Source organism: Pseudomonas sp. W5-36 (assembly GCF_046540455.1).
Taxonomy (GTDB): domain Bacteria; phylum Pseudomonadota; class Gammaproteobacteria; order Pseudomonadales; family Pseudomonadaceae; genus Aquipseudomonas; species Aquipseudomonas graminis_B.
This window is the reverse complement of sequence record NZ_JAXCIQ010000005.1, coordinates 172,355-403,040: the sequence shown is the minus strand read 5'-3', so window position 1 is coordinate 403,040 and position 230,686 is coordinate 172,355. Positions and strand designations below refer to the sequence as shown.

The window sequence follows — 230,686 nt, the reverse complement described above, 5'->3', positions numbered from 1 at the left end:
TCACGAGCAACTTCAATGGACCTATACCGGGCTGAACCATCGTGGCTTCCTCCACAACCTCACGCATGCAGGCCAGCCCGTACTGCCACGCCTTCTGTCGTTAATGGAAAGCCAGTCGTTTACGGGGTTCGACGCAGCCCTGATCGAAGAACTGCAGGCTATTCCAACCAAATATTTCCGTTTATTGGTAACCAGCAAGGTCGAGGATAACAATCGTTCCACGCAGTTGGTCGACCTGCGCGCACAGGCCCTAAAACAATTGGAGCAAGTCCCGCTGCGCTATCCGCCAGCTTTGGAGCAACGCCCGATGCCTTGGTATGAGCATGCGGTAGTGCCCATGCTGGAGGCATTGAGCGGGGCTCGCCACTCGTGCGTGCTGCCGGTGAACCTGTGCGCCGCCGACGGTATTACTCGGGAGTTCCTGGCGACCGTCAACACTGGCAGTGTCAACCACGACCTGCCGCGGACTGCACCGCCACCTGCCGTTGCCAGGTGGATGGAGGTTTTTGAGGCCCATGAGGCCGCCTCATTAAGTGCCTGCCTTGCTCCTACGGGCGAGAACATCGAAGCCGCCTTCGCGGCCGACCCGCTGATGGCGAGTCGCGATCTGAAAGCGGCCGTCACAACTTTTCAAACCTACCTTACAGGTGATGCACATGGACATGCTTAGGTTCGCCATCATTGGCTGCGGCCGCATGGGCTTGACCCGCGCCAAAGCCCTAAAGACACTGGGAGCGCATATAGTCTATAGCGTGGACTCAGATCTGACCCGCGCCAGACAAATCGTCAAAATCGCCCCCGACTGTGCTGCACTCGCGAGCGACCAGGAGATCGACTGGACGCAAATCGACGGGGTGTTTATCTGCACGCCGCCCGGCATGCGCGGGACGGTGGAATTAAAGGCTGCGCGCCACGGTGTTGCAGTCTTTGCCGAAAAACCGCTACACGTGTCCGCAGCCGGCGCGTTGCAACTCGGGCAAGCCTTCGCCCGCAGCAATGCTCTGTTCGCCGTGGGCTATATGAACCGCTATCGGCACAGCATTGCGTATGCCGAAGCCATCAAGCCGTACAACCTCTTCTGGTACGAAGAAGTCGGTGACCCGCTGGATTACGCCCTTCAGGCGGAGCTTGCCAATCATTACGAACTGCCCATGGCCACCGGTGAAAACCTGTTCTCCCACCAGGACGCGCGCAACCTGCTGCGCCACGGCGGCATGCGCCCTGATCGCGACTTTCTGCAGTTCGACTGCGCGTTGTCCTACGGACTGGTGGAATACATGCGCACCCTGAAAGTGATGGAAGACATGGGCTGGTCGTCACGCCGAGTGGTGCCCCACGGTGGTCACCAGATGTCCCTGAACATCGCCGCCGGCCTGCACTTGGGCGGGAATGAGTCGTACCCGGACGTCTTCCAGCCCTTCGGCGGTTTCGCCGACGGGATCAAGGTGGAAAACAGCTACGTCGGCCTACCGGATATTCCTGGCGTTGGCTTTGAAGCGAAGTCCGCCTTGTACGCCGTGATGCGCGAGTTAAGTGAGGGCTGAACGACGATGGTGTCGGCACTCCGCTCACCGAATTCGATGCCGCCGCCCAGAGGACGAAACAGCGTTTGCTGCTTCACTGGATCAGGGAACGCGTTGACGAGAATCCTGCCTTGGTGATGGAAGACGCAGATGGCGAGGTGGCGACATGTGTGCTCCAGTATGTGAATGCTGAATTCGGATGCAGGACCGGCATTAGCCCGGAAGACATCGGGCGTCACGCTGCAAATGTACGGGTGTTCATGCCGGCCTCTTCCCGGCTGAAGCCGGCCCCACTCACAGCACCGCGTATCCCGGTAGTCGGGGCAGTCAACTGCATTCAAAAACCGATGGTCGCGGACAGCAGATAGGTCCTGGGAGTTGCCAGTGTCAAGCCGGGCTCGCTGTCATCCGACGCGCCGGCGGAGGCCCAGTAACGCTTGTCCATGACGTTTTCGACATTGGCGCGCAGCGTGATGTCCTTCTGGTCGACTTTGAAGGCATAACGCGCACCTACATCGAACCGCTCGGAAGAATCGATGCTTTTGCTGTTGGCCTGGTCCAGATACTGCGAACTGGTGTAGATGCCCCGTCCGGTAAGGGTCAGGCCCTTGACCTGCGGGACGTCCCACTCGGCACTCAGGTTGACGTTGTATTCGGGCGTGGCAGGTGCCCGGTTGCCATCGAACTGACCGTTGACGGTGTGGGTGAGTTCGCTGTCGATGTACATCACCCCGCCCAGCAGGCGGAAGCCCTTGAGGGGTTCGCCGAACATCGTCAGCTCGACACCGTCATTCTGACGCTTGCCATTGGGGCCGAAGACCCGCGACGTGGCGTTGGTCTCGTAAGCCGGCTGCTTGATACGGAACACACTGGCGGTGAACGCATACGATCCCAGGTCATACTTGGCACCGACTTCGACCTGACGACTGACGAACGGCGGGAATATCTCGTCCTCATTAATCGAGGTAGACGGCGCGATTTTGCCCTGGCTCAGGCCTTCCATGTAGTTGGCGTACACCGACAAGTCATCAGTCACCTTGTACAGAATGCCACCTGACGGCGAGACCTTCTCCTCGTCGTAGGCGGTGTCACCCCTGACGTTGTCAGTCCAGTCATCAACCTTGACCCGCTGCCAGCGGGCACCGAGTGTCAGCAGCAGGCGGTCATCGAAAAAACCCAGTGTGTCGGTCAAGGCCAGGCCGCTGAAACGGTTTTCGGTATAGACCTTGGCGTCGGATCGAGTCGGGTTGACGGGAGTCGGCGTCTCGACCGGGTCGTACAGGTTGCTGGGCGAGGACGCATAGCGCGCGCCGCCGTTCTCGAAGTCCATGTAGAAATAGCTGGCAGCCAGATTGACCTCGTGGCTGACCGGACCGGTGTGGAACCAGTTGCGCACCCCGGCGTTGGCCGTCCGGACATTTTCGTCACGGGTAAAGTCGCGGGGCTGCACGCTGAAGTCACCCGCATTGTTGGTCACCGACACCGCGTGGCGCAGGAACTCATGGTTGCTTTTGCGCGCACCGACGCCGCCGTAGAGCATGACCGAATCATTGACGTCGTACTCGGCATTCACCGCCCCGAAGGTGTCACGGGTGCGCGCCTTGCTCCAGGCCTGCGCATAGTTGTCGCGCACATCGCTGGCGTTGGGCACTTTGGCATTGGCACCGACCTGCACGCGCTCCTGGGGTGCGTCGGTGTCACGCTCGGTGTGGCCGATATCGGTCGACAGGCGCAAACGCTCGCCCCGGAAGTCCAGCCCCAGCACCGCCATCTCGCGGTCGACGCTCTGGTGGTCCCACTCGGTATCGCCAGATTGCTTCACGCCGTTGAAACGGATGCCGAACCTGTCGTCCTCACCGAACCGGCGAGCCACGTCCACAGCGGTGCCGACTTGTCCCTTGGAGGCATAGCTGGTAGTGAATTCGGTGATAGGCTTGTCGGTTGCCCGTTTCGGCACCACGTTGATGCCCCCGCCGACGCTGCCACGGGGCGAGATGCCGTTGATCATCTGGCTGGGGCCTTTAAGGATGTCGACCCGGTCGGCCATCTCCATGTCGATGGTGTAGGTGGGCAGGATGCCGTAAAGACCGTTGTAGGAAACGTCACTGTTGAACAGGCTGAGACCACGAATGGTGAACTGTTCGTACCGTCCGCCCGCCGGGTTGGTGGAGCGCACCGACGGGTCACTGGCAATCAGGTCGCCCAACGTGCGGGCCTGCTGGTTTTTCACCGCCTCTTGGGTGTAAGTGGTCATGCTGAACGGCGTTTCCATGAAATCCCGCGAGCCGAGCATGCCTTGCGAGCCTTTGCGCGCCACCTGACCGCCTGCATATTCCTGACCGTCTGTGGAGCCTACGTCGCCGACAATCGACGTCGGCGCCAGTTGCAGGCTCGTGCTTTGAACGGCAGGAATCAGCGTGTACGCCTGATCGCCGACGGACACCAGTTGCAGGCCAGTGCCCTGCAACAGTCGCGTGAAGCCTTCTTCGACTGCGAAGTCGCCCGACAGCCCGGCGCTGTTACGTCCGTTCACCAGCGCAGGGTCTACCGACAGGTTGACGCCGGCCTGTCCGGCAAACCGGGTGAGCGCGGCACTCAGCGTGCCAGCAGGCACTTCGTAGGCGCGCCTGTTCGCGGTGTCGGCCCAGCTGGTCGAGATGAACAGAGGACTGGAATTCAGGGTCAGCAACAGACTGAAATGCAACAGCGGGCGCAAACGGTGGGGAGACACTGCGGACATAAAGGAAAGCTCTCGTCATTTTTTTTCACTACCTGGAATGACCGGCGGGACGAAAAAAAGGGACAGGCTTCACGCACTATTTTTTGCGGGTGTGTTTTTTCGGGGCGCCAGGGTGACCCAGTAGCGGGTGCGCATATGAATGTCTACCGGCAGACTGGCTGCCAGCAGCGACAGAACCCGGTCAGTGTTATCGAGCTTGAAACTGCCGGTGACCCGTAATGCTTCAAGCTCGGGCTCCCAACGCAGCAGGCCGGGGCGGTATCGACCGAGCTCTCGCAGAAAATCGCCCAACGGCTGATCCTGCGCAGTCAGCACGCCGTCGCGCCAGCCGGGCAGCATGGCGTCGAACGCGGTGACCGGTCCTGCGCCGTTTGTGCGCAGGCTGATCTGCTGTTGCGCCTTCAAAACCAGCGCAGGGCCTTGCAACGGATGGACCTGCACCGAGCCGCGGACCACCGAGACCCGGCAGCCGTTCGGGTCAAGACGCACGCAGACTTCACCCTGACTGACCCTGACACGACCGTAGGGACCGTCGATGGACAACGGCGCGCTACCCGGCACGTTGAGTGCGATTTCCCCACGTATCAGCGTGATCTGCCGGGCACCGAGATCGACGTTGACGGCGCTGTCGGTGTTCAACTGCAGGACACTGCCATCGGCCAGTGTCAGTCGCTGGTGTTCACCAATGGCGGTGTGCAGGTCGGCGCGCCAGACCTCCAGCGGTAACTGACGCGCCAGCAGCCATACCGCCGGAGCCAGTGCGACAACCCCCAATGCCCTTTTCAGCGCGGCACGTCGAGCCGGGTCGGGACGGTCCAGCGTCGCCATTGCCAGATTGGCCGGCAAGGCCGAAAAACGCTGTCGCAGTTGCTGAGCCTTTTGCCAGGCGCGCTCGTTGTCGACCGCACTGTCGCGCCAGTGCTGCAGCATGAGGTGATCTTCTTCACTGGCACTGCCGGATTCGAGCAGCGCCAGCCATCGTGCAGCGCTGCGAATCACCTCGCGCTCTTCGTTCGAAGGTGACGACCGAATCACCAATCCACCAGCAGGCAGTGCTCATAGGCTTGCGCCGTGTAGCGTTTGACGGTCCGCTCCGACACTTCAAGGCGCTGCGCAATGTCGCGGTAGCCCAGGCCTTCGAGCTGACTCCAGAGAAATGCCCGGCGTACCGCCGCCGGCAGACCGTCCAGCAACTCGTCGAGTGCTTGCAGGGTTTCCAGCAGCAGCCAGCGCTGTTCGGGGGACGGCACGCTGTCCTCAGGCAACCGGGCCAACGCCTCCAGATAGGCCTGCTCAAGACTGCGCCGCGTGTAGAAATTGCTGAGCAGGCGCTTGCCCACGGTCAGCAAAAATGCCCGTGGTTCCCGCATATCGGCGATCTGTTGCGAGCTGGACAGCACCCGTAAAAAGGTGTCCTGACTCAGGTCCGCCGCATCCCAGGCATTGCCCATTCGCTTGCGCAGCCAGTTTTCAAGCCAGCCGTGATGGTCGCGGTACAGGGAATGCAGGGTCTGCGGAGGGAGCGTCGCTGTGTCAATCATGACAGGAGCCTTGAGCGATGGATGCGCCAAATGCGAATGATTCTAATCAGTGCGCTATGCCGAGTCCATGCTCTTTTATTAAAAGGCCCGAGCAAGCGCCTCAGCGCATCACCGCTAGATGACGCCGAGACACAGGCGTTCTCACGCCTTCAGCTTGCGCGCCAGAAATTCCCGAATGTGCTGCGCAATCTCGGGCGCATGGGTTTCCAGCGCAAAGTGTCCGGCGTCCAGAAGATGGACCTCGGCGTTCGGGATGTCCTTGCGAAACGCCAGCGCACCCGGCGGGATGAAGGCCGGGTCGTGCTCGCCCCATACGGCGAGCAACGGCGGTTGGTGCGTGCGCAGATACGCCTGGAACCCGGGATAGGCGGCGACGTTGGTGCGGTAGTCGAGAATCAGGTCCAGCTGGATGTCCTCCGCGCCGGGCCGGGCCATGTAAAAAATGTCCAGGTTGTAGCCGTCGGGCGAGAGCTTCTCGGGATCGGCACCGGTGCCGTATTGCCAATCACGAATGGTCTTCGGCGACAGCGACGGGCGACAGGCTTCGCGGTTGGCCGGCGAAGGATCACGCCAGTAGGCTTGCCACGGATCCCACTGATCGCTGAAGCCTTCAAGGTAGGCATTGCCGTTCTGACTGATGATGGCCGTCACCTTTTCCGGGTTGGCGGCGGCAAGGCGCAGGCCGGTGGGCGCCCCGTAGTCGAACAGGTACAGCGCGTATTGAGTCAGCCCCAGCGCCTCGGTGAACCCTTCGACAACCTTGTAGAGGTTGTCGAAGGTGTAATCGAACTGGCCCCGCGGCGGGGCTTGGGTGTTGCCGAAACCGGGCAAATCCGGCGCGATCAGGCGGTACTGGCTGGCCAGCAATGGCATCAAGGTGCGGAACATGTGGCTTGCGCTCGGGAAGCCGTGGAGCAGCAAAAGCACAGGAGCGTCTTTGGCACCGACTTCGCGGTAGAACACCTCGACGTCGCCGACCTTTTGCGTGTGGAACCTGACATCGAATGCATCATCGACCTCAATGCTGCCCTGCTGAGCGGATGGGAGTGAGCTGGCGGATGCAGCGCCCACGAATGAAGCAGCGGCCGCGGACGCTGCTCCCATCGCGGACGCTTGCAAGATGCCGCGGCGACTGATGCCAGGCTTGATGTTCGACGAGGTGGCCGGATCGATGGTAGTCATTGGGAGACCTGCATGAGTGGATTCATGCTGAAGCCTATTGCCGGCAGTGACCGTCGTGAATCACCAGAAAACTCAACTCACCATTGCGGTTTTTGCAACGTTGCCAGGCCTCATGTGAGCAGCGATAGCAAACGCAGTCCCGCTCAGAGCCCGCGTGCATTCAGTAGGGCCGGCTTTAGCCGGGAATGCATCAGTGGTCACGCTGCAAATGTGTGGTGTTGATGCCGGCCTCTTCCCGGCTGAAGCGGGTCCCACTAAAAGCACTGTGCATCCCGTGCGACCGGCTTGGAATTTCATTGGGGCTTATGGTGGATCAACGCCATAAGCCTTCAAATAATGGAGGTATAGAAAAACGCTTCGGGGCGGTGCAGCCTATCAATTGCAGACCTTTTATGACGCCGAACATCATTACCACTGATAGTTACCTTCGTGTCATTCGATTCGTGCAATAACACCCCCGAGAACATTATCCGCCCATCTCAATAACATCGGCGGATTCTCCCATGCTTCAGTCTTTAACTCCTTTGCGCTATCCCCTCGCCGCGTTGACCCTTGTGGTCATCAGCGCGTGCGGCCGGACGCCTGAAGCGACGGTTGCGCCGGCGGCGGCGAAAGTCAACGTGGCCAAGGTGATCGAGCAACCGGTCAACGAGTGGGACGAAGTCACCGCCCGCCTGGAATCGCCGGAGACCGTTCAGGTTCGTCCGCGTGTTTCCGGCCAGATCGATTCGGTTGCCTTCACTGATGGCGCGTTGGTGAAGAAAGGCGACCTGCTGTTCCAGATCGACCCCCGCCCGTTCGAAGCGGAAGTGCATCGTCTGGAAGCGCAACTGCAGCAGTCCAAGGCCGCTGCCCAGCGCAGTACCAATGAAGCCCAGCGTGGCGAACGTCTGCGCACCAACAATGCGATCTCCGCCGAACTCGCCGACTCACGCACCACCACCGCCCAGGAATCCAAAGCCGCCGTTGCCGCCATCCAGGCACAGCTTGATCTGGCGCGCCTGAACCTGAGTTTCACCCGCGTTACGGCACCCATCACCGGCCGCGTCAGCCGTGCGGAAATCACCGCCGGCAACATCGTGACCGCCGATCAGACCATCCTCACCAGCCTGGTCTCCACCGACAAGGTCTACGCCTACTTCGACGCCGACGAGCGCGTGTTCCTCAAATACAACCAGCTGGCCCGCGACGGCAAGCGCGGCGCAACGACGCCGGTGTACATGGGCCTGTCCAACGAAGCGGAAAACCCGCACCTGGGTCAGATGAACTTCGTCGACAACCAGGTCAATCCGCGCACCGGCACCATCCGTGGCCGGGCCGTGTTCGACAACAGCAAGGGCGAATACACCCCGGGCCTGTACGCACGCCTAAAGCTGGTTGGCAGCGGCACCTACTCGGCCATGCTGATCAAGGACGAAGCGGTCGGCACCGACCTGGGCAAGAAATTCGTGCTCGTGGTCGACAAGGACAACAAGGCGATCTACCGCAGTGTTGATCTGGGGCCGAAGCTTGAAGGCTTGCGCATTGTGCGCAGCGGTCTGAGCAAAGACGACCGCATCGTCGTCACCGGCCTGCAGCGCGTGCGTCCGGGTTCACCGGTTGACCCCCAGGACACGCCGATGGCCAGCGCCGAAACACTCACCGCACTGCAACAACAACGCCAGGCGCTCGAAGCCAGCAACGCACCCAAGGCCCAGCCCAAGCTGGACGCCAAGGTGGCTGCTTCCGCCACGCCACGCGGTTAAGGGACACACACGATGAATTTCTCCAAGTTCTTTATCACGCGGCCGATCTTCGCGGCGGTGCTCTCGCTGCTGATCCTGATCGCCGGCGCGATCTCGCTGTTCCAGCTGCCGATCAGTGAATACCCGGAAGTCGTGCCGCCGACCGTTGTCGTGCGCGCCAACTTCCCCGGCGCCAACCCGAAAGTGATCGGCGAAACCGTCGCTGCGCCACTGGAACAGGCGATCACCGGCGTCGAGAACATGCTCTACATGTCCTCCCAGGCCACGGCCGACGGCAAGCTGACCCTGACCATCACCTTTGCGCTGGGGACCAACCTCGACACCGCGCAAGTGCAGGTGCAGAACCGGGTCACCCGGACCGAGCCGAAGCTGCCGGAAGAAGTGACGCGCATCGGTATTACGGTCGACAAGGCCTCGCCTGACCTGACGATGGTGGTCCACCTGACCTCGCCGGATCAGCGTTACGACATGCTGTACCTGTCCAACTACGCGGTCCTCAACATCAAGGACGAGCTGGCGCGCCTGAACGGTGTCGGCGACGTGCAGCTGTTCGGCATGGGCGACTACTCGCTGCGTGTCTGGCTCGACCCGAACAAAACCGCTTCGCGCAACATCACCGCGACCGACGTGGTCAACGCCATTCGCGAGCAGAACCGCCAGGTGGCCGCCGGTCAACTGGGCGCACCGCCCTCCCCGAGCGCTACCAGCTTCCAGATGTCGATCAACACCCAGGGCCGTCTGGTTTCTGAGGAAGAGTTCGAGAACATCATCGTGCGCGCCGGCGACAACGGCGAAATCACCCGGGTCAAAGACATCGCTCGCGTCGAACTGGGCTCCAGCCAGTACGCCTTGCGCTCGTTGCTGAACAACCAGCCGGCGGTGGCGATCCCGATCTTCCAGCGCCCGGGCTCCAACGCCATCGACATTTCCAACGAAGTGCGCGGCGAGATGGAACAGCTGAAGAAAAACTTCCCGGAAGGCATGGACTACAGCATCGTCTATGACCCGACGATCTTCGTGCGCGGCTCCATCGAGGCGGTGGTTCACACGCTGTTCGAAGCGCTGATCCTCGTCGTACTCGTGGTGATTCTGTTCCTGCAGACCTGGCGCGCTTCGATCATCCCGCTGGCCGCCGTGCCGGTGTCGCTGATCGGTACCTTCGCGGTCATGCACCTGTTCGGCTTCTCCCTCAACGCGCTGTCGCTGTTTGGGCTGGTACTGGCGATCGGTATCGTCGTGGACGACGCCATCGTGGTGGTGGAGAACGTCGAGCGGAACATCGAGCTGGGTCATGAACCGATGGAGGCCACACAGATCGCCATGCGTGAAGTGACCGGCCCGATCATCGCCACGGCCCTGGTGCTGTGTGCGGTGTTCATTCCGGCGGCGTTCATCTCCGGGCTGACCGGGCAATTCTATAAACAGTTTGCGCTGACGATTGCCATCTCGACGGTGATCTCGGCCTTTAACTCCCTGACCCTGTCACCTGCCCTGGCGGCCGTGCTGCTGCGCGCTCACGATGCACCGAAGGATGGCTTCTCGCGCTTCCTCGACAAGCTGTTCGGCGCCTGGCTGTTCCGGCCATTTAACCGATTCTTCGTCAAGGCCAGTAACGGTTATGTGAGCACGGTGGGTCGGGTGATCCGCGTCAGCGGTGTGGCGCTGGTGGTGTACGCCGGCCTGATCGTCATGACCTGGCTGGGTTTCTCCACCACGCCAACCGGTTTCGTGCCGGCGCAGGATAAACAGTACCTGGTGGCGTTCGCGCAATTGCCGGACGCCGCGAGCCTGGACCGCACCGAAGACGTGATCAAGCGCATGTCCGACATCGCGCTGAAGCAACCGGGCGTTGAAAGCGCCGTGGCCTTCCCGGGCTTGTCCATCAACGGTTTCACCAACAGCCCGAACTCCGGCATCGTGTTCGTCACGCTCAAACCGTTCGAAGATCGCACGGCAGCCGACCAGTCGGCCGGTGCCATCGCCGGCGCCCTCAACGGCAAATATGCGGGGATTCAGGAAGCCTACATGGCGATCTTCCCGCCGCCGCCGGTACAAGGCCTGGGCACGATCGGCGGTTTCCGTCTGCAGATCGAAGACCGCGGCAACCTGGGTTACGACGAGCTGTACAAAGAGACGATGAACATCATCGGCAAGAGCCGCAGCGTGCCGGAACTGGCGGCGCTGTTCACCAGCTACACGGTGAACGTGCCCCAGGTCGATGCCGCCATCGACCGCGAGAAGGCCAAGACCCTCGGCGTGCCGATCAGCGACATCTTCGACACCCTGCAGGTCTACCTGGGCTCGCTGTACGCCAACGACTTCAACCGTTTCGGCCGGACCTATCAGGTCAACGTGCAGGCTGAGCAGCAGTTCCGTCAGGACGCTGAACAGATCGGTCAGCTGAAAGTGCGCAACAACCGTGGCGAAATGATCCCGTTGGCGACGCTGCTGAAAGTCACCAACACCTCGGGCCCGGACCGCGTCATGCACTACAACGGCTTCATCACCGCCGAGATCAACGGCGCAGCCGGTCCGGGTTTCAGCTCGGGTCAGGCGCAGGTGGCGATGGAAAAACTGCTCAAGGAAGAACTGCCCAACGGCATGACCTACGAGTGGACCGACCTGACCTACCAACAGATCCTGTCGGGCAACACCGCGCTGCTGGTCTTCCCGCTCTGCGTGCTGCTGGCGTTCCTGGTACTGGCCGCGCTGTATGAAAGCTGGAGCCTGCCGCTGGCGGTGATCCTGATCGTCCCGATGACCCTGCTGTCGGCCATTGCCGGCGTGATCATCGCCGGGAGCGACAACAACATCTTCACCCAGATCGGCCTGATCGTACTGGTGGGCCTGGCGTGCAAGAACGCGATTCTGATCGTCGAGTTCGCCAAGGATGAGCAGGACAAGGGCAAGACCCCGCTGGAAGCTGTGCTTGAAGCCTGCCGCCTGCGTCTGCGGCCGATCCTGATGACCTCCTTCGCGTTCATCATGGGTGTGGTGCCGCTGGTGCTGTCCAGCGGCGCCGGTGCCGAGATGCGTCATGCCATGGGCGTGGCGGTGTTCTCCGGGATGCTCGGTGTGACCTTCTTCGGTCTGCTGTTGACGCCGGTCTTCTATGTACTGATCCGTAACTACGTTGGACGCAAAGAGGCGCGCAAGGCGGCCAAGGCACAACGCATTCAGACCACCGCCCCGGAGGCTCATTGATGAAGGCTGCAAAACTCTTCCTGCCGAGCCTGTTGGTGCTGGCGCTGGCGGCCTGCGCCGTCGGCCCGGACTACAAGAAGCCGGAAACCGCGGCGGCCAACATCCAGGCTGCCACCCAGCGGGCCTATGACCGCAGCCACATCGAGACCATCTGGTGGCAGCAGTTCGACGACCCGACCCTGAACAAGCTGGTCGCCGAATCGCTCCAGGGCAACCGCGAGTTGCGCGTCGCCTTCGCCCGGCTGAAGGCGTCCCGTGCGATTCGGGACGACATCAGCAACGACGCCATGCCGGTGGTGACCAGCCGCGCGAGCAGCCAGGTCGGCCGCGGTCAGGTGCCCGGGCAGACTGAACAGCGCATCAATCAGGAACGTTACGACTTGGGCCTGGACATGGCCTGGGAACTGGACCTGTTCGGCCGTATCCAGCGCGAGCTGGAAGCCAGCGATGCCGACCAACAGGCTGCCGAAGCAAACCTCTACCAGCTGCAGGTGACGATGATTGCCGAGCTGGTCGACGCCTACGGCCAACTGCGTGGCGCCCAACTGCGCGAGAACATCGCCCGGGACAACCTGAAAAACCAGCAGGAATCCCGCCGCGTGACTGCCCAACTGCGAGATGAAGGCGTGGGCAACGAGCTCGACGTGGTGCGTTCCGACGCGCGCCTGGCGGCAGTGGAAGCGACCATTCCGCAGCTTCAGGCGGAACAGGTGCGCGAACGCAACCGCATCGCCACCCTCCTCGGCGAACGGCCGGACGCCATGACCGTCACGCTGGCCCCGGCCAAACTGCCGGCGATCTCCAAGGCGCTGCCGATCGGTGACCCGACCAAGCTGCTGGAAAACCGTCCGGACGTGCGCAGTGCCGAACGGCAACTGGCGGCGCAAACCGCGCGGATTGGCGTGCAGACCGCCGACCTGTTCCCACGGGTCAGCCTCAGCGGTTTTCTCGGCTTCACGGCCAGCCGCGGTTCGCAGATTGGTTCCGGCGCAGCACAAGCGTGGGGCCTTGGCCCAAGCATCACCTGGGCGGCGTTTGACTTGGGCAGCGTGAGGGCGCGGATTCGCGGCGCCAATGCCGATGCCGAAGGCGCGCTGGCCAATTACGAGCAGCAAGTGCTGCTGGCCCTGGAAGAAACCGAAAACGCGTTCAGCGACTACGACAAGCGTCAGCAGCGTCTGGTGTCGCTGGTGCGGCAGAGTGAAGCCAGCCGATCGGCGGCCAATCTGGCGAACATCCAGTACCGGGAAGGCACGGCTGACTTCCTCGTCCTGCTGGACGCCGAACGCGAGCGTCTGGCCGCCGAAGACAGCCAGGCCCTGGCCGAAATCGATCTGTATCGCGGCATCGTGGCCATCTACAAGGCTCTCGGCGGTGGCTGGCAGCCGAACGCCTGAGGTCACGGGATGAACGGCGGGATCGCTCAACCGGCAGCAGATCGGCAGCGCTGATCTGCTGCCACGATCTGCCGCTCTCGACGGCCCCGGACCCACCAGGTTCGGGGCTTTTTTCTGGACCGTGGATAAACACCGCACGAGCGCGCGAGGAAGGCACCCTTCCCTACAGGGTTTGACACTCGGCGGTCTCTCCCCGAAGCTGCTGCACACGCACACACGGAAACCGATATGTCTGAGTCGTCTTCCCGGCGCACACCTGCCCAGCTCAAGGCTCGACGTCGCTGGCAGGTGGCAATTGCGCTGGCGCTGTTGCTGCTGATCATCGCCATGGCGATGCTGGTGCGAAACTGGCACGCGCCGCCGGCCGCACCCCAGGTCAATCACAGCTACGCCGAAGCACTGGAGCAGGCCCACGGCGGCAAGCCCGGCGCCGCGCGCGTGCTGTATCAGCAATTCACCCGCACCGACCTGTCGGACATTCGCCGCGCCGGCCTGCTCGCCGAATTGGTGAATTACCCCAGCACCCAGGCGATGAAAATTCTGCGCGGCGATCTCAAGCGCCCCGCTGCGCTGGTTCAACAGGCGGCCATTCAGACCGTGACCGCCATGCTGCCGGAAGATCAACGCACCACGCTGATCGGCCCCCTGCTGGACGATGCCGATGATCAGGTGCGCTTCAGCGCGGTGCGCGCCTTGCTACCGCTGAGCCCGGATGAGCTGGGCCTGTATTACGGCGCGCTGCAGGAAGCCGCTCAACAGTATGAGCAGGCACTGAGCGCCGAACCGCCAAGCGGGCAACGTCAGCTCGCGCTCGCCCAGCTGTACCTCAACAACGGCACCCCGCAAAAGGCGATCGATGCGCTGGAACTGGCCGCAAAGCTGGAACCGGACAACCTGGAGGCGGGGCTGGCACTGGTGCAGGTGCTCGACCGTCAGGGTCAGGCCGATCGTTCACGCCAGTTGCTCGCCCAGTGGCTGGAAAAACAGCCCCAATCGGCCCTGGCGCAACACGCACTCGGCCAATGGCTGCTGCGGCATAAACAGAATGAGTACGCGCTGCTTCCGCTGACCCGGGCCATTGAGCTGGAACCGGACAACACCGGTTACCGTTATGACCTCGCCGTGGCGCTTCACGATCTTGATCAGCTCGAAGCGGCGCAGCGGCAGCTGGAAGACATTCTGCAGCGCGCACCCGCCGATCGCCGCGCGAGGATTCTGCTGATTCGTTACTGGACGGAGGCCGGGCAGCTACAGAAAGTGCAGGTGCTGCTGGCTGAACTGGAGCAGCTCAACGCCGATGATCCTGCCCTGCAGCAGGGGCTTTAGCACGTCATTACGCGCCCCCGACAGGCGGAAGTACGCTGTCCATCCCATCCAGGAAACGATTCATATTGATGAGTGCGTCGCGCCGGCTTGATCGGGTTAACCTTGTCCGTGATCCGGCACGTCAGGGCTTCAAGCGACGAACGCGTGCTTGCAGCAGCGTGCACTACTCAGAAGAGAGTCCCCATCATGGCAGTGCAGAAACCAACGCCGATCATCGTTTTCGACGTGAACGAAACCTTACTCGACATCACCACCCTTGAGCCTCTGTTTGAGCGGGTGTTCGGTGATCGAGCCCTGTTGCGCGAGTGGTTCGCCAACCTGATCCTCTATTCGCAAACGATGACCCTGTGCGGCCGTTACACCCCGTTTGGCAAACTGGCCGCAGGCACGCTGCGCATGCTCGCGTCTATCCATAAGGTCGCCCTGGCCGCCAGTGATATCGATGACTTGCAGGCACGGATGGGTAACATGCCAGCACACCCTGATGTGCTGCCGGCACTCAACGGCTTGCGTGACGCCGGCTTTCGGCTGGTGACGCTGAGTAACTCGGCCAGCGGTGCATCCCCTTCGGCCCTTGAGCGCGCCGGGTTAGCGACATTCTTCGAGCGCAGTTTCAGCGTAGAGACCGTTAAAAAATTCAAGCCTGCTGCGCAAACCTACCAGATGGTTTCCCGGGAGCTGAATGTCGAACTGGCGGACCTGCTTGTGGTGGCGTGTCATTTTTGGGACACGGCGGGCGCCCAGGCGGCAGGGTGCCTCGGCGCCCTGCTGACCCGGCCGTACAACGCACCGCTCCTGATAGATGAAATGCCGCTTCCCGACCTGATGGCCCCCGAGTTGAGCGACCTGGCCGAGCAGATCATTCAACGCTGGGGCGGGCCGGCGTAGCCCGAGGCCTCACTGGCTGACGTGGTTCGCTCTGTGCAGCCACGCGGCTGTTTGCCGCCGCGTTTGAGATGGCACAGTTTCCAATGGCGCTAAAGTATAAGAAATTACTTACAACGTTTAGCGCCCATTATTGTTTTTTTGTCAGACCCGCTTATCGTCGCCCGGATGTTTCACTTAACAATCAGTCATCCGCTATTTTACAACGCGTAAAAAACGTGCATTATTTACTCGCGCCACAACTGAACTACCCCGTCGCGAGACCAACGTTCATTCCCATGAAGTTAATGTCGACGGCTGATCCTGATGCCAGGGACACGGTAGAAAGTGGTGAGAACTAAAGCAGCAGACCCGGATGCGCGTCGTGCTGCTTGCATTGTTGCTTGCATTGAGCTGACAACAGCCATTAATTGCCGGAGTATCATTTTGTCCAGACTTGCCGAATTTCGCGCAGCAGAAAAAGCCCTTCAGGAGCAGCTGGCCCAGCTGGAGTATCTGAAGAACGACGTCGGATTGAAGAAGGAAATCGAGTTCGAGCAGCAGCTCCAGGCCCTGATGAGCACGTACGACAAGACCTTGCGGGACATCATCGCCATTCTCGACCCTCACACTGGGGCGTCCAATGCCACGCCAGCGGCCCCGAAACGCCGTCGTCCGCGGGTGGTCAAGGTCTATCAGAATCCCCACACCGGCGAAGTCATCGAGACCAAGGGCGGCAACCATCGCGGTTTGAAAAACTGGAAATTACAATACGGCGCTGAATCCGTTGACTCCTGGTTGCGCGGCCGCTAATCCCCTGCTCCCTAGAACACTGGCCTGCAAGATTGATCTGCAACATCGAGAGGAAGCTCTGCCCGCGGGGCTTCTCTGCAAGTGCAGGGAAAAGGACATGAAACAAGTGCTTTAAACGCAAATGATCGCGACCCGCGCCCTGCGTATTTTAAATAATGCGTGCGAGTGCGGGACGGGTGTTGAATATTGAACCTGACAATTAGCTGAACAGATTCGCATTAATGGCATATATCGCTTTCAATACTCGGCAGGCTTATAGCATGCTCAACCGTTGAGTCTCTTAAGCGTTATTAATCCCGTCAAACAGCACTGAGTGAGTGTTAAAGCTGGCCATGAGCCTTCATGCAGCCACAGATGAATTTTCCCTCTGCAGCTGAATGGCTCGTGAGCTTCACATTTTTTTCACACCGGTTTGTAGAGGATAGAGGCTGCTAAAGGATTAGCGCCCCAATGCCCGCTTCGGCGGGCTTCTTTATGCCCGCGATTTGTCCAGACCCCGCCTTGATCTACGGCGCCGCTCCCAGGCGCAGACCATTCCTGATCTGCAACACCTCCTCTTTATGGGCCGCGTAGCCTTCCGCCGACCCCGCATACGACAACGACCACGCCAACTCGGGATTGGCCGCCGCCACCAGCGTCTGGGTCATGACGTGATTGCCGTTCTGGGTGATGGTGCACGTGGTTTCCATGGCTGGAATGTCGCTCAGCGTGCTGTCCTTCATCCGCGTGCAGACGCTCTGAAAACCGCCGCGGGCAAAATTGACCTGAACCGCCTTGCGCATGGCCAGCAGCACGCCCTGTACGTTGACCGAATGGCCGGGCTGCAGCTGCGTCTGGGTCAGCTCCACGACCATGGCCGGATCACCGTTCTGATCGTTTTTGACCGCACGCTGTCGTAGTTGCACAGCGGGCTGGCCTTCGCTTGCCGGCGGCTGGGGCAAGGCTTCAACGTCCCAGCCTTCGGGCCAGATGATCATGGCGTCAGCTGAAGACGCGACGCCCGGAATCATCAGCACGAAACAGAAAGCAACGCGGGCGCATGAGCGCAATAAGAGATGCATGGGCGGTACCTGAAGGTCGAGCCGCAAAGTGTGGGCCGGTCATGCAGTGTCTACAAGCCGGAAGCCGCGCTTTATGCGCCTTCGGTTTGGCGCGTCAGCCATGAGCCCGTATCATTACGCAACATTTTAGCGTTAACCCGGAGACAACCATGAGTCTGCACGACCTGAACACTTTCCCCGGCGTCACGGCCACCCCGGACGCCTCGACCGCACAATTCGTGTTCAACCACACCATGTTGCGGGTCAAGGACGCCACCGCTTCCCTGGACTTCTATACCCGCGTGCTGGGCTTCAGCCTGGTGGAAAAGCGCCACTTCGCGGAAGCCGAATTCAGCCTTTACTTCTTGGCGCTGGTCGACAAAGCACAGATCCCGCAGGACGACGCCGAGCGTAACGTCTGGATGAAAGGCATTCCCGGTGTCCTCGAGCTGACCCACAACCACGGCACCGAGAAAGACCCTGAGTTTTCCTATCACAACGGCAACACCGACCCGCGCGGCTTCGGTCATATCTGCATCTCGGTGCCGGACATACACGCCGCCTGTGCGCGCTTCGAAGAACTGGGCGTGGACTTCCAGAAACGCCTGACCGACGGCCGCATGAAAAGCCTGGCCTTCATCAAGGACCCGGATGGCTACTGGGTCGAAATCATCCAGCCAACGCCGGTAACGGGCGAGTAATCACGCTCGATCAGTGGGACCGGCCTTGATAGGGACAGGACTGGCGTTGACGCCGACCGCGGGACAGGCGTTAACGCCGACCGTAGGACCGGCTTTAGCCGGGAAGGCGTCAGGCGTCACACCGCAAAATTGTGGGTGTTCACGCTGGCCTCTTCCCGGCTGGAGCCGGTCCTGCAATGGAAACCCGGCCGGCGTCACGCCGCTTCTATCACCTGATCCGTATCACCCAGATCCGCATAAATCTGCGCGTTCGACGGTTCAGGGGTAAACGTCAGCGCAATGTTCTGGCACTGCTGCTTAAGCTGTTGCAGCTTCAGCGGCCGGCTCAGGAAATAGCCCTGGGCTTCTTCGCAGCCGAAATCACGGACCAGGCTCATGCAGCGAAAGGTTTCGACGCCTTCCGCGACGGTGCGATAACCCAATTCACTGGCCAGGTGCAGCACGGACCGGGCTATGATGCGGTTGCGCGGGTTGCTCTCCAGGTCCGTCACCAGGGATTTGTCTAGCTTGAGGATATTGGCCGGGATCTCGTGCAGATAGGCAAAGTTGCTGTAGCCCGCGCCGAAATCGTCGATGGCCACGTCAACGCCCAGCTCGCGAATGCGGGTGAGCTGCGCGATGACGCGTTTGTCGGCACGAATCCACTCGCCTTCGGTGATCTCGACTTCCAGCCGTGCGGGTGCAACGCCGTGTTTTTCGCAGGCGCTCTGCAACGTCAGGGCGATGTCCAGGTCGGAGAAGTCCAGCGGCGACAGGTTGAGCGACAGCCGCACTTCATCGTCGATCCAGCCGCTGAGGTCGGTCAGCGCCCGGTCGATGACCCAGCGGGTCACGGTGCTGATCCTGCCGGCGCCCTCGATCAACGGAATGAACTCATCCGGCCCGATCTTGCCCAGCATCGGATGGGTCCAGCGAATCAGCGCCTCGACGCTGAGCAGGCGGCCATCCTGCAAGCTGAAACGTGGCTGGTACTCCAGAAAGATGTCGCCACTGACCAGCGCGTCGGCGAGTTCATTGAGCAGGGTCAAGGCGCGACGCTGGGCGCAATCCTCCGCCTCGTCATACGCCGCCCACGGCACCTGCCGATAGACGGCCCTGCCCGCCGCGTGGGTCGCTTTGCCCATGAGCGCAGCGGCGGAGTTCTGACCATCGTCACAGCACGCCAGCCCCACGGCCACCTGCTGATGGGTGAAAGGCTCGGTGATCACCGCCAACAGCATGCGAACCAGGTCATCCCGGCGAGAGCGCTCGCAGCTCATCTGCAGGCAGAAATCCAGGTCGCTGACGTGATACAGCTCGGCAATCCCATCCAGACGGCGACGCAGGCAGTTGGCCATATCGCGGCGCGTCTGTTGTGCATCCAGGTTGCTGTTCACGCTGACATCCGCAGCGCTCGCCATCGGCTGGGTGCGGATCACCACCATCAGCCGCACCTGACTCCCGGTCACCGCAACGTCCTGAGTGTCCAGCAAGAATTGCTGCAAATTCGGCAGGCGGCTGACCGGGTGGCGGTAGCGCATCGCCTGGCATTGTTCGACCTGGCCCATGACCAGTTGCGCAAAATCTTCGAGGACAGCCACTTCGTCGGGCTGCAGCGTGCGCGGGACAGTGTCGATCAGGCAAAAGCTGCCGAGCACATCACCGTGGTGATTACACAACGGGGCCCCGGCGTAGAAACGGATGCCATCAGGCTGGGTGACCAGCGCGTTGTCGACAAAGCGCGGATCCAGGCGAGCGTCATTGACCACCATGACTTCAGCGTTCTGGATGGTGTAGCGGCAGAATGACTGCTCTATGGGCGTCTGACTCGCGTCAAACCCCACACGGCCCGGAAACCACTGCCGATCTTTTTCCACCAGGGACACCAGCACCGTCGGCACGCGAAAGTGCGCGGCAGCCAGGCGGCACAGGCGGTCGAAATCCTCGCTGTGAGCGGTTTCGAGCCATTGCAAAGCGTGAACCGCGGACAGGCGCTTCTGCTCAATTTCCAGCGAACAGTTCATGGCGTGCGCCCTCCGTTCTAAAAATACGGGTTAGATGATATCTCATGGCCATCATTGCCCGCTCAGGATCATGACGGGTGGTCAATTACCGACGATCAGGGGCAAAACAAACTTCGGCTGAGCTGAGAAAGACTGATATCACAAAGACATCACTTAATCGGTTCAGTTCCAAAGCTGTACAAATATATATTGTTGTATAAGTTTTTATAAAGTTAATACGATACCGGCCGACAGATGGACTGGAGCGAGGCGCAATCAACCATAGCGCCTTCTCCTCCCAGAGACGTCGTCACCGCACTCCGACCCGAGAAAAAGGACCGTTCTCACCGACAACAACCCAATCGCCCCGCTTCGGGGCTTTGAGAACAGTATGAATATTCTTTCCCCTGCCGTGTACCTGACCAACCGACTGCGCTTTCCTGCCAAATTCGCACTGCTCGCCATCATCGTTTTGCTCCCACTGGGGCTGTTGGGCGCGCGCCTGCTGCATCAGCTCAACGCCAGCATTGATAACATCCACTCCGAAGAAGTCGGCCAGCGTTACCTGATGGACGTCACCCCCGTACTGCGCCTGTCGATGCTGCAGCGGGCATTGACCAACCGCCTGCTCAGCGGGGATGAGACAGCCCAGGCTGACCTCGCCGCCAATCAGACCAAACTCCTGGATGCCTACACCAAGCTGGAAGCCACGGACCGCCAGTTCACCGTCGAGCTGGAAACAGCCGACCGCGTGCAGCGCCTGCGCTCCGGCGCAGAAGGGCTGATCAGCCAGACTAAAGCCGGTGCCGATCAAGCGACCCTGTTCGATGCATGGAGCGATCAGATGACCCAGACGCTGAACTTCATCTACTTCATCTCCGCCACCTCCGGGATGGTGCTGGACGAAGACTACGCCTCGCTGTTCCTGATCGATCAGAGCACCCTGCGACTGCCACGCCAGATCAACGTCGTCGGCCAGTTGCGCGGTCTGGCCAGTGGTCTGCATGAAGGGCAACCGCTGACCGACGCCACCCGTGGCACGATCAAATCGCTGCTCAAGCAAGAAACCCAGATTCGCCAGGAGCTGCTGCAGAGCCTCAACCTGCTGCGCCGTAAGGAAACAGCCCTCGCCGATCGCATCCAGTCCCCCGTCAGCAGCGGGCTGTCCAGCCTGGACAGCTTTCGCAGTGACCTGCAAACCTTGATCACCTCACCACAGAACACCATCACCGGGATGCAGGGCCTGCCGACCAAAGGCAACGCCGTGGTGGCCGAGCTGTATAAGGCGCAGGACGCCTTGCAGGCAGCGCTGTCGGCGGTGCTGGAACAACGGGTTCACGACAAGTCGGCCGAACGCACCGCCATGCTGGCGATGTTCGCCATCGCCGGTCTGCTGCTGATTTATGCGTTCAGCGGTATCTATAGCGCGATGCGCCAAGCCATGGAAGCCATGTTGAGCGCCACCCGTCGTATCGCCCAAGGCGACCTCACCGCCCGTGTCAACGTGGCGGGCAAAGACGAAATGGCCGACATCGGCACCGGCTTGAATCACATGGTCCAGGCGTTTGGTGAATCCCTCGCCCAAGTCGAGCGCAGTTCGCGCTCGGTATCCGACGCCGCGACCCGCCTGAGTGCATCCATCGACCGCGCCAAAGTGTCGATGAACGCCCAGCAAGGCGAAACCGAGCAGGTTGCCACCGCCATCAACGAAATGACCGCCAGTGTCGCCGACGTCGCCCAGAACACCGAAGGCGCGGCGCGTGCAGCGGAACAGGCCAGCCAGGCATCCGGCAAAGGCCTGGGCGTCATGCAGCAGACCCGCCAGACCATCGAAGCACTGGCCGGCGAAGTCGACCTCAGTGCGCAAAAGGTCGCGGCCCTCGCGCTGCACAGCCAGGAGATCGGCGGGGTCATTGAAGTGATCCGCAACATCGCCGACCAGACCAACCTGCTTGCCCTCAACGCCGCCATCGAAGCCGCCCGCGCCGGTGAGCAGGGCCGTGGCTTTGCCGTGGTCGCGGATGAAGTGAGAACCCTGGCTTCACGCACTCAGAACTCCACCGCGGAAATCCAGCGGATCATCCAGCAGCTGCAACTGGCGACCAACGCGGCCGTTGACCAGATGAAAGCGGGCAAGGACCGGGCGCAGGATTGCCTGAGCTCGGCCGATCAGACGTCCTCAAGCCTGAACGCGATCAACGAAGGCGTCGAGTCGATCGTCGGCATGAACACCCAGATTGCCAGCGCTGCGGTGCAGCAGCACGCCGTGTCCGAAGACATCAACCGCAACGTCACCGAGATCCGCAACGGCACTTTCGTGTTGATGGAAGGCATCGAGGACAACGCGGTAACGGCGGACGAACTGTCGCTGCTGGCCGGCGAACTGCGCACCGTGGTTGGCCGTTTCAAGCTCTGAGAACTGGGCGCGCGGCGTAAATCCCGCGCGCCCTGCCCTGTCATCGCTCAAGGCATCTGGGCCCCCGCCACCGCCACGTACACCGAATACAACGACGTATTGGCGGTGATGAACAGGCGGTTACGGCGCGGGCCGCCGAAGGTCAGGTTGGCGACCTTCTCCGGCAGGCGGATCTTGCCCAGTAACGTCCCGTCGGCGGCGAAGCACTGAACGCCGTCGCCGGCACTGGTCCAGACATTGCCCAGCACATCCACGCGCATGCCGTCCGGCACGCCCGGCTCAATCACCGCAAAAACCCTCGACTGCCCCAGCTCGCGCCCATTGATCACCTCGAACGCGCGGATGTGGTGGGGGCCATCGGGGTCGTGGGAGCGACCGGAATCGGCGATGTACAGGGTCTGCCCGTCCGGGGAGAAGGCCAGGCCGTTGGGCTGCACGAAATCATTGGCCATGCAGGCGATCTCGCCGCTGTCCGGGTCGATGCGATACACATGGCGGCCCGGCTGCTCTTCTTCGGCCTGATAGCCCTCGTAATCGGTGAGGATGCCGTAGCTGGGATCGGTGAACCACACCGCGCCATCGCGATGCACCACCACGTCATTCGGCGAGTTCAGACGCTTACCTTCGAATCGCTCGGCCAGCACCGTGATCGACCCGTCCGGTTCGGTGCGGGTGACGCTGCGGGTGCCGTGCTCGCAGGTAATCAGCCGGCCCAGCAGGTCGCGGGTGTTGCCGTTGGCAAAATTCGACGGCGTGCGGAAGGTCGACACCCCCTGCTCCGGGGTCCAGCGCAGCATGCGCTGGTTGGGGATGTCGCTCCACAGCAGGTACCCGCCGTCGTTGAACCAGACCGGCCCTTCGGCCCAGCGGCATTGGTCGTACAGGCGTTCGAGCTGGGTGTTGGGCAGAATCAGGCGATGGAAACGCTTGTCATGGCATTCGTAGAGGTCGTCGGACACGGGGTCGATCCTTAATTCAGGCGCGGGCATTTTTGCGTCCGCTGACAGCGGTAATCACCGCGATGATGATCAGGCCGGTGAGGATCAGCCGCACCCCGGCACTGGCGCCGAAGGTGTTGAGCATGCTCACCAGCAGGTAGAGAAACAGCGACGCGCCCCAGATGCCCGGCACGTTGGAAAACCCGCCGGCCACCGAGGTCCCGCCGATCACCACCACGGCGATGGACGCCAGCAGGTATTCCTCGCCCATGCCCAGGGACGCGCCTCCGGAAAACCCGGCCAGGGTCAGGCCGCACAAGCTGCCGAACACCGCGCAGAGCACGTAGGTGGCGAAGCGCATGCGGCCGACCCGAATCCCCGCCAGTTCGGCGGCGCGGGCGTTCTGCCCGATGGCCAGCACCGAACGGCCGTAACGGGTGCGGGTCAGCACGTACCCCATGAGCACCGCCACGGCGATCACCACAATGGCGAGATACGGCACGCCGAACACGCGGCCCGTGGCGAAGGTGTAGAAACTGTCAGGCGGCGGGACCCGCACGCTGCGGCCGTAGGCGATGGCGAGGGATTGCAGGATGAAGCTGGCCGACAGCGTCGCGATGATCGGCGGAATGCGCAGCAGGCGGATCAACGCGAAATTGCCACAACCCACCAGCACGCCGATGCCCAGCACTCCGATCACGCCCAGCCAGATGTTCGCGTCCTGGCCGTCCATCAGTTTCATGCCCAGCGCACCGCTGAGGGCGATGTTGGCCGGGATCGACAGGTCGATGTTGCCCGGCCCGGTACTGATGACGAACATCTGGCCGATGCCGACAATTGCGAAGAACGTCGAGAACGCCAGCGCGCCAGACAGCAAAGCGCCTGCGCCCTGCCCGCCGGTGAACACCAGGGTCGCCACCCAGATCAATAACGCCGCGAGAAATGACCAGAGCCACGGCTTGCCGCGCAGCGCTGCAAGGGATGAAGTGCTCATAGCGGACGTACCTCCAGACGATTGACCGCCGCACGCAGCGCCAGCACGAAAATCAGAATCGCGCCCTGGGCGCCGATCTGCCAGTCAGGCGAGATGCGGATGAACGAGAGCAGCGAACCGGCCAGCACCAGGGTCAGCGCACCGAGCACCGCGCCCATGGGCGACACGCGGCCGCCGACGAACTCGCCGCCGCCGAGGATCACCCCGGCGATGGACAACAGGGTGTAACGCAGCGCGACGTTGGCGTCGGCCGACGTGGTCAACCCCACCAGAAACAGACCCGACAGCACACCGAAGCCCCCGGCCATGGCGTACATCGCCACTTTGATGCGAAGCAGCGACCAGCCGGCCTTGGCGATCGCCAGCGGATTGCCGCCGGCGCCGCGCAGCACCACGCCGACGGTGGAGCGCATCAGGAAAAAGTGCATCGCCAGCCCGAGCACGATGCAGACGATGATCGCCAGCGGAATCAGCGGCGGCTTGATCCGCACCAGCGCCTGCAGCCATTGCGGCGCCGTGCCGCCGGGTGACGGCAGCAGCAGAATCGCGCCGCCGACCCAGATGAACGACATGCCCAGGGTGACGACAATCGACGGCAGGTTGCGGCTGTGGATCAACGCGCCGAGCAAGGCGTACACGCCCACGCACCCGGCCAGCGCCAGCCAGCCGAGGAACGGGTGCTGATCGAGCAGCGTCACCGCCACGCAGGCGACGAAGCTGATGAAACTGCCCATGGACAGGTCGAGGTCGTTGACGCTGATGATCAGCATCTGCGCGATGGTTGCCAGGGCGATCGGCACCGCCAGGTTGAGCATCAGGTTCAGGCCCATGTAGCTCATGGCCCGGGGCTGCATGATGAAGATGGTCGCCAGCGACACCGCCGGCAAGGCGGCGCGGAGCATGCGGGCACGGCGCGCGGCGTTGTTGCGCGTCGCGACGGGGGCGCGGGCAACGGAATTCAATGGGGCATTCATGGGGTTTCCTCGGCGAAGGAGCTGCGCAGGATGCGCTCCTCGCTCAATTCACTGCGCGGCATGTCGAGCACGGCCTGGCCGTCGCGGAAGACATACACGTGGTCGCAATAGGTCAGCTCTTCCAGCTCGGTGGTGTACCAAATGAACGTGCGGCCGCGGGCCGCCTCCTCCATCAGAATCGAATACACCTCGCGCTTGGTGCCGACGTCGACGCCGCGCATGGGGTCGTCCATCAGGATGATCTGGCTGTCGGACGCCAGGGCCCGGGCAAACAACGCCTTTTGCTGGTTACCGCCGGACAGCGACAGGATCGGATTGCGCATGTCAGGGGTGCGGATGCCCATGCGCTTCATCCAGTCATCGGCCATCGCTTGCTCGGCGTCAGGGTTCAGCAGCACGCCGCGCTTGAGCTGGTTGAGTGAGCCGATGGTGATGTTTTCGCCGATGGACCACAGCGCAAACACGCCGTCGGTCTGGCGGTCGCCGGCGACGAAACTGGCGCCGGTACCGTGCTTGATGCAGTCGCGCAGCACCTGGGTGAGTAACTGGCTCTGGCCGTGCCCGGCCAGCCCGGACAGGCCGACGACCTCGCCGGCAAACGCCTGCACCGAGCGGCCATCGGCCTGACGCGCCGGGCGCTGTTGCACGCGGGGAATGCCCTGCTCACGTCGGGAGGCGAAAGCTTGTACTGCCTGCTGCTGTTCGCGGGCCGTGCCGCCCATGACTTCCACCAGCGAATCATGGGTGAAGTCTCGGGCCGCACGGGTTTCGACGATTCTGCCGTCACGCATCACCGCGATGCGGTCACAGGTGCCGAGCATTTCGCCGAGGATGTGGCTGATCAGCACGATGCTGCCGCCGCCCTCGACGAACCGTCGCACATGGCGCAACAGCTGCTCGGCGACACGGGCGTCGAGGGATGAGGTGGGTTCGTCGAGGATGATCAAATCGAGGCGCTCATCGACATTGATGAACGCCCGGGCGATCTCCACCATCTGCCGCTTGCCGATGGACAGGTCAGCGACGATGTCATCGGCTTCGATGCCGTGGCCGGGGAAAATCTGCTCCAGCATCGCTTCGATCAGCGCACCGGCCCGACGCCGCCAGCCGAAGCCGCGCAGGGCCGGTGACATCAGCCGGGTGTTCTCAGCCACGTTGAGGTTCGGGCACAGCGACAGCTCCTGAAACACGCAGCGAATGCCGTGCTGCCGCGCCACTTGCACCGAATAGCCTTCGCGCAGGTCGCGACCTTCGATCAACAGCTGCCCGCAGTCGGCGGCCAGGGTACCGGCGAGCACTTGCATCAGGGTCGACTTGCCCGCGCCGTTATGGCCGATCAGGCCCAGGCATTCGCCGGCGCGCACGCTCAGGTCGACGTCACTCAGGGCGCGCACGGCGCCGAACGATTTGCCGGCGCCCGCGAAGGCCACCCGCACAGGTCCATTTGCGTTCATGGTCGGAATTCCTTGGCGGGCCGCAGGCAGCGCGGCCTGCTTTGCTTACATGGACAGGCTCACAGGGGAAAGCTCACTGGGACGCGGCGGGCTTGAGCCTGGCGACGTCGTCGACGCTGTAGGTCTCGCTGACGATCCCGCCCTTGGGCAGGTCCTTCAGGCTGGCATCGAGGGTCTGCTGAGTGACGGTGACCGCAGGCGACAATAGGTCATGGGGCATCTGCTTGCCGTCGAGCAACTGCTGCGCGACATAGAACGCCAGGCTGGAAATACTCGGTCCGCTGCTGATGGAGAAGCTCTGATAGCCCTGGGCGTCGCTTTGCTTTTTCCACCAGCTCAGCTCTTCTTCGCGGTTGCCGAAGATGATCGCCGGCAACGGACGGCCTGCCGCGACAAACGCCTGGGCAATGCCGACGCCTTCGCCGCCCTGGGTCACCACGGCGTCGACTTTCGGCAGGCTGGGCAGCACGCCGGAAACGGCTTTCTGCGCCACGGTCGGTGACCAGTTGCCGTTCACTTCGCCGACCACTTTCAGGTTCGGGTGCTTCTGCGCGCCGGCGGTGATGCCGGAGTGAATGCGCTCGTCCACCGACACGCCGGCCAGCCCGCGCACTTCCAGCACATTGGCGCCCTGAGGGAAGCGCCCGGCGAGGTAGTCCATCTGCTCGATGCCGGTCTGCTTGAAGTCCATGGAGATGCGGTACGCGCAGGGTTCGGAAACGGTGCCGTCGAAGGACACGACAATGATCCCGGCGTCACAGGCCTGCTTCACCGCGCCGTTGAGGGCGGTTGGCGACGAGGCATTGATCACGATGGCGTCATAACCCTGAAGGATCAGGTTCTGGATTTGCGCGGCCTGCTCGGTGGCCTGGTTTTCCGCCGTGGTGAAACTGTCAGCCGACGCGATCAGGCCATCCTTGACGGCTTTGTCGGTGGTCTGCTGCCAGCTGGCGAGCATCAGTTGGCGCCAGGAGTTGCCGGCGTAGTTGTTGGAGAGCGCGATCTTCTTGTCGGCCGTATCGGCGTGGGAGGCGACGGGCAGAGCCATCAGGGGCGCCACAGCCAGTGCGGCACACAGCAATGAACGGCGTAGCGGATGACGACGACTTTTCATAGTTGAACCCTTGTTATTTTTATGGGGGCTGCAGGGTGGCCGACGGCGTCGGTCGCACCTTGTTACGAACAGTACGCGGCGAGTCTGCACTGGCCGGTGAAGAGCGTCAGTGGTCAATCGTGCAGACCTGATGCGGGATCCCGCAAGCGACCTGCAGGATCCAGCGTTCTTTTTGCTGCACAGGGGCCATAATGCCCGGACTGCATCCCTGTTCGTTTACAAAAAGTGTTCTATCCAGACAATAAAAACAGGTTGGAGCCCATGGCACAGCGACCGCACACCCTTGCCGAAGACGTGCTGCATCATTTTCTCGGTATTTCCCGCGCCCTCGCCGGTCAGCTGGATTTCCAGTCGATGATTGACGCCGTCTCTCGGGAAATCAGCCCGATTCTGCCCCACGACCACCTCGACGTGTGCCTGTTCGTGCTCGACGGCCGTGAGCACATCACCTATGAAAGCGGCGTGCACACGCTATGGGGCGATGTCGCCCAGCCGATGCCGGTGCACACCAGCCCGATCCGCGCCGTGCTGTTGGGCGAGCAGGCGTTTCTGTTGACCCACGACGCCATGAACGACGCACGCTTCGCCTTCCCCGGCGCCGTCAACCACCCGATTTTCGACGCCCGCCTGCGCAGCCGCTTGCACGTGCCTCTGCGGGCGCGGGGCGAAATCATCGGCGCGCTGAGCTGCTCGAAACACACCGAGCATTTCTACACCCTGGACGACGTGCGCCACACCCAGCACGTCGCCGATCTCCTGGCCTCCTACGTGTACGCCCTGCGCCAGACCGAGCAGGCCAAGCAACTGGCAATCGCCGAAGCTCAAGTGCGTGCGCGGGAGGAAGGTCTGCGCCAGGGCGCGCTGCGTCTGACCGAGGAGCTGGAGCGCGAACGGCAGCGGGTGGGCATGGACTTGCATGACCAGACCCTCGCCGACATGACCCGCCTGCACCGGCGCATCGCCCGCCTGCAAACCCTGCCCAGCGTGCCGGGCGAGGACTTGCGCGGGATTGCCCGGGCCCTCAAGGACAGCATGCAGGAGCTGCGACAGCTCATTGATGCGGTCAAGCCGACGGTGCTGCAGCTGTTCGGCTTTGAAGAAGGCGTTGAAGACCTGTTGCGGCGCAGCGTGCGCGACAGCGGCCTGAGCATCGAAACGCGCCTGCAGGACAGCACCGACGGCATGGGCGACCGCTTGCCGGAGTCGGTGAAAGTCGCGGTGTTCCGCATCATTCAGGAAGCGGTGAATAACGCGATCAGGCACGCGATGCCGGACAGTATCGTCATCCACATCAGCCACACAGGCAGCCTGTTGCAACTGACGATTGACGATGACGGCCTTGGGTTGGACGTGGGCAGTGGTTTCAAAAGCGGCGGCATTCAGAACATGCAGGTGCGCGCGCAACTGATGGCGGCGCAGTTGTTTATCGAACGCGGGCCCGACGGGCGAGGCACCCGGGTAAGGGTGTGCCTGCCGCTGGCTGATCTCGCCATCGTTGATGAGGCGGCAGCTGTTTGCGTGCCTGCGTTTTTAACGGAGACGCCATGCAAGTCCTGCTGATTGAAGACGACCCGGTGCACCGGGCGTTCCTGCGCGAAGTGATCGAAGTGGCCCTGCCGGAATGCACGCGCTTGCTGGAGGCCGAAGACGGCCGGATCGGCGAGCAAATGTTTAGTCAAAGCCCGGTGGACGCGGTGGTGATGGACCTGCAGATGCCCTGCCGCACCGGTGTCGAAGCGGCCAAGACCATTTGGAGGCAGCAGCCGGACACGTCGATTCTGTTCTGGTCGAATTACTCCGACGAGGCCTACGTGCGGGGTATCGCGCGCATCGTGCCCCAGGGCGCGGCCTACGGTTACATCCTCAAGACCGCTTCGGAAGAACGCTTGCGTCTGGCGTTGCGGGGATTGTTCATCGAGCAGCAGTGCGTGATCGACCGCGAGATTCGCGGCGTGCAGCTCAAGGCCCACGATCAGTTGTCCGGGCTGAGTGATGGCGAATACGAGGTGCTGCAAGACATCGCCCTCGGCCTGACCGACCGCACCATCGCCACCCGCCGCAACCTGTCGCTGCGCAGCGTGCAGAACCGGCTGCAGCAGCTGTACGAAAAGCTCGGCGTCTATCAGCCCGATGCGGCGGGTGAGCGCAGCACCGCCTTCAACCTCCGCGCCCGCGCCGTGAACGTCGCCCTGCTCCGCCGCCTGCTCAACCGCACCGCGCTGGAACAGGCCGAGGCCGAACTGCAACTGTGGCTGAAGAACCCGGCGCGGCATCGGTTTGGAGGGGACTGATTTATTTACAGCGCTTCACCGTAAATTAATCTGTCCCCGGAGTGCGCGGTGCGGCTGAGAGAAGATCAAGGGCGTCTGCCTGGGGGCAGACTGTTTCGCCTTCGGCGAGTTACTTGGAAAAGCACCCCAAGTAACCAAGGGTGCTTGCTCTCGGTTGGGCCCTTCCTTCGTCAGGGTTCCTTCACTCCGGTCTCGCTCCGTGGGCCCGCGCCGAACGGACATCCATGTCCTGACGGCGCTCTCGCCGCATCCATGCGGCTCGACCCACTCCACGAGACCTCCGTTCAGCCTGCACCAAAGTCGCGTTTTGCGGTGCTTGAACTACCGCGGAGAAGATCAAAAGCAGATCAAAGGCTTCCCGGCTGAAGCCGGTCCTACGATTGGACCGCGTGCTCTCGCGTGATCGTTCCCACGCTCCGCGTGGGAATGCATCCTGTGACGCTCCGCGTCACCTCCCCCGGCCTGAATGCGCGTTGTCTTCGGGACGCGGAGCGTCCGGGGCTGCGTTACCACGCGGAGCGTGGGAACGATCATGTCGGCGCCTGAGCTGGCCTCTTCCCGGCTGAAGCCGGTCCCACTAAAAGCACCGCGTATACCCGGTAGGACCGGCTTTAGCCGGGAAGCTTTTGATCTGCTTTAGAGGCGCCTTTGATCTTCATACGCAAAAAGTCCAGTCACCGCCAATCGCGACTTGGGTGCAGGCTGAACGCAGGTCTCGTGGAGTGGGCCGAGCCGCATGGATGCGGCGAGAGCTGCCCCCCGCCATGGATGGCGGATGGCAGCGGGCCCACGGAGCGAGACCGAAGTGAAGGAACCCTGACGAAGGAAGGGCCAAACCAGGAGCAAGCACCCTTGGTTACTTGGGGTGCTTTTCCAAGTAACTCGCCGAAGGCGAAACAGTCTGCCCCCAGGCAGACGCTTTTGACCCTGGGGAACACGACAGCATCCAAGCTTGTCGATTAAAGCGAGACCGCGACGCCTCGCTCAACTGAACGATGTCACTCAGGAGCATTGCCCATGTGCAGGAACCACACGCGTAACCCCATTCTTTGCCTCATCCCGCCCTACCTGCTCGACCAGATAGCCCGCAACGGCAACAAAGCCCAGCGGGAAGCGGCCCTGCGCACCCGGGCCAAAGACGACACCTTTCGCTCCCTGCGCCTCAGCGCACAACCCGACCGACGCCTCGTGCACCTGGCCGCAGCCCCCCTCACCGGCAAACGCCGTTCGATCTACACCGCCGACGGCGGCGAAACCCTGCCCGGCACCCTCGTACGCGGCGAAGGCCAACCCGCCAGCGGCGACATTGCCGTCGACGAAGCCTACGAAGGCCTCGGCGCCACCTTCGACTTCTTCTTCGACGTGTTCGACCGCAACTCCATCGACGATGCCGGCATGGCCCTCGACGCCACCGTGCACTTCGGCAAAGGCTACAACAACGCCTTCTGGAACTCCGCCCAGATGGTCTTCGGGGACGGCGATCAGTCACTGTTCAACCGCTTCACCATCGCCCTCGACGTGATCGGCCACGAACTGGCCCACGGCGTCACCGAAGACGAAGCCGGGCTCGTCTACTTCAACCAGGCCGGCGCGCTGAACGAGTCCATGTCTGACGTATTCGGCTCGCTGATCAAGCAGTACGCCCTGAAACAAACCGCCAAACAAGCCAGCTGGCTGATCGGTGAAGGGCTGTTCACCGACCAGATCACCGGCAGCGCCCTGCGCTCGATGAAAGCCCCCGGCACCGCCTTCGATGACGCCGTGCTGGGCAAGGACCCGCAACCCGGCCACATGGACGACTTCGTCCACACCTACGACGACAACGGTGGCGTGCACATCAACTCGGGCATTCCCAACCACGCGTTCTATCAAGTGGCTACGCGCATCGGCGGTCATGCCTGGGAAAAGGCCGGGCGCATCTGGTATGACGCGCTGCGCGATTCACGTCTGCGCCCCAATGCCGGCTTCGTGCGGTTTGCGCGGATCACCCATGACGTTGCCGGCCGGCTGTACGGTGTAGGCGAAGCGGCCCAAATCGCGGTACAAGAAGGCTGGGCGGCCGTGGGCATTAACGCGCAATGATCCGCCATGACGAGGAACCACCCACATGCGTATCTCATTCAGCGAAAGCGGCGGGGTCGCTTTTTTTCCCGGGCTGAACAAGCCCAACACCATTGAAGTGGACGCCCTGCCCGAACCCGACCAGCGAGAGCTGCGGCAGTTGGTCGACGCGTCCGAGTTCTTCGCGTTGCCGGAAGGTCGGCGCCCGGCCCGTGCGTTGCGCGGCATGCAGCATTACACGCTGACCATCAGCGAAGGCGACCGGGAGCGCACGGTCTGCGTCCCCGCCCCGGTGGAGTCCGGTCCGTTGCAAGGCCTGATGCAGTGCGTCAGGCGCCACGTGTCCGGATAGCCCTCTGACCGCCTGGCCCCCTGACTGCGCGCCGGGCAGAACGCTCTGCTCGGCGCTTCACTCCCTTCCCTGCCATCACTTGCCGCCATTCAGGAATCCCTTGCCCGACCTTCACTCGCCCCCTGCCGCTCACGCCCAGGCAAAGCCGATGCCCGGCAAACCGTCCTTGTCACCCGAGACCTGCCCATGATGCCTGTCCGCCGTCTGTGCCTGGTCCTCGGCGACCAGTTGTCGTTCGACCTGGCTTCCCTCGCCGAACTGGACCCCGCACGCGATGCCGTGCTGATGGTCGAGGTCATGGAAGAAGCGACCCATGTCCCCCATCACCCGCAGAAAATCGCCCTCATCTTCAGCGCCATGCGCCATTTCGCCCAAGCGCTGCAGGAGCGCGGCATCATCGTCCAGTACGTGACGCTGGACGATGCGCTGAACACAGGCTCGGTGCCGACCGAATTGCAGCGCTGGCACGCGTCGTTGCAGGCCGAGGAAGTCCACGTCACCGAGTGCGGTGACTGGCGTCTGGAGCACTCGGTCAGAGCATGCGGCGTGCCGCTGGTCTGGCACAGCGACACGCGCTTTCTGTGCTCACGCGAAGCGTTCGCCCAATGGGCCAGCGGCAAGGTTCAGCTGCGCATGGAGTTCTTCTACCGCGAAATGCGCCGCAAGCAGGGGCTGCTGCTCAACAGCGACGGTACGCCGGTGGGCGGTGCCTGGAACTTCGACGCCGAAAACCGCAAGGCGCTGCCGAAGAAGGTCGCCGCGCCCTATCCCGCGCGTTTCGCCCCGGACGCCATCACCCGCGACGTGCTGGAACTGGTGGGTGAACGGTTTTCCGGCCACTACGGCTCGCTGGACAATTTCGACTACCCGGTGACCCACACCGACGCCCAGGCCCTGTGGCAGTACTTCCTCGATTACGGATTGGCGGCGTTTGGCGACTATCAGGACGCCATGGCCATCGATGAGCCTTTCCTCTTCCACGCGCGCATCAGCGCGGCGCTGAACATCGGCTTGCTCGACCTGCGCCAGCTGTGCAGCGACGTGGAGTCGGCGTACTGGTCGGGCGGCGTCGCGCTGAACGCCGCCGAGGGTTTCATCCGCCAACTGATCGGCTGGCGGGAATACGTGCGCGGCGTCTACTGGCTGAAGATGCCGGACTACGCCGACGGCAACGCATTCGGCAACACCCGCGCGCTGCCAGAGTTCTACTGGACCGGCCAGACCAAAATGAACTGCATGAGCCAGGCCATCGGCCAGAGCCTCGAACACGCCTACGCCCATCACATTCAGCGGCTGATGGTCACCGGCAACTTCGCCCTGTTGGCCGGCATCGCGCCCACGCAAATCTGCGAGTGGTACTTGGCGATCTACATGGACGCCTTCGAATGGGTGGAGCTGCCCAACACCCTGGGCATGGTCATGCACGCCGATGGCGGCTACCTCGGTTCCAAGCCCTATTGCGCCAGCGGCCAGTACATCAAGCGCATGTCCGACTACTGCGGCACCTGCGCCTACAAGGTCAAGGAAAGCACCACGGAAGACGCTTGCCCGTTCAATTCGCTGTACTGGCATTTCGTGATGCGCCACAGCAACCTGCTGCGCGCCAATCAACGCATGGGCATGGTCTACAAGAATCTTGATCGGATGACCGAGGCGAAGCAGGACGCGCTGTGGCAAAGGGGCGAGTCGCTGCTGGGCAAACTCGACGCCGGAGAGGCGATTTGAAGAAGAGCGAGCTGCCCGTGAAAACCTGCGTGGTCTGCGGACTGCCGTTCACCTGGCGGAAAAAATGGGCGCGCTGCTGGGATGAGGTGCGTTACTGCTCGGAGCGCTGCCGGCGGGGCAAGCGCTCCGAGTCGTGAAAGGGTTCAATCGGCGTCAGTGGGCCCACCTGGGGTGCCCCGCCTGATCAGTGGACCTGTGCGCGACTGGCTCGGCCGATCAGCCTGATCAACAATTGCTGCTTGGGGCCGGCCGTGGTCTCGCGTGCCACCTTGATCAAGTATTCCTGGGGAACGAGCCCGCCCGCTTCGGCCAGGGCTTCGTAAATGGCAAACAGCCGCGAATCGATCGTCGTCTCCTGGGCACATTCGATCAGATAGGCGATTCCGGGATTGGCTTGTTCGTTCACAGTGGATCCTCCTTGTGGGTCAGTTACTTCAAAGGAGAGGCACGCGCGACGGGAGTTCCCACTTTCTGGAAGGGCCTCACCCGAACGGTGGTGCGCGCTCGGCGACAGTCCTGAATATCAGTTTTCGCTTGCCAAAATCCGGTCGCGCCCTTAAACAGAGCGTGCCGTTTCAGCCGCCGCGACGACGTGCCGCGCCCGTTTTGCCTTTTGCGCCTCGCAATCCGGCGACGGGAAAGGCCTGCTGAATCGCCCAGACACCTGCAAATCATGGAGACGCCAGGTAAACCCGATGACAGGAAATACGTCAGACACACTCCCCCGCACCCGTCGCGCCCCCAAGGGTGAAAAGCGCCGCGAAGAACTTCTCGACGCCGCGCTGCAACTGTTTTCGCTGGAGGGCTACACCGGTTCCTCCATTGCCCGCATCGCCGACATCGCCGGCATCTCGGTGGCGGGCGTGCTGCACCACTTTCCGAACAAGGTCGCCTTGCTGATGGGCGTGCTCGCGCGCCGCGACGAGGTCAACCACAAGGTGATCAGCAGCCTGCACAGCGAGCCGACGCTGCAGGGCTTCGTCAGCGGCCTGCGGCAGATCAACCGTTCCAGCGCGACGGCGCCCGGCGTGATTCGCGCGTTCAGCATGCTCAATGCCGAAAGCCTGGTGGAGAGTCATCCGGGGTGGGAGTGGTTTCAGTCTCGCTACGTGACGATTCACGGGCGCATGCGGGCACGGCTCGACCATCTGGTGGCCACCGGCGAGGTGCGTGGGGATGTGGACCTGGATGCGCTCATCCACCAGATACTGGCGATGATGGACGGGTTGCAGCTGCAGTGGCTGCGCTTCCCGGACAAAGTGGATCTGGTGCAGCGTTTCGACAGTTACATGGCCCAGGTCGAGCGCGCTATCCGCGCCTAAAAAAAATGAGGCGATCCGGGCTGGCCGGATCGCCTCACTCTCTGTCACTCGAGCTCAAGTTGCCACGCGGGTTCAGGCCTCAGCCAGCACCGGGATCAGATCCCGACACCGGCCAGTGTTTCAGCCCTTTCCCGTTGTGATCACTCAGTACTCGGTGTTGCCGTCGTAGTCGCTGTTGCCATCGGCTGCGTCGGTGCCTTCGGCCTGATCAAGCACACCGCCGGTCTTCACCGCTGGCAGGGTCACTTTGACCGAGTTCAGCGCCGAACGTGGCAGCGGGTTGCTGGTGGTGGTCGACAGTTCCTGGCGGAACGAGTTGACCAGCTTGGCGTTCAGACGGATGTCGTCCGAGGCCGCGCCCAGGCTGATGTTGAAGGTGTCGGCATCGATCACCCACTGCTTGCTTGCCTCGTCGAAGTACGCCAGCGAACGATCGTTGAGTTCGATGGTGACGTGACGGGTTTCGCCCGGCTGCAGGAAGACCTTCTTGTAGCCTTTCAGCTCTTTGACGGCGCGCTCGACGGTCGGGTTCTGCTGGCCGACGTACAGCTCGGCGACTTCGGAACCGGCACGCTTGCCGCTGTTGGTCAGGTCGAACGAGACCTTGATCGGCGTGTTGCCCACTGCAACGCCCGGGGTGACCGAGATGTTGTTGTAGGTGAACTGGGTGTACGACAGGCCGTGACCGAACGCGAACAGCGGTTTGGTGTTGGTCTTGTCGTAGCCACGGTAACCGAGCATGGTCAGGTCGTGGGCGTAGGTGATTTCCTTGACCTTGGTGCGTGTGTTATCGAAGGCCGGGAAATCCTTATACAGCGGATTGTCTTCGATGTTGCGCTCGATACTGATCGGCAGCTTGCCCGACGGGTTGACCTTGCCAAACAGGATCTCGGCCAGGGCCTGACCACCGTTCTGACCTGGGTAGAACGCGTGCAACGCAGCCGGAACCTGGTCGATCCAGTCGCTCATTTTCAGCGCGGTACCGCCGTGCATGGTCACCACGGTGTTCGGGTTGGCCTTGGCGATGTTCTGGATCAGTTCGTTCTGGTATTCAGGCAGATCGAAGCTGTGGTCGAAACCTTCACCTTCGTATTCAGCGCTGTTACCGACGGCAACCACGACCGCGTCGTATTGCGACAGGTCGGAAGGTGCGGTCAGCGAAGCGGTCGACATCTGCACGCCCACCAGGCCGCCCATGGTCGACAGGTAGCCGTCACGGCGCGAGTACTCAAGCTTCACGTCGTAGGCCTTGCCGGCTTCCAGCTTGATCTTGCCGGAAACAGGGATGGTCGGCGGAATGCTTTTGTTGGTGATGTTCTCACCGTCGCCGTTGTCGATGACCTTCTCGCCGTTGACCCACAGACGCACAGCGCCGTCGGCACGGATTTTGAAGACCTGGTCGCCGCTGATGGTCGGGGTGACCTGACCGCTCCAGCGAATCGAGGTGTTGGCGGTGTCGCCGTTGCTCGGCACGCTGTCGGTGGACCAGTCCAGGTTGACGTAGGTGTCAATCTGGGTGGCCGAAGGATCGCCGGACCAGGTGGCGTTGTTGAAGTACTCGGTCTTCATGCCCGCAACGCTGTTGCCTTTGCTGTCGGTGGTGGTCCAGTGCATCGCTGTCGGGTCGAGGGACAGGCTGTCGAGGAACTCCACCTGAGCACCCGGTGCGATCTGGCGCAGACCGCTCAGCTCGCTGATATAACGGGTGGCGTCAACGTGAGCACTGCCGAAACCGGTCGGCGGCGCGTACTTGGCCAGGTCGCCAACGACGGCGATGCGCTTGACCTTGTTCTTGTCCAGCGGCAGCACGTCGCCCTGGTTTTTCAGCAGCACGATACCTTCGCGAGCGATGTTCAGCGCGACCTTGTTGCTGGTAGCGCTGTTCATGTTGTGCGTGGTCAGCGGTGCGAACTTGTCGAACTGGTACAGGTAGATGTTCTTCAGGATGCGGCGGACCTTGTCGTCGATGGTCGCCATGTCCAGCTCGCCACTGTCCAGGTAAGGCTTGAGCACCTTGCTGTTCATCTGGCCGCCCATCATGTCCAGGTCGGTGCCGGCTTGTGCCGCTGGCAGACCGTGGACGACGGCGTTGTAGTCACTCTGTACCAGCCCCTTGAAGCCCCATTCCTTTTTCAGGATGTCGGCGATCAGGTGCTTGTTCTCGCATGCGTACTCGCCGTTCACTTTCTGGAACGAGCACATCATCATCGCCACGGTGCTGTTCTTGGTGGCGGATTCGAACGGCGGCAGGGTCATCTCGCGCAGGACGCGCTCAGGCATGACCTGATTGAGGATGAAACGGTTGGTTTCCTGGTCGTTACCGGCGTAGTGCTTGGCTTCCGCCCAGACGCGACGCTGCTGGATACCGTTGATCACCGCAGGACCCAGGCTGGCGCCGAGGAACGGGTCTTCACCGGAGAGGTATTCGAAGGCGCGGCCGCTCCACGGCATGCGGTACAGGTTCATGCCCGGGCCGGTGACGAACTGGTAGCCGCCGCTGGCGGTGTCGTAGCCCAGGGCGCGGCCGAAATCGATGGCGCGGCGCGGGTTGAAGGTGGACGCCAGGTTCGGGCCGGACGGATAGACCACGCCCGGATCGTTGCCTTCGCTGGTGTAACGGATGCCTGCGCCGCCGTCAGCGCCGTGGATCTGTGGCACGCCGTACTGGCTGAGCGGTTTGACGTCCCAGCCGCCGATGCCGCCGATGTAGGCCAGCTTTTCTTCCTGAGTCATCTTCGCCAGGGTTTTTTCTGCGGCTTTGTCCGCGCGCAGTTCCTTGGCAGCGAGTTGCTCTTGGGTGGTGGTGTCGGCTGCGTTGGCGTGGCAGATGGCCAGGCTCAACAAAGCCAGTGCCGAGTGGGCACCGAAAGTTTTACGGTTTCGCATAGGGGACGCTCTCCAAGTACCACCCGCGCTCATTTGTCGCAGTTGACACGCCACAAGCCTTTGTTTTCAGGCAATACGCTGCCTATACCGATATTTCTCGAAAGAACATCGGCGAATGGAAAGTGGCGTTATAACAGGACGATGAGTAAGGGCAATATGATCCTCTGTAACTTATGTTAATGGCGATGAGCCACCCAACTGCACGAGCATTGCCCGAGACGTTTAAATTAAGGCAATTGTTTTCAATTGATGTCAAACAAAATAATCAATCTCGAACAAACTCGACATTTTTTGATACATCACCTGAACTCTTACTAAACCTACAGGTCTGTAGGTTTAGCAATTTTCACCGCTCACCCCCTGAAACCCCGTAAATGCTGGGGTTCGCTCCCCGAGCGAGTGATGAACCTGCGCTGCGAGCCAGCGTTTCGATCATTTCAAACACATGACAAACATTGGAGAAACAACACATGAAACTGCCAGTACTGGGCGCCATCGCCGCACTGACCCTGTCGTTCGCAACTGCAACTATGGCCGCTGATTCCGACACTCAGGAAACTATCTCCGGCGCAGCAGATTCTACCGTCATGACCCAGACGCAAGATGCAAAAGCCGTGAAAAAAGCCACCAAACAGAATCAGGCTGATGAAAACAAGCGTGGCCGTCCGTCCGCTAACACTTCATCTGCGACAAACTAACGCACTGCCGTTCAGTTGCTGTTAAGCAGCATACTGTTATGCACGTCATGTAATTGATCCCCCCGAGGTCTCGTCAGAGGCCTCTCTTATTTGAACCGGTGCTGTGTCCATTCCTCTGTCCCCTATCAATAGCCAGCAACTCACCGCGCACTCGGCCGAAGCGCTGTGTGCCTGGCTGTTGGCCAATGCCGGGCTCAAGACAGGTGATCTGGAACGGGCACAGCGACTGGCCCAGGAATCGGAAGGCAGTTCGCTGACCGAATTGCTGACCCGCTTGGGGCTGGTGTCCGAACTGGACTTGGCCAAGGCGTGGGCCTCAACGCTGCAGGCGCCGCTGCTGCTGGCGGAAAACGTGACGCTGTCCGGCGAGCCGTTGCCAGAGTTGAGCGAACGCTTTCTGCGCCACTATCGCCTGCTGCCCATCGGCGCCCACGCCGATGGGGTGCACGTCCTGGCCGCCAACCCGGGCAATGCCTATGGGCTGGACGCCGTGGCCTACGCCTGCCAGGCGCCGGTGTACGTGTCGGTCGGCGCTGGCAGCGAGGTCGACGGGCTGATCGAGCGTTATTACGGCCAGGGCCGTTCGGCCATGGGCTCGCTGATCGAAACCCTCGACGAGCACGACGGCGCCAAAGAAGACATCGAGCACCTCAAGGACCTCGCGTCCGAGGCGCCGGTCATTCGACTGGTCAACCTGATCCTGCAGCGGGCCGTCGAGCAACGCGCTTCCGACATTCATATCGAGCCGTTCGAGAGCCAGCTGAAAGTGCGCTATCGCATCGACGGCGTCCTCCACGAAGCGGAAGCACCGCCCTCCAGTTCTTCAGCTGCCATTATTTCGCGACTGAAGATCATGGCGCGGCTGGACATCGCCGAGCGGCGCCTTCCCCAGGACGGCCGCATCATGCTGCGCATCCAGGGTAAAGAGCTGGATTTGCGGGTGAGCACGGTGCCCACCAGTTTCGGCGAGTCGGTAGTGATGCGTCTGCTGGATCGGCAGACCGTCAGTTTCGACTTCCCCAGCCTGGGCATGGACGGCGAACGCCTGCAGAACTTCCTCGACGTGCTGGAAAACCCCCACGGCATTCTGCTGGTCACCGGCCCCACCGGTTCCGGCAAGACCACCACGCTGTACACCGCACTGTCACGGCTCAACACCGCCGAGCGCAAGATCATCACCGTGGAAGACCCGGTCGAGTATCAGCTCGAGGGCATCAACCAGATTCAGGTCAAGCCGGCCATCGGTCTGGACTTCGCCGGCGCCCTGCGCTCCATCGTCCGGCAAGACCCGGACGTGATCATGATCGGCGAGATGCGTGACCTGGAAACCTGCCGCATCGCCATTCAATCGTCCCTGACCGGTCACCTCGTGTTGTCGACCCTGCACACCAACAGTGCGGCGGCGAGTATCACGCGGCTGCTGGACATGGGCGTCGAAAGCTACCTGATCGCCTCCACCGTGAAAGGCATTCTGGCCCAGCGGCTGGTGCGCAGGCTCGATCCGCTCACGCGCATCGCCTTCGAAGCACCGCCGGAACTGGTCGCCGAGCACGGCCTGGACCGCTTCACCGATCAGCGTCCCATCACCCTGTATCGCCCCGCCAGCGAATTGCCCGGCGGCGGTTATCACGGCCGCAGCGCCATCACCGAATTGCTGGTAATGAACGAAGAACTGCGCGGCCTGCTGATGCGTCAGGCCGATGCCTCGACGCTGGAACAGGCGGCCCGCCGTGGTGGCCTGCGCACCCTGTATGAAGAAGGCCTGCGCCAGGCGGTGGCCGGCGTGACCTCCCTTGAAGAGGTGCTGCGCGTTACGCGTGGCGACTGACCATGGCCCATTTCAAATACCGCGCTCTGGATGCCGACGGCGTCGCCCAACACGGCACCCTCGAAGCCGCCGATCAGACCGCGGCAACAGCCGTCCTGCACAAACGCGGCCTGTTGCTGCTCAGCCTTGAGGCCAGTACCAACAGTGGCCTGCGTGCGGCCATGCGCCGGGGCGCCATGAACGGCGCGGCGCTGGTGAGTTTCACTCAGCAACTGGCGACCCTGCTCGGCGCCGGCCAGCCGCTGGAACGCGCCCTGACCATCCTCCTCAAACAGACCCACGAGCCCAAGCGTCAGGCGCTGCTCGAACGAATTCGCGAACAGGTCAAGGCCGGTAAACCCTTGAGCCAGGCGCTGGAAGAAGAGCACGGCCAGTTTTCCAGCCTGTACATCAGCATGGTCCGCGCAGGCGAGGCCGGCGGCTCTCTGGAAAACACCCTGCGTCAACTCAGCGAGTACCTGGAGCGCAGCCAGATGCTGCGCGGCGAAGTCATCAATGCGCTGATCTACCCGATCTTTCTGGTGGTCGGCGTGCTCGGTTCCCTGGCCCTGCTGCTGGCCTACGTGGTGCCGCAGTTCGTGCCGATCTTTCGTGACTTGGGCGTGCCGATTCCCTTCATAACCCAGGCGATCCTGTGGCTGGGGGAGTTCCTCAGCGCTTACGGGTTGCTGCTGCTCGGTGCGATCGTCGGCCTGATCTGGACCGTCGCGGTGCTGCGCCGCGATCCGCAACGGCGCCAGCGTCATGACCGACGCCTGCTGTTCATCAAAGTCATCGGCCCGCTGTTGCAGCGGATCGAAGCCGCGCGTCTGGCGCGCACCCTCGGCACGCTGCTGAGCAACGGCGTCGCGCTGTTGCAGGCGATGACCATCGTCCGTCAGGTCTGCGGCAACTACGCCCTGCGCGCCCAGGTCGAACAAGCCACCGAATGGGTCAAGGGTGGCGGGACGCTGGCCCAGGCGTTCGGCGAGCAACCGCTGCTCCCCGAACTGGCCCTGCAGATGATTGAAGTCGGCGAACAGGCCGGCAACCTCGACGGCATGCTGCTCAAGGTTGCCGACGTCTTCGACGTCGAAGCCAAGCGCGGCATCGACCGTCTGCTCGCGGCGCTGGTGCCGAGCCTGACCGTTGTCATGGCGGTGATGGTGGCGGTGATCATGCTCGCCATCATGCTGCCGCTGATGAGCCTTACCAGTAACATTTGAGGAAATACACATGTCCCGATTCAACGCTGCCCAAGGCCGTCGCCAGGGCGGTTTCACCCTGCTGGAAATGCTCGCCGTGATCGTGCTGCTGGGCATTGTCGCCACCATCGTCGTGCGTCAGGTCGGCGGCAACGTCGACAAGGGCAAGTACGGCGCGGGCAAGGCGCAACTCGCCAGCCTCGGCATGAAGGTCGAAAGCTACGGCCTGGACGTCGGCACGCCGCCGGCCAATCTGCAGCAACTGGTGACCAAGCCGGCCAACGCCACTGGCTGGGCCGGCCCGTACGCCAAGCCTTCGGACCTGAAAGATCCGTTCGGCCACGCGTTCGGCTACCGCTACCCGGGCGAGCACGGCAGCTTTGACCTGATCTTCTTTGGTCAGGACGGCCAGCCTGGCGGTGACGGCTACAAGGCCGACATCGGTAACTGGGAATAACATGCGCGCCCTGCCCCGCGCCCGCGGCTTCACCCTGTTCGAATTGCTGGTGGTGATCGTTCTGATCGGCATCAGCGTCGGCCTGGTGAGCTTTGGCGTGGGTCGGGGCTTGCACGCGGCCGGTGAGCGTCGGGCGTTGAGCGAGGTGGTGCAATCCCTGCGCGCGGCGCGGGTGCAGGCGATCGTCAGCGGGCAACCGGCGCAGACACGCTTTGACCTGCGCAACGGGCGCCTTCAAGGCCCGCACCTGAAGCCGGTGCAACTGCCCGACGACATGCGTGTGCAATTGCAGACCGCCGACGGCCTGGGCCCGGCGTTCGAGTTCTACCCCGACGGCGGTTCCAGCGGTGGCCATCTGCTGCTGGCCCGGGGCGACAAACACTGGCGCGTCGACATCAACTGGCTGACCGGCAACGTTCAGTTGCGCACGCTCAATTGACGCGTCAGCGCGGTTTCACATTGCTGGAGATGCTTGCTGCCCTGGCGGTGCTGGCAGTGTGCAGCAGCGTGCTGGTGGTGGCGTTCGGGCAGAGCGCGCGGGCCTTGCAGCAGGCGCAACGCAGCGACCGGCTGAGTCTGGCCGCGCGTTCGCTGATTGATGAGGCCAGCGCCGGCCGCTTGCAGCCGGGTCGCACGGAGGGCAAGTGGAGCGGCGTGACCTGGCAGATGGATGTCAGCGCACTGCCCCGCGGCAATGCACCGGCGACGGCCTGGCGCCTGGACCTTGAGGTGAGCGACGGCGCGCGGCGCGCCCATTACAGCAGCCTGCAAGTGCGCAGCTCAGACTCGGGTGCCGGGCAATGAGGCGCCGTTCAATGACGCGCCAATGCCAGGGTTTCACCTTGCTCGAAGTGCTGGTGGTGTTGAGCCTGCTCGGCGTGCTGCTGACCATGGTTGGCGCGGCGATCACCGGGGCCAACCGCGCCATGGCCAAGGCCGAGCGCTATAGCACGCGGCTCGATGAAATACGGTCCACCCAGAATTTTCTGCGCCACGCCATCGGCCAGGCGCTGCCACTGGCGGCCGGCGGGTCCGAGCCCGGCCAGGCGCCGGTGTTCGAGGGCGACGCCCAGGCCATGAGCTTTTATGCGCCGCTGCCCGCCACATTGGGCGGCGGTTTGTACCGGCACAGCGTGACGCTGGCAGCCGGTCAGCGCTTACAGGTCAGCCTGGAGCGCCTGCGCGGTCAGACGTTGTTGCCGGCCGAAGAGCCCCAGGTGCTGTTGCATGACGTGCGCTCGCTGCAACTGAGTTATCGCGGCGTGTCGCCCACCGGTGAATCGACTGCATGGCTGGATCACTGGCCTTGGCCGGGGCGCCTGCCGATCAGCGTGCGCATCGACGCGCAACTGGGCGGCCCCGTGCCGTGGCCATTACAGAGCATCAACCTGCGCCTGGACCTGTCCGGCGAGGCGCACACGTTATGAACGGCGGTCGGCAAAATCAGCGCGGCGTCGCATTGCTGCTGGTGTTGTGGGTGCTGGCGCTGCTCAGTACCCTGCTGGCCGGTTTGCTCGGCTGGGTGCATTTGCAGAACCGCCAGGCCCTGTGGCAACGCCAGCACACCCAAGGGGTCCTCGCCGCTGAAGCTGGCATCGGCATGGCGGTGCTGGCGCAGCTGGACCGCGACCCGGTGCGGCACTGGAAAGCCGACAACCAGCCCCATGAATTGCGTTTCGATGACGCCGCGCTGGCGGTGAGCCTGGGCAGCGAGACCGGCAAGCTCGACCTCAACGCGGCACCGGCGGAATCCTTTACCCGCCTGCTGGTGGCGTGCGGCGCGAATCCGGATCTGGCGCGGCAGGTGGCGCAGGGCCTGGAACAGCGTCGTGGCGGTGACCGGGCACCGCTGCGGATGGTCGAAGAAGTGCGCGAACTGCCGGGCATCGGCCAGCCGCTGTACCAGTGCGCCAGCCCGCACGTCACGTTATGGAGCGGCCTGAGCGCGCCGGATCCGCGCATGACGTCGCCCTGGCTGCGGCAAGCGCTGGGGCTGCCCCAGGCCGGGCCCGCAACCGAAGACGCAGGACCGGTCATCAGTATTCGAAGCCAGGCGACATTGCCCGGCGGTTACACCACGACGCTCAACGTCACGTTGTTATTGAACCCATCGAAGGAGGGAGCGCGACCGTATCGCGTTCTGCGTTGGCAAGAATGAAGCAATCACTTTTACAGCAACTGGCGCCCTTGCAGGCCCGGGTGCGCAGTCAGTGGCGTGACAGCCCGGCGCAGCACCTGTGGCAGGCGTGGCTGGACGAGTTGCAGGCGATGCTGCCCGCCAGCGTCCGCGCGCGGCTGATGCCCCAGGTGCGCGAGCGGCTGATCGACTGGCCCCTGCCCGAGCACATTGCCCACGAGACCGGCGAGCGGCTGATCCTGATGCTCCCTGCCGGCATGGTGCTGGCGCAACCGTTGCAATTGCCGCTGGCAGCGCTGCGCGACCTGCACAGCGTGGTCGGTTTCGAGCTGGACAAGTACACGCCCTACCCCCGCGAGCAGATGCATTACGTCGCGCGCGTCACCAGCAAAGGCAAAACCCTGGCGCAGGTGCTGCTGGTGGCGGTGCTGCGCGAGCGTTTGCAGCCGATCATCGACAGCTGCAGGGAACGCGGCCTGTCGCTCTATGCCGTGGATGCGCGCAACGCCAAGGGCGAACGGCTGAATGTCGATCTGCTGCCGGCCGAGCTGAAGCCAGCGACCGCAGGTTCCGCACGCCTGCCGCGCTTCCTTGCCGTGGTCTGTGGCGCCTTGCTGCTGACCTGCATGGTGCTCTGGCTGGATGCGCGTACGGTGCAGGTCGAAGCGATGCAACAGCACGTCGACGAGCAACGCAGCCAGGTGCAAGCCGTACAGAACCTGCGCCGCGAACTGATCAACACCCAAGGCGCCGCACGCTACCTGGCCCAGCAAAAGGCCGCGCAACCCACCACCTCCAGCGTGCTCGCTGACCTCACCGGTTGCCTGGGCGCTGACACGTGGGTCGAGCAGCTGGAGATTTCCGACAGCGGCAGCGTGTCGATCACCGGCCAGAGCGCCAAGGCCAGTGCCCTCATCAGCCGCATGAAAGACTGCCGCACCCTGACCGACGCGCAGTTCCAGGGGATCATTCAGCCCGATGCGCAGACCGGCAAAGAGCGCTTTTCCCTGCGCGCCCAGCTGCCCAAGGAGGCCGCCGATGCGCCGTGAACTGACCCCGCGCGAACGTCGCGGTGCCGCGCTGATCGCCCTGGCCCTTGTGCTGTGGGCGGCCTGGTGGCTGCTGGTGCAGAGCTGGTTTCTTGATCCGTTGAGCGATCTGCAGGAACAGGCCGAGACCCTGCGCCATCAAGAACAACGCTATGCCGGCGCACTCGCTCAACGCGACAGCCTTGAGCAGCAGTTGCAGGCCGCCCGCCGCGACCCGTCGAGCCGCAGCAGCCTGTTGCCCGGCGAAGACCCGAGCGCCGTGGCCGCCGACCTGATGCAGCGCAGTCTCGATCTGGTCAAGGCCCACGCCGATCAGGGCCCCGGTTGCCAGGTCACCCAGCGCATGCCGATCACCCCCGAGCGCGACAGTGCCGAGCCCTATCGTCAGGTCAAAGTCAGCCTGACCCTCGACTGCGCCATGGAGCCGCTGGTGGGTTTGCTCCACGAGCTGGAATACGGCCAGCCGTTCCTGTTCATCGACAACCTGAGCATTCGCCGCGCCACCTCGGCGCCGGCCAGCGGTGGCGCCGGACGCTTGCAGGTGCACCTGCTGTTACGCGGGTATCTGCAACAGGCCGCGCCGCACAAGGCGCTGCCGTCCAAAGCCCCCGCCGCCGAGCCAGAGACCGACTCTCGACAGCAGCCTGATCCCGCTGAGCAAGCCGATCTGGATGATCAACCCCAACCACTGACACCGTCCGAGGAGCCTGACGCATGAAGTTCGACTCCCTTACCCTCGCGCTCGGCGCTGTCACGGTCGCCCTCGCCGCCGTTGTCGTCAGCCTGAGCATGGGCGCCGGTCAGGAGATCGACTGGTTGCCGGCCGGCGAAGCCCGTGAAGCGGCACCAACCGCCGGGCCCGCGGCGTTGCCCTCGCTGCCGGCTCAAGCGCTCACGCTGACCTGGCAGCAGTCGATGTTCAGCCCGGACCGCAAACCTGATCTGGTCACCGGCAAATCCCAGGCCTCGTCCCTGGACGGCATCAGCCTGAGCGGCGTGATCATCGACGGCGCTTCACAGTGGGTGCTGCTGCAACTGCCGCAGAAGCGCCGCCTGAAGCTGGCCGTCGGCAGCACGCTGGACAATGGCTGGACCCTGGATTCGGTCACGCCGCAACACGCCACTTTCAGCCATCAGGGCCAGACCCGCGAACTGCGACTGCCCCTGCTGCGCCTTCCGCCGCCGTCGAAAGTCCCCCCTATTACTCTTCCAAACGTACCCACACCATGAACAATCGCACCCCTGAGTTTTCCCGTCTGCGCAGCCCGTTGTTGTGCCTGGCCACCGCCGTGGCCCTGGCTGGATGCGCGTCCACCCCGGAACGTTTTGAAAACGATCCGGCCCTGATGCAGGAAGCACTCAATGGCACCGGCTCGCAGCGAGGCCCGGTCAGCGATCCGGTCGAAGCGCCGAGCCCGAACAATCCTGGCGCAAGGCCTGCGCCCGCGCGCCAGCAGATCATTCGTGGCAACCAGACCTTCGTACGCGGTGCCGGTCCGGCCCAGAGTGGCGCGGGTGGAAGAGGCGCGTCGGCGGCGGCTGGTGATATCACCTTCAACTTCGCCAATCAGCCCATCGAAGCGGTGATCAACACCGTGCTGGGGGATTTGCTGCACGAGAACTACAGCATCAACCAGGGCGTGAAGGGCGACGTCAGCTTCTCCACCTCGCAGCCGGTGAACAAACAGCAGGCGCTGTCGATCCTCGAAACGCTGCTGTCGTGGACCGACAACGCGATGATCCGCCAGGGCGACCGTTACGTGATCCTCCCGGCCAACCAGGCCGTGGCCGGCAAGCTGGTGCCGGAGATGCCGGTGGCGCGCCCGGCTACCGGGCTGTCGGCGCGGTTGTTCCCGCTGCACTTTATCTCGGCCACCGAGATGCAGAAGCTGCTCAAACCCTTCGCCCGTGACAACGCGTTCTTGCTGGTCGATCCGGCGCGCAACGTATTGAGCCTCGCCGGTACGCCGGATGAACTGGCCAACTATCAGGACACCATCGACACCTTCGACGTCGACTGGCTCAAGGGCATGTCCATCGCCGTGTATGGCTTGCAGCGCGCCAGCGTCAGCGAACTGATGCCAGAGCTGCAGAAGATGTTCGGCCCGGACAGCGGCATGCCGTTGGCCGGCATGGTCAAGTTTCTGCCCATCGAGCGGACCAACTCGGTGGTGGCGATTTCTTCCCAGCCGCGTTACCTGAGCGAAGTCGGCGACTGGATTCACACCATCGACGAAGGCGGCGGCAACGAGCCGCAGATGTACGTCTACGACGTGCGCAACATGAAAGCCACGGACCTGGCCAAATACCTGCGGCAGATTTACGGCAACGGCCAGATCAAGGACGACAGCGCGGCCAAGGTCGCGCCGGGGCTGCGCACCCGTTCGCTGTCCTCGCTCAACGGCAGTGGCACCGGCAGCAGCGGCGGATTGAGCGGCAGTGGTCAGGGCCTGAATGGCAGCTCCGGGATGGGCGGTGGCCTGGGCTCGGGCATGGGTGGCGCCAATGGCGGTTTGCAGAACGGCACTCAGCAAGGTGAAGAAGAGCAGGACGGCGAAACCTCCGAGGACAGCGCCGACAGCAGCGGACAGAGCGACAGTTCGGACGCCGCCTCGAGTGGCTCGGGCGCCAGCAAGCGCCTGGACGACAGCACGCGCATCACCGCGCAGCAGAGCAGTAACCAGTTGCTGATCCGCACGCGTCCGGCCCAGTGGGCCGAGATCGAGTCGGCCATCAAGCGACTGGACAACGCGCCGATGCAGGTGCAGATCGAAACGCGGATTCTGGAAGTGAACCTGACCGGCGAGCTGGACCTCGGCGTGCAGTGGTACCTCGGTCGTCTGGCCGGCAATTCCGCCAGCACTACTGTCGCGAACACCGCTGGCAGTCAGGGCGCTCTGGGCGGCGGCGGTGCCGGGCTCGGTGCCACCGATTCGCTGTTCTATTCCTTCGTCAGCAACAACCTGCAGATCGCCCTTCACGCGCTGGAACAGAGTGGCCGCACGCAAGTGCTGTCGGCGCCGTCGCTGGTGGTGATGAACAACCAGCAGGCGCAGATTCAGGTCGGTGACAACATCCCGATCAGCCAGACCACGGTCAACACCTCGACCACCACCGCCACCCTGAGCAGCGTTGAATACGTGCAGACCGGGGTCATCCTCGACGTCGTGCCGCGCATCAATCCGGGCGGTCTGGTGTACATGGACATTCAGCAGCAGGTCAGCGACGCCAACGACACGGCCACTGACGCCAACGGCAACCCACGGATCTCGACGCGTTCGGTGTCGACCCAGGTGGCGGTGCAGAGTGGTCAGACCGTGTTGCTTGGCGGCCTGATCAAACAGGACAACGCCGACACCGTGTCTGCCGTCCCGTACCTGGGCAGCATCCCCGGCCTGCGCTGGCTGTTCGGCAACACCGTCAAGAGCAAGAAACGCACCGAGCTGGTCGTGCTGATCACCCCACGGGTCATCACCAGCAACAGCCAGGCGCGGCAAGTGACCGATGATTATCGTCAGCAACTGCAGTTGATCAAGCCGACGCCGCCGATGAGCACCCGGTAGTTTATTGATTGTGGTTTATCGTTCCCACGCTCCGCGTGGGCACGATCCGATCAAATCCACCGAGGGCACCTTGGCGCCGTCGCTTCTGCCTCGGGGGCCTGAAATTGCTTTACTCCCGCGCGTGAAACTCTCGGCCTCGGGCGAAGACCAACACAGTACCCATGACTGGCGGGTTTCAGCCCGAGAGAGCGCACGCAATTGGACAGCAACGACGGTTTGCATTTTCACGACGACGAACTGGCGCAGGCGCGGCGGTTCAACAAGAAGCTGGCATGGCTGCCGCGGTTTCGTATCCGCAATCGCTTCACGCCCCTTTTGATCCAATCACTGTTGCGCGTTGGCCAGCTCAATGGCGCAGCCAATCTGGCCCGCCATGGCTTGCACGCTGAAACCACCACGGCGAGTGTCGACGGTCATCGCGTGCCGGTGCGGATCATTCGGCCCAGGGGCAAGGCCAAAGGTGTGGTGCTGGACATTCATGGTGGCGGCTGGATCATCGGCAATGCGCAGATGAATGACGACCTCAATATGGCGATGGTGCGGGCGTGCGAAGTGGCGGTGGTCTCGGTTGACTATCGGCTCGCTGGCTCAACGCCGGTGGAAGGGCTGATGGAGGATTGCCTCGTCGCCGCGCGCTGGTTGCTGGGTGATGGCTGCCCGGAATTCGCCGGGCTGCCGGTGATCGTCGTCGGAGAATCGGCGGGCGGGCATCTGGCCGGGACGACGCTGCTGCAGCTCCAGGCCTGGCCCGAGTTGTTCAAGCGCGTGTGCGGCGCCCTGCTCTACTACGGCGTCTACGGCCTGACCGGTACGCCGAGCGTGCGCACGGCAGGCCCCGATACGCTGGTGCTGGACGGCCCGGGAATGGTCGAGGCCCTGCGCATGCTCACGCCCGACATCAGCGACGCCCAGCGTCAGGCGCCGCCGTTGTCGCCGTTGTATGGGGATTTCTCCGGTTTCCCGCCCGCGTTGATGTGGGTCGGCGAGTTGGACCCGCTGCGCGATGACACCCTGCAACTGGCGGATCGCTGGGGCAAAACCGCAGGGGTCGAAGTGCACCTGCTGCCGGAAGCGCCCCATGGCTTCATCCACTTCCCCACCCTGATGGCCGACCGTGTGCTGGAGCATAGCCGCGCCTGGATTCGTCAGCGCATTCAATCTACGGCGGGTTGACCGAATTCGACTGACTGCGCGCCGCTTTCTAGCGGGACCTGGCCGTGACGCAGAATTGTGGGACCGGCTTCAGCCGGGAAGGCGTCAGCAGCCACACCGCAAATTTAGGGTGTTCATACCGGCCTCTTCCCGGCTGAAGCCGGTCCCACCAAAAGCAATCGCAGGGCCCTCCCGCTAAACCCGATCGAACCCCTCGTGCCGTCTCGGGTCTGCTGATCAATCGCTTTCCCGGAGAACCTTCGATGTCCCCGCATCACACCCTTGTCCTGCTCGCACGAGCGGGATATGCCGCACGCGGCGTTATGTACCTGATCATCGGCATTTTCGCCTTGCTCGCCGCCCGCGATTCGTCACGCCCCAAGGACAGCCACAGCAGCCTCGAAGCCCTGTTCAGCCAGCCCTTCGGTCACTTTCTGGTCGGGCTGGTGGTGGCAGGTCTGCTGGCATTCGCGGCCTGGCGGGTGTTGCAAGCCACTCGCGACGTCGACCATCACGGCAGGGAGTTCAAGGGCCTGGTCATTCGCGGCGGCCTGCTCGCCGGCGGTCTGGTCAACGGTGCGCTGGCGTTCTTTGCTCTGGGCCTGTTGATCGACGGCCTGCGCAGCTCCGGCGGTGGTGGCGGAGGTCAAACCGAAGACCTGCTGGCTTACCTGCTGTCGTGGAAACACTCCAATCTGGTCGTCTACCTGGTTGCGCTGGTGCCGTTCGGCGTCGGCATTGCGCATTTCTTCAAGGGCTGGAAAGCGTCCTTCGAGAAGTATTTCGAGGCCGACGATGAAGTCATGAAATACGTGACCCCGGTGTCCCGCTTCGGCCTGATCGCGCGCGGCGTGGCGTTCGTCGAAATCGGCGTGCTGCTGGCCATCAGCGGCTCGAGCTATCAGGCGATGCACCCGCCCGGGCTGAAAGATGCACTCAATGCGCTGCAAAACCTGCCGGCAGGCGGCGTGGTGTTGATGGTCATGGCGCTGGGCCTGATCGCGTTTTCGGCGTACAGCTTTGCCGAAGCCGCCTGGCGCCGGATCAACATGGACGTGCCCGGCATGGCCCAGGCCTGAGCCTCTGCGGGATCAGGCGGTTCAGAGCTGCCGCAGATTGACTGATTGCGGAGTCATCGATCCACAGTGATCGGAACCCCAGCCTGTTTTTCCTCGCGCCCTCGCTCCCTAGCATGGCTCCACTCATTACGGTGGAGCTTTCCCCATGCACGACTTGCCCGTTGTTTCGACCCACGTGACGCCCATGTCCTCGGCGTCCCCCTCCTGGCGCGAGTGGCTGTCGGTGTATTCCGTGGCCTTGGGCGCGTTTGCCTTTGTCACTGCCGAATACCTGCCGGTGGGCGTTCTGCCGCAGATCGCCGAAAGCCTTGACGTCACCGATGGGGTGGCGGGGCTGATGGTCACCGTACCGGGCATCATCGCGGCGATCTCCGCGCCAGCGATCATCCTGGGTGCCGGACGCATGAACCGCCGGCATCTGTTGCTGTTCCTCAGCCTGCTACTGGTGCTGTCGAACCTGATCTGCGCGGTGTCACCGTCGCTGCCGATCATGCTGCTGGGTCGCGGGCTATTAGGGATTTCCCTCGGCGGCTTCTGGGCCGTGGCGATTGCGGCGGCCGGGCGTCTGGTCAGCGAGTCGAGGGCGGCTAAAGCCACGGCGCTGATCTTCGCCGGTATCACCCTGGCGACGGTGTTCGGGGTGCCCTTCGGGACTTTCGTCAGCACGGTCTTTTCATGGCGCATGTCCTTCGTCGTCACCGCCGGATTGGGCCTGATCGCTCTGGCAGCGCAGGCCATCACCCTGCCCTCGCTGCCTTCCAGCGAAGGACTCAAAGCCCGTGCGCTGCGGGCATTTCTGTCCCGGGGCACAGCGCGGCGCAGCATGCTTTTGCTCGGAACGGTGGTCGCCGCGCACTTCACCGGCTACACCTACGTCGCGCCGTTTCTCGGCCAGTACGCCGGGTTCTCGCCCAACGCGATTACTGGGGTGCTGCTGGGTTTCGGGCTGGTGGGCATGCTGGCGAACTTCGCCATGGCCGGGACCCTAACCACGCATTTGCGCGCGTCGCTGGGCGCCGTGATTGTGCTGATGGTGCTGGCGCAACTGGCGTTGCCGCATTTGCAAGGCGTCGGCGTGATGCTGGCGGTGCTGGTGTGGGGGGTGGCCTATGGCGCGATTCCGCTGGGCGTCAGCAGCTGGATGCAACTGACCTCGCCGCAGTTGCCGGAAGCCAGTTCGGCGATGCTGGTGACCATGTTTCAGGTGGCGATCGCCTCGGGCTCGCTGTTCGGCGGGCTGATGGTCGATCACCAGGGCGTGTCGGCGGCGCTGTGGCTGGGCGCGGGTTTGGGGCTGCTGGGCCTGGCGGTGATGCTCAGCTTCGGTGTCGCCCGGGCGCCTATCGCTCAAGCGTTGCAGCGCTGAGTCAGCCCTTGAGGATGTTGTCCTTGAAATAGTCGATCAACACCCGCAGCCGAGGGGCCGTCTGCTTCGACGCAGGCCAGAGCATCCACAGGTTGCCGGTGTGGTCGGTGTAATCCCCGAGCACCACCTTCAGCCTGCCGTCGGCCAGCGGCGCGCGGATGGAAAAATCCGGCAGGCAGGCAATCCCGACGCCATCGATCGCCAGATGCGCCAGCGGGTCCGTCGTCGTGCAGGTCAATGCCCGCGAGAGGTTCGGCTGAATGTGCGTGTCCCCGATGCGCAACGGCCAGCGCTCGATCATCCCGGTGGCCGGAAACTTGTGCAGCAGGCAGGTGTGGTGAATCAGCTCGTCGGGGTGCGCCGGCTCACCGCAGCGCTCCAGGTACGCGGGCGATGCCACCAGTTGCAGCTGGAAGCCGCCGAGCTTGCGCGCGGTCAGCCGCGAGTCCTGGGGCGCACCGGTGCGGATCACGGCATCGAAACCTTCCTCGATCACGTCCACCATACGGTCGGACATGTCCACTTCCAGCTCGATGTCCGGGTAGGCGCGCATGAACCCGGCCAGCACCGGCATGATCAGTACGTTCTGAATCGGCACGCTGATGCGCACTTTGCCGCGTGGGGTGGCGGACAGCTCATGCAGTTCCAGTTCGGCCGCTTCGACCTCGCTGACGATGCGCTTGCAGCGATCGAGAAACAGCTCGCCTTCGGTGGTCAGCCTCACGCTGCGGGTACTGCGATGGAACAGCCGCACGCCGAGGCGCTCCTCCATGCGCGCCACGCTCTTGCCCACGGCGGACGACGAGATTTCCAGCAGACGCCCCGCTTCGGTGAAGCTGCGGGTTTCGGCCACGGTGATGAACGCCGTGATGCCGCTGAGACTGTCCATCATGGGTGGTGTGCTCTTGGATGGATGAAAGTGATGCATCGTTGGGTGAGACGGGTTGTAGCACTGACTGTGGGGCTGACTCCAGACCGGATTGCGGGACCGGCGATGAACACGACCGTGGGGCGGGTTGTGACCTCGACTGCAGGGGCGGCTTTAGCCGGGAAGGCGTCGGATGGCGCACTGCAAAAGTGGGGGTGAATGCATTCGCTTCTTCCCGGCTGAGGCCGGTCCTACGAACAGCATTGCGTGTGTCCAGTGGGGTGAGCTGCAGCCTTGCCAAAGCATGCTTCATGTTCAGCTCCGATTAAGTATCCGGGCGCTAACTTATGAAAACGGCAACCCAGCCTGTCAAATAAGTTCAACGGAGGAATTAAAGCAGATCCGCAGCTCGGCTGTTTATAACCCACTACCGATAACTGCCGGCATGCTGAACCCGAGCTGTCTGAGCACGAAATAACAGTCAGATGTTTAAACATGACGCTTCTAACCACGGCAATGCACGAACAACCGTCATATCCAGCTGATAGCCCCGTATTCATTGGCTATCACTGCCTGACGAACACACGGAAATGTTACGCGTCACGAGCGTTATTTTCATATGTGTGAGATTAATCTCCAGATCAGGTGATAGCGGAACAACGTAATCAGATCTCATCATCTGATGACTCAGTTACATAAATGACACGATGCCCGCAACGGCACCGTTATGAATACCTGCACGTGTTTTAAATAACTTCCCAGGCGGTGCATGTTAGCGCCAGCGGACGGGTGTGTTCAAAACTTGAACTTCAGTGGGACGTTCTCATTATGAATGAGGCTTTTCTTCCTTTTTCCCGGCCCAGTATCGGCGATGAAGAAGTGGCGGCCGTAACCCGCGTGCTGCGCTCCGGCTGGATCACCACGGGCCCCGAATGCCAGCAGCTCGAAGCGCAGTTCGCCGAACGGGTCGGTGCCCGGCATGCCATCGCTGTTTCCTCCGCAACAGGCGCCATGCACATCGCCTTGCTCGTCCTGGGCGTCGGCCCCGGCGATGAAGTGATCACGCCTTCGCAGACCTGGGTCTCGACCGCCAACATGATCTGCCTGCTGGGCGCCACCCCGGTGTTTGTCGACGTTGACCGGGACACGCTGATGACCGACGCCGATTTGATCGAACAGGCCATCACCCCGCGCACCAAAGCCATTGTGCCGGTGCATTACGCCGGCGCCGCCTGCGACCTCGACCCGATTTACGCCCTGGCGGACCGCCACGGCATCGCGGTCATCGAAGACGCCGCCCACGCGGCGGGCACGGGCTACAAGGGCATGCCGGTAGGCAGCCGCGGCACGGCGATCTTTTCCTTCCATGCCATCAAAAACATGACCTGCGCAGAGGGCGCGATGGTCGTCACCGACGATGCCGTGCTGGCCGATCGCGTGCGCCAGCTGAAATTCCACGGCCTCGGCGTCGATGCCTACGACCGCCTGACCCTGGGCCGCAAACCCCAGGCTGAAGTCATCGAGCCGGGCTTCAAATACAACCTGGCGGACATCAACGCCAGCATCGCCCTCGTGCAATTGCACCGGCTGGATCACATCAACGAGCAACGCCGCCGGCTGGCCAGCCACTACCTGGACCGCCTGGCAAGCAGCCCGGTCATGCCACTGGCGCAACCCGCCTACCCGCAACAGCACGCCTGGCACCTGTTCATCCTGCGCATCGACCCCGAGCGCTGCGGCCTGGACCGCGACGGGTTCATGAAAGCCCTGCAAGAGCAGCGCATCGGCACCGGCATTCACTTCATTGCCACGCACCTGCACCGCTATTACCGACAGCGTTTCCCTAACGTGCACCTGCCGAACACCGAGTGGAATTCGTCGCGGCTTTGTTCGATCCCGCTGTTCCCGGACATGACCCGCGACGATGTCGAGCGGGTGGTCGGGGCCATTGAATCCATCGTGGAAGCGCGCCCTTGAAAGCCTATCCCGTCCGTTATGTGTCCATCGTCATCCCGGTCTACAACGAGGAACGAAGCCTGCCCGAATTACTGCGCCGCACCGAGGCCGCCTGCGCCCTGATCGGTCACGCTTTCGAAATCGTGCTGGTGGACGACGGCAGCCGCGACGCCTCGGCCGAGCTGCTTCAACAGGCCGCCGAGCGACCAGGCAGCCCCGTCGTGGCGGTCATTCTCAACCGCAATTACGGCCAGCACGCGGCGATCATGGCCGGCTTCGAGCAGTGCAAGGGCGACGTGGTCATCACCCTGGACGCTGACCTGCAGAACCCGCCGGAAGAGATTCCGCGCCTGGTGCGCCTCGCCGAACAGGGTTACGACGTGGTCGGCACGGTGCGCAACCAGCGGCAGGATTCCGCCTGGCGGCGCTGGCCGTCGAAACTCATCAACCTCGCCGTGCAGCGCTCCACTGGCGTGGCGATGAACGACTACGGCTGCATGCTCCGAGCGTACCGGCGCAGCATCGTCGACGCCATGCTCGCCTGCCGGGAGCGCAGCACCTTCATCCCGATCCTGGCCAACAGCTTTGCCCGGCACACGACTGAGATTCTGGTCGAGCACGCCGAACGCGAACACGGCGATTCCAAGTACAGCCCCATGCGCCTGATCAACTTGATGTTCGACCTCATCACCTGCATGACCACCACGCCCCTGCGGCTGCTGAGCATCGTGGGTTTTGGCATGGCGATACTCGGCGTGCTGTTCGCCCTGGCGCTGGTGGTTCTGCGGCTGATCTTCGGCGCGCCCTGGGCCGGGCACGGCACCTTCGTCCTTTTTGCCGTGCTGTTCGTGTTCACCGGCGGGCAGTTCATCGGCATGGGCCTGCTCGGCGAATACCTCGGGCGCATGTACAGCGACGTGCGCGCACGGCCGCGTTTCTTCATTGAAAAGGTCGTGCGCCGCACCGCTGTTTCAAGCGCCTACCCGGTCAACTCCTCCCCCTCTGCTGATGCCCACAAGGTCGCACCATGAACCAGAAAGCGGTTGTTTTTGCTTACCACGATATTGGCTGCGTTGGCCTGCAGGCCCTGCTCGCCGCCGGGTATGACATCGCAGCGGTGTTCACCCACGCCGATGACCCCAAGGAAACCACCTTCTTCGGCTCGGTGGCGCAGCTGTGCGCGCTTCACGGGATCGCCGTATACGCGCCGGAAGACCCCAATCACCCGCTGTGGGTTGAGCGCATCGCCCGGCTCGAACCCGATTTCATCTTCTCCTTCTACTACCGCCAACTGCTCGGCGAACCGTTACTGGCCTGCGCGAAAGAAGGCGCGTTCAACCTGCACGGCTCACTGCTGCCCAAATACCGTGGCCGGGCGCCGGCCAACTGGGTCCTGGTGAACGGCGAAAGCGAGACAGGCGTGACTTTGCACCAGATGGTCAAACGCGCCGACGCAGGCCCCATCGTCGCCCAGCAGCGGATCTCGATCAGTCCGACTGAAACGGCCCTGACCCTGCACGGCAAGTTACGTGAAACCGCCGCAGACCTGCTCTCGGACACCCTGCCATTGCTCGCCCAGGGCCGGTTGCCGGGCACACCCCAGGATGAATCCGCCGCCACCTGTTACGGCCGGCGCAGCGCTGCCGACGGTCTGATCGACTGGTCGCTGCCGGCCACCCGGCTGGGCAATCTGGTCCGCGCGGTGACTCAGCCCTACCCCGGCGCGTTCTGCCCGGTGGGTGAGCACAAACTGATTGTCTGGGCCGCCCGCGCAGAGACCGCTTATACCGGCGAAGCCCCCGGCACGGTGCTCGGTTGCGAGCCGTTGCGCATTGCCTGCGGCGAAGGCTCGCTGGTGATCAACGCCGGCCAGCGTGGCGACAACGGCCTGTACCTGAGCGGCGCGCAACTGGCCCGTGAGTTCGGTCTGGTGGAGGGCTCGCGCTTGCAGGGCATGGACCCGCGCCGCCCGGTCCGACGCACCCGCGTGCTGATCCTCGGGGTCAACGGCTTCATCGGCAATCACTTGTCCGAACGTTTGCTGCAAGACGACCGCTATGAAATCTATGGCATGGACATCGGCTCGGATGCCATCGAACGCCTGCGCGCCAGGCCGAACTTCCACTTCATCGAAGGCGACATCAGCATCCACTCCGAGTGGATCGAGTACCACATCAAGAAGTGCGACGTGGTGCTGCCGCTGGTGGCCATCGCCACGCCCATCGAATACACGCGCAACCCGCTGCGGGTGTTCGAGCTGGATTTCGAAGAGAACCTGAAAATCGTCCGCTACTGCGTCAAGTACAACAAGCGCGTGATCTTCCCGTCGACCTCGGAGGTGTATGGCATGTGCCAGGACGCCAGCTTTGACGAGGACACCTCGAATCTGGTGGTCGGGCCGATCAACAAGCAGCGCTGGATCTACTCGGTGTCCAAGCAGTTGCTGGACCGGGTGATCTGGGCCTACGGGCAGAAGGGTTTGCAGTTCACCCTGTTTCGTCCGTTCAACTGGATGGGGCCACGGCTGGACCGGCTGGATTCCGCGCGCATCGGCAGCTCACGGGCCATTACCCAGCTGATTCTGCACCTGGTCGAGGGCACGCCGATCCGGCTGGTGGACGGCGGCGCGCAAAAGCGCTGCTTCACCGACGTGGTCGACGGCATCGAAGCCCTGGCGCGGATCATCGAAAACAAGGGCGGGCTCTGCAACGGCCAGATCATCAACATCGGCAACCCCGACAACGAAGCCAGCATTCGTCAGCTGGGCGCCGAGTTGCTGCGTCAGTTCGAGGCCCATCCGCTGCGCGACAACTTCCCGCCGTTTGCCGGTTTCCGTGAGGTCGAGAGCCAGTCGTTCTACGGCAAGGGCTATCAGGACGTCAGCCACCGCAAGCCGAGCATCGACAACGCCCAGCGGCTGATCGCCTGGACACCGACCATCGAGCTGAGCGAAACCATCGGCAAGACCCTGGACTTCTTCCTCCGGGAAGCCATGGCCGAGAAGGCCGAACCGACTGTCAGCACCGGCGCACGCAGCTGATGAAGGCCGGTCTGCGCATCGACGTCGATACCTGGCGCGGCACCCGCGACGGCGTGCCGCGACTGCTGGACCTGCTCGACGAAGCGCAGGTCAAGGCGACGTTTTTCTTCAGCGTCGGCCCGGACAACATGGGGCGCCATCTGTGGCGTCTCGCGCGGCCGCAGTTCCTCTGGAAAATGCTGCGCTCCCGGGCGGCCAGTCTGTACGGCTGGGACATTCTGCTGGCGGGCACCGCGTGGCCCGGCAAACCCATCGGTCGCGATCTCGGGCCGCTGATGCGCCGCGCTCAGGAGGCCGGTCATGAAGTGGGCTTGCACGCCTGGGATCACCACGGCTGGCAGGCCAATGCCGGGCGCTGGAGCGAGGCCGAGCTGAGTGATCAGATCCAGCGCGGCGTTGACGTTCTCAGCGATATTCTCGGCCACCCGGTGACCTGCTCCGCCGCCGCCGGCTGGCGTGCCGACGAGCGGGTGGTGCAGGCGAAAGAGGCATTCGGTTTTCGCTACAACAGCGACTGTCGGGGCACCTCGATATTCCGTCCGCTTCTGGCCGATGGCGCGCCGGGCACACCGCAGATTCCGGTGGACCTGCCGACTTACGACGAACTGATTTCGCCGCAACTCGACGCCCAGGCCTTCAACGACGACATCCTCGGGCGGTTTGCGGCCTGGAAGCTGAACGTCTACACCGTCCACGCCGAGGTCGAAGGCATCGTCATGGCCCCGGCTTTTCGCGCGCTGTTGAGCGAGGCGAAAAACCATGGCGTCGACTTTCAGCCCCTTGGCGCGCTGTTGCCGGACAGACTGGATCACTTGCCCGCGGGCCAATTGGTCCGCGGGGCGTTGCGCGGTCGCGAAGGCTGGCTGGGGGTGCAGCGATGATCAAAGCCGAACATCGCAACATCGCCCTGCTGGTGCTGGCCTTCGCCGCGTTCTATCTGCTGCCGCTGGGGTCCCACGGCTTGTGGATTCCCGATGAGACCCGCTACGCCCAGATCAGCCAGGAAATGCTGCACAGCGGGCACTGGGCGGCGCCTCACTTCATGGGCCTGCGCTATTTCGAGAAACCCGCTGCGGGCTATTGGCTGATTGCCGTCGGCCAGGCCATCTTTGGTGAAAACCTGTTTGGCGTGCGCATCGTGTCAGCGCTGAGCAGTGGCCTGAGCGTGGTACTTGCTTACTGGCTCGCCGCGCGGATGTGGAACGACCCGCGCAAGAGTTTCGCCAGTGCGCTGCTGTTCATGAGTTTCGCCTTTATTGCCGGGCAAGCTGGTTATGCCAACCTCGATCCTCAGTTCACCCTGTGGGCCAACCTGACGCTGGTCGGGTTCTGGTGCGCCGTTCACCGCAGCGGGCGTGCGCGACTCGGCGCCTGGACGTTGATCGGTCTGGCCTGCGGCATCGGCTTCATGACCAAGGGTTTTCTGGCCTGGGCGCTGCCGGTGATGATCACCCTGCCCTACATGCTCTGGCAGCGGCGCCTCGGCGAGCTGCTTCGCTATGGGCCGCTGGCGGTGTTGATCGCCATCGTCGTGAGCCTGCCGTGGGTGCTCACGGTGCATGTTGAGGAATCGGACTTCTGGCGATTCTTCTTCTGGCATGAGCATGTGCGACGCTTTGCCGGAGCCGATGCCCAGCACGCCGAACCCTGGTGGTTTTACCTGCCACTGTTGGTGGTGTCGTGCCTGCCGTGGGCTGTGTTGCTGCCGGTCACGTTCCGCCAGGCCTGGCAGCGCAGGCGTCGACCCGACATCGGCTTTCTGCTGCTGTGGCTGCTGGTGCCGCTGGCGTTTCTCAGCGTCAGCAACGGCAAGCTGCCGACGTACATTCTGCCGTGCCTGCTGCCGGTGGCGCTGTTGATGGCGGATGGGCTGATAGAACGCCTCAAGCAAGGTCAACTCACCGCGTTGCGCGTCAACGGCTGGCTGAACGCGGCCGCCGGCTTGATCGGGTTGGGCGTGCTGCTCTGGCTGCAACTCCGACAGCCGGTGTACGTCCACGAACCGCTGAACCTGCTGCTGGCGATCATCGTGTTGATCGGCTGGTGCGCGAGCAATGCGCTGCAAGGCCTGCGCCCGATGAAGTTTTGGGCGGCACCGGCGCTGGGCAGCTGGCTGCTGGTGGCGCTGTTGCCCGCGGCCCTTCCCTATGACGTGGTGCATAACAAGACGCCTGACCAGTTTGTGCTTGCCCATCAAGCGCAACTGGCAGCGAGCACGCACTTGCTGAGCAATGATCTGGGCGCTGCGTCGGCACTGGCGTGGCGGCTTAACAGAACCGACGTGTCGTTTTTCAACACCTGGAACGAACTGGATTACGGGCTGGGCTATCCCGACGTCATAGGGCGCGAAGTCACCCTTAAGGGGATTGATGAGTGGATGACCCAGGCCCGCCGCGAGGGTCAGGTCGGGGTGGTCATGCGTGGCAGAAGTGACGAGGAGCTGCGCGAGCTTGAGTTGCTGCCCAAGGACGCCGAGCGCTATGACGAAGGCAATCTGATCATCCTCATTTACGGGAAGTCAGCGCCATGACCTGGCTGCTGTTGTTGGGCACCTGCGGGCTGACCTGCCTGGGCCAGGTCGCGCAGAAGTGCGCGGTGGAGCGCTGGGGCGGCACGTTCCCCGGCGTGCTCGCGGCCGCGCGCTCGTTCTGGTTGTGGCTGGCCGTGGGCTGTCTGGGACTGGGCCTCGTCGGCTGGCTGCTGGTGTTGCAACGCCTGGAAGTCGGCATCGCTTACCCGATGCTGGGGCTGAATGTGGTGCTGATCACCCTCGCCAGCCGGTTCGTTTTCAAGGAATCCATCGACGCCGTGCACTGGTTGGGCGTCGCGTTGATTCTGGCGGGCGTCGTGCTGCTGGGGCGTCAGGCATGAGCCGGTCAAGTCTTTGCCAATCGGGCAGGCAGCGCGGGGCGACCGCGTGGGCGATGGGCAGCGTGGCGCTGGTGAGTTCGGCGCAGCTGGGCATGCGCTGGGGCATGAGCCGTCTGCCCTCCCCTGATGCCTGGCCGGGTTTGCGCGGGCTGACACAACTGAGCCCTTTCGCCGTGCTGGTGATCGGCGCCGCGATCATTGCCTATGGGCTGTCGATGCTCGCCTGGCTGCTGGCGCTGCGCGACCTTCCGCTGAGTCGCGCCTATTCCCTGCTCAGCGTCAGCTACGGGCTGGTGTATGCCCTCGCCGCGGCGCTGCCATTTTTCCATGAGACGTTCACGGTATCGAAAACTTTGGGCGTCATCCTGATCGTGATGGGCGTGCTGACCATCAACCTTCGGCGCATTTCCAGCACTCCTCCACAGGGCTTTTCTTCATGAGAATCAGCGTTTTCGGTAGCGGGTATGTCGGGCTGGTGCAAGCCACCGTGCTTGCTGAAGTGGGCCACGACGTGGTCTGCATGGACATCGACCAGGCCAAGGTCGAGCAGTTGCGGCAGGGTCAGGTGCATATTTTCGAACCGGGGCTGGCCGGCCTGGTGCGCGAGAACCTGGAGAACAAACGCCTGCAGTTCACCACCGACGCGCAACGCGCGGTCGAGCACGCCGAGGTGCTGTTTATTGCCGTCGGCACGCCGTCCCGCGATGACGGCTCGGCAGACCTGACGGGTTTTTTCGCCGTCGGTGATGCCATCGCGACGTACCGCTCGGAGCCGCTGATCATCGTCGAGAAGTCAACGGTGCCGGTGGGCAGTGGCGACGCGTTACGCGCTCATATCGACAAGGCGCTGCGTCAGGCCGGTCGCTTGCTGCAGTTCGATATCGTCTCCAATCCGGAGTTTCTCAAAGAGGGTTCGGCGGTCAACGACTGCCGGCGCCCGGACCGCATCGTCATCGGCTGCGACAGCGATGCCGTGCGCAAAGTCATGCGCGAGCTGTACGCGCCGTTCAACCGCAACCATGACCGGATCATGTTCATGGACCTGCGCAGCGCCGAGCTGACCAAGTACGCGGCCAATTGCATGCTGGCGACCAAGATCAGCTTCATCAACCAGATCGCCGAACTGGCCGAACACCTGGGCGCGGACGTTGAGTCAGTGCGGCTGGGCATCGGCGCGGATTCGCGGATCGGCTACGACTTCATCTACCCCGGCTGCGGTTACGGCGGCTCGTGCTTCGGCAAGGACATTCGCGCGCTGATCCACAGCGCCCGGGAAGCCCATTGCTCCAACGACCTGCTGGCGGTGGTCGAGGCCATCAACGAGCGGCAGAAGAACAAGCTGTTCGAGCGGGTGAACGCCTTTTACGAAGGGGATCTGCGCGGCAAGACGTTCGCGCTATGGGGCTTGGCGTTCAAGCCAAACACCGACGACATGCGCGACGCGCCGAGCCGGGTGCTGATGGAAGCGTTGTGGGACGCCGGCGCCACCGTCCGCGCGTTCGACCCCGAGGCCATGCAGGAGACGCAACGGATTTACGGCCACCGCAGGGATCTGATTCTGATGGGCACGCCGGAATCCACGCTGAACGATGCCGATGCGTTGATCGTTTGCACCGAGTGGCAGCAGTTCAAGGCCCCGGATTTCGAGCTGATCCAGCAGCGGCTTGCCGCGCCGGTGATCTTCGACGGCCGCAACCTGTACGACACCGAACGCCTGGCCCAGAGCGGGTTTCACTACTTCCCGATCGGGCGCGGGGAATCCTGCGAACTGCCGATCCCGCAAAAGCAGTGGATGCCGTACAAAAGCGTGGCGGGTGGTTCGATGGTGTAGCAGCCGACGCCTTCCCGGCTAAAGCCGGTCCCACAATTGGGTTAGGCGCCGGACTCGCTGGATGCACGCGATGCACTCGATGCACTCGATGCACTCGATGCTTTTTAGTAGGACCGGCTTCAGCCGGGAAGAGGCCAGTGTGTACGACATCGATTTCGCGGTGTGACGCCTGACGCCTTCCCGGCTGAAGCCGGTCCCACAATTGGGATCGGCGCCGGCCCCGCTGGATGCAGTCGATGCTTTTTAGTGGGACCGGCTTCAGCCGGGAAGAGGCCTTTTTGTGCGCCACAAGATCTGCAGTGTGACGCCTGACGCCTTCCCGGCTGCAGCCTGTCCCACAATAAAGGCCCGGCGCCAGCCCCACGAGTTCTTCACACCCCTCAAACCAATTTTTGACAATCGCGGCCCTACTATCCCGTCACTGTCGCGAGGGTGGAATCATTACGATGCTGGTTGTTGAAGATCTGGTGCTGGACACCGGAAAATACAGGGCCTTCCGCGCCGACAAACGCTTGAAACTTAACCCGACCAACATCGACATACTGGCGCTGCTGATGCTGAGAAGTCCCGCTATTGTCAGCAAGGAAGAGATCGCCAAAATGCTCTGGGGCGAACAAGGTACTGACAAGAGCACCGGCCTCGGCACCCGCGTCCATCAAATCAGAAAAGTTGTCGATGACGGTTTTGCCTATCCGCTGGTTCATACGGTGTATGGCGTCGGTTATCAACTGTGCAAGTAAACCACTCAATACCTTATGTTGTTTCAGTCACCCCCTCCCTCTCCAGTTGCTTCCAGTCTTGCGGATTGATGACGCCCCTGATCACTGGCCTGTTGCGCTTGTCCAGCGAGATAAATACCGCCCCGTCGTATTCGCTGGTTTCGGCACTGGGATAACCCTGCTGACTTTCCAGCTGACCGATGCATTCGCTGTGGGTCACCAGGACCAGATTCCGGTTGATCGCCTTGTGCGCCATGACCCGACCGAGGTTCATGTTCTCGCAATCAACCAACCAGTCCTGGGATGCCACCGGATGGCCAAACAGGGATTGGGCGGTCTGCGCCGTGCGTGTGGACGGGCTGGCGAGGATATCGGTCTGCGCTAACCCCAACTGACCGAGCGAACGTCCCACCTGGGCAGACACTTGGCTGCCGTTGCGGGTGATGCCGTCCTTTGGACCCAGGCACTCATTATCCGACCGATCGCAGCGCTCGCCGTGGCGCACCAGCACCACCACTTCGCCTTTCTTCCAGCTCTCGTAAAGACCCGCCCTGCTCATGTTTTGCCCCCTGACGAGGTCAATCGGCGAACGGGACCAACAGGTATACCCCGTTAACAGCAGCAGCGACACGACGATACCCGAAGCGGTCAGCAGCACACGGCATTTAATGGCGCTGTTGAGTAACTTACCCGCTATTAGTGCGGGCGATACATTGACGTGTTCGCGCATCGTGTTGCTCCGACTGTTCAGTCCATGGCAGATGGAAATCTGCGGCATTGAATGGCAAGAAGCGTAAACAGCGATGTATGGTTATTTGGTTATGGGCTCGTGAAAAATACAGTGATGATCAAGCGTGACCACTTTCAACAGGAGAACAAGACTCGCGACTAAACGATCATGGGGTAAGACGTTTCATACCCACAGCGTCATCTTGTGATTAAAACCCTCAGCACGCCGTATATATCAACGCCGTTTTCACATCGTCTTCACCGCGAGCTGACTCGGTCACCCGTAACTTCCGTCAGCGCCGACTTATTTCCCGGCGAAGTTATGAACCCCACTTATCGGGACACTGACCGTGCGAAACCAACGATCACGATTTTATGCCTGGAACCTGGGTTTACCGATCGCCATTGCCCTGGGGATATTCGTGGTCTTCGACCTGACTTCGCTGGACGAGGTCATCAGCAACTGGCTGTATGACCCGAACCACGAATTCCCGTTTGGCCACAATCGCCTGTTTGAAAACCTGACCCACCGCTGGCCGCGGATCATTCCCGACCTCACGGGGGAAGCCGCGATCATCGGCTCGCTCCTGTCATTTCTCTGGCCGCTGTTGAAACCGGGGCGACACGACCGGCTTATAAGGTCGCTGGAGAGGTTGCGCATCGCCCCGCTGCTGCGCTTCACCACCCGCCACCGGCGGGACTTCCTGTTCATCGTTGTCTCGTTCGCCGTGATCACCGGCATGATCCACTTCTTCAAAAGCCACACCAGCATCTACTGCCCGGTCGAAACGACGCTGTACGGCGGGACGATGGAGAAAAAGGAGTGGTTCGAGAATTTCAGCCTGTTCCATGAAGCCGGCGCCGGTCGCTGCTGGCCGGGTGGGCATGCCTCCGGCGGCTTCACCATGGTCGCGCTGTACTTCGTCGCGCGCCGGTATCAATGGCGCCACGCCCGCGCGATCCTGTATGCCTCGATGATTCTGGGGGCGATCTACGGCACCACGCGCGTCCTGCAAGGCTGGCATTTCATGTCGCACACGTTCTGGGCCGGGGTGATCGTGTGGATCGGTGCGCTGCTCACTGCCCTCGCCTTCTATGGCTGGCGACAGCTTGCCCCTGGGCCCGTCGAGGAGGCCAGTCCCGCGCTACGAAAGCGGTCGGTGTCCGGGCCCAACGGAGTCACCGATCTGTAAATGTGGCATGAGCGGGTCAGCCATCCAGGCGTCGATCCAGCCGCGAATCAGCGTCGCCGGCATTGGCTCGGCGATGCCGAAACCCTGGCCGATCTCACAACCGAGCTGCAACAGGCGTGACGCCTGGGCGGGGCTGTTGACGCCCTCGGCGATGACTTCGCGACCGAACGCGCTGGCCAGCCCCAGTATCGCCTGCAGGATCGAGATGTCGCCGGGGGCGTCGAGCATGCCGTGAATGAACGTCTGATCGATCTTCAGTTGCGCCACCGGCAAGCGCTTCAAGTAGCTGAGGGACGAATACCCTGTGCCGAAATCGTCCAGGGCAAAGCGCACTCCCAGTTGCTCGCACGCACGCAACGTGCGCGAGACGCCTTCGACGTCTTCCAGCGCGCTGGTTTCGAGGATCTCGATCATCAGCATTTCCGGACCGACATCAGGGTGTGCTGCGAGTCGCTCGGTCAGGTTCGCCACAAAATCAGGGTGCTGAAGTTGCCGTGCGCCGACATTGATGCTCACCGCCAGATGCAGCCCTTCCCGTTGCCAGCGCTCGATCTGGCTCAAGGCACTTTCGAGCACCCACTCACCCACCACCTCCGCCAGTGAGCTGCTTTCGATCAGCGGCAGAAAACTGCCCGGCAACAGCAATCCGCGCTCCGGATGCTCCCAGCGCAGCAGGGCTTCCGCACCGACGACCGCACCCGTGCGCAGGTTGACCTTGGGCTGAAAATACAGGCGCAGTTCCCCCTCGCGAATGGCCTGATCGATACGGTCCAGACGCGCGTTGTGCCCACGCATCTCCTGGTCATGCTGCGCATCGAACACGTGGAAACGGTTCTTGCCCTCGAGTTTCGCCTGGTACATCGCCTGATCGGCCTGGCGCAGCAGTTGATCGGCGCTGATCTCGTTATCCTGCGGGTAGTAACTGACGCCGATGCTCGCCGACAGCGTCAGGTTCAGCGCGCCCACCTGCACCACCTCGCTGGCGGCCGTGAGCAGACGTTCAAGGATCGGCGCGCTGTCGCAGAGTTGATCAAGATCGACGATCAGCGCCACAAATTCGTCTCCCCCCAGACGCGCCAGCGTGCAGGCCTCGTTCAGGACGTTCTGCATGCGCCGGGACACGCTGGACAGTACCCGGTCCCCCACGTCATGGCCGTGCAGGTCATTGATCGCCTTGAAGCCGTCCAGGTCCAGGTAACCCAATGCCAGCCGGGTGCCGTTGCCCAAGGCATCGGCCATCGCCTGTTGCATGCGCGAGGCGAGCAGAACGCGGTTGGGCAAGTGGGTCAGCGGGTCGTAGTGGGCCACGTATTCCAGTTGCCGCTGGTAGCTGTGCAGTTCGGTGACGTCGGTGAACAGCGAGACGTAATGCTGGGTGACGCCGTGGGCGTCGACGATGGCGGTAATGGTCTGTCGCGCGGCATAGGCCGAGCCGTCGCGCCGGCGGTTCCACAAGTCGCCCTGCCAGTAATGCTCGGTCAGCAGGCTGCGCCAGAGGCTGACGTACTCGGCACGCGGGGTCATGCCGGAGGCAAGAAAGCGCGGGTTCTTGCCCGTCGACTCATCGCGTTCATAGCCGGTGATGGTGGTGAACGCGTCGTTGACCTCGATGATCGCGCCGGTCGGGTCAGTGATCATGATGCCCTCCCGCGCGTGGGTGAATACGCTGGCAGCGAGGTTGAGGCGATGTTCGATCTGCCGGCGCGCGGTGAGGTCGGTCAGGGTCACACGGATGCCGCTCGTCTCGCCGCCGTGGCGCACGCAGTTCAGCCGGGCCTGCCAGTGCGTGCCGTCGGTGCGCTCCAGGCTGAGATCGCACTCCTCCGCTTCCCCGGTGCGACAGACTCGGGCGAATACCTGCTGCCAGTGGTCGCGGTCCCGGCTGACGACGCGGCCGGCAAAGCGCCGTTGCAACAGGCGGTGGCGCGGGTAGGTCAGCAGCGTCTCGCCGGTGCGGTTGACGGCTTCAATGACCCCTTGGCGCGTCAGCGTGAGGTAACCCACCGGCGCGTTTTCGTACAAATCCAGGTAGAGGTCGCGGGAGGCCTCCAGTGCGGACTGGGCAACGCGCAGTTCCTCGTTCTGCATCTGCAACTCGGCCTGGTGCAATTGCAGGTCATGCAGCAGCCGGGCGTTGTCGTCCGGGTCCGGGATGTCGGGAGGGTTCGCCGGATGAACGATATGGGGCTCGAAAGGCGGGGTTTTCATGGTCGTCCCGCACCTCAGGCGTGTGAAGTGTCAGGCTGCATCGCCAGAAGAATCAGGTGCGGCCGCGTCGCGTCTCCCACCACCCGACGGGCGTTCAGGGTGATCGCCCGCGGGCCTGCATCGGTCAGTTCATGTTCCACGACGAAGCCGTCGAAACTGGTGTCGTTCTCCAGCAGGGTGCCGAGCTTTTGCCGCAGCGCCGGGATGTCCCACAGGCGGTTGTTGAGTTCAAAGAGTGTGCGACCGGTGGTCAGCGGCTCGGTCGTCGGAAAGGTGCGGTAGTAGGACCGACTGGCGGACACGACGCACAGGTCTTCGTCCAGCACCAGCAGCGGCTCGATGACCGTGTCGACGATGGCTTCGGCCAACTCGCGCGCCGCCTGCACGGCCTTCTGGTTGGCGATGCGGCTGTTGATGTCGTGAAAGGTCATGACCACGCCGTCAATGACGTTGTCCAGCGTGCGGTACGGTGCCAGCCGCGCCAGGAACCAGTTGCCCGACACAGTGCACAGTTCGATCTCTTGCGGGATCAACATGTCGAGCACCTCCTGTGCGGGGACCAGCAGGTCCATGGAGTGAATGTACGAAGAGATATCGGCCAGTGGCCGCCCCACATCCTTGGGGATCAGGCGGTAGATCTTCACGGCGTCGCGCGTGAAGCGGCGAATGATCAGCTTTGTGTCAAGAAATATAGTCCCGATATTGATGCTGTCGAGGAGGTTCTTCATGTCATTTTGCATGTCGCCGAGCTGTTCGATCTTCGTTTGAAGCTCGGCATTGACCGTGACCAGCTCCTCGTTGACCGATTGCAGCTCTTCACGGGAGGTTTCCAGCTCCTCGTTGGACGACTGCAATTCTTCGTTGGTCGATTGCATCTCTTCGTTGGCCGCGCCCAGCTCCTCGTTCAGGTGCTGCAACTCATCAATGGTCGCCTGCAGGTTCTCCCGCGTGTACGCCAGGTCGTGCTCCAGCAGCCTGACCCGATCGGGCGCCAGATGTGCGGCGGTATCCGGTACCGCGTCGGGCGGAATGTCCGCGCCGCTGGCCGGTTCCTGGAACGTGATCAGGAGCAACTGCTCGCCCTGAGCCGTGTTGCCCATCCGGCGCACGCTGAGGCTGACCCAGCGCGTCGCGCCGTCACCGCTGACCGGCAGCGGCCGGGTGGCAGTCGGCTCGGCGCTGAGGGCGGCACGCTGCACCGCACTGCGCAGGTCCAGCTGCAGGCCTTCGCGGGCCATTTCGACGACGTTGAGGCTGGGTTGCCCCGGCGCAGGGCGCAGGTAGCGGCCGGTGTCGCCGTGGACATACAGAATGTTGCCGGTCAGATCAGTGACCACCGAGGCAGGGCCAAAGTCCTGCAGCAGCGCCCGACGGGTCAGTTCGGCAATGTTGGTTTCCTTGGTCATGGTCGCGGGGCGGTCCGGGGGTCGGCTGATGGGGCTGGGCAGCCACGACAGCGTGCTGTCCATCGGCATGGATTTAGGGGTTCGGGTCTTCACGGCCCGGTAGAACTTCCATTTGCGCTGCAACGGCGTGAACAGTGTGGCATGCCCGCCGATGCTCTCGGAAGGCGAGAGAAACAGCACGCCGTCAGGCTTGAGCGCGTAATGAAAGGTCGGGATCAGGCGGTTCTGCAGCGCATGCCCCAGGTAGATCATCAGGTTGCGGCAGCACAGCAGATCGATGCGGGTGAACGGCGGATCCTTGATCACGTTCTGCACCGCGAACACGATCATCTCGCGGATTTCCTTCTTCACCCGGTAACCGCCTTCGACGCGACTGAAATAGCGCTCCAGGCGCTCGGCACCGACGTCACGGGCGACGGAAAGCGGGTAGAACCCGGCGCGGGCGATGCTGATGGCATCGGCGTCCAGGTCGGTGGCGAACACCTGAATGCCCGGCGCCACGCCGGCAGCCTGACCCTGCGGATGCAGGAGCTCGTGCAGAACGATGGCCACCGAGTAGGCCTCTTCACCCGTGGCGCAACCGGCAATCCACACCCGCAGCGGCTCATCGCCAGCCTTGGCGTCGATCATCGGCTGGAGGATCTGCCGCTGCATGACCGTGAACGCGGCCGGGTCACGAAAGAACTGGGTGACGTTGATCAGCAATTCGCTGAACAGCGACTTGCATTCCTCCGCCGAGCCCTGCAGCAGCCGCAGGTAGTCGTCCTGACTGGCGAGGTGCATGATCTGCAGCCGTCGCTCGATGCGCCGCGCGATGGTGCTCTTCTTGTACTGGGTGAAGTCGTGGCCGGTCATGGTGCGCAGGTGCAGCAGAATCTGCTCGATGGCGTCGCCCTGCGTCGTCGAAGGTGCCGGGCCGTCCGGGTCCGTGCCGCCGGTCAGTACGCCGGGCATTTGCTCGACGCTCATCACATGACTGGCGTTGCCCGCCTGGATCGCGCTGTCGGGCATGCCGCTGTAGGTCGCCTCCTCCGGCCACTGCACCAGGGTTCTGCCGCCGTGATCGAGGATCGCACGGCAGCCGGCGGTGCCGTCCGCACCGGTACCGGACAGAATCACGCCGACCGCCCTCGTCCCATGGTGCTCGGCCATTGAGGCGAAGCAGGCGTCGATGGGCAGAGGGTGACCGCGCTCGCCCTCGTAGCGGGTCAGGACCAGCGCGTCGGCCGTCACGCTCAAGCCATAGTGCGGCGGGATCACATACACGGTGTCGGCGTCGAGCGGCGCGCCATGGCTGGCCTCGACGACCCTCATGCGGGTCGAACGGGCGAGGATTTCGGTGAGCAGGCTGGGCGTGGTCGGTGCAAGGTGCTGGATCACCAGAAAGCTCATGCCCGAATCGCTCGGCATCAGGCTCAGGAAGCGCTGCAGCACTTCCAGGCCGCCCGCGGACGCGCCAAGGCCGACGAGCAGTCGGCCCTGGGGGCGGTGGTGCTGCGCGATGTCGGACACGGGATCCCTCATGTGGCAAATGGACGCGGATGATGCCCGCTGCCGGCCGGCCGGGCAATGGCGGATAGGCCGCCAGGCCTCGCCGATGAGTCGCCCCGACGGGTCAACAAGCCAGACAGGCGCCTGCATTAATGTCACACTGACGCCCGGCCTGTCCCTGATAGCGCTGTGCCATACTCTACATATGCCGGGTCACAGCGTCGCGCGTCAATGCCGTTCATCCAGAAGCGGAAATCTCTTCCCGCGCCCCCAGTCCATCCCTTTCTCTGAACCACTGTGTCGAGATGTCGCCCATGAAGTCGGACAACGTACAAATTGGCCCGCTGGATTTCCTGCTGGGTGGGGGTGAGATGGGGCAGTTGATCCGGGATTTCGACTGGGCGTCGACGTCACTGGGGGATCCGGCAGCGTGGCCGCAGTCTCTGCGCTCGGCCATCAGCATCTGCCTGCACTCCAGCTTCCCGACCGCGATCTATTGGGGCGAAGACTTCTGCCTGCTGTACAACGACGCCTGGGCACCGATCCCGGCGGATCGTCACCCGGCGGTACTGGGCCACCCGGCGCGGGAGGTCTGGCCGATTATCTGGGACGTCGTCGGGCCGCAGCTCGAAGCCGCCGTCCGGGATGCCGAGGGCTTTTCGGCGTTCGACCAGCGGTTGATGATGGAGCGTGGCGGGAGCCTGGTGGAGACGTGGTGGAACTACAGTTTCACGCCGATCCGCGGGGAAAACGGGCGCATCGCGGGCATCCTCAATCAGGGCCACGAGGTCACTGACCGGATTCTCGCCGAGCGTCGCCGTACGGACCAACTCGTCCGTCAACGCAAGATGTTCGAGCAGGCGCCCGGCTTCATCACGGTGCTCCATGGCCCCGAGCACCGCTTCGAATTCGTCAACCAGTCCTACACCCGGCTGTTCGGCGAGCGCGATTACGTCGGCAAAACCATCTACGAGGCATTCCCGGAGCTCGCAGGCCAGGGCTTTTATGAGTGGCTCGACGGGGTCTACCGCACCGGCGAGCGCCTGGTTCAGCAACACACCCCGATCCAGCTCAGTCACCCGGACGCCCCGTGCGAAGTGCGCTACCTGGATTTTATCTATGAGCCGCTGCTCGATGATGCCGGCCAGGTGACGGGTATTTTCTGCGAAGGCCACGACGTCACCGAGGCGCATATCTCCCGGGCGGCGCTGGAGGCCAGTGAAGCGGCACTGCGCGAGGAAACCCGCACGCTGGAGACACTGAATCGGGTGAACGCCGAGCTGGCCCTCGACCTGGACCTCAAACGACTGGTACAGACCGTGACCGATGCCGGACGAGAGATGACCGGCGCACACATCGGCGGCTACTTTCACAACGTTGCGGGCGATCACTTCGATCTCTTTACGCTGTCTGGCGCGCCGCCCACGGAATTGGCCCGGTTGCCAGGCCCGCGGGCGAGCCCGGTGTTCGCGCCGGCGTTCCTCACCGAGGGCGTGATGCGCTCCGACGACATTTTGCCGGACCCACGCTATGGCGGCATCACGCCGCATTTCGGCTTGCCGGCCGGCCATGCGCCGGTGCGCAGCTACCTGGCAGTCTCGGTGGTGTCGCGCTCGGGGGAGGTGCTCGGCGGACTGTTCTACGGCCACTCGGAGCCGGCGCAGTTCAGCGCGCGTCACGAAGCACTGATGTCGGCGCTCGCCGCTCAGGCCGCCATCGCCATCGATAACGCGACGCTGTTCCAGCAGGTGCACAGCGCCAACGAAACCCTCGAACAGCGGGTGCTGGCCCGTACCCGGGAATTGTCTGAAGCCCACTCGGCCCTGCGCCAGGCGCAGAAGATGGAAGCCGTGGGCCAGCTCACCGGCGGCATCGCCCACGACTTCAATAACTTGCTCGCCGGGATCCTCGGCAGCCTGGAAATGATCGAGCGGCGCATCGCCAACGGCCGGGTGGACGGCCTGGACCGCTACGTCAGCGCGGCCCATGACTCGGCCAATCGCGCCGCCCAGCTCACCCAGCGGCTGCTGGCGTTTTCCCGTCGCCAGACACTCGACCCCAAGCCGACCGACGTCAACCGCCTGGTGGCGGGGATGGGTCAGCTGATCTCTTCGACCCTCGGCCCCTCCATCGGCACGCGGACGATCGCCAGCGGTGACTTGTGGCTGAGCAAGATCGATGCGCCGCAGCTGGAAAGCGCGCTGGTCAACCTCACCCTCAACGCCCGCGACGCCATGCCGGAAGGCGGCGAACTCACGGTGCAGACCCGCAACGTGTCCTCAGACAGCGACGCGGGAGTGGCCGCGCAGCTGCCCGACGGCGACTTCGTGGAAATCAGTGTCAGCGACACCGGCATGGGGATCGCCCCGGAGATTCTCGATCGGATTTTTGACCCGTTCTTCACCACCAAACCCATCGGCCAGGGCACGGGCCTGGGGCTGTCAATGATTCACGGCTTCGTGCACCAGTCCGGCGGGACGATTCAGGCGCGTTCCACCCACGGCGCAGGCACGACGGTTTCGCTGTATTTGCCGCGTTACCTGGGAGACAGCCATTTGGCCCCAGCCCGCAGCGCACCCCAGGCCCGCAGCAGTGGCGAATCCGTTCTGGTGATTGACGACGAACCCCACGTGCGGATGCTGATGTGCGACGCCCTGCGCGAGCGCGGTTATGCCGTCACCGAAGCCATGGACGGACCGTCGGGCCTGCAGATGCTGCGGTCGATGACCTCGATCGATCTGCTGGTGACCGATGTCGGGCTGCCCGGCGGCATGAATGGCCGGCAGGTCGCCGATGCCGCCCGTGCGCTGCTGCCTTCGCTGAATGTGCTGTTTGTCACCGGCTACGCGGAAAATTCGGCGGTGGGCGGTGACCAGCTCGAAGACGGAATGGCCGTGCTGCTCAAGCCCTTCGGCATGGACAGCTTCACGCGGAAGGTCAGCGACATACTCGCGGCGTCACCCCCCTCGCCCCCTGCGGAGCGCGACGGCCGCGGGGTGGATGACTGATCAGTCAGCTTTTTTACACCGACCCATGGAACTCACAGGGCCGGCATGCCCCTAACCACGACGTCAGCGAACCGGCATAACGCCCGTTCCACGAGAGGTTTAGGTTTCCATGTCTTCCAGCACCCCATCCGCCGCCATAGGCCAACCAGACGAGCAGCGCACGTCGCCGCGTCGCCTGATTTTCATCTCGGTCCTTGTCGCCACCATGGGCGCACTCGCATTCGGTTACGACACGGGCATCATCGCGGGCGCTCTGCCCTTCATGACCTTGCCCCTCGATCAGGGCGGTCTTGGCCTGAACCCGGTCAGCGAAGGGCTGATTACCGCGTCGCTGATCGTCGGCGCCGCCTTCGGCTCACTGGCCAGCGGCTACCTCTCCGACCGTTTTGGCCGACGCGTGACCCTGCGCATGCTGTCGCTGTTGTTCATCGTCGGTGCACTCGGCACGGCCACGGCGCCCTCGGTGCCGTTCATGGTCGCCGCGCGTTTTCTGCTGGGTATCGCGGTTGGCGGGGGCTCGGCGACGGTGCCGGTGTTCATCGCCGAGATCGCAGGACCTTCTCGGCGCGCCCGACTGGTCAGCCGCAACGAGCTGATGATCGTCAGCGGCCAGTTGCTGGCCTACGTGCTCAGCGCGGTGCTCGCGGCGTTGCTGCACACCCCCGGCATCTGGCGCTACATGCTGGCCATCGCGATGGTCCCGGGCGTGTTGCTGCTGATCGGTACGTTCTTCGTGCCGCCGTCGCCGCGCTGGCTGGCCTCCAAAGGCCGCTTCGATGAAGCGCAAGACGTGCTCGAACAACTGCGTGACACCAAAGACGCCGCCCAGCGCGAAGTCGAGGAAATGAAAGCCCAGGAAAAAGAAGCCCACAAGCGCGTCGCCGCTCGCGATCTGCTGCGTCAGCCGTGGGTGTTGAAGCTGTTGCTGATCGGTGTCGGGCTGGGCTTTACCGCGCAGTTCACCGGCGTCAACGCGTTCATGTATTACACGCCGATCATCCTCAAACACACCGGCATGGGCACCAACGCTGCACTGACCGCGACCATCGGCAACGGCATCGTGTCGGTCATCGCCACGCTGCTGGGGATCTGGGCCATCGGCCGTTACGGGCGTCGTCACCTGCTGATGACCGGTCTGGTCATCGTGATCATGATGCAGGCGGCGCTGGGTTGCGTGCTGATGTTCATGCCGCAGAACCTGACCCAGAGCTATGCCGCGCTGGCGTGCATTCTGGTGTTCCTGCTGTTCATGCAGATGTGCATCTCGCCGGTCTACTGGCTGCTGATGTCCGAGCTGTTCCCGATGCAGGTGCGCGGGCTGCTGACCGGTACGGCGGTGTCGATGCAGTGGCTGTTCAACGCCACGGTCGCGTTCCTCTTCCCGATCGCGGTGGACACGATCGGCAACCCGACCTTCTTCGTGTTTGCGGCGATCAACATCGGCTCGCTGATCTTCGTCTTCCTGTGCCTGCCGGAAACCAAGGGCAAGTCCCTGGAGCAGATCGAAAAGCACATGAAGAAGGAGCTTTGAGGCGAGGTTTCGCGTCCCGGGCCTTGGGTCCGGGACGTCGAGACCAAGGCCCAAGGTCTGGCGCATTCAGCCGAGCAATTCGGTGATCCAGCGCACCTGCTGTGCGATGTCGTGCAGCATGTGTTCCGAGACTTCATGCCGCGCTCGCTGCAAACCAGCCAGGGTGCGCTGCTTGTTACGCAGCCGCCGCTGCCACTTGTCGAGGAACGACGGACTGCGTTCCGTCATCAACAGCGGGCCGAAGTATAGGGCTTCAGGGCTGTAGACCACCGGTCCGCTCGGTTCGGCGACGATGATTTCGTAGTCGAAGCGGTTCTCCCGCAGCACGTCCTCGTGGACGATGCGATACGCGTTGTCCATCAGCCACTGGCGCAGCTCAGGCTCGCCGCCATTGGGCTGCAGAATCAGCCGTTCCATTCCGTTGAGCCGCGCTTTGCCGGCCTCAAAAATGTCTCGAATCGTCTCGCCCCCCATGCCGCAGAGGCTGATTGTGTCGATACCGTCTTCCACCTCAATCGCAGCAAGGCCATCGGCCAGACGCACATGGATGTGCTGCTCGAAACCGTTCTCGCGCACCGTACGTTGTGCGGCGCTGAACGGCGTCGTCGCCACCTCCCCCGCCACAGCCATCGTAATGAGGCCACGGCGCATCAACGCCACCGGCAGGTAGGCGTGATCGGAGCCGATGTCGGCCAGTCGCGCGCCGGCAGGCACCAGCGCAGCTACGCGCTCCAGGCGCCTGGACAATGTGTGTTCGTTCAACCTTGCCGCCCCTTCTCGCTACGCCCCGGCACGACCTGCCGAAACGGGGCGTGAGTCTGTCGGGCGGTGGCGAGGATTTCAACTGCGGTGAGGCATGGCCGGCGGATTGAGCGTCGGGTACTAAGGCAGCTTGGCGATGACCTTGATCTCGAAATCGAAGCCATACAGCCAGGTCACGCCGACGGCCGTGATGGTCGGGTGCGGTGCTTCGCCCCAGAACTCCGGCACCACTTCCCAGGCCGTTTCGAACGTCGACTGCGGATCGACCATGAACACGGTGACGTCAATCACGTCATCGAAGGTACAGCCGGCGGCATTGAGAATGGCGTTGAGATTGGTGAACGCCAGGCGGACCTGGGCGCGCAGATCGGGCTCGGGGGAGCCATCTTCGCGGCTGCCCACTTGCCCGGAGACAAACAGCAGGCCAGCGGATTTGATCGCCGGCGAGTAGCGATTGCGCTCATACAGGGCGTGGCGGCCGGGCGGGAATACAACGTCACGAACAGTCATGTGCTTCTCCTTCAGCGGAGCGGGATGCTCCGTGGTTTCGATGGGCAGACTGTAGGGCGACGGATTCGCTGGATAAACCAGCAGCACTGATCAAGACTGTTTGCATTCCCCAAACAATCAGGTGACGCGATGGACCGTTTTGACGCGATGCAGGCGTTCGTCCGAGTCGTGGAAACCGGCAGCTTCACCAAGGCCGCCGGTACCTTGCACATGAGCAAGACCACGGTGACGCATGAGCTGGGCGTCTACGCGTCGCCGGCGTATCTGCAGCGCGCGGGCACCCCGGATCACCCCCGTGACCTCGAAGACCCGCAGCACCGCATCGTCGGTTATCGCTGGGCGCGCACCGGGCAGCTGTTCCCGATGGTGCTGCAACGGGACGGCGAAAGGGTTCAGGTGCAAAGCCGCTACCTGCTCACGGTGGACGACGGCAATGCGTACCTCGCGGCAGGCCTTGCCGGCATGGGTGCCCTCTGGCTGCCGGAGTACATGGCCCAGCCGTCCGTGCGCAGTGGTGAATTGGTGTCGCTGTTCAAAGACTGGCAGCTGGAGTCGATGCCGATGTACGTGGCCTTCCCGCCCAACCGGCACATCAGCATCAAGCTGCGGGTGTTCATCGACTGGGTTGTGGAGTTGATGGGCGACGGGTACAACAGCCGATCTCACGATTAAACAAGGATGAAGGTGCGATGGACGAAGTGATCAGCTACCGAGAGGCGACGGTTGAGGACGTGGCAGTGATCTGCGAGCTGGGGCAGTTGCTCAACGCCATTCACCATGCAGAACGTCCTGATATTTATGCGGCTGAAACCCGGGATTACCTGCGCGATGCCCCTCACTGGAGCGGGTTTCTGAACAATCCGGAGCAGGTTATTTTCCTGGCGTTTGTCGGGGTTCGGGCGGCGGGGTTTGTCAGCGCGGGGATGTTTTCAGCGGGTGGGCCATTGCTGCAGCCGATGGCGTTCGCGCGGATCGGCTCGGTATGCGTGGCCCAGGTTTTCTGGGGCAAAGGCCTGGGGCGTGGGCTTATTGAGCGAGTGCAAGGGTGGGCGCAGGAGCGCGGCGCGAAGGACATTCGCCTGTCGGTGTGGGGCTTTAATACCCATGCGCGGCGGCTGTATGAAGAGCTCCGGTTCGAGACACGGGCGTTTGAGATGGGCATGCGCCTGACATGAGTGCCGTTCATCGCGGGCACTTGCCAGGTTGTAGAAGGCCGGTCAGTTTTGTTTTAAGCAGGTTGCTTAGCGGATCGTACTCGTAGGCAAGCGCATCTTGCGGTGTGGTCTCTTTGATCAAGCCACCCAACAGGTCATAACTGAAGTCGAGAGTCTCTTCCTCAACGCCCAGCTTCTTGCCAATGCTTGAAGGCAGTCGGTGAATTCTCAACAACCGGTCCGCGTCGTCGTAGATGTAATCCTGCCGCGCATCCTGATTGACCTTGGCCAGCAGGCGGCCAATTACATCACGCTCAAATTCGGTGCTGCGCTGTGGCCGCTCTGCCCTATCGCCGTAGCCGATTTCATCCAACCGCGTCAGATGCCCACCCACGTTGTAGGTGAACCGACGCGTCAGGTTGTCGATACGTTTTTCTTCGATCAGACGATCCGAAGCGTCATAAGCAAATTCATAAGTCGCATTGTTTTCGTTGACCAGCGCGGTGAGCCGAATCGCCTTGTCGTACTCGTAACGAACGCGCTGGCCTTTGGCGTCTTGCCGCGAGCTCGGCAGGCCGCGCTCGTTGCGTTGCAACCTAATGACCTGGCCCTTGCCGTCGGTATGAGTAAGCACTTGTCCAAAGGCGTTGTAGGTAAACGCTTCTTGTGTGCCATCGGATGTTTGATGCGCAGCACTTCACCCGTAGGTTTAAGCTCCAGCTCGGTGGTCTGGCCAAGTGCGTCGGTGACCGAAACCAGCTGCAGGCGCTCGTTGTACTGGTACGTGGTGCACTTTCCAGAGCAGTCCTGAAACTTCTCGACCTGTGCGTGGTTGTTCCACCAGAGGAATTTCGACTTGTGGTTGGCATCGATGATGGTGTGTACCAAACCATCATCACTGTGGAAATACTCGGTGCGCTGGTCCAGCGCGTCGTATTCCTCAATCAGGTTGCCCTTGTTGTCGTAATGGCCTTTCCAGGTACTCCCATCGGGATAGCTGACCTGTTTGACCAGCGTGGTCAGATGATGATGTTGATAGCGCGTGCTGCGACCCAGCGGGTCGACTTCCTCGGTCAGGCGCGAGTACTCGTCATATTTGAGTGTCAGCTGGTTGCCGTCGGGCAGCGTCAAGCCGACGATGTTGCCGAAGTCATCCAGATTAATTGCGTACTGTTCACCGCCGAAGTCGCGGCTAGCGGTGACGCGGCGATCGGCGTTGTAGTGAACCCGCGCCTCGCGACCCAGTACGTCTGTGACGCAGGTGGTGCGCGCCTTGAAGTCGTAGTCAAAATTGAAATGTTCGCCGTCGCTGGTCCAGTGCTCGACCATACGCGGCTGGCCGTCAATGGTTTCCCAGCGGTATTCGCAGGCGAGGCCGAGCGCGGTGCTGTGCCGCGTCATAACGCCATCGGTGTAGCTGAAATAACGCAGAGTGTCGCCGTTGCGATTACTGACTTGGCTAAACTGGCCGTTGTCGTCATAGCGGTAAGTGACCAAGGTTTCAAACGCTTGGTCACCGACGATACGTTTGACCTCGGTAAGGCGACCGAGTGGGTGGTTGTTGTACGGAACGCATCAACCCCAATTTGAACGACAATCAAGCAATTCGACCGCCGAAATATAATTTAATTAATGCCTCTTGGAAAGAGGCAGCTTACAGCGAACTGATCTACCCATAGAAGTAATCGACAAATCTCTCGAAGTTATCCTGCCCAAGAGTCGGCAGCAACTCCTCTGTCAATCTGGAGATAAAAATATCGCTCAAACCATCATCATCGCCTATATCAAAGATATTAAACTCACCATAAACTATCGCAATTAATTTGGACAAAGCCAAAAAGAACTCTCCTAATGTATCAGAAATCCTAAACGGCTCTATGGCATCGTAAGCAGCGCAAACGGGTGTATCATCCTGATCTACAACCGCAATTACCGGATTACCACCAGCACTATCCATGAAAACCACGTACTCTTTCGGCCAGCTTGGGTTGATTATATTTCCAGATGCGGTAACGCTCCACAAATAACCAGTCTGACCTTCCTCCAATTTCTCAAGATTAATTATCTGCCTTGGTGTAAAACCAGTTTCAAATTTTATGCCAGTTGGGTGCCTGCTATAAAATTCGAAAAGCTCCGAAGACTTGGGCACATCGCGTGGCCAAGTTAGACTGGTTGAAACTGCGCCAATGCTACCAGATAGAACATATTTTGCGTGAACCTGGCTGAAAGCCGCTAAACCTTCGTTAATGCTTACCATAAAAACTCCAATTTTAACCGCAGGATCCTTTTACAACGCTCTTAAGACGATCGATCGAACGACCTTTACCAGAATTATTGTAGTTACCTCTATGGCCTTGAGGTGAAATCAAATGCTCATCGACACCACTCGGATGGTTTGCATTTTGCAAAAATACAATATTCCTTGGATCGCCCTTCCAAGCACTACCTAAGTTACCGTTCCCCTGAACGCTGTTGATATGATGGCCTGTATAACCTTTTTCCCACATGGTAGAAGAAAGCTTAGCATTGCTCTTCGTTTCCAAAATGGTTTGTCTTTCAGCTGCGGTCCAATCCCTAGAGCCGCTTCCGCTCTTGACCAGCTCCCTAGGATGTTTGATGCGCAGCACTTCACCCGCGGGTTTAAGCTCAAGCTCGGTGGTCTGGCCAAGCGCGTCGGTGACCGCAACCAGCTGCAGGCGCTCGTTGTACTGGTAAGTGGTGTACTTCCCAGAGCAATCCTGAAACTTCTCAACCTGTGCGTGGTTGTTCCACCAGAGGAATTTGGATTTGTGGTTGGCATCGATGATGGTGTGCACCAAACCATCATCACCGTGGAAATACTCGGTGCGCCGGCCTAGCGCGTCGTATTCCTCTATCAGGTTGCCCTTGTTGTCGTAATGGGCTTTCCAGGTACTCCCGTCGGGATAGCTGACCTGTTTGACTAGCGAAGTCAGATGATGATGCTGATAGCGCGTGCTGCGACCCAGCGGGTCGACTTCCTCAATCAGCCGCGAGTACTCGTCGTATTTGAGCGTCAGCTGGTTGCCGTCGGGCAGCGTCAAGCCGACGATGTTGCCGAAGTCATCGAGCGTAATTGCGTACTCTTCACCACCGAAGTCGCGGCTAGCGGTGACGCGGCGATCGGCGTTGTAGTGAACCCGCGCCTCGCGACCCAGTACGTCTGTGACGCGGGTAGTGCGCGCCTTGAAGTCGTAGTCAAAATTGAAATGTTCGCCGTCGCTGGTCCAGTGCTCGACCACGCGTGGCTGGCCGTCAATGGTTTCCCAGCGGTATTCGCAGGCGAGGCCGAGCGCGGTGCTGTGCCGCGTCATAACCCCATCGGTGTAGCTGAAATAACGCAGAGTGTCGCCGTTGCGATTACTGACCTGGCTCAACTGGCCGTTGTCGTCATAGCGATAAGTGACCAAAGTTTCGAGCGCTTGATCACCGACGATACGTTTGACCTCGGTAAGGCGACCAAGTGGGTGGTTGTAGTACGGAACTCATTAACCCCAATTTGAACGACAATCAAGCACTTCGACCGCAGAAATATAATCTAATTGATGCCTCTTGGGCACAAACAGCTTACAGCGAACTGGTCTATCCATAAAAATAATCGACAAATCTCTTAAAGTTATTCTGCCCAAGGGTCCGCAGCAACTCATCTCTCAATCTCGAGATCAAAACATCGCTCAAGCCCTCATCATCGCCCAGATCAAAAACATTAAACTCACCATATGTTCTAGGCCGATGAAAAAGCAATAGGGCGAGCATCATAGAAAAGGAAGCTATTAAAGAACACCACACCTGTTTTAACTTACAAAGCTAATTAAATGACCATACTCGGCCAACACTTTTCTATACTTATTAACATTAACGCCTTGAAGTAGCATAGAATTTTCGATGTCCAATCTTTCAGCTAATACCTTTATTGAAAAGTCTAGGCCAAGCCCTTTCTTAATCCCCAAAACTTCAGATGACTTAGCCTTGACTTTGGAAATAGACACAATATTTCCTATATCCGGATCATAGTCAGAATCCTCTCCTTCAATAATATTCTCGACCAAGCTTTCCATAGAGTGATATATTTCAGCATCGTCAATAAACGGATCGCCAGAATCTATAAAATAGAACTCACTCGAACCGACTTTTGGAATCAGGATCAAACCTCTTCCAGAGTCATCTCCTACTAGAACATGATCAGGAAAATTCATATTTATCTGGTAAGTTTCGTTACGCTCTGCTATGTGCGCAGTTGAATATATCAGCACACGGTCATTAAGCATTGCGCCATCGTGAACCTTCCAAAACTCAACGAGCCAACCACTCTTATCAATATTCAACTGACCACAAGCGACGGTAATATTATCGTCTGAAGCAGGCGGATTCGTTTCAGTATACGCAATCACTCGAAGGCTCCTAATGAGTCAAAATATTTATACGACCTGCTTGCAACTTTTTTCGCGGCATCAGGACTTACTCCCGCGTCCAACAGCTCCCTGTATGCTACTCCAAATTCATTTTTGATTGACCCTCCAAACCCACCAGCTCTACGCCTAACTGCTTGGAGCGCCGATACAGTAGCATGTGACTCTCCTGATGAGCTTTTCAACAAAATCGCCGGAGCCTTATTAGTACTGTAACCAGCTATATTCTTTTTCGCCCAGGCATCCTGAATAAAGTGGTGAGATTGAACTCGCTGATCATCAAATACATTTTTGTGACCGCTTGCGCGGTTGACGCCTGGCGACAAATTACCATGAGTGTCTACGTCCCCGGTCTTGTATCCGCCGGGGCGATTGCATACCCAGCCCCAAGGATCAACCCACCCATTAGTATTCGGAGCGTAAGCATAAAGATTATCCCCACCCAACAACCCAATCGGATCCTGGGTAATAAACCGTCCCACCTCCGGGTCGTAGTATCGGAACGTGTTGTAGTGCAGCCCCGTTTCGTCGTCAAAGTACTGGCCTTGGAAACGCAGATTCTGCTCAACCTCACTGACGGCAAGTGTCTCAACTTCCCCCCATGACTTGTGCGTCGCCTGCCAAACAATCTGACCGTCGACATCCGTCATCTCAAGCGGCGTCCCGATCTGGTCGGTGTGGAAGTAGTAAAGCGTCTGCTCTGCCTCACCTTCGCTCTGGTCAACGCGGGCAAGTGGCGCATAGCTTCCTGGCTCGTAAATATAGAGGCTGCTCTGCCAAGGCGTTTCCTCACGCAGCATCCGTAGGCCTTGCCAGAGAAAGTGCTTGTGCTCAGTCTGGCCATCAATCTCGGACGTCTTGCCAACCCGACGACCCAGGCTGTCGTACCGGTACGTGCCAACGCTGTGCATCTGGCTGTTGACCATCGTCTCCGCGCGCACGAGCCGGTCTTCACAGTCGTAGGTGAACGTCTGCAGCTTGGATAAGCCCGACCGCTTCTCAATCAGGTTGCCCCAGGCGTCGTACGTATATTCCTGATCGCGCCACTGCTTGATGCGGTTGTCTTTGACCTGATCGAATTGGCTGGTGTTGAAGTTCAGCCGGTTGGCCGCAGCGTCATATCTGAACTCTTCGCTATCCACCAGTCGCCCAGTGTCCCGACTGTGAAGCTGACCATTCGCCTCATACTCGTACTTAATCTCGCCACGCAGTTTGTCGAGCATGCGGGTCAGTTCGCCTGCTGGATCGTACTCGTACCGCCGATGGATCGGATTGTAAGCATGATCCACCAGCAACGAGGTGTTGATCCCCGGGTTCTGGATCTGCGACAGCTTTTCAGCCGGAATAGTCGATGCAAACTGCCAGCTCTTACGCCCCATCGCGTCATAACCGAAACAACTGGTGAGCTTGCCTTGGGACCGATAGACCTCTCGATGCAGGTCATCGCGCTCCATGTCGCTGATCAACAATCCATCCAGGTTCAGTTGGTGCAGGTGGCCACTGCCGTAATACAGATGATTCAGGTGCTGACCCGTCGGCAAGGTCAGCGTGGTCAGGTTGCTGAGCGGATCGTATTCGTAGGCAAGCGCACCTTGCGGTGTGGTCTCTTTGATCAGGCGACCCAACAGGTCATAACTGAAGTCGAGGGTCTCTTCCTCAACACCCAGCTTCTTGCCAATGCTTGAAGGCTGGCGGTGGATGCTGAGCAACCGGTCTGCTTCGTCATAACCGTAATCCTGCCGCGCATCCTGATTGACCTTTGCCAGCAAGCGGCCAATCATATCACGCTCAAACTCCGTAGTGCGTTGCGGCCGCTCTGCCCTGTCCCCGTAGCCGACTTCATCAACCCGCGTCAGATGCCCGCCATGGTTGTAGCTGAACCGACGCGTAAGGTTGTCGATGCGCTTTTCTTCGATCAGACGATCTGACGCATCGTAGGCAAACTCGTAACTCGCATTGTTCTCGTTGACCAGCGCAGTGAGCCGAATCGCCTTGTCGTACTCGTAACTGATGCGCTGGCCCTTGGCGTCCTGGCGGCTGGCAGGCAGTCCGCGCGCCGTGCGCAGCAGACGCGTAATCTGGCCCTTGCCGTCGGTGTGCGTCAGGACCTGGCCAAGAGCGTTGTAGGTAAACGACTCAGCGGTGCCGTCCGGGTGCTCGATGCGAACCACTTCACCGTCAGGCTTGCGCTCAAGCCTTGTCGTCTGATTCAACGCGTCGGTGACGGCAACCAGATGGGACCGATCATCGTAGGTATAGAAGGTGTTCTTGCCAGAGCAATCCTGAAAGCGCTCCACCTGCGCCAGCTCGTTCCACCACAGGTATTTGGATTTGTGGGTGGCGTCGATGATGGTGTGCGGCAAGCCGTCGTCGCTGTTGAGGTACTCGGTTTTGTGGCCGAGTGCATCGACTTCGGCGATCAGGTTGCCTTTATCGTCGTAGCGGGCTTTCCAGACGCTGCCGTCAGGATAACTGGCTTCGGTCACCAACCTCGTACCGAGGTGGTGTTTGTAGCGGATCTTGCGGCCCAGCGGATCGGTCTCTTCGATCAGGCGGGAGAAGTCGTCGTACTTGAACGCCAGCTTGTTGCGATCGGGTAGCGTGATGCCGATCAGGTTGCCGGCTTCGTCCAGGTCCATGGCGTAACGTTCGCCACCATAATCGCGGCTGGCGATGACAAGGCGATCCTCGTTGTAATGCACTTCAAGCTCACGGCCGAGGACGTCTACCGCCCAAGAAGTTCTGTTCTTGAAGTCGTAGCGGAAATGAAAGTGTTCGCCATCGCTGGTCCAGTGCTCGACCACACGCGGCTGACCGTCGATGGTTTCCCAGCGGTAATTGCAGCTCAAGCCCAGGGCGTTGCTGTGGCTGATCATCACGCCTTCGGCATAACTGAAGCGGCGCATCGTATCGCCGTTGCGGTTGATCACTTCGCTCAACTGGCCGTCGTCGCTGTAGCGATACTGAACGAGGGTTTCGACGGCTTCATTGCCCACTATGCGTTTGACGTCGGTCAGGCGGCCAAGCGGGTTGTCGTAATGTAGGTAGACCCGCACGCCGCCGGGGGCGCTGATGTCGGTAAGGGTGCCGTTGGCCGTTCGGGAGAGATGCGGATAACGGCCGAGGGCGCTGTAGATGCGTTGCCGTTGCATTTACCGTTGCGGTCAGTGGAGCTGGACTTTCAGTCGTGCGAGTTCATCAGTGAAGATTTTTTCGCCCGGCGGGCCGATGATTGCGGTCTATGGTCCTGCGGTGGTCGGCGTGGCTTGGAGAGGTACGGGCGGAACGCGATCTTTTTGCGCACGCACAAGAGAAGGTGTTGTAATTGATCGCACCTTCGACCTTCTTGCCGTGGATTTCCAGGGCTTCCATGTACAGGCGCAACAGCCTGTAGCCCCCGTCGTAAGTGCCGTGGGGCTATTTGATTAAGTGCCCGGGGGTAGGACAAAATTTACACATCAGCTCCTATTACATCCTCGTTCGAATCGGCATTTTCCAAGAAGATTCCCATCCACGCATCAATCACTGCCCATACATCAATATCTGTTTCAGGACAAGACTGCTGTTCATGCCACCAAATAAAGAATTCCGGACCATTGATTCGATTTACTACTGTAATAAAATCACCCGATCCATTCGAGAAGAAACCCGTCATGCCTGGTATGGCAATAGGTTCATCATCAACCAAGTCGTCTATACTTACGAAGTCTTCGATGCGCGACGGACCCATCGAGGAGTCTATGTAAAAGTAAAAGCCATTGTGAAGCTGCGTATAAAATCTCTCGAACATGGGCGAGCCTTCAAACACATCCAGGGCTCCTACGGTTGCCGTTACCGGACTCCCTCCTAGATAAAGGCCAAGCTCATTATCTTCGCGATAGATGTATACCAAATACACTTTGTCGCTAACCGCGACAGCCGTTCCTAATAAGCACTGCGTGAGCCATTTCTGAACTGTCGGAAGGAGTGAAGAAAACATTTTCCACTCGCCAGGCACCCATACGGAGGAGGCATGATGCAGTCCAAACCCTGACCAGGTTGAAGGAATTACAACCGCATCTGGCAAATCGCTTGGTGAGAAGTAAACTGAGTAGCCATTCAGCTCAGCCCTAACGTCCGCTTTAAGAAGCTCAATAGCATTCATCCTTCCTCTCCTGCACTAATAACCATCTAACAAAGAATATATATGACTCTGGATTTCTGGCTCGAGCTCTGCCTCTCGACGCATCATACTCGATCTGAAGGCAGGATCAACCTCGACTCCTCCTTTTTTGTAGGAGGTCCATTCCGCGTAAGACTTAGCGCCTTTGGATGTGTTCGCTGTTTCACTTAAGCCTATGAAGTTGGGCTTATAATTTAGAACAGCAACTTGATCATTAAATGTGAGATTTGAAAAACCGTCCATCTCAGTGATGGTTTTCATGGAAACTACATGTTCGGCATGCAGTGCCTTAGTGATCTGCAATCCAGGGAGAGCAGGATCGTCCATCGGCAACACGACACCCTTGTTCACCATTTTTCTAATCTGCAAACTTGGGGTTTTAGTTCTGAGTTTGTCATAAAGCTCGGGGGATATTCTTTCAGCAGCATCTGCAGGAACCAGTGGTTTTTTTACAATTTTCACATTGCCAAGAAGCGAACCAAGCCCTTCTTGTTTAATCTGATATCGCGCACCAACCCACTCACCACCTTTCGCGCCAAGCCCGCCGCCCAGCCATGCCCCGGCAAACGCCATAACCTTCTGCTTATTCGAGTCCTCCCCGAACAATCTTCCACCCAAGATGCTGCCACCAATCCCGCCTGACAGACCACCTATCAGCCCACCCACCGCAAAGCCGAACGACCTCAAGACCGTAGCGCTACCGAACCCAATTCCGGCGACCAACACATGAACCCATAGAGCAACCTCAGGGCTAATGTCGTCTGTCTCTTCGGTCAGGCCACCGATGTTGACGTTGCCAGACCCAGCGCTAATCTTCCCGTCACAAACAGTGCGATCACCCACACGAGCGGCAGGCTGACCGTTGATGTGAACCGTACGACTTCCTTGCGCAATGACTTGCGGCACCGAGCCATGTTTGTCACACGTAGCGGTATCAAGGTGAGCTCGTGCTGCGGGCTTTCCGTTGGTGAAGACGTTTCCTGATCCTTTGAATATCTGCCCGGCCTTGTTGGTGCACCAAGACAGACTGCCAATCAGTTCGCCAACTCCCCCAGAGAGCGAGACGACCGCACCAATGACGGCTATCGTCGCCAACCCACCTGTGGCAGCGATAGTGACACCTGCTGCCAACGCGCCCACCACTACCGCAGCGCCTAAGGCCATCCCTAGGAGTAAACCTTTTCATCACCCACACGCGGAATCTGGATGCTGCCGAAGCCGCCACTGGCACCCGACTGTGCCACGCGGACCCAGCAAGAGCTGTGGTCGTTGTACTTGCCGTTGCGGTCCCAGTGGAACTGGACTTTTACGCGGCCGAGTTCGTCGGTGAAGATTTCTTCGCCCGGCGGGCCAACGATGATGGCGGTCTGTGGCCCGGCGATGGTCGGGCGTGGCGTGGACAGTTGCGGGCGGAAGGGAATCTTTTTGCGCACGCAGGAGAAGGTGTTGTAGTAGCTCGCCTGATGGCCGTTGAGGTAGTTGTTGTGGCCTTCGCTTTCAACGCCCATCAGCAGGAACTGGCGATCGTCGGCCGAGCCTTGATCGTGGTCGTAGTGCTGCACCAGCTCGAAGGTGTAGCCAGGCCTCATCGCGCGGCAGTTGCTCGCCCCTTCGAACTTCTTGCCGCGGATTTCCAGGGCTTCCATGCGCAGGCGCAACAGCGTTTCGCCCTCGTCGTAAGTGCCGTGGGTGTACTGGCCGGGGAAGTCGTAGATCTCGAACGTCTCGACGTCGCCCTGTTTGTTCAGGCTGTTCATCCCGACGGGCAGACGGTTGTTGGGCTGACGGTAGTCGAACGTCTGCACGGCCATCTTGCCCGCCTGCAACTGGCGGTTGCCGCTCCACTTGGTGATGGAGTCTGCGGTCTCGGTGACGGACGCGGTGTGGAAGCGGATCTGCGGTTGTTCCGGCAACGGCTCCAGCATGCTGGAGTCGTCGCAGATGATCATGGTGTGGCCTTCGGCGGTGTGCTCGAAGTAGTAAAACATCCCTTCTTCTTCGAGCAGACGCTGGACGAAGTTGAAGTCGGTTTCACGGTATTGGATGATGTAGGTGTAGCGCTTGCGAGACCGTATGAGATCAATCCGTAATAAAAAAAACCGGCACTACCGTCTCACGCAAGAATAAGAATAGGAAGTTCTACTCAAGTATCGCTAATCTGCAAAGCATTTAACCCTCTAACTGTCGATCAGGGATGGAAATCAGGTTAGTTTATAAAAAGCCGCGCAGAAGCGGAATACATCCACCCCTGCTTGTCTCGGCCACGTGTTCAATTTATACATATTTTCAAACCATTCTCAGGCGGACTTCCACTGACTCCAAGGATTTTCGCCCGCTGCCTTCACACTTGTGCAAATTCCAAGATCTCCTTCTTCAATTCATCAACGGAGAGCGTCACCTCAGTAGACCGGTCACGAATTAACGTATACACATCAACTTCCAGAGACAGAATTTCGACCACCTTAGCTTCGTAGTTGGTTATCTCAATGAAACCGTTAACAACGCCATTTAGATTTTCGATTTCCGACACCAATGTTGGCACTTTCATCAGTACTCCATCCTCGGCAGAGCCGCTCGCCGTCGCCGGGTTATCAAAATACACCCTAAGCTTAGGGAACACGTGTCTTTGCCATCTAAAAACCGGAATCATTCGAGATATCATATCCCTGAATTCCGCTTCAGACTCATCTCCAGCAAACTCACATCTAAAGATAGGAATACAGAGAAATACATTACCACGTTTGGGCTCAAGTCTTCCTTTCAGACTCGAATGATAAGAACTTGGAACAGCCAAAGCATGGGTAAACCCGTAGTCATTTCCACTCAACTTATATAAAGCTGGCTTCTCACGTGACAAATCAAGCGGCGCTTGATCCACTACCTTAATTGCGAAATCACGATCGGCTGTGTCCTCCGTAACAGTTAAGAGATCTTTATCCTCAGCGCTTTTTAGGCAATATTCATACACGAGCTTAGGCAGCTTATGTTGAAAGAAGTAATATCCCGAGCCTCTTTCCTCAACTACTGGGAAAGACTCTAGCAAATCCTGCTTAGAAAACATATCACGAACCCCTATTCAAAGTGAGGACCTACATCCTGGCGATACCTAATTCCTTCGGCAGCCATTCTTGCTCCATCAGCGCTATAGCGTCGTATCTGAACGCTTCGCTGCCTACGAGACGGCCAGTGTCGCGGCTGTGCAGCTGCCCGTTGGCTTCGTATTCGTGTGTGGCGTCGATGATGGTGTGCGGCAGGCCGTCGTCGCTGTTGAGGTACTCGGTTTTGTGGCCGAGTGCATCGACTTCAGCGATCAGGTTGCCTTTATCGTCGTAGCGGGCCTTCCAGACACTGCCGTCGGGGAACGTGGTTTCGGTCACCAGCGTGGTACCGAGGTGGTGCTTGTAGCGGATCTTGCGCCCCAGCGGATCGGTCTCTTCGATCAGGCGGGAGAAGTCGTCGTACTTGAATGCCAGCTTATTGCCATCGGGTAGCGTGATGCCGATCAGGTTATCGGCTCCACTTCTTGGTCGTGACTAACTTGCCTACGCTTGGTAAACAGCCCAGAAGAAACTGAGAGCTGTTTGATTTTAATCCAACTTTTCGATGGTGAATTCTGCGGCCCAGCCACCTTTCTTTAACAATCATTAATTTGAACACACGCAGCTACTCCATGGGGACTGCTGCACTGTTCCGTATTGTAATGCAGCGAAACCCTGAACACTTCTCATTCTGTGTAGAGAACGATCTGGAACCAACCATCTAGCTGATGCGCGCTACTTGCAGCATGCTTTTTTAGCTAACACCTGAGCTTGCTGCATGACTGAATGATAGTGGAATTATTGTATTCACCGGAAACCTTGCGTAAATTACTTAGGCGCAGGCGCGGCTAACCTTGGCACTATACCCAAATCACTCAAGCGAATTCAGAAAAATATGTTAGCCGTTCAACTGGCGCTCAATCTCAGCGTCAGCGGCAGTCAAAATGCCCTCAACATTGTCCGAATCAATACGCCAAGTACTGAGACGGGAATTGCCCGAATAATGCTCACCATAGGGAATTTCATAATAATTGGCACTGATATTGTGTTTCTTAAGCGCGATAGTTACTGCTCGTATTAACTCAGCATGGGCCTGATATTCACCTTCAAATATCTCAACCTCTACGATCGGCTCGCGACTAGATGCCTTTTCTTTTATGTCTTGCAAAGACACGCCCAAGATCCGATGAAGCTCTAGCAGCCCTTTAGCACTGGCAGATGCTTCATTAAGTACGATTGCAATTACTGACATTAGAACTCCTCAGGATATGAATAGTTAAGCGGATCGCCAAAAGAATCGTTCCTCCAGCTTCCACCATGCCACCGCTCAAAGTGCTCAGTGCGAGTAGCAGGATAGATATTTTTGGGATCACTGGCAAGTTGAGGGTGATCGAGTGCATTATATTTATGATGCCCTTGAATTGACTCACCATTAAATTTTGGCGTTTTATTCGCTAGAATGTCAGCTTGCTGGTCTGCAGACCAATTTCGAGTGCCTGGCTCATCTAGTTTAAGCTTAGCGCGCTCATCTGCCCAAAACCTTGACACTCCTTTTGCCCGTTTATTGGCGAACCTTCGATCCCAATCAAGACGCTTATACTCCTCTCTGGTCAAAGTCCTATTTTCCAGTTTAGCCTTGAGATCTGCTCTTTGTGCCTTGGTAACGGGAGAGTGCGGAACTTTATAGGTCGGAACTTTTTCTGGTTCTCCAACAGATGCTCCTCGACGTTGGATTTTTACGTTAGCTAAGTTCGACCCAAAACCCTGAGTTTTGACCTCATACCGCGCGCCAAACCAGCCGCCTATAAGCGCCCCACTGAACGCCATGACCTTCTGCTCATCCGAGTCCTCCCCGAACAATCGGCCACCTAAGACGCTGCCAATAACACCGCCTATTGCACCGTCTATAAATGCAGTGATCGCTATGAGGGGTGACGTCAGGACTACAGCGCTACCGAACCCGATGCCGCCCATAAGCCAATGAAGCCATGGCTCGACTTCAGGGTTAATATCGTCCGTCTGTTCAGTTGCGCCGCCAATATTAACGTTGCCAGACCCAGCGCTAATCTTCCCGTCACAGACGGTGCGATCTCCCACGCGGGCGGCAGGCTGGCCATTGATGTGAACCGTGCGACTTCCTTGGGCAATGACTTGCGGCACCGAGCCATGTTTGTCACACGTTGCAGTATCAACATGAGCCCGTGCTGCGGGCTTTCCATTGGTGAAGACGTTTCCTGATCCTTTGAATATCTGCCCGGCTTTGTTGGTGCACCAAGACAGACTGCCAATCAGCTCTCCAAATCCCGCCGACAACGCCATGACCGCGCCAACCGCAGCCACTGCGGCCAATCCGCCTGTTGCGACAATGGTGACACCCGCTGCCGCCGCAACCACTACCGCCGCAGCGCCAACGGCTAACCCCAGGAGCAAGCCTTCCAGCGCTGAAGTGTGTTCAATCGGGTCCCCGACTCGGGCGGCCGCACTCATACCGAGGCCGCCTCTCCACTGCGCTCGTCATCAGGGTTTGGCGGCATTCGTAATTCGAGTGTTTCGACGATGGAAGCAAATGCCTCACGCTCGGCTGGCGTCATCCCGCCTGGGTTATTACTGGTCCCGGTGATCTGGATCAGCAACGGTTGCTCGTGCTCATCACGGTGCAGGAAGATCAGCTGCAATTAGGGAGTTTCTCATGATTTTACCGCGTTGTTCTACTGGGGTTCGACAACATGTAAAGACATGCATCCGTCAATTTTATAAGTCCTCACGTTGATGATAAAAATCAGTATATTTCCTGAATTTTTATCGCTACCCAAGCTCGTTTATCAGAATCTTCTTTTATCGCTCAGAGCTTGCAAACACTTTGTCGCACCGTTAAACACCCGCCCCTGCAATTTTAGGTTATCAGCGCGAGACTATATTACGGAACGGATTGCCGGCGATTCTTCCTCATTATAGCTATTCACTTCGGAAGGAACAGGGAGTCGACCATTTACAAGTTTCGCTTTGGCTAGCACATCAGCAGCTCGGCGATCAAACTGGCGAGACTTAATAAATCTTTCAAAGTCTGCTTTCTCTGAAAAATATTTAGAGTTCATCATGGTTAAATATCTTTAGGCCAGATCGACTCCCATGCAGTAGCACTTCTGACTCACCATAAGCATCTGGAGAAAATTTCCATGCCGAGGCATTAACTGGCTTGAGAGCTGCTGTTGGAGTACCTAGCACGACGCCCCCCGCCCGTCCTTTTCTGCCTACCACTTAGCAATTCTCGGATCGCGTGTTCAAGATAAAAGGACTGCCCCAGAAACGCCGACAAGGATATGTGTCTCCGGCCGTGATGGTCGCCCGCAAAAGGTTTCTCAAAGGCATAGTCAGTTTAGTCGCAGAGGACGTATCGAGTTTCGTTAGCAGCCTACTGATCAATGCATCAGATTCCTGATTCATTCAGGTCTCTAGATTGTCGGGCGGATACGGCGGGCTTGCGTGGCTGGAGGATGGCCCGGAGGCAGCCCTTGGCATGACGACGTCAGCTAGGGCGCACCTCGACTTATACACGACTTACCATCAATTCCACCATATATTCGAGCAGGCTCGAAAAACTATCAAATTCTTCATATACGTTATCAAACGCTTGCTTATCTCTAACTTGGTAACGTCCCTTAGCAAGGTCTAAAACGTAAGCGTCCTGATCGCTATCTCCAAACAAAACATATTGATCCATCCATTCAATTTCTCGCGATAACTTATTCATTTCGATAAAGGCCAGCGAGTATCCATCACCGCCGACAAGTTTTTTGGGTTTTGTTGAGTAGAGAAAAACCCCTTCAACTACTAGACCATCAAATCTTTTTAGTATCTCAAGGTAATCACTCGGAGGGCTGAACCCCAGCTCTATCTCGCTAGACCTGACAAACGACTTGATTTCATGCTCGTGCGCACCTTCATTGAAGAAAAATCCGTCCGCCTCATACGTCTTTTTTACATATGCTATCTTTTCTTCCAAGTTTTCCATGCAAACCTCTAGAGTAAGGGCGGAGGGTAGACATCAAGATCAATGATTGGCCAGTCCAACGTTTGACTATCACCGGGCTTCATGCCGCGGGTCACAGTGTTTTGGTAATTAGTAATAACTTTATGATAGGGATCGTTCTTAATGAGTGTCAGGTTATTAAAGCTATTTGTCCCACCGTCATCCAGAGGTAGATCATGGTGGACTTGCCAGTCACGGCTAGGCAGTTTGCCCTGTTGCATTCGCGAAATACCAGAGTCATCAATGCCGGCGTTTTTCAGGTGCTGGATATTCTCAGGATTCTCAGACAGTGATTTTAAATAATCGGGGCGCACCTTGCGATCAAACACATTCCTCAATTCTCTGGTTTCGGCGGGCGGACGTTTAGTGTAGACAATTTCCTCAGTGCGGACACCTGGAAGCCCGACAGCCTCGCCCTTGAGTTTACCGACATAGACGCTTTCTGGATCGCGGGGGGTGAGTCGTATATTTCCAAAGTTTGATCCAAAGCCCTCAGTTTTTATCTCATACCGCGCGCCAAACCAGCCGCCTATAAGCGCCCCACTGAACGCCATGACCTTCTGCTCATCCGAGTCCTCCCCGAACAATCGGCCACCTAAGACGCTGCCAATAACACCGCCTATTGCACCGTCTATAAATGCAGTGATCGCTATGAGGGGTGACGTCAGGACTACAGCGCTACCGAACCCGATGCCGCCCATAAGCCAATGAAGCCATGGCTCGACTTCAGGGTTAATATCGTCCGTCTGTTCAGTTGCGCCGCCAATATTAACGTTGCCAGACCCAGCGCTAATCTTCCCGTCACAGACGGTGCGATCTCCCACGCGGGCGGCAGGCTGGCCATTGATGTGAACCGTGCGACTTCCTTGGGCAATGACTTGCGGCACCGAGCCATGTTTGTCACACGTTGCAGTATCAACATGAGCCCGTGCTGCGGGCTTTCCATTGGTGAAGACGTTTCCTGATCCTTTGAATATCTGCCCGGCTTTGTTGGTGCACCAAGACAGACTGCCAATCAGCTCTCCAAATCCCGCCGACAACGCCATGACCGCGCCAACCGCAGCCACTGCGGCCAATCCGCCTGTTGCGACAATGGTGACACCCGCTGCCGCCGCAACCACTACCGCCGCAGCGCCAACGGCTAACCCCAGGAGCAAGCCTTCCAGCGCTGACGTGTGTTCAATCGGATCCCCGACCCGGGCGGCCGCACTCATACCGAGGCGGCCTCTCCACTGTGCGCATCATCGGGGCCTGGCGGTGTTCGTAATTCAAGTGTTTCGACGATGGAAGCAAATGCCTCACGCTCGGCTGGCGTCATCCCAGCTGGGTTATTGCTTGTCCCGGTGATCTGCATCAGCAACGGTTGTTCATGCTCATCACGGTGCAGGAAGATCAGCTGCAATTGGTGAACAGGTTGTCCCTGCTGACGCCATCTGAATTCAACTTGTCTAGCATCAACGCCTGCGGTCGTCGTGGGACACAGTGGCTCGACCCACTCCAGGTGGGCGAGGGTTTTATTCAGTTCAGCCAGCAATTGCTGCGCAACCGTTTCTAAATCGGTATCCGCTGCGACGACCGAGCGGCCAATGACGAGTGAAAACGGGCTAGGCCCAAGATCCGTCAAGGTGAAGACATGAAAGGTCTTGTCCTTGAAGCTCTCCGGCCGCACGAAGCTCAATTCGTTGGTCTGAAAACGCTCGTGGGGTTTCGGAATCAGGTTAGCTACACGCTCTTGTTCCAGGCGTTCAGCTTCCAGGCGTTGTTCTTCCGCAATGCGTTTCTCGGAAATCCGGTCATACATACTGGTGCGCATGGGGCGTTCCTTGTCCGTCTGCTACTTGTTCAGGTTGATGATCGATTTGCCTTCGATGTCCACGACGTTGCCGGACAACGTGATGGTGCCGTCGGACTTCATGGTCAGGGAGCTCGCGCCCACTTGCAGCGTGATAGATGTGGTGGCGGTGATCTTCACTTCACCCTTCTTGACGGAGAGCTTGTACGCCCCGTCCTCAACATTAATGGCTGTCTGCAGCTGGATCGTTTCGGTGTGGGTGCCCCCGACCTTAACTTCACGATTGCCTCCAACTTTGTGGATCTCATTCGCCTCGATCTCGGTTTCCATATCCCGTTCGGCGTGCAGGCTGACCTTCTCAGCGCCAGACTTATCTTCAAACATGAGGGAGTTGGCATTCGAGCCTTTACCCTTGATTGAACGCGTCAGAAAACCACTCTGGGTCTTGTTCGCCGGCAACGACCACGGCGGGGTGTTTTTGCTGTTGTAGACGCTGCCCATGATCAACGGGCGGTCGGGGTTGCCGTCCAGGAAAACCACGACCACTTCATCGCCCACACGCGGAATCTGGATGCTGCCGAAGCCGCCACTGGCACCCGACTGTGCCACGCGGACCCAGCAGGAGCTGTGGTCGTTGTACTTGCCGTTGCGGTCCCAGTGGAACTGGACTTTTACGCGGCCGAGTTCGTCGGTGAAGATTTCTTCGCCCGGCGGGACAACGATGATGGCGGTCTGTGGCCCGGCGATAGTCGGGCGTGGTGTAGACAGTTGCGGGCGAAACGGGATCTTTTTGCGAACGCAGGAAAAGGTGTTGTAGTAGCTCGCCTGATGGCCGTTCAAGTAGTTGTTGTGGCCTTCGCTTTCGACGCCCATCAGCAGGAACTGGCGATCGTCGGCGGAGCCCTGATCGTGGTCCGGGGAAGTCGTAGATCTCGAACGTCTCGACGTCGCCCTGCTTGTTCAGACTGTTCATCCCCACGGGCAGCCGGTTGTTGGGCTGACGGTAGTCGAAGGTCTGCACGGCCATCTTGCCCGCCTGCAACTGGCGGTTGCCGCTCCACTGGGTGATGGAGTCTGCGGTCTCGGTGACGGACGCGGTGTGGAAGCGGATCTGCGGTTGTTCCGGCAACGGCTGCAGCATGCTGGAGTCGTCGCAGATGATCATGGTGTGACCTTCGGCAGTGTGCTCGAAGTAGTAAAACGGTACTGGATGATAGAGGTTTAACAGTTCTGGACTCATCATTCGAAAATGTTTGTCCGTCGAAGTTGCAAGAAAATTTCCTGTTCTTAAGCCGCTCCTAGTGCTAGTAGGACTGTTTGCACTAGGAGGTTTAGACTTTACCTAAGGCCACTATCCAAGGATAACTAAATTATTGACAAGCCGGTAGCGCCTCCAGCTCCACCAATTAATTGCGTTCAGCGCGTAGACTGTTGACAACCTGATTCCAATAACGCACAGCTTCAAAATGCTGTTGTCTCGTCAACCATACCTTATTTCTAACGTCGGTCGGATCACCCCCGACTATGATCGGTTTTATTTCGAACAGCTCCATGCCCTTTGGACGAGATTGCCTATTCACATCACTCATTTGACTCCTCCAAACGAGCAAATAGGTCAGGGAGGTCGCGTGCAACTGAGATAGCATACTGTCGATTCATGCCTATAAATGGAATACGTACTATAGGCATTGCTTTATCCTCAGTGTCGAACCCATATCCCTCACCCCCACCGTTAGAAGCGAACAGAAAAATCCCCGGTGCATATTTCTCAACTTCATATTCATGATTAAATAAGACTAATTCTTCAGCTTTCCAAAAAATAATATAGCTATCACCAATAAAGCCTTCGCCGCCATCATGCTTCTTGAGAAAGTCAATATAACTCTCCGGAAGCACGACCCCCGCTTGTGTTGCCAGACCAACAATAGCCGAAATTTCAGCAGGACCATTAAGCAGCCCCTCTGTTAGATCATACTTCATCGCTACTCTCCCAAATCTTTCTGCAATTTATTCCACCATGGAGTTACCTGCTGCCGATGGACATCACGAGGCAGGATCACTTTGTTGGCGGCGTCGGTAGGGCTTCCACCAAATTTAACTGGATTGATCTCGTGCACATCCACTGCTTGACCCACAAGTCCTTGTTCTCGGCGAATAGCCCTATTCGCCTTGTTAGCAGCATCTCTGGCGGAATTATACTCCGGTCCCTCCACTAATCTGAATGGTCCTTGCGGTTTTGGGACGTCCGCAGGATAGCCAGTCCAATCTGAGATTGAAAAACTACCTGGTGGTGGTTCGTCGGAAGCTCGAGCTGTAGCGCCTACGGCGGCTTTGGGCGTGACTTTGATATTGCCAAAAAGCGACCCTAAACCTTCTTGCGTGATGTCATACCGAGCATCAAACCACTGTCGCCCCTTGCCCGCCAACCCGCCGCCCAGCAATGCCCCGGCAAAAGCCATATATTTCTGTTTATTCGAGCCTTCCCCGAACCACCGGCCACCCAAGATACCGCCGCCAATCCCGCCTGCAAAGCTTCCTACCAGTCCAGCGAACGCTATAGCGGGCGACGTCAGGATCACAGCACTCGCAAACCCGATCCCGCCGACCAACCAGTGAAGCCATGGCTCGACCTCAGGATTAATGTCGTCAGTCTTTTCAGTCGCGCCACCGATGTTGACGTTGCCAGACCCAGCGCTAATCTTCCCGTCACAGACGGTGCGATCTCCCACGCGCGCGGCAGGCTGGCCATTGATGTGAACCGTGCGACTTCCTTGGGCAATGACTTGCGGCACCGAGCCATGTTTGTCACACGTAGCGGTATCAAGGTGAGCCCGTGCTGCGGGCTTGCCGTTGGTGAAGACGTTTCCTGATCCTTTGAATATCTGCCCGGCCTTGTTGGTGCACCAAGACAGACTGCCAATCAGCTCCCCAAATCCCGCCGTCAACGCCATGACCGCGCCAACCGCAGCCACTGCGGCCAATCCACCTGTTGCGATAATGGTGACACCCGCTGCCGCCGCGACCACCACTGCCGCAGCGCCAACGGCTAATCCCAAGAGCAAACCTTCCAACGCCGATGTATGTTCAATCGGGTCCCCGACCCGGGCGGCCGCACTCATACCGCAGCGGCCTCTCCATCGCGCTCGTCATCAGGATCTGGCGGCATCCGTAATTCAAGTGTCTCCGCGATGGAGACGAAAGCCTCACGCTCGGCTGGCGTCATCCCGCCTGGGTTGTTACTGGTCCCGGTGATCTGCATCAGCAACGGTTGTTCATGCTCATCACGGTGCAGGAAGATCAGCTGCAATTGGTGAACAGGCTGTCCCTGCTGCCGCCATCTGAATTCAACTTGTCTAGCGTCGACGCCCGCGGCCGTTGTGGGGAAAAGCGGCTCGACCCAGTCCAGGTGAGCGAGGGTTTTACTCAGCTCAGCCAGCAGTTGCTGCGCCACCGTTTCTAAATCGGTATCAACTGCGACGACCGAGCGGCCAATGACGAGTGAAAATGGGCTGGGCCCGAGATCCGTCAAGGTGAAGACATGAAAGGTCTTGTCCTTGAAACTCTCCGGCCGCACGAAGCTCAACTCGTTGGTCTGAAAACGCTCATGGGGCTTGGGAATCAGGTTTGCCAAACGCTCCTGTTCAAGGCGTTCAGCTTCCAGGCGTTGTTCTTCCGCGATGCGTTTCTCGGAAATTCGGTCATACATACTGGTGCGCATGGGGGCGTTCCTTGTCCGTCTGCTACTTGTTCAGGTTGATGATCGATTTGCCTTCGATGTCCACGACGTTACCGGACAACGTAATGGTGCCGTCGGACTTCATGGTCAGGGAGCTGGCGCCCACTTGCAGCGTGATAGATGTGGTGGCGGTGATCTTCACTTCACCCTTCTTGACGGAGAGCTCGTACGCCCCGTCCTCAACATTAATAGCTGTCTGCAGGTGAATCGTTTCGGTGTGGGTGCCCCCGACCTTGATTTCACGATTGCCGCCAACTTTGTGGATCTCATTCGCCTCGATCTCGGTTTCCATATCACGTTCGGCGTGCAGGCTGACCTTCTCAGCGCCGGACTTATCTTCGAACATGAAAGAGTTGGCGTTAGAGCTTTTACCCTTGATTGAACGCGTCAGAAAACCACTCTGCGTCTTGTTCGCCGGCAACGACCATGGCGGGGTGTTCTTGCTGTTATAGACGCTGCCCATAATCAACGGGCGGTCGGGATTACCGTCGAGGAAAACCACGACCACTTCATCGCCCACACGCGGGATCTGGATGCTGCCGAAACCGCCGCTGGCGCCGGATTGGGCGACGCGGACCCAGCAGGAGCTGTGGTCGTTGTACTTGCCGTTACGGTCCCAGTGGAATTGGACTTTTACGCGGCCGAGTTCGTCGGTGAAGATTTCTTCGCCCGGCGGGCCAACGATGATGGCGGTCTGTGGCCCAGAGATGGTCGGCCGCGGCGTGGACAGTTGCGGGCGGAAGGGAATCTTTTTGCGCACGCAGGAGAAGGTGTTGTAGTAGCTCGCCTGATGGCCGTTCAAATAATTGTTGTGGCCTTCGCTTTCGACGCCCATCAGCAGGAACTGGCGATCGTCGGCCGAGCCCTGATCGTGGTCGTAATGCTGCACCAGCTCGAAGGTATAACCGGGCTTCATCGCACGGCAGTTGCTCGCGCCTTCGAACTTCTTGCCGCGTATTTCCAGGGCTTCCATGCGCAGGCGCAACAGCGTTTCGCCCTCATCATAAGTGCCGTGGGTGTACTGGCCGGGGAAGTCGTAGATCTCGAACGTTTCGACGTCGCCCTGTTTGTTCAGGCTGTTCATCCCGACGGGCAGACGGTTGTTGGGCTGACGGTAGTCGAAGGTCTGCACTGCCATCTTGCCCGCCTGCAACTGGCGGTTGCCGCTCCACTGAGTGATGGAGTCTGCGGTCTCGGTGACGGACGCGGTATGGAAGCGGATCTGCGGTTGTTCCGGCAACGGCTCCAGCATGCTGGAGTCGTCGCAGATGATCATGGTGTGGCCTTCGGCGGTGTGCTCGAAGTAGTAAAACATCCCTTCTTCTTCGAGCAGACGCTGGACGAAGTTGAAGTCGGTTTCACGGTACTGGGTGATGTAGGTGTAGCGCTTTTGCGGCTTGGTCAGGCGGAATTCGTGGCGGGAGAACGCCGGGCACAGGGCGAACACCTGGGTCACCACTTCCTCGACGGTATTGCCTTGAAAGATCCGCGTGTCGAAGCGGTTTTTCAGCATCGAGAACCAGGGGTTGAGCGTCGCGGTGTAGCGGGCCATGCCGCCATCGCTGCCGGTGCTGGCGAAGCGCGTGAGGTAACCGGCGATGTAGCGCGGCGTGCTGTCGGCCAGTTCGATTTCGATAGTAACCAACTGCCCCATCATCGACTTGAGCTCGACGCCGGAGTCTTCACAGATCAGTAGCAGCTCGAAGCTATACGCCTGGGACAGCGCCTCCCGACCTTTGAAGGACTCGAGCAGCAGTTGCTGTTCCGGACTGGCGAGGTTATTGAACTTGAACAGGCGCCGGTTCTGGGGCGAGAGCAACGCGGCAAGGTCCATCATCATGAAAATCTCCTGGATGGCACGGGGTAGAACGCTACCGCCATGCTCAGCAACAACAGGTTACGAGCCGACAAGGGGGCCGGAGCCCTTGTTGCATCGTCGCTTACGGGTAGATGACGAACCACGGGGCGGGTTCGCCATCGACCGTGGGGGCATTCCTACAATCACGTAGGACCCGAGCTACAGACGCTTCTTTAAAACAACAGTCTCGGAATCGACGGTTGGGTCCGCGCGCATGTGCGCAATCGGCAGCACCGCCATCTGGTTCCGGGTAAAAATTCAATTGCTGGACACTGCGACCGCGCTGCAATGCGAAAGTGCCACCAGACACCGGAATTCGCGAACGACATCACGTTCTCAGAATCGTTACAGATGTTTCACAGCGGCAAAGGAGACACTTATGCGCCTCCCGCTGTCAACCCGGTGAATCGATTTTGCGGAGCGTCGCGCAACATGGTGGATCCCGTTTGAAATTTCTTAACCGGCGGGTGAATGTGTCGAAGTGCCCGTAGTCACAGGCGCTGGCCGAGGGCCATAGCGATCAGTTGGGTGAGTGACGGTGTTCTGCCATCATTGCCGAGTGTAAAAAACCTGAGAAAAATGCGCATCGCCGGAAATTAAATCGTACGTTAGCGGTCGATAGCGGACTTGACGTCTACTGCTGGCGACTTGCTAGCCATAACGGTCAGCCGCGACAGACACGCCCATCGGGACGCTGTCCAGCGCTTCCCCCTCAAGGACTGTGATGTGTAAATGGACCTATTAACCAACGTGCCAAGCTGGGACGACATCGAGCGAAACCTCGACGAACAATTTAACGCCCTCAACCAAGGCGTCAGCAGCGGTTTGCAGAGCGCGAACGACAGTTGGGACGGTATGGGCCGCCGGCTGAGTAACGGCGTCAGCCAGGCGTACGGCTACATGGGCGGAGCCAGTATCGATCACGTCCGGCAGGCGATGGCCCTCTCCTACCCGATCATGCAGTCCGATCTCACCCGCAAATGGGCGTCGATCAACATCAAGGAAATTCTGCCGGTACTGATCAAGCTGGTGCAGCAAGTGGTGATGATCCTTGGGGGCAGCGTCGCAGTGGGTGGCGCTCTTGGCGGCGCTGCAGGCGCGTGGGCTTTTGGTATTGGCGCAGCACCAGGGGCCGTGGCTGGCGCGGGGATCGGCCTGCAAGTGGGCAACGTGATTCTCATGGCACTGGGTCTGTCGGCCATTGCGGAGTATTTCTACAAGGGCCTGCCTGCATGCTTGTCGACATTGCAGGAAGGGCTCGCCACCGCCTGGCACGCGGAAGATGGCTTGAAACCCGCAGGCCTTGACCCGACTGGCGGCTCCGCTGCGCAGGTCCAGGAACGCACCGAACGCGCCGCTCGGCAATTGGCTCGCGGGCAAGAGCAACTGGTGATGCTGCTGCTAACGGCCATCGTGACTTATCTGACGCGCGGGCAGATGAAGGCCGGCGTGATGAACAGTCTGGAGAGCATCGCTACCCGCAGCGCCAAGCTACAGGCCGACATTTCGAACAAGGAATTCGCGGCGTGGTTAGCGCGCAATGAACAGAAGATTCTGGCTCAGCCGGAATTGCAGGCGAAAGATGTGACGCCATTGAAAAAGGCTGAGCCTGAACCACCGCTGCCCAACGAGAGCTCCAAATCTACCAAACCACCCAAAACACGCCCAACCTTCGAAGAAATCTATGCAAAAGCCGGTGCAGCCAAGGCCGAGATAGACGCCGTGGCTGATGAGATCGCTGCCAAGTACGGCGGCACGGTTGCAAAAGCACCGATCAAATCAAGGGCGCGAGCATTGGAAAAGATCGCCAATGACTACGGCGGTGACCCTACAAAGATCAAGGACCTGGCACGTAACACGATCATTGTGCCCGCAGACAAAATTGCGTCAGTTACTCAGGAGTTGGCGCAACGCGGTGCCAAGGTGAAAATCATCGATGGTGCTGCAGACCCACTTGGCTACAGTGGGGTCAATTCATCGTTCATGACCAAAGCCGGCATACCCGGTGAAATTCAAGTGAACTCTCCCCAAATGATTTTTGCTAAAGAGCCTGAGGCGTTGGCCAGAAACCTGTTGGGGAGCGACACCTATGACGCCGTGGCCTCCAAGGCCGGTGTGCCGGGCGGTCTTGGACATGCTTACTATGAGGATTGGCGAACAATGAATCCAACTTCCAGCGGTGCCGAGGCTATTGCCACGAAAAGCAAGGCTTACTACGACACAGTGAGGGGATTGTAATGGGCATCAACAAGGGGGAGCGCTTTGCTAAAGAAGATGTTTACGTCGATTACCCATTCGAGGATGTCACTTATCGATGGGATCACGCTTCCCAGCAGGTATTTGTGCGGTTCTATGGAGAGCAGGAAAGCCGCGAGCCCGTTCCGCACGAGAACCGTCTTTTCAATGACGCTCTTCGCTACGGTGAGGAGATGACTAAAGCTGAGTACGATCGAGGTAAGTAAGTCAACGGCACGCGGAATGGTTCACAGTAATCGCCGTTGTGAGCCACCAGTCATCCTGTGCCTGATTCACGATACAGACCTCCATGCAGAAAGATTTATGCCTGAATCACCAATCGTGTAAACGACAACAAGGAACGTTATTTTGACCCGCTTAATCCGATGCTTGGTTGCCTCAGCGATAGCCTTCTGCGGCATAACACCGACCTACGCTCAGGACAGTGAGCAAGCGCTTGAAGCCGTGATTGCCGAGCAACAGAAACAGCTTCCCATCATGCTCGACCCTATGACCCGCATCGACAATATCAGCTATGCCGATCACACCGTGCTCTACAAGATCACGCTTTCTGTTTATGCAAATCGCCCAGGTGAACGGGTGTACTACGAGAGTTACCTGACTCAACAGATCCAGAAGGCGCTGTGCAGCCAGACTGCCTATTTGCTCATGCTAGCGCTGGGAAACAAGATCACTTACAGCTACTCCAGCAGCCAGGCCGAGCCTATTACTGAAATCACCTTCGGACCAGGGACTTGCCGGGAAACGTAGCCTGTAATCCCTGGTAGTTGAGTTGAGCTGGCGTAATCGGATCAGGGCCTCTGGGATGACAAACAGCATTTCGATAAGTGCGACGATGACCCGCATGTCCGCGTTGCTACGTGCCGGGAACAAAGACGGATGGGCTGAGCACCTTGATGATTATCGAGCAAATCTGCCTCACGACTATGATTTCGCACTCTCGCAAATAATCGGACTGTATGGAGGAATGGGGTCCCTGACCGACATCGTTTTGTACTGTAACGGACAGCCCTTGATCGACGAAAACAATGAGTTCGCCGAATTGCGCACCCGGTTATATGAGCTCTGCATGCAACATTAGCTGTCTCTGTACCCCATCGCTGTCGCATCCGCCGCCGACCAGCAAGGTTGGGGAGCAGCTCAACAAAACAGCATGGGCACAGGAAGCGTTGATAGTAATCACGCCGGGCATGCCATGAATCCAGCTACACCGCTCCACTCCCTAGAAAAAAAGCACCATCTACCCTGCCCCGCGCCTAAGGCCGCGCACCCATTCAAAGACAAGGACGCAAACACTCATGCAACCAAACAACTCCCACACTTCTTCCGACGCCGGCGAGCTGATCGCGACGTTCCGCCAAGGCAAGGCCTTTTTGGTTTTCGGCCTGATATTGGCCGTTGTGTTTTTGGGTCTCGCCGCATTCGTCTTCTATCTGTCTACGATTGTGCCGATGGGCGACAACGCCCCGGTCACGCTTCACACGTCCCGCGGGATGACCCTCAATTTCGCCAGCCAGCAGATGGTGTTTAGTTTCACCACCGGCTTGTTGGCCCTTGTAGGCCTATGCCTATTGGGTACCACCGTTTGGCAAAAAAAGCTGCGTAGTACCCACTACGAAGTTTATGGAAACGGCATCGTGCGCATCACTAAAGACCAGCGCGACTACACGGCGTTTGCCGAGATAGAAGACCTGTACCTGTTCAGCTCCGGGCAAACTGTATTGACCGGCCTGATCACAAACCTTGCCTATCGTCGTAATGCCTCAGAGCCCTTCCATCGGGTTATCGATACGTTGAAAGGCTTCCAGGCATTTCAGGAGCTGGTCCGAGCCTTACACGTACGGGCGCGGCTGCCGGCAGTGGCGGAAGCGCTGGAGGCGGGCCAGTCGGTCACCTTCAACTGCATCAGTTCAAAGCAGGTCTGGGGCAAGCGAGTAACGGGCAACTTCCTTAAAGTGACCACGGCGCCAATTCTTCTGAGCCGGGACTTCTTCGAGTACCAAGGCAACAGAGTGCCGGTGTCGTCACTGCGCACGGTAGACCTCAACGCCTGGACCGAAAACGTAGTGATCAAGGACGAGAACGGCAAGCCCGTATTGTCAACCATCGCCACCGGCATCCTGAGCCATGACCTGTTCCTCAGCACGCTCGATGTCGTATTGGCGGTTGAAGAGCAGGCACGCAAGCCAGCCGCTAATGTTTTTGAGATGAACGTCCGATGATGATCTATCGCGGCGCAGGCTGGATGACGTTGTTCACACCATTAGCGATGTTGATGTTAATGATGTGGTTATGGCCGGATTCCAGCGTTAAGCCCGGAAATACCTCACTCATGCAACTCTTGATGGGGTTGGGTATTGGTTCAGCCATCAACGTTGTCTTGGGCTTTGTGTTGAATCGCGAGCTTCACCCCGATGGTGTTCGCCACCACTTCTTTTTCATACCGATGCAGTGGCCGGCGCTGTTGATCATGCTTGCCTGCGCAGTGATCGCCTTATTGAAATAAGCTCACCGACCGCTCGGCAAGGGCGGTCGGGTTTCGACTTGTTCAAGGCTTACACGGTAAGTGGTGTAAGTGTCCCCGTCTTTCAGGTAAAGGTCGCTGCTGTAATCCGAGATGGCTCCTTTCAGCTTGATATGCAGGCCGTTGGGGACACGCTGGATTTCCACGTCTTTCAAGTCAGTGTCCGAGACCAGGAAGGGCGGGGTCTTGCCCAAATACACCTTCATGGTTTCGTCAGTCGATTCGCGGTGATCAATATAGATCTCAACGCTGTGCGTCAATGGTTGTCTTGATAAGCGCCCAGCGTGGCGCAGTGGCGACATTTGAAAAGGTAGGCGGTAGGGCCATGATCCTTATCCAGGGCATTGAAAAACGCTTGCCACTGCGGCCCCTCCTCCAACCCCGTTGAGTCCTGAACGGCGGCGATGGCTGCTGGCCCCATTTCAAGCAACTCTGTATGGCCGGCCTTACCGATGAATTCGGCCGCGTCGTTGCAGTGAGTGAACCAGCATTCTTGCTGCCCGCCATTAAAACCAGGCGTGCGCTGACAGATTTCGGCGATCTGCGCCTCGCTCAGCGTGTCTTCGCCATCCAGGCCGATACTTTCGTCATCCACAAACGTCGCGCCCAGACGCTGGTGCGCACTCCCGTCTGCAATGCACCAAGGGCAGATAGAGTTTTCGTATTCCTCAATGGCGTATACCGGCCCTATGTAGATGTAGCCGCGGGCCTGATTGCAACTCACGCACGTGACGGAAGAAGGTTGCACCGAACCGGTACCGACGGGATCGGGATGGTAGATAAAGCGGGGCAGTGTCATAAACGCATCCTTGGTGATTGCTTAATCGCATTCTTACACGCTAATTGAATCGAGCAAAAAAATGGCGGATTGCTCATCCAGGTGACCATAAATCGGCACATCTCCATGGCGATCAGCGAACACGCGCTTGGCTTGGAAACACAGCTGCGTGAGGAGCAAATTCACCATAGCTAATATCTAGCTTCAAGCTGAGGAGCTCATCCTACCCGGCCGGTACGCATCACCGGTATGCTAGCTGGAGTATGGTCACGTGCCCCGGGTAGGCCTTGGGCCCTGGAAACGAAAGGATTAATCATGCCAGATGCCACCCCCGCTATGAACCGCAGGGAAACCGCCAACAAAAAAAGAGGTGGCCATCCGTGCAATTGACTGCGCAAGGACGTGAACCCAATGACAGATAACCTGGACAATGTGTTGCTGATCGCGCTAGCGGACGGCGCACTCGACAAATTTATCGTCGGCGAGCCTTTCTATTTTCAAGAAGCCAAGGTAGACACCCAAGAACCACAAGACGTGATGGCTGCCTTCAACTTGGTACTCGACTATTGGATGAGGACTAAAGATGAAACGTTTCCCGGCGAATTTGCAGCAGCAATGTTCAAAGCGCTGGAATCCTATCCAGACAAAAATCGAGCGATTTATGCTGTATCCGACTGGATCCAGCATTACTACTATTGCATAACCCAAAAAAAGGCAAATCCAAATGGCAAGTATGGTGAGCTTTTTGAACTGGATACAGCTGGCGTCGCCCGTGCGCTCAAGCACGAACTTGAGGTCAATAAAGCTGACTTGATTACCGATACGAGGTGGGCAGGCGAGTCCTGGAACAGTAGGCAAGGTCTGTGGGAGCCGTTGATGCGCGAGGCGCTAGGCGTGCGGGATAAGTTTGAAGGTCCGGACTTCGTGCCTGATAATCTTTAGCGGGACCTTCGCTCGTGGTACTTTCGCTAAAAGCTTTCACGAAAGCACGCAGGTTTCGTGGAAGCTGATTTTAACTTCACGAGTTGTAAGCTTAGTTGAAATCTTTCACGCCATTATTGATGCTGGCAAATTATCCGCGGATCAATTTATAACCACTCTACTACCGAAAAGAACCTTATGAAATTTACAGACATTTACTTTAATCGCGAGGAGCGCTTTTCCCTAGGTATTGAGGAGTCCTCGGGGAAAATTTATGCTTCAATTCCGGTGACTAACGGCATGACTGACTATGAAGAGTATTACGAGATTAGTCATGCACAGCTCGAACTATTTAAAAAGGACCTTAACGCTGCATTAGCGTTTGTCACGAAATGTCGAAACAGACAACTGGACGAGTTGCTTATCCAAAAGCCTGGAGATGTGAGAGGTTCGCCTGACTGACACTCTCAAGCCAAACATAGTGATGGCAGCAGCTGCTGGAAATGGATAACCTCCGGTACCCAGCAGCACGGCGCGGCGTGGTACCTTATTCCTAATCGCGGAGATTGGTCATCCGTCAAACCCATAGGCTCAATCGGGAATTAACCATGAACATTCCAAGACTCAAAGAGCTAGCCATTGCCCTTGAATACCAGCTGTTGATACATTCCAAGATAGATCCTGAAGCCGTGGCTCTTCATGCTGACTTGAAGCCATTATTGATACATGCAAAAGCTGGCACGCTCACGAACCCGCTTGAAGTACGAGACGTGCCGGGACGTTATCGCTTTATAGAGAGAAACCTCCAGCAGTATCGCGACTTGGAAAATGCATTCGCGGAGTTTTCGATTGAGGCAACAGGGGGAGAGACGCCAGCTTTGAAGTGGCTTCGAGAACAGATGAAGTGACAACCCGCATTCCACCGATACGTGCTAGCTTCAGCTGCACCCTTCCCTTGTCTCGCTTAAAACGACGCGCATGAACGTAAACGTGCTCTGCCCCCGGGCGGGCACCAGAGATCGCAGGAAATTAGCGATGAATATCGAAAAAGTAATAAACACTGCCTTAGAGCTCCAACATCAGCTCGATGAATACTCAAAAATAGATCCCGAAGCTGCTGCCCTCTGTTCCGATTTAAAGCCGTTATTGGAGCTGGCAAAAGCGGGCCACCTATCCGAACCCATTCAGATAGGAGCAGTACCTGGCCACTATCGGTTTACCGAGAAAAATCTTCAACGGTACGGCGAGCTTGAAGACGCGTACGCTGATTTTTCGATCGAGGTGACGGGCGGCGAACCACTGTCGCTGAGCCTATGGATCGAATCTAGGAATAATGGGCAGAACGGTGAGTAAATGCTATCTAGACTGCTCTCGCCATAATGCGAGCGCGCGTGGTAACCACATCGATCAGCCCCACTAGGTCAATACATAGCCATAATCGAAGCTAGGGCCTTAATGCCCTACCCGGTATCAACGGCTGCAGAGGGACACTAAGGAAAGCAGGTTTGCTTCTGTTTCGCTTGGGCCAATGCGTGTACGCCTCAGCGGCGCCCCTTTCTGTCTCCACGTTGTGCTGGGCTTTGTCTTGAGTCGAGAGCTTCACCCCGACGGCGTTCGCCGTATTCATGGATTCAGCTGTAATCGAAAGTAAACAAAACCAAGCGCTCAATTGGCTCGTAGAACATCACGATCAGGTCTGCGCCGGCCGTTCGGTAATGCCAGCCCGGAACGCTCGCCACGTGGAAAAACCGGTTGCCCGCAGGACTCAGCGGATAGACATTCGTGTCGCCGCGGTCTGCATCGATCTCAACGATCTGCATCGGAAACTCGACCGTTTCCACCCAGTTCGCGACCCCATCGACTTCACCGCCCAACTGCGAGACGAACTCGACCGGATAAAGCGGGTCGCCCTGCTCGCGCGCCAGCACCCCGCTGGTGTTAAAGCGCTCGACGGTACTGATAAACGCACTGTGCTGTTCAGCGTAGTGCTGCTCCAAATCTGCTCTCGCGCCTGGATGAGGGTCCGTCAGGTGCGCGTTACCCTCATGCAGAAAAAAATAGCGCGGGTCGCCGCACAAGCGGTAACGCCCGTGCTCGACCGCGAAGCCGATCCAGTTGGTTTTCAGCAAATCACCGTGGTACCCGTCCCACTCGGTCAGCTCGCCAACAAGGCTCTCGTAGGGCTCCAGCGGGCTGAGCATGTGCAGCACGCCCGACCACTCGGGATTTACGGTGCTGATATCAACGCTGAACAAAGGGTGCAGATGGTTGGCCAGCTCCAGTTGATCGGCGACAAACACGTTTTCAATCGGAGGGAACGGCGTCAGGCCGGCGGGGACTTTGGTGAAGTCGGGGGTGTGATCGTTGGTCATCAGAAGTTCTTCCTTGTGGGTCACATGGGTCGAGGGCTTTTACTTAGCGAACACGCGGCTGGCTTTTGCACCATAGCTACGTGCGCAGCAATTCCATACGAACAGTACGGGGCTTCACGCTGTGGCGCTCATCCTACCCGGCCGGCGCGCATCGCCGGTATGCTACCGAGCAGCTTGGTAACGTTGGCCGTGTAGGCTCTGACCGTTGGAAACCGAAGGATAATCATGATGGATGCGACCCTCACTATGAGCAGCAGCGAGACCACCAAAACAAAAAATAGCGACGGCCATTCATGCAATTGACTGCGCAAGGGGTCAAATCCAATGACAGATAACCTGGACAATGTGTTGCTTATCGCGCTAGCGGACGGCGCACTCGACAAATTTATAGTCGGCGAGCCCATCTATTTTCAAGAAGCCAAGGTAGACACCAAAGAACCACAAAACGTGAAGGCTGCCTTCGACTTGTTAGTGCTCGACTATTGGACAAAAACCAAGAATCAAACCTTTGCGGTCAAATTTGCAACAGCAATGTTAAAGGCTCTGGACACCTACCCAGACAAAAATCGAGCGATTTATGCTGTATCTTACTGGATCCAGTATTACCAATATTGCCTCATCCAAAAGAAGTCAAATCCAAACGGCAAGTATGGTGACCTTTTTGAAATGGATACAGCTGGCATCGCAAGAGCGCTCAAGCATGAACTTGAGGCCAACAAAGCTGAATTGATTAACGACACGCGGTGGGCAGGCGAGTCGTGGAACAGTAAGCAAGGTCTCTGGGAGCCATTGATGCGCATGGCGTTAGGCGTTCGGGACAAGTTTGAAGGTCCCGACTTCGTGCCTGATAATCTCTAGCGGGACGTTCGTCTATTGGCATTTGCGCCGATTCGAAGCGTGTTTCCATGAGTCCGCATCACCCTCAGATCACAGCCTGCGGACTGCGGCCCGAACGCCACGAAGGTGCGGTTACCCAACCATCAGCAGAGCCGTGGCGGCTCGCTTCAACACCACTTGAGCAGCGAGGGCTAGAGGATGACTGAAATCCCGTTTAGACCGGCAACTTGCCGCGGAGCGCTGACCAGCAGGGTCAGCTTTTGTAATGCGCAGGAAGGCAGTTTTGAAGAGGGCCGCGATGAATAAAAACAAACTCCAGGCATCGGCGCGTGAGCTGCAGCGCACGCTAGATAAATACGCAGTCGTTGACCCTGCCGCAGCGTTACTATCGGGTTCGCTTCAGGACCTTATCGAGCGGGCCGAGCGATGCAGCATTCTTCAGGCGGTGGAAATCGGAGATATCCCAGGCTACAGGCTGCTCTCGGAGACCCATCTCCAAGGCTACAGTGATTTGTCCGAAGCATACGCTGCGTTCTACATTGAGCTTACCGGCGGCGAATCCGACGCTCTCAAAGCCTTCAAAGCGAGACGCGGCAAGTAACACGTTCGAGCTCACTATCTACAAAAGATTTGCACGCACAGCTGCATGCGAAGGAACTCACCATGAGTAACAACAAGCTTCACGCTGCAGCACTCAACCTGGAAACCCATCTCAAGGCGTATGCCGATCTCGATGCTGAGGCAGCGGAGCTATACGCTGAACTGAAGCCTCTGCTAAAGCTCGTCATGGAAGGGCGATTACGACGCCTTGGGAGTGGGGCCAGATTCCGGGGCGATACCGCTTTAGCGAACGAGGCCTCCAGGCGTATGAAGCGCTTGAGCAGGCGTTTGCAACTTTTTGCACTGAGCTCACAGGGGGAGAAACGCCTGCCCTGAAATGGATGCGTGAATTCAGGTCTCAAAACCACTAGGCGCTGATGGCGTTCGGTTGGCTTGAGCAACGCCCGCTCTCCTCAACCGGCGCCCATCACCGGTATGCTGCTGGCAGTTTTGGTCACGTGGGCCGGGAGCTTCTGAGTCTTGAAAACGGAAGAAAAGTCATGCAGGACGCCACCAAGATGAACCGCAGAGAAACTGCCAAACAAAAAATAGAAGCGGCCCTTCGTGCAATTGACTGCGCACTGACTGACCGGCGGCAGGCGATTTTTGAGATCACCACCGAGGATCAACTCATTCGCTTCAAAGCAGTACTACTGAAGGCTTTACACCTGATTTCGCGAGGCGAGATTCCGGAACTGATCAGCCATCGTAAGCTCGGGATGGCTAGAGTCATTACGGATCAGTGGCCTTACAACCTGTCACTGGGTCTTATCATAATCGAAGCCGAACACGCCTTCGAAGCGACCTAACTGATGTAGTCTCCCTCCAATTAAGCAGCCCGCGCAGACCACGCCGTAAATCACCCTCGTTCACGCGCCACACGCTCACGATGGAGAACTGAATGAACAAGGAACCTGCCAACGTACTTGAGCTTGCATTGCATCACGATGAATTCGACAGATTCCTCGCAGGCGAGCCCTTTTATTTTCTCGAGACCAAAGACGACAACGCCGACCCTCAGAATGTTGTCGTCGCTTTCGATCGGCTGTTCATGCCGCAATTTAACGCCCGTAACGCTTCATTCTCAGCGAGTTTTGTTCAGGCTTTGCTGAAACTGCTCAACCATTATCCAGATCAAAATCGGGTGATCTATATGGCTCAAAGCTGGATCTGGTGCTACTGCTACTGCCTCGCGAATAAAGAAGCGCAGCCAGACGGGCCATATGCAGCGCTGCCCAAGATTGATTTGAGTGCCGTCTCAGATATCCTCAAACGACGCTTGGTCGAACGCAGGGCTGAGTTGACCGCCGACCAACGTTGGGCAGGCGCTGCCTGGAACAGCGAGGCAGGCTTGTGGGATCCCTTGGTGCGCACAGCACACCACGTCCGGGACAAGCTTAACGGCCCTGACTCCGTTCCTGATGGAGCATAATCATTTGAAGGATTGGCACTGGGTCATCGGGTCAGGAGCGGTAACATGAGAGCAATCAGCAAAAGAATGTCTGAGGTACTCGGTGCTCATTGCCCAAGCCCAACCTCTCGCCAGATTGACGAACCTCTGCAGGAGGGATGTGTCATTGAGATTGAGGATCTATTGGTGGATCTCTCCTCCGATCTAGGCGGAGCAGTAGTCTTCACCCGAGGTGCCCAGTGCGTGAGCCAGACCGGGACCTACGACCTGGACATCATCTATGGCCTATCACCCGACGGATACAACATCTTCCAGAGGAACAACATGTATTCCGGCCGAATCCCCGACAAGACCTACACCTTCGGCGAATCGCCCGCGGGCGACCAGTTTTGCATTGCTAAAGCAACTGGGGCCGTTCATTACTGGGCACATGACGCGGCGGGTGTCGACCGGGGATATGTCTTGATTTCTTCCAGTCTGGAAGACTTCCTGAACCGGTTAACGCCAAACGAGACAAGCGATAGCGAAGCGTTGGAAAAGAGTAAAAAGATCGTCAGCATCGATTTGTCCTTCTGAGATATCACTCTTTAGGGCGGTTCGCCCAGGTGGCATGGTGAGCGTGAACGAACTGATTTTTCGCGGACCGGGAAAGTGAAATCGGTGATCTGTCCATCGCGATACCTGCCGCGCTTCTGCACGACGTGATCGAGGACACCTGCCGGCATCAATAAGAGGTATCCGCGGATCGAATTTTAAAGACTGATCTATCGCAGAGGATCTTATGAAATTTACAGATATTTACTTCAATCGCGAAAAGCGCTTCTCACTAGGAATAGAAGAATTTTCAGGAAAGTTCTATGCTTCATTTCCGGTGAGAAATGACATGATTGAGTATGAAGAATATTACGAAATTGATCGCGCGCAGCTTGATCTATTCCAAAGTGATCTGAATGCCGCACTGACGTTCGTTACCAAATGCCGCAACAGACAGCTGGACGAGTTGCTCATACAGAAGCCCGGAACTAGACGAGGGGAAGCTATATAACTCGCCGAATCAATTCACGAATATGGCAGCGTCTTGAGGACCGGAAACGCTTAGCAGCAAGGCTACTCTCTCCCAAGTCATTTACGATGCCAACGACAAAGGTGGTCGAGGCTCATGTGTAAATCATCCCTAAAGGTGACATAGCCATGGCCACTCTTGAACTTGGCCCGACATCAGATACACATTTAGTGATCTACCCTACCGCGGCGGCGCCGCAGGTTCAGGGTCAAGGTCAAGGTCTTCATGAGGATTCACTAGATCCAGAGGGCACTACAGAGCCAGACGGCCTACTAGCTACGTCAAGTGGGAAACAAAATCAACTATAGTTACTCCAGCATTCTTGTAGAGCCGATTGCCGGAATCCCGTTTGTACGGGGTACCTGCCGAAAGTACTGGGAAATACGGGCTACCATACCCCGAATGGCCTAGCCGTCCGTCGAGGCGCACCTAGAGGCAACCCAGGTGAAAAATCTACTGATCCACCACCGACCGCGCGCTTCGCGGATGCCGTCGATTTCCATAAACGTGTAGCGCCCTGATGTGGTTTTTTCTTTTATGCTCAACGTGCGCAGCGCTCTAACTGAATGACGCAGGTGGTAAAGAATCACTAAAGCGCAGGTCGTCAGGACGACCGCACCAACAACTCCCGCTGCGGGTACCCCAAAGATTTTGACGAAGATACTCGCGACTAATGTGGAGGCACCAGCCAACAACGCAGCCGGATACCTTGCTGACTTACTCTGACTAATTCTCGGCACTACCTTTACCTTGTTTCCACTGTATTCAAACGGATGAAACGACGGTTTTGTGCGCGCGATTATAAAATAAGTAAAAAATACTAAAGCCACGGGTAACAATCCTGCAATGAATGCCTCGGCACTTGCCGGGCCCCACACGTCGGCAGCGGAAGCGTAAACGGCACTGCCTGCTAGTACGATCAAGAAGCTCAGCACACTGGCTAGGACTGACCACAAATAAAATGTAAACCTCTCACAAAAATAGATCAGGTAGAGAAACCAGCTAAGTTTCAAGAGAAAAACCAGAATATAGGCTGGCCAGAAGAGCGGAACCGCAGAGAGCCCGATAGCCATGGAAAAGACAAGTGCGATAAACGAGACCCAAGCACCGTGCTTGAGATAATCGGAGTCCAAAATCATCAGCCAGTATCCCTTTCAACGCTTCAACGCATTCTTTATCGGTTTGCCTCAACCCATGGATCAATAAATATTCCAACCCAATCCATACCCTCAAGCACAGACTTTGATTGGCTAGAGATCCTGCGTCTGTCGACAGCGCGCAACTCGGCGGTTTCGGATTGGCAGAGCCTGGACGCGATCAGCTGTACGTTCTGTGGCGCGAGAAACGATGCGAGGTGCATGATCATGTAAATCTCCTTTACCCCTTGGGTGAATACGCGAAGAGACAATTCAGCGTGCGCAGAATCACCTTTAATCATGCACCTGGTCACTGGTGCCGGGAACTAATCCACTTGAACAATCTACTGATCCACCAACGGCTGCGGGCTTTACGGATCTCGTCGATTCGCTTGAAGGTGAATGGAGCAGGCATGGACTTCTCCCGAGAACGGAGGGTGCGCAGGCCGCTAATCGCATCACGTTCATAAAGCATGAGGGCAACGCAGCAAAAAAAGACGCCCATCACAGCGACGGCGCTAGACGTCAGTGATGACACAGAGTTAATCAAAAGAGCTGATGCCACAGAACCAACACCTGCAATGAGGCCGGGACTGTAATCACTGCTTCGCATAGCGACACGTGAAACCTTGTTCCCATCGGTTTGAAAAGGAAAACTCTTACGAGGAGAAAAATAGACAAATACGTAGATCAATCCCATCAACGCAACGAGCCCTATATTTGCAACGGCAGCCTGGGATCTCGAAGCGTGCAAATCTACGACAAGCGCGACATGGGCTAGACCCGCCGCAGCGACGCCAAACGAGAATACAAATGACGAAAACATGCCGAGCGTGAAAGAGGTGAAACTTTCACACCAGTAAATCATATAGAGCGTATATAAAAAAAATAAGGCCACGAAACCGAGATATAGCCACGTACATTCAGGAAAGTTAGCAGGACCAAACGCACCTGCGCCCACGACAAACAGAAAGGTCAACAGGGGACCTCGTTTAATTGTACGCGGGTCTGGATCATACATCGTATTCATTGAACCAGATAACTCCAATCCGCACATTAATGATGAATTCCCGGTCGTTCTATCAACGCTTGTAGTGAGCGATAGCTTTTCGGACAAAAAAACTGCAATCGGCGGCAACTATCCCCGTATTTGAATTCCAAGCCTTGCAACCGGCTGCTAAAAGTATCCCGGAAGTCAGACATCTCATATTTTCGCAGGGGATGAACCGCGAAGGCGGTCACAGCCTCGGAATCGTTACAGGCGTCACCGCGAGAAAGGAGACACTTTTGAGCCTCTCCCTGTCAACCCGGAGAATCGATTTTGCGCAGCGTTGCGTATCGTGTTCGGGAGTTCCCAGCAGTCCGCCTCGTTGCAGGAAGACAGCGCAGCAAAAGGGCCCCGGGATTATCGAAAGGTATCAGACGCGCACCATCGGCGGATGGGCACTGGCTTCTGCCCTGCAACTGCCTTCCGGTTCCATCCCGCCGGGCTATCGGATGATGTCAACCCACACCGCGCCGTTTCCGTCGCTATAACCGTTCACAAATCAGCGACGCGAGATACTCACCAAACCAAGTCGAGACGAATCGAAAAATCAGTTGTCTCGTGATTTTCTCCAAGAAGCGATCAACGCAAACAATCTGCCCAAATACCAACGACTCCGCGCTTCGCGAATTTGGTCAATTTGCATGAACGTGTAGGGCGTAGGCATTGATTGTTCTTGAAGGCGGAGTGCGCGTAGCCCCCTGATGATGTGCCGAGCGTGAAACAACGCGGCGATGCAAAACGCCTGCAGTCCAACCATAGCGACCATTGCAGCAGTTAAATGGCCGAGTGAATTTATAGTGATACTTGCCGCCAAGGTTGTAGCTCCGGCAACTAACACGGGATTATACGAGGCAGTTGATCGCTGCCTATCCTGATACCTCGGCTGGACTTTTAGCCCGTTATATTCGAACGGATGAAAGGATGACCTGCCTCTGGCCAGTGCATAGTAGGTCAGCAGCGTGATACCAACCGGGGCGCACCCTAGCAATAAGGGCAGAAGACCCTCTTTGCCCCAGATGCTTCCTGCTGCGAGATACGCGACCGAGCAGACTGGTGAACAAAACGCGCCTAAAAACGCCACGACCAGCGAGATCATATAAACGGTAAATCTCTCACAAAAATAAACCAGGTAGAGAGTCCACAGAATCGCCAGCAGCGCCACCACGAGGTACAGATGCCAGAAAAATTCAAGATTTGATGGACCTAGGGCCATCATGGATAAAAGGAATGTTAGCAATGTCCAACTGACCTTCTTGAGATTATGCGCATCAATCATTACCGTTCCCTAGCCCATAAGCACATAAGCACATAAGCACATACGTTCATCGTCGGTCACTAGCGGTTGACCAGACAAAAACTCGACCTCATTCGCACTGCCTTGCTCACCGCCAACCAACCCAGGTAAAGCTTTGCGCAGCGAGCTTTACCTGATATTGCATAATGAGGCAGCGCTAAAGCTGCTTTAGCAAGCAAACTGGAGCCCTACGAACGATGACATTCAGCGACACTTACGTAAACCGCGAAGAGATGTTCTCCCTGGGAGTCGAAGAAACCTCAGGCCAGTTCTACGTATCGTTTCCGGTGAGCAGCGGCTTTGTGGACTACGCAGAATATTACGCAATAGACCAACAGATGTCCGAACGCTTCCACCACGATCTCGCCTCAGCGCTTGAATTCGTCAACCGTTGCCGCCGGAGGGAGATGGACGAATTGCTGATGCAAAAGCCAGGCTGGAACCGAGGCAGCGCGATCTAGCAAACGCCGCCGCAACTCAGGGAAACGAGCCGTTGAAAAAAGCCATCGACTACATCGACGAAGCCATTGCGATCACCCGCCTCAGGGAGGCATCGTGTCCAGCGTTCCCCTTTACGCAAGCTCGCTGATCCAACTCGACTTCATCAGAAAGATTTTGTTGGGCACCGAAAAAGATAAGAGCCGCCTGCACAAATTGACCATTGGCGCGTGGGCCGGGAAGGAGTTCGAGGAGACGGATCCGGAGCTTGCCCATGCACTCGGCATCGCTTACTACATCGGCATCCAGATCGGTCGCGGTTTAAAAATTAAGCTCCCCGACGGCCAGCCCCTGGAAAGTCTTCACCGCCCATCTCCCCCATCTCAGGAGTGAATTGATTGACGTGCACCGACCTGCAGCATCTCTACAACAAAGCCTGGCTGTTCGCTTCTCACGCCCACGTCGGGCAGATGATGAAGGGGTCAGATCTGCCGTACACCACCCATGTCGCGATGGTCGCCAACGAGCTGATTTTCGCGGACCGGGAAAGTGACATCGGTGATCTGGCCATCGCCATGCCTGCCGCGCTGCTGCACGACGTGATCGAGGACACCGCGATCTCGGAGGAGGCATTGGCTGAAGTGTTCGGCGCCGCTGTCGCATCGACCGTCGCCTGCCTGAGCAAGAACCTGATCGTGCCGTTCTCGGACGAGCGCTATTTCCAGGCGATCGCCGCGCATTCCCGGGAAGCGGCGGCCATCAAATTGTGCGACCGGATCACCAATCTCCAATCCGCGCCATCGACGTGGTCGCTGGAAAAGCGCGCGTCCTATCACGAGGAATCTGCGCAGATTCTGGCAGCGCTGGGGCATACCAATGACTACTTAAAGCGCCGACTCACGGATGCCATGGCGCGCTACAAATCCTTGTACGTCGATGAGCAGCGCGAACAAATCTGATGCCCTCTTCCTGAGCAAGGTGGAACGCCTCCCCGCCCACTTTCATCAACATGAAGACACCGCAGATCTACCTTCCGGCACGCGGATGTGTGCCAGACGCAATCACGCTCACATACTCATCAAACAACCGCACCTGACCGCTCACCCTGCGCCATCCCCGATACGATTCCGCATCCCTCCTGTAGCGGGCAAAGGCTTCCGATTCCGGTCCGTCCGCAAAAAGTGAAGCGATGGCTGCGCTCTGGAAGTACCAGTAAATCCCGTCACATTGCTCGGTGGCTTTAGCGCTGGAAAGGTCGATCGCCCTGGACCGCCATTGCGCTGCAAGCTCACGCCCCTCTTCCCGAGGGGCGTCTGGCAGCGCTCGCCAGCCAATCTTCTCGGCGTCGTCCACATAGGCGTGATACCTGGCGAGTAATGCCTTGTCTCTTTCCCAGACCGAAGGACAAACGGGCGGCGGCGTCGCGAACGCACCAGGCGCCTGACAAACCGGCAACCCGCTGAGAAGTTGCTGCACCCGCGACAACGGCTCCTCCTGCCCCCGCTTCTTGCCGTCGGCAGAAGCTGACGCTGACTCCGGACGCGGCACGCCCTTCTCCGCCCGCCCCTCGCGACCCAGAACCGCCCTCAACCAACCTCGTATTTGCATAGCCCCGCTCCTTGATAAATAACGTCCACAAAAACACGTTTGACCCAAGCCAAAGACTCAAGCCGAACCTGCGCAAACTACATCACCCCTCCCCCGAAAAAATCCAATTTCCGCAAAAAAATCCCGAGACTGGCCACCCCCTCCGCCCCACTCGTTTCCCCTCATTTTCCTTAGTTGCCCGCTTAGTTCAGATCAGTAGGTGAACCGGTTCACCTTTCCGCGCTTTTCTTTACACCCGCCAAAGGGATCCAATAAAACCGTGCAGCCCTTGATCCACAAGGGCTAGAGCCATTCCGACCACCCAGTAACGCCCCCTAGTAGCCTTGAGATATCATTGCGAGCTGTATCAAATGTGAGAAAAACTTCGCGTCTGTAGGAACTTTCCCACACAATTAACTGCCTGAGCTGACACTGCTGGCTACTAGCTATCGGTGTGATCGCAGTGCGCGTTCACCTAACCTTCGCAGCGAGTTTTCGGGATGACATTGATCCGATTCAGCTTTTCGAGAAGGTGTGCCAACCGGCCAACGCGTATCTCTCCACGCTGTCACGTCGTATTCGCCGCATTGTTGAGAAGGGTTCAGGGACGATGTACCAATGACTCAAACGTTTGACGTAGAAGCACTCATAAAGCTGCGCAGCCAGACCCGGGCTATCTCCGACGTGCTTAAAGCACAGGCGTCCGATTACCTGGCCACGCTGGCGCTGCTGATTCGTCCGCAGAATCTGTTTGGTGAGTACCTCCAGGGTGCCCAGCGCAGCAGCGGCCGGGAGACCCAGCATCATTTCAAAGCACTCAAAGAGCTGTACGACAGAATTGGTTCGGCGTCTCCGTTCCAGTTGGTCAACGAGATGGAAGTGCCGCTGAACCTGATCAGCACCACGCCCGAGCTGTTCCCGCTGGAATACGACAAGGTCCTGGCCGACAGCGGTCAGACCGTCCGCATCACCAGCCCGACCCGCTGGGTGATCGGCTTCAATTCCTTTGACCTGGCGCGCTTTCGCAGCGTCATCAAAGACCCCAACCGCAGCAGCGCCGAGTTGTACCGCTTTGTTGTGCACTACCTGGTGCTGTTTTACTGCGTGAGCAAATCACCGGGCCTGGGGCGTTTGTTTGACGGCCTGCGGTTTCCGGTGAGTTTTGAGCGACTGAAGGATTTTGGCGACCTGCCGTTCTGCGTGATCAGCTCGCCGGTGCGCTCGACGCTGCCGGACGACTCGGTCATTCGCAGCAGCACGCAGATTGCCGGGAACGCCAGTTTTGAAGAACTGGTGGGCCAGGACAGCATCATGGACATGAAAGATGAGATTCGTCAGCGCCTGCTGATGACGATCGAAGGACTGTAAAGCACTCGGCTCAACGTCGAGCCGACACGCAAAATGACTTGCAGCGAGTTGCTCGCACAGGAGAACACGATGGCGAAGAAGGAAAGTACCCAGCACAAACTCGACCGCGTTCGCGCCCCTCGGGTCCACATCACCTACGACGTCGACATCGGCGATGCTCAGGAAAAGAAAGAGCTGCCCTTTGTCGTCGGCGTGCTGGGCGATTTTTCCGGCAACCCCCTTGAGCCGCTGCCCAAGCTCAAGGATCGCAAATTCATCTTCATCGACCGCGACAACTTCAATGGCGTGCTCAAAGGCATCAAGCCGCGCCTGGCCTATCGCGTCGACAACACGCTGGCCAAGAACGGCACGCAGCTGGGCGTCGAGCTCAACTTCAACGCCCTCGAAGACTTCGAGCCGCAGAACGTGGTCAAGCAAGTTGAGCCGCTGCGCAAGCTGCTGGAAGTGCGCAACAAGCTCGCCGACCTGCGCAACAAGATGGGCGGTAACGACAAGCTCGAAGAGCTGTTGATGGACGTGTTGCAGAACACCGAGAAGCTGAAAACGCTGGGCAAGGAATTCGGTCGTGAAGCCGCCGTTCCCGCCACCGACGCCAAAGAGTAAGCAGGAGCACGACCATGAACGACAAACAAACCGTGGCCCAGCAGGACACTGATCTGGTTGAAGTGGAAAACTTCGCCCCGCAGTCCTCGCTGCTCGACAGCATCATTTCCGAGAGCCGTGTTGCCCGCTCCGAAACCGAACGCACCCGTACCCGTGATCTGATCGGCGAGCTGGTGGGTCAGGTCCTCGAAGGCGAAATGACGCCAAGCAAAGACCTGATCGCCGTGCTTGATGCGCGCATCGCCGAGATCGATTCGATGCTCTCCGAGCAGATGAACGAGATCATGCACGCCCGTGAATTCCAGCAACTGGAAGCATCCTGGCGTGGCCTGAAGTACCAGGTCGATCAGACTGAAACCAGCACCACGCTGAAGATTCACCTGCTCAACGCCTCGAAGAAAGACCTGGTCCGTGACCTGAAGGCCTCGTCCGAATTCGACCAGAGCGCGCTGTTCAAGAAGATCTACGAAGAAGAATACGGCACCTTTGGTGGCGCGCCGTTCGGCATGCTGCTGGGTGACTACGAGTTCAACCGCAACCCGGAAGACATGTACCTGCTCGAAGAGATCTCCCACGTCGCAGCGGCCGCCCACGCGCCGTTCATTTCGGCGGCGTCGCCCGAGCTGTTCGGCTGGGACTCGTTCACCGACATGTCCGGCCCGCGCGACCTGGCAAAGATCTTCGACACCGTCGAATACGCCAAGTGGAAATCCTTCCGTAACTCCGAAGACTCCCGCTACGTCGGCCTGACCCTGCCCCACGTGCTGGGTCGGCTGCCGTATGGCCCGGATACCACGCCGGTCGAAGAATTCAACTTCGTCGAAAGCGTCGATGGCCGTGACCACAACAAATACCTGTGGATGAACGCTGCCTACGCACTCGGCACTCGCGTGACTGACGCATTCTCCCGCTACGGCTGGTGCGTGGCGATTCGTGGTGTTGAAGGCGGCGGTCTGGTGGAAGGTCTGCCGACCCACACGTTCAAGACCGATGACGGCGAAATCGCCCTCAAGTGCCCGACTGAAATCGCGATCACCGACCGCCGCGAGAAAGAACTCTCCGACCTCGGTTTCATCCCGCTGGTGCACTGCAAGGGCACCGACTACGCGGCGTTCTTCGGCACCCAGTCGACCCAGAAACAGAAGCAGTACAACACCGACATTGCCAACGCCAACGCCCGTCTTTCGGCGCAGTTGCAGTACATCTTCGCCACCTCGCGCATCGCTCACTACATGAAAGCGATCATGCGCGACAAGGTCGGCAGCTTTGCTTCACGCAAAGACGTCGAGATGTTCCTCAATAAGTGGCTGTCCAGCTACGTGCTGCTCGACGACACCGCCAGCCAGGAAGCCAAGGCCAAGTTCCCGCTGCGTGAAGCCCGCGCCGAAGTCTTCGAAGTGCCGGGCAAGCCGGGCGTATACAAAGCGGTGACGTACCTGCGTCCGCACTACCAACTGGATGAACTGACGGCGTCGCTGCGACTGGTCGCAGAACTGCCGCAATCCACACGCGGTTAACCGGTCCGGGTCTGCCAGGGAGGCAACATGAGTAGCCAACACAAGTTGTTGCCGTCACTGCTGGACCGGTTGCTGGACGACCGTCCGCACCAGTCCGTTGAAGCCTCGGCGCAACGCTTGTGTTCGCTGGCCGATTACAAGGCCAGCATCGTGCGTGACCTGGAGATCCTGGTGAACACCCGTCAGTCCCTGGTGGCTGGCGAGCTCGCCGGTTTCCGGCAACTGCCCGGCACGATCCTCGATTACGGCATGCCCGATTTCACCAGCAAAAGCGTGCTCGACCCCCAGGACCGTTACCTGATTCAGCAGCAGCTGGAGAAGGCGATTTCCGACGGCGACCGCCGCTTTCGCAGCGTCAAGGTACAACTGCTCGCACAACAAACCGGCCAACGCATGCTGACTTTTCGCGTGGACGCCGTACTGCGCCTGCAAGACATCTCCCGTCAGGTTTCATTTGACGCGGTGTTGCAGGTCAATACCCAGGAATACACAGTACAGAACCTCAACTGATGCTCGACGACCTGCTCCCCTATTACGAAAAGGAACTGTCGCACCTGCGCTTTCTGGGCCAGGAGTTCGCGAGCCAGTACCCGAAAATCGCCTCGCGGTTGCTCATCGAGGGCGATAACTGCGAGGACCCTCACACCGAGCGCTTGATCGAGGCGTTTTCGTTTCTCGCGGCGCGGGTGCACAAGAAGCTCGATGACGAGTTTCCGGAAATCGTCGAGTCGTTCCTTGAGGTGCTGTACCCGCACTACCTGCGCCCTACCCCGTCGATGTCCATCGTCGAGTTCACCCTGGGCAAGAACGAGAAGGTCACGGAGGCCTATCGCGTTGCGCGTCACACCGAGATCCACGCCACGCCCATCGACAGCGTGGTGTGCAAGTTCCGTACGTGCTACCCGGTCGACCTGTGGCCGATCAGCGTGCAGCAGGCTTCGTTTGTCGAAATGGAACGCTCGGTGTTCAACGGCCACAGTGCTGATCTGGTGGCGCGTCTGCGCATCGGCCTGACGGCGACGTCCGACGTGCTGTTCGGGCAGATGGAGCTGGACTCGCTGCGCTTTTTCCTCGACGGCGAAAGCACGCTGATGCTGCAGCTGTACGAATTGCTCTTCAACAACCTGGCCAAGGTCACGCTGACCTTCGAAGACGAAGGCCGCATGCGCGAAGTGGCCCTGCCGGCCAATGCGCTGAAGGCGGTCGGCTATGGTCTGGATGAGGGGCTGGTGGATTACTCGGAGCGTTCGTTCCTTGGCTACCGGCTGCTGCACGAATATTTCACCTTCCCGGACAAGTTCATGTTCTTCGACCTGTCCGGTTTCGGTCGCATTCTGGCGGGCAAGGCGCTGGGCAAAGTCGAGATCAATTTCTACTTCTCCGACTACGACCTGCACGACCGCCTAGCGCGCCTGACGCAGAACATCGGCCGCGCCAACTTCAAGCTCAACTGCACGCCGATCATCAACCTGTTCCGCCAGCAGGCCGAGCCAATCACCCTGACCCATGCTCAGCATGAATACGCCATCATTCCGGACGTGCGCATGCAAAACACGGCCGAGGTGGTGTCCATCGACAAGGTGCGCCGGGTCAAGAAAGTCGGCGGGCTGGAGCAGGTCACCAGCTGCCATCCGTTCTTCGAGCCGCGCGCCGATCAGGGGCCGGGCAACAGCTTCTGGATCGCCCGCCGACGCCCCTCCCAGAGCCGGCAACGGGACGGCACCGACATGTTCATTCGGGTGGTTGACCGGGACCTGGAGCTGATCAACTCGGCCAGCGATACCTTGAGTATCCGCCTGACCTGCAGCAACCGCGACCTGCCTTCACTGCTGCCCTTCGGCGGCGCGCGCGGGGACTTCAGTGTCCCGGCAGGCTCGGTCATTGACGACATCCGCTGCCTGCGCAAACCGACCGCATCGGTGCGCGTGCCACTGGGCAACGGGGTCATCTGGCGCCTGGTCTCGCACCTGTCGCTGAACCACATGTCGCTGGTGAGCAAAGGCCGCGACGTGCTGCTGGAATTGCTGTCGCTCTACAACTACCGCAACACCTCGGCGATCCGTAAGCAGATCAACGGCATTGTCTCGGTGAGCAGCGAGCCGGTGGTCGCGCGGATCGGCCACCCGCGTCCGAACTTCGTGCGCGGCGTGGGCATCACCCTCAAATTCGATGAAAGCCAATACACCGGCAGCGGCGTGTTTCTGTTCGGCATGGTGCTCGACCATTTCTTCGGCCAGTACTGCTCGATCAACAGCTTTACCCAATTAACCCTGCGCACCTTGCAGCGCGAAAAGAGAGTGGTCCAATGGCCCCCGCGAACCGGCGATCAACCCCTGGTCTGATCGACCAGGCACGGGCTGAGCCGCACCGATTCGAATTCTTTCAGTTGGTGCGTTTGCTCCGCCTGCACTACAGCAGGAACGGGCGAATGGACCTGCAGACGCGGCCCCATGAAGACCCGTTGCGCTTTCGCTCGCAGCTGTCGCTGAATTTTCCGGCGAGCGAAGTCAGCGACCTGAAGTTTGAGCGCGAGGGCAAGGTGTCTGCGGCCGGGCTGCCGCTGACCGAAGTGCAGGTGACGTTCATGGGTCTGGTCGGGCCGTCCGGCGTATTGCCGCGCCCGTACACCGAGCTGTTGCTGGAACGCCATATTCAGTACCGGGACGACGCCGCCCACGCGTTTCTCGACGTGTTCTCGCACCGCATGACCACGCTGTTCTACGAGGCCTGGCAGAAGTACAAGTTTTACATCGAGTACGAGCGCAACGGCGAGTCGGACTTCGATCGCTACCTGCTTCATCTGGTGGGCCTTGGGCCGCAGGCGCAGAAGCAAAAATTCGGCCCTGAAGGCTCACCGCTGCGTCGGGAGCTGTTCAGCTATTTCTCGGGGATGTTCGCGCAGAAGCCGCGCAACGCCCTGAACCTGCAGGTGATGCTGAGCTTTTATTTCTCGCTGCCGTTCAAGGTCCGGCAATTCGCCGGGCGCTGGCTGAAGCTCGACGTCAGCCAATGCACGCAGCTGGGTCGCAAGAACGCCGCCCTCGGGCAGAGCGCCGTGGTCGGCAACCGGGTCTGGGATTACCAGTCCACCGTACGCCTCGACATCGGCCCGTTGGCGCTGGCCGATTACCAGCGTTTTCAGCCCGGCACCGAGGACTACCAGAAGCTGGTGGAGTTGGTGCGTTTTTACATCGGCGCGCACCTGGATTTCCAGATCGCGCCGACGCTCAAGCGCGAGGCGGTGCCACTGGCGAAGATCGGCCGTCAGGGCAACGTCGCGCTGGGGTGGCTGGGCTGGTTGAAACGTCCGGGCGCCGATGTCGAGCCGGCCCGTTGTGCTCTTTTCCATATTCCTTTTGATGGGGTCTCACTGTGAACCTGAAGTCGCTGTTCGCCAAACTGAACGAAACCAGTCGCACAGCCACAGAAGGCGCTGCCGCCCTGTGCTTGTCAGAAAACCATTACGACGTTGAAGTCGAGCACTTGCTGCTGCAGTTGCTGGAAAACAACGACAACGACTTGCCAGCGATCCTCCGTCACTACGACGTGGTCCCCGAGCGCTTGCAGGCGCAGTTGGTCACCGCCCTCGGCACCTTCAAGAAAGGCAACACGCGCACGCCGGCTTTGTCGCCGCACATCACCCGGATGATCGAGCAGGCCTGGGTCCTGGCGTCCATCGAGTTTGGCCAGAGCCAGATCCGCACCGGTTACCTGATTCAGGCGTTGCTGGACGATGACGAGCTGCACCGTGTGGTCGTGGCCTCCGCGCCTGAGCTGGAGAAAATCAACGCCGACGACCTGCGGGTCAACCTCGCCGCGCTGGTCGAAGGCAGCCCGGAGTCGGGCCTGGCCAGCCCGCTGGAGAGCCCGAAAGCCGCGAGCGGCCGCGCCGTTCAAGGCAATGGCAAAACGCCGGGGCTGGATCAATACACCATCAACCTGACCCAGAGCGCCCGCGAGGGTCGCATCGATCCGGTGCTGGGCCGCGAGTTCGAAGTGCGGCAGATGGTCGATATTCTGACCCGTCGCCGGCAGAACAACCCGATCCTCACCGGTGAAGCGGGAGTGGGCAAAACCGCGGTCGTCGAAGGCCTGGCGTTGCGTATCGTCCAGGGCGACGTGCCGTCGGTGCTCAAGGACGTGGCGATTCACACCCTCGATCTGGGCCTGCTGCAAGCCGGCGCCGGGGTCAAGGGCGAGTTTGAGAACCGCCTGAAGTCAGTGATCGAAGAAACCAAACGCAGCCTGCACCCGATCATTCTGTTCATCGACGAAGCCCACACCCTGATCGGCTCCGGTGGCCAGGCCGGGCAGAACGATGCCGCGAACCTGCTGAAGCCGGCGCTGGCCCGGGGCGAGCTGCGCACCATCGCGGCGACCACTTGGGCTGAATACAAAAAGTACTTCGAGAAAGACGCCGCCCTCGCCCGCCGCTTCCAGGTGGTCAAGGTCGAGGAGCCGGACGAAGACAAAGCCATCTACATGCTCCGTGGCCTGCTCGGCAAGATGCAGGAGCACCACAAGGTCACGGTGATGGACGAAGCATTGGTGCAGGCCGTGCGCCTGTCCAACCGCTACATCACCGGGCGTCAGTTGCCGGACAAAGCCGTCAGCGTGCTCGACACCGCCTGTGCTCGCGTTGCCCTCGCGCAGTCGGCACAGCCCGGCCCGCTGGAAGACTGCAAGCGCCAGATCGACAACGTTCAGGCCGAGATCGCCGTGCTGGAGCAGGAAGCCGCCAAAGGCAGCGACCACTCACGCCGCCTGGCTGCGCTGAACGAGGAATTGCAGAGCGTTCAGAACACTCGGGAAACCCTGGAGCAGCAGTGGCAGCGTGAGCTGGATCTGGTGAAAAAACTCGCGGACCTGGGCAGCGTCGAGGCCCCCGATGTGAGCGAGATTTCCGCCGTCCGTGCCGAGCTGTCAGACGTTCAGGGCGAGCAGCCATTGGTCCACGCACTGGTCGACGGCGGCACCATCGGCGAGGTGATTTCCGGCTGGACCGGCATCCCGCTGGGCAAGATGCTGCGCAACGAAATCGACACCGTTCAGCGCCTGCCGGCACTGCTGGGGGAGCGCGTATTGGGTCAGGATCACGCCCTGGCGGAGATCGGCAAACGCATCAAGATCTCCCGCGCGCGCATGGAAGACCCGAACAAGCCCATCGGCGTGTTCCTGCTGTTGGGCCCGAGCGGCGTCGGCAAGACCGAAACCGCTCTGGCGCTGGCCGACACACTGTACGGCGGTGAGCGTAACGTCATCACTATCAATATGTCCGAGTACCAGGAAGCCCACACCGTTTCCAGCCTCAAGGGTTCCCCTCCCGGTTATGTCGGTTACGGCGAAGGCGGCGTGCTGACCGAAGCGGTGCGTCGCAAACCCTACAGCGTGGTGTTGCTGGACGAAGTGGAAAAAGCCCACCCGGACGTGCTTGAGCTGTTCTTCCAGGTCTTCGACAAGGGCGTGCTGGATGACGGCGAAGGTCGCGAGATCAACTTCCGTAACACGGTGATCATCCTCACCTCCAACACCGGTACCGATCGCATCATGCAGCGCTGCCTGAACACCACCGAGCAGCCGACCCCGGACGAGATCGTCGAGGACCTGCGCGACGAGCTGAACCAGGTGTTCAAGCCCGCCTTCCTCGGGCGGCTGACCATCGTGCCGTACTACCCGGTCCAGGACGAGATTCTGGAGCGCATCGTTGCCCTGAAGCTGGAGCGTATTCGCAAGCGTTTCGAGCGCAATCATCAAGCCGTGCTCGGTTACGACGAGGCGCTGGTCAAGGCCATCGCGGCGCGCTGCACCGAGGTCGACAGCGGCGCACGCAACATCGACAACATTCTGTCCAAGACCCTCATGCCGGAACTGTCCCAGCACGTGCTGGAACGCATGGCCCAGGACAAACCGATTCAGAGCCTGCACATCGAACTGGGCAGCGACGGCGGTTTCGCCTACCGCTTGCTTTGATTGGGTTGGAAGGGAGTTGGCTGGATTGATCGAGCATTCATAGGTATGCAGTCATGAATATGCAAAACAGGGAACGTCTTTACGCCGGGGCCAGCTGGGCCACCCGCGTGACCCTTTTGACCGTCCTGATGGCGCTCACCGCCTGCGGCATCACCGACCGCGCCAGCAAGCGCGTCGATGACACCTGGGCCGGTGACATGCTGTTCGGCGACAAGGAAAAAGTCATTCTGACGGCCGACGGCGGCAACCACCTCAACCCCGATGAAAGCGGCCGGCCGCTGTCGGTCGTGCTGCGGGTCTATCAGCTCACGGCGCTGGAGCGTTTTGCGTCCATCGACGCCGATTCGCTGTGGGACAACCCGCAGCAGGCCCTTGGCAACACGCTCATCGACAGCCAGGAAATCACCCTGCTGCCGGGCATGGGCCAGATCGACCAGTGGCCGCTGAACACGGCCACCGGCTATGTCGGCATCGCTGCGTTCTTCCGCTCCGACGAGAAGAGCCACTGGAAAGTCGCCTTCGATGCCAACTCCCTGCGCAAGGACGGCATCTGGTTTTCCTCGGACGGCCTGCGCGTGCTGGTCGACAACAACCACGTGCTGGCGGTGCGCGGCAATGACGTGCTGAACAAGCCGCAGACCGAAGCGCAGTTCGCCAAAAGCAATGTCATGCCCACGGCCGCGCCCGCCGCCAATGCAGGCAATCCGTCCCTGACTCAACAGGTGCAGGACGCGGCGGTGCAAAAGGCCCAGGACACGGCGGTCGACTCCGCTCAGAAAGGCGCGCAATCAAAATTTGATTCATTAGTGGAAGGCGTTCATGAGTAAGCAGAGCCGCGTGATGTGGTCCGAAGGCATGTTTCTTCTGCCACAGCACTTCCAGTACCAGGATGAATTCCACCAGCACCAGCTGAGCGAATCGACGCTGCGCGCCACGCCCTTTCATTGGGGCGTGCAGGCCATGCAGATCGACGAAGAAGCGCTGGCCAGCGGTTCGCTGCAATTCAAGCGGCTGAAGCTGGTGTTTCCGGACGGCAGCCTGTTCGATGCGCCGGGCCACGATCCGCTGCCGGCGGCGCGGGATTTGCGCGAGTTGCTCAAAGGCAATGACTTCAAGGTCTACGCCGCCCTGAAACTGCCTGAGCCGTTCGGCCTCAATTACGTTGAAGACGGCCAGGAGCAGAAAAGCGCGCGCCGATATCGCAAGCAGTTCGACACCCTGCCCGACCTCAACGAAGGCGATCTGGAAAACGAGATCACCAGCCTGCGCCTGAACGTGGTCATGCTGATCGACGGCGACACGCTGGACGGCTACAGCTATTGCCCGATCGCGCGGCTGTCGCGCAACAACATCGGCGGTTTCAGTCTCGACACCCACTTCGTGCATCCGACCTTGCACCTGGGCACCCACGAAACCCTGATCGGCCTGGGCAAGCGTCTGCTCGGCGCCCTGCACTCGAAGAGCAAGGCGCTCTCCGGCCGCCGCCGGGAACGTGCTGATCAGATCGCCGAGTTCGGTTCCAGCGACGTCACGCTGTTCTGGTTGCTCAACACGGTCAACCGCGCGTACCCGAATCTGGCGCACTTGCTGGCCCACCCGCGCCTGCACCCGGAGCGTCTGTACCTGTTCCTGGCAGAACTGGCCGGTGGTTTGCTGACCTTCTCGCTGGACGTCGAGCTCAACGACATCCCCGAGTACAACCATCACGACCCGGCGGCGTCGCTGGTCACGCTGGACCAGATGATCCGCACGCTGCTGGACAACGTGATCCCGAACCAGTGCATCGTCATCAACCTGACCCAGACCAAGCCCTCGTACTGGCAGGGTCAGCTGCACGACCCACGACTGGTCGATGCCGATTTCTATATTTCCGTGCACGCCGACATGCCCGGCTCCAGCCTGCTGGAACTGGTGCCACGGGCGGTCAAGGTCGGCTCCCCGGAAGACATCGAAGTGGTGGTCAACAGCGCCATGCCCGGCGCCACGCTCAACCATTCGACACGGCTGCCCAACGCCATTCCAGTGCGTCTGGACAACCACTACTTCTCGATCGAACCCCATGGCCGGGTCTACGAACGCATGATGAGCGCCCAGGCGATCTCGTTCTACGCACCCAGCGCTTTCACCAACCTCAAGCTTGAACTGATGGCAGTACTCAAATGAGCGAAGCCGTAATGCAAGGCGCCATGGCCGCCGACCAGCCAAAACCGACCCTCAAAGACCTGGTGCAGGACTTCATCAGCATGGCGCTGATCCTGCGTCGTGGCCGTCAAGTGACCTCGGTCCGCGCGTTCGAGGAGAGCGTCGATAGTTTCTTCGCCACCCTGGAGCGAGAAGCCCGCGCCTCCAATTACAGCGTCGAGCAGGTCAAGGACACGCAATACGCGTTGTGCGCGTTTCTCGACGAAAGCGTGCTGCGGGCCAAAATGCCCGAGGCGCCGGTCGTGGCAAACGCCGAGGCTTCGCCCACTTCAGCCCATGCTGCACTGGCGGCGCCGGCCGAGAAAGTCAACGAACTGCGCCGGCACATCGAAGTGTCGCCGCTGCAGTTCCGCCACTTCGGCGTGCACCTGGCCGGCGAAGGTTTCTTCGACAAGATCGAAACCCTGCGCGCCGACGTCAAGCGCAACCTCGACGTGCTAGAGGTGTATCACCTGTGCCTGGCCCTGGGGTTCGAAGGCAAATTCAGCGTCGGTGAAGGCAAGGATCAGTTGCGCTATCTGGCCAACACCCTCGGCCAGGACATCGCCCGTTATCGCAAGACGCCCAAAGCGCTGTCGCCGGACTGGGCACTGCCGGATCAGGTCTCGCAGATGCTGCGCCACGAGGTGCCGGTGTGGGTCTACCTGGCGCTCATCGCGCTGGTCTGTCTGGCGGTTTACCTGACGCTGGACTGGATGCTGGGCAAGGACGTCGCCTTATTGTCCGAACACATCAGCCAATTGTTCAGTGCCTGAGCACTGCTCGGGTAAGCGAGTCAGGAAGACATGAAAACACTACTTCGCGCTCTAAAAAGTTTCTGGTTCATCCTCATCGCGCTGTGGCTGGCGAGTCTCGTTGCGTGCGTGGTCGTTGCGGCGCGCAGCCAATGGTCGCGGGAATACCTGCTTCAAGTCATGCTGGTGGTCAGCGCGTTCTACGTCTTCGTGGGCGTATTGCGCCAGCTGCGGCGCATGTCCGCGGAGCGCAATCTCGAGCGTCTGGTGCACCATGAAGTCGACCGCTCATTGCCGGCCGACGGCGATTTCCGCGACCAGCAGGTACTGCGCGACCGCCTCAAGCACGCGATCACCATGCTCCGCGCTGATCGCTCGGCAGGCGGCGGCGGTTCGTCGGCACTGTATGAGCTGCCGTGGTACCTGGTGATCGGTCAGTCAGCGGCCGGCAAGACGTCGCTGCTGACCCGCTCGGGGCTGTCGGCCACCACCGCCGGAGGCCAGAGCAGTGGCGAAAGCGGCACCCGCCACTGCGACTGGTACTTCAGCCCTGAAGCGGTGCTGATCGACACGGCCGGCCGTTACCTGAACGACGACCAGTCGGCGAGCGAATTCACCGCATTCCTGCAACTGCTGAAAAAGCAGCGCAAGAAAACCGCCATCAATGGTCTGGTGCTGGTGGTCAGCCTGCCTGAACTGCTGGCGGCAACGGCCCATGAACGTGCGGAAATGGCGATCCAGCTGGTCGCGCGGATCGAGGAATACAGCCGCAGCCTTGACGCCCACCCGCCGATCTACCTGATGCTGAGCAAGACCGACCAGTTGCCGGGCTTTAATCAGGCTTTCGACGGCCTGGACCTGAACGAGCGTCAGCAACCGCTGGGCATGACGTTTGCGCTGTCGGAAATCCGCACCCAGGGCTTGAAGACGGTCCTCGACGGCAAGCTGAAGAATCTGCACAACGGCGTGCAGCGTCACGTCGATGCGCAGATGATCAGGCTCGGTTCCGACGCCAACAGCGCGTTGCTCAACTTCCCCAATTACTTCGCCGATCTGTCGGGTGTGCTGGTGCCGTTCCTCGAACACTTCACCCAGCCGGCCAGCCACGGCAGCCCGTTGCTGCTGCGCGGCCTGTATTTCACCAGCGCGTTGCAGACCGCTCAGCAGCTGAGCCAGGTGTTCGACGACGATCTGGCCGAGGCCTTTGCCCTGCAGCCGGCACACGAAAGCGCCCATCTGGCGCAAGCGGGCGGCAGGAAGACCGGCGACCGCAGCTACTTCATCACCGACACCTTCCGCCGGGTGATCTTCCCCGATCACGCGCTGACCTCGTACCAGTCCCGCGATGGCCGCGACACGTCAATGACCCCGGTGATCCTCGCCGCTGCGGTCCTCGCCGGCCTGGGTTTCATCGGCTGGCAAGCGCTGTCGTTTCAGCACAACCGCGAATGGATCGCTGCCCTGCAAGACAAGCTGACAGAGCTGAGCGATGCCCCCGATCGTGCCCAGCGCATGGCGGCAGGCGAAGGCCTGGAGCTGCTGCGCAATGAGCTGGCGCTGATCGGAAAACACCGCGCCAAAGGCGTGCCGCTGCAACTGAGTGCCGGCCTGTACCGCGGTGACGAGATCTTTGCCGCCGCGCAAACGGCCTATCTCCAGCAACTGCGCAGCCAGGCCCTTGAGCCGGTGGCGCTGAAGCTGCAAATGCAGCTGCGCGCGTTCAACGAGTTCACTAAATCCGTGGACCCGCAGAACGAACTCGGTGCCACTGCTGGTAAGTCAAGTGACAAGCCCGGCAGCAAACCCGGCAAGGGTCAGAAACTGGCCGATCGCGGCGTGCGCAGTTTTGCCGCCAACACCGGCAAACCCAGTTTGAGCAGCATTCCGCGCAGCGTCGGTGATGTCGGCAGTCGTCTGAAAGGCGCCGTGCGCAGCAACGTGACCAAGACCCGCGAGGCGGCGCTTGCCGATCTGCGCAACCCGGCCACGGCCAGTGATGCGGCAGAACTGTCGGCCACCACCGGCGGGCTGTCGTTGTCCGAAGAAATGCTTGGCCGCCTGGATGAGCAGCAAGTCGCCTCGATCATCGAGTCCTACAACTCGCTCAAGCTGTACCTGATGCTGACCCAACCGAGTGTCCACTCGGACCCGGAATTCGTCAGCGCCGCCTTGCCCGTCGCCTGGAGCAACACCGCTTCGGCAGACAGCCCGGTCAGCGATGAGGTCATCGCCGACAACGTGCCGATGTACGTGCAGTTACTCAAGACCGGACAGGCCCCTGCCCTGCCCCGCAACGATCAACTGGTCGAAGAAACCCGCAAGAGTCTCAAGTCATTCATGATTTCCAGCTCGCTGGTGGACCGTGAATACCTGCGCCTGCAATTGGAAGCCAGTCGCCAGTTCCCGGCCGTGGGCCTCAACGAGCTGGTGCCGCTGCCCGGCCGTCAGTTGCTTTACGGCAGCGAAGCGGTGCCGGCGATCTTCACCCGCCAGGGTTGGGACGGCTTCGTCAAACCCGAGCTGATCAAACTGATGTCGAGCAACCTGCGCAACGAGTCCGACTGGGTTCTGGACGGCGACGGCGGCGACAGCATCATTCAGAAAGCCAACTTCATGCGCGAGTTCATGGCCCGCTACAAGCGTGACTACGCGCAGTCCTGGTACACCTTGCTGAGCAGCGTTGGCGTGCGCCACTTCACCGACATGGCCAACGCCACGCAACAGCTGTCGTTGTTGAGCGACGTGCAGAACTCGCCGGTGAAAATCCTGCTGTCCGGGGTCAACGACAACACCCAGTGGGACGTACCCGCGCCCCAGGCCAATCAGCAGGCCGGCACGCCGAAGCCCGATGATTTCTGGAGCAAGGTCACCGGACTGGTCAGCGGCCCGCAAGTGCCGACCGCTGCCATGCTCTCGCCGCTGCCGGCGGTGGACGACGGCAGCCTGGCCCAGCGCTTCGAGCCGGTGTCGCGGGTCTTCGCGACGCAGAACGCCGAGGGCGCCGACAGCACCATCATGGATCGTTACCTGGCGGCGCTGCGCAAACTGAAAGTTCGGATGAACAACATCCAGCGCTCCCAGGACGTCGGCAAGAGCAGCAAGCAGCTGATCAGCGAGACCCTCGAAGGTCAGCCGAGCGAAGTCACCAACGTGCGCAACTATGTCGAGACCACGGTGGACACCAGCCGGGGCAGCCTGTCGGAATCGCTGCAGGGCCTGTTCAGCCTGCCGATCCAGTTCGCCTGGGAAACCCTGCGCGACCCGGCCGGCCAGCAGATCGCCAAGGCCTGGGCACAGCAGATCGCCAAGCCGTGGGAGCAAGTCATGGCGCACCGTTATCCGATCGCTGCCGGCAGCCGCAACGAAGCGTCGGTGAAAGACCTGCAGCGTTTCGTCGACCCCGAATCCGGCCTACTGCCGAACTTCAAGCGCAACGAAATCGGTAATCTGTCCGGCGGTGAAGGCCTGGGCATGAGCAGCGGCGCCAAGGCCGCACCGTTGGTGAACCCGAACATGGTCGCCAGCATCGACAAGGCCAGCTCCCTGGGCCAAGTCATCGCCAGCCTGTCGGACAAGGAAAACGGCTTCGAAATCATGCTGGAGCCGTCGGCGTTCTTCACCGACATCATCTTCACCCTCGACGGTCAGGTGCAGCATTACCGCAACGGCAAAACCAGCTGGAGCCGTTTCTCCTGGCCGGGCACCACCACCGCACCGGGCGCACGTCTGGACGTGGTGACGCTGACTGGCGAACGCATCACCGTGTTCGACTACCCCGGTCGCTGGGGCCTGTTGCGCATGAACGACAGCGCGCGGGTTGATGACCTCGACGGCATCCAGCAACGCTTCAGCTGGAACACCGCCAATGGTCAGGTCAGCCTCGCGGTGCGCAACTACGGCGGCGTCAAGCTGACAGACCTGGCGAACGTCAAATCCCTGAGCGCGCTGAACTCGCCGTCCAAGTTCGTGGCGGAAGGGTCGGCCAAGTGATGAGGGTTGCGCGGGTGGTTGAACGCGGCCCTGAAGGCGGGGTTGAGGGCGGGCTGGTGAACGGTCGGGAGCGCCGTCGATGATCGGCTGCTTCGGCAAGCTGCCGTCGAGCGCGGACTTCATCAGCCTGCACGGCGCCGCGGATGACGTGTGTGAATTCGACGGCTGGCTGCAGGCGTCGCTCGCGGCGATTCATGCGGAGGACGACTGGCAGGCGCGATTCGATCGCCTGCCGGTGTGCTTCTTCTCGTACCGCGCGCGCTCGGGCAACTGGCTGCTGGGCGGTCTGGTCAGTTCGATGGACTCCAGCCAGCGGCGCTACCCGCTGTTCATCTTCCAGACCGTGAAGGCAGGCGATGGCGAGCCGCTGGTCAACCCGTTCACCTTGAGCGAGTTGTTCTGCGCGCAGATCAAACCGTTGCTGCACCTCGGTGCCCAGGGCGAGCAGGCGGCGGTGCTGTTCGAACGGATCAAGGCCCTGCGCCCGTTGCAGGGTCAGGACTTCGCGTTGTTCCGCCAAGTGCACGAGAAGTTCCTGCGCAACTTCAACCTGCGGGACATCGCCACGGCGCTGGAACAGGCCTACCCGGAGTTCGTCACCAACGCCGTACTGACCCGATTGAATGCATTGCGCCGCCCGCTGAACCGGGCTCAAGCGCTGGGCATCAGCCTGCCGCTGCCCGCTGAACGTGGCTTGAAAAACCCGACAGCGGACCTCTGGATCGACTGGCTGACGCGGATGAAAACCGGCCGTGTGTCGCCCCAGGTCAGCGTGCTGGCCGACGACTTTATGCGGCCCAAACTGTTGTGCTTCCCGTCCCGCAGCATCACCGGCCTGTACACGGCGCTGACCGACCCGGCCGAGCGGCCTGAGCATTACGACGTACTGGCGGACTTCGCGGCATTCGACGAACACCACCGGCCGCCTGAGTTTCCTGACACCGATCGCCCCCTTTTTGACGTCATCGACCGTTGTGTCGACGCGCTGGATGTGAAGTCCGTATGAACAAGCTCAAGTATTACCTGCTGCGCTACCAACCCTACATTCTGGGGATCTGTTTCTTCCTGACGATCTTCATCGTCTGGGGGCTGGGCCGCGCGCTGGACTTCAGTTCCCTTGGCAGCCTGCTGACCGGTATCGCCGTCTTTCTGCTGCTCTCGATCGGCTACGTGCTGTTTCTCTACAGGAGCAACTCGCGGCAGCACAACCTCGAAGGCGTGCTGCGCGACGACGCCGATCAAGCGGTGTTGAACGCAAGCCCGGCGGACCGTGAAGAGGTCAGTCTGCTACGCGAACGCCTGCTGCAAAGCATCGATCGCCTGCGCAGCAACACCCCCAACGGCACCCGTGCCAAGGACGCGCTGTACGCCCTGCCGTGGTATCTGGTGGTCGGTCAGCCCGCCGCCGGCAAGAGCACCATGCTTTATCAATCCGGCCTGAACTTCCCGTACGCCGAGCGAGAAGGCGTTCGGGTCGCCGGGCTGGGCGGCACGCGCAATTGCGACTGGTTCTTCAGTTCCGAAGCGGTGCTGCTGGACACCGCCGGGCGCTACATGACCGATCAGGAAGAAGCCGGCAAATGGCGCGGTTTCCTCCAGCTGCTGCGCCAGCACCGCCAGCGTCGTCCGCTCAACGGGCTGATTGTGACGGTGAGCATCCACGACATCCTCCAGGCCTCGCTGGAAGATCAGGAACGTCTGGCCAAGCGCCTGCGTGAACGCCTTCAGGAAACCTATTCGCTGCTGGAAGTGCGCCTGCCGATTTACCTGGTCTTTACCAAATGCGACCTGGTGCCGGGCTTCGCGCCGTTTTATCGCCAGCTCGACGAGGTGGCCCGTGGCGAAGTGATGGGCAAGACCTTCACCCACAAAGACTACGAGAAAGCCGACTGGGCCCAGCGTTTCGGCGTGGCCATGGACGAACTGGTCAACTACTGGAAAGAAGTTGCCAGCCAGCAACTGGTGTTGCAGGACATTCAGATCACCCGCCGGGATTCAGCGGTGTATCGGTTCCCGCTGGAACTCGCCGCGCTCAAGCCTCGGCTGCAACTGTTCGTCGATGCCCTGCTGCGCGCTAATCCGTACCAGCATGCCGAGCTGCTGCGCGGCTTCTACTTCACAAGTGCGCTGGATGCCGATGCGCCCGAGTTGGGCGGCCACACCCGTCAGGTCAGCGAGCGCTTCTCCCTGGAGGCCGAGCAGTCCGCTGCCAGCGGCCACGCCCAGCCGCAGCCGCTGTTCATCAACAGCCTGTTCCGCAAGGTGATCATTCCCGACCAGCATCTGGTCGCGCTGTACACCAGCAACGTCCGTGAACGCCGTCGCAAGGCCGCGTGGGTCGGCGGCGCCAGCCTGATTGCGCTGCTGCTGTGCGGCGCGTGGGGCTGGTCGTACTGGAACAACAAAAGCGAGATACAGACGCTGTCGTCTGAACTGACCGCCGCTGCGGCCCAGGACGATCGGACGCCGGCGCAGTACACCGACTGGCAAACCCTGGACCGTCTGCGCCTCCAGACCGCCGATTACTACGCCAGGCACCACGATCAGGGCGTGCCGCTGCGCCTGCGTCTGGGCCTTTATCAGGGCTATAACGTCGAGCCGCTGGTGCGCGCGCGTTACTTCAACCGGCTGGAAACGGTCATGCTCAAGCCGACCGCCGACAACCTCACCCGCTCGCTGTACCTGCTGACCACGATCAAGGTCTATCAGCGCAACGCCAAGGACCTGATGCCGGTGACCGGCGTCGACAGCGTCGAGCCGCGCGCCCTGCCCAACGACAACCGCGCGCAGTCGATCGCCGACTTCGGCAAGGCCACCCTGGAGACCTACGTTCAGCTCTCGCGCTCCCAGCGAGAGAAAGCCGACCCGGCCTTCCTCAAGGCGAAGATCCCGGACTACTGGTACCCGGCCATCGCCAAACAGACCGGCAAAACCATCGGCGCGACGGGCGCTGCGACGAACTCGGGCACGGACTACGAGCTCGCCAGCCGCCAGGTCAACTTCTACAGCGACCAGATCCACGAACCCGACGTGCCGAGAATTCTCGACAACGCGTTCCTGACCTCCAGCTCGCGCAATTACATCAACAGCCTGCTCTCGCAATCGCTGCGCTCCATCGAGACCATCACCCTGGAATCGGACACCCTGTTTGCCTTCGGCCGTGCCGATTTCCAGAGCCTGAAAACCGAGGGCCAGAGTCAGCTGAGCGCCATTGCCGGCAAGCTGCTGAGCACGCCGAACATCGGCAAGATCGTCATCGCCGGTCACGCCGACCAGCTCGGCGACCGACAGGGCAATCTGCAGGTGTCCAGGCAGCGGGCGCAAACCATCAAGACCTACCTGGTCGGCAAGGGCGTGCCCGCCGAGCTGGTGGAAGCCGTCGGCGAAGGCAGCGAGAAGCCGCTGGTCAAGTGCGACATGCAGCAGCCGCGTGCGCAGTTGATCCAGTGCCTGGAGCCGAACCGACGCGTAGAAATCGAGGTGCGTGCGCTCAACTGATTGCGCGCAGGCACCTGAAGAACCCGGCGCCCGGGCCTGTTGTATGAAGGCCCGGGCAGCGGCAACCGATCCTTTTGAATCTTCAAAGGGGTCAAATCAAGGGGCGTGATCCGGCCGCTGGACGGCTGGCCCCAACCTGCAAGAAAGGAGAATCAAGAAATGGCATTTGACGCATATATTCAGATCGACGGCATTCCAGGCGAAGTTCTGGATGACAAGCACAAGGACTGGATTGAAGTACTCGGCTACGAGTACGGCGCCACCCAAGCGACGTCGGCGACTGCCAGCTCTTCGGGCGGTGCGTCCTCCGAGCGCGTTGCACTGAGCGATTTCAGCATCCGCAAAGCGGTCGACAAGGCCTCTGCGAAGCTGTTCGAAGCGTGCTGCAAAGGCACTCACATCGCCAAGATCCAGCTGAACGTCAACCGTGCGGGCGGCGACAAGCTGACCTACCTGACCATCAACCTGGAAGAGGTTGTAGTGTCGTCGGTCAAGGCCGTTGCCGGTGGCAGTCAGGATGGCGAAGACAAAGCCGTCAGCGACCTGCCGATCGAAGAAATCAGCTTCAACTTCGCTCGCATCAAAACCACCTACACCCAACAAAGCCGTGCCGATGGCCAGGGTGGCGGTAACGTCACCGGCGGTTGGGACCGTACGGCCAACAAGGTTTTCGCTTGATCGAGTAGTCACAGCGGTCCGTTGCCTGGGGCAGCGGACCGTATTCAACACCGCGTCGGCTGGATCGACGCGGTGTTCTTTTTTCTTATCCCGAGTTGACCATGTCTGAATTTCTCAACGACCTTTCACTGACCGAACTGACAGCGCCGATCAATGGAGGAAGCGGCGAAGACCTGAGCTTTTCCACGCTGTTCGACAACGTCAAGGAAGCTCGTCGAGCGGACCCTGATTACTTGACCCAGGGTGACTGGCAGACCGATCTGAAATCCTCGGATTGGGACCTGACGATCACCCTGGCTGCACACGGCCTTGCTCAGCAGAGCAAGGATTTGATGCTGGTCGCCTGGCTCAGTGAAGCCCTGGCGCACAAATACCACTTCGTCGGCATCACCTTCGGCCTGACCCTGGCCGAGCGGATTCTCGAGCGTTTCTGGGATGACCTGTTTCCGGCACTGGATGAAGGCCTGGAAGAACGCGCCGCGCGCCTGGCCTGGCTGAAGACGACCCTGGCCGATGTGGTCGGCGGGCTGCCGATCACCCAGGGCGACCAGTTCGGCCTGCTGCGCTACGACGAGTCCCGGCACATCGAGAACCTGGCGCTGCAAAACCCGCAGGCCATGCGCATCGCGCTGGACGAAGGCAAGATCAACGCGGAGATCTTTCAGCGTTCCGTGGTGCTGACCGACACCGAGCACTTCCTGCGCAAGGCCTCGGAAATCACCGACAGCCTGCAGGCCTGCCGGCAGTTGCAGGACACAGCCGATCGCCTGTTCGGCAGTGAAGCACCGAGCTTTGCCGGCCTGAGCGAGATCCTTTCCCGCGCCGCGCAACTGGCTGAAAAACTGCTTAAGGACCGCGGCGTGGAAATCAATCCCGCGCCTGCCCAACCGACCGCCGAGCCTGTCGCCGAACCGGCCGATCAACCCGCTGCGGGGCCTGCCATGACCATCACCGTGAAAGACACCGCGTCAGCGCCCTTGCGCACCACGCCGCTGACCCGCGACGAAGCCTTTACGATGCTCGCCGGCGTCGCCCAGTTCTTCAAACAGACCGAGCCGCAAAGCCCGGTGCCGTACCTGATCGAACGCGCGATCAAATGGGGCAACATGCCCCTGGAAGGCTGGCTCAGCGACGTCATCAAGGACAGCAACGTGGTCGACAGCATCCGCGACGTGCTGGGCACGAAAGAGCCGAAGGGTTGACACAAAACCCTGACGGGCAACCGCGCCCTCCTCAAAACTGACTCCGCCGCAGTGGTTACAGGCAGACGCGGATCCTGAGAGAGCGAACAGCACTGTCAGCCCATCAATTCGGAAATCTCGATCAAGTTGAGATCGGGATCACGCACGTAAACCGAGCGAATCGGCCCTGTCGCGCCGGTGCGCTGAACCGGGCCTTCGACGATGGGCCACGCCTCGGCCTGCAACTGCGCAATCACCGCGTCGAGGCCCTGGCTCGCAATGAAGCACAGGTCCAGCGCGCCGGGCACCGGCAGGTGGGCCTTGGGTTCGAACTCGTGACCGCGCTCGTGAACGTTGATCTTCTGGTTGCCAAAGCGGAACGCCAGGCGGCCGCTGCCGAAGGTTTCCAGCTGCATGCCCATGACGCGGACGTAGAAATCCTTGCAGGCCTCCACGTCCACAGTGGTCAGAACCAGATGGTCGAGGTGATCAATCATTGCGTGCGCTCCGTGGGCTAATGAGGTCGACCGTCAGGCAGTCCTGGGGCACGGACCTCAGTGGTCGTTCTTGTCCAGCGTTCTCAGCTTCTGCGGCAATGCCCACAGTAACAGGCTCGCCGCGATCAGACTGCTGACGCCGATGACGTAGAGCGCAGGCGTCGTCGTGCCGGTGAGGTCCTTGATCCCGCCGACCATCACCGGGCTGACGATGCCGCCGAACTGCCCCAGGGTGTTGATCAGCGCAATGCCGCCCGCCGCGCCGGCACCTGCGCCCGCCAACAGCTTGGGCGGCAGGGTCCAGAAGGCCGGAATGGCGGCGACAATCCCGCCGCCGAGCATGGCCAGGGAGACGATCAACAGGCTGGTGTGCTGGGCAAAGAAACCGGCGCTGAAGAAGCCGATGGCCCCAAGCACCATCAGCCCGCAGACGAATTTGCGGCGTTCACCGCTGGCGTCCGACAGGCGTCCGACCACGATCATGCTGATGGCGCCGAAGATGTACGGGATGGCCGTGAGCAGCCCGATGATCACCGGGCTTTCGACGCCCGCGCTGCGAATCAGCTGCGGCGCCCAGAAGTTCAGCCCATAGGACGCCACCTGAATCAGGAAATAAATCAGCCCGAGCATGAGGAAGCCCGGCATTTTCAGCGCGGTCAGCAGCGAGCCCCCATGCTTGTTCGGCTCATGCCGGGCGATGCGGCTCGACAGATACGTTTTCTCGGCGTCGGTCAGCCAGTGCGCGTCCGCGACACGGTCCTTGAGCAGCTTCAGCACCGCAAACCCCAGGGCAATACACGGCAGCCCGCCGAGCAGGAACAGCCAGTGCCAGCCGCGCAACTGCATCACGCCGTCCATATGACCGAGCACCAGCCCCGAGACCGGTGCGCCCAGCAGCCCGGCGAACGCCGAGGCCAGGAACAGAATTGAGGTGATGCGTCCCCGGTAGGTCTGCGGGAACCAGAGCGTCAGGTAAAACAGCACGCCCGGTGCGAAACCCGCCTCCATGGCGCCGATGATGAAACGCAGCACATAGAACTGCCATTCAGCGGTGACGAAGACCATCAGCGCCGTGGCGATGCCCCACGACATCATGATGCGGGCAATCCAGCGCCGCGCCCCGACCTTGTAAAGCATGATGTTGCTCGGCACTTCGAACAGCACGTAGCCGATTACGAACAGGCTCGCACCCAGCCCGTACGCGGTGTCGCTCAGGCTCAGATCGGTTTGCAACTGGAACTTGGCGAAGCTGATGTTGATGCGATCAAAAAACGCGAACAGGTAGCAGACCATGATCAACGGCATCAGGCGCCACGCGACTTTGCGGATCAATGCCTTTTCGGCGCTCACAACCTCGGCGAGGCTGCTGTTCGGGGTCAGAACAGAGACGGTCATTGCGATACTCCAGATCGACTCTCTGAGAGAGCCCTATTGTTTTTGTTGTCTGGACGCGCACGCAGCGGAGCGTGCGCGTTTGTCGGGGAAACCGGTACGGGTGGCGCGCTAACCGGGCAGGTTTTCCGGCGCCGGGTGCAGATCACGGTTGCGTCCGGCCTTGGCGACCTGCCCCGGCATTTCATGGCCCAGCAGGGCCGGTAAACGGCGGGACAGCGTGAGCAGATGTGGCAAATCGATGCCCGTCTCGATGCCCATTTCATCGCACAGATTCACCAGGTCCTCGGTGCAGATATTGCCCGAGGCGCCCGGTGCAAACGGGCAGCCACCGAGCCCGCCCAGCGATGCATCAAACCGCCGCGCCCCCGCTTCGTAAGCCGCCAGCACATTGCTCAGCCCCAGCCCGCGAGTGTTGTGAAAATGCAGCGTGAGCGCCGATGCCGGGACACGGCTCAGCACCCGCTGCACCAGCGCAAACACCTGACGGGGGTTGGCCATGCCGGTGGTGTCGGCCAGGGAGATGCCGTGCATGCCCAATGCCAGATAGGCATCGACAATTTCCAGCACCCGGTCTTCATCGATGCGGCCCTCGAACGGGCAACCGAACGTGGTGGCGATGGAGCCGTTCAGGCTCAGGCCTGTGCCCGACGCCAGCGAGACCACGTCGGCGAAGGCCGCCAGGGACTGTTCGCAGCCCATGCGCATGTTCGCGCGGTTGTGGGTCTGGCTGGCGGACATCACCAGATTCAGCTCATCGGCACCTGCGTCGAGGGCCCGCTGGGCACCGCGCAGGTTGGGAATCAAGGCGACGTAGGTCACGCCGGGCTGGCGCCGGATGCCACGGAACACCTCATCCCCGTCACGCAAGGCAGGAATGGCTTTGGGGGAAACAAAAGAACCGGCTTCGATGCGGCTGAAACCGGCGAGAGAAAGCTGGTCGATCAAGGCGATCTTGTCAGCGGTGTCCACCCACGTCGGCTCGATCTGCAAACCGTCGCGCGGCGACACCTCCTGCACGATCAGGCGCTGGGAGAAGTCGGTGATCATTGCACCACCCCGCTGTGCTTGAGTTGGGCAATGTCGGCGGCGCTCATGCCCAGCTCGCCGAGCACGCTGTCGGTGTGCTGCCCGAGCGCGGGGCCTTGCCAGTTCACCGAGCCTGGGGTTTCCGAGAGTTTCGGCACGATGCCTGGCATCTTCACCGTGGCCCCGCCCGGCAGATCGGCGTCAAGAATCATCCCGCGCGCCTGGTAATGCGGGTCGGCGACGATGTCCGCGACGTTATAGATCCGTCCCGCCGGCACCTCCGCCTGCTCCAGCGCCTTGAGTACCTCGTCAATGGGCAAGGCAGACGACCACGCACTGATCGCCCCATCGAGCCTGTCGCTCTGGGCGGCGCGGCCGTCGTTGTGGGCGAACTCGGGGGCTTCGGCCAAATCGGCGCGGCCAATGGTCTGCATCAGGCGTTTGAAGATCGGGTCGCTGTTGCCGGCGATGACCACGTAGGCGCCGTCGGCGGTCGGGTAGGTGTTGGACGGCGCAATGCCCGGCAGCGCGCCGCCACTGCGTTCACGGACGTGGCCGAGCATGTCGTATTCCGGCACCAGGCTTTCCATGACGTTGAACACGCTTTCGGCCAGGGACACATCGACCACCTGGCCGTCGCCCTGGCCGGTCTTGACCCGCAACAGCGACATCAGCGCGCCCATCACCGCGTGCATCGAGGCCAGCGAATCGCCCAGGCTGACCCCGACCCGCGCCGGTGGCGAGCCGGGGGTGCCGGTGGTGTAGCGGATGCCGCCCATGGCTTCGCCGATGGCGCCGAAGCCGGGGCGATCGCGGTACGGCCCGGACTGACCGTAGCCGGAAATGCGCACGAGGGTGAGTTTGGGGTTCAACGCGTGGAGCACGTCCCAGCCCAGCCCCAGTTTTTCCAGCGCACCGGGCCGCAGGTTTTCGATCAACACGTCCGCGCTTTGAGCCAGCCGCTTGACGATGTCGATGCCTTCGGGCGATTTGAGGTTCAGCGAAAGGGATTTCTTGTTGCGCGACTGCAGGTACCACCACAGCGAAGTGCCTTCGTGCAGCTTTCGCCATTTACGAAGCGGATCGCCCTGCCCCATGGATTCGATTTTGATCACTTCGGCACCGAACTCGCCCAGCAGGCGGGCGGCGAAGGGAGCAGCGATCAGCGTGCCGATTTCAATGACGCGCACGCCTTGAAGGGGGCCTGTCATAGCGGTTACCTCGAGTCTTTCTTGGAATTTGGCGCCCAGACTAGAGGAACGCGGTTCAGCAAATCCAACCGTCAGTGGGCAACGACCGTTCGCGAAACGCGAAGGCTTAGCGGTCGTGGCTGTGCAGGTGCTCGAACAGCAACTGGCTGACCGGCGACAGCGCCGCGGTGTCGCGGACCACCAGAATCAGTGTGCGCCGGGCCCAGGCATCGCTCAGGCCCACGGCCTTGAGGCCCAGGGACGGGCCGAGCAGGTCGAACGCCTTGCGCGGCAGCACGCCGATGCCCATGTCGGCCTGGACCATCCGGCACATGGCGTCGAAGCCCGGCACATGAATGCGCACCCGCAGCGGTCGGCCGTGAGCGCGCGCAGCGTTCTGGGTGCGCATGTTGATGGAGCTGGCGGCGTGCAGACCGATGTAGTCGCTGCCGAGGGTGTCTTCGAAGGCCACCTGCTGCAGCCCGGCGAGCGGGTGATCGTCACGCATCACAACGACCAGTTCGTCGCGGCGATACGGTGCGCTGTGGAGCCCCTGAACATCGATGTCTTCAGAGCAGATGCCGATGTCCGCGACACCGTCGACCAGTCCCTGCACGACGCCGTTGCTGGGCCGCTCTTCAAGATCGACTTTGACCAGCTCATGGCTGGCGACAAAGGCGTGCAGGTCTTCCGGCAAGAACTGAATGATGGCCGAGAGGTTGGCCAGCATGCGCACATAACCGCGCATGCCCTGGAGGTGCTCGTCGAGTTCAAGGCCCATTTTTTCCAGATCGGAGAGCATGCGCCGGGCGTGGTGCAGCATCGTCTCGCCGGCGGCCGTCAACAGCATGCCTTTGGCATTGCGCAGGAACAGGCCGATGCCGAGCACTTCTTCCAGCTCCATCAGCCGCTTGCTGGCGGCCGACACGGCAATCGCCTCGCGCGCCGCCGCCCGGGTCAGCGTGCCTTCTTCGTACACCGCCACGAACAGCTTCAGGGTGATCAGGTCGAGACGACGGATGAGGTTTTTGTGGAGCATGGGACGTACTCGATCAAGGTCCGGCCGAAAGAATACACGGGTTGTCGGACGGGGATGGCTGAAGCCGGTCCTAATGGATGCTCGCGTCGTCTGTAGGACTGGCTTCAGCCGGGAAGTGGCCAGCACGTTCGCCAACCATTTTGCGGCGTGACATCCGACGCCTTCCCGGCTAAAACCAGTCCTACCAGGGATCCGTGGTGTGCCAGTAGTAATCCACTATCAAGCTGAACCGATTCAGGTCGATATACCGGTGATTTCTATTTTTATGGACAGCCCCGACATGAACCTCAGACGCCTCAACATCGCTCCCCGCTCCCCGCTCCCTGATCTGCTTCGGCTTTTTCGCCGTGTTGATCTCCGCCGTCGGACTGTTCTCACTGATGCAATCGTCCAAGCTCAAAGATGCCCGGGACGCACTGCAGGACAACGTACTCCCCACCCTCCTCGCCATCGCCGATATCAAAAATGATCTGCTGACCATCCGCCTCGGCAACACCAGCCTGCGCGCTGCGCAGAGCGCCGCCAGCACCGACTCGGCCATGAAACGCGTCAGCCAGGGCCGCGCTGACCTCGAGCGCGATACCAAACGCCTGAAAACCCTCTTGATCAGTGAGCGTGGTTTGAGTGCCTACGCGCAGATGGAGCGCGACATGCAGGCCTACCTCGCCGTGCACGCGCGTTTTCTCGACGCCGTGGCGCAGAAGCGTGATGACGTTGTCGCCTCGCTGACCGAGCCGTCCGGTGAACAGACCCGCGCGGCAGACGCACTCGCCAAGGACATCGCGACCATCGCCGACCTCGGCAACCAGAAAATGCAGGACTCAAATGTCGCGGCAAATGAAAGTTACGCCCAGGCCCGCGAGGTCATCATCGCCGCCATCGTGGTCGCGCTGGTCGCCACCCTTGCCCTGGCGGCACTGTTCACCCGCAGCCTGGTCGCGCCGATCGCCAAAGCCCTGGCCGTCGCGGAAAACATCGCTGCCAATGACCTGAGCAAGCCGATTCAAGTGGACGGTTCCGACGAGCCGGGCCGCCTGCTGCAAGCACTGTCGGTGATGCAGCAGAACCTGCGCCACACGCTTTCGGAGCTGGGCCACTCGTCCAATCAGCTGGCGTCGACCTCGGAAGAAATGACCGCGGTGACCGAAGAATCCCTGCGCGGGGTTCAGCGTCAGAACGACGAAATCAATCAGGCCGCCACGGCCATCAATCAGATGAGCGCGGCGGTGGAAGAAGTCGCCCACAACGCCTCCCTGGCCTCGACAGCCGCGCGGGATTCCAGCGACTCGGCGGAACAGGGTCGCCTGCGGGTCAACGAAACTATTTCGGCGATCAACGCGCTGCACGACTCGGTCGGCAGCACCGCGGACGAGATCAATGGGCTGGCCGGCCAGGTGCAGAACATCAGCGGCGTGCTGGACGTGATTCGCGGCATCGCCGATCAGACCAACCTGCTCGCCCTCAACGCGGCCATCGAAGCCGCCCGTGCAGGCGAAGCCGGACGTGGCTTCGCGGTGGTGGCCGACGAAGTCCGCGCCCTGGCGCACCGCACCCAGCAGTCCACCGCCGAGATCGAAAAGATGATCGACTCGATTCAGGGCGGCACCCACAAGGCGGTCACCGCCATGGGTCAGAGCAGCGAGCGCGCCCGGGTCAGCCTGGACGTCGCCGGTGCCGCCGGTCGTGCCCTCGCCGACATCAAAACCGCCATCGTGTTGATCAATGAGCGCAACGTCAGCATTGCGACGGCCACGGAACAACAGGCCCAGGTCGCGCGGGAAGTTGATCGCAACCTGACCAGCATCCGCGACCTGTCGCTGCAGACGTCTGCCGGCGCCCATCAGACCTCGGCGGCGAGCAACGAGCTGTCGCAACTGGCGGTGGGCCTGAACGGTCTGGTGATGCAATTCAGAACTTAATGGCACCGACGGAATCGCACCACTGAGCCGCCTGTTTGCGGCATCAGACGATTTCGGAGGTAAAGCATGAAGTTTGTGAAGCTGGGTTCCACGGGACTGGACGTGTCGAGGCTGTGCCTGGGGTGCATGACGTTTGGCGAGCCAGACGCCGGCACGCACCCGTGGACGCTGGATGAGAACGCCAGCCGGCCGATCATCAAGCACGCGGTCGAGCAAGGCATCAACTTCTTCGACACGGCCAACAGCTATTCGGCAGGCACCTCGGAAGTCATCGTCGGCAAGCTGTTGAAAGAATTCACCCGTCGCGAAGAAACCGTCATCGCGACCAAGGTGTTTTTTCCGGCCAACATGTGGGAAGGCTCCAAGCGGCCCAACGAACAGGGCCTGTCGAGGAAAGCCATCATGGCCAACATCGACGCCAGCCTGACGCGGCTGGGCACCGACTACGTTGACCTGTACCAGATTCATCGCTGGGATTATCACACCCCCATCGAAGAAACCATGGAAGCGCTGCATGACGTGGTGCGGGCCGGCAAGGCGCGTTACATCGGCGCGTCGTCGATGTTCGCCTGGCAGTTCGCCAAGGCTCAGCAGGTGGCGACGGCCCATGGCTGGAGCCGCTTTGTGTCGATGCAGAACTACCTGAATCTGGTGTATCGCGAAGAACAGCGCGAGATGATTCCGCTGTGCCTGGATCAGGGCGTCGGCCTGATGCCGTGGAGCCCGATGGCCCGCGGCAGGCTCACACGGCCCCACGGCCAGCAGACTGGACGCACCAAGACCGACATCTCCGGCCAGTCGTTTTACGAGGCAACGGAAGCCGAAGATGGCCGCGTCATCGATGTGGTCGAGCAGATTGCCAGCGAGCGCGGCGTGCCCATGGCGCAAGTCGCGTTGGCGTGGGTGTTGGCCCAGCGTGGCGTGTCGGCACCGATCGTCGGCGCCTCCAAGCCGCACCATCTGGACGATGCGATCGCGGCGCTGGATCTGGTGCTCAGCGATGATGAGGTAAAACGCCTTGAAGCGCCCTACGTTCCCCACGCTGTCACGGGCTTCGCGTGAAGCCCGACGGCAATTCCGGGCTTGCCACCGGCCGGGCCGTCGTGCTGTTCGACGGCACCTGCAAGCTGTGCAATCGCTGGGCGACCTTCATCATCAGCCAGGACCACGAGCAGCGGCTGACGCTCGCGGCGGTGCAGTCGCCCGAGGGTCAGGCGCTGCTGAAATGGGCGGGGTTGCCCCAGGATCAGTTCAACACCATCGTGCTGGTGGAGAATGACCGTTTTTACGTCCGCTCGGACGCAATGTTCAAGATCCTCGCCCACCTCCCCGCCCGATGGCACTGGCTGCTCATCGCGCGGGTTTTCCCAAGGGTTTTGCGGGACTGGCTGTACGACAAGATCGCGCTGAACCGCTACAAACTGTTTGGCCGTTATGACGCCTGTCGCTTGCCTGCCGCGGATCATCGCGGCCGTTTCTTGAACCAGAACGCCCTCAACGACCGCTAACTCTTCAGCGGCTGAAATGCCGTCTTCGTGAGCAAGCTCACCCCCACACGTCTTGGGCATGGCTCTAGAGCTCTAGTCAGTCTCACTCGGAAAAGTTCCACTATATGGGACAGACAATCACATATTGAGATCTCAGAATATGTCGTCTATGGTGAAACCTCTTCGCTCCTCATAGCCACTATAAAAACAACAGGAAGTCCCATGCCCACGCCATCTCTGGATTCGGGCCTGCACGCCAGCACCATGAAGCGCCTCAACCTCAAGTTGATCCCCTTCCTGATGCTGCTGTACATGGTCGCGTACATCGACAAGTCGAACATTTCCGTCGCCGCGTTGCAGATGAATGCCGAGCTGGGCCTGACCGCTCGCATGTATGGCATCGGCGTAGGCCTGTTCTTTCTGACGTACATCCTTCTTGAAGTCCCCAGCAGCGTCATCCTCACACGGGTCGGCGCGCGGCGTTGGATTGCGCGGATCATGATCACCTGGGGCATCGTCGCGGCGGGCATGGCGTTTGTGCAGAGCGCCAATCAGCTGTACGGCATGCGCCTGTTGCTGGGCGCCGCAGAGGCCGGTTTCACGCCGGGGATCATTTACTACCTGTCGCAGTGGTACCCGAAGACCGATCGGGCCAAAGCCATGTCGTTCTTCTACATTGGCGCCGCGCTGGCGTCGGTGATCGGCCTGCCGCTGTCGGGCGCGTTTCTGCACCTGGACGGGTATTTCGGCGTCAGCGGCTGGCGCTGGCTGTTTCTGCTGGAAGGCCTGCCGGCGGTGATCCTCGGCATTGTCGTGTTGCGCTACCTGCCGGACTCGCCGCAGACCACCCACTGGCTGCAAGACGATCAGAAAGACTGGCTGAGCCGCACCATCGCGGCCGAGCAAGCGAACTCGCCGATCTCCCACCACGCCGCCTGGCAGACCGCATTCCGCAGCCGTCAGGTCTGGCTGCTGAGCCTGTTCTGGCTGTTGCAGGCGTTCGGCACCATCGGCATCACGCTGTTCCTGCCGCTGATCGTCAAATCGGTGTCCGGCCAGGAATCGTTCACCGTCAGCGTCATGTCCGCGCTGCCCTTCCTGTTCGCCTGCGTGTTCATGTACTTCAATGGCACCCATTCCGACCGCAAGGGCGAGCGCGGCTGGCACTTGGCGCTGCCGCTGATGGCCGCCGGGGTGCTGCTGGCGCTGGCGGTGTGGACCAGCAACCCTTGGCTGGCGTACGCCTTGCTGGTGCTGGCGGTCGGTCTGAACTGGGCCGCCACGCCGGTGTTCTGGGCGACCACCACCGAATACCTGTCGGGCGCTGCGGCCGCGGCGTCCATCGCACTGATCAACTCCATCGCCAACATCGCCGGCCTTGGCCTGCCGCCCGTCATGGGCTGGATAAAGGACGCCACGCAAAGCTACGACTACGCCCTGCTGCTGGTCTCTGCAGCCTTGTTGGCCGGCGGTGTGCTGGGACTGTTCCTGGCCCGTTCGCCGCGTGCCGCACCTGTCACCGCCCGCGCAACTCCCCCCGCTGCTGCTCCTGTCCCAAGAGGTTTAAATGAAGCCAAGGCTCCTTAAAATCGCCCGCTTGCCGGCCATGCTCGATGACGCGCTGAACGCGACCTACGACGTGGTGGACGCCGATCAAAACGGCACCGGCGTCGGCGAATCGACCGCCGACATCCGCGCCATGGTCGCCAATGGCGAATCCACGGTCAGCCGTCAGTTGATCGCCAGCCTCCCTGCGCTGGAAGTCATCGTCGTGTTTGGCGTGGGCTACGACGGCGTTGATATGTCGGCGGCGCGGGAGCGTGGCATCCGCGTCACCCACACCCCCGACGTGCTCACCGAAGACGTCGCCGATTTCGCCATGGCCTTGATGCTGGGCATCGCCCGCAACCTGCGGGTGGCCGACCGTTTTACCCGCTCGGGCGCCTGGGCAAATGGCCCCATCGCTTTCAGCCGCAAGGTCAGCCGGGCGCGCCTGGGCATCATTGGCCTCGGTCGCATTGGCGCCGCCATCGCCCGCCGCGCCCAAGGCTTCGATATGTCGATCGCCTACACCGGGCGGCGGCCTCAGGACGTCGGGTTCACGTACTACCCGTCAGCCCTCGAACTGGCCGCTGCGGTGGATTTTCTCGTCGTCGCAGTCGGCGGCGGCGCCAGCACCCATCATCTGGTGGACGCCAAGGTGCTGGATGCCTTGGGCCCGAAGGGGTATCTGATCAACGTCGGCCGTGGCAGCGTGGTCGATGAAACCGCCCTCGCCCGGGTCCTCGCCGAGGGTCGTCTGGCCGGCGCGGCGCTGGACGTCTACGAAGACGAGCCGCACCCCATCGCTGCGCTTGTGGATCTGGACAACGCCTTGCTCACCCCGCACATGGCCAGCGCCACGTGGGACACCCGGCAGGCGATGTCCGATCTGGTCATGGCCAACCTCCACGCCTGGCACAGCGGCGCAGACTTGCCCACGCCCGTGCCGGAATAAGCCGATGCTGCCTGCGCCTGGCTGAATGAAAGAACCGAGTCGCAGAAGACGGAATTCGTTGCCTGTTGGCAGTGAGGATTTGGAGGTATGGTGTGGCTTTCCCCTGCCAAGGAAGATCCATGGCCACGCACCCCTCCAGCCACGCACAAAAGCACCTCGCCGTTCTCATTGATGCGGACAACGCCCCCGCCGCCATCGTCGAAGGTCTGTTCGAAGAAATCGCCAAATATGGCGTTGCCAGCGTCAAGCGCATCTACGGCGACTGGACCGGGCCGCAGCTCGGCGGCTGGAAAAAGGTCCTGCTGGATCACTCGATCCAGCCTATCCAGCAATTCGCCTACACCAAAGGCAAGAACGCCACCGACAGCTCGCTGATCATCGACGCCATGGACCTGCTGTACACGCGGCGCTTCGACGGCTTTTGCCTGGTCTCCAGCGACAGCGACTTCACCCGCCTGGCCTCGCGACTGCGCGAAGAAGGCCTGACCGTGATTGGCTTCGGAGAAGAGAAAACGCCCCGGCCGTTCGTGGCGGCCTGCGACAAATTCATCTACATCGAACTGCTCCGCGAAGAGGTGATCGCTGCCGCCAGCACAGAGCAGCCGCTCGACGCGCCCGCGCAGTCGGACGTGGCAAAACCCGCGGCCGCGGACACCCAGAAGCGTCCCAAAGCGCCCATCAGTTTCATCGCGAAAATCCTCGACGACATTGCCGACGAAGACGGCTGGGTGCAGCTAGGCGCCCTGGGCACCAACATCACCAAGCTGCGACCGGAATTCGACCCGCGCACCCATGGGTACAGAAAGCTCAGCGACCTGATCAAGGGCTACCCGCAAGCCTTCGAGCTGCAGGCCAGACCCGCGTCCAGTGGCACGGCGGTGATGTACGTCCGGCACAGACAAAACGGTAAATAACCCATCAGCCTGTTTCATTTATGGAGCCCTCCATGCCCGTTTTCTCAGTTGACTATCGCTTCAAAGACCAACACCGCACCCATCGCTTCGAGCTGAATCAGCCAGCGTTGTCAGCGTCCGACGCCGCGATGCACCTGCTTGAGCTGCATTTCGGCGACAGCGAAAACAGCCTGATCATGCCCAATGCCGATGCAGAACCGGATGAAATCATCGAACAGGCCAGCCAGCTCGGGCTGACGGACATTCGCGTCACCCAGGCGGCGAGCGATGACGTCCGGTAAAACGCGTTGAACCCTGCGGCGGCACCTGCATCCGATCACTACGACTGAACATTTCCCGACTGACAGGTGCCCCATGATCGAGATCAACAGCTACACGACCGTCAAACGCCGAGAGCGCGTGCCCCACGACGTATTCGCTCATTACTGGCGTGACGTCCACGGCCCGCTGTGCTCGCGGCTTCCGGGCCTTGGCTTGTACATCCAGCACCACTTTTCCCGGCAGCAGGATGCGCACCTGTGGCCCCTCGCCGATGGCATCAGCGAGATCCAGGATTACGAACTGGACGGTGGCGTGGAGATCGGTTTCGAGTCCGCCGCTGACCAGAAGCTGTTTCAGGAGGCCAGCCCGATCCTGTTCTCGGACGAGCAGAACATGTTCGACGAAACCCTGGCCTACGCCCTGCCTGAAGGCTCGCTGACCCTGACCAACGCGCTGGCGGATGAGCGGTTCAACGGCACCGACACCTTTGACCGGATTCACATCCATTTCAGCCCGCGGGAGACCCTGGCGCAGCTGCACGCGTACCTGAAGTCAGACCTGGGGCCGCTGCTGGCGGCGGCCGACGACGTGGTCAAGGTTTGTCTGCACCTGTGCGACCCCTTCGAGAACGATGGCCAGCACCCACCTGCGCCCAACGTCGCGCACTTCGCCAACCCGGCGCGCGCCGAATTGGCCGTGCTGGAAATCGCGTTCACCTCGCCACTGGCGCGTCGTCGTTTCTTCCAGAGCGACGTGTTCCAGAACACCCTGCCTGAACAGTCGAAGCACATCGCCCAGCTCAAGACGTTCGCCGTCTCCGGGCTCTACACCTACGTGCGCGACAAGTCGCTGACCACCGCCGGATTGCGCGGCAGTCGGGCAGCCGAGTTGATCGAGTATCTGGGCGCGGTGAATCAGGTTCAGCCCGATGTTAAAGAACTGATGCTGAAAGGCACCCAAGCCAGCTAGCGGTTCCTGTCGGCGGCCGTGGCTCACGGCTGCCGACGTTTCCATGGCCTGTCGGGAAACGCCAAGGCCTTTCCATTGATCTGATTCATGCATCAAAGGATGAAAAAATAACGATTATCGTCGTCTGAAAATTGCCACAGAATCTCCAGTTACAAGCGCTTACAAACTCAAAAAAAACGCTGGAGAACAACATGCATCAGCCGCCAAGCCAGACCTCCTCCGGGAAGTCCAGGGCAGGAATGGTCTTCCGGGTCACCTCCGGAAACTTTCTTGAACAGTTCGACTTCTTCCTCTTCGGCTTCTACGCCACCCAGATCGCCTCCGCCTTCTTCCCCGCCAGCAACGAATTCGCCTCGTTGATGATGACCTTCGCTGTGTTCGGTGCAGGCTTCCTGATGCGACCCCTGGGCGCCGTGCTGCTGGGCGCGTACATCGATGATGTCGGCCGCCGTCGCGGCCTGATCGTGACGCTGGCGATCATGGCCAGCGGCACGTTGCTGATTGTCCTGGTGCCGGGTTATGCCACGATCGGCCTCTGGGCACCGGCGCTGGTCTTGCTCGGACGGCTGCTGCAGGGATTCTCCGCCGGCGCAGAGATGGGCGGCGTGTCCGTCTACCTCGCCGAAATGGCAACGCCGGGGCGCAAGGGTTTCTACGCCAGTTGGCAATCGGCCAGTCAGCAGGTGGCCATCGTCGTCGCCGCCGCCCTGGGTTACGGGCTCAATCAATGGCTTGCCCCGGCCGAACTGTCGGCGTGGGGCTGGCGCATTCCGTTTGCCGTCGGCTGCCTGATCATTCCGTTCATTTTCCTGCTGCGCCGCAGCCTTGAAGAAACCGCAGAATTCACCACGCGCAAACACCGCCCGACGATGAAGGAGGTGTTCGCAACCCTCCTCGGCAACGCCAGTGTGGTGATCCTTGGCATGCTGATGGTGGCAATGACGACCACCGCCTTTTACATGATCACCGTGTACGCACCGACCTTCGGCCGCTCGGTGCTGCAGCTCAGCACCAGTGACGCCCTGATCGTGACCCTGCTGGTGGGGGTCTCGAACTTCTTCTGGCTGCCCATCGGCGGCGCCCTGAGTGACCGACTGGGACGCAAGCCGCTGCTGCTGGCGATGTCATTGCTGACGCTGGTCACGGCGTATCCCGCGCTGTCATTCCTGGCCCAGGCGCCGACCTTTGGCCACATGCTCGAAGTGCTGCTGTGGTTCTCGTTTCTCTACGGCATTTACAACGGCGCGATGATTCCGGCGCTCACCGAAATGATGCCCGTCGAGGTGCGCGTGGCGGGTTTCTCCCTCGCCTACAGCCTGGCGACAGCGATCTTCGGTGGCTTCACGCCGGCGGTTTCGACCTGGCTCATTCACCTGACCGGGGATAAGGCAGCGCCGGCTTACTGGATGATCTTCGCCGCCCTGTGCGCTTTTACCGCGACGCTGGTGCTGTACCGCCGTCTCGCCACTCAGTCACTCGCCACTGCTTGAAGGACCCTGTCATGAATTCTTTACTTAAACCCCTCTGCGTTATGGCGCTGACCAGCTGCGCCTACGGCAATCTTGCGCACGCCGAAGAGCTGACCGTCATGACCTCGGGCGGCTTTACTGCGGCCTATCAGCACCTCGGGCCGGAGTACGCCGAGCACAGCGGCAACACGCTTAAAACGGTGCTTGGCCCGTCGATGGGTAAAGCGGCGGAAGCCATCCCCAACCGGTTGAGTCGCGGCGAGCACGCGGATGTGGTGATCATGGTGGGCTACGCCCTGGATGACTTGATCAAACAGGGCAAGGTCGACGCCGGCTCGCGTGTGGAACTGGCGGACTCGCGCATCGGCATGGTGGTGAAGGCCGGCGCCGACAAACCGGCCATCGGCACCGATGCCGAGCTGAAACAGACCTTGCTGGCGGCCAAGTCAGTGGCTTATTCAGACAGCGCAAGCGGCGTCTACATCGAGAAAGAGCTCTTCAAGAAGCTCGGCGTTCAGCCGCAGATGGCGCCCAAAAGCAAGATGATCGAGCGCATTCCGGTGGCCTCCGTCGTGGCCAAGGGTGACTACCAGCTCGGCTTCCAGCAGGTCGCAGAATTGCTGCCGATCCCGGGCGTAACCTTCGTCGGCAAGATTCCGGAAGACGTGCAGTCGGTGACCCGCTATGCCGCCGGCATTCCGAAAAATGCCGATCACCCCGTGGAAGCGAAGGCACTGCTCAAGTTCCTGTCGTCCCCCGACGCGCAGGCCAGCATCCGCGAAACCGGCCTGGACTCAGTCCCGCGGTAACGTCCCGGGCAGCGCGCGAATTCGCTGCTCCAGTTCCAGTGCCGCGGGCGTCAATGTGCGTCCGCGGCGTTTTAGCACCCCCATCTGCCTGACCCCCTCCGGCTCCACCAGCCTCACTTTCGCCAGAATCGGGTGGGCGGAGATTGGCATGGCAATGGACGGAACCACCGCAATGCCCAGCCCCGCCTCGACCAGCCCCAGCACCGTGGTCACATGCCGCGCTTCGCAAACGCTGTTCCTGCCCGGCTGCAATCCGGAAAGCGCGCGATCCAGCACCAGGCGATTGCCCGAAGACTTATCCAGCGTAATGCACTCGTGCTCACACGCCTGAGCCCAGGTGACGGTGTCGAGGGTGGCCAGCGGATGGTCGCGGCGGCAGGCAACGACGTAGTGCTCTTCGAGCAGCGGACTGAACTCGATTTCCGGCGCCAGGTTGCCGGTGAAACTCACCCCGAAATCGGCTTCGCCGGACGCCACCGCCGCGCTCACTTCATTGGCCGACACGTCGATCAGTCTGATGTTGATCAGCGGGTATTGCGCGTGAAAGCTGCGGATCGCATGGGGCAGGAAGTAGTACGCCGCAGACGGCACGCAGGCCACGGTCAGGGTGCCCCTGCGGTTGGCGCCGCCATCGCCGATGCTGAGCAGGGCCAGGTCCAGGTCATCCAGTAGCCGTTCGACCTGTGGCAAGAACGCCCGCCCGACGTTGGTCAGCGAGACCTTTCGCGTGGTCCGCTCAAACAGTTTGACCCCCAGGGCGGACTCAAGCTTTTCGATGCGACGGCTCAGCGCCGACTGGGTGATGCGGATGGACTCGGCCGCCCGGCGAAAGCCCTGCTTTTCAACCACCGCACGAAAAGCCTGGAGGTCATTGAGGTCGAAGTGGATGTTCACGGCATGTCGTCGCTTTGATCGTAGACGGGCATCAATGGTAAAGCGGAACCTGTCGGCGAGCTATCCCGGGGCAAGTCGCGCGGCTCGCCCCGGGCTCGACGGAATGACTTAGTAAAGCGTGTCGGCGATTCGGCCCGGCAGCGCCTTGTCATACGCCTCGCCGTCGATGGCCGCCTGGGACACCTCTTTGAGAATCTGCCCCGCTGTCGGCAACGCGCTGCGCGGCACCTGCTTTGACGCATCCCACAGCCCTGCCCTGATCACCGCTCGGCTGCACTGGAAATAGACGCTGGTGACGGTGATGCGCAGCACCGATTTCGGCGGCTTCCCGTCCACGGCAAAACGCTCCAGCAGCTCCGGCGAGATGGAGATCTGCGCCGTGCCGTTGACGCGCAGGGTTTCGCCGACGCCCGGGACGAGAAACAGCAGTGCGACGCGCGGGTCTTCGACGATGTTGCGCAGGGTGTCGATGCGGTTGTTGCCGCGCCGGTCCGGCAGATACAGCGTTTTGCTGTCTTCGATGTGTACGAAGCCCGGCTGATCGCCCCGCGGCGAAGCATCCAGGCCGCCTGCACCCGACGAGGCGAGGATCACGAAGGACGCCGCTTCGATGAACGGCCGGTAGACCGGGTGGATGTGGTCGACTTCCTTGACCAGGGACGGCGGCGCGATCGGGCCATACACCGCTTCCAGTGCCTGTACGGTGGTCAGGTATGAGCTGTCTTCAAGGTCCATTGTGGGCTCTCTGCAATGTCTTCGTGGCTGGACAGGTTCAGCATGCTGTGACGTTTCATGCCCGTTCGGGGCAATAGTGCCAGACGCGTGTGGCAGATTGACCGGCGATCTGATTCACTGCCTGCCTTTTCACCGTCCAGCATCTGCACACCGGGTAAACAGGCATGAATCGTCGCAAGAAACTCAACCAGATACTCAAAGCCAACGCAAAAAAGGCGAGCGCCAAACTGGCGCCGAAGAACAAAGACATATACATCAGCAAGGCCGACCGGTTGAAGCTGGCGGCGGAGGCCAATGCTGAAGCCGGTTCAGATTCCACGACCGAATCCGCGCCTGGAGCGGCCAGCCGTTCCGAGGCGGTTTGAACGCCCTCAGTTTGCAGCGCCACTGCCGACGCCTTCCCCTTGTAGGACCGGCTTCAGCCGGGAACAGGCCAGCGGCGACGCCCTCAATTTTGCAGCGTGATTGCCGACGCCTTCCCGGCTAAAGCCGGTCCTACGGGGGCGCGCGGTGTCAGTAGGACCGGCTTCAGCCGGGAAGAGGCCAGTGCGTACGCCATCAATACCGCCTCGCGTTGGAAAAACACCCCCCGGGCACGACTGGGCTGGGTGCCGACCGGACCAAGGCTGATTGCGGACCTCAACGGGTGTCTGAGCCGTGTGAATGATTCATCGAGTCTCTGATCTGCCGTTTCTCGATACACAGGCCCGTGTGCGCCACGGGCCTACAGCGCCTCAGTCCCCCCACGAGAAGCGATAAGCGCGAACAGGCGCCGGCGGCTGGCAGCGACCATCATCCGCGTCGGGCCCGACGATCAACCACTCGGCCCTCGACGTTGATCCCAACTGGCGAGCCTTGGCCGCTACAAAACAGCGCTCAACCTCGGCGGCGGGCACCAGGGCAAAGGCGGATGGATGCGTGCGCAGCCAGAGCGCCGCGTGCTCGACGGCGGATTGATCGGCAAACCCGAAATGCACCACCGGCTGGCGCGCGAACAGCCAATGCCCTTCTCGCCAGCCGACCAACACCAGTTCGGCGCCGTCAGTCAGCCGGTCCGCTTCGACCATGAGGGCCTTGTGGGGATTAGGCCCGTCGGTGTACGGCTCGACGAAGCCACGGGCGAACCACAGGCAAAACCAGGTCACCACCGCCACGCCAAACACGGCGCGGGCTTTCGGGCGATCGCCAAACCAGCGTCGCAGCAGCCACGGAATCAGCGGCGCAGCGGCCAGCACCAGGCCGGGTAACGCCGGGAAGATGTAGATTTTGCGCTTGCCGGTGCTCAGGCAGAAAAACAGCACCACCAGGACCACCCAGCCCAGCAACAGCAAAATCCGGGCGTCGTGCTTTCGCAGTTGGCGACGCCAGGCGGGCACAAGCCACGGCAACGCCAGTACCAACGGCAGCCAGTACTGCGGGATGACGGTCAGGAAATACCAGAACGGTTCGCGGTGATCCCACGCCGACGCGTAGCGGCCACCGGTCTGGCGAAACAGGATCTCCTTCAGGTACGCCACTTCGTCAGCGCCACCCTTGAGCCAGACCGTGGCAAGCAGCGGGACAACCCAGACCGCACACCCGGCCAGCACCAGCAGAAAACCGGTCGCCCAGCGAAGCCCCTGCCCCGGCATGACGGCCACACCCGGCCATCGCTTGCGCACGGCGTAGCCGTAGGGCACCAGCATCAGCGCCGGCAGAAAACCGACCCCCTTGCTGATGATCCCCAGGCCCATCGCCAGACACCCCAGGTAGAACCAGCCCCACGCCGGCCCCAGCAGAAGATGCCGAACCATGCCGTAGAAGCCCAGCGCGACCCACAGGCACAGCAAGCTGTCGATCTGGCCGGTGCGCAGGATGCTGTAGGTCTGGTAAGTCGCCAGAAACAGCAGCGCGGCAATGCGCCCTACCCTGCGGCACCAGAGGCGCCGGCCCAAGTCGTACAACTCCGCCGTGGCGGTGGCCGCCGAGAGCAGGCCCGGGATGAAGAGTGCCAGCGACGGCGAACCGGTGAGCCAGGTGAAAAACGCCACTGTCCACATGAACAACGGCGGTTTGTCACCATAGATTTCCCCGGCCCGATGGGGGATCAGCCAACTGCCGCTGTGGAGCATCTCCAGCGCTACGCCCAGAAAACGTTCTTCGTCGACATTCAGCGGCTGCCTGCTGCCAAAGCCGGCGCCGACCAGCAGCAGCGACAGCACCACCAGCGCCAGGCATTGCCACGCGGGAGAATGAACACGTCCCACCGGCTATTCCTTCAGGTCTTTGTGTTTGGCAATCAGCTGCAGGTTGCGCAGGTAAACCACGAAGCCAAATGACTGGCCGATGATGAATACCGGGTCTTCGCGGTAGATCGCATAGGCCAGCAACAACGCGCTGCCAGCAATGCTCAGGTACCAGAAACCCACCGGAATCACGCTGCGTTTCTTGATTTCGCTGTACAGCCACTGCAAGACGAAACGGCCGGTGAAGACCGCTTGGCCGAGAAAGCCCACCGTGAGCCAAAGCGCTTCGCGGGTGAAATTCATCCGTTCATCTCCTCGGGCCGGGTATTGAGTCGCGTGCGGCGCACCAGCCACCAGACGCCGAACAGGTCGAGGATGCCGACCAGCGCCCGGTCCAGATTGCCGTAGTTGGAAACGCCGGCCTGTCGGTGCCGGTGGTGAACCGGATGAACGATCATTCGGCCATGATGGCGCTGGATCAACGCGGGGATGAAGCGGTGCATGTGATCGAAATAAGGCAGTCGCAGAAACGCCTCTCGATGGATCAGCTTCAGCCCGCAGCCTGTGTCCGGCGTGGCGTCCCTGAGCAGGCGGCTGCGCAAGGCATTGGCGAAACGGGACGCCCAGCGCTTGCTCGCAGTGTCTCGCCGGTTGACGCGGTGCCCGGCCACCAAGGTCAGTGGCTCAAGTGGGTTCTGGTCGTTGCCCTGCCCTGCATCGCGCACCAGCGCCAGCATGCCGGGCAAATCGGCAGGGTCGTTCTGGCCGTCGCCGTCCAGCGTTGCCAGCCACTCACCGCGCGCGGCGTGGGCGGCATGCCAGATCGACGTGCTCTGGCCGAGGGAAACCCGGTTGTGCAGGATTCGCAAAGGCTCGTACCCTTCGGCCTTGATCTGCTGCAGGACGCGCAGCGTGTCGTCGGTGCTGCCGTCGTCGACCACCCACACCTCATAGCGCACCCCGGCCAGCGCGGCGCGTACTTCATTGAGCAATGAAGGCAAATTCTGCGCCTCATTTTTTGCCGGGATCAACACCGACACGAACACCGATTCACTCATCACGCCCACCGCGTCGCTTGTTTTGATTGTCTGGCCGGTTGGCCCTGTTTGCCGGGGTAGAAATCGCGATACCAGCGCACGAATTCGGCGACGCCCTGCTCCACCCCTGCCTGCGGGCTGAAGTCGATCCATTTCTCCAGGCCGGACACATCGGCCCAGGTCTGCAGCACGTCGCCCGGCTGAAGCGGCAGATAGTTGCGCTTTGCCTGAATCCCCAGCGCCGACTCCAGGCAGTGAATGAAGTCCAGAAGCTTCACCGGCTGCCCTCGCCCGATGTTGAAAAGCTGACACGGGGCGATCTTGTCCACGAGCGGCGGCGGTCTGGGCAGCAGCCGGCTCATCGACTCCGTGATGTCGTCGATGTAGGTGAAATCCCGCGCCATCTCGCCGTCGTTATAAATATCGATGGGGTCGCCATTGAGGATGGCCTGGGTGAATTTGAACAGCGCCATGTCCGGCCGTCCCCAGGGACCGTACACGGTAAAAAACCGCAGGCCTGTCGCCGGAATCCGGTACAGATGGGAATAGCTGTAGGCCATGAGCTCATTGGCGCGCTTGGTTGCGGCGTACAGAGAAACGGGCTGCTCAACCGCGTCTTCCACCGCGAACGGCATCTTGGTGTTGGCGCCGTACACCGAGCTGCTGGACGCGTACACAAGATGCTTCACGGGGTAGGCCCGGCAGGCTTCAAGGACGTTGAGAAACCCGACCAGATTGGCGTCGGCGTACACGCTCGGGTGGTCGATGGAATACCGAACACCGGCCTGCGCCGCGAGATGAATCACCTCGCTGAAGCCGTACGCGCTGAAAAGGCCACGCAATGCGCCTTGGTCGATGATGTCGATTTGCTGAAAGTGAAAGCCTGGGAGGTGTTCAAGCTGTGCGAGCCGGGCACGCTTGAGGTCGACGCTGTAGTAATCGTTGAGGTTGTCGATGCCCACCACGTCAACGCCCTGGCGGCACAGTTTTCTGGCCATGTGAAAGCCGATAAACCCAGCCACCCCTGTGATCAGAACCGTCATTGCGCTATCGCCCAGCGGCGGCATCGAGCCTGGGTAAGTGCTGCGTATCCTGCGCGTGAGACCGTGACATTCATTTCATGAGTCCTTTTACAGAGCCAGCCCACCGCCCGTAATCACCGGGACGGCTGTCTGACGCTGTCGGATGCTTGATCAAGCGACATGAAACTGTGTCACAGCAATATTTAAGCAATGTGAATGAGGTGAGCGGCACATCGGGTGATGCGATCAAGACGTTGACCGAGCGAAGCGCACAGCCGTTGGGCCATCGGCTCTAGCGCAGCCCTGACGATTTTTGTCGCCGACAGGCAGCCTCGATCGCATTTATTGACGCCCACACGGTCAACTCGAGAGCGTTATTCCCATCAAGTTCCATGTCAAAAGGACAATGTCATGGCTTCAACCGACCGCAAGCCCACCATCGATTACACCGTAAGAACCGGCCCGGGGACCGTGCAGGTGGACCCCTCCACGGGGGGCGATCAAACCTGGAGCGTCATTCTCCAGCCTGACGGCAAGATCATCGTCGGCGGCGAAAGCTTCCAGACCGCCATTGGTTATCCCGGCTCGCCCGGCGATGAAAGCTATGGCACGCGAGGCAGCTTCACGTCGGTGCGCCTCAACAGCGACGGCAGCCTGGACAACAGTTTCGGCCAGGACGGGATTGCCCTTGTGCCCGCCAGCCTGGATCCGGAAGACGAGGCTTACTACGTGATGGCGGTCCAGGCCGACGGCAAAGTCCTGTCGGCGCAGCCCGGGCTTGGCGGTTTGAAAGTCGAACGCTTCAACGTAGATGGCACTCCGGACACCACGTTCGGCAAAGGCGGCGCCGCAGCACTTGATGTACCGATCAGCACCGATGGAATGGCGATTTACGCCACAGCCGACGGTTCGGTGTACGTCAGCGCTCGCGGCAGCTCGCAAGCGGTGGTGTTCAAGCTGGACAGCAACGGGGCTCCGGCAGAGGATTTCGGTACCGGAGGCGCGCTTATCCTCAACCCTGCCGGACGTTACGGCACCGGCAATATCGCCACCCTTGTGCAGCCCGACGGCAGCGTATTGCTCGGCAGTTGGCTGTACGTGGGTTCCGACGGCCCCCACGACCCGGGCGATCCGGTTTATGCCGTTCAGCGACTTGCAGCCGACGGCAACCTGGATACCGCGTTTGGCGTGGACGGCGTGGTGTACTTCGATACCGCGCTGGGGCTGGACTACCGTTCTGCAATGACCGTGCAAGCCGATGGCAAGATCATCATTGCCGGCGAGAGCAATGACAACACCGCCTTCAACGTACTGCGGCTGAATGCCGATGGTTCCTTCGACACTTCCTTTAGCGACGATGGCAAACTCACGATTCGGGTGCCTCAAGGCGAGAAGAACTATGCCCACTCTGTGGTTGTTCAGCCCGATGGCAAAATCCTGATCGCCGGCGACGTCATCACTCGACTGAACGCCGATGGCAGCCTGGACACCACCTTTGGCAGCCAGGACGGTCAATTCCATGTGGATGGCTCCAGCGAGGCCAATCACCTGCTTGGCAACGACACGGCCGAGATCATCCGCGGTCTGGGCGGTGACGATCTGCTGCAAGGCGGGGGTGGCCGTGACGTGCTGGCAGGCGGGACCGGCGCAGACATTTTCCGCTTCAGCCAGATCAGCGACAGCTACCGTACCGCTACGGAAACCGGTAGTGACCGGATTCTGGACTTCGACGCTTCCCAGGACCGTGTAGACCTGATTGCATTGGGCTTCACCGGCATTGGCGACGGCCACAATGGCACGCTGGCCATCCAGGCCAACGCTGAGGGCACCCGCACCTACCTGAAAAGTTTCGATGCCAACGCTGACGGGCAGCGCTTTGAACTGGCGTTCGAAGGCAACCTGACAGGGCAATTGAACAGCACCAATCTGGTGTTCACCGCCCCCACCGTCGAAGGAACGGCTGGAAGGGACGTGATCACGGGGAGCGCCATGTCGGAGGTCATCTACGGCCTGGCCGGTAACGACCGCATCGATGGTGGCAGAGGCTCGGATGTGATTATCGGCGGCGCGGGTGCCGACCTGTTGAGCGGCGGCGACGACCCGAACCTTTCGGTCTACGGCCGCAACGGCATCAATGACGCTGACGTGTTCCGTTACACGGCAGCCACTGACAGCTACCGCACCGACACCCAGAGCTTCGTGGACCTGATTGACCGGTTCGCCAACAACAACGACAAAATCGACGTGTCGGCATTGGGCTACACGGGTTTCGGAGACGGCACCGGGACGACGCTGAAGATGGTCTATAGCCACGATCTGGACCGCACCTACCTGAAGGATGTGGAAGCGGACGCTCAGGGCCATCGGTTCGAAATCGCCCTCACCGGCGACTGGACCCAGGACTTGGGCAATACTGAAATGATCTTTGCGCAGGCCGAGGAAGTGACCCTGGTGGGCATGACCAGCGAGGTTGCCCTCGGCTGACAGGCTGGGTGCATCGAGGGGAACGGCTGATGCGCGTTCCCCTCTTTCAACGCTTAGAGCCGGTCACCTGCATCGACCAACTCGTATAGGACCTCAAGATCCGCATCGGTGCCGCCTTGGCTGACTCGTCCAACAGCGCGCCGTAGGCGTCGATCGCTTTCGAGGCCTCGACGAGTTGCACAGCAGACAGCGCGTCGTTTTCTTTCCCCAGTTCGGCATCAACAGGCCTCCGCCCTTGCGGTAGCACGGGGCACAGCGCATGATGCCGGACTACTTTTTCCAGCACCGGTTTATCGATGGCCCACCATCCCGCCCCCTTTCCTTTCAACGAGGAAGAGCGTGTCCTCTCGCTCGAACACCTGGACGTGCTGGACAGTGCCAACGAGAAGGCATTCGACGACATCGTTCTATTGGCGACCACTTTGTGCGACGCGCCCATTGCGCTGGTGTCGCTGGTCGATCGGGATCGTCAGTGGTTCAAAGCCTGCATCGGCCTTGAGGTGCAGGAAACCCACCGGGATCTGGCGTTCTGCGGCCACGCGATCCTGGACCCCGCGCAGGTGCTGGTCGTCGAAGATGCGGCCGTTGACCCTCGCTTCGCTTCCAGCCCGCTGGTGCTCGGTCCTCCCTATATTCGTTTCTACGCCGGTGCGCCCATTGTCACGGACAGCGGCGCTGCGCTGGGCACTGTCTGCGTGATCGACACACAACCCCGGCAACTGAGCGAACGCCATTCCTTTGCCTTGCAGGCACTGGCCCGGCAGGCCGCTGCCTTGCTCGAGGCCCGCTGGCTGAGCACGCAACGGGCGAAGCAACTGACGCAACTTCAGGACCAATTCAAACACGCCGAGCAGAACCAGAACGAAGTCACCCCGCTGCTGGATAACGCGAGGGGCATTTCATCCCTGGGAATGCTGACGGCGAGCATCGCCCATGACTTCAATAATTTGCTGCAGAGCGTGAGCGCTGCGTTTCAATTGATCCGCCTGCGCTCCCGACGGCCAGTGGACGTGGAGCGCTTCGCCGAAACCGGACTGCAAGCCGTTGAGCAAGGTCGGCAGTTGATCGGCTATTTGATGACCAGCGTGCGCGGTGACGGGCCTGAACTGATCTGCATCGATGTGACCGCTCGCCTTCACGGTGCGCAGTCGCTGATGCGTCACTCGATGAGCGAAACCATCGACCTCACGTTCGATCTCGCCGAATGGGGCTGGGGCGTTCTCTGTCTGGAAGCTCAACTCCATGCGGTCGTCATGAACCTGCTGGCCAATGCACGTGATGCCCTGAAGGGTAGCGGTCAGGTGCATCTGTCCACGCGCTGGGTGCATGTGGAGGATGATTTATCGCTGCAACAGGGCGACTACCTGGTCGTGAGCGTACGGGACAACGGTCCCGGCATGGCCCCTGAAATAGCAGGCCGCGTGTTCGAGCCTCTTTTCACGACCAAGGCGACCGGCCAGGGCACGGGGCTGGGGTTGGCGCAGGCAAAGGATTTTGCGATCAAGTCGGGCGGTGACGCGCGCATCGAAACGGCTCCGGGAGCGGGTACGACGGTGAGTCTGTATCTGAGAATCCTGGGCTGTATTGCGACGTCGGAAGCGGTTCAAGCCGTCTGATGATTCGCTGAACTGAACGTCACGCGTCGACATTTCTTTCACATTCACGCGGTATAGTGGCGGCCCTTGTTGGGGAGTAGCCTGCTCTGGACTCATTGTCACAGAGCGTTCGTGTCAACATTCTCGGCGGCCTGCCGTGGCACGAACACCTTCGGGTTGGCGAGACCAACGATGCATCCATGCCTAAAGTCGGGCGTGTGGTTGCGTCGTTGACTCACAGCCCGACTGGAACATAACCGTGAACCCGATTTCCCTCATCCTTCTTGCTTTGGCCATGTCCACGGACGCTTTCGCAGCGGCCATCGGTAAAGGCGCGAGCCTGCACAAGCCTCGTTTGATAGAAGCGCTGCGCACCGGCATTATCTTCGGTGTGATTGAAGGCATTACGCCCTTGATCGGCTGGCTGATCGGCCAGGCGGCCACGTCCTATGTCGAGAACTGGGATCACTGGATTGCCTTCACGCTCCTCTTGGTGCTCGGCGTGCACATGATCTACAACGGCCTCAAGCACGAAGAAGCCGAAGAAGAAAAGCCCAACCAGCACTCCTTCCTGATATTGGCCGTGACGGCCTTCGCCACCAGCATCGATGCGCTGGCCGTGGGCGTTGGCCTGGCGTTCGTCAATGTGAATATCCTGGTGGCTGCCGCCGCCATCGGTGTCGCGACAACGGTCATGGTCACCCTCGGCGTGATGCTGGGCCGCGTGCTGGGCACGGTGGTGGGCAAACGCGCTGAAATCATCGGCGGCATTGTGCTGATGCTGGTCGGCGCGACGATTCTTTACGAGCATTTGTCGGCGGCGTAAACGACGATATGAGCGCACATGAACCGTGCGCTTCAGCCGTCAAACCAATGGTTCAATATCCGACGCCGCGCACACCGCCGGACGCCCTGATGGATTCGCCGGTGACCCAATGGGAATCGCCGGAAGCCAGGAACACGGCCAGAGGGGCAATGTCCTCTGGCTCTCCAAAACGCCCCAGAGGTGTGCCCGCCAGTATTTTCTCTCCCAGCTCGCCCGCAAAGTGCCCGGCCGTTGCGGGTGTGTTGGTGTGGCCCGGCAGGATCGAATTGACCCGGATGCCCCGCGGCCCCAGTTCCCTGGCCAGCGCAAAGCTCAAGGTGTCGACCGCGCCCTTGGTGGCCGAGTAGACACTGGAGGCCAGGTAGGGGTCGGTGCTCAGGATCGAGCTGATGTTGATGATGCTTGCCCCAGGCGCCATCAGCTTGACTGCTTCTCGCACCGCAAGCAGGTAGCCGAGGACGTTCAGGTTGAATTGTGTGTGGAAGGCTTCTTCGGTGAGGTCGTCAATCATCTGGAACACCGCCACCCCTGCGTTATTGACCAGCACATCCAGGGTCCCGTACTGCTCGCGAACCGTGTCGAACAGGCGCGTGACGTCAGCCCCCTGGCTCATGTCCGCTTGCACGGCGACGGCGGAGCCGCCCTGGGCGGTGATGTGAGTGACCACCGCCTCGGCGTCGGCCCTGCTGGAGGCATAGTTGATAATGACCGTTGCGCCCTGGGCGGCCAGCGCCTTGGCGATTCCGGCGCCGATACCTTTCGACGCACCCGTGACTACCGCGATTTTTCCGTTGAGTTTCATACCGTGACCTTTTGAAATGAGGTGTTGTTGAGCGTCGTTACTGTCCGTGGTGAGCATCGGTCGTGAGCACCGGTCGTGAGCTCCGGACCTGGAACGAGCCGCGTGCCCCCAGTATTCGGCCAACCACCGGGCTAGCGTTTGCCGGTTGTTCGCACATCCTTGCCTGATCTTCTCAAATGCCTTGCCAGGCACCGCGGTGTAGCCCACGGTGGGGTATGGAAAATCCAATCGCAGAACTGCGCCGCATCGTGATGAGCGCCCAAAACACCTGGACGGACACCGGTCTGCCCCGCGTTGCAATGGTCTGCGCCGAGGCCTGCGCAGATCAGGTCTACCAGCCGATGCTGCATCTGGTACTCCAGGGCACAAAAAGCCTGTCGATAGGCCATGAGGTTTTTCGCTACACCGCAGGCCATTATTTTCTGGTGCCGGTCGACGTGCCCGCCACAGGCCAGATTCACGCCGCAGCGGCCGATCAACCCTATCTGGCGGTCAGCCTGACCCTTGATCTGGATGTGATTGCGACGCTGCTGATGGAGGTGAACACGGCACCAGGGGCAGCACAAAGCGCGTGCTTTCAGGCGGTGTGCGCGTCGGATGAGATGCTGGACGCTTGGGTGCGGATGATGCGGCTGGTCGATCGTCCCCATGACGCTGGAGTCCTCGCCCCGATGATCGAACGCGAGATTTTGTATCGTGCGTTGCAGGGGCCACTGGGCGGCATCCTTCGTGACATGGCGCGCCCGGATGGCCGGATGACGCAGATCCGCCGTGTGACGCAGTGGATTCGCGAGCATTACACCGAGCCTTTCCGCGTCGAGCCCCTCGCACTGATGTCCGAGATGAGCGTTGCTGCCTTTTATCGGCATTTCAAGTCGGTCACAGCCATGACACCCATTCAGTATCAAAAACGCCTGCGCCTGTTACGCGCCCGGTGGTTGCTGCTGTTCGATTCGCTGGACGCCACGTCCATCGCTTACAAGGTCGGCTACGAAAGCGCTTCGCAATTCAATCGCGAATACGCCCGGCTGTTCGGCCTGCCTCCCCTGCGGGACGCCGCGCGGTTCAAGTCGCCCCCCGCCCCAACCGGCGAGACCACTGCCCCACCGGCAGCCCCCTGACCGGAACTACCTGGCTGACAGGTCGGTAATGACCGTGCCCGCGATGCTCAGCGCAAACCCGCCGCCGAACACCTGCGAAGGGGCTGTGAACCCCCGCCGCCGCTCACCGCCCAACACACGGCGGGCAGCTTCAACCGCAGCGAGTGGTGTGTAGGTGTAGCCGTTCTCGGTTTCGATGACCGACCGGGCGATCGAGCCATCTGCCCCGGTGATCTCAACCGCCGCGCGGGCCCTATGGGCATCACGCGCTGCAGCGTCGGGGCCATCGGGAAGCAGTGAGAGGTCGCCCTCTGGAAACGCTTCGCCCGAGAGATGGACATACATCCTGATGTCGGGAATGGCGGTTGCATGCCACGCGGTCACGAGATCCCCGAACGAGAGCGGCACACAGAGCAGCGGTCCCTGGCCGAAATCAAACTGACGCGGCGGTGCATCAGGTGTCGCGACAAGTTCACCTGCCACCCTGGCGAGCACACCGGCGCCGATGATTTCGCTGACGCTCTTGGCCGAGCCCCGAGACATCGACCCCGGCACTTGCAGCGCGATGCGCAGCGAACGCGGTTGATCAACGCGCCTGGCGACATGCAGTGCCAGCGCGTCGGTAGGCACCACGTCCCAGCCCACGCCCGGCAGCAACATGACGCCCTGTGCAAAGGCTTCAGCGCCCAATCGCTCGGCCAATCGGTACACGTTGATTTCGGCGGTGATGTCCAGATAGTCCACGCCGGCGTGGATGCAGGCGCGCATCAAAGGTTCCGCCGTGTGGGCAAACGGGCCGGCGAAGTTGAGCAACACCGAGATCCCTGACAGCGAAGCGGCGGCATTCGCGTCGGCATCGAACACCCGATAGGGCACGCCCAGCTGCGCAGCGAGTGCCTCGAGTTGATGACGATTGCGCCCGGCGATTTCGAACACCAGCCCCTGGGCTTTGGCGCGTTCTGCTGCCATGCGCCCGGTGTAGCCCGTGGCGCCGTAGATCAGCAGCGGGCTCATTGGGCGTGCTGCCATTTTTTGCAGACGAATTCCAGGCTGTAGCCGTCCGGGTCCAGCACATTGGCGGCGTAGTAATCAGGGTAGTAGTGCAAGCGTGCGCCGGGCGCGCCATTGTCCACGGCTCCGTGATCCATGGCGGCGGCGTAAGCGGCATCCACTTCGGCCTTGCTGTTGGCGACGAAGCCGACATGGACAGCACGTCCTTCGACTACTCCCTCGCGCAGCCAGAAAAACACCCGACCGTTGGCGCCGAAGCCTTTCAGGTCAGGATGTCCCGGCGGACCGTCCTTGCCGTCGTAGTCCAGCCGTGCCGTGACGCCCAGAGGTGCGAGCACCTGCTCATAGAAGCCGACGGCACGTGGGACGTCGCTCACTGACAGAAAAATATGATCCAGCATTCTCGAAATCCTCCCGTGGTCAGATGTTGTAGCCGCCGGCGACTTCAAGGGTCTGGGCATTGATCCAGCCGCTTTCGTCGGACAGCAACATGGCAATCACTCGGCCGACGTCTTCCGGATCGCCCACTCTGCCGAGCGCGGTCTGCGCCGCCAGCATCGCTTCGAACGCATCGTTGAGGCCGCCGCCCAGCTCTGTGCGGATGGCGCCCGGTGATACCGCATTGGCGCGTATTCGCCGGTCGGCAAATTCTTTGGCCATGTAGCGGGTCAGCACTTCAAGGCCACCCTTGAACGCGGCGTAGGGAGCAACGCCGGCCGTGGCCACTCGTGTCGTGGCGCTGGTGAGATTGACGATGCTGGCGTTGTCCGCGAGTAACGGCAGCAGCGCCTGAGTCAGAAAAAACGGGCCTTTGAGGTGCACGTTGAACAGACCGTCGAACTGCGCTTCGCTGACCGTTGCCAAGGGGTTGAACAGGCCATAGCCGGCGTTGTTGACCAGGCCAGTCAACGTGGCGGTCGCCCAGGTTTCGCGAAGTGCCGTGACCACGGATTCGCGAAACGCCGCGAAGCTGCCGACGTCGGACACGTCGAGTTTCAGCGCAACGGCCTTCCCACCGGCCTGTGCAATGCGCTCGACGACCAAAGCCGCTGCCTGAGGGTTGGCGTTGTACGTCAGGATGACACCCATACCCCGTTTCGCCGCGTGTTCGGCCGCACTGGCGCCGATCCCGCGGCTGCCGCCTGTGATAACGATAACGCCCATCTCGTGTTCCTCTGTGATTCAAACGTGGCTCCACAGTACTCATCACAGAGACCGAGGACGTGTCCGTTCCTGCTCGGAACCTGCCCGTTTCTGCTTTTCCCTTGCGCGGCATGACGCTCAGCCCTCAGCATGCTGCCCATGGAAAAACAACTGAATGAACTCCGATTGCTTGCTGCCGGTGCTGAAAACCGTCGCACCGAAACGGGCATCCCCCGGGTAGCCATGGTGCAGGGCAAAATCCCCGAGCACCTGCTCGCGGCGGTGTATGACCCGATGATCAACGTGATTCTGCAGGGCAGCAAAAGCATGACCGTGGGGGACCTGACCCTCAGCTACGACCCGGCGACCTACTTCGTCATGTCCATCGATCTGCCTGCGGTGGGTTCGGTGCACCCGGCGCCTGCAGGCGAGCCTTATCTGGCAGTCAGCCTGACGCTGGACCCGGCGGTGCTGGCGACGCTGTTCGCCGACCTGCCCAAACCTGCCAGCCGCGCTGAACAGGATTCGGGGTTTTCCGTCGCATTGATGACAGATGAACTGATGGATGCCTGGGTGCGAATGCTGCGACTGATAGGCGACCCCGAAGCGATCGCCGCCCTCGCCCCGGTCTATGAACGGGAAATTATTTTCCGCGTACTCCAGGGCCCGCTCGGCTGGATGTTGCGCGAAATTGCCGTGCCGGACAGCGCCATGGCGCGGGTCAACATGGCCATTCAGTGGATCCGTCGTGACTTCGCTCAACCCCTGGGCGTGGAGCGCCTGGCCGAGCGCGCTTCGATGAGCGTCTCGGCGTTCCATCGGCATTTCAAGGCGGTCACTCACCTGAGCCCTTTGCAGTACCAGAAGCGGGTTCGCCTGTTGCAGGCCAGAACGCTGATGGTTGCCCATGCCAGGAGCGTCATGGCAGCCGCGTTCGAGGTCGGCTACGAGAGCGCCACCCAGTTCAGTCGTGATTACGCCCGGGTGTTCGGGCTCCCTCCCGCCCGGGATGCCGGCAGGATTCTCAGGGCTACGGGGGTGGTCGCGCGGTCCTAGGAGTAAGACGGGATGCATCAAGTTAAGAAAAAATCAGGATAATTGGTCGAACTGAAGATTTTCTGAGTGCACTGAAGAAAAACTGCATGGGATCGTCGTGAATCAAGGAATTGCGCTATGAATACGGCAATGGTCGCCTCTCCCGTTTTTTGATCCACCACACTCTGTGCCGCGCCGGCGCGCTGGGAAATGGTTTGCTGCTGCCGGTATCTGTGGCCATGAAACGCGAGGAGCGCCTGTATCTGGAGACGTTGCAGTCGTTCTCTCGCCCGGCGCGTTATTTCTGGGATGTCCGGTGGATTGATCAGGGTCAGTACTCGTTCGAATTCACGGGTGATCCCTCGATCTATCGCTTCTGGGATGCCACTTCAGCGGTACGGTTCACTCTGGAAATGGCGAAGCGTGCGTTAGAAGTGGAACTTCGTGAAGAGACAATCTTTCTTGAAAACTATGACAAGGTCGTGCGGACGGTAAATGAGGTCTACGACGTGCGCGGCAGCGACTTGGCCAACCTCGTGATGATGTGCCTGACGAATAACGGGAAAGTTTCCAACAACCGTCGCAAGCAGTACCAATACTCGGTCCAGCCTGAGGTGTTCGACTACATTGAGCAGATCACACAAATGCTGCTTGATCAGCAGGCGCAGCAACGGCCACAAGATGAAAACGACCAGTAAATGAAAGGGGATTATCGGCGTGTGCTGCTCACCCGGTATTGAGATAACCGCTCGCGGACGCAAGGAGCACAGCCACATGCACTGCCAGATCCGCAAGGCAACAGATCAGGACGCCACCGCAATCAGCGGCGTCATCGTGGCCGCCCTGCGCGAGTCCAATAGCCAGGACTATTCCGCCGCCGTGATCGCCCAGGTGACGCTGAGTTTTTCCCCGTCGGCGATCCTGCGCTTGCTGGTGCAGCGGCAGGTGTACGTGGCGACCCTCGACAAAGAAGTTATTGCCACGGCGAGCCTCGATCAAGCCACGGTTCGCAGCGTGTTCGTCGCCCCGACACACCAGGGCCAGGGCGCCGGGCGCGCCTTGATGGCGGCTGTTGAATCAGCCGCCCACTCCCACGGCATCCATCGGTTACGCGTGCCCTCCTCCATCACGGCCGAGGGCTTCTACCAGTCCCTGGGCTACTCGACCGTTCGGGATGAATACCACGGCGAAGAGCGGACGATCATCATGGAGAAGGCGCTGACGCCTCTGGCCTAGTCACCGACGCCACACCCGCCCTTCGGGGCTGACCACCCAGGGCAAGCGGTCCGCAATAATCTGCACACCGCCGACCCAACGCTCTGCGGGCTCAAGATCAAGCCAGTTCACTTCCCCGCGCAGGACGCGCTCACCCAGGGCCGTCAGCCGGACGAGTCGCTTGGGCCATTCGCTGCCCGATTGTTCGTGCAGCAGCGGGTGCGGTGCGTCGATGAGCGGTCTCAGCAGCGCGTTGAACATCATGTCGCCCAGATACGGCAGCGGCTCATAGGTCAGCATCAAATGACCGAACACCTTCCCCGCCGGCATCTCGCCTTTCTCCGCGAGAATGCGCAGGGTCAGCCGCTGGGTCAGGCTCAAGCCATCCTCTGCGCCGGGCAGCTCCTGCAGTTGTCTTGCCAGCGCGGGACCGAGCAGCGGCAGCGCCGAATGGTGCTGTGCCGCGAGTTCGGCCCAGCGAGTCGGGTCCGCTGCGGTGTAGGCGGCCCATACCTGCCGGGCCAGTGCCAGCGCGTCTTCACCGATGGCGCGCCGCTGGGGCCAAAGCCAGGCGAGCACGTCCGGGTCCAGTTGCCCGATACCAATGAATCGCTCGACGCCGGGCACGCGGTTGATCTCGATCAGCTCCAGCCTGCGCGGGACGCAGGGCAAACTCGCCAGCAGCCGAACCAGAAACAGCTGATCGTAGGCATCGGCTTCGCACCACAGGACCAGTTCACTGTCGGCATTCAGGCGTGCCAAAGCCCCGCGCTGAGTCGCCTGCCGTTGCTGAGCATCAGGGGCCGACAAGCCGAAGGCCTGCTGGGCAAAGACTGCCCTCACCGCCCAATAGTCGTCGTCAGGCAGCGCCGGTACCGGTCCCATGACCATGGGGTCGTCGAACATCTGGAACGCACCTGCGAAGCCGACAACGCGCAGGCTGCGCTCGATGTCGTTGCCGCAGCGCCAGTGCTGAACCTGTGCTTCACCCGTCGCCGCAAAATCCGGATGGCGGGCGGCAAATCCGACGGCATCGGCATGGGCGATCAATTTGGGCCAACTGGCGAACCCTGCCTCCCGGGCCACCAGCCATTGGGTGTCGGCGAGCCGATAGGCCGGGCCCGGCAGGCCCATCGCGCGCAATTGCGCCCGGGCGTCATCCGCTTCGTGGGTGTTCAGGGCTTTGAGAAGACGTTTTGCGTGCTTACGCAGCGCAGGTACATCGAGCAGACCGTGTTGACGGGACGCATTCGTGGCAGGCATGCCAACTCCTTTGGGGCTCGGTCCGCCGACAAGCCGGGAGCTGGAATGAATGAGGGTGCAACGCTTGCCTTGGGAAACCCCTTCGCGCGGACCGCAGGCGCAGCAGACGCCCGAAGGCGGACTTTAGCCGGAAGGCCGGCAGGATGCAAAGGTGGGGGCGGAAACGGGGGCGGGAGTTGTATGGGATCACGCCGTGAGTATGACCTCACGGCGCGGGCCTACCTCGGTCCACTCCCCGTGCCAGCGCGCAGGGGCAAGACGGGCCTGCCGTTACGTCACACGAGAGCAGTCTCCGGATGATCCTGAGCCACACCTACCAGCTCCACCGACACGGCATCCGCTGGGGCTGATGTACTGGCCAGCGACGTCGGGGCGTCGGCAAATACCATGGATTTTGAAGGAAGAGCGGCCTTGAAATCACCGTCCAGAATCAGTTCGAAGCGATGCCCTTGCACGTCGGCGTCCAGGTCTTTCAGGTAGACCCGGGTGTGCTCGGCGTTGGTGGTGAACTTCAGGGTGCCGTCGTGGCCGTCGCCAAATCCGGTGAAGCCCAAGCCCGAGACATCGATGATGTCATGGGCGGCATCGAAGTCGCCGATGCGGTCTGCATGGCTGGCAGTCGCCGTTCTGTAGCTGTCGGACACCGAGGCAAACCGGAACAGGTCCGAGCCTGCGCCGCCAAACAGCACGTCGGCATCGGCGCCGCCGATCAGGGTGTCGTTGCCGCTGCCGCCCAGCAACCGGTCATGGCCAGCGCCGCCCCAGAGCAGGTCCGCGCCGGATCCGCCACTCAGGGTGTCTGCCCCGTCCTTGCCGTTGATCGAGTCGGCCTTCGCGGTTCCGACGATGGCATCGCCGCCATTGCCGCCGTCGATGGCATTCAGCACGGGGTTGGTCCCGACGTGGTCACCCGCGCCCTGCAGCGATACGGTGTCCTGCAGGTGCGCGAAGGTGTTGCCGTACACCGAGTTGCTGCCGGACTGCCCGCTCTCCTCTGCCACCCCGAAGGTGCTTTTGTCGCCGCCGGTAATGATGTTGCCCGCGAAGGTGTTGTGGTCAGACGGATGAAGCTTCCCGGAGACGCCGCCGCGGTCGTCGAACGGCTGGATCAGCACTTCAGGGATGCCGGCTTTCTGTGCGTTCTCGTGAATCAGATTGCCGCGAACCTCAACGTCCGTGCTGCCGTAGACACGCACGCCGGAGGTACCGTTGTGGTGAATGTCCACGCCGCTGATATTAACGCCGTTGGACAGTTTCACCAACACGCCTTCAGCCGCATTGCCGTACACCTCGCCACCTTCGATGGTGATGTGATACGGCGAGGGGATCTTTTCGCTGCCGCGCTGGACGACGATGCCGCCCCCGCCATTGTCGTGGGAGACATTGTTCAGCAGCGCCAGATCGTGGGTGGTGGTGACGATGTTGAAACCGTGACGGTCATTGTCGTAGGCCAGGTTGTTGCGAAACGTGCTGTCGATCAGGTAGTCGGCGACGAACCCGTCCAGCCCGTTGCCGTGGGACACGCTGTTTTCGATGAGCATGTTCGCCGTGCGCTCGTGGGGGTCGAAGCCGTAGCCCGAGCAATCGCGGATCTCGACGCCGGACAGCGTGACATTGGAGTCCTGACCCGGCTGGCCCGGCAGAAAGCCGTTGTACCAGCCATCCACCTTGCCGCTGGTGGCATCGCGGTTGCCGTCGAGGGTGAGGTTGCTGACGCCGAAATCGTGGGTTGCCTCGCCGCTCGCCGAGCGGATGATGCCGGTGACAGCCTGGTCGGTGCCATCGGCCAGCTTGAGCACCGTGACGCCCATGCCCTCGCCCTTGATGAACACATTGCTTTTTAGCATCAGCGCGCCGTCGGCAGGCTTTCCGCCCGGGGTCAGGGTCCAGGTGCCGGCAGGAATATACACATCGCCGCCGCCGGCTTTCGCCGCCGCATCGATGGCGGCTTGAATGGCCGCGGTGTCGGACGTATGCCCATCACCGACTGCGCCAAAATCCCGGACATTGAATTGCAGTGTCATAACATGCTCCGTTTCGAATGAAGAGACGGGAGCAGTATGGGCATGCTGTGTGAAAGCTGGGTCATCTGACGGGATAGGTGACGGGCGGTGGGGAATCCCGTCCTCAGTCTTTCCCCGTTCAGCGCAGGTATCGGATCGAAGTCTGCGCGACTAAAGCAGGTCCCCGGGTCGCGTGCGTTTCGTAGGACCGGCTTTAGCCGGGAAGGCGTCAGGCTTCACACCGCGACATGTGCAGTAGTCAAACCGGCCTCTTCCCGGCTAAAGCCGGTCCTACTATTCAAAATCCCGGTGTATCCGAATTTCGCTCCAACCTGGCCTGATCTACCCAGCCTTCGATTCCTCTTCCTGCTCAAACCGCTGCTGCAGCAAATGCCGCGCGGCGCCGGCGTTGACGTAGTTCCCGATCAGTTCGGCCAGCTCGGGGAGCTTGAGCTTTTTGTCATCGCGGCAGAATTTGCTCATCGGCAACATCAGCCACCGTTTCTTCTTGTTCAGCGCCACATCCGGTGCGAAGAACGACCGGGAGGTCAGCTCCGGCAGGGGTGCGTTGTCTTCGAGCAGGATCGTCAGCATGACGACATCCCCACCTGCAGGTTGAAGTCGGCGATGTCGCGAATCGGCAGCGGCGCCTTGAGGTTGGCGAACACGAAGTGATCCGGCGTCAGCAGCAGCGCGGTTTTATGCGCACGTCTGAACAGGCGCACGCCAAAGGGCAACATGCACAGCATGATGAACAGAGCGATGCCGGCACCGACGAAAAATGGCTGCGGATCACGTCCCGCAGCACCTGGAAACAGCACCGGTGCCAGCAGCAGGATCAGCCCCGCCACGGCCAGCAGACCACTGAACCCGATCAGGATTTGCCCCCGCAAGCGCGCGCCTTCGTGCAGCGCAACGTCCCCGGTGACGTTGCCAGCGTGGGTGCGCAATGTCTCGACGAGGACGGCGTCCTGCTGGACGTGATGGCTCAGATAATCGTCCGTCAGGCGAGCGCGCAACACGTCGGGCTGGGCGAAGTAGCGATCCATCGCCGCACAGGCTTGCGTTGCATCCAGCGGCCGCGTGCCACTGCGCACGGCATCGTCGATCGACACCTTGAGAGACGCCACGCGCTCGCCATTCGAAGGATGGGTGTCTGACGGATGCGGCAGCTGGGTGGCCATTTCCTCTTCCGGCAAGGTCAGGGGCAAGGCCGCGATTTCGCGCAGAACCGTGGTCGGCAGATCACTGACCGGCACGTGCTCGGACGTCGGCCGGGTTGCCTGGGTGATGTGGGCGACCAGGCGCTCTTGCAGCATCGGGTCGATGGCGGAAATGCGCACCAGCGCCGACGCGGCCGCCAGATTGCCCGCCAGCTGCGCACCGGCGGCGTCGGCTTCCAGCTCACGCACACGGCTCCAGTGCATCACCGCGTGGTCGAAACTTTCCATGAAGTAGGCGCCCAGCATGAACGCCGGGTGCAGGGTCACGCGCTGCAGCCATTCACTGTCGACCAGGGTCTGCCCGATCACCACCAGGCTGCGCTCGATGCCGTGGTAGATCGGCACGAAACGCATACTGAACTCGGTATCCGCGCCTGCAAAATGCCCCAGCTCGTGGCCGATGACCGCGGTGGTTTCGGCTTCATCCAGGATGCCGAGATAGGCCAGCGGCACATGCAGGGTGCGGCCCGTCAAGGTGATGTTGGCCGGCGCGAGGGCGATGTCGCCGGAGGTGACGTAAAAGCCGGCGGCCATGCCCAGCACGATGTGATCGGGCGGCAGTGCGCCCAGTTTCAGGACCAGATCCTTCACGTAAGCCCAGAGCACCGGCGCCTGCTCGACGGTGACCGCCTCGCCCATCACGTCCATCGGCGTGGGCTGGAACATGTTGAGCATGACGCGCAGTTGCGTGCCCATCTGCCAGATGGAATACAGGCAGCCTGCGACGAGCACCATGCCGAAGAACATGAACTTCATTTCGCCGGCCGACAGCCGCCCGGCGTGCCACGCGCCCAGCGCCTCGAACGCGACGATGGCGGCAATCGCTGCCCCCATCACCACCACGTGGCCGACCAGAACGTAGGGCAGCAGTTTGGTCACACGGGTGAAGCTGTGCAGCAGTTGCTCCCGCGAATGCATGGCGCGCCGGCCTGCCCAGTTAAGGGCGAGCAAGCCGAGCCCGCCCACCAGAGCCGCCAGTAAACCGAGGGTAATGGTGCCCTTTGCCACCCACGCCATGACATTGGTCAACGGCAGCAAGGTGTCCAGCTCGTCCTGCATCTCAGTGACGCGGGACAGCGCCATTTTCACTTCCATTTTCTCGCCGTCGCCCACATCGACCATAACGGGTCGCGAGCCGCTGTTGTCGGCGATGGCCTGGAGCTCTGGACGAAATTCGGCAAGGTCGGCCTGGTAGGCCGCGTATTCGGCGTGGTCGTCGGTGCTGCGTTGCAGCTCCCAGACCCCAACCAGATTCAACCCAAGGGGAAATAAAACCAGTACGGCAATCAGCTTCAGCTTTTTGATGTCCATCGGACGGCCCTCTTCTGCGCCGCCGAGTGCCCTCCCTGGCGCGCGCCTGCTTCCTTGAGCAACGGTCAGATGACCGTTGCGTGCGTGTCAAAAGCGACGCCTTCGACGCTGTGGCTCAACGCGGTGAGCCACGCAGCCATCGGCGTCTGGATCAGCGACCCAGCAACACCGTTTGCATGCGCACCTGCGCTTCCTGAACCACCCTGGCTTTGGCATTCAGGTCCTGCAGCAACGTGTTCAACTCAGTCTGCACCTTGGGGTCCGTCACTTGAACCACGGAGCCATTGATCTGGATCTGCGCTTTGTGGGCGTCGACGTAGTCAGCCACTTTCAGGCCCGAATCAATGGTGCCGTTGACTTGCGGCATGACGGTCAGGAGCGTGTTGGCCGGTAGGGTCACGGTGCGGTCATAGGCGCTGTCATACACCGTCTTCAGATCGTCAGGCTGCTTGAGCTGGGCATGGGCGGCATCGGCTTTTGCCAACTCTTGCTTGAGCTGCACGACCAGGTCATTCAAGCCGGTTTGCGCAGTCTTGATATCGTCACGGCGCTCGATCACGTCGCTCAATGAACGGAACGCGCCTTTCTGCACGAAGCCGTTGAGGGGTTTGATGCTCGCGTCCATCCCGCTGTTGAAGTCGGTGATCACGGCATAGTGCTGGCTGTAATCGCCGAACGATTTCGATTCATCCGGTGTCAGCTTGGGCACGTGCACGCCGGGCTTGTCGATGATCCGGGTCTGCAGGAACTGCTTGAACGCGGCACGCTGGTCAGGTTCGCTGCTGCCACAGGCGGTCAGTAGCAGAGGCAGTGCGAGGGCGAGTAACCAGTGGCGGGTGAGTGAGACGGTCATGGTCGGAGAATCTCCAGAAGTGATACGCCCGCGGCAGAGGGGCCTGCCGAAGGCTGTGAATGTCGACGCTTAGAGGCCCGGGGCAACCCCTGAACAGCCGTGAGCGAAGACGCGGTCGGTTGAGCAGCGTTCAGGCAAACGTCGGCGCAGTGGCTGGCCGATCATTCGCCGGTGTTTCCATGAGCAGCCCAAGGGTGCTGAGAAACAGATCATGGCTGAGGATGCCGGTCGCCAGAGTCGACAGCACGACCTTGCCCGCCGCATCCCGAATCTCGATGGTCTCGTTCCAGCGGCTGTGATCCATGCTGCGCAGCGCGGACATCGGCACCACGCTGTTCTGAATCAGCACGGCGTCGCGGGAGACCACGATCGGCTGGGTGTCGACGTTGAGGAAATCGCCGCCCATGCGCTTGCGCCAGACCTGGGCGCCGTTGAGGCAGTTGAAGGTAACGCTGCCACCGGCGTGCAGGGTATCGAGGACCACGGGCTGACGCGCGTTGAGGTACAGCTCGCGGAAGGTTTCCATGAAGGTGTAGAAGCCCTTCAACGAGGGCAGCACCCGGTGGAAGGGTTCGCTGGCAGTGCGACGGAACGCCAGATTGGTGATCAACCCGGTGTAGGCCACCTGCCCCGAACTGAACAGGTAAAGGTCCTGAATCTCGGCGAACGGCACGTAGGTGCGGGCGCCCCGGGTCGTGTGCGCAACGCCGTGTTCATACAGCTCATAACGCGTCTGGCGCTGCTTGTTCTGCCACCCATAAAGCCCCAGTACGATCAGCCCGAGCACTGCCAGGAAAGCGCTGGTGGCATAAATCATCATGGCGGGGCTGGAGACGTTCAGGGGGGTGCCACGGGAAGTGTTCAGTTCGACAGGGCCGGCAGCGCTGTGGGGCAGGATCGTGCCAAGGTACAGAACAAACCCGGCCAGGCCCAGCAGGACCACGCCGAAAATCAGTAGAAAAACCAGAAAGCCTTTGCCGTAGCTGAAGCTGGCGACGCGCTCGCCAGTGGCGGATGCCGCAGTGGAGGCTGTTTGCATGGCGAGTGTGCGTCCCTGTCAGAAAATATGGATCAGCGCCGTCCGAGGTGGCTTGGCGGTGGGTTGACTGGCGCCGGATGAACGAGGCTGGCGCAAATGAAACCGTCTGTAACCGTCATGCTAGATAGCTTAAGGAGAAATAAATTCCCTTTGGATCCCATTATTTTGTAATTTTGCGGCATGTTACGCCGTCCGCGCAGTGAAGGCGCACACAAGGCGCAGGGAGGCTTGAACCCCTCCCGCCGATCATTCTCAAATCTGCGCACCCAACCTCCAGGCTCAGGGAAGACACCGCTTATGAACGATAAAACGCACACAGGGTTTCGCCCATGATTGTCGGGATTGACCTTGGCACGACCAACAGCCTGATCGCGGTCTGGAAAGACGATGCCAGCCTACTGGTGCCGAACGCCCTGGGCGAGGTGCTCACCCCGTCCGTGGTCGGACTGGACGATGAGGGTCGGATTCTGGTCGGGCAAGCCGCTCGCGAACGCCTGCACACCCACCCTTGCGTGACCACTGCGCTGTTCAAACGCCACATGGGCAGCGCCCACACGATCAACCTGGGCGATCACGCCTTTCGTCCCGAAGAGCTTTCCGCGCTGGTCCTCCGCAGCCTCAAGGAAGACGTCGAGCGTGCCTATGGCGAAACCGTTGTCGAGGCGGTCATCAGCGTCCCGGCCTACTTCAGCGACGCCCAGCGCAAAGCCACGCGCATCGCAGGGGAGCTGGCCGGCCTCAAGGTCGACAAGCTGATCAACGAACCCACTGCTGCCGCGCTGGCATTCGGACTGCCGCAACACGGAAACGAATGCTCGTTTCTGGTGTTCGACCTGGGGGGCGGCACGTTTGACGTGTCGATCCTCGAGCTGTTCGAGGGGGTGATGGAAGTGCGCGCCAGTGCCGGTGACAACTTCCTCGGTGGCGAAGATTTCGACCGGCTGCTGGCCGAGGCTTTCGTTCGCACCCAAGCTGACCAGCCAGGCTTTCCCGCCCCCGAATCGATCGCTCACGCGCTGCACCGCGAAGCCCAACGCCTGCGCATTGCCCTGGGCCAGGCGCGCAGTGACGCGTTCGTGCTGCGCGTGGACGGCCGGCAGTGGCAGCAGACCTTCACCCAGGAGGACATGGCCGCGCTGTATGCGCCGTTGCTCGAACGGCTGCGCAATCCGGTGGAACGCGCGATGCGCGATGCCAGGCTGCTGGTCGGCGATCTGGACGAAATCCTGTTGGTCGGCGGTACCACGCGTATGCCGCTGGTGCGCAAACTGGCGGCGGGCATGTTCGGGCGCTTCCCCTCCATCCAGCTCAACCCGGATGAAGCCGTGGCCCACGGCGCGGCGATTCAGGCGGCGCTGAAATCCCGGAATGCCGCCCTCGAAGAAGTGGTGCTGACCGACGTCTGCTCCTACACCCTGGGTATCGAGGTCGCAGAACGGGTCGGCCGGCACCGAGAGCATGGGCACTATTTGCCGATCATCGAGCGCAACACCACCGTACCGGTCAGCCGGGTCAAGACCGTTTACTCCGCCGAAGCGGGGCAAACCGGCGTGACGGTGAGCATCTTCCAGGGCGAAAGTCGCCTGGTGCGCGACAACATTCCCCTGGGCGAACTGGCGATTCCCCTCCCCCCGCACAATGAAGGCAACGTCAGTCTCGACGTGCGCTTTACGTACGACAACAACGGCATTCTCGAATGTCAGGTCACCCTCCCCAGCACGGGCGAGGCGTTCGCACTGGTCATCGAAAACAACCCCGGCGTGCTCAGCCCTGAAGAAATCGCCGAGCGCCTGCAAGCCCTGGCCGCGCTCAAGATTCATCCGCGCGATCAGCAGGTCAACACGCTGCTGGTTGCGCGCCTGGAGCATCTTTACCAGGAGAGCCTGGGCGACCGCCGCGAACTGATCGGTGACTGGGCAAGCGTGTTCCAGCGTGCCCTCGACAGTCAGGACGAGCGGATCATCCGGCAGACGCGCACGGAGCTGAACGAGCGGCTCAAACAGCTGGAACGTGGCGGGTGGCACTGACCCATGGAAGCGACGTTCGATTGCTGGACAATTCTCGACCTCCCTGCCCGCTCCGATGAGCGCAGCGTCAAACGCCAATACGCCAGACTGCTGAAGGTCACCCGCCCGGACGAAGACCCCGTTGCGTTTCAGCAACTGCGTGAAGCCTACGAACGCGCGTTGCAGCTGGCCCGCGAGGGCGACGATGGCGTTGGCGGTGACACTTCGTTTGTACAGGCTTCGGCAGCGCCTCTGGTGCAAAGGCCTGCGCCGGTCACTCGGCCAGTGGTGCGTTCCGCTCAGGAGCAGGCCGCCGAGCTGCTCGAACATTTCAACGACGATGCCGTTGACCACTGCTGGACTGAAGCCGTCGCAAAAGGCATCGAAGCGACCGTCGAAGCCTTGCTGTTCGTGCGTTGCGTGCAAGCGCCAGACGCCAGCCCGAACCTCTTGCGATGGGGCCTGGAAACCCGCCAGTGGCTGACACCCTGGCAGCAGGTTCGTCCTCGGCAATCCGATCAGGAGCGGCTGGGCCATTTGCTCTCCCTGGGGCTTTACCACAGGCTGGAGCAGTACATGGCCGCTGGCGAGGAAACGCGCTTCATCGACTGCCTCGAGCACCACTGTCGACAAGGCTGGCTGGGCGATTTAGCCGTCCGTCAGACGCTTCAGGTGCAGGTGCTGGACCTGTTTTTCAGCCACGGAAACTGGTCGCCGGGGTTGTTTGAAAGGGTCCGGCAGCTGTTCGGCTGGGACACTGAATCAGCGGTTGCTCCCGTCGTCGATGAGCAATGGCACACCCTGCTCGCCCGCAATGAAGAAAAGAAATGGCTCGGCGAACTGCGTGCGCTGGCGCGTCTGGGCGAGCAGCATCCGGCCCCCTCTGCCAATGCGGCTGCGCTGTTCCTGACCGGTTCGTCTGCGGAACGCCTTCAGGCGCGCGCCGCGACATTCACCGAGGCTGACTGGCAGGCTTGCGAACAATTATCCCAGGCATTCATCACGCGGTTTCCCGACTGGCCAAAGCGGTTCTCGGACCACAATCCGTGGTTCTGGAAAGCACTGGTAGAGCACGAACGTCCTCAGCACGTCATGAAGCGGGCCTGCGCCGCCATGACGATTACCCTCGCCCTCGGCATGAATGGCCTGCACCCCGCCGAGCTCCCGGTCATGGTGATCATGTCGCCGATCCTGATATTGCTTGGGGCGCTCAGCGCGTATATGGGCAAATGGTTGCTTGAGCATTGGGTCACGTTCACGGAATCCTTCTACGACCTTGATCAAAGCGTCAGCGCCTGGTGCGCACACCACCAACTGACGCGGGATCGGCGGCATCTGGTGATCCGCAACAGCGTACCCATGCTGGCCGTGGCCTTCATTCTCTGGAAATGGCTGGGACTGCTGGGCGTGGTCACCTTTGTGGTCACCGGGCTGATCGGCAAACTGCAACCTGGACGCGCGGCGCCGGTGGATCGCCAATACCGCTGGCGCCGGCCCTTGCAGGCGATCTACCGGATCGCCGGGATCAGTGTGCTGCAGTGGCTGTTCTGCCTCTTCATGGTGGGTCTGATCCTGTATGTGCAACAGAACATGCCCGGCACGCTGTTGACCCAAGGCGCCTGAGAGCCGGGCGCCGCGCCAGGTCGCCCGGCTGGACGTTGCGCCGAAAGGCCTCGGCGCAAAGGCCCGAGGCCCTGTGGCCAGTAAAGCCGCAGCATCAACCTAGAGCCGAATGTCCTCCGGCCGCTGGATCAGTGCCTCGATGCGGGTGCCGGTGAGCTGTTCTTCATTGGAAAACCCGTCATACCGCGCCAGCTCACCGAAGCTGATGCCGGTGAGCTGCTCGATCTGCACGACGCTGCGTCGATAGGTCCTCAGTGCACCAAAGACCAGTTCCAGCTTGCCCAGCTCGCGGGTCTGGTCGATCAGGTACGCGCTGGCCGACGGTGTGCCGTCATCGCCGAGGAACGCGACGACTTTCCAGAAGGCTCTGGGGATTTGCACGCCCCGGTACAGCGGGTCGTCACTGCGCAGGACCGGTCCGGTAAACACCGTGGCGCGCTCCTTCCAACGGCGGGTGTTTTCCAGGATGAAGTCTTCGAGCTCCAACCAGGTTTTCTGGTTGAAGGCAGACATCTGCGGCGAGCAGTTGGTGAAATGGAAGGTGTCCTGATTGGCGGTCTGCGCCTCGGCGCCCCAGTTGGGGTCCTGCCGGCGAACCAGATGGCCGCGATCCAGCAGGTTGTCGCGGTACAGATCGTCGCCAATCTGCGCCTCGACCGGCAGCCGGCCGTCGAAGGCCCAGGCGTCCTGACTCCGCACGATCTCGACGCTGCTGCCCCCCTCGATGTTCACGCCGACGTACAGCGCGATGCGCCGGCTGCGCGACATGCTGATGGAGAAGTGGGTGTAATCCAGACGATTGCCCGGGTTGCCCAGGGGGTAGACATCGTCAGGCATGGATACCGTTGGCCACGGCACCACGAACTCCCCGAGAAATTCATCGCTGTAGCCTGAACGGCCTTCCAGTTGCGACGCCGGCGTGACCCGCCCCTGAGGGCTTGATCGCAGCGCGGTGGCATGGGATGACGGGCCGGCCGTGATGGGCTGAAGATCAGCAAGACGGGGGCGATGGGCGAGATTCACCTGAGCGTTATGTGTCGGCATCCTGCTACCTCTTGATTGATGAGGCCCAATCGGCGGGCCTTGTTGATACAACGCAAAGATCATGTACCGCACAGTGTGAATATCACATGACCTGAAGGGGTGGTGGGTATCGGTTAGCCGTGGTACTTGAAAGGGCCCCTTCCCGGCTGAAGCCGGTCCGACAAAGAAACCTCGTCCCCCCGTAGCCCCGGCTCTGTCTGTGGGACCGGCTTTAGCCGGGAAGCTTTTGATCTGCTTTTGATCTTCCTACGCAAAAATCCCAGACACCGCCAAACGCGACGTGGGTGCAGGCCGAACGCAGGTCTCGCGCAGTGGGCCGAGCCGTCCTGACCCAATACTTGCTATGATCCGCCCCCGCGCGCACGAACGTGTCGAGAGCCCCTGCCTGCCGTTCAAGACCTGCGCCAGACGATCAGATCGTAAAACCGGTTAACGCCCCAAAGGAACCCGAATGCAACACGCCACGTTGAACCGTTTCTACGCCGGGGTGCTCGCGCTGCTGCTGTGCATCACCGTGCCAGCTTTCGCACTGGCTGCGGCGGCGCAGGTCGCGCCGCAAGCCACAACACAGCCCGCCAGCCAAATCAATGCGACGCCGGAAGCCGAGGCCCCGAGCCTGGATGACCTGAGCGAGCAGCTCGACCAGATCCGGCAAAAAGTCACCGTCAGCGCCAATGACGATTTGCTTTCGAGCCTGCGTCAGGCCGCGCTGCAGGTGCAGAAGCAAGCCGATGACCTGATCGCCAAGCAGGCGGTCGACATTGAGCACCTCAACGATCAGCTGAACATCCTCGGCCCGGTGCAACCGGACGAAGCGCCCACCCTGACCAGCCAGCGCAAGACCTTGACCGCCCAGAAAAACGCGCTGGTCAGCGACGAGCGGCAGACCAATACCTTGAGTCAGTCGGCACGGGACCTCGCCACACAGATCTTCAGCCTGCGCCGCAGCCTGTTCGATTCCCAGATCAGCACCCGCACGGCAAGCCCCCTCAGTTCGGCATTCTGGTCGACCCTGATTCGCCCGACCGATGACGATCTGAGGCGCATGAACGGCCTGCTGGACGACGTCCGCAGCGTCTTCACCAGCGCCCTGGCCCCCGGCAACCGCATGCTGTTTGCCAGCGTGGTGATTGGCGCGCTGTTGATCTGGGTGGTGGTGCGCCGCCTGCTGGAGAGCCTGTTGATCCGCCTGATGGTGCGCTGGCTGCCCGAAGGCCGTCTGCGCCGCAGCGCCCTGGCACTGGCCGTCGGGCTGTCGACAGTGGTGACCATCACCGCCGCTACGTCCTTGCTGCGGTGGGGCATCGTCAGTAATGCGGTGCTCAGCAACGACGTGGTCAACCTGCTCGACCAGCTGCAAACGCTGATCACCTTCTGCGCCTTCATCGTCGGCCTGGGCCGCGCGTTGTTGATGCTGCCGCACCCCTCGTGGCGCCTGCCCAACATTCCTGACGAAATCGCCACCGCCATGGGCCGTTTCCCGGCCGTGCTGGCCCTGGCGTTGATGATCATCGGCACCCAGGAACGCATCAACAGTGTCATTGCCAGCAGCCTCGCGCTGACCGTGGCGGTCAACGGCCTGACCGCACTGGCCGTTTCGCTGGTGTTTTTCTTCGGCCTGGTGCGCTACCGCCGCACCCGTCGCCGCTGTGCCATCGAACGTCCGGGCGGCCTCGCCGGGTTGATTCCCTTCGTGGTCGCCGTCTGGGTCGGCTTGAGCCTGCTGGCGCTGCTGAGCGGCTACCTGACCCTGGCCTACTTCCTCGCCGTCAAGCTGTTGTGGATGAGCGTGGTGGCGTCAACCGCCTACCTGCTGGTGGCGTTCTTCGGCGACGTCTGCGAAACCCTGCTGTCGCCCAAGCAACCCGGCGGCATGGCGCTGGGTTCGGCACTTGGCCTGTCCCCTCGCCATCAGGCCCAGGCGAGCACCGTTCTGGCGGGCGTTGGCCGGAGTTTGCTGTTGCTGGCCGCGGTGCTGCTGGCCTTCCTGCCGTCGGGCTCAAGTCCCGGTGAGCTGCTCGAAAGCTTCACCCGCATGGAAGTCACCGACAAATCCCTGGGCGCCCTGAACATCGTTCCAAGCGACATCCTCATGGCACTGGGCTGCCTGGTCGCCGGCCTGTTTGGCGTGCGCGTGCTCAAGGACTGGTTCGGCGAACGCCTGCTGCCGGAAACCAACATGGACGCCGGCATGCAGGCCTCCCTGGTGACCCTGATCGGCTATATCGGCTTCGTGCTGGTGATTGCGGTGGTGATGTCCACCCTGCACATCAGCCTGACGAACCTGACGTGGGTCGTGAGTGCGCTGTCGGTGGGGATCGGTTTTGGTCTGCAGGCCATCGTGCAGAACTTCATCTCGGGCTTGATTCTGCTGACCGAGCGGCCAGTCAAGGTCGGAGACTGGGTGAGCCTGGCAGGGGTCGAGGGCGATATCCGCCGGATCAACGTGCGTGCCACCGAAATCCAGATGTCCGACCGCTCCACGGTGATCGTGCCGAACTCACAGTTCATTACCCAGAACGTGCGCAACGTGACCATGGGCAATGCGTTGGGCGTGGTCGGGATTTCCCTGACGCTGCCGCTGGAAACGGATGTCTTGCAGATCCGCGAATTGCTGTTGCAGGCTTTCACCGAGCACGAAGCCATACTCGATACACCAGCGCCGTCGGTCACCTTCAAAGACTTGACCAACACGGGCCTGATCATCAGCGCGAGCGGTTTCGTCAACAGCCCGCGTTCGGTGGGCGGTGCGCGTAGCGACCTGTTGTTTACCGTGCTGGGCCGCTTGCGGGAGATGGGCATTGCGCTGTCTGCACCGCAGAGCATGGTGTTGATTAATGACGGCCTGGGCAAGGAGCAGCCGCCGGCAGTCGTCGATTGATTCGTCTGCCGCGCTGAGGTGCGCGGCGCGTCAGTCGAGCCCTTCATGACTGACGCGCGGCGCGCCCACCGGAATCAGCTCACGTCTTTGTTCGGGTCTTCCGCATGGGCCCACCGATAATCCAGACGCGGCGCGAACACTTTGATGCGGCGCTTGATCTTGATCAGGATCGGGTCATGCACAGGCTCCGGATCTTTCAGGAATGCGGTCATCACGGCGCTCAGCGCGTATAAGCCGCAGAATGCCCAGACCACGCCTTCAATGCCGTAACTCTCATTGAAAATCGCGACCACCGCCGGGCCTACCCATGTCGACGCACCTGCACCCAGGCTCAGCACCGACAACGCAGCGGCCTTGTTATTAGGCGCCAACGCCGGTGCAAGCGCCGACAGCGGCACAAAACACGCCAACGTCAGGCCGTAGAACGCACCGAAGATGGAAGCGATCAGGAAGTCGTGGGGAAACGCTTGTGGCATGAAGAAGAACAACGGCGTGCTGATCGTGCTGCCCACTGCGCCAAACCACAGGATCGTATTGCGATAGCCGATCTTCGTGCTGATCACGCTGGAGCTCAGATTGCCGATGATGTTGAACACAAAGACGATGGTCAGCAGGCGTAGCCACTCTTCCAGGGTGAAGCCCACGGTGTGCATGAAGAAGCCGGGCATGACCACCAGAAAACCGAACATCGACGAGGTGTTGATCACCCGGACAAGGGCGGCCAGTGACACTTTCGGACGCGTCCACATGATGGTGATGTTTTTGGCCATCGACACCATCGGCCGCTCACCCTCGGGGGCGAGTCGACGCATGCCGTGGGCTTCGCGCATCCCGATCAAACCAATCGCACCGCCGATGACCACCAGGGCAAAGGACAACCAGAAGGTTTGCAGCGCGCCGATCAGCGGGATCGCGGCGCTCGCCACCAGAGAGCCGAGCATCGGCAAGCCTGCAGCGTAAGCAACCCAGAACCAACCCACGGCCATGCCCATTTTGCGGGATGGTGTGGAAGCGGCGATCCAGACCAGGAAGCCGTAAGCGAACAGCGGATAACCGAAGCCGCGCAGACCGTAGGTCAGCAGAATCATCGAGTAGCTCAACTCCTGCAGGCCGTAGATCAGGAAGAGCACTTCAAACACGCTCCAGATGATCAGCCCCAGGAACATCACCCGTTTCGGGCCCCAGAGGTTGGAAAGCGCACCGGCGAGCCACGATGAAATGCCGACCGTGATGCCGTAGGTGGTGAAGATCATGGCGATTTCGTCATCGGGCATGCCGCGATCACTGAGGAAGGGCGAGAGGTAGCCGAGTTCTACGCCATCGCCGATCATGAAGATCAGCAGGCCGACAAAGCCCCAGAACATGGGATAGGGAATACCCACTTTGTCGCAGAATCGTGAGAGTGGAGTGTTCGGAGTGGATTGATCGCTCAATTTTCCGTTCCTTTTTTGATGCATGACGCTTGGGCGCGCCGAATGAATGGCCTCGATGAGGTTGGAAGGCAGGTGGGGTGCACAGATTTCCGCTTCGGGCAGCGAGCAAAACTGGCTTATGGGTAGCGCGCAGGGGTCGGACGTGAAAGCCGCTATCGTCGACCCATTAATCTATGTTTTTCTAGATTTTCGAGCCCGTAGCCCCTCTTTTATGACAGATGAAACGATTAAGCTCAACCGCGTGGCGCTGGCTTGGGTGCGACAACGTGCCCGGTTGTATCGCCTGAGGGGCAGAGGGACCGGGCGGTCAGGGGTTGCGGTTTATTCATGAAAATAAATCTGCTTTTTTTGTGGAAAGGGCTCTATATCGGCGTTCTCGGCGGGTTTTTACCTGATCAGTGGAGAAGTGCTTTACCGAAGGTGCCCCACCGCGAGATTGAGAGCGTTCAAGCCGACCCCTTCCCGGCTGAAGCCGGTCCTACAATACGAGCGCGTCCCACCTGACACACCGCGTGCGGTATTAGTAGGACCGGCTTTAGCCGGGAAGGCGTTGGATCTCGCACCGCGCACGTGATGGCGTCACCAGGATGGGCGGATCTTCCTGTACCACGGCCAGGACGAGGAACCGGTGAACGCGTCTCGCATTTGCCCGGCCGTTATCGCGCGGGCATCGGTGTCAAATGCGAGGGCGGTTCGCAAGGCAGGCCAGCAACGTTTTGGTAGACGGGCTGGCGCCTGCAAGCCGACGTGGAGGTGTTCATCCCGTGCCTGGGTCGAGGGCAGGTGGCGAAAGGGATGTTTGCCGCTTGCCAGCTCGTAGATCACACACGCCACCGCGTAGATGTCAGCGCTTGCCGACAGCTGCCGGTGTTCAAGCAGTTCAGGTGCGGCGTAGCCCGGAGTCCAGGCGTTGAAGCGCTCGCGGCTCAGGTGTGGCAGGCCGGGCAGTACGCCCTCCTCGGCCCTGCCAAGGCCGAAGTCGAACAGGCGCACGCCGTTCTCACTGAGCATGACGTTGCTCGGTTTCACATCCCCGTGAATAACACCGCAGCCGTGGGCGTAAGCCAGTGCGTCCAGCAACGGCAGCACGATCTGCCGCAGTTCTTGCCACGGCAGCCCCAGAGGCCGCTCGCAAAGAAGTTGGTCCAGCGTCAGACCTCGCATCAGTTCCATCGTGATGAAGGCGCGCTCGCAGGCGGTGTCGACGTGAAATCCGTGCACACGCAGCACGTTGTCATGCCGCAGGTAGCGGGTCAGGCAAAACTCGCTGTAGAGCACGGCGCTGGCATCGGGCGATTCGGCGAAGTCCTGGTTGAGGACCTTGAGCGCGACATACGGGTCGGGATCGCCGTACTGCTCGGCGAGCAAATCGCGGGCGCGGTAGACGGCTCCCATGCCGCCGGCGCCAAGCAGTCGCTCAATGCAGTAACGGCCTGTGAGAACGTCGGGCATTGTGCTGAAGGCCGATGGGGCCGACAGGCGAGCGGGTTCACGATTTTTCGACTGAGCGAAGGCGTAGTAGGTGAGATCGCTGGGCGGGTCATCGTCGGGGGGAGCAACGAGCGCCTGCCCATCGGGATCTGTTTGCAGAGGATCGGTCATCCGCGGATCACCACAGCCGTCAGGTTATCTCGGGCAGCACCCCGCAGCGCGTCATCGAACAGGCGCTTGAGTGCCATTGCCGGCAGAGCCAGACTCAACGCGTGGCCCAATGCATCGCTGCTCAAGCCCTGATACAAACCGTCGCTGCACAGCAAGAACGCATCGCCGGCAAACACCTCAAGCTCCAGCACCTCAAGTGTCAGTTGTTCGGCAGCGCCTACCGCTCGGGTCAAGGCGTGCCCGCCAGGGTGGGCCCGGGCCTGTCGAGCGTTCATCTGTCGTTCATCGATCAGTTGCTGTTGCAGCGAGTGGTCCCGGGACAGCTGATACAGCCGCTGACCGCGCCACAAATAGCAGCGGCTGTCCCCGGCCCAGACGCAGGCCGCCCGGTTTTCCTCCACGAGCAGTGCGACCACCGTGCTGCCAATGATGCTGTCCTGTCGGCCTGCATTAACGGTCAGCTCCTGACCCAGCCGCCGGTTCAGCCAGTGCAGGCACTGTCTGACGCCGATAAGCCTGTCATCGAAGTTTCCGTGCAGCGGCAGCTCCGCCAGACTGGCGACGATCATCTGGCTGGCGATGTCGCCCCCCTGGTGGCCGCCCATGCCATCGGCGACCACCCACAGCCCCTGCTCGGGACACTCCAGAAACGCATCTTCGTTACGTTCCCGGACCTTGCCGGCGTGGGTCCGGGCAGCGCTGCGCCAATGGCCGGCGGCCGCCATCAGAGTTGTGCCGGCATGCGGAAGCTGCGCAGCACGGCCATGTCGAACGGGTTTGGCGAGCGCTGGCTCGTCAGCAGGTAGCTGGCACGCAGCCCCCCTACGTCGGCCTTCAGAACCAAGACGTCTCGACCGCTGAGTTCCTCCCGCTGCATCGAATCCAGCAAACGGAACAATGACCACGGTCCCGAGCTTTCTTCGATACCCAATGGGCGGCCCACCATTCTGTCGAGCACCAGGCTGGTTCGACCGGCCTGGGCATCGGTGGGCCACTGAAATGACACCGGGACAATCGGGCCATGGCGGTATTCGAGGGTCTTGTCGCCCAGCTTGAATTCGGAACGGCTGACAGAAGAGTCCAGGGTATGGGGCTCAAGTTTGAACTGCAGCTGTGGCTCGGCCGGGTTGTCCGCAAAGAACCCCTGCCGGATGACCCGGGCCGCGCCCATCTGCTCGAGATACGCACGGGAGATTGGCAGGCTTTGCCCGTCGATACTGCGCAGACGGTAACTGCCCTTCTCGCCACTCACGAACGGCCGCAGAAAGCCGTCGAAGAAGCGGTCTGCGACGCCCTGTACCTTGAAGAACTCGCGAAAATCACCGAGTGCGACATCACTGGCACTGTTGGCGTTGAACGGATAACGCTTGCTGATCGCCTTAGCGTAAAAGCTGTACACCTCACTCTGGTAGTGCTGGTTCACGTGTTGATACGCGTCGCGAAGCACCAGCCGCCATGAGTCCTCGGCCAAGGTGCTGAACCACGCGCCCACCGGACGTGGCAGCCGACTGGATGCCGCACGCAAGGTGCCCAGCGCATCACGCTGCCCGCCCATGCGTGACTTGGCCATGTCGAATGCCGCCTGCTCCGGCGAGCTGGCCCTGCCCAGACTGGCCATCTGCATTTGCAGCTCGTTGAGCACTGCCAGAACGGGCACCAGATCAGCCGTCGGCCCGTCCTTTTCGTCGAGCAAGCGGTGCAACGGATCAAAGCGCGTTTGCAGGGATTTGCGCGCGGTATCCGGGACGGAGGCACTCAAGGCTTCAGAACCCTTGCTGGACGCAGCCACCGCCAGTTTGCCGGCTTTTCCCCCTTTGTCCGCCACCTGCGTGGCAACATCGATGGCGTTTGTCAGGGCCTCGGCAACCGGGGTGAAGCGTGTGTTTTCGCGGACTTCCCTGAGCAGGTTGATCACTGGCGAATGGGCCGACGTCAGGCCCGCCAGTTGCTCTGCACTGTCGGCGAAATCGTAGGGTCCGGGCAGCTCGACCGCGCTGACCGTTTCGCCCCAGTAATCGGCGTAATCGCGGAAATAGAGCTGTTCGAGCTCCACCATCAGACGCCGCATGTCCATGCCACTGAGGCCGGCGCCTTCACCCAGCACCCAGTTGTCCCGCAGGATATCGGCCACCACCCGGGAGCCGTGCACCGAGAAGTACTGCTCGTAGCCCTGTCGGGTGTAGAACCCCGGAATCACATAATCGGTGCCGACGAACAGCGCCGCCTGCGGCCCGAGGTGCTGGTCGAAACTGTAATCCGGCAAGGTACCGGCCTGCTCGCGCAGGATCCGGTAGACAACGTTCGCCAGGGACTCGCCGCGCAGGACCTGCCGTGCCTGCGACACGCGTTGATCATTGAGGGCATGGACGAAAGGCAGCTTCAGCAACCGTTCGAAGTGGCTGTTCAGACCGTCTTGCACCGCGACATTGCCGGGGTACAGCTCGGACCCATCAGCGGCGACCCGCTCCCTGAGCCACGTCGCATCACGCCGGTCTTTTATGCCGAGCATCAAATAGGCACGCAGGCTTTTGAGCAGGCCCTCACGATTCTCAAGGTTGGCGGCAATCTGCCCCTCCAGCATCATCGCCACCTGAGGCAGCAGCAGACGCTCCAGCTCGCGCTCGTAAGCGCCTTCCACAACCGGATTGACCGCTTCGCCTTGATAAAGGCCGCCACGCGCCTGGTAACCGACGTCCCCTTTGCCTGGGAAAACCTGGGTCGCCGCGTAACGGGTGTCCAGCACTTTGAGCACTGCGACAAGGTCAGTCTGGACCGTGTGCGCCGACCGCTGTTCGGCCCAGGTTCGAGCCAGGGCACTCACACTGTCGAGCCGTTCATAGTTGCTGGAAAAACTCACGGCCCAGAGGCTGCCAAACAGCGCCAGTGACGCCAGCGCCCCTGCATATAGTGCACGCTGGGCCCAATGGATACGGCTGCGCTCGCGGGTGTCCAGGCCGGCAAGGTCCGCCTCCGGGAAGATCACCCTGCTGAGCAGATGGTTGATGAAACGCGAGCGCCCGCGGCCCAGAGTCGGCAGCGATCCCGTGCTGATCCCCGGACTCACACCCCTGCCGACCGCAGGCGCGTGCATGTCCTGCTCAAAGCCGGGCGCGCTGGTGAGGTAGAAGCCCCGCAACTGGCTGGCTGACTGATAGCGATTGCCAGTGAAGGCCAGTTCCACAAACACGCACACGCGCTCGCCGATTCGACTGAGTTGATGGGGGAAGTCGAGAATGCCGCCACGGCGCGAGGGATCGCGCTCTTGATGGATGCGGGTGATCACCTGACTGTTGAGCCGAACCAGCAGTTCGCCGAATTCATCGCGCAACACCTCGGCGTCAGTGCCGCTCTGCCCTTTTCGGAAGGTCGTACCGAGGACCTGATCACTTTCCTCGCGGGTCAATTGATCGAAAAACGCGTCGAACCCCGGAAGACTGTCGGCCTTGCTCAGCACGAGGTAGACCGGCACCTCGGCGTGCAGCTTCTGATGCACCTCCTGCAAACGCGTACGCACCTGCCGTGCGAGGATTTCGAGCTCAGGGTCGCTGTCGTGGAGCAGCGTGTCGACAGGAAGTGTGACGAGTACGCCGTTCAGAGGGCGGTTGCGGCGATATCGGCGCAGCAGGTCAAGCAGCGTGCACCAGGCGCTGCGGTCGATATCAGTGCCGGGTTGGGTCAGGTAACGGCCAGCGGTGTCGACGAGCACGGCATTGTTGGCAAAATACCAGTCACAGTGGCGAGTGCCTCGAGGGTCACGGGCGAGTGTGCGCTCGGCCTTGTCGAGCGGAAACTCGAGCCCTGAAAAGTCCAGCAGGCTGGTCTTGCCGGCGCCCTCGGGGCCGATCAGCAGGTACCACGGCAGCTCGGTGCGCCAGTGATCACTGCGGCCGCGATACAGGTCTGAGGTCTTCAGTGTTTTCAGCGCGTCCTTGAACCGCGTCGTCAGTTCAGCCTGCTCCTCGTCGATCTGATCGTCGCGCTGCATGCGCGCCTGACCGTCCTCACTGTCCTCCACCGCTTTCTTGCGCTCTCCGGCACGCCAGCTGACATAGACCATGGCAAGGCCCCAGAGCAGGCACAGCGAACTGATGGTCAACAGCCGAGAGGTTGAACTCTCCCAGAACTTTCGATCGTCAACCGCGAGGGCCGGCCCGACGAACCAGACCGTGAGCGCCACGAGTAATAGCAGCAGGAGCGTCCACACCCACGTCTGACGCAAAAGCGCGCCGGTTTTCTTGAAAAGGTTTTTCATTACACGTCTCTGTTTACGGCTGCGGCTGCGATTGCGGCTGAACGGCAGGCTGATCAAACGGCTGATAAGGTTGCAGGACGGCGTTCCGGTGCTCGCCGAGCACCCAGGCAAAGCCCGAATACATCACAATCAGACAGACCAGGGTGAAGCCCACGACCATCCCGCTGGGCACGATGCGCACCAGGTTGCGGCGCTGGTTGCTCAGGCCTTCCCAATGGGGCGACAGCTCGCGAGGCGCATCACCGCGCAGCTGGCGAATTTGCCGGTAGACCGCGTCGCGGATGTTCTCGAGTTCCTGCACGCCACGGGTCTGCACCCGGTAGCGCCCCTCGAAGCCCAGCGACAGGCAGAGGTACATCAGCTCCAGCATCGGCAGATGCTTCACCGGGTTCTTCGAGAGTCGATCCAGCAACTGGAAGAATTTTTCGCCGCCGAAGGTTTCCTGGTGAAACCTGCTCAGCAGGCTCATCTGCGACCACTCGCTTTCGTTGCCCCAGCCACTCGTGACCACGGCCTCATCCAGCACTGTGCAGAGCACATAACGGGCACCCGCGACCTGACTGGTCTCGGCGCCGTTGTGCAGCGCGCGCGCTTCAAACGACTTCATCACGCGGGTCAGATGCTCATGGAGCGCGCCCATGTCTTGCGGGAGGTCCCCGCGCTTGAGCCGTACCACCTCGGACAACAGCTCCGATGCAGCGGCCACGAGCGGGTTCATGCCGACATTGAACGTCTGCGCCGGGCGCAGGTGCGCGGCGTAAATCATGCGTTCTTCCAGTTGCTCGAAGCGCGGCGGCGGCGTGGAATCCGTGATCGGCGCCGATGCGGGGCCATGACCCTGTCGGCTGACCAGCACGGTTTTGTGGTCCTGGCGGTAATCGTTATCCCTGATCATGACGGTCAATTCCTGATGGCCCAGAATTTAAGCTCCAGCTCGGCGAACTCACCGGACACATGGAACGCGAAACCGCCGGAGCGCTCCAGCTGCGCCAGGTCTTCGGAGCTGAGTTCGAGGAGGAAGTAGGTTTTGTTCGAATGAAACGCAATTTGCCGCGGCGCCACCGGCAACGGGGTGAGCTTGATGCCGGGCAGGTGCAGGTTCACCAACTGGCGGATACGCTCCACCGGTGCAACCTTGAAATGCGCCGGCAGACGATGGCGCAGTTCCTCGGAGTCGCAATGGGCACTCGCCGCCAACACAAAGGAGGCCGAACCCAGCAGCGTACGATCGTGCAGGGGCGAGACCGTGATGCCGTATTGACGCGGCTGCAGCACCAGTTCGATCGCGTGCTGCTCCAGCACCATCGACAGCATCTGCCGAAGCGCTTCCATCAATTTGCGGAAGCTTTCCCCTTGATCGCTGTGCCGATAGCGACTGTCCAGACGCGGCCGCTTGCTGTCGCTCGAGAAGGTCGCCAGATCGCCCAGCAGGGTCAGCAACACGCGGTAGAGTGCTTCCGGATGCACGTGCTCCAGACCCAGGTAGTGACGCAGCAGCAGTTCGGCGCGATTGATTAGCTGAAGCATCATGAAGTCGCCCACCTCGGCGCCGGCGACCGTGCCGCTGGCGCGGATGCGCTCGGCGATGCTGTCGCCCCGGTGACTGAGCATGCTGATGACTTCCTTCAGGCACGACAGCAGATAGCTGGAGGCATGGGACTGAAGGTAGGTCGGAACGAAATCCGGGGCGAGGCTGACCACACCGTCAGGGGTGGCGTCGAGCACATCGCAGATCTTCAGCTTGACGTACGCGTGGTCGCTCTGTTGTTCGCCCAGCAGCAATCTGAAGTCGGGACGACCGCAGCTGACCTGACACGCCGCGTCATCACCTGCATTGGAATCGGCGACTTGCGCTTCGTAAGTGGTGTAACGCGCCAGCACATCGGACTGCTCCGGACGTCGCGCCTCTACGTGATTGCCGGTGATCAACGGCAACGCCAGGTAAACAGGCGTGTTGCCGGTATTGGGCGGTATGTCGAGGGCCAACGACTGGGTGTTGCCGCCCAACTCGAACACACTGCCGTCAGGGAGAATGCCCGACGCCTGGCTGATGACCAGTTTGCCCATGTTGAGAAACTGCAGGTCGATCTCCAGCGTCAAGAATCCCCAGGCATAGCCACCCATCAAGCGAGTGCGGACTTTCAACTGGTGGTCGTAGTACCGGTCGTTGTGCTGGAAGTGCTGCGGACGCAGCAGCATGCCCTCCTGCCAGATGACTTTGTGAGTATTCATGGCTGGTCAACCGCCTCGGCGAGCGTTTCATGGGAAGGCCGAATGCCGTTTTCATCGAGGGTCAGATCGACGTCGGTGGCGGCTTGCGGCGCGAGGTAAAGCGTGGAGCGCCACGACGCTTGTGACAGGTCGCGGTACGCCGCCACAACGCCGACGTAGCGACTGCCCTTGTGCACACTGAGCTTGAGCTCGACCGTTTCGCCCGGGCGCAGCTCAAGCTCCTCGGTGGCGACCAAGTCCGGCGCCAAGGACTCTTTGGCCCGCTCATACAGGCTGAAAAAGTCAGCGTTCTCGAAGGCCACTGCATGCTCAAGCTCGTACAGCCGGACCACAACGGGTGACGGCCGGCCGTTCAGATCGGGATTCAGCTGATCGCTGGCCGTGAGCCTGAGGTTGAGTTTGGTCAGGTGTGAATACGGCGACAGCGTCGAGCAACCTGCCAGCATGAGCAGAGCAATCAACGCAGTCAGCGTACGTAGGAAGACAGTTGAACGGCGAAACATGCGCTTCATCCCTGATGATCTGTGTGGAGGGTGGAAATCAGACGAATTTGCTCTTCATAGGCCTGGGCGAAGTCCCGCGCCAGCAAGCGTTCACTCCAGTCATTGTCCTGGCGCAACGCCTGGTGATAGCGGCCGAAGGCTCTCCAGCGACTGCCGGAGGTCACGAGCAGTGGCGGGTTATCGCGCTCGAATCGCAGGGCGAGTTGCTCGGGTGAAAAATGTTCCAGCGTGGCGCGGGCTGCTGCGCGACTGGCGGCCAGCAAGGCCACCTGGTGCGCCTGCACGTCATGGAATGCCCGGTTTATTGCCAGCTCGGCAGGCAGTTGCCCGGGCTTGCCAGGGCGCAACAACGCCGACAGTGCTTCTTCAGCATCAACCGCCGACTTCAGCGGATTCCGCTGAGCGCCCTGCACGGTTGTCTGGGACAGGCGCAACTCGTTTTTCAGCTCGCTGCGGGTGTGCAGGTTCTGCTGCAGACCGCCAATGCACTGTCTGAGCAAACGGCCGGCATTGAGCGCCAGCATTTCCCGGGCATCCTGATCAAGCCCGTCGAATTCGATGCCCAGCGCTTCGGCAAACCGGGTCCAGAAGTCATCGGTCTGGCGCTCGACTTCACTCACTGCAGGCGCCGGTGGTGGCTGTGCCGCGGGATCTTCGACCAGCTCTGGCACGCGCAGGCTTTCCATGTCCACCCGGGCATAGTCCGCACGCTGTTGACCGTCCTTGATGGCGCCACCTGGCGAAATGAGTTCGTCGATGTCTGAGTGGACGCGCTCCTGCTGATCGAGCGCATTCAGCGGGTCGAGGTCCAGAAACGAGTCGTCCGGGATGATGCTGCCGGCCGCATAAATACGACCCACGTCACCGTCGAATGAGGCCGGGTCCCGTGTGAGCCGGGCACGCAGTTCGAAATCGCCCAACACATACAGACTCCCATGCTCGATGAGCACGGCCTTTCCCTTGGGCAGCCTTGCCCTGCTCTCCCCGCTCAGCACGCCATTGCTGCTGGTGTCGGTAAGATAAAAGCGGCCATCGCGGTAGCTGATCAGGATGTGGTGGTGGGACACGTGCCGATTGCGGTCAGGAATGACCCAGTCGCAGTCCTCGCCCCGTCCGATCACGCCGCCCGCCTGCCTGAAGGTTTTTTGGCACTGCTCTGCAGGCACAAACTGCCGGGCGCTGAGCATCTCGAAAACCAGTTCCATGGTGATTCTCCTGGCGGTCAGTAATTGCGGTTGGCCGCCTGCGGATCACCCAGCGGGCGATAGCTGTTGTCGTTGAACGTGTAATTCCCGCTGCAACCCGAAAGGCCACAGAGGAGAACAAGGGTGAGCAGAACAGCGTTCCGGTGATGAGCAAACATCAGAGGGTCTCCAGGGGTGAGCACCAGGCGCCAACGGTCGGCGCGAGGGAAAGCAAGTGGGAAAGAAATGGTTCGGGGCTACGCATTGACTTCACCCGGATTGATATTGAGGCGGCCAAGGCGGTACAGCAGCGTGCGCCTGGGCAGGCCAAGCTCGCGGGCGGACAGGGTCTGATTCCCCGCGTTCTTACGCAGGCAATCGAGCAGCAAGCCGCGTTCGACCTGCTCAAGACGTTCGCGCAGATTCAGGCGGGCATCATCAGGGGCGGCCTGCGCGCGGAGGGTGAAATGCTCGGTGAGCAATTCGTCGCCTTCACACAGCAGAACGGCACGTTCAACCAGCCCCTTGAGTTCGCGAACGTTGCCAGGGAAGGCATAGCCAGAAAGATAATCGAGCGCGGCGTCCGACCAGCGCAGTGCATCCCGTTGCAGAAATGCGCAAGCCTTGTCGGCAAAATGTCGGGCGAGATCGACGATGTCATCGCCGCGCTGACGCAGAGCGGGCAACTCGATGGGGAATTGCGAGAGGCGGTAGTAGAGGTCTTCGCGAAACGTGCCTTCCCTGACCATGACCGATAAATCCCGGTGGGTCGCTGCAAGGATGCGCACGTCTATCTTGTGCGTATCGTTGCAGCCCAGCGGGCGTATCTCGCCCTCCTGCAGCACCCGCAGCAGCTTGGCCTGCAGCGACAATGGCATGTCGCCGACCTCATCGAGCAACAGGGTCCCGCCGTTGGCAGCGTCGAACAGCCCGGCGCGATTACGCAGGGCACCGGTGAACGCCCCTTTGCTGTAGCCGAACAGCTCGCTTTCCAGCAGGCTTTCGGGCAGTGCCGCGCAGTTCTGCACAATAAAAGCCTGAGAGCGACGCGGACCATGGTCGTGGATGGCACGTGCCACCACCTCCTTGCCGGTGCGCGTTTCTCCGCACAGCAAAACGGTATACGGGCTGTGCAGGACTTTACTGATCATCGAACAGGTCTGGCGCAGGGGCGCGCTTTTGCCGATCAATCCATAGGCGCTGATGCTGGGCACACTGACGGGCACGGGTCGTGAGTCATCGGCACGGCGTTTCAAGCGCTGAAGCAGGTGCAATTGGCGCAGCACGAACGTGCCCAGTCGGCCGAGGGAGTCGGCAAAAGCGTGCAGCTCGAGGTGTCGAGTGCTCGCGCAGACGAGCAAGCCTTCCACCTTCTGCTTATCACTGACGATGGGCACACACAGCAGCGACTGCCAGGGCACGGCTCTGGTCGGCAGGAACCTGGTTTCATGCAGGCTGCCCGGCAAATCGGCAAGGCACACAACGCGGTTTTGGCACAGCGCAAACTGCAGCAGCTGCTCATCGTTGTAATCGGCGGGCAGGTTTTGTCCCTCGCGGGGTTGCAAGCTGCCCTCAAGGCACTCGGCGGTCATCCCCAGACCCGTATGACCCGCGTCCAGCAGATAAAGCTGTGTCAGCTCGCACCCGCTCAACTCGGCGAGCCCCAGCGCGAAACCGCCCAGCAGCGCCGCATCGTCGCTGGCGCAGGCGAGCCGGGCGAATTGCTCCAGCAACGCTTCGGCGTAGGCCAGCGGCTGCGGGACCTGAATGAACATCGCGCCCACCTCAGGCAAACTCGCAGGTCACGGCGGCTTCGTGATCGACGGTTGCGTGCACGGACGTGAGACGTTGACCTGCCGCCATCGCATCGAGCAACCGGTCAGCCACCTGAGGCAGTACGTGAAGCTCCAGCAAGTGGTCGATCAGACGTGCGCCGCTGTCACTTTGGCTGCAGCGCTCCACCAGATGATCGACCAGCGCCTCGGAAAAGGTGAACGCCAGCTGACGGCGATTCAGACGCTCGCCCAGGCGTCCCAGTTTGACCTCGATCAGTTCGCGAAGCACTGACCCGCTCACGGGGTAATAGGGGACGACGCGCATGCGGGCCAGCAGCGCCGGCTTGAAGTGACTCGCGAGCACCGGACGGACAGTGTCCTCAAGCACCTGCGCAGCGGGACGCGCGCCGTCTGCACAGAGGTCACTGATGAGGTCGCTTCCCAAGTTCGAGGTCATCAGGATCAGCGTGTTGCGGAAATTGATCTCCCGCCCTTCCCCGTCGTTGGCCACACCCTTGTCAAAGATCTGATAGAACAGATTCAACACGTCCGGATCGGCTTTTTCGACTTCATCGAGCAGGACCACGGAATACGGTCTCTGCCGCACCGCTTCGGTGAGCATGCCGCCCTCGCCGTAACCCACGTAGCCCGGCGGCGCACCAATCAGACGCGAGACGGTGTGCTTCTCCTGGAACTCGGACATGTTGATGGTGGTGATGAACCGCTCGCCGCCGTACAGCAAGTCAGCGAGCGCCAGCGCGGTTTCAGTCTTGCCCACACCGCTCGGCCCGACCAACAGGAACACGCCCACGGGTGCGTCAGGTTTGTTAAGACCGGCTGCAGTGGCCCGCATCGAACGATCAAGGGCGTGCACCGCATGCTCCTGACCGCGAATGCGGGCGCCCAAGTCCCTTGAAAAGCTGGCTATTTTGGCATTGTGCTCCCGCGCCAACTGCGCCAAGGGCACGCCGGTCCAGGCACTGATCACTTCGGCGACAAGCCGCGGGCAGACTTCGAAGCTCACCAGCCGCTCCCGGGCCTGGGCCTGAGTCAGGGCGAGGTGAATCTCATCGCGGGCGGCTTGCAGGTCTTCGACAGTGTGCGTTTCATCGACATCAACCGCCTGCGCCATTCGCTGACGCAGCTCCAGCAGGCGCTCGGCCAATCCCTTCTGTTCAAGCCAGAGTGACTCGAGCGCAAGGCGTTCTTCATCCGCAGCGCGCAAACGGTTTTCCAGTGCATCCAGTGCCGGATGATCAATGAGCAAACCGGCTTCGGCGTCACGACGCAGCGCCTGACGCTGGCGGCTGCCTTCAGCCAGCTCGTTGCGCAAACGCTCAAGACGTTGGGGGGCGGCGGCGAGGCTGATGCGAACGCGTGCGCACGCTGTGTCGAGCACATCGACGGCCTTGTCCGGCAACTGGCGGCCGGCGAGATAGCGGGCAGACAACTCAGCGGCGGCGACCACTGCGTCGTCCCGCAGATAGATGCCGTGGCTCCGCTCGTAAACGTGAGCAAGGCCACGCAGGATGGTCACTGCTTCATTGATGGTCGGTTCGTGCAACCGCACCGGCTGGAAGCGGCGGGCCAGCGCCGGGTCTTTCTCGATGTATTTTTTGTATTCAGTCCAGGTCGTCGCAGCGATGGTGCGCAGTTCGCCACGCGCCAGGGCCGGCTTGAGCAGGTTGGCCGCATCGGAGCCACCCGCCTCCCCCCCGGCCCCGATCAGGGTATGGGCCTCGTCGATAAACAATATGATCGGTTTGGGCGACGCCTTGACCTCGTCGATCACGCCCTTGAGGCGACGTTCGAACTCCCCTTTGACGCTGGCGCCGGCCTGCAACAGCCCCATGTCCAGCGACAGCAGCTCAACGTCCTGTATTGCCTGCGGCACTTCCCCGGCGACGATACGCGACGCCAGCCCTTCAACGATCGCCGTCTTGCCGACACCGGCATCACCCACCACGATCGGGTTGTTTTTCCGCCGACGGGCGAGAATATCCACCATTTGCCGAATGGCGTCGTCACGGCACAGCACCGGGTCGAGCCTGCCGTCTCGGGCCTGTTGGGTGAGGTTATGGGTAAAGCGGGTCAGCAGTGACTCGCCGACCCCATCGCGGTTGCCGGCGTCGGAATGGGCCTTCTGTGACAAGGCGAATGCTTTCAAGCGCTCGATGTTCAGTCGGGCGAGCAATGCCTGATAGCGGCTGCCCGCGTAACGCATGGGGTTGCGCAGTAACGCAAGGATCAGCGCCCCTTGTTCAACCTGGGTCTGGCCCAATTCAAGGTTGGCGACCAGCAGCGCATCCTGCAGCCACTGCACCAGTTCCGGGGCAAATACCGGGCTGCGGGACGCACTGTGTTCCATCCGCATCTGCAACGCGGCGCCAAGTTCACCCGCGTCCACGCCGGCATCCTGCAGCGCGCGGGACAGCAGGCCCTGTGGGCGCTCCAGCAAGCACAGCAACAGGTCCTCGACAAGCACCTTGCTACCGCCGCGTCCCACGCAGCGCTCGGCGGCGTGCTCCAGGTCGCGACGGCTTTCGGCGTCGAGCGCCTGAATAAGTTGTTGCAGGTTGATGTTACTCATCGTTCGGCTGTCCTTAATGATTGGCTGCCCAGGGTGACCACGCCGTCCGCGCGGTCGCGGCCCAGCCAACTGGTCCATCCCAGGCGACACGCGTTCTGTCCGGCCAGGCGCAGTTCGCGAATTTCTTCCTGACGCAGCGCCAGGCGAACGTCGTAATCAAGCGGGTCACGCAGCGTGAATCGCACCAATGCGCACAGCGGTTGGTAACCCGCGCCGATGGGCAGGAACTCGTGGAAACGCTGCCAGCCAAGCTCTCGAACATGAATGCGGAATTTGCCACTGCGGTCGCGGACGTGTTCGCCAAGCACCATGTCCTCGCCGAGCTGGCTGTTGGCTCGGCCAAGGCTGTTGCGCTGCTCTTGGAGAATGTCCACGCGACGCTCCATGCATTGTTCAATCGTCAGTGCTGCGTGTTTGAAGTAGTACCGCAGCACCGCCTCGATCAGCGCTGCCGAATGCGCGCGCAGGCTGAGCAATCCCAGGTAGGGCAGCAGTCGCTTCCAGTTCAGCTCCCGCGCCTGTCGAATCTCCTCGCTGCCCAGTCCGATGAGCGCGAACAACTGCGACGAAAACGGATCGATCGCGCCGCTTTCAAAACAGGCGCGGTAGCGGTATTTCTTCCAGATCGGCAGCATCAGCCGATGCAGGCGGTGGTGAAACAGGTCCAGGAACTGGCGGGTCGGGTTGCCTTCCTCGCTGTCGCCCAATGCCTGCTCGCTATAGAACGCAGGCAAAGGCGATCCGGATCCGACAAGTCCCGGCAGGTTGAAGCGCAGGCGTGCACGCATCAGCCCGGACGCTTCAAAAAACTCCACGCGGTCCACATCACTGCCCGGAAAACCGAGGCTCGGGTTGGCCTGGAATTCCAGCTGGTCATACAGGTCGTCATCGCTCAAATGCGGGTGCGCCATGCGCAGCCGGTCGATGACCAGCAAGACGGCCTGAAACAGCGAATATTCGCGTATGCCTTGGGTCAGCCCGCTCAAAGCAGGGGCTGCAGGCCCATACGGGGTGTCCATTGGTACACCTCTCCCTGTGTGCTTTTCACGCGCAGCTCGTGATACGAATTGAGGCTGGCGTAAAGCGCAAAAAACTCATTAAGAACGGAGGCGAACACGAACACGTCGCCGTCGCCGATATAGCCGTGCGGGTCGATGGTCAGCTCGGTGCGCAACCCGCGTACCGGCAGCCCTTTGTGCAGCCGGTCGACATGCTGGTGCCGGATCGACTTGAGCCCGCCCAGCAGGCGCTTGCTGACCTTTTCTGCGTGCGGGTCGTAATAGCGCGGCAAGTCGTAGGTTTCGAGGATCACCTTCAAGGCATTGACGTCCGCCAGGGACAGGTAGTTAAGCGACATGTTGCTGATCAGCTTCCACAGGAAGTCGCGGTTCAGCGGCGGCGCATAACTGGGCGTGGCCGGGGTGATATTGCGGAAGGTCAGACCTTCCGGTGTCTGTTCGCAGGCGATGCAAATGTCACCCAGCTTGAGCTTGCGCGGCAGGTTCTGATGGGTGCACGTCATCTCGATCGACAGGGTTTCAGAGGCTTCGGTGTGACGGATGCCGAAGCTCAGGTAGGTGTCGAGGCCATCGTGCAGCGACGATGAACGCTGGCGAATGCTGTAGTGCGGACGGCGGTTCGGCACATCGAAACTGGGGTCATGCTCAAAGGACTCGAAAGGCACGTAGGTTTCGTAACCCAAGCCACCGGGCTTCCAGCCGATCACCGATTCGACCGAAAACACGCCGCAATTTGCCGGGCTATAGAGCGCCGGCATCAGCAGGTACTCGTCCTGTTTGCCCTCGAGGCGGATCGGCGTGGCGTCATGTTTGAACAGGTTCACGATGGGCGTGCAATGGAGCTTGACGTTGTCCAGCGTCGGTCGCAGGCGCTGCACACCGCTCTTGCGAATGTCGAAACGCAATTCAAGCCCGCGTAGGCGTTTGAGCGTTTCTTCCGGCAATGCAGCGAGCAGGTCCAGACCATTCACGTCCACAAACAAAAACTTGTCCTGGAAAGCGAAGTACTCCTGCAGATAGCGGTAACCGCGGAAGGTATTCAGCGGATACGGGATCAGCGCTTCGTCTTCGGCAAATCCCACGGGCTGGATACGGTCGCCAGGGATGCTGAATGACATGGGCAGGCCGTTGACGCCCTGGATGGGCTTGCCGTCCCCGTCCAACGGCACCAGCTCGATCCTCTCGAGATTGCGCAGAAGGCTCAGATAGAGCATCTGGCTGATGTAACGCTCGCCGGCAAAATGCAGGCGCAAACGGCTCAATTGCAACTCACCAAAATGGCCTTCGCCGCTGGTCTCCAGCCGCAAACTCAACAGTGAGCCCTCGCCCTTGACCGAGTACGTCAGTGCGACCAGATCGAGCGCCTGGACATCGGTCGGGTAGCAGGTGCGGAAGCGACACTGCACGCCATCGATCGGCACGCTGTCCACCGGCGTATCCCGCTCCACCCTCAGCGCAGGCCCTGCCAGCTTCAGCGGGTCAAATTGCAGAATGCTGAAGGCAGGCAGCGGCTGCATGTAGTTGGGCCACAGCAGTTGCATCAGCGAATGACTGAGCTCGGGCAGCTCGTCATCGAGCTTCTGTCGCAGGCGTCCGGTCAGGAACGCGAAGCCTTCCAGCAGCCGCTCTACGTCAGGATCCCGTCCGGCCTGCCCCAGAAAAGGCGCCAACGCCGGGCTGCGCTCGGCAAACAGACGACCTAGCTGGCGAAGCGCGGTGAGCTCGCTTTGGTAGTAGTGGTTAAAGGACATGGTTTTACCTTCGAGCGCAGCTGTTTGGTTCAAGGGTGGTCGTTGCGGAAAACCGCCTGCTGGTGCCTTCCGTCATCGGGTGCAGTCACATGCAGCGTGTCCTGACATCAGGCTTTTCTGTGGTTGACCTGTACCTGACCGCCGCCCTCCAGGCAGGCGGCGAAAGTGACCTGACGCTTGAAACCCTCAACCTCCAGCAGCCCCTCGATACGAAAGGCGAGCCGAAGCTGATCGTTTTCGTGGGGCAGCGCGATGACCTGGACGCTGCTCAAGCGTGGCTCGTAGGTTTCGATGAAAACCTCAATAGCGAGCCGCGCGTTGGTCAACGCGTCATGAAGGCTTAAACGCATGTCGTTAAGATCCGGCAGCCCGTAGTCGATAAGCGTCTGAACGCTGCCCGCACGGGTGCTGAGCATCTTGGCCAGATGGGCAGCCACCGATGCCGTCGCAGCGTCTTCGCGGCTCCAGCCAACGCGCTTGTCGGCGTCGCCACCCAGGCGTTCAAAAAGGCTGCCGTACCCAGTCATGCGTCGACCCCCTTCACTCTTTGTCCAGCTTGCCCACCAGCGACAGGGTGAAATCGGCGCCCATGTATTTGAAATGCGGGCGCACGTTCAGGCTGACGCGATACCAGCCGGGTTCACCCTCCACGTCACTGACGATGATCTGCGCGGCACGCAGGGGACGCCGACCACGGACTTCAGCGCTCGGATTCTCCTGGTCGGCAACGTACTGGCGAATCCACTTGTTCAGTTCCAGTTCGAGGTCAGTGCGTTCTTTCCAGGAACCCAGCTGCTCGCGTTGCAGGACTTTCAGATAGTGAGCAAGACGGTTGACGATCATCATGTACGGCAGCTGGGTGCCGAGTTTGTAGTTCAGCTCCGCCGCCTTGCCCTCCGCGCTGGTGCCGAAAAACTTGGGTTTTTGAACCGAGCTGGCGGAGAAGAACGCCGCGTTGTCCGAGCCCTTGCGCATGGTCAGGGAGATAAAGCCCTCCTCCGCCAACTCGTATTCACGCCGATCGCTGACCAGGACTTCGGTAGGGATCTTGGTTTCGATTTCACCCATGCTTTCGAAGTGGTGCAGCGGTAAATCTTCGACTGCGCCACCGCTCTGGGGGCCGATGATGTTCGGGCACCAGCGGAATTTCGCGAAGCTGTCCGTCAGCTTCGTACCGAAGGCGTACGCCGTGTTGCCCCACAGGTAGTGCTCATGGCTGTTGGCAACGGTTTCCTTGTAGACGAACGACTTGACCGGATTCTCCTGCGGGTCGTACGGGTTGCGCAGCAGGAAGCGCGGCACCGTCAGCCCGACGTAGCGGGCGTCTTCCGACTGACGGAAGCTCTGCCATTTGGCGAACTGCGGGCCCTCGAAATGATCCTTCAGATCTTTCAGGTCTGGCAGGCCGGTGAAGCTTTCCAGGCCAAAGAACCTGGGGCCGGCGGCGGCGATAAATGGCGCGTGGGACATGCAGGCCACGCTGGAAACGTACTGCATCAGCTTCACGTCCGGGGCGCTGGGGGACATGAAGTAGTTGGCGATGATCGCCCCCACAGGCTGCCCACCGAACTGACCGTACTCGGCGGTGTAGATATGCTTGTAGAGACCGGCTTGCATGACCTCGGGGGAATCTTCGAAATCTTCCAGCAAGTCCTCTTTGGACACGTTGAGGATTTCAATCTTGATGTTCTCGCGAAAGTCGGTCCGCTCGACCAGCAACTGCAAACCACGCCAGGACGACTCCAGAGACTGGAAGTCCGGGTGGTGCAAAATCTCGTCCATCTGACGCCCCAGCTTGGCGTCGATCTCGGCAATCATGCGGTCAACCATTGCCTTCTTGACCGGCTCACCCGCATTTTGGGGTTTGAGCAGTTCCTCGATAAACGCCGACACGCCGCGCTTGGCGATGCCATAGGCATCCTCATCCCGAGGCAGGCGGGTTTCGGCAATGATGCTGTCGAGAATGCTGAACTCGCCGGGTTCTTTGCCCTGCTGCTGCGCTGGTGTAGTACTCATGATGTTGGCTCCTTGGCAGATGGACTCAGGTGTCCTGGGCGGCGGCGTTCAAACCCAGCTCGCCCAGCACGCGACCGCGGGACTCGTCGTTGGCGAGTACCCCTTCAATGGCTTTGCGAAAAGCGGGCGCGTTCCCCAGCGGTCCTTTGAGCGCCACCAAAGCGTCGCGCAGTTCCATGAGTTTTTTCAGTTCCGGCACTTGGTCGACCAGCGAGGCCGGATTGAAGTCCTTCATCGACTTGACGTGCAGTTGCACCGCCAACTCCTCATTCCCTCCCTCCGCTTGGAGACGGTTGGGCACGCTCAGCGTGAGGCTCAGGGCCTGCTTCGCCAGCACCTCGTCAAAGGTCATCTTGTCGATACTGATGGGCTTGCGCTCTTCGACTTTTCGCTCGTCTTTTCGCAAGGTGTAATCACCGATTGCGAGCAGCTTCAAAGGCAGCTCGATCTCTTCCTGCGCACCCCCCGTGGCGGGCTTGAACGTGACGTTGATACGTTCTTTGGGGGCTACCGATCCTTCTTTGGCCATGGCCGTTCTCCTGGTAATTAGGGCCCTGGGGCCTATTCAAGTACGACTTCGAGGTCGAGGTGGCACAGCCTGCGATAAACCTCTTCCTTGCGTTCCCGGGCGCCATGACCCTGGGGCAGCAATTCGAAACAGCTGTGCAAGAGATGCAGCACCTGCAGCGCAAGATCAGGCTCCCAGGCATTGATGCCTGAGTCCTGCAGGGTTTGGTCGAGGGTTTCGAGCTGGGTCTTGGCGAGTTCGTATTTCCTGGCGGTGAAGCACAACCGGGCCAGGGCGAATTGCCAGAAAAATCGTGCACGCTCGCCCCGGGCGCTGTGCAGGCCCTGCTTCAGGCGCTGGACAGCGGCCCTGATGCCGTCATCGCGCAGCACCGAGACCGCGCACTCCAGGGCGTCTTCCCAGACCGGCTGGTTAACTGTGGTGTCGACGCTGCGAGGCGCGCTGGCAGCCTGCAGGCGAGGTGTGACGCTGGCGCCAATCCAGGCGCGAGTCGCAGGGTCCGCAAACGGGGTGCCGTCGTGAAAACGAAGCTCTATGACCCCGGGGAGCCGCTGAATCAACAGCGCGAACTGGATTTCTACCTCACGCATTGCCACCTCGGCTTTCAGCGCGTGCAGGCACTCCCAGACCATTCGCTGGCCATCGAACCAGAACGGCGCCTTTGCCAGACTCGCCTCCAGCTCGATAATCAGATCGGCGTAGCTGCCCTGATCGTATCGGTCTCGATAACATTTGAGCTTGTCTGCCGGGAGCCCGCGCAGCGCGGTGATGTGCTCTGAGTTGCGCTCCGGCAATGCCTCGATCGGCAACCACAGCAATGTCCGGTTCAAACGCAATGCACGCAGATCGCTGGCTTTCTGCTTGAGCCACCAGGCACACAATGAGCGCCCGCTATCCTGCTGAAACCGCAGGGACTTTTGCGCGTCTTTCTCGCTGTCGATCAGCGCAGTTGAGGGGAGCGGCGGAGTGGCAGACGGCTTGACTGGCGCATCAGCGCCTCCGGCAATCCTGGCGTCAGGCAGGTTGTGAACCGTGTGCCGGGCCATATTTTTCAAACGCCGGGACACCGGCAAGAGCAAGGGTGCATCGTCGCCCATGTGCTGTGTGAACACCGCATCAAGGTCTTCGAGCATCTCGACGAGGCGACTGAACAGCGGCGACTGCTCTTTGATAGCGACGTCATCAAACAGCACTTGCTCAAGACGGGGGAGCAGCCAACCGATGGCTGCGGAACGGGTGCGGGCCTTGACGGGATGAACTTCATCCCAGTGGTGCACGCAAAGATGGTGAAGAAGCCCAAGTCCTGCCAACAGCCCCTGGAAAGATTCACGCTGATACAGGGCCCACGTCAGCCAAGCCCCGACGCGCAAATCTTTGGATTGGGTGCGAAGCAGGTTTTCACTTTGTTCACGCACGTTCAGCCAGTCGATCTGGGCCGTTTCATGCATGGACTGAGCTTTATTAACCTCGTTTTCCAACGCCTCGTATTCGTTTGAAAAACGAATGTCTTCACCCGCGAAGCTCACAGTGGATATGCAGGCTTGGGCAGCTTCAAGATAATATTCAGACAGTGGACTTGAATAAGACATTCGAGATCTTCAGCGTAAAAACGCGCCAACGACAGACACTTAAATCGGCGAGCCTGACGAAATTAAAATACAAGCGAAGTGGGCAACCGACATGTAACAAAACGTCTACCCATCAGAGGCCGCGAATAGTACTCAGCGGTAATTACACTATCAAGCTTTCTATAAACGCGATATTTCCACTAGCCTTGTAGGAAGTTTCTCTGAATACCGGAGATTCAGAAAGACTTCTTTCATAAATCTTTTTTATCGATGATCAAACGGCGGAAAACACAGGGTTCAGAGGTCAGAACCGGAGCATGGAGATCATGCAGCCCCCATGCCTGGCTCGATCATTCTTACTCAGCTGCCTGCACTCACTCGCAACAAGCACTATCACTGGGCCTCCATGCGCAAGAAGTTGCGCACTGCCTGAACGAAAAATCGCTGAGCGATAACTTGCAGCCCTTATATCCCGACCTCTGTAGCCGAATGCGCAAGAAGTTGCGCAGCGCTGTGCAACTTCTTGCGCACATCACGGCAGAAAACTTTCCCCTTCATCGGCAAAGAACCGTTTAACCCCCATCAAACCCATGTTTTACAGGGATGAGTTCTTACATGGCACGAAGCTTGAACTAACACCACTGCCCACCAGGCGAACTGGCTGTTGGGCACTTTAATTTATGAGGCAAGGAGCATCTTCATGGCAACACCAGCGTACATGTCCATCACAGGCACCAAGCAGGGCCTGATCACCGCGGGCGCTTTCACCGCAGACTCGGTCGGCAACACGTTTCAGGAAGGTCACGAAGATCAGGTCATGGTGCAAGGGTTTCAACATGAAATGATCATCCCCCGCGACCCGCAGTCGGGTCAGCCGACCGGTCAGCGTGTTCACAAGCCGGTCAAGATTACCAAGGTGTTCGACAAGTCTTCACCGCTGTTGCTGGCAGCCTTGACGTCGGGCGAACGCCTGACCGAGATCACTATCCAGTGGTATCGCACCTCGGCAGCCGGGACACAGGAGCATTACTACACCACTAAACTCGAGGATGCGATTATCGTCGACATCATAGACTACATGCACAACTGCCAAGACCCGTCGAACGCTCACTTCACCCATCTGGAAGACGTGGAGTTTACCTACCGCAAGATCACCTGGACCCACGAAGTCTGCGGCACGTCGGGCTCCGATGACTGGCGCTCGCCGGTGGCTGGCTGAGTCCGGCTGACCCTCAAAATCCCGGCCGGTAAGACTGGCCGGCATTTCCGAGCCTTCGCGGCGCGGGCTAGCGGATTTTGCGGCAGATGCGCTGTCCAACCCCATGTTCGCGGGATCGGCTGCACATCCGTCCCGCGCCCTGTCAGCCCGCGACCGATGTGCTCGCCTGGAGGCCCCATGAATCTGCACACGCCCCTGACCGACGATACGGGCTCGGCCCCTCAGCAGGACTGGTTCTCAGAGGAGCACCGCGCCCGGATCGACGAGCTGATTGCCAGGCTAAACACCAGTGACACCCGCGAAAGCGTGTCCCGTTATCACGCCATGGCCGAGGGGTATTTGTTGGGACTGCTGGACAGCTATCACGTGAGCGTCGAGCACCACGACGCCGTACGCCAATACCTGCACAACCTGGCCATTGCGCGGTTGAAGGCGGTGAAACCGAAGCTGCGCAAGTGAGCCTGCACGGCTCAGCCAATAATGATCGTGCCGGCCGCAATGACCACGCACGCGAGGATCTTGCGTACGGTCAGAGACTCGCCCAAAAACAGATACCCGAGCAATGCGGCAAACAGCACGCTGGTTTCGCGCAGTGCCGACACGGCCCCCATCGGCGCAAGAGTCATCGCATAGATGACGATGCCGTAAGCAAGCAGCGACACCACGCCTCCGCCCAACGAGGCGACCAAACCGGGCCGGACCGTCAGCAGACTGCGTGCGCCCCGCAGACCGATGTAAGTGATCGGCATCAGGACACCCCACAGGGCGCACATCCACACGGTGTACGCCATCGGCGCGCCGGACAGACGCCCGCCAATGCCGTCCGTCACGCTATAGGCCGCAATGAAACAGCCGGTTCCCAACGCATACGGAAGGCTGGCCGTGTCCAGTTTCCGGCCTTTGAACGCCAGAGAAATAATCCCCGCTGACACCAGTGCAATGCCGATCATCGCGCCGGTCTCGACCACCTCCCCCGCAAATAGCGACGCACACAGCGTAATCAGCACCGGAGATGAGCCCCGGGAGATCGGGTAGGTTTGCCCGAGGTCGCCGCTGCGGTAGGTGCGCACCAGAAACAGGTTATAGCCAACATGCAGCAGCGCAGAGAGCACCGCGTAAGGCCAGCTCTCCGGCGCCGGGGCGTTCATGAACAGTACCCCGGCCAGGCTGACGATGGCCACCGCCACGCACATGATGGTCATTGACCAGAGCTTGTCATTGCCGCCGCGCAGCAACGCGTTCCAGCTGGCGTGCAGCAGAGCGGCGAAGAGGATTAACAGAATGATATGGGTCGGCATGGGCGGATCTTAGTCAGGCTGACCCACAAAACGGAAGCGAAGTCTGCTCATCGAATCATGAGCAATTGCTCATGCCTCAGCCATAACTAAGCCCGGCTGCGGTCGACTCCCTGATCAACCAGTCGCGAAAACTTGCCACATGGGGCTGCGTTTCGACCCCCTTCGGGCAAACGAAGTAATAGGCCACCGGCGAGGGAAACGGCACGTCGAACAACCTGATCAAACTGCCGTCGCGCAGCTCTTTCTCCACGTGGCCACTTCGAACAAGAGCGATGCCCTGCCCTAACAAGGCCGCCTCCACGGTCATGTTGGTGTCGGGAAAACGCACGCTCTCCTTCAGCGAGGTGACGCCCAGGCCGATGCTCTGAAACCACACCTCCCATTTGGGCACCAGGTCGGAACCGTCCCGGGCCAACAGCGGATAGCGCAACAGCTCGGCCGGCTCCCGGGGCATGCCGAAGCGCTTGAGCAAGTCGGGGCTCGCCACCGGAAAGATGTGCTCCCTGAACATGAATTCCGAGTGCAGCGCGGGGTAGTTGCCGCCTCCCAGACGGATCGCCACGTCTGCCTCACCGCTGGCAAAGTTGATCGCGGTGTCTGTGCTGTCCAGCGTGACGAGGATTTCCGGGTGCAGCTGGGACAGATTGGGCAGGCGCGGCAACAGCCATTTGAGCGCGTAGGAATAGGTGGTGCTGACCTTGAGCCTGACCCGGCCGTTCTCTTCCCGGAGGTCCGCAAGCGTCGCCTCCAGGTTCATGAAAAACGTCCGCACGATGGGCGCCAGCGCTGCACCGGCCGGCGTCAGGCTCAACGTCTTGCCACGCTGAAACAGCTGCACGCCCCAGATGTCTTCGAGATTTTTTAATTGGTGACTCACGGCACTTTGGGTAACGTGCAGCTCCTCGGAGGCGGAGGTAAACGTCCCGTGACGGGTGGCAACTTCGAAGGCGCGCAAGGTGGCGGTGGGTGGCAGGTCTCTCATTTGATCGGGCCTCGCGGGCGTGAACGCAGCGGCTCACACCATGAATGACGACTCATGGTAGAACATTATTCAGATCGACAGAGGGAACGACTTACTTATGACCGGGCAGATCATCTACAGCGTGAAAGGCGAGAGCGACGAACTCAAGGCGGCAGTCACCAACGCTCAGGCCACTTTCAAGTTCTTCTGGCGCGAAACCGCCAAGCCCATGACCGCGCCGGAGCTTGCTTTTCGGGAAGGCCGCCAGCGTTAAAGTGGTGCCTGCCGAAGAAGGCCGGACGCTCATCAGTCATCGATATTGAAGCAGTGCGCTCAGTCAGCGACAGTGGGTGAAAAACCAGGTGCAGGACCGGCTTTAGCCGGGAAGCCTGTAGATGGACCGCCGCAGGTGGCCGCGACTCAAAGCAAGGTCGCCCCGGGCCACTCGCGCTTCTCCACCAACTCCCTCACCACATCCCGAATCACCACCCGGACCGCCAGCGCCGCAGGCGAAAGCTCGTCGTCCGGCAAACTGGCCAGGGTGTTGCGGCGCATCAGGTGCTTCTCGTGAATCTGCACCACACACAATCCCGACCCGGCAAAGCGTGCCGCCGCGGCTCCGGGCTGAAGGGTGGCGGCGACGCCGTGGCGCACCGCGTCCATCAAGGTCGCCAGCCCGTCGATCTCCATCACCACGTTCAACGGCATGCCGGCCGCTTCGAAAGCGTTCGCGAGGGTGGCGCGCAGGCCGTGGCCGCTGCTCGGCAGCACCAGAGGAATGTCGCCGATCTGCGCGAGGCTGAGGGTGTCGCCAGGGGGAATGCCGGGGAAGCCCGGGGCGTGCAGCAGGGTTACGGCTTCGTCGAGCAGCGGAATCATGGTCCAGCGCCGGGCGATGTCGGCCTGGAACACCACGGCGAGGTCCAGCTGTCGCGCGCTGAGCTGGCTGGCGAGGTAGCCGGAGAGCATCTCCACCAGGTGCAGCTGGATGTCCGGATAACGCGCGCGCATCGCTTCGATCAGCGGCAACGCCAGGACGCTGGCCGTGGTCGGTGGCAGGCCAACGCTGACGTAGCCGCGCATCCGCCCCCGTTGCGCGGCCTGCACGGCGGCGTCGGCCTGGCGCAGGGTCAGTTGCGCATGGTGCAGAAACGCCAGGCCCGCCGCTGTCGGGCTGACGCCGGTGGAGGTGCGATTGAGCAGGCGCGTGGCCAACTCGTCTTCGAGCTTGCTCATCTGCTGGCTCAAGGCGGACGTGCCGACATTCAGTTCCAGGGCGGCGCGCCCCAGGCTGGTCATCTCGACGACTTTGACGAAATAGCGAAGTTGGCGCAGTTCCACAGGGGCTCCTCGTTGAGCTATGACGCAAGCTGCGGAAAGTCAGCCGTCAAAGGATACGTATTCCGAGTAGCCTAACCCTTTACTAAAACTAAAGCCCCCTCGCCTTAACCCGCCTTTCGGCCAGCGGCGCCTGTCCCTACTGTTCATCACCGCCAGTTGCACTCTGTCCAGCGCTGGCGTGACGAGGAGTGATGATGGTTGATGTTCTGGTGATCGGCGGCGGTAACGCGGCCTTGTGCGCCGCGTTGATGGCCCGGGAAGCCGGTTCCAGCGTGATGTTGCTGGAAGGCTCGCCGAAAGTCTGGCGCGGCGGTAATTCGCAGCACACCCGCAACCTGCGCTGCATGCACGATGCGCCGCAGGATGTGCTGATCGACACCTACCCGGAAGAGGAATACTGGCAAGACCTGCTCAAGGTGACCGGCGGCCTGACCGATGAAAAGCTGGCGCGCATCGCCATTCGGGCCTCCGCCACCTGCCGCGACTGGATGCGCTCCCACGGCGTGCACTTCCAGCCACCCTTGTCGGGCGCCTTGCACGTGGCGCGCACCAACGCGTTTTTCATGGGCGGGGGCAAAGCACTGATCAACGCCTATTTCCGCAGCGCCGAACGTCTGGGCATCCAGATTCGCTACGACGCCCAAGTCACTGACATCGAGATGAAGGACGGCGCGTTCGTCGCCGCTCACGTCGGTGAGCGGGAGGTGGATGGGCAGTTGCTCCCCGCTGAGCGCATCGAGGCGAGGTCTTGTGTCATGGCGGCGGGCGGTTTCGAATCCAACCGTGAGTGGCTGCGCGAAGCCTGGGGCCAGAACGCGCGCGGAGAATGGCCGTCGGACAACTTCCTGATTCGCGGCACGCGCTTCAACACCGGCGTTTTGCTACGGCGCATGCAGGACCTCGGCGCCGACATCATCGGCGACCCGACCCAGGCACACATGGTGGCCATCGACGCCCGCGCCCCGCTCTACGACGGCGGCATCTGCACGCGGATCGACTGTGTGTCTCTGGGCGTGGTGGTCAACCGCGACGGTGAACGTTTCTACGACGAAGGCGAAGATTTCTGGCCCAAGCGCTATGCGATCTGGGGACGTCTGGTGGCCGGTCAGCCGAATCAACAAGCGTTCTCGATCATCGACCAGCAAGCCGTCGGCCGCTTCATGCCGCCGGTTTTTCCGGGCACCAAGGCCGACACCCTGGAAGCGCTGGCGGGGCTGCTGAATCTGCCGGAAGCGACCTTCGTCAAGACCGTCGAGGACTACAACCGGGCCTGTCAGGTCGGCACCTTCGATCACACCGCCCTGGATGACTGCCACACCGAAGGCCTGACGCCGGCCAAGACCCATTGGGCCCGGCCGCTGGTCAAGCCGCCGTTTTACGCCTACCCGCTCAAGCCGGGGGTGACCTTTACCTACCTCGGGCTGGCCACCGACGACACCGCCGCCGTGCACTTTCAGGGCAAGCCCAGCCCCAACCTGTTCGTCGCTGGCGAGATGATGGCCGGCAACGTATTGGGCAAGGGTTACACGGCGGGCATCGGCATGGCCATCGGCACTGCGTTCGGCCGTATCGCCGGCGTGCAGGCAGCCGCCTCAGCGGGCTTCGGTCCCTCTTCAGCGAAATCGGAACTCCGACATGCAACTGTTTGATCCACAGGCGCCGAGCGCCTTGATCCTGGTCCTCAACCTGCAGGAGAGCGAAGTCGAGCGGCAGATGACCATCTGCAACGCCTGCCGCTACTGCGAAGGTTTCTGTGCGGTATTCCCGGCCATGACCCGTCGCCTCGAATTCAATCAGGCCGACATTCATTATCTGGCGAACCTGTGTCACAACTGCGGCGCCTGCCTGTCGGCCTGTCAGTACGCGGCGCCCCACGAATTCGCGATCAATGTGCCCAAGGCCATGGCCAAGGTGCGTCTGGACACCTACGCCGAATACGCCTGGCCCAAGGCGCTGGGCACGCTGTACCAGCGCAATGGCTTGACCCTGGCGCTGGCGTCAGGGGCCGGTCTGGCGTTTTTCCTGTGCCTGACGCTGATGGTCATGGGCAACCTGTTCACCGCCATGCCGGGCGGCAACTTCTACGGGATCTTCCCGCACAACACCCTGGCCCTGATGTTCGGCGCGGTGTTCGGCTTTGCCGTGCTGGCCCTGGGCATTGGCGTGCGCCGATTCTGGCGCAATGTGTCGCCCGCACAATCGACGCTGCCATTGAAGGCCAGCGCTGCATTGGAAGCGACGGCCAACGTCGCCCAGCTCAAGTACCTGGACGGCGGTCACGGCGAAGGCTGCACCAACGCTGACGATAAATTCACCTTGTGGCGCCGGCGTTTTCACCACTTCACCTTTTACGGATTCATGCTGTGCTTCGCCGCCACCGGAACGGCGACGCTGTATCACTACTTGCTCGACTGGTCGGCGCCCTACCCGATTTTCAGCCTGCCGGTGATGCTCGGGGTGGTTGGTGGCATCGGCCTGCTGGTGGGCCCGGCCGGGCTGCTGTGGATGAACCTGCGGCGCAACCCGGACCAGTGTGATGAAAAGCAGAAGCCCATGGACCGCGGCTTCATCGCCCTCTTGCCGCTGGTGAGCGGCAGCGGTCTGGCCCTGCTGGCGTTCCGCGAAAGCAACGCATTGGGCCTGTTGCTGGCCATCCATCTGGGACTGGTCATGGCCTTCTTCCTGACCATGCCCTATAGCAAGTTCGCCCACGGCATCTTTCGCAGCGCCGCGTTGCTCAAGTACTCCATCGAAAAACGTCAGCCGAATCCGATCAACGCGGGCAGTGACTGAAGCCCGCAACACCGATGCACACACGTTGCCCACTCCATAAAAACAAAGAGTCCTGATTAGCCATGAACAGCACCCCCACCCCCGAAGCCACGCGGTCGCGCGCCGCGAAAGTCGGCGCCATCATCCGCGTCACCAGCGGCAACTTTCTCGAACAGTTCGACTTCTTTCTGTTCGGGTTCTACGCCACCTACATCTCCCAAACCTTCTTCCCGGCCAGCAGCGAGTTCGCCTCGCTGATGATGACCTTCGCCGTGTTCGGCTCCGGCTTTCTGATGCGTCCGCTCGGCGCGATCGTGCTGGGCGCGTACATCGACAAAGTGGGTCGGCGCAAAGGCCTGATCGTGACGCTGGCAATCATGGCCTGCGGCACGGTGCTGATCGCGCTGGTGCCGGGTTACGCCACCATCGGCGTCGCTGCACCGGTCCTGGTGCTGCTCGGACGGTTGCTGCAGGGCTTTTCGGCGGGGGCTGAGCTGGGTGGCGTGTCGGTGTACCTCGCCGAAATCGCGACCCCGGGCCGCACCGGCTTCTACACCAGTTGGCAGTCCGCCAGTCAGCAGATCGCAATCATCCTCGCCGCCGCGCTGGGCTACGGCATCAGCACGTATATGCAGGCCAGTGAGATCGCCGCGTGGGGCTGGCGCATTCCGTTCTTCATCGGCTGCGTGATCATCCCGTTCATCTTCGTGATCCGTCGCTCCCTTGAAGAGACCGAAGCGTTCAAGCGCCGTTTGCACCATCCCAGCACCCGCGAAGTGTTTCGTTCGATGCGCGAAAACTGGCGCACGGTGCTGGCCGGCGGGTTGCTGGCGTCGATGACCACCACGACGTTTTACCTGATCACCGTGTACACCCCGACCTTCGGCCGAACCGTGCTGCACCTGAGCACCACTGACAGTCTGGTGGTGACGCTGTTTGTCGGGCTGAGCAATTTCATCTGGCTGCCCATCGGTGGCGCATTGTCTGACCGCATCGGGCGTCGGCCCCTGTTGCTGGGCATTTCGCTGCTGTGCATCCTCACGGCCTACCCGGCGATGCACTGGCTGGCGGAAGCGGCAAGCTTCGAGCGGCTGCTGGCAGTCTTGCTGTATTTCTCGTTCTTCTTCGGCATGTACAACGGCGCGATGGTCGCAGCGCTGACCGAGGTCATGCCCCAGGAAGTGCGCGTGGTGGGGTTCTCGCTGGCCTTCAGCCTGGCAACGGCGGTGTTCGGCGGCTTCACCCCGGCGATGTCGACCTTTCTGGTGCAGGCGACGGGGGACAAAGCTTCGCCGGCGTTCTGGCTGATGTTTGCGGCGATCTGCGGATTCGGTGCGACGCTGGTCTTGTATCGCCAGCGCGCGCAGGTCGTTGCGGCGGCGCCGTGATTCGCTGAGGCGATGGGCGATGGGCGATGGGCGATGGGCGACAGTGTCAGACAAAACGTCCCGAGCCACCGTCGCCCTCCCCTGGGCTGTTGACGATCAACGCTGTCAGGCTGCAGATACCGCGGCTTTGCTGATGTCTGCCGCTGAGGCCAACTTTTCCACATCCCAACAGGTACGCATCAGCTTCCGAGCCTGGCTGTCCGGCAATATGCCTTTGGCCAGGTCGAGGAATTTCGCCTCAAGCTGCTGATCGGACATGGGGACCTCGACGCTGCCGAGTGCATGTTCGATGAATTTGTGCAGGGTGCGCCCGTCGTTGAGCGTGATGGTCATGTCGACCTGCTCCGGCCTGATCGCCGGATCCACCGTCGCCACGACCTTTTCCCGCAGGGTGATCACCGCCGGGTCGAGCACTGCCTGATCACTGTACTGCCGCTCCCCGGCCGCGCCCTGAATGATGGCCACCGCAACGGAGTGATAGATGCTGAACTTGCCTTCAAGGCCGATTTTCGGCGTCTTCTTGCCGGTGAGTTCGATGACCAGCGGGTGGACTTTCAATTCGACCCTGGCGATCTGGTCGGCGGTCAGCGTGTACTGATTGCGCAACTGGATGGCCGCATCGAGGGCCGGATGAATCACAATCCCGCACGCAAACGGTTTATAGGTGTTGAGCGCCGCCTCGTAGTGGGTGCCGAGCCCTTCAGTGATCTGGCTGAAGTCCTGCTTGGTGCTGATGGTGTGCGCCCAACCGCGTTTGGCCTCGATCATCCCGTCCGAACTGGTGAAGTTCTGCGCCGCCAGCAGGGCTGCGAACAAGCCGTTACTGGCCGCGCGACCTGGATTGAAGCTTTTGTTCATGGAGCCGAAGGACTCCCGCAGCCCTACCGGTTGTGATGCGGCGAGGCCGAGCGCCCAGACCATTTGCTGCTCAGTGAGCCCAAGCAGCTTGCCCGCCGCCGCGGCAGCACCGAATACCCCCGCTGTGCCAGTGATATGCCAGCCGACATCGTAGTGGTTTGGGTAAACGGAATTGCCAATGCGGCATTCGGTTTCAACGCCGAGTATCAATGCATTGAGAAACTCGGTGCCCGAAACCGGGCGGTATTCCGACAGCGCAAGGATCGCCGAGACCACTGGGCCCGCCGGATGGATGATGGTTTTGAGATGGGTGTCATCGAAATCGAAAATGTGGCTTGCCACGCCGTTCAGGAAGGCGGCGTTCATGATGTCGAAGCGCTCGGTGCGACCGAGCAGACCGGCCTGAGCCGCGCCCGAGAAAGGCTTGAGCGCCGCAATGGCGCGTTCCACGGTTTCGTGATGAGACCCGCCCACCGCCACGCCGACCCAGTTCAGCAGGGTGCGGCACCCTTCTTTCCGGACGTTCTCCGGCAGATCTGTGTACTGCGCTTTGACCAGATAAGCCGCCAGCAGGCGGGTCACGCCCTCCCCATCCGACGGCTCATTCGTTTTAGCGGCGATGGAGGCGTTTGAGACAGCGGCGGCAGGCTGGGCGGCGAAGACAAAGCCCGGTGCAGCGCTGGCGACAGAGGCAACGGCGCCAGCCTTCAACAGGGTGCGGCGGTTAAAAGGGTTCATGGGTGATCCTGTGCTTATGATTATGTGGATGCACGTGCGAGTGCGCACCGGGTCATCATGGCGTACAACCCTCCCCAAGTTAATTGCAATAATAATGGGAACTTATGCATGGCCAACATGAATGTGGAGATGGGCGATTTACGTGCGCTGGTGGCGGTTGCCGAACTGGGCAGCTTCAGTGCCGCTGCGAAAGAACTGCACCTCTCCCAGCCAGCGTTATCCCGGCGCATTTCAAAACTGGAGGCCAACCTGGGCGTCCGTTTGCTGGAACGGACCACCCGACGCGTTGAACTGACCGCAACCGGACGCGAGTTCTCGCGCAAGGCGCGGCTGGTGGTGCACACGTTCGAGGAGTCAATGCTGGGGATAAGCGAGGGCAGCGGCAGGATGCGCGGCGAGGTGACCATCGCCTGCGTGCCCACAGCGCTGAACCATTGCCTGCTGGGCACGTTGAAGGCATTTCAGCAGCTGTATCCGCGCATTCTGGTTCGAGTGCTGGACGACGGCGCGAGTGACGTGCTGTCTACTGTGGTGCGCAATGAAGCCGATTTCGGTGTGAACTACATCGGCGCGCAGGAGGCCAACCTGCAATTCACGCCGATCTTCAAAGAACGATTCGTGATGATCTGCCGCCGCGACCATCCCCTCGCCACCCGGGCATCCGTCACCTGGGCGGACCTCAATCGCCACGATTACATTGCCGTCACCAAAGCCAGCGGAAATCGGCTCCTGCTTGACCTCGCGCTGGCGGGCGTACCGGAACTTCCGGAGCCGCTCTGTGAAGCCAGGCATGTGCGCACGGTGGTGGACATGGTTGCTGCCGGGCTGGGGGTCGCCGCAGTTCCGCAACTGGCGATCCCTGCGCACCTTGCCCATACCGAGTTATGCACCGTTGCGCTGACAAGGCCAGTGGTCAATCGCACCATCGGGCTGATCAGGCGCAGAGACAGAATTCTCTCACCCGCGGCCGAGCGCGCTTACCAGATGATTGCAGCCGCCGCCTTGGCGCAGTGAACTCACGGTCGACGAGGGCCTGGACGCTGGGGTTGGGCTATAACCCTGCGCCCTGCTTTGAAGCGCTTCATGACCGAGCGCCCCACTGCGGAGCCATGCCGTGCAGACCAACGCCAGCGAAGGCCGTCAACCCGGTGAATTTTCACTTGGCACGCTTATTTCATGCTCAACGCAAACGGCAAGCCGGACCCCGGTCCTTAAGTCTCGTCCACATACGCGCCTCGAATGCGCCAGGTATCGAAGCCTGATCGACCCCCACCGGGTTGATCGGGCTTTTTTTATGGATGCTGTTCATGCCGAACCTTTTGACTCCCGACCTGCGCCCCACCGTTCACGTTGGCTTTCTGCTCTCGACCGAAGGCACCTACCGGCGCATGGGCCGCAGTGCCTTGCTCGGGTTGCAGGACGCGCTTGCCGAAGTCAACGCCGACGCCCGCCGCAGCGTGCGACTGGAGGCGATCTGCGTTGATCCCCAAGGCGACCCGGCGGGCTACCGCCGCGGCATCGCGCAGTTGCTGAGTGCGGGGGTCCGGCACATTTTCGGCACCACGCTGTCGGCGAGCCGCAAGGAAATCATTCCGGACCTGGATCAGCACGGCGCGCTGCTCTGGTATTCGAGCCCCTACGAAGGTTACGAAAGCAGCGAAAACGTCTTGTACCTCGGCGGATGCCCTAACCAGACGCTGCTGCCGCTGCTGCGCTACGCCTTGAGCCAGTTTGGACGGCGGGCATTTTTGCTGGGCTCGAACTACGTCTGGGGCTGGGAAAGCAACCGCATTGCCCGGGAAGTGCTGGAAGCCAACGGGGCCGACGTGCTCGGGGAAAAGTACTGGCACTTGGGCTCGACCGGCTTCGACACGCTGATCGACGGGCTGATTCAGGACCCGCCGGCGTTCGTGCTGAACAACCTGGTGGGTGAGTCGTCCTACGCTTTTCTGCAGCAACTGGACCAGGCATCCGAGCGCCATGGCCTGCGCCTGCCGGTGCTCAGCTGCAACCTGACCGAAGCGGAGCTCGAAGCGGTCGGCCCGATGCGGGCGCTGCGCCTGCTGTCGTGCGGGCCGTTTTTCGAAACCCTGAATCCGGCGTTTTGCGAGGGGCAGCAGCGTCATGGTCCGCGCACCTGTTCGCATTACTACACCAGCGCCTACACGGCGCTGAGGGTGTTCGCCGACGCCTTGCACACCAGCGAAGATGCATCGCCAAAAGCGATTTGCGAGCACCTTTACGGGCACCCGGTCGCCAGCGTGCTGGGCACCGTCAGCCTGTCGGCGCGCAATCATCACAGCGCGCTGGCCAGTCATATCGCTGAGCTGCGTGATGGGCGCTTTCATGTGGTGCAGTCGGCGCCTCATGCGATCGCCGCCGACCCCTATCTCACTGTTACGGATGTACACGCCGACGTGGTCGACCGACACGCCATCCCGGCGCCGCGCTTGAGGATCGTCAAATGAACACACGCGCCTTTCCTGCTTTCGACCAGGGCCACTTGCTGCTGATCGACTGCGATGAACGCAGTCAGGGCAATCTGGGCAAAAGCCTGCAACGCCTGGGGATTCACTCGCAGGTGCTCGAGCACGACGCGCCCTGTGACACCCGGGGCTGTTTCGCGGCGATCCTTGAGATCGAACATTTCGCCAGCCCACTCGCCGTTCAGGCCCTGAACGCGGCCAGCATTCCCATCGTCGCGCTGACGGCTCACGAAACCCTGTCGCAGATCCAGCGGGCACTGCAGCTCGGCGCGACGGCGTTGCTGAACAAGCCCATCAGCCAGGGCTCGGTCTACACCACGTTGATGATGGCGGTGGGATTGCGCGACCGTCAGCGCGCCGATGCCGAACAACTCAACGAGCTGCAACAGCGCCTGGCGCTGCGTCCGCTCATGGCCCAGGCCCTGGCGCGCTTGATGGTGACCCAGCGCATCAACGAGGCGACGGCGTACGAGCGCTTGCGCAGTCTGTCGATGCAGCTCAATCGTCCGATCGAAGCACTGTGTGTGGAACTGCTCGCGGCGCGGGACGAGGACCGCGCATGAACACCCTCAAAGCCCTGCTGCGTCGGCCGGCCGTGGCGGTTTCGCTGTTGTTTATCGTCACCGTGGTGCTGCTCGCGGCGCTGGCCCCGTGGCTAAGCCCCTTCGACCCGGACGAGCAATTCGTCGAGGGGCTGACGATGGAAGGCGCGCCCATGGCCCCGGCGACGCCGTACTGGATGGGCACCGACCTGCTTGGCCGTGACCTGCTGTCGCGGTTGATCTTCGGCGCGCGCACCTCGCTGTTCATCGGTGTGCTGGCCAACGGGCTGGCGGTGCTGATCGGTACGCTGGTGGGCCTGACCGCAGGCTTTGTGCGCGGCTGGCTCGGCAGCGTGTTGATGCGCCTGACCGACTTGATGATGGCCTTCCCTGCGCTGCTGCTGGCGATTGCCCTGTCGGCGATTTTCCAGCCCAGCGTGTGGATCGTGGCCATGGTCATCGCGATGGTCAACTGGGTGCAGATCGCCCGGGTCATCTACGCCGAAACCGTGGCGCTCAGTGCGCGGGACTTCGTTGCCGTGGAGCGCACCCTCGGCGCCAGTTCCCTGCGCATTCTGTTCTCGCACCTGTTGCCCCATCTGCTGCCAACCATTCTGGTGTGGGCGACGCTGGGGATCTCCACCACCGTTTTGCTGGAAGCCACCTTGTCGTATCTGGGCGTGGGCGTGCAGCCACCGACGCCGAGCTGGGGCAACATCATTTTCGAGAGCCAGACGTACTTCACCTCGGCCCCGTGGCTGGTGTTCATTCCCGGCGCCGCGATCATCCTGCTGTCCCTGGCGTTCAACCTGGTCGGCGACGCCCTGCGCGACGAACTCGACCCCACACTCAAGGGGCGTCGCTGATGCTGCCGTTTATCTGCCGCCGGGTCGGCTACGCGCTGCTGATTCTGCTCGGCGTGACCTTCATCACCTACCTGCTGCTGTTCCTGCTGCCCGCCGACCCTGCGCGGCAAATCGCCGGGCGCAGCGCGAGCCCTGAAGTGGTCGCGGCGATTCGGGCGCAACTGGGCCTGGACCTGCCCTTCTATCAGCAATACCTGAGTTATCTCGGCAACCTGCTCCACGGCGACCTTGGCCGCTCGTACATCCAGCGCACCGCTGTCAGCGAACTGATCGGCGCGCGACTGCGCCCGTCTCTGGAACTCATGGCCGCCGGGATCGGTTTCGAGCTGTTGATCGGCATCAGCCTGGGCATGCTCGCGGCGCTCAAGCGCGACAGCTTCGCCGACAAGCTGCTCATGGCGTTTTCCTTTGTTGGTGTGTCGGCCCCGCAGTTCATCGCCGCCATGCTGTTTCTGTACTTCTTCGCCGTGCAACTGGGCTGGTTCCCGCTGGGGGGCTATGGCGGCGCCAGCCATTTGATGTTGCCGGCGCTGACCCTGGGGCTGCTCGGCAGCGGCTGGTATTCGCGCATGGTCCGCTCTTCCATGATCGAAGTGCTGCATCAGGATTTCATCCGCACGGCACGGGCCAAGGGCCTGAGCCGGGCGCGGATCGTGTTCGTGCACGTGCTGCCCAACGCGATCGTGCCGGTGATCCCGATGATCGGCATCGACATCGGCGTGTTCATGGGCGGGCTGGTGGTGGTCGAGTCGGTGTTCGGCTGGCCGGGCATCGGTCAGCTCGCCTGGCAGTCGATCCAGCAAGTCGACATTCCGGTCATCGTCGGCGTCACCACGCTGTCGGCGGTGGCCATCGTGCTGGGCAACCTGCTGGCGGATCTGGTGATCCCGCTGGTGGACCCGCGCATCGACATCAAGCAGCACTGAATCCATCAACACAACGGGGCACAACAATGAAGATCAACGCGCTGACCCTGGCCGTGGCGGCCACGCTGTTTACCACGCCACTGTGGGCCGACACGCCGAAAAGCGGCGGCGATGTGGTGGTCACCTACCAGAACGATGTGGCGACCCTGGACCCGGCCATCGGCTACGACTGGCAGAACTGGTCGATGATCAAAAGCCTGTTCGGCCGCCTGATGGACTACAAGCCCGGCACCACCGAACTGGTGAAAAGCCTGGCCGAGGACTACAGCATTTCCCCGGACGGGCTGGTGTACAGCTTCACCCTGGTCAAGGGCGTGAAATTCCAGAACGGCCGTGATCTGGTCGCCAATGACGTGAAGTACTCCCTGGAGCGCACCGTCAACCCGAAAACCCAGAGCCCGGGCGCCGGTTTCTTCAGCTCCATTGTCGGTTACGACGACGTGACCGGCGGCAAAAGCACGACCCTCAGCGGCATCAAGGTGGTCGACGACCAGCACCTGACCATCACGCTGAGCGCACCGAACGCGACCTTCCTGCACATCATGGCGATCAACTTCGCCTCGGTCGTGCCCAAAGAAGCGGTCGAGCAATGGGGCGCCGACTTCGGCAAGCACCCGGTGGGCAGCGGCGCGTTCAGCCTGGCCGAGTGGAAACTGGGGCAGAAACTGGAACTGGTGAAGAACCCCAATTACTTCCAGAAGGGCCTGCCCTACGTCGACAAGATCACCTTCGAGATCGGCCAGGACCCGACGGTCGCGCTGCTGCGCCTGAACAAGGGCGAAGTGGACATTGCCGGCGACGGCGTGCCCCCCGCGCAATTCCTGCAGTTCAAGAACGACCCGGCGTCCAGGCAGTTGCTGGTCACCGGCAACCAGTTGCAGACCGGCTACGTGACGCTGAAAACCACCCTGCCGCCGTTCGACAACCTCAAGGTGCGCCAAGCCATCAACATGGCCATCAGCAAGGAACGCATCGTGCGCATCATCAATGGTCGTGCGGTACCGGCGAACCAACCGTTGCCGCCGGCGATGCCCGGTTATGACACCCAATACAAGGGCCTGCCCTACGACGTCGAAGGCGCGAAAAAACTGCTGGCCGACGCCGGTCTGGCCAAAGGTTTCGACACCGACCTGTACGTGATGAACACCGACCCGCAACCGCGCATCGCCCAGTCGATCCAGCAAGACCTGGCCAAGGTCGGCATCCGCGTGCAGATCAAGTCACTGGCCCAGGCCAACGTGATTGCCGCCGGCAGCTCCAGGGACCAGGCGCCGATGGTGTGGTCAGGCGGCATGGCCTGGATCGCCGACTTCCCGGATCCGTCGAACTTCTACGGCCCGATTCTCGGTTGCACCGGCGCGGTCGAAGGCGGCTGGAACTGGTCGTTGTACTGCAACAAGGCGCTGGATGAACGCGCCGCCAAAGCCGATGCCATGGCCCGTCCGGAACAACAGGCCGAACGCACCGAGGCCTGGAAGAAGATCTTCATCGATGCCATGGCCGATGCGCCGTGGGTGCCGATCTTCAACGAGCAACGCTTCACCGTGCGCTCCAAGCGCATGGGCGGCGACGACGCGCTGTACGTCGATCCGGTCCACGTGCCGGTCAACTATGACTCCATCTGGGTGAAGTGATTTCCCTTGGCCTGTCCCCCGGCAATCTCGCTGGAACAGGCCATTGCGCCTGACCCCTTAGCCACGAGGACCGCACCCATGTGCCAGAACTGCCTGGTCAAGACCATTCACAGCGTCAACAGCCACTTTGGCTGGGACCACCGCTTTACCCCGGTCGAGCGCGTCGCGCCCGGCACCACTTTGCAAATGAACTGCCGGGATTCGTCCAACGGCTATTTCACCGCGCAGTCCCAGGCTGCGGACGTCAGCGTCATGCCCTTCGACCAGATCAACCCGGTCACCGGACCGATCTACGTCGAGGGTGCCGAGCCTGGCGACATCCTGAAAATCACCCTGGACAGCTTCAAGCCCGGTGGCTTCGGCTGGACCGCCAACATCCCCGGCTTCGGCCTCCTTGCCGATCAGTTTCAGGCGCCGGCGTTGGCGCTCTGGCACTACGACACGCAGACCCTCGCCCCCGCCGCCTTTGGTGATTTCGCCAAGGTGCCGCTCAAGCCGTTCGCCGGGACGGTGGGCGTGGCGCCGGCCGAAGCCGGGCTGCATTCCATCGTGCCGCCGCGTCGGGTCGGCGGCAATCTGGACATCCGCGACCTGGCGGCAGGGAGCATCTTGTACCTCCCGGTGGAAGTCGCCGGCGCGTTGTTTTCCATCGGTGATACCCACGCGGCCCAAGGCGATGGCGAGGTCTGCGGCACCGCCATCGAGAGCGCCATGGACGTGGTGGTCACGCTCGACCTGATCAAGCAAACGCCCTTGGCCACGCCGCGTTTCAGCACGCCGGGACCGGTGACCAGCCACCTGGACAGCGCCGGCTACGAAGCCTTCACCGGCATCGGCCCGGACCTGATGCAGGCCGCCCGCCAGGCCGTGGCCAACACCATCGACTGGTTGTGCCGCGAGCACCGCATGCCGGCGGAACAGGCGTACATGCTGTGCTCGGTGTGCGGCGATCTGCGCATCAGCGAAATCGTCGACCTGCCGAACTGGGTGGTGTCGTTCTACTTTCCGAAAGTGGTGTTCCAGTGAAGCCAGACGATCAGCCGAGTCTGTCGGTGGAGCGGCTGAGCATCGACGTCGGTGGCGGCGCGTCACGGCGGCGGGTGGTCGATGAGTTGAGTTTCGCCCTGTACCCGCGCCGCACTCTTTGTATCGCCGGTGAATCGGGCAGTGGCAAATCGCTGTCGTCCCTGGCGATCATGGGCCTGCTGCCCAAGGCGGCCAGCGTTCCCGGTGGCGCGATCCTGTTCGACAACCGCGACCTGCTGAGCCTGCCGGAACGGGACCTGCAAAGCCTGCGTGGCAAGCGCATCGGCATGATTTTTCAGGAGCCGATGACGTCGTTGAACCCGCTGCTGACCGTCGGCCAGCAACTGGCGGAAACCCTGCGCCGGCATGAGGCGTTGAGTCGCAGTGAGATTCACCAGCGTTGCCGGGCCATGCTTGACGCCGTACGCATGCCCCAGGTCGACAAGCGCCTGACCCAGTACCCCCACGAGTTATCCGGCGGCATGCGCCAGCGGGTGATGATCGCCATGGCGATGCTCTGCCAGCCGGAAATCCTCATCGCCGACGAGCCGACCACCGCACTGGATGTGACCATTCAGGCGCAGATCCTTGAGCTGATGCGCGAGTTGCAGCAGCAGTTCGCGACCAGCCTTTTACTCATCACCCACGACATGGGCGTGGTCGCCGAGATGGCCGATGAAGTGGTGGTGATGAACCAGGGCCGCATGGAAGAGCGCGGTTCGTTGCATCAGGTCTTCACCGACGCGCAAGCGCCCTACACGCGCAAATTGCTGGCCGCGGTGCCGGTGCTGGGCAGTGCGCCGCCGCCTGATGTCATGACGGAACAGCCGGTAGTGCTCGCGGTTCAGGACCTCAGCGTGCGCTTCCCCTTGCGCCACGGCTGGTTCGAAACCCCGCGCACCGTGCATGCG

General features: G+C 60.9%; 194 protein-coding genes and 17 pseudogenes (2 of these 211 cut by a window edge). 118 read left to right on the top strand and 93 right to left on the bottom strand.

The features are described from left to right. The 3 genes and pseudogenes from SLW74_RS12340 to SLW74_RS12330 form a co-directional block, all read left to right on the top strand. A protein-coding gene (locus tag SLW74_RS12340) for a 6-phospho-beta-glucosidase (RefSeq protein WP_410929035.1) crosses the window boundary here: on the top strand, positions 1 to 670 show its 3' portion. It extends 536 nt beyond the left edge of the window; 670 of the gene's 1,206 nt are visible here — the last part of the coding sequence; its start codon lies off the left edge, out of view; the stop codon is at positions 668 to 670. Then, positions 651 to 959, top strand: a pseudogene (locus SLW74_RS12335) (Gfo/Idh/MocA family oxidoreductase); the annotation flags it as partial. The gene SLW74_RS12340 and the pseudogene SLW74_RS12335, both read left to right, overlap by 20 nt. Positions 960 to 1,040: 81 nt before the next feature. Continuing rightward, positions 1,041 to 1,544 (top strand): annotated as a pseudogene (locus SLW74_RS12330) (enolase C-terminal domain-like protein); the annotation flags it as partial. A gap of 2 nt (positions 1,545 to 1,546) precedes the next feature. On the opposite strand, the pseudogene SLW74_RS12325 reads toward SLW74_RS12330, so the two are convergent. From SLW74_RS12325 to SLW74_RS12305, 5 genes and pseudogenes are all read right to left on the bottom strand, one after another. Continuing rightward, a pseudogene (locus tag SLW74_RS12325) lies at positions 1,547 to 1,705 on the bottom strand (NUDIX hydrolase); the annotation flags it as partial. 155 nt (positions 1,706 to 1,860) lie between these two features. Beyond that, entirely contained in the window at positions 1,861 to 4,263 is a 2,403-nt protein-coding gene (locus tag SLW74_RS12320) for a TonB-dependent siderophore receptor (protein WP_410929034.1), read from the bottom strand. Positions 4,264 to 4,332: 69 nt separating this feature from the next. Then, complete coding sequence (locus SLW74_RS12315) at positions 4,333 to 5,298, bottom strand: FecR domain-containing protein (protein WP_410929033.1); 966 nt, start codon at positions 5,296 to 5,298, stop codon at positions 4,333 to 4,335. Further along, positions 5,295 to 5,804, bottom strand: a complete 510-nt coding sequence (locus SLW74_RS12310; protein ID WP_410929032.1) for a sigma-70 family RNA polymerase sigma factor — start codon at positions 5,802 to 5,804, stop codon at positions 5,295 to 5,297. Before SLW74_RS12310 ends, SLW74_RS12315 begins: the two co-directional genes overlap by 4 nt. 141 nt (positions 5,805 to 5,945) lie before the next feature. Beyond that, positions 5,946 to 6,827, bottom strand: coding sequence for an alpha/beta fold hydrolase (locus SLW74_RS12305; RefSeq protein WP_410929055.1), 882 nt, complete (start codon positions 6,825 to 6,827; stop codon positions 5,946 to 5,948). A gap of 662 nt (positions 6,828 to 7,489) precedes the next feature. Here SLW74_RS12305 and mexE point away from each other — a divergent pair. The 6 genes from mexE to SLW74_RS12275 all read left to right on the top strand — a co-directional run bounded on the left by mexE (position 7,490) and on the right by SLW74_RS12275 (position 16,335). Further along, on the top strand, positions 7,490 to 8,731 hold the full coding sequence (mexE, locus tag SLW74_RS12300) for a multidrug efflux RND transporter periplasmic adaptor subunit MexE (RefSeq protein WP_410929031.1): 1,242 nt from the start codon (positions 7,490 to 7,492) through the stop codon (positions 8,729 to 8,731). A gap of 12 nt (positions 8,732 to 8,743) precedes the next feature. Next, entirely contained in the window at positions 8,744 to 11,935 is a 3,192-nt protein-coding gene (locus SLW74_RS12295; RefSeq protein WP_065990308.1) for an efflux RND transporter permease subunit, read from the top strand. Then, entirely contained in the window at positions 11,935 to 13,332 is a 1,398-nt protein-coding gene (locus SLW74_RS12290; RefSeq protein ID WP_065990306.1) for an efflux transporter outer membrane subunit, read from the top strand. The genes SLW74_RS12295 and SLW74_RS12290 overlap by 1 nt, the downstream gene beginning before the upstream one ends. A 228-nt stretch (positions 13,333 to 13,560) precedes the next feature. Continuing rightward, positions 13,561 to 14,658, top strand: coding sequence for a tetratricopeptide repeat protein (locus tag SLW74_RS12285; protein WP_065990304.1), 1,098 nt, complete (start codon positions 13,561 to 13,563; stop codon positions 14,656 to 14,658). Between the two features lie 186 nt (positions 14,659 to 14,844). Further along, positions 14,845 to 15,546, top strand: a complete 702-nt coding sequence (locus SLW74_RS12280) for a haloacid dehalogenase type II (RefSeq protein ID WP_410929030.1) — start codon at positions 14,845 to 14,847, stop codon at positions 15,544 to 15,546. 423 nt (positions 15,547 to 15,969) lie between these two features. Beyond that, the gene (locus tag SLW74_RS12275; RefSeq protein WP_065990300.1) at positions 15,970 to 16,335 is read left to right on the top strand and encodes a histone-like nucleoid-structuring protein, MvaT/MvaU family; all 366 of its coding nucleotides are present in this window, start codon (positions 15,970 to 15,972) and stop codon (positions 16,333 to 16,335) included. Positions 16,336 to 16,841: 506 nt separating this feature from the next. Here SLW74_RS12275 and SLW74_RS12270 read toward each other — a convergent pair. Then, entirely contained in the window at positions 16,842 to 17,345 is a 504-nt protein-coding gene (locus SLW74_RS12270) for a DUF4946 domain-containing protein (RefSeq protein ID WP_410929054.1), read from the bottom strand. 200 nt (positions 17,346 to 17,545) lie between these two features. Between SLW74_RS12270 and gloA the strand changes: the two genes are divergently transcribed. Continuing rightward, entirely contained in the window at positions 17,546 to 18,076 is a 531-nt protein-coding gene (gene gloA / locus SLW74_RS12265) for a lactoylglutathione lyase (RefSeq protein ID WP_065990298.1), read from the top strand. A gap of 194 nt (positions 18,077 to 18,270) precedes the next feature. Here the strand turns inward: gloA and SLW74_RS12260 are convergent, their stop codons facing one another. Continuing rightward, entirely contained in the window at positions 18,271 to 20,079 is a 1,809-nt protein-coding gene (locus tag SLW74_RS12260; protein WP_065990295.1) for an EAL domain-containing protein, read from the bottom strand. Between the two features lie 370 nt (positions 20,080 to 20,449). On the opposite strand from SLW74_RS12260, the gene SLW74_RS12255 reads away from it, so the two are divergent. Further along, entirely contained in the window at positions 20,450 to 22,474 is a 2,025-nt protein-coding gene (locus tag SLW74_RS12255; protein WP_192130451.1) for a methyl-accepting chemotaxis protein, read from the top strand. Between the two features lie 47 nt (positions 22,475 to 22,521). On the opposite strand, the gene SLW74_RS12250 is transcribed toward SLW74_RS12255, so the two are convergent. The 5 genes from SLW74_RS12250 to SLW74_RS12230 form a co-directional block, all read right to left on the bottom strand. Continuing rightward, complete coding sequence (locus tag SLW74_RS12250) at positions 22,522 to 23,433, bottom strand: SMP-30/gluconolactonase/LRE family protein (RefSeq protein ID WP_410929029.1); 912 nt, start codon at positions 23,431 to 23,433, stop codon at positions 22,522 to 22,524. 16 nt (positions 23,434 to 23,449) lie between these two features. Beyond that, positions 23,450 to 24,406 (bottom strand): ABC transporter permease, encoded by a 957-nt coding sequence (locus SLW74_RS12245; protein ID WP_410929028.1) that lies wholly within the window; start codon positions 24,404 to 24,406, stop codon positions 23,450 to 23,452. Then, the gene (locus SLW74_RS12240) at positions 24,403 to 25,380 is read right to left on the bottom strand and encodes an ABC transporter permease (RefSeq protein WP_410929027.1); all 978 of its coding nucleotides are present in this window, start codon (positions 25,378 to 25,380) and stop codon (positions 24,403 to 24,405) included. Before SLW74_RS12240 ends, SLW74_RS12245 begins: the two co-directional genes overlap by 4 nt. Then, positions 25,377 to 26,834 carry a sugar ABC transporter ATP-binding protein gene (locus SLW74_RS12235; protein ID WP_410929026.1) on the bottom strand — a complete coding sequence of 486 codons (1,458 nt, stop codon included), beginning with the start codon at positions 26,832 to 26,834 and terminating at the stop codon, positions 25,377 to 25,379. The genes SLW74_RS12240 and SLW74_RS12235 overlap by 4 nt, the downstream gene beginning before the upstream one ends. Positions 26,835 to 26,907: 73 nt before the next feature. After that, the gene (locus SLW74_RS12230) at positions 26,908 to 27,882 is read right to left on the bottom strand and encodes an ABC transporter substrate-binding protein (protein WP_296314975.1); all 975 of its coding nucleotides are present in this window, start codon (positions 27,880 to 27,882) and stop codon (positions 26,908 to 26,910) included. A 327-nt stretch (positions 27,883 to 28,209) separates the two neighbouring features. Between SLW74_RS12230 and SLW74_RS12225 the strand changes: the two genes are divergently transcribed. From SLW74_RS12225 to SLW74_RS12200, 6 genes are all read left to right on the top strand, one after another. Further along, positions 28,210 to 29,508, top strand: a complete 1,299-nt coding sequence (locus SLW74_RS12225; RefSeq protein WP_410929025.1) for a GAF domain-containing sensor histidine kinase — start codon at positions 28,210 to 28,212, stop codon at positions 29,506 to 29,508. Beyond that, positions 29,493 to 30,239 carry a response regulator transcription factor gene (locus SLW74_RS12220; protein ID WP_065990278.1) on the top strand — a complete coding sequence of 249 codons (747 nt, stop codon included), beginning with the start codon at positions 29,493 to 29,495 and terminating at the stop codon, positions 30,237 to 30,239. The genes SLW74_RS12225 and SLW74_RS12220 overlap by 16 nt, the downstream gene beginning before the upstream one ends. A gap of 1,017 nt (positions 30,240 to 31,256) precedes the next feature. Continuing rightward, entirely contained in the window at positions 31,257 to 32,321 is a 1,065-nt protein-coding gene (locus SLW74_RS12215; RefSeq protein WP_410929024.1) for a M4 family metallopeptidase, read from the top strand. A gap of 25 nt (positions 32,322 to 32,346) precedes the next feature. Then, on the top strand, positions 32,347 to 32,652 hold the full coding sequence (locus SLW74_RS12210; protein WP_065989052.1) for a protealysin inhibitor emfourin: 306 nt from the start codon (positions 32,347 to 32,349) through the stop codon (positions 32,650 to 32,652). A 186-nt stretch (positions 32,653 to 32,838) separates the two neighbouring features. After that, positions 32,839 to 34,377, top strand: coding sequence for a cryptochrome/photolyase family protein (locus SLW74_RS12205; RefSeq protein WP_410929023.1), 1,539 nt, complete (start codon positions 32,839 to 32,841; stop codon positions 34,375 to 34,377). Next, complete coding sequence (locus tag SLW74_RS12200; protein ID WP_065989039.1) at positions 34,374 to 34,514, top strand: DUF2256 domain-containing protein; 141 nt, start codon at positions 34,374 to 34,376, stop codon at positions 34,512 to 34,514. The genes SLW74_RS12205 and SLW74_RS12200 overlap by 4 nt, the downstream gene beginning before the upstream one ends. A gap of 47 nt (positions 34,515 to 34,561) precedes the next feature. On the opposite strand, the gene SLW74_RS12195 is transcribed toward SLW74_RS12200, so the two are convergent. Further along, entirely contained in the window at positions 34,562 to 34,783 is a 222-nt protein-coding gene (locus SLW74_RS12195) for a hypothetical protein (protein WP_192130441.1), read from the bottom strand. Positions 34,784 to 35,072: 289 nt separating this feature from the next. Here SLW74_RS12195 and SLW74_RS12190 point away from each other — a divergent pair, with 289 nt between their 5' ends. Further along, on the top strand, positions 35,073 to 35,699 hold the full coding sequence (locus SLW74_RS12190) for a TetR/AcrR family transcriptional regulator (RefSeq protein ID WP_296308254.1): 627 nt from the start codon (positions 35,073 to 35,075) through the stop codon (positions 35,697 to 35,699). Between the two features lie 144 nt (positions 35,700 to 35,843). Here SLW74_RS12190 and SLW74_RS12185 read toward each other — a convergent pair whose 3' ends face one another. After that, positions 35,844 to 38,585: a beta-glucosidase gene (locus SLW74_RS12185; protein ID WP_065989028.1), complete on the bottom strand. Its 2,742-nt coding sequence runs from the start codon at positions 38,583 to 38,585 to the stop codon at positions 35,844 to 35,846. 470 nt (positions 38,586 to 39,055) lie between these two features. Between SLW74_RS12185 and SLW74_RS12180 the strand changes: the two genes are divergently transcribed. The 15 genes and pseudogenes from SLW74_RS12180 to SLW74_RS12110 all read left to right on the top strand — a co-directional run bounded on the left by SLW74_RS12180 (position 39,056) and on the right by SLW74_RS12110 (position 53,098). After that, positions 39,056 to 39,283 carry a hypothetical protein gene (locus tag SLW74_RS12180; RefSeq protein WP_065989026.1) on the top strand — a complete coding sequence of 76 codons (228 nt, stop codon included), beginning with the start codon at positions 39,056 to 39,058 and terminating at the stop codon, positions 39,281 to 39,283. A gap of 109 nt (positions 39,284 to 39,392) precedes the next feature. Next, positions 39,393 to 41,111 carry a type II secretion system ATPase GspE gene (gene gspE, locus SLW74_RS12175; RefSeq protein ID WP_065989098.1) on the top strand — a complete coding sequence of 573 codons (1,719 nt, stop codon included), beginning with the start codon at positions 39,393 to 39,395 and terminating at the stop codon, positions 41,109 to 41,111. Between the two features lie 2 nt (positions 41,112 to 41,113). After that, the gene (gene gspF, locus SLW74_RS12170; protein ID WP_192130437.1) at positions 41,114 to 42,316 is read left to right on the top strand and encodes a type II secretion system inner membrane protein GspF; all 1,203 of its coding nucleotides are present in this window, start codon (positions 41,114 to 41,116) and stop codon (positions 42,314 to 42,316) included. Between the two features lie 10 nt (positions 42,317 to 42,326). Then, positions 42,327 to 42,752: a type II secretion system major pseudopilin GspG gene (gene gspG, locus SLW74_RS12165; protein ID WP_065989019.1), complete on the top strand. Its 426-nt coding sequence runs from the start codon at positions 42,327 to 42,329 to the stop codon at positions 42,750 to 42,752. Position 42,753: 1 nt separating this feature from the next. Further along, positions 42,754 to 43,191, top strand: a complete 438-nt coding sequence (locus SLW74_RS12160; RefSeq protein ID WP_410929022.1) for a Tfp pilus assembly protein FimT/FimU — start codon at positions 42,754 to 42,756, stop codon at positions 43,189 to 43,191. After that, positions 43,188 to 43,556, top strand: coding sequence for a type II secretion system protein (locus SLW74_RS12155; protein ID WP_410929021.1), 369 nt, complete (start codon positions 43,188 to 43,190; stop codon positions 43,554 to 43,556). Before SLW74_RS12160 ends, SLW74_RS12155 begins: the two co-directional genes overlap by 4 nt. 11 nt (positions 43,557 to 43,567) lie before the next feature. Beyond that, a complete protein-coding gene (locus SLW74_RS12150) occupies positions 43,568 to 44,179 on the top strand; it encodes a prepilin-type N-terminal cleavage/methylation domain-containing protein (protein ID WP_410929020.1) in 612 nt (203 codons plus the stop codon). Then, on the top strand, positions 44,176 to 44,910 hold the full coding sequence (locus SLW74_RS12145) for a type II secretion system minor pseudopilin GspK (RefSeq protein ID WP_410929019.1): 735 nt from the start codon (positions 44,176 to 44,178) through the stop codon (positions 44,908 to 44,910). Before SLW74_RS12150 ends, SLW74_RS12145 begins: the two co-directional genes overlap by 4 nt. Next, entirely contained in the window at positions 44,907 to 45,938 is a 1,032-nt protein-coding gene (locus tag SLW74_RS12140; RefSeq protein WP_410929018.1) for a PilN domain-containing protein, read from the top strand. The genes SLW74_RS12145 and SLW74_RS12140 overlap by 4 nt, the downstream gene beginning before the upstream one ends. Next, a pseudogene (gspM, locus tag SLW74_RS12135) lies at positions 45,928 to 46,518 on the top strand (type II secretion system protein GspM); the annotation flags it as partial. The gene SLW74_RS12140 and the pseudogene gspM, both read left to right, overlap by 11 nt. 134 nt (positions 46,519 to 46,652) lie before the next feature. Further along, positions 46,653 to 47,168 (top strand): hypothetical protein, encoded by a 516-nt coding sequence (locus SLW74_RS12130; protein WP_410929017.1) that lies wholly within the window; start codon positions 46,653 to 46,655, stop codon positions 47,166 to 47,168. Then, the gene (gene gspD, locus SLW74_RS12125; RefSeq protein WP_065989011.1) at positions 47,165 to 49,501 is read left to right on the top strand and encodes a type II secretion system secretin GspD; all 2,337 of its coding nucleotides are present in this window, start codon (positions 47,165 to 47,167) and stop codon (positions 49,499 to 49,501) included. Before SLW74_RS12130 ends, gspD begins: the two co-directional genes overlap by 4 nt. Before the next feature lie 198 nt (positions 49,502 to 49,699). After that, on the top strand, positions 49,700 to 50,674 hold the full coding sequence (locus SLW74_RS12120; RefSeq protein ID WP_410929016.1) for an alpha/beta hydrolase: 975 nt from the start codon (positions 49,700 to 49,702) through the stop codon (positions 50,672 to 50,674). 242 nt (positions 50,675 to 50,916) lie between these two features. Next, positions 50,917 to 51,732 carry a DUF1206 domain-containing protein gene (locus SLW74_RS12115; protein ID WP_410929015.1) on the top strand — a complete coding sequence of 272 codons (816 nt, stop codon included), beginning with the start codon at positions 50,917 to 50,919 and terminating at the stop codon, positions 51,730 to 51,732. Positions 51,733 to 51,877: 145 nt separating this feature from the next. Further along, positions 51,878 to 53,098: an MFS transporter gene (locus SLW74_RS12110; protein WP_410929014.1), complete on the top strand. Its 1,221-nt coding sequence runs from the start codon at positions 51,878 to 51,880 to the stop codon at positions 53,096 to 53,098. 1 nt (position 53,099) lies between these two features. On the opposite strand, the gene SLW74_RS12105 is transcribed toward SLW74_RS12110, so the two are convergent. Continuing rightward, a complete protein-coding gene (locus SLW74_RS12105) occupies positions 53,100 to 53,987 on the bottom strand; it encodes a LysR family transcriptional regulator (RefSeq protein ID WP_410929053.1) in 888 nt (295 codons plus the stop codon). Between the two features lie 807 nt (positions 53,988 to 54,794). On the opposite strand from SLW74_RS12105, the gene arnB reads away from it, so the two are divergent. From arnB to SLW74_RS12060, 9 genes and pseudogenes are all read left to right on the top strand, one after another. Continuing rightward, entirely contained in the window at positions 54,795 to 55,943 is a 1,149-nt protein-coding gene (gene arnB / locus SLW74_RS12100) for a UDP-4-amino-4-deoxy-L-arabinose aminotransferase (RefSeq protein WP_410929013.1), read from the top strand. Next, complete coding sequence (arnC, locus tag SLW74_RS12095; protein WP_410929012.1) at positions 55,940 to 56,953, top strand: undecaprenyl-phosphate 4-deoxy-4-formamido-L-arabinose transferase; 1,014 nt, start codon at positions 55,940 to 55,942, stop codon at positions 56,951 to 56,953. The genes arnB and arnC overlap by 4 nt, the downstream gene beginning before the upstream one ends. Next, positions 56,950 to 58,962, top strand: coding sequence for a bifunctional UDP-4-amino-4-deoxy-L-arabinose formyltransferase/UDP-glucuronic acid oxidase ArnA (arnA, locus tag SLW74_RS12090; RefSeq protein ID WP_410929011.1), 2,013 nt, complete (start codon positions 56,950 to 56,952; stop codon positions 58,960 to 58,962). Before arnC ends, arnA begins: the two co-directional genes overlap by 4 nt. After that, positions 58,962 to 59,843: a 4-deoxy-4-formamido-L-arabinose-phosphoundecaprenol deformylase gene (arnD, locus tag SLW74_RS12085; protein ID WP_410929010.1), complete on the top strand. Its 882-nt coding sequence runs from the start codon at positions 58,962 to 58,964 to the stop codon at positions 59,841 to 59,843. The genes arnA and arnD overlap by 1 nt, the downstream gene beginning before the upstream one ends. Next, positions 59,840 to 61,492: a lipid IV(A) 4-amino-4-deoxy-L-arabinosyltransferase gene (arnT, locus tag SLW74_RS12080; RefSeq protein WP_410929009.1), complete on the top strand. Its 1,653-nt coding sequence runs from the start codon at positions 59,840 to 59,842 to the stop codon at positions 61,490 to 61,492. The genes arnD and arnT overlap by 4 nt, the downstream gene beginning before the upstream one ends. Further along, on the top strand, positions 61,489 to 61,833 hold the full coding sequence (locus SLW74_RS12075) for an EamA family transporter (RefSeq protein WP_065989001.1): 345 nt from the start codon (positions 61,489 to 61,491) through the stop codon (positions 61,831 to 61,833). Before arnT ends, SLW74_RS12075 begins: the two co-directional genes overlap by 4 nt. A 53-nt stretch (positions 61,834 to 61,886) precedes the next feature. Next, positions 61,887 to 62,292, top strand: a pseudogene (gene arnF, locus SLW74_RS12070) (4-amino-4-deoxy-L-arabinose-phosphoundecaprenol flippase subunit ArnF). Next, a complete protein-coding gene (locus SLW74_RS12065; RefSeq protein WP_410929008.1) occupies positions 62,270 to 63,664 on the top strand; it encodes a UDP-glucose dehydrogenase family protein in 1,395 nt (464 codons plus the stop codon). Before arnF ends, SLW74_RS12065 begins: the two are co-directional and overlap by 23 nt. A 446-nt stretch (positions 63,665 to 64,110) precedes the next feature. After that, positions 64,111 to 64,404: a winged helix-turn-helix domain-containing protein gene (locus tag SLW74_RS12060; RefSeq protein ID WP_296309061.1), complete on the top strand. Its 294-nt coding sequence runs from the start codon at positions 64,111 to 64,113 to the stop codon at positions 64,402 to 64,404. A gap of 13 nt (positions 64,405 to 64,417) precedes the next feature. Here SLW74_RS12060 and SLW74_RS12055 read toward each other — a convergent pair whose 3' ends face one another. Next, a complete protein-coding gene (locus SLW74_RS12055; protein ID WP_410929007.1) occupies positions 64,418 to 65,113 on the bottom strand; it encodes a histidine phosphatase family protein in 696 nt (231 codons plus the stop codon). Between the two features lie 349 nt (positions 65,114 to 65,462). On the opposite strand from SLW74_RS12055, the gene SLW74_RS12050 reads away from it, so the two are divergent. Further along, on the top strand, positions 65,463 to 66,305 hold the full coding sequence (locus SLW74_RS12050) for a phosphatase PAP2 family protein (RefSeq protein ID WP_410929006.1): 843 nt from the start codon (positions 65,463 to 65,465) through the stop codon (positions 66,303 to 66,305). On the opposite strand, the gene SLW74_RS12045 is transcribed toward SLW74_RS12050, so the two are convergent. Together SLW74_RS12045 and SLW74_RS12040 are read right to left on the bottom strand one after the other, a co-directional pair. Continuing rightward, the gene (locus SLW74_RS12045) at positions 66,258 to 68,513 is read right to left on the bottom strand and encodes a putative bifunctional diguanylate cyclase/phosphodiesterase (RefSeq protein ID WP_410929005.1); all 2,256 of its coding nucleotides are present in this window, start codon (positions 68,511 to 68,513) and stop codon (positions 66,258 to 66,260) included. The two genes, SLW74_RS12050 and SLW74_RS12045, sit on opposite strands and share 48 nt — an antisense overlap. A gap of 14 nt (positions 68,514 to 68,527) precedes the next feature. Continuing rightward, positions 68,528 to 71,431 (bottom strand): chemotaxis protein CheB, encoded by a 2,904-nt coding sequence (locus SLW74_RS12040; protein WP_410929004.1) that lies wholly within the window; start codon positions 71,429 to 71,431, stop codon positions 68,528 to 68,530. A 293-nt stretch (positions 71,432 to 71,724) separates the two neighbouring features. Here SLW74_RS12040 and SLW74_RS12035 point away from each other — a divergent pair, with 293 nt between their 5' ends. Next, positions 71,725 to 74,418, top strand: a complete 2,694-nt coding sequence (locus tag SLW74_RS12035; RefSeq protein WP_410929003.1) for an ATP-binding protein — start codon at positions 71,725 to 71,727, stop codon at positions 74,416 to 74,418. Positions 74,419 to 74,527: 109 nt separating this feature from the next. After that, positions 74,528 to 75,949 (top strand): sugar porter family MFS transporter, encoded by a 1,422-nt coding sequence (locus tag SLW74_RS12030; protein ID WP_410929002.1) that lies wholly within the window; start codon positions 74,528 to 74,530, stop codon positions 75,947 to 75,949. A gap of 66 nt (positions 75,950 to 76,015) precedes the next feature. Here the strand turns inward: SLW74_RS12030 and SLW74_RS12025 are convergent, their stop codons facing one another. Further along, positions 76,016 to 76,711 (bottom strand): tRNA (adenine(22)-N(1))-methyltransferase, encoded by a 696-nt coding sequence (locus SLW74_RS12025; protein ID WP_410929001.1) that lies wholly within the window; start codon positions 76,709 to 76,711, stop codon positions 76,016 to 76,018. Between the two features lie 120 nt (positions 76,712 to 76,831). Next, positions 76,832 to 77,221 (bottom strand): RidA family protein, encoded by a 390-nt coding sequence (locus SLW74_RS12020; protein ID WP_410929000.1) that lies wholly within the window; start codon positions 77,219 to 77,221, stop codon positions 76,832 to 76,834. A 129-nt stretch (positions 77,222 to 77,350) separates the two neighbouring features. Between SLW74_RS12020 and SLW74_RS12015 the strand changes: the two genes are divergently transcribed. Then, positions 77,351 to 77,893: a LysR family transcriptional regulator gene (locus tag SLW74_RS12015; RefSeq protein ID WP_410928999.1), complete on the top strand. Its 543-nt coding sequence runs from the start codon at positions 77,351 to 77,353 to the stop codon at positions 77,891 to 77,893. A 17-nt stretch (positions 77,894 to 77,910) separates the two neighbouring features. After that, on the top strand, positions 77,911 to 78,396 hold the full coding sequence (locus tag SLW74_RS12010; protein ID WP_410928998.1) for a GNAT family N-acetyltransferase: 486 nt from the start codon (positions 77,911 to 77,913) through the stop codon (positions 78,394 to 78,396). A gap of 58 nt (positions 78,397 to 78,454) precedes the next feature. On the opposite strand, the pseudogene SLW74_RS12005 reads toward SLW74_RS12010, so the two are convergent. The 23 genes and pseudogenes from SLW74_RS12005 to tssI (SLW74_RS11895) all read right to left on the bottom strand — a co-directional run. Next, positions 78,455 to 79,932: pseudogene (locus SLW74_RS12005) on the bottom strand (type IV secretion protein Rhs); the annotation flags it as partial. A 112-nt stretch (positions 79,933 to 80,044) separates the two neighbouring features. After that, positions 80,045 to 80,632 (bottom strand): hypothetical protein, encoded by a 588-nt coding sequence (locus SLW74_RS12000; RefSeq protein ID WP_410928997.1) that lies wholly within the window; start codon positions 80,630 to 80,632, stop codon positions 80,045 to 80,047. Between the two features lie 349 nt (positions 80,633 to 80,981). After that, a pseudogene (locus SLW74_RS11995) lies at positions 80,982 to 81,869 on the bottom strand (type IV secretion protein Rhs); the annotation flags it as partial. A 318-nt stretch (positions 81,870 to 82,187) separates the two neighbouring features. Continuing rightward, positions 82,188 to 82,784, bottom strand: coding sequence for an SMI1/KNR4 family protein (locus SLW74_RS11990; RefSeq protein WP_410928996.1), 597 nt, complete (start codon positions 82,782 to 82,784; stop codon positions 82,188 to 82,190). Further along, positions 82,781 to 85,945 (bottom strand): annotated as a pseudogene (locus SLW74_RS11985) (RHS repeat-associated core domain-containing protein); the annotation flags it as partial. The gene SLW74_RS11990 and the pseudogene SLW74_RS11985, both read right to left, overlap by 4 nt. Then, a pseudogene (locus SLW74_RS11980) lies at positions 85,936 to 86,216 on the bottom strand (type VI secretion system tip protein VgrG); the annotation flags it as partial. The pseudogenes SLW74_RS11980 and SLW74_RS11985, both read right to left, overlap by 10 nt. A gap of 37 nt (positions 86,217 to 86,253) precedes the next feature. Then, positions 86,254 to 86,946 (bottom strand): hypothetical protein, encoded by a 693-nt coding sequence (locus SLW74_RS11975; protein ID WP_410928995.1) that lies wholly within the window; start codon positions 86,944 to 86,946, stop codon positions 86,254 to 86,256. 15 nt (positions 86,947 to 86,961) lie between these two features. Continuing rightward, the gene (locus SLW74_RS11970; protein WP_410928994.1) at positions 86,962 to 88,128 is read right to left on the bottom strand and encodes a PAAR domain-containing protein; all 1,167 of its coding nucleotides are present in this window, start codon (positions 88,126 to 88,128) and stop codon (positions 86,962 to 86,964) included. Positions 88,129 to 88,139: 11 nt separating this feature from the next. Continuing rightward, positions 88,140 to 89,042 (bottom strand): annotated as a pseudogene (gene tssI / locus SLW74_RS11965) (type VI secretion system tip protein TssI/VgrG); the annotation flags it as partial. A gap of 263 nt (positions 89,043 to 89,305) precedes the next feature. Further along, positions 89,306 to 90,025, bottom strand: coding sequence for a hypothetical protein (locus SLW74_RS11960; RefSeq protein WP_410928993.1), 720 nt, complete (start codon positions 90,023 to 90,025; stop codon positions 89,306 to 89,308). 160 nt (positions 90,026 to 90,185) lie between these two features. Further along, positions 90,186 to 90,473 (bottom strand): annotated as a pseudogene (locus SLW74_RS11955) (hypothetical protein); the annotation flags it as partial. Between the two features lie 427 nt (positions 90,474 to 90,900). Then, entirely contained in the window at positions 90,901 to 91,254 is a 354-nt protein-coding gene (locus SLW74_RS11950; RefSeq protein ID WP_410928992.1) for a hypothetical protein, read from the bottom strand. After that, entirely contained in the window at positions 91,254 to 92,489 is a 1,236-nt protein-coding gene (locus SLW74_RS11945; protein WP_410928991.1) for a PAAR domain-containing protein, read from the bottom strand. Before SLW74_RS11945 ends, SLW74_RS11950 begins: the two co-directional genes overlap by 1 nt. Continuing rightward, positions 92,486 to 92,677, bottom strand: a pseudogene (locus tag SLW74_RS11940) (cytoplasmic protein); the annotation flags it as partial. The gene SLW74_RS11945 and the pseudogene SLW74_RS11940, both read right to left, overlap by 4 nt. A gap of 237 nt (positions 92,678 to 92,914) precedes the next feature. Next, a complete protein-coding gene (locus tag SLW74_RS11935; protein ID WP_410928990.1) occupies positions 92,915 to 93,100 on the bottom strand; it encodes a hypothetical protein in 186 nt (61 codons plus the stop codon). Between the two features lie 449 nt (positions 93,101 to 93,549). Beyond that, the gene (locus SLW74_RS11930; RefSeq protein WP_410928989.1) at positions 93,550 to 94,014 is read right to left on the bottom strand and encodes a YrhA family protein; all 465 of its coding nucleotides are present in this window, start codon (positions 94,012 to 94,014) and stop codon (positions 93,550 to 93,552) included. A gap of 8 nt (positions 94,015 to 94,022) precedes the next feature. Continuing rightward, positions 94,023 to 95,246, bottom strand: a complete 1,224-nt coding sequence (locus tag SLW74_RS11925) for a PAAR domain-containing protein (RefSeq protein ID WP_410928988.1) — start codon at positions 95,244 to 95,246, stop codon at positions 94,023 to 94,025. Then, positions 95,243 to 95,845, bottom strand: a complete 603-nt coding sequence (locus tag SLW74_RS11920; RefSeq protein WP_410928987.1) for a DcrB-related protein — start codon at positions 95,843 to 95,845, stop codon at positions 95,243 to 95,245. The genes SLW74_RS11925 and SLW74_RS11920 overlap by 4 nt, the downstream gene beginning before the upstream one ends. 21 nt (positions 95,846 to 95,866) lie before the next feature. Continuing rightward, positions 95,867 to 97,025, bottom strand: a pseudogene (tssI, locus tag SLW74_RS11915) (type VI secretion system tip protein TssI/VgrG); the annotation flags it as partial. 380 nt (positions 97,026 to 97,405) lie between these two features. After that, a complete protein-coding gene (locus SLW74_RS11910) occupies positions 97,406 to 97,804 on the bottom strand; it encodes an SMI1/KNR4 family protein (protein ID WP_410928986.1) in 399 nt (132 codons plus the stop codon). 2 nt (positions 97,805 to 97,806) lie between these two features. Then, the gene (locus SLW74_RS11905) at positions 97,807 to 98,943 is read right to left on the bottom strand and encodes a PAAR domain-containing protein (RefSeq protein WP_410928985.1); all 1,137 of its coding nucleotides are present in this window, start codon (positions 98,941 to 98,943) and stop codon (positions 97,807 to 97,809) included. Beyond that, entirely contained in the window at positions 98,940 to 99,542 is a 603-nt protein-coding gene (locus SLW74_RS11900; RefSeq protein ID WP_410928984.1) for a DcrB-related protein, read from the bottom strand. The genes SLW74_RS11905 and SLW74_RS11900 overlap by 4 nt, the downstream gene beginning before the upstream one ends. Before the next feature lie 22 nt (positions 99,543 to 99,564). Beyond that, positions 99,565 to 101,400 (bottom strand): type VI secretion system tip protein TssI/VgrG, encoded by a 1,836-nt coding sequence (gene tssI, locus SLW74_RS11895; protein WP_410928983.1) that lies wholly within the window; start codon positions 101,398 to 101,400, stop codon positions 99,565 to 99,567. A gap of 750 nt (positions 101,401 to 102,150) precedes the next feature. Here tssI (SLW74_RS11895) and SLW74_RS11890 point away from each other — a divergent pair. From SLW74_RS11890 to SLW74_RS11865, 6 genes are all read left to right on the top strand, one after another. After that, positions 102,151 to 103,656, top strand: coding sequence for a DUF6861 domain-containing protein (locus tag SLW74_RS11890; RefSeq protein ID WP_410928982.1), 1,506 nt, complete (start codon positions 102,151 to 102,153; stop codon positions 103,654 to 103,656). Next, entirely contained in the window at positions 103,656 to 103,880 is a 225-nt protein-coding gene (locus SLW74_RS11885; RefSeq protein WP_192173546.1) for a hypothetical protein, read from the top strand. Before SLW74_RS11890 ends, SLW74_RS11885 begins: the two co-directional genes overlap by 1 nt. Before the next feature lie 142 nt (positions 103,881 to 104,022). Then, entirely contained in the window at positions 104,023 to 104,424 is a 402-nt protein-coding gene (locus SLW74_RS11880; protein WP_410928981.1) for a hypothetical protein, read from the top strand. A gap of 55 nt (positions 104,425 to 104,479) precedes the next feature. Further along, positions 104,480 to 104,755, top strand: a complete 276-nt coding sequence (locus SLW74_RS11875) for a DUF6966 domain-containing protein (protein ID WP_410928980.1) — start codon at positions 104,480 to 104,482, stop codon at positions 104,753 to 104,755. Positions 104,756 to 104,972: 217 nt separating this feature from the next. Beyond that, positions 104,973 to 105,896, top strand: coding sequence for a hypothetical protein (locus tag SLW74_RS11870; protein WP_410928979.1), 924 nt, complete (start codon positions 104,973 to 104,975; stop codon positions 105,894 to 105,896). After that, the gene (locus tag SLW74_RS11865; protein WP_074887899.1) at positions 105,893 to 106,180 is read left to right on the top strand and encodes a hypothetical protein; all 288 of its coding nucleotides are present in this window, start codon (positions 105,893 to 105,895) and stop codon (positions 106,178 to 106,180) included. The genes SLW74_RS11870 and SLW74_RS11865 overlap by 4 nt, the downstream gene beginning before the upstream one ends. Before the next feature lie 2 nt (positions 106,181 to 106,182). Here the strand turns inward: SLW74_RS11865 and SLW74_RS11860 are convergent, their stop codons facing one another. Both SLW74_RS11860 and SLW74_RS11855 read right to left on the bottom strand, forming a co-directional pair. Then, positions 106,183 to 106,458 (bottom strand): hypothetical protein, encoded by a 276-nt coding sequence (locus tag SLW74_RS11860; RefSeq protein WP_410928978.1) that lies wholly within the window; start codon positions 106,456 to 106,458, stop codon positions 106,183 to 106,185. Continuing rightward, positions 106,455 to 106,997, bottom strand: a complete 543-nt coding sequence (locus SLW74_RS11855) for a CbrC family protein (protein ID WP_410928977.1) — start codon at positions 106,995 to 106,997, stop codon at positions 106,455 to 106,457. Before SLW74_RS11855 ends, SLW74_RS11860 begins: the two co-directional genes overlap by 4 nt. A 390-nt stretch (positions 106,998 to 107,387) precedes the next feature. Here SLW74_RS11855 and SLW74_RS11850 point away from each other — a divergent pair, with 390 nt between their 5' ends. From SLW74_RS11850 to SLW74_RS11835, 4 genes are all read left to right on the top strand, one after another. Next, positions 107,388 to 107,918, top strand: a complete 531-nt coding sequence (locus SLW74_RS11850; protein ID WP_410928976.1) for a hypothetical protein — start codon at positions 107,388 to 107,390, stop codon at positions 107,916 to 107,918. 177 nt (positions 107,919 to 108,095) lie between these two features. Beyond that, positions 108,096 to 108,359, top strand: coding sequence for a hypothetical protein (locus SLW74_RS11845; RefSeq protein ID WP_192173541.1), 264 nt, complete (start codon positions 108,096 to 108,098; stop codon positions 108,357 to 108,359). A 146-nt stretch (positions 108,360 to 108,505) separates the two neighbouring features. Continuing rightward, complete coding sequence (locus tag SLW74_RS11840) at positions 108,506 to 108,805, top strand: hypothetical protein (protein ID WP_410928975.1); 300 nt, start codon at positions 108,506 to 108,508, stop codon at positions 108,803 to 108,805. A 127-nt stretch (positions 108,806 to 108,932) separates the two neighbouring features. Next, a complete protein-coding gene (locus SLW74_RS11835) occupies positions 108,933 to 109,250 on the top strand; it encodes a hypothetical protein (protein ID WP_410928974.1) in 318 nt (105 codons plus the stop codon). Positions 109,251 to 109,528: 278 nt separating this feature from the next. Here the strand turns inward: SLW74_RS11835 and SLW74_RS11830 are convergent, their stop codons facing one another. After that, positions 109,529 to 110,269: a hypothetical protein gene (locus tag SLW74_RS11830; RefSeq protein WP_410928973.1), complete on the bottom strand. Its 741-nt coding sequence runs from the start codon at positions 110,267 to 110,269 to the stop codon at positions 109,529 to 109,531. Between the two features lie 324 nt (positions 110,270 to 110,593). Here SLW74_RS11830 and SLW74_RS11825 point away from each other — a divergent pair, with 324 nt between their 5' ends. From SLW74_RS11825 to SLW74_RS11795, 7 genes are all read left to right on the top strand, one after another. Beyond that, positions 110,594 to 111,127 (top strand): hypothetical protein, encoded by a 534-nt coding sequence (locus SLW74_RS11825; RefSeq protein ID WP_065988958.1) that lies wholly within the window; start codon positions 110,594 to 110,596, stop codon positions 111,125 to 111,127. Positions 111,128 to 111,404: 277 nt separating this feature from the next. After that, entirely contained in the window at positions 111,405 to 111,707 is a 303-nt protein-coding gene (locus SLW74_RS11820; RefSeq protein ID WP_065989087.1) for a hypothetical protein, read from the top strand. Between the two features lie 62 nt (positions 111,708 to 111,769). After that, positions 111,770 to 112,042 (top strand): hypothetical protein, encoded by a 273-nt coding sequence (locus SLW74_RS11815; RefSeq protein ID WP_410928972.1) that lies wholly within the window; start codon positions 111,770 to 111,772, stop codon positions 112,040 to 112,042. Between the two features lie 41 nt (positions 112,043 to 112,083). Continuing rightward, positions 112,084 to 112,515, top strand: a complete 432-nt coding sequence (locus SLW74_RS11810; protein ID WP_410928971.1) for a hypothetical protein — start codon at positions 112,084 to 112,086, stop codon at positions 112,513 to 112,515. Between the two features lie 92 nt (positions 112,516 to 112,607). Beyond that, positions 112,608 to 113,138 (top strand): hypothetical protein, encoded by a 531-nt coding sequence (locus SLW74_RS11805; protein WP_410928970.1) that lies wholly within the window; start codon positions 112,608 to 112,610, stop codon positions 113,136 to 113,138. A 45-nt stretch (positions 113,139 to 113,183) separates the two neighbouring features. Further along, positions 113,184 to 113,693 (top strand): SMI1/KNR4 family protein, encoded by a 510-nt coding sequence (locus SLW74_RS11800; RefSeq protein ID WP_410928969.1) that lies wholly within the window; start codon positions 113,184 to 113,186, stop codon positions 113,691 to 113,693. 205 nt (positions 113,694 to 113,898) lie between these two features. After that, positions 113,899 to 114,162, top strand: coding sequence for a hypothetical protein (locus SLW74_RS11795; RefSeq protein WP_410928968.1), 264 nt, complete (start codon positions 113,899 to 113,901; stop codon positions 114,160 to 114,162). Positions 114,163 to 114,587: 425 nt separating this feature from the next. Here the strand turns inward: SLW74_RS11795 and SLW74_RS11790 are convergent, their stop codons facing one another. From SLW74_RS11790 to SLW74_RS11780, 3 genes are all read right to left on the bottom strand, one after another. After that, positions 114,588 to 115,319 (bottom strand): hypothetical protein, encoded by a 732-nt coding sequence (locus SLW74_RS11790; RefSeq protein ID WP_410928967.1) that lies wholly within the window; start codon positions 115,317 to 115,319, stop codon positions 114,588 to 114,590. A 307-nt stretch (positions 115,320 to 115,626) separates the two neighbouring features. Continuing rightward, on the bottom strand, positions 115,627 to 116,295 hold the full coding sequence (locus SLW74_RS11785; protein WP_410928966.1) for a hypothetical protein: 669 nt from the start codon (positions 116,293 to 116,295) through the stop codon (positions 115,627 to 115,629). A gap of 616 nt (positions 116,296 to 116,911) precedes the next feature. Further along, the gene (locus SLW74_RS11780) at positions 116,912 to 117,640 is read right to left on the bottom strand and encodes a hypothetical protein (protein WP_410928965.1); all 729 of its coding nucleotides are present in this window, start codon (positions 117,638 to 117,640) and stop codon (positions 116,912 to 116,914) included. A 215-nt stretch (positions 117,641 to 117,855) separates the two neighbouring features. Here SLW74_RS11780 and SLW74_RS11775 point away from each other — a divergent pair, with 215 nt between their 5' ends. From SLW74_RS11775 to SLW74_RS11765, 3 genes and pseudogenes are all read left to right on the top strand, one after another. Beyond that, positions 117,856 to 118,119: a hypothetical protein gene (locus SLW74_RS11775; protein ID WP_410928964.1), complete on the top strand. Its 264-nt coding sequence runs from the start codon at positions 117,856 to 117,858 to the stop codon at positions 118,117 to 118,119. Between the two features lie 32 nt (positions 118,120 to 118,151). Further along, positions 118,152 to 118,489, top strand: a pseudogene (locus SLW74_RS11770) (immunity protein Tsi6 family protein). A 5-nt stretch (positions 118,490 to 118,494) separates the two neighbouring features. Further along, positions 118,495 to 119,055: an HD domain-containing protein gene (locus SLW74_RS11765; protein ID WP_410928963.1), complete on the top strand. Its 561-nt coding sequence runs from the start codon at positions 118,495 to 118,497 to the stop codon at positions 119,053 to 119,055. A 67-nt stretch (positions 119,056 to 119,122) separates the two neighbouring features. Here SLW74_RS11765 and SLW74_RS11760 read toward each other — a convergent pair whose 3' ends face one another. Continuing rightward, positions 119,123 to 119,704, bottom strand: a complete 582-nt coding sequence (locus SLW74_RS11760) for a hypothetical protein (RefSeq protein ID WP_410928962.1) — start codon at positions 119,702 to 119,704, stop codon at positions 119,123 to 119,125. Positions 119,705 to 120,301: 597 nt separating this feature from the next. On the opposite strand from SLW74_RS11760, the gene SLW74_RS11755 reads away from it, so the two are divergent. The 15 genes from SLW74_RS11755 (at position 120,302) to tssA (SLW74_RS11685) (ending at position 141,445) form a co-directional block, all read left to right on the top strand. Continuing rightward, positions 120,302 to 121,051: a hypothetical protein gene (locus SLW74_RS11755; RefSeq protein WP_346625832.1), complete on the top strand. Its 750-nt coding sequence runs from the start codon at positions 120,302 to 120,304 to the stop codon at positions 121,049 to 121,051. Between the two features lie 69 nt (positions 121,052 to 121,120). Beyond that, positions 121,121 to 121,654: a type VI secretion system contractile sheath small subunit gene (tssB, locus tag SLW74_RS11750; protein ID WP_062387737.1), complete on the top strand. Its 534-nt coding sequence runs from the start codon at positions 121,121 to 121,123 to the stop codon at positions 121,652 to 121,654. A gap of 14 nt (positions 121,655 to 121,668) precedes the next feature. After that, positions 121,669 to 123,171, top strand: a complete 1,503-nt coding sequence (gene tssC / locus SLW74_RS11745; protein ID WP_065988946.1) for a type VI secretion system contractile sheath large subunit — start codon at positions 121,669 to 121,671, stop codon at positions 123,169 to 123,171. A gap of 27 nt (positions 123,172 to 123,198) precedes the next feature. Then, on the top strand, positions 123,199 to 123,681 hold the full coding sequence (gene tssE / locus SLW74_RS11740) for a type VI secretion system baseplate subunit TssE (RefSeq protein WP_410928961.1): 483 nt from the start codon (positions 123,199 to 123,201) through the stop codon (positions 123,679 to 123,681). Further along, a complete protein-coding gene (tssF, locus tag SLW74_RS11735; protein ID WP_410928960.1) occupies positions 123,681 to 125,513 on the top strand; it encodes a type VI secretion system baseplate subunit TssF in 1,833 nt (610 codons plus the stop codon). The genes tssE (SLW74_RS11740) and tssF (SLW74_RS11735) overlap by 1 nt, the downstream gene beginning before the upstream one ends. Then, a complete protein-coding gene (gene tssG, locus SLW74_RS11730) occupies positions 125,477 to 126,547 on the top strand; it encodes a type VI secretion system baseplate subunit TssG (protein WP_410928959.1) in 1,071 nt (356 codons plus the stop codon). The genes tssF (SLW74_RS11735) and tssG (SLW74_RS11730) overlap by 37 nt, the downstream gene beginning before the upstream one ends. Next, entirely contained in the window at positions 126,544 to 129,141 is a 2,598-nt protein-coding gene (gene tssH / locus SLW74_RS11725) for a type VI secretion system ATPase TssH (RefSeq protein WP_296306473.1), read from the top strand. Before tssG (SLW74_RS11730) ends, tssH (SLW74_RS11725) begins: the two co-directional genes overlap by 4 nt. A 128-nt stretch (positions 129,142 to 129,269) precedes the next feature. Continuing rightward, entirely contained in the window at positions 129,270 to 129,968 is a 699-nt protein-coding gene (gene tssJ, locus SLW74_RS11720) for a type VI secretion system lipoprotein TssJ (RefSeq protein WP_410929052.1), read from the top strand. Continuing rightward, positions 129,961 to 131,304, top strand: a complete 1,344-nt coding sequence (tssK, locus tag SLW74_RS11715) for a type VI secretion system baseplate subunit TssK (RefSeq protein WP_065988940.1) — start codon at positions 129,961 to 129,963, stop codon at positions 131,302 to 131,304. Before tssJ (SLW74_RS11720) ends, tssK (SLW74_RS11715) begins: the two co-directional genes overlap by 8 nt. Next, positions 131,301 to 132,098, top strand: coding sequence for a type IVB secretion system protein IcmH/DotU (gene icmH / locus SLW74_RS11710; RefSeq protein WP_410928958.1), 798 nt, complete (start codon positions 131,301 to 131,303; stop codon positions 132,096 to 132,098). Before tssK (SLW74_RS11715) ends, icmH (SLW74_RS11710) begins: the two co-directional genes overlap by 4 nt. A gap of 30 nt (positions 132,099 to 132,128) precedes the next feature. After that, a complete protein-coding gene (locus SLW74_RS11705) occupies positions 132,129 to 136,067 on the top strand; it encodes a type VI secretion protein IcmF/TssM N-terminal domain-containing protein (protein WP_410928957.1) in 3,939 nt (1,312 codons plus the stop codon). A 79-nt stretch (positions 136,068 to 136,146) separates the two neighbouring features. Beyond that, positions 136,147 to 137,073: a type VI secretion system-associated protein TagF gene (tagF, locus tag SLW74_RS11700; protein ID WP_410928956.1), complete on the top strand. Its 927-nt coding sequence runs from the start codon at positions 136,147 to 136,149 to the stop codon at positions 137,071 to 137,073. Next, a complete protein-coding gene (gene tssM, locus SLW74_RS11695; protein ID WP_410928955.1) occupies positions 137,070 to 139,565 on the top strand; it encodes a type VI secretion system membrane subunit TssM in 2,496 nt (831 codons plus the stop codon). The genes tagF and tssM (SLW74_RS11695) overlap by 4 nt, the downstream gene beginning before the upstream one ends. Positions 139,566 to 139,724: 159 nt before the next feature. Then, a complete protein-coding gene (locus tag SLW74_RS11690; protein ID WP_065988935.1) occupies positions 139,725 to 140,243 on the top strand; it encodes an Hcp family type VI secretion system effector in 519 nt (172 codons plus the stop codon). A 101-nt stretch (positions 140,244 to 140,344) separates the two neighbouring features. Next, positions 140,345 to 141,445: a type VI secretion system protein TssA gene (gene tssA, locus SLW74_RS11685; protein WP_410928954.1), complete on the top strand. Its 1,101-nt coding sequence runs from the start codon at positions 140,345 to 140,347 to the stop codon at positions 141,443 to 141,445. A 95-nt stretch (positions 141,446 to 141,540) separates the two neighbouring features. Here the strand turns inward: tssA (SLW74_RS11685) and SLW74_RS11680 are convergent, their stop codons facing one another. From SLW74_RS11680 to SLW74_RS11660, 5 genes are all read right to left on the bottom strand, one after another. Then, positions 141,541 to 141,921: a VOC family protein gene (locus SLW74_RS11680; protein WP_410928953.1), complete on the bottom strand. Its 381-nt coding sequence runs from the start codon at positions 141,919 to 141,921 to the stop codon at positions 141,541 to 141,543. Positions 141,922 to 141,978: 57 nt separating this feature from the next. Further along, on the bottom strand, positions 141,979 to 143,316 hold the full coding sequence (locus SLW74_RS11675; RefSeq protein WP_410928952.1) for an MFS transporter: 1,338 nt from the start codon (positions 143,314 to 143,316) through the stop codon (positions 141,979 to 141,981). Positions 143,317 to 143,424: 108 nt separating this feature from the next. Continuing rightward, positions 143,425 to 144,363, bottom strand: a complete 939-nt coding sequence (locus SLW74_RS11670) for a hydroxymethylglutaryl-CoA lyase (protein WP_410928951.1) — start codon at positions 144,361 to 144,363, stop codon at positions 143,425 to 143,427. Then, complete coding sequence (locus SLW74_RS11665; RefSeq protein WP_410928950.1) at positions 144,360 to 145,553, bottom strand: CaiB/BaiF CoA transferase family protein; 1,194 nt, start codon at positions 145,551 to 145,553, stop codon at positions 144,360 to 144,362. The genes SLW74_RS11670 and SLW74_RS11665 overlap by 4 nt, the downstream gene beginning before the upstream one ends. 106 nt (positions 145,554 to 145,659) lie before the next feature. Beyond that, a complete protein-coding gene (locus tag SLW74_RS11660; RefSeq protein ID WP_410928949.1) occupies positions 145,660 to 146,571 on the bottom strand; it encodes a LysR family transcriptional regulator in 912 nt (303 codons plus the stop codon). Between the two features lie 380 nt (positions 146,572 to 146,951). Between SLW74_RS11660 and SLW74_RS11655 the strand changes: the two are divergent. The 11 genes and pseudogenes from SLW74_RS11655 to SLW74_RS11605 all read left to right on the top strand — a co-directional run. Next, positions 146,952 to 147,584 (top strand): annotated as a pseudogene (locus SLW74_RS11655) (methyl-accepting chemotaxis protein); the annotation flags it as partial. Positions 147,585 to 147,626: 42 nt separating this feature from the next. Continuing rightward, entirely contained in the window at positions 147,627 to 148,490 is an 864-nt protein-coding gene (locus SLW74_RS11650; protein WP_410929051.1) for a methyl-accepting chemotaxis protein, read from the top strand. A gap of 66 nt (positions 148,491 to 148,556) precedes the next feature. Beyond that, complete coding sequence (locus SLW74_RS11645) at positions 148,557 to 149,552, top strand: aldo/keto reductase (RefSeq protein ID WP_410928948.1); 996 nt, start codon at positions 148,557 to 148,559, stop codon at positions 149,550 to 149,552. After that, complete coding sequence (locus SLW74_RS11640) at positions 149,549 to 149,998, top strand: thiol-disulfide oxidoreductase DCC family protein (RefSeq protein ID WP_410928947.1); 450 nt, start codon at positions 149,549 to 149,551, stop codon at positions 149,996 to 149,998. The genes SLW74_RS11645 and SLW74_RS11640 overlap by 4 nt, the downstream gene beginning before the upstream one ends. A 201-nt stretch (positions 149,999 to 150,199) precedes the next feature. Beyond that, positions 150,200 to 151,564, top strand: coding sequence for an MFS transporter (locus SLW74_RS11635; RefSeq protein ID WP_065988925.1), 1,365 nt, complete (start codon positions 150,200 to 150,202; stop codon positions 151,562 to 151,564). After that, a complete protein-coding gene (locus tag SLW74_RS11630; RefSeq protein WP_410928946.1) occupies positions 151,545 to 152,474 on the top strand; it encodes a 2-hydroxyacid dehydrogenase in 930 nt (309 codons plus the stop codon). Before SLW74_RS11635 ends, SLW74_RS11630 begins: the two co-directional genes overlap by 20 nt. 119 nt (positions 152,475 to 152,593) lie before the next feature. Further along, positions 152,594 to 153,388 (top strand): NYN domain-containing protein, encoded by a 795-nt coding sequence (locus SLW74_RS11625; RefSeq protein WP_065988923.1) that lies wholly within the window; start codon positions 152,594 to 152,596, stop codon positions 153,386 to 153,388. A gap of 32 nt (positions 153,389 to 153,420) precedes the next feature. Beyond that, on the top strand, positions 153,421 to 153,669 hold the full coding sequence (locus tag SLW74_RS11620) for a hypothetical protein (RefSeq protein ID WP_296310855.1): 249 nt from the start codon (positions 153,421 to 153,423) through the stop codon (positions 153,667 to 153,669). A gap of 73 nt (positions 153,670 to 153,742) precedes the next feature. Further along, a complete protein-coding gene (locus tag SLW74_RS11615) occupies positions 153,743 to 154,618 on the top strand; it encodes a hypothetical protein (protein ID WP_410928945.1) in 876 nt (291 codons plus the stop codon). Between the two features lie 191 nt (positions 154,619 to 154,809). Further along, on the top strand, positions 154,810 to 156,108 hold the full coding sequence (locus SLW74_RS11610) for an MFS transporter (protein ID WP_410928944.1): 1,299 nt from the start codon (positions 154,810 to 154,812) through the stop codon (positions 156,106 to 156,108). A gap of 41 nt (positions 156,109 to 156,149) precedes the next feature. Continuing rightward, positions 156,150 to 156,896, top strand: a complete 747-nt coding sequence (locus SLW74_RS11605; protein ID WP_296310862.1) for a substrate-binding domain-containing protein — start codon at positions 156,150 to 156,152, stop codon at positions 156,894 to 156,896. On the opposite strand, the gene SLW74_RS11600 is transcribed toward SLW74_RS11605, so the two are convergent. After that, on the bottom strand, positions 156,882 to 157,790 hold the full coding sequence (locus SLW74_RS11600; protein ID WP_410928943.1) for a LysR family transcriptional regulator: 909 nt from the start codon (positions 157,788 to 157,790) through the stop codon (positions 156,882 to 156,884). The genes SLW74_RS11605 and SLW74_RS11600 overlap by 15 nt on opposite strands. Before the next feature lie 108 nt (positions 157,791 to 157,898). Next, positions 157,899 to 158,525: a pyridoxamine 5'-phosphate oxidase family protein gene (locus tag SLW74_RS11595; protein WP_192130370.1), complete on the bottom strand. Its 627-nt coding sequence runs from the start codon at positions 158,523 to 158,525 to the stop codon at positions 157,899 to 157,901. Positions 158,526 to 158,689: 164 nt separating this feature from the next. Here SLW74_RS11595 and SLW74_RS11590 point away from each other — a divergent pair, with 164 nt between their 5' ends. Continuing rightward, on the top strand, positions 158,690 to 158,890 hold the full coding sequence (locus tag SLW74_RS11590) for a DUF2986 domain-containing protein (RefSeq protein WP_410928942.1): 201 nt from the start codon (positions 158,690 to 158,692) through the stop codon (positions 158,888 to 158,890). Positions 158,891 to 159,259: 369 nt separating this feature from the next. Here SLW74_RS11590 and SLW74_RS11585 read toward each other — a convergent pair whose 3' ends face one another. Genes SLW74_RS11585 through SLW74_RS11570 form a run of 4 tightly spaced genes read right to left on the bottom strand, consistent with a single transcriptional unit; the run spans position 159,260 to position 162,830 of the window. Further along, positions 159,260 to 160,771, bottom strand: coding sequence for an ArnT family glycosyltransferase (locus tag SLW74_RS11585; protein ID WP_410928941.1), 1,512 nt, complete (start codon positions 160,769 to 160,771; stop codon positions 159,260 to 159,262). A gap of 3 nt (positions 160,772 to 160,774) precedes the next feature. Next, entirely contained in the window at positions 160,775 to 161,053 is a 279-nt protein-coding gene (locus SLW74_RS11580; RefSeq protein WP_074885389.1) for a lipid-A-disaccharide synthase N-terminal domain-containing protein, read from the bottom strand. Beyond that, complete coding sequence (locus SLW74_RS11575) at positions 161,050 to 161,808, bottom strand: glycosyltransferase family 2 protein (protein WP_410928940.1); 759 nt, start codon at positions 161,806 to 161,808, stop codon at positions 161,050 to 161,052. Before SLW74_RS11575 ends, SLW74_RS11580 begins: the two co-directional genes overlap by 4 nt. Next, on the bottom strand, positions 161,808 to 162,830 hold the full coding sequence (locus SLW74_RS11570) for an NAD-dependent epimerase (protein ID WP_410928939.1): 1,023 nt from the start codon (positions 162,828 to 162,830) through the stop codon (positions 161,808 to 161,810). Before SLW74_RS11570 ends, SLW74_RS11575 begins: the two co-directional genes overlap by 1 nt. 390 nt (positions 162,831 to 163,220) lie before the next feature. Here SLW74_RS11570 and SLW74_RS11565 point away from each other — a divergent pair, with 390 nt between their 5' ends. Further along, the gene (locus tag SLW74_RS11565) at positions 163,221 to 165,293 is read left to right on the top strand and encodes a calcium-binding protein (protein WP_410928938.1); all 2,073 of its coding nucleotides are present in this window, start codon (positions 163,221 to 163,223) and stop codon (positions 165,291 to 165,293) included. Positions 165,294 to 165,339: 46 nt separating this feature from the next. On the opposite strand, the gene SLW74_RS11560 is transcribed toward SLW74_RS11565, so the two are convergent. Then, positions 165,340 to 165,579 (bottom strand): hypothetical protein, encoded by a 240-nt coding sequence (locus SLW74_RS11560; protein WP_296312205.1) that lies wholly within the window; start codon positions 165,577 to 165,579, stop codon positions 165,340 to 165,342. A gap of 10 nt (positions 165,580 to 165,589) precedes the next feature. On the opposite strand from SLW74_RS11560, the gene SLW74_RS11555 reads away from it, so the two are divergent. Both SLW74_RS11555 and mntP read left to right on the top strand, forming a co-directional pair. Beyond that, complete coding sequence (locus tag SLW74_RS11555; RefSeq protein WP_410928937.1) at positions 165,590 to 166,909, top strand: ATP-binding protein; 1,320 nt, start codon at positions 165,590 to 165,592, stop codon at positions 166,907 to 166,909. 238 nt (positions 166,910 to 167,147) lie between these two features. Then, complete coding sequence (gene mntP, locus SLW74_RS11550; RefSeq protein ID WP_065988908.1) at positions 167,148 to 167,714, top strand: manganese efflux pump MntP; 567 nt, start codon at positions 167,148 to 167,150, stop codon at positions 167,712 to 167,714. Positions 167,715 to 167,766: 52 nt separating this feature from the next. On the opposite strand, the gene SLW74_RS11545 is transcribed toward mntP, so the two are convergent. Next, positions 167,767 to 168,516, bottom strand: a complete 750-nt coding sequence (locus SLW74_RS11545; RefSeq protein WP_410928936.1) for a glucose 1-dehydrogenase — start codon at positions 168,514 to 168,516, stop codon at positions 167,767 to 167,769. A 215-nt stretch (positions 168,517 to 168,731) separates the two neighbouring features. Between SLW74_RS11545 and SLW74_RS11540 the strand changes: the two genes are divergently transcribed. Beyond that, positions 168,732 to 169,637 (top strand): AraC family transcriptional regulator N-terminal domain-containing protein, encoded by a 906-nt coding sequence (locus tag SLW74_RS11540; RefSeq protein WP_410928935.1) that lies wholly within the window; start codon positions 168,732 to 168,734, stop codon positions 169,635 to 169,637. A gap of 6 nt (positions 169,638 to 169,643) precedes the next feature. On the opposite strand, the gene SLW74_RS11535 is transcribed toward SLW74_RS11540, so the two are convergent. From SLW74_RS11535 to SLW74_RS11525, 3 genes are read right to left on the bottom strand one after another with little or no spacing between them, the layout of a single operon-like run. Next, positions 169,644 to 170,630, bottom strand: coding sequence for a saccharopine dehydrogenase family protein (locus tag SLW74_RS11535; RefSeq protein WP_410928934.1), 987 nt, complete (start codon positions 170,628 to 170,630; stop codon positions 169,644 to 169,646). Then, on the bottom strand, positions 170,627 to 171,028 hold the full coding sequence (locus SLW74_RS11530) for a VOC family protein (protein ID WP_410928933.1): 402 nt from the start codon (positions 171,026 to 171,028) through the stop codon (positions 170,627 to 170,629). Before SLW74_RS11530 ends, SLW74_RS11535 begins: the two co-directional genes overlap by 4 nt. Positions 171,029 to 171,047: 19 nt before the next feature. Continuing rightward, positions 171,048 to 171,791, bottom strand: a complete 744-nt coding sequence (locus SLW74_RS11525) for an SDR family NAD(P)-dependent oxidoreductase (protein WP_410928932.1) — start codon at positions 171,789 to 171,791, stop codon at positions 171,048 to 171,050. 138 nt (positions 171,792 to 171,929) lie between these two features. Here SLW74_RS11525 and SLW74_RS11520 point away from each other — a divergent pair, with 138 nt between their 5' ends. The 3 genes and pseudogenes from SLW74_RS11520 (at position 171,930) to SLW74_RS11510 (ending at position 174,041) form a co-directional block, all read left to right on the top strand. Continuing rightward, positions 171,930 to 172,826 (top strand): AraC family transcriptional regulator N-terminal domain-containing protein, encoded by an 897-nt coding sequence (locus SLW74_RS11520; protein ID WP_410928931.1) that lies wholly within the window; start codon positions 171,930 to 171,932, stop codon positions 172,824 to 172,826. 125 nt (positions 172,827 to 172,951) lie between these two features. Continuing rightward, positions 172,952 to 173,503: pseudogene (locus tag SLW74_RS11515) on the top strand (cell filamentation protein Fic); the annotation flags it as partial. A gap of 76 nt (positions 173,504 to 173,579) precedes the next feature. Further along, the gene (locus SLW74_RS11510) at positions 173,580 to 174,041 is read left to right on the top strand and encodes a GNAT family N-acetyltransferase (RefSeq protein ID WP_410928930.1); all 462 of its coding nucleotides are present in this window, start codon (positions 173,580 to 173,582) and stop codon (positions 174,039 to 174,041) included. Here the strand turns inward: SLW74_RS11510 and SLW74_RS11505 are convergent, their stop codons facing one another. From SLW74_RS11505 to SLW74_RS11485, 5 genes and pseudogenes are all read right to left on the bottom strand, one after another. Next, positions 174,042 to 175,283 (bottom strand): DUF1835 domain-containing protein, encoded by a 1,242-nt coding sequence (locus tag SLW74_RS11505; RefSeq protein WP_410928929.1) that lies wholly within the window; start codon positions 175,281 to 175,283, stop codon positions 174,042 to 174,044. It lies immediately after the preceding gene. A gap of 275 nt (positions 175,284 to 175,558) precedes the next feature. Further along, positions 175,559 to 177,307 carry a right-handed parallel beta-helix repeat-containing protein gene (locus tag SLW74_RS11500; protein WP_410928928.1) on the bottom strand — a complete coding sequence of 583 codons (1,749 nt, stop codon included), beginning with the start codon at positions 177,305 to 177,307 and terminating at the stop codon, positions 175,559 to 175,561. 321 nt (positions 177,308 to 177,628) lie between these two features. Beyond that, positions 177,629 to 179,814 (bottom strand): annotated as a pseudogene (locus SLW74_RS11495) (M48 family metallopeptidase). A 157-nt stretch (positions 179,815 to 179,971) separates the two neighbouring features. Continuing rightward, positions 179,972 to 180,673: a DUF3053 domain-containing protein gene (locus tag SLW74_RS11490; RefSeq protein ID WP_192130353.1), complete on the bottom strand. Its 702-nt coding sequence runs from the start codon at positions 180,671 to 180,673 to the stop codon at positions 179,972 to 179,974. Between the two features lie 130 nt (positions 180,674 to 180,803). Then, the gene (locus SLW74_RS11485; RefSeq protein ID WP_410928927.1) at positions 180,804 to 181,712 is read right to left on the bottom strand and encodes a hypothetical protein; all 909 of its coding nucleotides are present in this window, start codon (positions 181,710 to 181,712) and stop codon (positions 180,804 to 180,806) included. A gap of 329 nt (positions 181,713 to 182,041) precedes the next feature. Here SLW74_RS11485 and SLW74_RS11480 point away from each other — a divergent pair, with 329 nt between their 5' ends. Together SLW74_RS11480 and SLW74_RS11475 are read left to right on the top strand one after the other, a co-directional pair. Then, a complete protein-coding gene (locus SLW74_RS11480; protein WP_410928926.1) occupies positions 182,042 to 183,739 on the top strand; it encodes an Hsp70 family protein in 1,698 nt (565 codons plus the stop codon). A 3-nt stretch (positions 183,740 to 183,742) separates the two neighbouring features. Next, positions 183,743 to 185,341, top strand: a complete 1,599-nt coding sequence (locus SLW74_RS11475) for a hypothetical protein (RefSeq protein WP_410928925.1) — start codon at positions 183,743 to 183,745, stop codon at positions 185,339 to 185,341. Between the two features lie 99 nt (positions 185,342 to 185,440). Here SLW74_RS11475 and SLW74_RS11470 read toward each other — a convergent pair whose 3' ends face one another. After that, complete coding sequence (locus tag SLW74_RS11470; RefSeq protein WP_410928924.1) at positions 185,441 to 186,385, bottom strand: DNA/RNA non-specific endonuclease; 945 nt, start codon at positions 186,383 to 186,385, stop codon at positions 185,441 to 185,443. A gap of 451 nt (positions 186,386 to 186,836) precedes the next feature. Between SLW74_RS11470 and SLW74_RS11465 the strand changes: the two genes are divergently transcribed. Continuing rightward, a complete protein-coding gene (locus SLW74_RS11465) occupies positions 186,837 to 189,266 on the top strand; it encodes a DUF3772 domain-containing protein (RefSeq protein WP_410928923.1) in 2,430 nt (809 codons plus the stop codon). A 74-nt stretch (positions 189,267 to 189,340) separates the two neighbouring features. On the opposite strand, the gene SLW74_RS11460 is transcribed toward SLW74_RS11465, so the two are convergent. The 17 genes from SLW74_RS11460 to tssA (SLW74_RS11380) form a co-directional block, all read right to left on the bottom strand. Beyond that, positions 189,341 to 190,699: an MFS transporter gene (locus SLW74_RS11460; protein ID WP_141695171.1), complete on the bottom strand. Its 1,359-nt coding sequence runs from the start codon at positions 190,697 to 190,699 to the stop codon at positions 189,341 to 189,343. 579 nt (positions 190,700 to 191,278) lie between these two features. Next, the gene (locus SLW74_RS11455; RefSeq protein ID WP_410928922.1) at positions 191,279 to 192,301 is read right to left on the bottom strand and encodes a serine/threonine-protein kinase; all 1,023 of its coding nucleotides are present in this window, start codon (positions 192,299 to 192,301) and stop codon (positions 191,279 to 191,281) included. Further along, positions 192,298 to 193,026 (bottom strand): PP2C family protein-serine/threonine phosphatase, encoded by a 729-nt coding sequence (locus SLW74_RS11450; RefSeq protein ID WP_410928921.1) that lies wholly within the window; start codon positions 193,024 to 193,026, stop codon positions 192,298 to 192,300. Before SLW74_RS11450 ends, SLW74_RS11455 begins: the two co-directional genes overlap by 4 nt. Continuing rightward, entirely contained in the window at positions 193,026 to 196,553 is a 3,528-nt protein-coding gene (tssM, locus tag SLW74_RS11445; protein ID WP_410928920.1) for a type VI secretion system membrane subunit TssM, read from the bottom strand. The genes SLW74_RS11450 and tssM (SLW74_RS11445) overlap by 1 nt, the downstream gene beginning before the upstream one ends. A gap of 13 nt (positions 196,554 to 196,566) precedes the next feature. Continuing rightward, positions 196,567 to 197,448 (bottom strand): type IVB secretion system protein IcmH/DotU, encoded by an 882-nt coding sequence (gene icmH / locus SLW74_RS11440; protein WP_410928919.1) that lies wholly within the window; start codon positions 197,446 to 197,448, stop codon positions 196,567 to 196,569. A gap of 5 nt (positions 197,449 to 197,453) precedes the next feature. After that, positions 197,454 to 198,785, bottom strand: coding sequence for a type VI secretion system baseplate subunit TssK (gene tssK / locus SLW74_RS11435; protein WP_410928918.1), 1,332 nt, complete (start codon positions 198,783 to 198,785; stop codon positions 197,454 to 197,456). Beyond that, a complete protein-coding gene (gene tssJ, locus SLW74_RS11430) occupies positions 198,782 to 199,288 on the bottom strand; it encodes a type VI secretion system lipoprotein TssJ (protein ID WP_192130342.1) in 507 nt (168 codons plus the stop codon). Before tssJ (SLW74_RS11430) ends, tssK (SLW74_RS11435) begins: the two co-directional genes overlap by 4 nt. Positions 199,289 to 199,293: 5 nt before the next feature. Beyond that, positions 199,294 to 200,493, bottom strand: coding sequence for a type VI secretion system-associated FHA domain protein TagH (gene tagH / locus SLW74_RS11425; protein ID WP_410928917.1), 1,200 nt, complete (start codon positions 200,491 to 200,493; stop codon positions 199,294 to 199,296). Between the two features lie 17 nt (positions 200,494 to 200,510). After that, positions 200,511 to 200,651, bottom strand: coding sequence for a type VI secretion protein (locus SLW74_RS11420; RefSeq protein WP_065988884.1), 141 nt, complete (start codon positions 200,649 to 200,651; stop codon positions 200,511 to 200,513). Positions 200,652 to 200,729: 78 nt separating this feature from the next. After that, positions 200,730 to 202,247, bottom strand: a complete 1,518-nt coding sequence (locus SLW74_RS11415; RefSeq protein WP_410928916.1) for a sigma-54 interaction domain-containing protein — start codon at positions 202,245 to 202,247, stop codon at positions 200,730 to 200,732. Positions 202,248 to 202,257: 10 nt separating this feature from the next. After that, positions 202,258 to 204,837 (bottom strand): type VI secretion system ATPase TssH, encoded by a 2,580-nt coding sequence (gene tssH, locus SLW74_RS11410; RefSeq protein WP_410928915.1) that lies wholly within the window; start codon positions 204,835 to 204,837, stop codon positions 202,258 to 202,260. Next, positions 204,834 to 205,856, bottom strand: a complete 1,023-nt coding sequence (gene tssG, locus SLW74_RS11405) for a type VI secretion system baseplate subunit TssG (protein ID WP_369319591.1) — start codon at positions 205,854 to 205,856, stop codon at positions 204,834 to 204,836. Before tssG (SLW74_RS11405) ends, tssH (SLW74_RS11410) begins: the two co-directional genes overlap by 4 nt. Continuing rightward, positions 205,820 to 207,607, bottom strand: coding sequence for a type VI secretion system baseplate subunit TssF (tssF, locus tag SLW74_RS11400; protein WP_410928914.1), 1,788 nt, complete (start codon positions 207,605 to 207,607; stop codon positions 205,820 to 205,822). Before tssF (SLW74_RS11400) ends, tssG (SLW74_RS11405) begins: the two co-directional genes overlap by 37 nt. Before the next feature lie 107 nt (positions 207,608 to 207,714). Beyond that, on the bottom strand, positions 207,715 to 208,134 hold the full coding sequence (tssE, locus tag SLW74_RS11395) for a type VI secretion system baseplate subunit TssE (protein WP_065988879.1): 420 nt from the start codon (positions 208,132 to 208,134) through the stop codon (positions 207,715 to 207,717). A gap of 13 nt (positions 208,135 to 208,147) precedes the next feature. Beyond that, positions 208,148 to 209,623 carry a type VI secretion system contractile sheath large subunit gene (tssC, locus tag SLW74_RS11390; RefSeq protein WP_065988878.1) on the bottom strand — a complete coding sequence of 492 codons (1,476 nt, stop codon included), beginning with the start codon at positions 209,621 to 209,623 and terminating at the stop codon, positions 208,148 to 208,150. Between the two features lie 25 nt (positions 209,624 to 209,648). Next, positions 209,649 to 210,152, bottom strand: a complete 504-nt coding sequence (gene tssB / locus SLW74_RS11385; protein ID WP_410928913.1) for a type VI secretion system contractile sheath small subunit — start codon at positions 210,150 to 210,152, stop codon at positions 209,649 to 209,651. A gap of 32 nt (positions 210,153 to 210,184) precedes the next feature. Further along, positions 210,185 to 211,741: a type VI secretion system protein TssA gene (tssA, locus tag SLW74_RS11380; RefSeq protein ID WP_410928912.1), complete on the bottom strand. Its 1,557-nt coding sequence runs from the start codon at positions 211,739 to 211,741 to the stop codon at positions 210,185 to 210,187. 679 nt (positions 211,742 to 212,420) lie between these two features. On the opposite strand from tssA (SLW74_RS11380), the gene SLW74_RS11375 reads away from it, so the two are divergent. Both SLW74_RS11375 and SLW74_RS11370 read left to right on the top strand, forming a co-directional pair. Next, the gene (locus SLW74_RS11375; protein ID WP_410928911.1) at positions 212,421 to 212,939 is read left to right on the top strand and encodes an Hcp family type VI secretion system effector; all 519 of its coding nucleotides are present in this window, start codon (positions 212,421 to 212,423) and stop codon (positions 212,937 to 212,939) included. A gap of 177 nt (positions 212,940 to 213,116) precedes the next feature. Continuing rightward, a complete protein-coding gene (locus tag SLW74_RS11370) occupies positions 213,117 to 213,398 on the top strand; it encodes a hypothetical protein (RefSeq protein ID WP_296306000.1) in 282 nt (93 codons plus the stop codon). 11 nt (positions 213,399 to 213,409) lie between these two features. Here the strand turns inward: SLW74_RS11370 and SLW74_RS11365 are convergent, their stop codons facing one another. Both SLW74_RS11365 and gcvA read right to left on the bottom strand, forming a co-directional pair. Next, positions 213,410 to 214,237: an EamA family transporter gene (locus tag SLW74_RS11365; RefSeq protein ID WP_410928910.1), complete on the bottom strand. Its 828-nt coding sequence runs from the start codon at positions 214,235 to 214,237 to the stop codon at positions 213,410 to 213,412. A 76-nt stretch (positions 214,238 to 214,313) separates the two neighbouring features. Then, positions 214,314 to 215,219, bottom strand: a complete 906-nt coding sequence (gcvA, locus tag SLW74_RS11360) for a transcriptional regulator GcvA (protein WP_296305996.1) — start codon at positions 215,217 to 215,219, stop codon at positions 214,314 to 214,316. 97 nt (positions 215,220 to 215,316) lie between these two features. Between gcvA and SLW74_RS11355 the strand changes: the two genes are divergently transcribed. Further along, positions 215,317 to 215,472, top strand: coding sequence for a hypothetical protein (locus SLW74_RS11355; protein WP_167355792.1), 156 nt, complete (start codon positions 215,317 to 215,319; stop codon positions 215,470 to 215,472). A gap of 146 nt (positions 215,473 to 215,618) precedes the next feature. Here the strand turns inward: SLW74_RS11355 and SLW74_RS11350 are convergent, their stop codons facing one another. Beyond that, positions 215,619 to 216,539, bottom strand: coding sequence for a LysR substrate-binding domain-containing protein (locus tag SLW74_RS11350; RefSeq protein WP_192130331.1), 921 nt, complete (start codon positions 216,537 to 216,539; stop codon positions 215,619 to 215,621). A gap of 194 nt (positions 216,540 to 216,733) precedes the next feature. Between SLW74_RS11350 and tcuA the strand changes: the two genes are divergently transcribed. From tcuA to SLW74_RS11335, 3 genes are all read left to right on the top strand, one after another. After that, positions 216,734 to 218,188 carry an FAD-dependent tricarballylate dehydrogenase TcuA gene (gene tcuA, locus SLW74_RS11345; RefSeq protein ID WP_410928909.1) on the top strand — a complete coding sequence of 485 codons (1,455 nt, stop codon included), beginning with the start codon at positions 216,734 to 216,736 and terminating at the stop codon, positions 218,186 to 218,188. Then, the gene (tcuB, locus tag SLW74_RS11340) at positions 218,175 to 219,332 is read left to right on the top strand and encodes a tricarballylate utilization 4Fe-4S protein TcuB (RefSeq protein WP_410928908.1); all 1,158 of its coding nucleotides are present in this window, start codon (positions 218,175 to 218,177) and stop codon (positions 219,330 to 219,332) included. The genes tcuA and tcuB overlap by 14 nt, the downstream gene beginning before the upstream one ends. 62 nt (positions 219,333 to 219,394) lie before the next feature. Beyond that, the gene (locus SLW74_RS11335) at positions 219,395 to 220,699 is read left to right on the top strand and encodes an MFS transporter (protein ID WP_065988868.1); all 1,305 of its coding nucleotides are present in this window, start codon (positions 219,395 to 219,397) and stop codon (positions 220,697 to 220,699) included. 105 nt (positions 220,700 to 220,804) lie between these two features. On the opposite strand, the gene SLW74_RS11330 is transcribed toward SLW74_RS11335, so the two are convergent. Then, positions 220,805 to 222,295 carry an MmgE/PrpD family protein gene (locus SLW74_RS11330; protein WP_065988867.1) on the bottom strand — a complete coding sequence of 497 codons (1,491 nt, stop codon included), beginning with the start codon at positions 222,293 to 222,295 and terminating at the stop codon, positions 220,805 to 220,807. A gap of 117 nt (positions 222,296 to 222,412) precedes the next feature. Here SLW74_RS11330 and SLW74_RS11325 point away from each other — a divergent pair, with 117 nt between their 5' ends. From SLW74_RS11325 to SLW74_RS11290, 8 genes are all read left to right on the top strand, one after another. Then, entirely contained in the window at positions 222,413 to 223,309 is an 897-nt protein-coding gene (locus tag SLW74_RS11325; protein WP_192130515.1) for a LysR family transcriptional regulator, read from the top strand. Positions 223,310 to 223,602: 293 nt separating this feature from the next. Continuing rightward, positions 223,603 to 224,763: a transporter substrate-binding protein gene (locus tag SLW74_RS11320; RefSeq protein ID WP_410928907.1), complete on the top strand. Its 1,161-nt coding sequence runs from the start codon at positions 223,603 to 223,605 to the stop codon at positions 224,761 to 224,763. Next, on the top strand, positions 224,760 to 225,344 hold the full coding sequence (locus SLW74_RS11315; RefSeq protein WP_065988865.1) for an ANTAR domain-containing response regulator: 585 nt from the start codon (positions 224,760 to 224,762) through the stop codon (positions 225,342 to 225,344). Before SLW74_RS11320 ends, SLW74_RS11315 begins: the two co-directional genes overlap by 4 nt. Continuing rightward, a complete protein-coding gene (locus tag SLW74_RS11310) occupies positions 225,341 to 226,189 on the top strand; it encodes an ABC transporter permease (RefSeq protein ID WP_265385353.1) in 849 nt (282 codons plus the stop codon). The genes SLW74_RS11315 and SLW74_RS11310 overlap by 4 nt, the downstream gene beginning before the upstream one ends. Continuing rightward, positions 226,189 to 227,115: an ABC transporter permease gene (locus SLW74_RS11305; RefSeq protein WP_369319607.1), complete on the top strand. Its 927-nt coding sequence runs from the start codon at positions 226,189 to 226,191 to the stop codon at positions 227,113 to 227,115. Before SLW74_RS11310 ends, SLW74_RS11305 begins: the two co-directional genes overlap by 1 nt. 26 nt (positions 227,116 to 227,141) lie before the next feature. Beyond that, positions 227,142 to 228,749 carry an ABC transporter substrate-binding protein gene (locus SLW74_RS11300; RefSeq protein ID WP_410928906.1) on the top strand — a complete coding sequence of 536 codons (1,608 nt, stop codon included), beginning with the start codon at positions 227,142 to 227,144 and terminating at the stop codon, positions 228,747 to 228,749. Between the two features lie 78 nt (positions 228,750 to 228,827). Continuing rightward, entirely contained in the window at positions 228,828 to 229,775 is a 948-nt protein-coding gene (locus tag SLW74_RS11295; protein WP_065988861.1) for an acetamidase/formamidase family protein, read from the top strand. Further along, a protein-coding gene (locus SLW74_RS11290) for an ABC transporter ATP-binding protein (RefSeq protein ID WP_410928905.1) crosses the window boundary here: on the top strand, positions 229,772 to 230,686 show its 5' portion. Its footprint extends 828 nt past the window's final position; 915 of the gene's 1,743 nt are visible here — the first part of the coding sequence; it begins with the start codon at positions 229,772 to 229,774; its stop codon lies beyond the right edge, outside the window. Before SLW74_RS11295 ends, SLW74_RS11290 begins: the two co-directional genes overlap by 4 nt.

Bases quoted from the DNA above. Each gene is read 5' to 3' on its own strand.
- SLW74_RS12320 (WP_410929034.1), bottom strand. From the start codon at position 4,263: ATGTCCGCAGTGTCTCCCCACCGTTTGCGCCCGCTGTTGCATTTCAGT.
- SLW74_RS12310 (WP_410929032.1), bottom strand. From the start codon at position 5,804: ATGATTGACACAGCGACGCTCCCTCCGCAGACCCTGCATTCCCTGTAC.
- mexE (WP_410929031.1), top strand. From the start codon at position 7,490: ATGCTTCAGTCTTTAACTCCTTTGCGCTATCCCCTCGCCGCGTTGACC.
- SLW74_RS12295 (WP_065990308.1), top strand. From the start codon at position 8,744: ATGAATTTCTCCAAGTTCTTTATCACGCGGCCGATCTTCGCGGCGGTG.
- SLW74_RS12290 (WP_065990306.1), top strand. From the start codon at position 11,935: ATGAAGGCTGCAAAACTCTTCCTGCCGAGCCTGTTGGTGCTGGCGCTG.
- SLW74_RS12285 (WP_065990304.1), top strand. From the start codon at position 13,561: ATGTCTGAGTCGTCTTCCCGGCGCACACCTGCCCAGCTCAAGGCTCGA.
- SLW74_RS12280 (WP_410929030.1), top strand. From the start codon at position 14,845: ATGGCAGTGCAGAAACCAACGCCGATCATCGTTTTCGACGTGAACGAA.
- SLW74_RS12270 (WP_410929054.1), bottom strand. From the start codon at position 17,345: ATGATTCCGGGCGTCGCGTCTTCAGCTGACGCCATGATCATCTGGCCC.
- gloA (WP_065990298.1), top strand. From the start codon at position 17,546: ATGAGTCTGCACGACCTGAACACTTTCCCCGGCGTCACGGCCACCCCG.
- SLW74_RS12260 (WP_065990295.1), bottom strand. From the start codon at position 20,079: ATGAACTGTTCGCTGGAAATTGAGCAGAAGCGCCTGTCCGCGGTTCAC.
- SLW74_RS12255 (WP_192130451.1), top strand. From the start codon at position 20,450: ATGAATATTCTTTCCCCTGCCGTGTACCTGACCAACCGACTGCGCTTT.
- SLW74_RS12245 (WP_410929028.1), bottom strand. From the start codon at position 24,406: ATGAGCACTTCATCCCTTGCAGCGCTGCGCGGCAAGCCGTGGCTCTGG.
- SLW74_RS12240 (WP_410929027.1), bottom strand. From the start codon at position 25,380: ATGAATGCCCCATTGAATTCCGTTGCCCGCGCCCCCGTCGCGACGCGC.
- SLW74_RS12235 (WP_410929026.1), bottom strand. From the start codon at position 26,834: ATGAACGCAAATGGACCTGTGCGGGTGGCCTTCGCGGGCGCCGGCAAA.
- SLW74_RS12230 (WP_296314975.1), bottom strand. From the start codon at position 27,882: ATGGCTCTGCCCGTCGCCTCCCACGCCGATACGGCCGACAAGAAGATC.
- SLW74_RS12225 (WP_410929025.1), top strand. From the start codon at position 28,210: ATGGCACAGCGACCGCACACCCTTGCCGAAGACGTGCTGCATCATTTT.
- SLW74_RS12220 (WP_065990278.1), top strand. From the start codon at position 29,493: ATGCAAGTCCTGCTGATTGAAGACGACCCGGTGCACCGGGCGTTCCTG.
- SLW74_RS12215 (WP_410929024.1), top strand. From the start codon at position 31,257: ATGTGCAGGAACCACACGCGTAACCCCATTCTTTGCCTCATCCCGCCC.
- SLW74_RS12210 (WP_065989052.1), top strand. From the start codon at position 32,347: ATGCGTATCTCATTCAGCGAAAGCGGCGGGGTCGCTTTTTTTCCCGGG.
- SLW74_RS12205 (WP_410929023.1), top strand. From the start codon at position 32,839: ATGATGCCTGTCCGCCGTCTGTGCCTGGTCCTCGGCGACCAGTTGTCG.
- SLW74_RS12190 (WP_296308254.1), top strand. From the start codon at position 35,073: ATGACAGGAAATACGTCAGACACACTCCCCCGCACCCGTCGCGCCCCC.
- SLW74_RS12185 (WP_065989028.1), bottom strand. From the start codon at position 38,585: ATGCGAAACCGTAAAACTTTCGGTGCCCACTCGGCACTGGCTTTGTTG.
- SLW74_RS12180 (WP_065989026.1), top strand. From the start codon at position 39,056: ATGAAACTGCCAGTACTGGGCGCCATCGCCGCACTGACCCTGTCGTTC.
- gspF (WP_192130437.1), top strand. From the start codon at position 41,114: ATGGCCCATTTCAAATACCGCGCTCTGGATGCCGACGGCGTCGCCCAA.
- gspG (WP_065989019.1), top strand. From the start codon at position 42,327: ATGTCCCGATTCAACGCTGCCCAAGGCCGTCGCCAGGGCGGTTTCACC.
- SLW74_RS12160 (WP_410929022.1), top strand. From the start codon at position 42,754: ATGCGCGCCCTGCCCCGCGCCCGCGGCTTCACCCTGTTCGAATTGCTG.
- SLW74_RS12150 (WP_410929020.1), top strand. From the start codon at position 43,568: ATGACGCGCCAATGCCAGGGTTTCACCTTGCTCGAAGTGCTGGTGGTG.
- SLW74_RS12145 (WP_410929019.1), top strand. From the start codon at position 44,176: ATGAACGGCGGTCGGCAAAATCAGCGCGGCGTCGCATTGCTGCTGGTG.
- SLW74_RS12140 (WP_410929018.1), top strand. From the start codon at position 44,907: ATGAAGCAATCACTTTTACAGCAACTGGCGCCCTTGCAGGCCCGGGTG.
- SLW74_RS12130 (WP_410929017.1), top strand. From the start codon at position 46,653: ATGAAGTTCGACTCCCTTACCCTCGCGCTCGGCGCTGTCACGGTCGCC.
- gspD (WP_065989011.1), top strand. From the start codon at position 47,165: ATGAACAATCGCACCCCTGAGTTTTCCCGTCTGCGCAGCCCGTTGTTG.
- SLW74_RS12115 (WP_410929015.1), top strand. From the start codon at position 50,917: ATGTCCCCGCATCACACCCTTGTCCTGCTCGCACGAGCGGGATATGCC.
- SLW74_RS12110 (WP_410929014.1), top strand. From the start codon at position 51,878: ATGCACGACTTGCCCGTTGTTTCGACCCACGTGACGCCCATGTCCTCG.
- SLW74_RS12105 (WP_410929053.1), bottom strand. From the start codon at position 53,987: ATGGACAGTCTCAGCGGCATCACGGCGTTCATCACCGTGGCCGAAACC.
- arnB (WP_410929013.1), top strand. From the start codon at position 54,795: ATGAATGAGGCTTTTCTTCCTTTTTCCCGGCCCAGTATCGGCGATGAA.
- arnA (WP_410929011.1), top strand. From the start codon at position 56,950: ATGAACCAGAAAGCGGTTGTTTTTGCTTACCACGATATTGGCTGCGTT.
- arnD (WP_410929010.1), top strand. From the start codon at position 58,962: ATGAAGGCCGGTCTGCGCATCGACGTCGATACCTGGCGCGGCACCCGC.
- arnT (WP_410929009.1), top strand. From the start codon at position 59,840: ATGATCAAAGCCGAACATCGCAACATCGCCCTGCTGGTGCTGGCCTTC.
- SLW74_RS12075 (WP_065989001.1), top strand. From the start codon at position 61,489: ATGACCTGGCTGCTGTTGTTGGGCACCTGCGGGCTGACCTGCCTGGGC.
- SLW74_RS12065 (WP_410929008.1), top strand. From the start codon at position 62,270: ATGAGAATCAGCGTTTTCGGTAGCGGGTATGTCGGGCTGGTGCAAGCC.
- SLW74_RS12060 (WP_296309061.1), top strand. From the start codon at position 64,111: ATGCTGGTTGTTGAAGATCTGGTGCTGGACACCGGAAAATACAGGGCC.
- SLW74_RS12055 (WP_410929007.1), bottom strand. From the start codon at position 65,113: ATGCGCGAACACGTCAATGTATCGCCCGCACTAATAGCGGGTAAGTTA.
- SLW74_RS12045 (WP_410929005.1), bottom strand. From the start codon at position 68,513: ATGAAAACCCCGCCTTTCGAGCCCCATATCGTTCATCCGGCGAACCCT.
- SLW74_RS12035 (WP_410929003.1), top strand. From the start codon at position 71,725: ATGAAGTCGGACAACGTACAAATTGGCCCGCTGGATTTCCTGCTGGGT.
- SLW74_RS12030 (WP_410929002.1), top strand. From the start codon at position 74,528: ATGTCTTCCAGCACCCCATCCGCCGCCATAGGCCAACCAGACGAGCAG.
- SLW74_RS12020 (WP_410929000.1), bottom strand. From the start codon at position 77,221: ATGACTGTTCGTGACGTTGTATTCCCGCCCGGCCGCCACGCCCTGTAT.
- SLW74_RS12015 (WP_410928999.1), top strand. From the start codon at position 77,351: ATGGACCGTTTTGACGCGATGCAGGCGTTCGTCCGAGTCGTGGAAACC.
- SLW74_RS12010 (WP_410928998.1), top strand. From the start codon at position 77,911: ATGGACGAAGTGATCAGCTACCGAGAGGCGACGGTTGAGGACGTGGCA.
- SLW74_RS12000 (WP_410928997.1), bottom strand. From the start codon at position 80,632: ATGGTAAGCATTAACGAAGGTTTAGCGGCTTTCAGCCAGGTTCACGCA.
- SLW74_RS11975 (WP_410928995.1), bottom strand. From the start codon at position 86,946: ATGAATGCTATTGAGCTTCTTAAAGCGGACGTTAGGGCTGAGCTGAAT.
- SLW74_RS11970 (WP_410928994.1), bottom strand. From the start codon at position 88,128: ATGGCCTTAGGCGCTGCGGTAGTGGTGGGCGCGTTGGCAGCAGGTGTC.
- SLW74_RS11960 (WP_410928993.1), bottom strand. From the start codon at position 90,025: ATGTTTTCTAAGCAGGATTTGCTAGAGTCTTTCCCAGTAGTTGAGGAA.
- SLW74_RS11950 (WP_410928992.1), bottom strand. From the start codon at position 91,254: ATGTCAGTAATTGCAATCGTACTTAATGAAGCATCTGCCAGTGCTAAA.
- SLW74_RS11945 (WP_410928991.1), bottom strand. From the start codon at position 92,489: ATGAGTGCGGCCGCCCGAGTCGGGGACCCGATTGAACACACTTCAGCG.
- SLW74_RS11935 (WP_410928990.1), bottom strand. From the start codon at position 93,100: ATGATGAACTCTAAATATTTTTCAGAGAAAGCAGACTTTGAAAGATTT.
- SLW74_RS11930 (WP_410928989.1), bottom strand. From the start codon at position 94,014: ATGGAAAACTTGGAAGAAAAGATAGCATATGTAAAAAAGACGTATGAG.
- SLW74_RS11925 (WP_410928988.1), bottom strand. From the start codon at position 95,246: ATGAGTGCGGCCGCCCGGGTCGGGGATCCGATTGAACACACGTCAGCG.
- SLW74_RS11920 (WP_410928987.1), bottom strand. From the start codon at position 95,845: ATGCGCACCAGTATGTATGACCGGATTTCCGAGAAACGCATTGCGGAA.
- SLW74_RS11910 (WP_410928986.1), bottom strand. From the start codon at position 97,804: ATGAAGTATGATCTAACAGAGGGGCTGCTTAATGGTCCTGCTGAAATT.
- SLW74_RS11905 (WP_410928985.1), bottom strand. From the start codon at position 98,943: ATGAGTGCGGCCGCCCGGGTCGGGGACCCGATTGAACATACATCGGCG.
- SLW74_RS11900 (WP_410928984.1), bottom strand. From the start codon at position 99,542: ATGCGCACCAGTATGTATGACCGAATTTCCGAGAAACGCATCGCGGAA.
- tssI (WP_410928983.1), bottom strand. From the start codon at position 101,400: ATGATGATGGACCTTGCCGCGTTGCTCTCGCCCCAGAACCGGCGCCTG.
- SLW74_RS11890 (WP_410928982.1), top strand. From the start codon at position 102,151: ATGGACCTATTAACCAACGTGCCAAGCTGGGACGACATCGAGCGAAAC.
- SLW74_RS11885 (WP_192173546.1), top strand. From the start codon at position 103,656: ATGGGCATCAACAAGGGGGAGCGCTTTGCTAAAGAAGATGTTTACGTC.
- SLW74_RS11875 (WP_410928980.1), top strand. From the start codon at position 104,480: ATGACAAACAGCATTTCGATAAGTGCGACGATGACCCGCATGTCCGCG.
- SLW74_RS11870 (WP_410928979.1), top strand. From the start codon at position 104,973: ATGCAACCAAACAACTCCCACACTTCTTCCGACGCCGGCGAGCTGATC.
- SLW74_RS11865 (WP_074887899.1), top strand. From the start codon at position 105,893: ATGATGATCTATCGCGGCGCAGGCTGGATGACGTTGTTCACACCATTA.
- SLW74_RS11855 (WP_410928977.1), bottom strand. From the start codon at position 106,997: ATGACACTGCCCCGCTTTATCTACCATCCCGATCCCGTCGGTACCGGT.
- SLW74_RS11850 (WP_410928976.1), top strand. From the start codon at position 107,388: ATGACAGATAACCTGGACAATGTGTTGCTGATCGCGCTAGCGGACGGC.
- SLW74_RS11845 (WP_192173541.1), top strand. From the start codon at position 108,096: ATGAAATTTACAGACATTTACTTTAATCGCGAGGAGCGCTTTTCCCTA.
- SLW74_RS11840 (WP_410928975.1), top strand. From the start codon at position 108,506: ATGAACATTCCAAGACTCAAAGAGCTAGCCATTGCCCTTGAATACCAG.
- SLW74_RS11835 (WP_410928974.1), top strand. From the start codon at position 108,933: ATGAATATCGAAAAAGTAATAAACACTGCCTTAGAGCTCCAACATCAG.
- SLW74_RS11830 (WP_410928973.1), bottom strand. From the start codon at position 110,269: ATGACCAACGATCACACCCCCGACTTCACCAAAGTCCCCGCCGGCCTG.
- SLW74_RS11825 (WP_065988958.1), top strand. From the start codon at position 110,594: ATGACAGATAACCTGGACAATGTGTTGCTTATCGCGCTAGCGGACGGC.
- SLW74_RS11820 (WP_065989087.1), top strand. From the start codon at position 111,405: ATGAATAAAAACAAACTCCAGGCATCGGCGCGTGAGCTGCAGCGCACG.
- SLW74_RS11815 (WP_410928972.1), top strand. From the start codon at position 111,770: ATGAGTAACAACAAGCTTCACGCTGCAGCACTCAACCTGGAAACCCAT.
- SLW74_RS11810 (WP_410928971.1), top strand. From the start codon at position 112,084: ATGGCGTTCGGTTGGCTTGAGCAACGCCCGCTCTCCTCAACCGGCGCC.
- SLW74_RS11805 (WP_410928970.1), top strand. From the start codon at position 112,608: ATGAACAAGGAACCTGCCAACGTACTTGAGCTTGCATTGCATCACGAT.
- SLW74_RS11800 (WP_410928969.1), top strand. From the start codon at position 113,184: ATGAGAGCAATCAGCAAAAGAATGTCTGAGGTACTCGGTGCTCATTGC.
- SLW74_RS11795 (WP_410928968.1), top strand. From the start codon at position 113,899: ATGAAATTTACAGATATTTACTTCAATCGCGAAAAGCGCTTCTCACTA.
- SLW74_RS11790 (WP_410928967.1), bottom strand. From the start codon at position 115,319: ATGATTTTGGACTCCGATTATCTCAAGCACGGTGCTTGGGTCTCGTTT.
- SLW74_RS11780 (WP_410928965.1), bottom strand. From the start codon at position 117,640: ATGATTGATGCGCATAATCTCAAGAAGGTCAGTTGGACATTGCTAACA.
- SLW74_RS11775 (WP_410928964.1), top strand. From the start codon at position 117,856: ATGACATTCAGCGACACTTACGTAAACCGCGAAGAGATGTTCTCCCTG.
- SLW74_RS11760 (WP_410928962.1), bottom strand. From the start codon at position 119,704: ATGCAAATACGAGGTTGGTTGAGGGCGGTTCTGGGTCGCGAGGGGCGG.
- SLW74_RS11755 (WP_346625832.1), top strand. From the start codon at position 120,302: ATGACTCAAACGTTTGACGTAGAAGCACTCATAAAGCTGCGCAGCCAG.
- tssB (WP_062387737.1), top strand. From the start codon at position 121,121: ATGGCGAAGAAGGAAAGTACCCAGCACAAACTCGACCGCGTTCGCGCC.
- tssC (WP_065988946.1), top strand. From the start codon at position 121,669: ATGAACGACAAACAAACCGTGGCCCAGCAGGACACTGATCTGGTTGAA.
- tssE (WP_410928961.1), top strand. From the start codon at position 123,199: ATGAGTAGCCAACACAAGTTGTTGCCGTCACTGCTGGACCGGTTGCTG.
- tssF (WP_410928960.1), top strand. From the start codon at position 123,681: ATGCTCGACGACCTGCTCCCCTATTACGAAAAGGAACTGTCGCACCTG.
- tssG (WP_410928959.1), top strand. From the start codon at position 125,477: ATGGCCCCCGCGAACCGGCGATCAACCCCTGGTCTGATCGACCAGGCA.
- tssJ (WP_410929052.1), top strand. From the start codon at position 129,270: ATGGCGCTCACCGCCTGCGGCATCACCGACCGCGCCAGCAAGCGCGTC.
- tssK (WP_065988940.1), top strand. From the start codon at position 129,961: ATGAGTAAGCAGAGCCGCGTGATGTGGTCCGAAGGCATGTTTCTTCTG.
- icmH (WP_410928958.1), top strand. From the start codon at position 131,301: ATGAGCGAAGCCGTAATGCAAGGCGCCATGGCCGCCGACCAGCCAAAA.
- SLW74_RS11705 (WP_410928957.1), top strand. From the start codon at position 132,129: ATGAAAACACTACTTCGCGCTCTAAAAAGTTTCTGGTTCATCCTCATC.
- tagF (WP_410928956.1), top strand. From the start codon at position 136,147: ATGATCGGCTGCTTCGGCAAGCTGCCGTCGAGCGCGGACTTCATCAGC.
- tssM (WP_410928955.1), top strand. From the start codon at position 137,070: ATGAACAAGCTCAAGTATTACCTGCTGCGCTACCAACCCTACATTCTG.
- SLW74_RS11690 (WP_065988935.1), top strand. From the start codon at position 139,725: ATGGCATTTGACGCATATATTCAGATCGACGGCATTCCAGGCGAAGTT.
- tssA (WP_410928954.1), top strand. From the start codon at position 140,345: ATGTCTGAATTTCTCAACGACCTTTCACTGACCGAACTGACAGCGCCG.
- SLW74_RS11680 (WP_410928953.1), bottom strand. From the start codon at position 141,921: ATGATTGATCACCTCGACCATCTGGTTCTGACCACTGTGGACGTGGAG.
- SLW74_RS11675 (WP_410928952.1), bottom strand. From the start codon at position 143,316: ATGACCGTCTCTGTTCTGACCCCGAACAGCAGCCTCGCCGAGGTTGTG.
- SLW74_RS11670 (WP_410928951.1), bottom strand. From the start codon at position 144,363: ATGATCACCGACTTCTCCCAGCGCCTGATCGTGCAGGAGGTGTCGCCG.
- SLW74_RS11665 (WP_410928950.1), bottom strand. From the start codon at position 145,553: ATGACAGGCCCCCTTCAAGGCGTGCGCGTCATTGAAATCGGCACGCTG.
- SLW74_RS11660 (WP_410928949.1), bottom strand. From the start codon at position 146,571: ATGCTCCACAAAAACCTCATCCGTCGTCTCGACCTGATCACCCTGAAG.
- SLW74_RS11650 (WP_410929051.1), top strand. From the start codon at position 147,627: ATGCAGCAGAACCTGCGCCACACGCTTTCGGAGCTGGGCCACTCGTCC.
- SLW74_RS11645 (WP_410928948.1), top strand. From the start codon at position 148,557: ATGAAGTTTGTGAAGCTGGGTTCCACGGGACTGGACGTGTCGAGGCTG.
- SLW74_RS11635 (WP_065988925.1), top strand. From the start codon at position 150,200: ATGCCCACGCCATCTCTGGATTCGGGCCTGCACGCCAGCACCATGAAG.
- SLW74_RS11630 (WP_410928946.1), top strand. From the start codon at position 151,545: ATGAAGCCAAGGCTCCTTAAAATCGCCCGCTTGCCGGCCATGCTCGAT.
- SLW74_RS11625 (WP_065988923.1), top strand. From the start codon at position 152,594: ATGGCCACGCACCCCTCCAGCCACGCACAAAAGCACCTCGCCGTTCTC.
- SLW74_RS11620 (WP_296310855.1), top strand. From the start codon at position 153,421: ATGCCCGTTTTCTCAGTTGACTATCGCTTCAAAGACCAACACCGCACC.
- SLW74_RS11615 (WP_410928945.1), top strand. From the start codon at position 153,743: ATGATCGAGATCAACAGCTACACGACCGTCAAACGCCGAGAGCGCGTG.
- SLW74_RS11610 (WP_410928944.1), top strand. From the start codon at position 154,810: ATGCATCAGCCGCCAAGCCAGACCTCCTCCGGGAAGTCCAGGGCAGGA.
- SLW74_RS11605 (WP_296310862.1), top strand. From the start codon at position 156,150: ATGGCGCTGACCAGCTGCGCCTACGGCAATCTTGCGCACGCCGAAGAG.
- SLW74_RS11595 (WP_192130370.1), bottom strand. From the start codon at position 158,525: ATGGACCTTGAAGACAGCTCATACCTGACCACCGTACAGGCACTGGAA.
- SLW74_RS11590 (WP_410928942.1), top strand. From the start codon at position 158,690: ATGAATCGTCGCAAGAAACTCAACCAGATACTCAAAGCCAACGCAAAA.
- SLW74_RS11580 (WP_074885389.1), bottom strand. From the start codon at position 161,053: ATGAATTTCACCCGCGAAGCGCTTTGGCTCACGGTGGGCTTTCTCGGC.
- SLW74_RS11575 (WP_410928940.1), bottom strand. From the start codon at position 161,808: ATGAGTGAATCGGTGTTCGTGTCGGTGTTGATCCCGGCAAAAAATGAG.
- SLW74_RS11570 (WP_410928939.1), bottom strand. From the start codon at position 162,830: ATGACGGTTCTGATCACAGGGGTGGCTGGGTTTATCGGCTTTCACATG.
- SLW74_RS11565 (WP_410928938.1), top strand. From the start codon at position 163,221: ATGGCTTCAACCGACCGCAAGCCCACCATCGATTACACCGTAAGAACC.
- SLW74_RS11555 (WP_410928937.1), top strand. From the start codon at position 165,590: ATGGCCCACCATCCCGCCCCCTTTCCTTTCAACGAGGAAGAGCGTGTC.
- SLW74_RS11545 (WP_410928936.1), bottom strand. From the start codon at position 168,516: ATGAAACTCAACGGAAAAATCGCGGTAGTCACGGGTGCGTCGAAAGGT.
- SLW74_RS11540 (WP_410928935.1), top strand. From the start codon at position 168,732: ATGGAAAATCCAATCGCAGAACTGCGCCGCATCGTGATGAGCGCCCAA.
- SLW74_RS11535 (WP_410928934.1), bottom strand. From the start codon at position 170,630: ATGAGCCCGCTGCTGATCTACGGCGCCACGGGCTACACCGGGCGCATG.
- SLW74_RS11530 (WP_410928933.1), bottom strand. From the start codon at position 171,028: ATGCTGGATCATATTTTTCTGTCAGTGAGCGACGTCCCACGTGCCGTC.
- SLW74_RS11525 (WP_410928932.1), bottom strand. From the start codon at position 171,791: ATGGGCGTTATCGTTATCACAGGCGGCAGCCGCGGGATCGGCGCCAGT.
- SLW74_RS11520 (WP_410928931.1), top strand. From the start codon at position 171,930: ATGGAAAAACAACTGAATGAACTCCGATTGCTTGCTGCCGGTGCTGAA.
- SLW74_RS11510 (WP_410928930.1), top strand. From the start codon at position 173,580: ATGCACTGCCAGATCCGCAAGGCAACAGATCAGGACGCCACCGCAATC.
- SLW74_RS11505 (WP_410928929.1), bottom strand. From the start codon at position 175,283: ATGCCTGCCACGAATGCGTCCCGTCAACACGGTCTGCTCGATGTACCT.
- SLW74_RS11500 (WP_410928928.1), bottom strand. From the start codon at position 177,307: ATGACACTGCAATTCAATGTCCGGGATTTTGGCGCAGTCGGTGATGGG.
- SLW74_RS11490 (WP_192130353.1), bottom strand. From the start codon at position 180,673: ATGACCGTCTCACTCACCCGCCACTGGTTACTCGCCCTCGCACTGCCT.
- SLW74_RS11485 (WP_410928927.1), bottom strand. From the start codon at position 181,712: ATGCAAACAGCCTCCACTGCGGCATCCGCCACTGGCGAGCGCGTCGCC.
- SLW74_RS11480 (WP_410928926.1), top strand. From the start codon at position 182,042: ATGATTGTCGGGATTGACCTTGGCACGACCAACAGCCTGATCGCGGTC.
- SLW74_RS11475 (WP_410928925.1), top strand. From the start codon at position 183,743: ATGGAAGCGACGTTCGATTGCTGGACAATTCTCGACCTCCCTGCCCGC.
- SLW74_RS11470 (WP_410928924.1), bottom strand. From the start codon at position 186,385: ATGCCGACACATAACGCTCAGGTGAATCTCGCCCATCGCCCCCGTCTT.
- SLW74_RS11465 (WP_410928923.1), top strand. From the start codon at position 186,837: ATGCAACACGCCACGTTGAACCGTTTCTACGCCGGGGTGCTCGCGCTG.
- SLW74_RS11455 (WP_410928922.1), bottom strand. From the start codon at position 192,301: ATGACCGATCCTCTGCAAACAGATCCCGATGGGCAGGCGCTCGTTGCT.
- SLW74_RS11450 (WP_410928921.1), bottom strand. From the start codon at position 193,026: ATGGCGGCCGCCGGCCATTGGCGCAGCGCTGCCCGGACCCACGCCGGC.
- tssM (WP_410928920.1), bottom strand. From the start codon at position 196,553: ATGAAAAACCTTTTCAAGAAAACCGGCGCGCTTTTGCGTCAGACGTGG.
- icmH (WP_410928919.1), bottom strand. From the start codon at position 197,448: ATGATCAGGGATAACGATTACCGCCAGGACCACAAAACCGTGCTGGTC.
- tssK (WP_410928918.1), bottom strand. From the start codon at position 198,785: ATGAATACTCACAAAGTCATCTGGCAGGAGGGCATGCTGCTGCGTCCG.
- tssJ (WP_192130342.1), bottom strand. From the start codon at position 199,288: ATGTTTCGCCGTTCAACTGTCTTCCTACGTACGCTGACTGCGTTGATT.
- tagH (WP_410928917.1), bottom strand. From the start codon at position 200,493: ATGGAACTGGTTTTCGAGATGCTCAGCGCCCGGCAGTTTGTGCCTGCA.
- SLW74_RS11420 (WP_065988884.1), bottom strand. From the start codon at position 200,651: ATGTTTGCTCATCACCGGAACGCTGTTCTGCTCACCCTTGTTCTCCTC.
- SLW74_RS11415 (WP_410928916.1), bottom strand. From the start codon at position 202,247: ATGTTCATTCAGGTCCCGCAGCCGCTGGCCTACGCCGAAGCGTTGCTG.
- tssH (WP_410928915.1), bottom strand. From the start codon at position 204,837: ATGAGTAACATCAACCTGCAACAACTTATTCAGGCGCTCGACGCCGAA.
- tssG (WP_369319591.1), bottom strand. From the start codon at position 205,856: ATGGACACCCCGTATGGGCCTGCAGCCCCTGCTTTGAGCGGGCTGACC.
- tssF (WP_410928914.1), bottom strand. From the start codon at position 207,607: ATGTCCTTTAACCACTACTACCAAAGCGAGCTCACCGCGCTTCGCCAG.
- tssE (WP_065988879.1), bottom strand. From the start codon at position 208,134: ATGACTGGGTACGGCAGCCTTTTTGAACGCCTGGGTGGCGACGCCGAC.
- tssC (WP_065988878.1), bottom strand. From the start codon at position 209,623: ATGAGTACTACACCAGCGCAGCAGCAGGGCAAAGAACCCGGCGAGTTC.
- tssB (WP_410928913.1), bottom strand. From the start codon at position 210,152: ATGGCCAAAGAAGGATCGGTAGCCCCCAAAGAACGTATCAACGTCACG.
- tssA (WP_410928912.1), bottom strand. From the start codon at position 211,741: ATGTCTTATTCAAGTCCACTGTCTGAATATTATCTTGAAGCTGCCCAA.
- SLW74_RS11375 (WP_410928911.1), top strand. From the start codon at position 212,421: ATGGCAACACCAGCGTACATGTCCATCACAGGCACCAAGCAGGGCCTG.
- SLW74_RS11370 (WP_296306000.1), top strand. From the start codon at position 213,117: ATGAATCTGCACACGCCCCTGACCGACGATACGGGCTCGGCCCCTCAG.
- SLW74_RS11365 (WP_410928910.1), bottom strand. From the start codon at position 214,237: ATGCCGACCCATATCATTCTGTTAATCCTCTTCGCCGCTCTGCTGCAC.
- gcvA (WP_296305996.1), bottom strand. From the start codon at position 215,219: ATGAGAGACCTGCCACCCACCGCCACCTTGCGCGCCTTCGAAGTTGCC.
- SLW74_RS11355 (WP_167355792.1), top strand. From the start codon at position 215,317: ATGACCGGGCAGATCATCTACAGCGTGAAAGGCGAGAGCGACGAACTC.
- tcuA (WP_410928909.1), top strand. From the start codon at position 216,734: ATGGTTGATGTTCTGGTGATCGGCGGCGGTAACGCGGCCTTGTGCGCC.
- tcuB (WP_410928908.1), top strand. From the start codon at position 218,175: ATGCAACTGTTTGATCCACAGGCGCCGAGCGCCTTGATCCTGGTCCTC.
- SLW74_RS11335 (WP_065988868.1), top strand. From the start codon at position 219,395: ATGAACAGCACCCCCACCCCCGAAGCCACGCGGTCGCGCGCCGCGAAA.
- SLW74_RS11330 (WP_065988867.1), bottom strand. From the start codon at position 222,295: ATGAACCCTTTTAACCGCCGCACCCTGTTGAAGGCTGGCGCCGTTGCC.
- SLW74_RS11325 (WP_192130515.1), top strand. From the start codon at position 222,413: ATGAATGTGGAGATGGGCGATTTACGTGCGCTGGTGGCGGTTGCCGAA.
- SLW74_RS11320 (WP_410928907.1), top strand. From the start codon at position 223,603: ATGCCGAACCTTTTGACTCCCGACCTGCGCCCCACCGTTCACGTTGGC.
- SLW74_RS11315 (WP_065988865.1), top strand. From the start codon at position 224,760: ATGAACACACGCGCCTTTCCTGCTTTCGACCAGGGCCACTTGCTGCTG.
- SLW74_RS11310 (WP_265385353.1), top strand. From the start codon at position 225,341: ATGAACACCCTCAAAGCCCTGCTGCGTCGGCCGGCCGTGGCGGTTTCG.
- SLW74_RS11305 (WP_369319607.1), top strand. From the start codon at position 226,189: ATGCTGCCGTTTATCTGCCGCCGGGTCGGCTACGCGCTGCTGATTCTG.
- SLW74_RS11300 (WP_410928906.1), top strand. From the start codon at position 227,142: ATGAAGATCAACGCGCTGACCCTGGCCGTGGCGGCCACGCTGTTTACC.
- SLW74_RS11295 (WP_065988861.1), top strand. From the start codon at position 228,828: ATGTGCCAGAACTGCCTGGTCAAGACCATTCACAGCGTCAACAGCCAC.